The following is a 230,686-nucleotide window of genomic DNA, read 5'->3' as shown; positions in this document are numbered from 1 at the left end:
GGGCGATGACGCTGAGCGTCATGGAGAGCCGCAGTCCGGCGAGCAGGGAGGGCAGGGCGCCGGGCAGGACGACCTGGCGCACGAGGGCGAGGCGGCCCATGCCGAAGCTGCGCATGGCCTCGATGAGTTTGGGGTCGGTGGCGCGCACCCCGCTGGTCGTCGACACGTACATGGGGAAGGTGGTGGCGACGGCGATGAGGAGGATCTTCGCGGTCTCGTTGATGCCGAACCAGACCATGAACAGGGGCACCAGGGAGAGGAACGGGATGGTGCGCAGCGTCTGGATGGAGGAGTCGAGCAGTTCGTCCCCGAGGCGGCTGAATCCGGTGGTGACGCCGAGGGTCAGTCCGGCCGTGAGCCCGATGAGGAGGCCGAGTCCGGAGCGGGTGAGGGAGGTGGTGAGTGCGTCGGGCAGTTGCCCGTTGCCCCACAACTCGCCCACCGCGCGCAGTACTTCGGCGGGCGAGGCGAGCACGTCGGGGGTGAGCAGTCCGGTGGCGGACGCCGCCCACCACAGGGTGAGGAGGGCGATCGGGCCGAGTGCCCGGACGGTCGCGGAGTGGGCCCGGCCGCGGGCCCGGTACCGCCGGGGCTGCGGCCGGACGAGGCCGGGGGGCGGGGCGGTTTCGCTCATTTCAGCTTCTCGATGTCGAGGAGGTGGGCGGCGACGTCGACCTTTTCCGCGGTGACCTTCTGCTCGGCGTAGAAGTCGGCGACGGCCTCGAAGCGTTCGATGTCCTCGGGGCCGATGGGGCCGACCGTGCCGCCCTGGCGGGTGAAGCGGGTCTGGACCTCCTTCGCCCTGCCGGTGACGGCGGTCGGGCCGACGTCCGTGAAGACGTTGAGGTACGCGGCCGGGTCCCGCTTCTCCTCGGCGCCGGCCTCGTGGAGGTAGCGGTAGAGCGCCTTGACGATCTCGGGGTGCTGTTCGGCGAATTCGGTGCGCACCGCGTTGAGGCTGTAGTTGTCGGAGCCGATCGCGGCGCCGTCGGCGACGAAGTGGGCCTTGCCGCTGCCGATCTCGGCCACGGCGTACGTCGCCCACACCGCCCAGGCGTCGACCTGGCCGGCGTTGAAGACGGCGGCCGTCTGGTCGGGCCGCAGATGGACCCGCTCGACCCGGTCGGCGGGGATGCCGGCTTTCGCGAGTGCCTTCAGCAGCAGGTACTCGCCGGTGCCGCCCTGGTTGACGGCGACCCTCTTGCCGACCAGGTCCTTGATCGAGGTGATGCCGGAGTCGTTCTTGACGAGGATGCCCTCGCCCGCCGCGTCCGGGTCGGTCGCGGTGAAGAACTTGAAGCCGGGGCGCTGGGCGAGCGAGGTGATGCCGGAGGTGATGGAGCCGGTGGCGATGTCGAGCCGGCCGGCGTTCATCGCCTGGGCGGCCGGGGCGAAGGGGCCGGCGCTGCCGGTCCAGCGCACCTCGGCGCCGACCTTCGCGAGCGCCTCGTCGAGGCTGCCGTCCTTCTTGCCGAGGGCGAGCACCCCGGAGTTGCCGGGGTCGGGGATGCGGATCTCGACCGTTTTCCCGGCGCCGGAGCCGCTGTCGGCCTCGGAGGTGCCGCAGGCGGTGAGGGCGAGCAGTGCGGTGGCGGTGAGGAGCGCGGGGGCGATGGTCCTGCGTGGTGATCGGGGGATGTTCATGGGGCGGGGGTCCTCACAGCTCGGGGTCGGACGGGCGGGGTGCGGGCGGGGTGGCGGGCAGGGCGGCGGCGCGGCGCAGCGGTTCGGGGTCGGCCCAGGCGGTGACGTCGACGGGTTCGGGCAGGAAGCCGTGGGCGCGCAGCCCGGCCTCCTGTTCGGCGAGGAGGGCGAGGCGGGCCGGGGAGAGGTCGGGGTGGAGGGTGCGGTGGGTGCCCGGCCGGTAGGCGCCGGCGACCCCGTCGGCCCCCGCCCCGGTCTCGGCGCCGAGGATGCGGGCGACCTCACCGGGCTGTCCGGCGGCCCAGTCGGCGGCCCTGAGCAGGACGGCGAGGAAGCGGTCGACGAGGTCGGGGCGGTGGTCGAGGAGTTCCTGGTGGACGGTGATGGGGCGTGGGGTTCCGTTGTTGATCCGGAACCGGGGGTCGGCCAGTTCGTCGAGTTCGACGGCCACCTCCGCGCCCGCCCGCCGCGCGGCCTCGACGGCCAGTGCTCCCTTCACGTACACGGCGTCGACGTCGCCGCGGCGCAGCGCCGCCAGTTCGGCGGCCCACTGGCCCTCGTGCCCGGCGGCGGGGACGTCGACGAACTCGGCGTCGTCCGGCCCGAGTCCGGCGGCGGCGAGCGCGCCCTCGAAGCCGCGCAGCGCCATGGCCCGCCAGAAGTCGATCGCGATGTCGTGCGCCGGGACGGCGAGCCGGAGCCCGCGCAGGGCCTCGGTGCCCCGGATGCCGGAGCCGGGCGCGACGAGCACGGCCTGCCGTTCCTCGATCCAGGTGAGGCCGATCAGCCGGGTCCGTTCCCCGCGGGAACGGGCCCACAGGGCGGGGACGTTGCCGCCTTCGCGGAAGAGGCCCGGCAGGGCGTGGGTGAAGTGGGCGGCCCGGTCGGCGCCGGGTGCGGCGTCCTGGAGGGAGCGCACCGCGATGCCGTCGCGGGCGAACTCCTCGGCGAGCCAGTTCCGGTCGGCGGCGATGCCGGTGGCGGTGGGGACGGGGCAGCGGGTGAACCAGAGCGTCCTGGGCAGGACGGCATGCGTCATGGGGGTGTCTTCCCGGAAGTCGGCGAAGCGGATGAGTGGTGGCCCGTACGCCGGGATGTGGGCACTGGGTACGGCCGAGGGCCCCGGCCGCGCGGTGGCGCGACGGAGGGGAAGGGGAGAACGCGAAGGAAAAAAGGGGAACGCGAGGGGGTCAGCGACAGGTGGCGCTGGAGACCCGTGCCAGATCGATGTGGCGGCGCAGCGTCAGGGTGAGCAGGGACGGAGCGGCGTGGGCGGGGGTCGCGGTTCGGCGGCCGGCCATGGCACTGCTCCCTTCTGCTCGTCGGTGCTGACGTGCTGCACACTGCCACGCCCCGCGACCGCCGCACAACTCGCTTCCCATGATGTGGGATTCGGTGTGAACGCAGTGTTTCACCAGCCGGTTTCCCGGCGCTCCGGCTCCCGTAGTGTGGCAACTCGACACCCCCTGCCACCCCCTCATGAGCGGAGAGTGAACCGATATGACCGAGGCCGCGGCAGTGCGCGCGCCCGGTGGAGCGCAGGCGGTCCGGCGCGCCCTGGACGTCCTGCACTGTTTCCACGACAACGGCCCCGACCTCAGCGCCTCCGACCTCGCCCGTCGTCTCGGCCTCTCCACCTCCACCGCACACCGGCTGGCCCGTACCCTGCTCGGCGCGGGCTTCCTGGAGCAGGACCTCCGTACGTCCCGCTACCGGCTGGGCCCCGCCGTGACCGAGCTGGGCCGGCTCTCGTACCACCAGCGCGGTCTGCATCTGGCCGCCCCCGAGCTGAGCGATCTCGCCGAGCGCACCGGCGCCACGGTGGACCTGGCGCTGCGCAGCGGTCCCCACGCGGTGATCGTCGCGGGGGGTTCGGTCACCCCGAAGGTGGGGCTGCGCAGGCCACTGCACTCCACGGCGCTCGGCAAGGTCCTGCTGGCCTGGGCCCGGCCGGGCGAGGGCGGCCCCTTCTCGCTTCCTCCGCTGCCCGCCTTCACGGACCGCACGATCGTCGAACCCGCACTGCTGGAGGCGGAGTTGGCGAAGGTACGGGCCGATGCCCACGCCCTCAACGACGGCGAGTCGGCCCACGGGGTACGTACCCTGGCGGTTCCGGTGCTGGACGGTGCGGGGTACGCCCGCTTCGCCCTGGCGGTCCGGGCCACACCGGCCGTGATCACGGCCGGGCGCACCGGCTGGTTCCTGGCGCAGGCCCGTTCCTGCGCCCGCGCCCTGGAGGTGCTGCTGCTCTCCCCGGCGGAACGGCGCCCGCCCGCCCCCTGAGCCGGCGGCCCTGTCGGTACCGCGTGGCACGATATGAACCGGCCGGGGCGGGTGCCGGGCAGGACGGCGGCCGGGCCGCGGGGACAAGAGGGACGTACATGACAGAGGCCGTACCGACCGGGGCGGACGCGCCCACGGGGAGGGTCGCCCGGGAGCTGCTGGTGCGGGCCGAGCGGCTGCTGGAGACCGCGCGCGCCGTGCGCGCCGACCACACCCGCGCCGTGGAGGCCGTGCGGACCGCGCTGAATCCACTGGTCGACTCCCTGGTCGGCCAGGAGCTCGCCGTCATCCCCGTCTCCCGGCTCAGGGACGTCACCGAGGGCAGGCTGCGGATCGGCGCGATCGAGCAGGCCGGTCTCACCACCGTGGGTCTGGTGCACGGGGCGAGCCGCTACGAGCTGCGCCAGATCCCCGGGGTCGGTGCGCAGACCGCCGACCAGGCCCTGGCCGCCGCCGGGCAGATCGCCCACGCGGTGCGGGACACGGTCACGGTCCGGCTGGACGTGGACGCCCCGGACGAGGCCACGACCGCGCTGGTCACCGCGTTGTACCGGCTGGTCGAAGCCGGTCCCGCGGTCCGCCGCGCGGTGGACGCGGCGGGCCGGCTCGTCGGGCGCCTGGAACCCCTGCTGGCCGAGGCGGCACCGGCCGGGGCGCGGCTGCGCATGCTGTTCGCCCGGCGGCAGACCCGTTCCCAGGTCATGGCGGCCGTGAGCGGGGTGCAGGAGGTCGTCGCCGAGGCGGCCGGGCGCGAGCTCCCGGCGCTGTTCGGGCAGGTCTCGGTGGATCTGCTGCGGGAGGCGGAGTCGGACGTCGCGGCGTGGGTGGACTTCGAGCTGCGGTCCGCCGAGTACTACGGCCTGATCGCCGAGCTGTCGGGCACCGGGCCCGACCGGGACGCGGCCGAGGGGTTCCTCCCGTCCGCGATGGCGGACCGGGTGCGCGATCTGCGGCTGGACGACGCCCGGCTGCGGGTCTCCCTGCGCGGTTACCAGTCGTTCGGCGCCCGGTTCGCGCTCACGCAGAAGCGGGTGATCATCGGTGACGAGATGGGGCTGGGGAAGACCGTCCAGGCCATCGCCGCGCTCGCGCACCTCTCAGCGCGGGGCGAGACGCACTTCCTGGTGGTCTGCCCGGCGAGCGTGCTGATCAACTGGGCGCGTGAGGTCCGGGCCCGTTCCACCCTGCCCGCCCTGCCGGTGCACGGCCCCGAGCGGCAGGGCGCCTTCGACGAGTGGCGCCGCACAGGCGGGGTCGCGCTCACCACGTTCGACGCCCTGCACACCCTGCCGGACGCCCGGGACTGCGGCATACGGCCCGGGATGCTGGTGGTCGACGAGGCCCATTACGTCAAGAATCCCGAGACCCGGCGCTCCCGGGCGGTCTCCGGCTGGACGCAGCGCACCGACCGGGTGCTGTTCCTGACCGGTACGCCCATGGAGAACCGGGTCGAGGAGTTCCGCAGCCTCGTCCGCCACCTCCAGCCCGAACTGGCGCCCTCGATCCACACCACCCACGGGGCGGCCGGTTCGCTCGCGTTCCGCAGGGCGGTCGCCCCGGCCTATCTGCGGCGCAACCAGGAGGACGTGCTGGCCGAACTCCCGGCGGTGGTGCAGGTCGACGAGTGGGAGGAGTTCAGCCCGGACGACCTCGCCGCCTACCGGGAGGCCGTGGGCGCCGGGCAGTTCATGCGGATGCGCCGGGCGGCGTACGCCCGGCCCGCCACGTCGGCGAAGCTGAACCGGTTGCGCGAGCTGGTGGCCGAAGCCGCCGACAACGGGCTCAAGGTGGTGGTGTTCTCGTACTTCCGCGAGGTGCTCCTCACCGTCGGACAGGCCCTGGATTCCCGGGTGTTCGGCCCGTTGACGGGAAACGTTCCGGCCGCCCGGCGGCAGGGGCTGATCGACGACTTCGCCGCCGTGGACGGCCATGCCGTGCTGCTGAGCCAGATCCAGGCCGGCGGGGTCGGGCTGAACATGCAGGCGGCGTCGGTGGTCATCCTCTGCGAACCGCAGATCAAACCGACCATGGAGCACCAGGCGGTGGCCCGCGCCCACCGGATGGGGCAGATACGGACCGTCCGGGTGCACCGGCTCCTGGCGACCGACAGCGTCGACGAACGGATGCTGGAGATCCTGGCCCGCAAGGAACAGCTGTTCGACCTGTACGCCCGGCGCAGCGATGTCGCCGAGACGATGCCGGACGCCGTGGACGTGTCGGACGGGGCGCTGGCCCGGCGCATCGTCGAGGAGGAGCAACTGCGCCTGGCCACCGGGGCGGACGGGGCGCGGGCCGAGGGGGATGACGCGGTGGCGGAGGCGTCCGCCCCGGCCGGGGCGGAGGGGGGCGCGGCCCCGGCCGAAGCGACCCGGGAGAACTGACGGCCTCCCGCGTCAGTTCCCGTGCGCGTCCTTGTCGGGTGACGTCCTGTCGCCCGCGGCCGTGCGGTGGGCCGTCGCGCCGTGCGGCCCGTGGCCCGGCACGGGGACCCTCCCGCGGCCGGACCGCACCCCACCGGTTGCACGTACGCGCAACTGGAGGAGGTGGTGCGGTGGTACGACCTGACCGGGAGGGTTCTCAGCCGGCTGACGGCGTCCCGGACGGGGTGGCGCACGGGTCCTCGGTCGTTCCCGGGTCGGGCGACGGCTCCTCGGCGCCGCCGGACGGGTCGGCCGGGTCCGGGCTCGGGCTCGGCGAGTCGGTGGGGCAGGCCGGGGCGGAATCCGAGGGGCTGGGGTCGGGGCTCGTGCCGGGGTCGGGGGTGCCCGGTCCGCTGTCGGTCGGGTCGGGCGAGGGGCTGCCCGGTCCGGTGGGTTCCGGGGAACCGGTCGGGTCCGGGGAGCCGGTGGGCGATCCGGAGGGGTTCGGGCCGGTGGTCGGGGACGGAGACGGGCCGGGCGATCCGCCGGGCTGCGGGCCCACGATGATGCCGCCGCCCGTGCCGGGGCCCCCGACCGGGTGCTTCGGCTTGTTGGGGCCGCCCGCGCCGGGGCTCTTCGGGACGGTGCCCTTGCCGTCGGCCACCGTGTGGACGCCCTTGCGGTAGAACTCCAGCCAGGACAGCACGGTGCGCAGATAGGTGTCCGAGTGGTTGTAGCCGAGGATCGCCCGGTCCAGGTCGGCCTTCACCGACAGGTCGCGGGGGCCGGCGCACAGGTAGTGCCCGGCGGCGAGGGCGGCGTCGTAGATGTTGTTGGGGTCGCGGCGGCCGTCACCGTTGCCGTCCTTGCCCCAGCGCGCCCAGGTGGAGGGGATGAACTGCATCGGTCCGACCGCCCGGTCGTACGTCCGGTCGCCGTCGTACGCGCCGCCGTCGGTGTCCCGGATGCGGGCGAATCCGGAGCCGTCGAGCACCGGGCCGAGGATCGGGGTGGTCGTCGTGCCGTGGGCGTCGACCCGTCCCCCGCCCGCCTGGCCGGACTCGACCTTGCCGATCGCCGCGAGCAGTTGCCAGGGCAGGCGGCATCCGGGGTCGGTCCGGCCGAGGGCGCCCTCCGCCTTGCGGTAGGCGGCGAGGACGGTGGCCGGGATGCCCGCCTCGGTCCACGAGCGGACGGCGTCCGGGTTCCGCTTCTTCCCGGCCCTCGGCGGCTCGGGCGACTGCAGCGGGGGCAGTTCGGTGTGGTACGAGTCGTCGTTGGGGACCTGCGACCACGTGACCTCGTCGGCCTCCCGGCGCTCCTTCGCGGTCGGTTCGTGGCCGGCCGGTGACGGTGCCTGGGACGCGGTGAGCGCGGCCATCGCCGCGACGGCGGCCGCCGTGCCGCCGAGTCCGCGGCGCATCGTGCCGTTGAACCTCATGCGTGCTCCCCTCCGCCCCGGGTCACCGGGTGAACGTGTCGATGGCGGAGATCCGCCAGGTGCCGTCGCGCCGGACGGCGTCCACGGCGAACATGGCCGCCGCGTAGGTGGTCTCCTCCGCCTTGCCGGTACGGGTGTTGCTCTGGTCGGCGTAGATCAGCAGCCGGGCCCGGTCGCCGTTCAGGCGTTCCACCCCGCTGTCGGTGACGGTCGTGGTCAGCACCAGCTTCTGCTTCTGTCCCTGGGCGCGTACCTGGGCGAGCATGTCCCGGTGCTGCTGGACCGCCTTGCCGGTCAGATGGCGCCTCCCCGCCTGCTCGGACTTGGCGGGCGAGGCGTAGTCGTACGAGAAGACCGCGCCGACGGCCTCGGAGATCTGGCCCTTCACCTCGCTGGTGCGGGCGATGTCGGTGAGGGCGGTGTTCTGCCGGGCCGGGTCGTCGCGCAGGTCGTCGGCCGAGGCGAACGCCCAGGCCGCGTAGGCCCCGAGGAGCACGGTGAGGACGCCGAGAACGACGGGGAGCCGGATGCGGAGCCGGGGCATCCACTCGCGCTTCGTCCCCGCTCCCTTCGGCTTCTCCCCTTTCGGCTCCTCCCCCTCCGGTTCCGCTCCGTTCGGGGTCTCCCCCTTCTCCTCCGTCGTCCGCTCGTCGTCGGCGGTGGTGTCCGGCCCGTCAGGGGTTGGCGCGGACTCGTCCCGGGGCCGGGCCGGGTCCTCCGGTCCGCGCTGCGGAGCGATGGTGGTGGCGGCGCGTTCCGCGGCGACGGTGGCCAGTCGGCGCCGGCGGTTGACGAGGTGGCGGGTCGTCGACATGTGCGGGGGTCCTCTCGGTGGCGGGTGGGAGTCGGTGGCGTCGGAGCCGTCGGGCGGCCTCCGACCGGGCTCTCAGCCGGCCGTGTTGCCGACGGGCGCCTGGCCGAGGGCGCTGAGCTTCCACCCCTCGGCGGTGCGGGTGAGCTGTCCGAGCATCCGGCTCTCCTTCACCGCGGGCTTGCCCTCGGGCGCGGTCACGGTGACCCGCAGCGCCACCATGACTCCGGCCCTGCCCGCCCGGTCGTCGAGTTCGGTGACCGCCCCGGACAGGATCTGGGCGGTGCTGACCGTCTTCGCCTCCCGGATCTGCTTCACGAACGCGTCCCGCCCGTCGACGAGTTGCCGGTGCAGGTCGCCGGTGGTGGAGTCGGACCAGCTGTCGAGGCCCTGCTCCAGCTTGCGGTGGTCGAGCGTGTTCATGTTCTGCACGGCCTGTTCCCCCGCGGCCAGCGCCTCGTCGCGGGCCTGCGCGTACGCCGCCGACTCGTCGTGCGCGGCCTCGTACCGGGACACCCCGCCCCGGACCGCCGCGCCGGCGGCCGCGACCGTCAGCACGATCGCCGCCGCCACCAGCGGGTTCACCGTCGTCCGTATCCGTGCCATCGTTCCCTCTCCCTGCCGGCCCCTGCGTGCCGAGTCGCGCGCGTGCGGCTCTTTCATCTGGCGGTGATCTCCACGACGGTCCACCGGCCGTCCCGCAGCCGGGCCGTGACCGACAGCTGCGCCGCCGCCGTGGTGGCCCGCCTGCCCTCGCGCTCGTAGACCTGGTCGAGGAAGACGAGCAGGTGGGCGCTGTCGTCCGTCAGCCGGGTCACCCCGGCGCGCACGACGTGGGTGGTGAGCGTGAGCTTCTGGTCGGCGGCCTGCTTCTCGACCTGGCCGAACAGCGCCGCGTACTGCTGGAGCGCCTTGCCCGCCAGGAGTTTCTTCGCCGCTTCCTTGGTGACGGCGGTGGCCTGCGGGCTGTACGAGAAGACCTTGCCCAGCGCGTTGCTGACGTCGCCCGCGACCCGGGTGGTCGCCTCGCTGTCGGTCAGCGCGTGGTTCGACGTGGCGGGGGTGTCGCGCAGTTTCTCGCCCGCGACGAAGAACGCACCGCCCGTCACGAGCAGCGCGGCCGTCAAGACGGCCGCCACGGGGCGCGGCCACCTCCGCCCGGGTTCCGGCTGCCCGGATTCCGGCTGTCCGGGCGGCTCCTCCCGGGCGTCCGTGCCGGGTTCCGCGAGCTCCTCGGCGTCCGGTGTGTCCACGTCCGTGCGCACGACCGCCGTCCCTCCCCGTTCCTTCATGCGCCGCCCCCGGCCGCGATCGCCGTGAGCGCCTTGATCTTCCAGCCGTCCGGGGTCCGGGCGAGGGTGGCCTCGAAGCGTTTGCGTTCGGTGCCGCCCTTCCCGGTGCGCGGAGTGACCTCGACGTCGACGGTCGCGATCATCTCCGCCGTGCCGGTGCGTTCGTCGAGCGCGGTGAGCGCCGCGTCGGTGACCTTCCCGCGGGCGGTGGCACCCGCCTTGGCCAGTTCCTGGGCGTCCTTGCTCCGGGTGCGTGCCAGCTGGTCGTGGAGCGGTCCGGTCGAGGAGTCGAGCCAGGCCCCGAGGCCGGCGTCCACGCTCCCGGCGTCCTTGCCGTCGAGGCTGTTCAACCGGGCGAGGCGGCTCCTGCCCTCGGCCAGCGCGGCGTCCCGGCTCTTCGCGTACGCCAGGTCGTCGTCGCCTCGGGCCCGTGCGTACGACCAGCCGCCGAGGCCGCAGATCAGCGCGGCGACGAGCAGCGCCGCCCAGCCGCCCAGGGTCTTCGTGCGCGAGGTCATGCGCCGCTCCCCCGTCCGAGTCCGAGCAGTCCGGCCATGCCGTCGGTGGCCGGTGCGGGGTCCGGGGCGACGCCGAGGGCTCCCGGCAGCCGGTTCGTCGTGCCGTTCCCCAGGAGCATCGAGCCGGGCCGGGCGGGCTCGGGCACGGGTCCGCCCTTCGGCGCGTTCGCGCTGCCGCGCACGTTGATGCCGGTGCCGGGCGACGAGGTGCAGCGGGCCTTGGTGTTGACGGCCGGTCCGGGCGTGGTGTCCAGGCCGTTGCGGTAGGTGGTGCCGCCGTATCCGGCGGTGCAGGGCAGCGGTTCGAAGAAGGTGACCGACATGCCGAACCGGGCGCCGTCCCCGTCGATCGCGCTGGATCCGGCGGCGGCCACCGCGGGCAGTCGCACCAGGAGTTCCTCCATGCCGCGCTGGCGGGTGACGGCCACTTCGGAGGTGGTGAGGAGGTTGGCGACGACGACGCCGAAGGCCGGGTCGATGTCCCGCAGCAGTCCGCTCATCTGTACCGCGGCGCCGGGGGCGGCGGCGATCAGTTCGCGCAGGTCGGTGTCGGAGTCCTTGAGCTGTGCGGCGAGTTCCTTGGCGCCGGAGGCGAAGCCCTTGAGCGCCTCGCCCTGTTCGGCCTGGGTGCGCAGCACCGTGCGGGCGTCGGCCATCAGCCGGGTGTTGACCGGCAGGGCGTCGTCGGCCGCCCGGACGAAGTCGCTCCCGGTGTCCAGCAGGACCTGGAGGTCGTCGCCGCGGCCTTCGAACGCGGTGCCGAACTCGTCGACGACGGTGCGCAGGGATTCCAGGTCCACGGAGCCCGCCAGCTCATCGACGCCGGTGAGCACGTCGGTGACGGGGGCGGGGACGGTGGTGTCGGCCTGGTCGATGACGGAGCCGTTCGCCAGGTAGGGGCCCTCGGAGCGGGTGGGCCGCAGGTCGATGTACTGCTCTCCGACCGCGGAGAGGGCGGCGACGACGGCCTTGAGGCCGTCCGGGATCTTCGGGGCGTCCTTCTCGATGCGCAGTTCGGCCTCGACCCCCTCGTCGGTCAGCTCGATCGGTCCGACCCGGCCCACCGAGACGCCCCGGTAGGTGACGTTGGAGTGGGTGTACAGCCCCCCGGTGCGCGGGAGTTGGACCTTGACGGTGTAGTAGCTGCGCAGGCCGACGTAGTGCCCGAGGTCGGCGTACCGGATGCCGAGGAAGCCGAGGACGAGCACCGCGATGACGAGGAAGGAGATGTTCTTGAGCCGGATGGCGAGGGTGATCATCGGCTGCCCCCCTTCGGTTCCGCCGACCCCACCGCGGGAAGGGGCAGCGGCAGTGTCGTGCCGGCCCCGGTCTGCGGAGTGGCCGGGGGGACGAGCGAGGGGATGATCTGCGTGCCGGGCATGGCCGTCACATCCAGGTAGACGTTGAGGTAGTCGCCCTTGACCCCGCGCAGCACCTCGTCCGTGAACGGGTAGGTGAACAGCACCTGGAGGGAATCGGGCAGGTCCTGGCCGGAGTCGGCGAGTGCCTTGAGGGTCGGGGCGATGGCCTTGAGGTCGGCGATCATGTCGGCCTTGCTCTTGTTGATCGTGTCGACGGCGACGGTGGAGAGCGTGTCGAGCGAGCGCAGCATGGTGAGGAGCGAGCCGCGCTGCTTCTCCAGGACCTTCATGCCGGGGGTGAGTTCGGTGAGGACCGTGCCGACGTCCCGCTTGCGGGTGGCGAGGGTGGCGGAGAGCCGGTTCACCCCGTCGAGCGCGTCGGTGATGTCCTCCTTGTGCTCGTCCAGGTTGGTGACGAGGGTGTCGACCCGGCCGAGCATGGAGCGGACCTGGGGTTCGCGTCCGGAGAGTGCCTTGTTCAGTTCGGTGGTGATGGTCTTGAGCTGGTTGACGCCGCCGCCGTTGAGGAGCATCGACAGGGCGCCGAAGACCTCTTCGACCTCGGGGTTCCGGTTGGTCCGGCTCAGCGGGATGCGGTCCCCGTCGGCGAGCCTGCCCCGTGCGGTGCCGCGTGCGGGGGCGGCGAGCTGGATGTACTTCTCCCCGAGGAGACTGGACTGTTCCAGGTGGGCGTAGGCGTTGGCGGGCAGTTCGACCTTGCCGTTGACGCGCATGGTGACCTTGGCGTTCCAGCTGCCCGAGCCGAGGGAGACCTTGGTGACGCGGCCGACGGCGACGTCGTTGACCTTCACCGATGCCTGCGGGGCGAGGCTGAGGACGTCCGCGAATTCCGCGGTGACCTCGTAGGGGTGGTCGCCGAGGTCGGCGCCGCCGGGCAGCGGCACCTGGTCGAGTCCGGTGAAGGCGGGCAGGCCGGAGCCGGTGACGACCAGGGTCAGTCCGACGCCCACGGCCAGCAGTGCGGCGATGCCGGTGGTGCGGGCTCCGGGTCTGCGCAGGACTCGGCTCATCGGTTCGCCCCCTTCTTGTCCGTGGCGGTGCTCGCCGGGGTGCCGTAGACGGTGCCGACGGCCGGGAACGGCAGGGCGGGCAGCGCCTTGCGGCGGGCGGTGTCCACCGGAGTGAGGCCGGCGAGCGCGGCGGCCCCGGTGAGCGGTCCGCCCATGGAGAGTTCGTTGAGGTTGGTGCGGCCGTTGAGCGTGCGGTGCGCCGGGTCGTAGGCGTTGAGGACGTTGTCCGCGGCGAGCGGCAGCGTGTCGAGCGACTCGGCGAGCGAGGCGCGCTGGTCGACCAGGGTCTGGGTGATCGGCACCAGCGCTTCCACGTTCGCCTTCAGGGCGCCGCGGTTCTTCTGGATGAAGCCCTTGACCTGGCCCAGCGCGGTGCCCAGTTCCTTCAGGGCCGCGCCGAGGTTCTCCTTGTCGTCGGCGAGGAATCCGGTGACCGTGTTGAGCTGCTGTTCGGCGGCGCGCACATTGCCGTCGTTCTCCTTCAGCATGGTGGTGAAGGTCTGCAGGTAGGAGAGGGTGTCGAAGAGGTTCCCGCTGCTCTTGTCGAGGGTCTTGGTGGCCTTGCCGAACTGTTCGATGGAGTCCCCGATGGCCTTTCCGTTGCCGTCGAGGTTCTCGGCCCCGGTGTCGAGGAGTCCGGAGAGCGCCCCGTTCGCGTTGGCCCCTTCCGGGCCGAGGGCCTTGGAGAGCTTCGTGATGGAGTCGTACAGCTGGTCCACCTCGACGGGGGTGGCGTTCTTCGCGGCCGGCAGCACCGCGCCGTCCTCGATCAGCGGTCCCCCGTCGTAGGCGGGGGCGAGCTGGATGTAGCGGTCGGCGACGAGGCTGGGGGCGACGACCACGGCGTGCGCCCCCTTGGGGACCTTGACGCCCTTGTCGACCCGCAGGGTGACCTCGACCTCCTCCCCCCGGGGCGTGACCGATTCGACCCGGCCGGCCCGGACGCCGAGGATCCGCAGGTCCGATCCGGCGTACACTCCGGTGGCCCGGTCGAAGTGGGCGGTGATGGTCGTCGTTCCCTCGTCGTCCATGGCCATCACCCCGCCGGTGACCGCGACGGCCACCACGACGAGTCCGGCGCCCATGCCGACGATGCGCTTCATCTTCATGTCAGCGGCCGCCTCGCTGCTCGGGTGGCATGCATCCGGTCGCCGGGGGTGTGCCGGCGGGCAGGTATTCCTTCGGGACGAGTCCGCAGACGTAGTTGTCGAACCAGCGTCCGTTGCCGAGGGTGTTGCCGACGAGCCGGTTGTACGAACCGGCGAGCGAGAGCACCTTGTCGAGGCTCTTGCGGTTCTTCACCAGGACCGCGGTGACCCGGCCGAGCGAGTCCAGGGTCGGCTTCAGCTGCTTGTTGTTGTCCTTGACCAGGCCGGTGATCTGGGTGCCGAGGTTCCGGGTGCCGGTGAGCAGCAGGTGGATGGAGTCGCGGCGGGCCTGGATCTCGCCGAGGAGCAGGTTGCCGTCCTCCAGCAGGGTTTCGAAGCTGCTCTTCTTGTTGGCGAGGGTCTTGGTGAGCTGCTTGCTGCCCTTGAGGAGGGTGGCGAGCTGGGCGTCGCGTTCGGAGACCGTCTTCGAGAGGGCGGAGAGGCCCTCGGCGGCGCTCTTCACGTCCGGCGGGGAGTTCTTGAAGGTGGCGGAGATCGTCTCGAAGCTCTTGGCGAGCTGGTCGGTGTCGATCTCCTCGATGGTCTCGCCGAGTCCGTTGAACGCCTGGGTGACGTCGTACGGGGAGGTGGTGCGGCTCGCCGTGATGCGTTCGTCCGGGTCCTGCGGGGCGTCGCCCAGCGGGTCGACGGCGAGGTACTTCTCGCCCAGCAGCGTCTTGATGGCGATGCCGACGGTGGAGGCGTTGCCGATCCAGGCGTCCTCGACCCGGAAGCCGACCTTCACCTTGGCCCCGTCCAGCGACACTCCGGTGACCTCGCCGACCTTCACGCCGGCGACCCGCACCTCGTCGCCCTCCTCCAGTCCGGCGGACTCGGTGAAGTCGGCGCTGTAGGTGGTGCCGCCGCCGAGGAAGGGCAGCGAGTCGGCGCGGTAGGCGCCCAGCGCGAGGAGGGCGAGGAGGATCAGTCCCACCACGGCGACGGCGACGGGGTTGCGTTCCCGTACGGGTGTGATTCTCATGCCAGGCACCTCGGCTGTGTGATCGCGATGCCGGTGGGCGGGGCGCTGCCGTCCTCGGTCGTCACTCCGCCGACCTTGGCCTCGCAGAGGTAGAGGTTGAGCCACGAGCCGTACGAGGCGATCCGGCTGATCGCCGTCATCTTGGCCGGGGTCTTCTTCAGGAAGTTCTCGATCTGCGGGGTGCCCTCGACCAACTGGTCGGAGAGCCGGCCGAGTTCCTCGATGTCCTTCTTCAGCGGCTTGCGGCCGTCCTCGAAGAGGTCCGCGGTGACGGTGGTGAGCGCGCCCATGGCGGTGACCGCCTCGCCCAGCGGTTTGCGGTCGCCGGAGAATCCGGTGACGAGTTCCTGCAGGGTGACGACGAGGTCGTTGAAGCCGTCCTCGCGGTCGTTGACGGTCTTCAGGACCGTGTTGAGGTTCTTGATCACCTCTCCGATCACCTTGTCCTTGGCGGCGATCGTGCCGGTGAGCGAGCCGACGTGGGAGAGGATGCTGTCGACGGTGCCGCCCTCGCCCTGGAGCACCTGGACGATGGAGCCGGCCAGCTGGTTGACGTCCGGCGGGGAGAGTCCTTCGAACAGCGGCTGGAAGCCGTTGAAGAGCTGGGTGAGGTCGAGTGCCGGGGTGGTGCGGGAGACCGGGATGGTCGCTCCGGCGGCGAAGCTCTCGCCGACCGGCCCGGCGCCCCGGTCGAGGTCGACGTACCGCTGGCCGACCATGTTGAGGTACTTGATCGACGCGGTGACCGAGGCGGGGAGCCTGCGTCCCTTGCGGACGGCGAAGCCGACCTCGGCGAGCCTCTTGTCGGCCACCTCGATGGACTCGACCTGTCCGACCTTGACCCCGGCGATCCGGACGCTGTCGCCGACGATCAGTCCGGTGACGTCGGTGAACCGGGCCTTGTACTCGGTGGTCTCGCCGACTCCGGTGTTGGCGATGGACAGTGCCAGCACGGTGGTGGCGAGCACGGTCACCAGGATGAAGACGATCGATTTCGTCAGCGGACCGGCGAGGGAACGGCGCTTCACTTGAGCTTCACCTCCGCACCGCGGAAGGCCGGACCGATGAGCACGCTGCTCCAGTCGGGCAGGGTCTGCGGCTGGACTTTCAGTGAGGGGGCGACCAGCTCGTTCACGAGCCGGCTCTCCTGCGGGGAGTTGGGCATGCCGAGGGCGGGGCCCCGGTCGGGCCGTGCGGCCCGGTCCGTTCCGTCACCGTGCGCGGCGTTCTCCTGCGAGGCGGCCGGTGCCGTGCGGGCGTCCGCGGTCGGTACGGTCCTGCCGACGTACGGCACGGAGTAGCAGTGCGGTCCGCCGGTGGCGTCGTAGACGGGGGTGTCCTTGCCCGGCACGTACTTTCCCTTGGACTTCACGGGCTGGACCGAGACGTGGAGTCCGGGCTGGTCGGTGCCCTTGCCGAGCGCCTTGTCCATGGCGGGGACGAAACCGGCCATGGTCCGCAGGGTGCAGGGGAATTCGTCCGAGTACCGGGCGAGGAGTTCCAGGGTCGGCCGGCTGGTGGCGGCGAGCCGGATCAGGTTGTCCTTGTTCTCCCGGAGGAAGGAGGTGATGTCCTGCGCGGAGGCGGTGGTGGCCCCGTACAGGTCGGCGAGCTGCGCCTGCTGTTCGGCGACGGTGCCGCTGGTGGTGGTGAAGTCGGTGAGCGCGTCGAGGATGTCGGGGGCGGCGTCCCCGTACACCTTGCTCACCTTGACGAGTTCCTTGATGTCGGCGTTGAGCGTGGGGAGTTGGGGGTTGAACTTCGCCAGGTGGGCGTCGAGCCTGACGAGGGTGTCGCCGAGCTTCTCGCCGCGTCCTTCCAGGGCCCGGGAGACCGCGCCGAGGGTGGAGGCGAGTTTCTCCGGCTTCACGGCGGTCAGCAGCGGCAGGACGTTGTCGAGGACCTCCTCCAGCTCGATGGCGTTCTTCGAGCGGTCCTGCGGGATGACGGCCCCGGCCCGCAGCGTCCGCGCGGACGGTGTCGCGGGCGGCACGAGTGCCACGAACCGTTCGCCGAAGAGCGTGGTGGGCAGCATCTGGGCGGTGACGTCGGCCGGTATCCGGTCCATTTCGTCGGGGTCGATGGCGAGGGTGAGCCGGGCCCCGTCGCCGTCGGCCGCGATGCCGCGGACCTGTCCGACGACGACGCCGCGCAGCTTCACGTCGGCGTTCTGGTGCATCTCGTTGCCGGCACTGCCGGTGCGTACGGTCACGGTGGCGTCGTCGGTGAAGTCCTTCCGGTACACCGAGACCGAGACCCATACGAGTACGGCGGGCACGAGGAGGAAGGCGACTCCGGCGAGCCGGTGGCGGGCGGTCTGCGCGCGTCGGGAGTTCATCAGCCTGCCACCTTCACCGTCGTCGTGGCGCCCCAGATGGCGAGGGAGAGGAAGAAGTCGGTGACGCTGATGAGCACGATGGCGTTGCGCACCGAGCGGCCGACCGCCACCCCCACCCCGGCGGGCCCGCCCGTGGCGTGGAAGCCGTAGTAGCAGTGGGCGAGGATCACCATGACGCTGAAGATCAGCACCTTGAGCACGGACAGCAGCACGTCGTCCGGGGAGAGGAAGAGGTCGAAGTAGTGGTCGTACGTGCCCGCGGACTGTCCGTTGAACAGGATCGTGATGGAGCGGGAGGCGAGGTACGAGGAGAGCAGCCCGATCGCGTACAGCGGGATGATCGCGACGACCCCGGCGATGATCCGGGTGGAGACGAGGTACGGCATGGACCGCACCCCCATCGACTCCAGGGCGTCGACCTCCTCGTTGATCCGCATGGCGCCGAGCTGGGCGGTGAAGCCGGCGCCCACGGTCGCGGAGAGCGCGAGGCCGGCGACGAGCGGGGCGATCTCGCGGGTGTTGAAGTAGGCGGAGATGAAGCCGGTGAAGGCGGAGGTGCCGATCTGGTTGAGGGCCGCGTAGCCCTGGAGGCCGACGACGGTGCCGGTGAAGAGGGTCATCGCGACCATCACGCCGATGGTGCCGCCGATGACCCCGAGGCCGCCGCTGCCGAAGGCCACTTCGGCCAGCAGCCGCTGGACCTCGCGCAGGTAGCGGCGCAGGGTGCGCGGTATCCAGATCAACGCCCGGACGTAGAAGGTGAGTTGTTCACCGGATCGATCGAGCCAGCTGAGCATCGACATCGGTCAGCTCCCCTTCGCGGGGACGATCTGGAGGTAGATCGTCGTGAGGACCGTGTTCACGAAGAACAGCAGCATGAAGGTGATGACGACGGACTGGTTGACCGCGTCGCCGACGCCCTTGGGGCCGCCGCGCGGGTTGAGTCCGCGGTAGGCGGCGACGATGCCCGCGATGAAACCGAAGATGAGCGCCTTGACCTCGCTGATGTACAGGTCGGGGAGCTGGGCGAGGGCGGAGAAGCTGGCCAGGTAGGCGCCGGGGGTGCCGTGCTGGAGGATCACGTTGAAGAAGTAGCCGCCGAGCGTGCCGACGACCGAGACCAGGCCGTTCAGCAGGACGGCCACCAGCATGGTGGCCAGGACGCGCGGGACGACCAGGCGCTGGATGGGCGAGACGCCCATGACCTCCATCGCGTCGAGTTCCTCGCGGATCTTCCGGGAGCCCAGGTCGGCGCAGATGGCCGAGCCCGCCGCACCGGAGATCAGCAGCGCCACGATGATCGGGCTGGCCTGCTGGATCACGGCGAGGACGCTGGCGCCGCCGGTGAAGGACTGGGCGCCGAGCTGCTGGGTCAGCGAGCCGACCTGGAGGGCGATGACCGCGCCGAACGGGATGGAGACGAGTGCCGCGGGCAGGATGGTGACGCTGGCGACGAACCAGAACTGTTCGACGAACTCCCTGAACTGGAAGGGCCTTCGGAACATCTCCCGGCTCACGGTCGCGGCGAGGGAGAAGAGCTTCCCGGTCTCGCGCAGCGGGGCGAGGAGCTGGGTCGGCTGCTTCTGCCGCGAGGCCCCGGGCGTCTTCCGTCCGCCCGTGTCGTCCGCGCCGTCCGGGCCGGAGGGGGGCGGGTCGGGGGGCAGTACCGGCATGGGGGCCGTCACGGGTTCCCACCGCCCGTGGCCGGGGCGTAGCTCTTCATGATCGCGGTGCGGGCGGCCTCGGGCAGCTGGCCCATCATCGACAGGACCCGTTCCCGGCGGCGCAGGGCGGCCTGCCGCACGGGCAGGCCGGGTGACGGCTCCAGCTGCGGTACGACGGTGCGCGGCGCGTTGGCGGAGCTGATGCCGACCCCGTAGCCGTTGATCTCCTCGGCGGCGAGGGTGGCGGCGTCCTTCTCCTCGGCCATCCCGATGGGGCCCTCGCGGCGTCCGGCGAGGAACTGGGAGACCACGGGCATGTCGCTGGTGAGCAGTACCTCGCGCGGTCCGAAGGTGACCAGGTTGCGGCGGAACAGCATGCCCATGTTGTCCGGGACGGTGGCCGCGATGTCGAGGTTGTGGGTGACGATGAGCATCGTCGCGTCGATCTGCGCGTTGAGGTCGATGAGCAGCTGGGAGATGTACGCGGTGCGGACCGGGTCGAGTCCGGAGTCCGGCTCGTCGCAGAGGATGATCTGCGGGTCCAGGACGAGGGCGCGGGCCAGGCCGGCCCGCTTGCGCATGCCGCCGGATATCTCGCCCGGCAGTTTGTCCTCGGCGCCGAGGAGCCCGACGATGTCGATGCGCTCCATGACGATCCGGCGGATCTCCGATTCCTTCTTGCGGGTGTGCTCGCGCAGCGGGAAGGCGATGTTGTCAAAGAGCGACATCGATCCGAAGAGCGCACCGTCCTGGAACATGAGTCCGAAGAGCTTCCGGGTCTCCATGATCTCGCGTTCCGGGCTGTTCACCATGTCGACGCCGTTGATGAGGACGCGGCCCTCCTCCGGCTTCAGCAGACCGATGATGGATTTCAGGAAGACGGTCTTCCCGGTGCCGGAAGGGCCGAGCATCACACTCACCTCGCCGGCGGGCAGCGTGAGGGTGACGTCCTGCCAGATGTTCTGCTTGCCGAAGGACTTCGTCAGGCCCTCGACGACTACTTCGATTCCCATCGGCCCTCCTTCGAAGTTTCTGTGAACGAAGTCATCTGTCAGCGCTCCGGCTCCGGTAAATCCAATGGCGGCTCGTCACACATGCACCAGGGGGCGCACACGCTATGTCTGTCGAAACCGCCAGGACAAGCCGTTGAGCAGCGGAAATCGACGAATCTGAGGTGCAGTACGGGCCACTTGTCAACAAGTGACAAAGCCGTACGGCGACTTTGTCGAAACATGCGCAAACCTTCCGGCCGGAAGGCTGGATTCCGATGGCCGGAGGGGTCGGATCCATCGGGGTTCCCGAGGTACCGGACGAGCAGTCACGGATACGCTTCCTCGCTGCTCAACCGGGACGCTACGGCTCGGTAACCTGGCTTCGCAATACTGGTTCGTAAACTTTCTCCAGGGCGACCCGACTTCTCGCCCCTTTTTGTTTCCGAGTGAGCATTCGATTCCATCGGATTGTCGATGAGTGAGTAATCACGGCGCAGGGAACAGAAGGAGCGAAAAGCCCACCGCACACGTCCGCCCCGCCCGGCAACACCATTCGGGCGGGGCGGACGAAGGGACGGAACGGGTGGTGCCGGCTGAACACGGCCGGGCGCCCCGACGAGCAATCGGATCACCGGCGTCCAGGAAGTCCTCGGCTACTTCGCCGCTCCCGTGTGCCAGCTCTCCGCCAGTCGCCGGCCGGCCTCGGGGGCCGACGCTCCCGGCAGTGCCAGGCCCGCCGTGTAGGTGGCGGCGTTGTCGAGCGTCAGGCTGTTCTTGCCGGAGGCCGACGGAAGGCCCGTCTTCAGGTTGACCGCCCAGTTCAGCTCGCCGAGGGTCAGCGGGCCGCAGCCGCTCACGCCGGGCACCGCGAAGGCCGCGTCCCCCTGCGCGTTGCCGGTCAGCTCGATCCGGTTGAGGAAGCCCCCGGTGTTCGCCGTGCCGTCGGCGTCGAAGCGGCGGCTGCCGATGGCGGGCTGGGTGAGGTTGCGCGGGCTCAGCACGATCGGGTCGGAGGCGGTGCCGATGTAGCACTTCGAGCCCAGGAAGGGATTCTCCAGGTGGATGCGGACCGGGATGTCGACGATCGTCCTCCCGCTCTGCATGCCGGCCGTCAGGTCGAAGTTCGTGGGCGTGCCCACCGACTGCACCGTGGCGACGACCCGGTTGAGGCTGTTGTCCGTCAGGGCCTTGCAGATCTCCGAGACGACCGGGACGCCGCTCGGGCACATCAGGCCGAGGAGTCCGCCGGGGATCTCCGTCGGGGCCCCCACGATCGATCCGCCCGCGGCCGGCACGACCTTGGACGCGCCGGTCGCCGTGTTGCGGACGATGCCGAACTGCAGGTCGTTGGCGCCGGTCGTCGCCTCGGTATTGCCGAGCTTGATGGAGCCGCTCTCGGAATGCGAGGACACGCACATCGCGATCTCGTTCACACCGTCCGCGGCCAGCATGGCCGGGTCGTCGACCGGACAGCGGCTGAACGGCGCCCAGTTGCCGTTCATCCCCTGGGCGGAGGCGGCACTCGCGGGCGAGGTGCTCAGCGGGACTCCCACCGCGACGGCCAGCAACGCGCCGACAAGAGCGGGTCTGACTCGCTTCGGGGCAGCACTCATTGATCGTCCAGCCTTTCTGAGGAAAGAAGTAAAGGGGTGCGCGTTCAGCGTTCGGGCTTGGGCCTCGGGGGCTCCGGGCAGTGCGCCGGCGCGCCGTCCACGCAGAGCGGGCTCTGCATCATCTTGGTGTAGTTCCCCGGTCCGGAGACCGCGGCGGTGAACACGTTGTCCAGGTCCTCGGTCACTCCGCAGCCGGTGAACGGGGGGACGTCGGCGGACCCGAGGAGCGGGCCGCCGGACTTGACGGTGTACCCCTCGTCCGGCCCCGCACCGGTGGAGCCCTTGCCGACGAGGGCGAGCTCCATCGACCGGGCCGTGCGGCAGTTCGGCCCCACGTCGAGGGGTGTGCCGTTCACCGACACGTCGTACAGCCGCAGGCTCACCTGGGCCGTCGCCGTGGTGGATTCCTTCCGGCGGCCGGTCACCGGGTCCGGCGCCCCGTCGTTGAACGTGTCGATGTAGACGGGACCGGTGAGCGACATCTCGACGGTGGCCGTCGTCGGCATGAACCCGAAGGTCAGGAAGGTCGACCGGGCGGGTGGCATCTGGGGCTTGCCCCGGTGGTCCATCGTGCCTTCGCTGTGGACCCAGGTCAGCGAGCCGGTGGGGCAGCTGTAGACCGCGAGCATCGAATTGAGCTGGAGCAGCAGATGGGCCGGGTCCTGGAATTTCGTGGCGGCCTTCTGCTTGTTCACATTGGCGTAGCCGGCCATGTAGCCGTGCGCCGCTCTGGGCGGCGCGGTGACCGGGCCGTAGAGGATCTTGCAGCCGGGGAGGTCCGGCGCCGTGACCTCTTTGGTGTCCGCCGCGACCCCGGCGTCCGCGTTCCGGGCGTCCTCCTGCGGCGTGGTGCCCGCGTCCGGGCCGTCCGGCGCACCGGGCACGGTGCCGTCGGACGGCGCCGGCACCCGCACGGTCCCGAGCTCCGCCGACTGGTCCGCGTCGGCCGTGCAGGTCACCGGGACGACGGTGGGCTCGGGCGTCTCCCCGCCGGACGGCCGGACCACCAGGTCCAGTTGCAGCTTGCCCGCCGCGAAGACCATCGCGCCGCCGGACCGGGGTGTCACGGTGGGCACCGCCCCGCTCGCCCCGACATCCGTGGGCCGGTCCGCGGCGACGGCCGACTCCGGGATCTCCAGGGCCTGCCACATCACGTCCGTCGACACGCCGTTCTGCGTGACCGTCGTCCACAGGCTCGCCGCCCCGGACAGTACGGGGGACTCCCCCTCGGGCAGTTCGCCCAGCAGCTCCGGCGCGAGCGCCAGGCCGATCCGCACCTGTTCCGGCTGGACCGCGACGCCCACCGGGGAGCTCACCGGCAGTTCCACGGAGACGGTCACGTCCGCCCCGTGCTCGCCCGATGCCGTCGTGCAGGAGTACCCGAGCCGGGTCTCCACCACATGGCTCCCGCCGGCCACACCCGTACCCGGCATGAGCCCTGCCAACAGGGCCATCCCGCCGACGGCACCGACCTGGCCCCATCGCCGGGAGCGGATCGACTTCATTCTCATCTCGGCAACCTGCCGTTGTCTCGGAGCTGACTGGTCGTCCGCAAAGGGGAGCAGCTCGCGCCCCCTCGCGGCCGGTGACTCATGGGGAATTCAAGGACCCGCCGGGGCGGGGGTCGCTCACGGTCCAGGAGCCCACCGGTGTCGCCGACGCCGATGTCACGGGCCGACCGGGAGCGGCCACCACCCCGGGAGCTGCCGTCGCCTCGGGAGCTGCCGTCGGGAAACGCCGGAGGATGTTCATGCACGCCCTCACTGCAGATGGGTTCGACTGCGGCCGGATCCCCCGCGCCGGCTCCGTTCGGGAGCGGCGCGGGGGACCCCGGGCGCGGTCAGCGGCTCACGAGTAGGTGATGCTGATCGGGTTGGTGACCTTGTACGTCGCGTCGAACGTGGCCGAGTCACCCGCGTTGAGCAGACCCGCGCAGTTCGTGGCACTCAGGACCTTCAGGCCGGAGCCGTTGTTGATGTCGAGCTCGCCGGTCGCGTTGTTGTACGTCACGTTGTTCACGGACCCGCTGATCACGGCGGTGCAGACCCCGAGGATGGTGTCGCCCGTCAGGTTGACCTTGACCCCGGTCAGGGACCCGGAGGTCACGCCCCCGCTGTAGCTGGCGGCGTCGATGCTGATGACGGCACCAGGAGCGAGCGCGGCGGTGAAGCTGGAGCCGAGCGGTCCGGGGCAGGGGCTGGCCGCGGAACCCCAGGTGACCGAGGTGATCTTCGCGAGGCCCACGCCGGAGGAGTAGGTACCGCTCGGGGCGGTGCCGCTTGCGGGGGACACCGAGCAGTCCACCTGCTGGCCGGTGGTGGTGTCGACCAGGGTCGCCACCGTGCCGGCCTTGAGCGTGGCGGCGAAGCTGCCGTCCGCGTTGGGGTTGGTGACGGTCCAACCCGCGAGGGCGGTGGCCGAGGCGGACGTCGCGGCGAGGCCGAGCGCGGCGGCGGCGACGGTGGTGGCGAACAGGGCGCGGCTGAGGGTCTTTCTCACGGAACTTACCTCCGGGAAGTGGAGTTGGACGTACCCGATTACCTCGCACCAGAGCCTGGGAATGACCGGCTACGAGGGCGGCTCACATCGTGGACGCAGAAGTCGATGGACTCGACTGCGTGATCGAACTCCGTGCGGATCGAACGTTACGAGCCAGTAGCCCGGCGCGGCAATACCCGACGCAGAAATTCCCGCCCCCTCTCGGCAAATGCATTCCGCCTTAGCGAGAACTCAGCAGATCGCCACGGTTTTCTATACGAAAGTGAGTAGTTACGTGCGTGTCATATGCCTGTGAGGGGTCCGGACACTCACCCCTGACACAGTCGGCAAGCTCGGACCGGACCGCCGGGGCGTCTCCTACCCGTCGGTAAGATCGTCGGCGGGGCGGCCGAATGCCGACCCGGCCCCCGCGCCCGCCGCCCCGCTGAACTGCGCGGAGCACCAGGAAAAACCATGCCCCCGGATCCAGGACGCACCGGAGGCCCGCCCGCCGGTACGGCCGAGGCCCGCACCGCGCACGGCAACCGTCCAAGGCCGCGCCCAGGACGCCCCGGCCCCGGCACCCCGGAACGCCCCGGCCTCCCGGGCCAATCGGCTCCGGCCGCAAAGAGGCTGACGAGTTATTCATTCCGGCCGACCGGCTCCGAAACTCCCCCGCGAATCCCTCAATAATTTCCCGAAACCGAAGAACGCATCTCCACAAGACTGTTTTCCGCGCCTTCGGCACCCTGCGGACCGGAGCGCGGTACGGCGGTCACCGTACCGCGGGAGCGCCTCCACGGAAGAATGCGCACCACCCGCACGAAACCCCACCAATCCCCCTGCCGAGAATTGGTTACCCACGGTTACTTTCTTGTCCGCGACAGAGCAGAAGTCCGAAAAACATTGTCCGGAAGTGAGCACTCCCGCCTCACCTGCACCGAAGCACCCCCAACGGCTCCGGGCCGTGTTTCCCCCGCACTTCGGTCGTGCCCAAGTGGTGGGCACGACCGCTGACTTGGTCTATCTTCATCGCGAACTTGGTACGCACCTGTCGGTTCGTGGGAGCGCTTTCCCCACCGCCTGACCCCCCACCGGGCGCCGGAGAGCAAAGGGACAGTCATGCCAGAACTCGTACAGCCGTCGGACACGGGGGATCCGCTGGGGCCGCTCCCCCAGGAATTCGCCGCCATCATGCGGCCCGAACTGCCGAGCCTGATCAAGGAGATCGGGGTCGAGGTCACCCGGGCCTACCCGGAGTACGCCCGGCTGCTCAACGGCCCCAACGGGCAGGCCATCCGGGTCGGCGTCGAGCAGAGCCTCTCCTCCTTCGTGGACCTGGTCGCCGAGCCGTCCACCTCTACCTCACTGCGCGACGACATGTGCCGCCGGTTCGGACGCTTCGAGGCGTACGAGGGCCGCACCATGGAGACGCTCCAGGGCGCCTACCGCCTCGGGGCCCGGGTCGCGCTGCGCCGGGCCAAGAAGGTCGGCCGGAGCCACAACTTCTCGCCGAGCCTCATGCTCAGCTTCGCCGACGCCCTCTTCGCCTACATCGACGAGCTCGAATCCCTGTCCCGCGAGGGCTTCCTGGAGGTGCAGTCGCAGACCGGCGAGCAGACCGAGGCGATGCGCCGGCGCCTGCTGCACCTGATCCTCGCCGGCCGCCCCGCGCCCCGTACCGCGATCGCGGAACTGTGCGAGCAGACCGGCTGGACCCTGCCCGACGAGGTCACCCTGGTCGCCGTCCGCTCCCCCGCCGCCCTGGACCGGGCCGTGGCGGACCGCGACGTCCTGGCCGATCTCAGCGATCCCCAGCCGCACTTACTCGTCCCGGGCGCGTTCGACGACGCCCGAAGACGCATGCTGGACGAGGCGCTCCTCGGCACCCACGCCGCGATCGGCCTGACCGTGCCCACCGCCCTGGCCTCGGACTCGATCCGCTGGGCCCGGCGGGTGCTCGAACTCGTCGACACCAACGTCATCGACGACGCGCCCGTCATCCTCTGCGAGGACCACCTCATCACCCTGTGGCTGCTCTCCGACCCGGTCCTGGTCGACCAGCTCGCCCGGCGCGAACTCGCCCCCATCTCCCACATCAGCACCACCCGCCGGGAACGGCTGGTGGAGACCCTGCGGATCTGGCTGGACACCCGGGGCACCGCGGCCCACATGGGCGAGCTGCTGGACGTCCACCCCCAGACGGTCCGCTACCGGATGCGCAATCTCGAGTCGATCTTCGGCAAGCAGCTGACCGATCCCGAGAGCCGGTTCTCCACCGAGGCCGTCCTGCGTGCGCTCCGGCTGCGGGACCGGAGCGGCGAATCCCTGCTCTGAGTCGACTTCCAGCCGGAGCACGTCACTCACCAAGAGTCAACTTACTTGTGAGTAAAGAGAAATAGCCGGTCACTCTCAAACGGTTGCCACACGGAGACGTTCTCAACGAGAAACCCGGAACTGCGTGCCGTACACATGGAGGAGTCGGCCGCCCACCCTGCGGCCGCACCCCGTACCACCTCCTGGCCGGCCGTTCCGAGAGGGAACCACCCATGACCGCCTCGCACCTCCTCGTCCCCGTGCCGATCCCGGACCGGGTCGCCGCGCTGATCGGGTCCTGCATCCCGCCGCACATCCTGCAGGCGGAGTTCGACGCCGACTGCGCCGCGCGCGAGGTGCGCCGCTTCCGCGGTCCGCTGCTCTGCGTCGAGGACCGGGCCGACCGCGAGCAGGCGCTCTCCGACCTGGCCCGGGCCAACAAGATCCTCGCCGCCCACCACCCCCGGCTCCCGGTGCGCCCCGGCAGCCCGTGGTGACCGGGAGCCCTCGCCGCTCCCCGCCCGGCGCATGATCCGGTACGCCCCGCGGGGAGCGGCCGCGGGGGCGGGCGGGAGGATGTCGTCAGGTGCGGTGCTGCGACGCGGTCGACCCGTACGGGGCGGCCGTCGTGGCGCTCCGGGGCCGGGAACGGGCAGCACCGTCACGGTCATTGATCATCCGGTCACCGACACGCCCCGGGAGAACCACATGCCCTCCGGACCCCGACCGTCCGTCCTCTTCGTCACCGACCTCGCCTACGAGGCGCGCGGACGCCGCTACTGCGACGAGGACATCCATCTGACCTCACGGCTGCGGGAGGATTTCGACGTCGCCCTCTGCCACCCCCGGGACGCCGCCGCGCTGCTGGGCGGTTTCGACGTGACCGTCATACGCAACAGCGGCCCCGTGCTGCACTACCAGGAGGCGTACGACGCGTTCCGCGCGCGGGCCCGGGAGCTGGGCGCCCGGGTCTACAACCCGCTGCACGGGCGCGGGGACATGGCGGGCAAGCAGTACCTGGTCGATCTGAGCCGGGACGGCCGGCCGGTGATCCCCACGGTGGACCGGGCGGCCGATCTGGGGACGCTGCCGGGGGCGGCGCAGTACGTGGTCAAGCCGAAGCTGGGGGCGGACTCGGTCGGCCTGCGGTTCGTGCGGGAAGCGACGCTGGCGGGTGAGGAGGACGGCACGATGCTCGTCCAGCCCCGGATCGACTTCCGCTACGAGGTGTCCTTCTACTTCGTCGACCATGACTTCCAGTACGCCCTCTACGCCCCGCACCCGGAGCGGCGATGGGTCCTGGAGCCGTACGAGCCGAGCACGGCGGATCTGGAGTTCGCCCGCGGGTTCGTGGAGTGGAACACCCTCGAACACGGCATCCAGCGGATCGACGCCTGCCGGACCGCTCAGGGCGAGCTGCTGCTCGTCGAGTTGGAGGACCTCAATCCGTATCTCTCGCTGGACCGGGTGGCACGGCCCGTGCGGGACGCCTTCGTGGCACGCATGAAGGATTCCCTGCGGGACCTGCTGGGCTGACGACACGTCCGGCCGTCCCCCGCATGCGGGAGGCGGCAGCCGGTGCGAAGGTGCGGACGTGACCACCACCGCCGGCGAGACCGCCTCCGCCGCACGGAGTGCCGCCGCGCCGCCCCTGCTCGACCCGCGCCGCCCGTGCTCGACCCGCACCGCCGGAACCCGGTCCTCGCTGTCAGTCGACGAAGACCCCGGCCACGTACACCCAGGCCCCGTCGTGCCGGACGAACCGGCTCTTCTCGTGGAGCGAGTCCGGCCGGCCGTCATCCGTGTAGTGCGCGCGGAAGGTGACCGTTCCCGTGGTGTGGAACGGGCTGCCCTCCGTAGTCTCCAGCACCTCCAGGCGCACCCATCGCGTGCCGGGGTCGAATTCGACGGCGGGCGGCCGGGTGTCGGGGTGCCAGGTGCGCAGCAGGTACGCCGCGTCCCGGACGACGAAGGCGGTGTACCTGGAGCGCATCAGCGACTCGCAGGTCGGCGCGGCGGCGGTCCCGGCGTGCAGACGACCGCAGCAGTCCGCGTAGGTGGCGGGCAGGCCGCACGGGCACGGTGATTCCGCGGTGACCCCGGGGGTCCGTGCTCCGGCGGGGGCGGGCCGGCCCCGTCGTGTGGTGCGTCGTGACATGTGCCCATTGTGACCCGTGGTACGGCCGAGGCGGAACGCCGGTGGGTGCGCACCGGACGGGGCGGCCGGGCCGGGGAGGTGGGGCGGCGGTCGGAACCGGGGGATCCGGGACGGAGGGCGGCGGGCGGGGCCGGATGCGGCCGGGTGGTCAGGGTTTGCGGGCCACGCCCGCGTAACCCGGGATCGGCTCGTCGCCGGAGACCTCGATGACCTCGCCGAGTTCCGGCCGCCAGTCCGCGGAGAGCGAGACGCCCGGCTCGACGAGTTCGAGCCCGTCGAAGAACGCGGTGAACTCGGCGCGGGACCGCAGCCGCAGCGTCATCCCGCGCGCCTTGTACATGGCGGACGCGGTCGCGGCCCCCTCCGGGTCGTAGTCCCCCGTGGTCTGCGAGAGCACCAGGAAACTGCCCGGGGCGAGCCTTCCGACCAGGCGGTCGACGATGTCGGCCGCGCCGTCCTCGTCGTTCAGGAAGTGCAGCAGCGCCAGCATCGACAGCGCGACCGGCCGGTCGAAGTCGAGGACCCGGCCGGCCTGTTCGAGAATGACGTCCGGTTCGCGCGCGTCGGCCTGGATGTAGTCGGTGGCCCCCTCGGGGGTGGACCGCAGCAGGGCCGCCGCGTGCGCGAGGACGATCGGGTCGTTGTCGCAGTAGACGACGCGCGCGTCCGGCGCGATGCGCTGGGCTATCTGATGGAGGTTGGGCTCGGTGGGGATGCCGGCGCCGATGTCGAGGAACTGACGGATGCCGTTCTCGGCCAGCCATCTGGTGGCCCGGCGCATGAAGGCCCGGTTGACCCGGGCCATGTCCCGTCCCCGGGGCTGCAGGACCAGCAGCTCGCGGGCCATCTGTTCGTCGACCGGGTAGTTGTCCTTGCCGCCGAGGAACCAGTCGTACATCCGTGCGGGATGCGGGCGGCTGGTGTCGATCTCGACGGCTCGGGGGTCGTACCCGGTCATGGCGCGCTCCATGGGTCCATAGGTCGGCGGACAACGGCGGTGTGGGGAACGGGGACGGCGGCGGCGCTGCGGATTCGGGGTGGAGGGCCGGTTCGGGTGAGCGCTCCGGCCGGATTCGGGTGGCCGGTCCGGTCCCGGCGGGGCCGGGCCGGACGACGGACAGGGGCGGGCGACGGAATCAGGTGAGGAGGAAGTCCGCCTGGCCGGACTTGGCTCCCTGGATGAAGGCGGCGATCTCGCCGTGGGAGTAGATCAGGGCGGGGCCGTCGGGATCGGAGGACTGGCGCACGGCGACCCGGCCATCGGAGAGCTTCATCGCTTCGACGCAGTTGCCCCCGTTCCCACCGCTCCACGGCTTGTGCCAGCCCTCGGTGCCGAGATCGGCGGCCGGCATGCCGTTGTATATGGGATCCATCACAGCTCCTTGCGGAAGTCCCGGAGGATTTCCTTCGTGCGTTGTGCAGTGGCGGCCTGAGCCGCCATGCGGTCCATGACTTCGAGGTAGGAGGCCACCTCGGGGCGCGCGTCGAAGTAGACGGCTCCGGTCAGGTACTCGCTGTAAACCATGTCGGGGAGTTCGGGGACGCCGAACCGGAACAGGACGAACGGGCCGTAGGTGCCCGGGTGGTGTCCCGTGGAGAACTCCGCGATCTGCAGTGTCACATGGGGCAGTTCGGTCGCTTCGAGCAGCCGGTCGATCTGCCCGCGCATGGCCTCGACGCTGCCGACGGGACGGCGCAGCACCGTCTCGTCCATCACCACCCACAGCTTCGGGGCGTCCGGTCTGGTCAGCAGGGACTGGCGCTGCATCCGCAGCGCCACATGGCGTTCTATGTCCTCGGGTCTGGTCTGGCCGACGGCCCCGGTGCGCATCACCGAGCGCGCGTAGTCCTCGGTCTGGAGCAGACCGGGGACGAAGTGCGGCTCGTACATGCGCAGGAGGCTCGCGGCGCCCTCCAGACTGACGTACATGCTGAACCAGTCGGGCAGCACGTCGTGGAAGCGCTGCCACCAGCCGGGTTTGTTGGCCTCCTCGGCCAGCTCCACGAAGGCCTCGGCCTCGTCGTCCGCGACCCCGTACGCCTTCAGCAGCAGCTGCACGTAGGGGATCTTGAGAGCGACCTCGGCGGTCTCCATCCTGCGTATCGTCGCAGGCGCGACCCGCAGAACCTTGGCGGCCTGGTCGCGGTTCAGGCCGACGCGCTCCCGCAGATCCTGCAGGCGCTTGCCGAGAACGACCTGACCCACGGTCGGGGCGGACCGCGGTTCGCTCACTTCAGACCTCCCCATGCGCTGTTTGCGAGCAGTGTGCCATGCATGGGCGATCCAGAACACAGCCACTCTGAAATTTTCAGAGTGCCCCTTGCCAAGTGTTCGCGACAGGGGGAGAGTTGGTGAGTGAACCAGTTCACGAAGTCGCGCCGGCCCTCATTCGCGTGAGAGCGCGGAGCGTGACGCAGCCCCCACTGTGAGGAATCGGTTGTGGCACCTGGCAGTGCGCTCATCCCCCGGCTCATGGATCTCAGTCCCGGGACGGAGGCGCTCCGGTACTGCTTCGCACTGCCCGCGCACCCCGAGTCGGTGGCCGGCGCACGGCGGCTGACCCGGGCCCGGCTCGACCAGTGGCGGATGGACGCGGACACCCATGACGCGGCGATCCTGATCGTTTCCGAGCTGGTGACCAACGCGGTGGTGCACACCGTGAGCACGCGCGTCGTGTGCGAGCTGCACCGCCTCCACCGACGGCTGCGCATAGCCGTGCAGGACCAGGGGCACCAGCCCGGTGGACCGCAGTTGCGCCGCACCTCCGACGACGAGCACGGGCGCGGCCTGCTGCTCGTCGACGCGATGTGCAGCGCCTGGGGCTCCCGCGACACGGGCAACGGCTCGGGCCGCATCGTCTGGGCGGAGCTGTCGCACGGCCCGGAGCAGCCATGTTGAAGAACGCGATGTCGCACCTGCTCAAAACCCGGCGCTCCCGCGATCCCCGGCTCGCCGCGGACACGGTGCGCCTGCCGCTGCCGCCCGCGCTGTCGGCGAGCCTGGGCTGCGACGCGGTGGGGGTTCCGGCCAGGTACGGCTTCCGGCTGATGTCCCACCTGCCGCGCACCGGCTGTGTCTTCGCGGACGCCGAGCGCTGGTGGTGGATCGTGCCCGCGGGCTCGGATCTCGATCTGGACTGGCCGCGGCAGGTCGCCTACGCGAAAGGGGCCTATGTCCCCGCCGTGCGCCCCCGGTTGATCCACCAGCCCGACAACCGCACGCCGTACACCCCGCCCATTCCGCTCTTCCTGATGGTGTGCCAAGTGACCGGGGTGGCCCCGTCGTGGGCACCGTCCGGCGGTGAGCGCGCCATCTCCGCCCCCTGACCTCCTCACGCGCCGTGCAGGGCCGACGAACGCCCCTGCGGCCGTACGTCCCACTCGCCCGACCGCGTACTCCGCACACCTCGCCCACCACGTTCACTCACGGAACGTCACGGAATCGACCGCGACGGGCCGCGGACCGCCTCTTCTGCGACCGATCGCGGTCCCCTGCGGCGCCAGCACCCAAACGGGCGACGGAATGACACCTTCCGCCCGTGGCGCGGCGGCCACCGCTTTCCCCGCCCCGGCCGCGCCGGAAGGGCGCCTTGCCCGAGACCGGGCTTTCACACCTGCGACGACCTGCGGTTTTTCGCGTCGGACACCCCGGACACACCACGCTGTCAGTGGTCCGTTCTACTGTGGCACCACTGATCGAGAAGCTCGCGGCGGTGCGAGTCGAAAGTGGCGAAGGGGGCGGAGCTGTGCGTCGCTGGGAATACGTCGAGGGCAGTGCGTCGAAGTTCTGGGAAACCGAAGCCGTGGGCACCGCGGTGACGGTGCGCTACGGCCGGTGCGGCAGCGACGGGCGTACGCAGACGAAGGAGTACGCGTCGGCGGAGGCCGCCGCGGCCCAGGTCCTCAAGACGATCGAGGAGAAGGAGAAGAAGGGCTACCGCGAGGTCGGGGCTACCGCCTCCCGCCCCTCCGCCCCGGGCTCCTCCGATTCCGCTTCCGGCCCCGCCCCCGTTCCGGGTGAGGTTTCCGCGGCCGTCCCGGACGGCGCTCCCGCCCCCGGGGAGGGCACGGCGGTCCTCCCCGACGAGGACACCTTCGTGCTGCCCGCCAACTGGAGGCGGGTGCTCCACCCGCGGCGCGGCGGGGTGCGCCGGGAGCCGGCCAAGCCGGCCAAGGGCGCCTTCGACACGATCGAGGCCGCGATCTCGGAACAGATGGCCTGGATCCAGGAGTTCCTGGACGCACCGGCTTCGGATGCCGGGGTGGCCGACCAGCTGCGGGCACATCTCGGCGGCAGCCCCGCACCGGTCGGTGCGGCCGCACTGGCCTCGATCGTCCGGACGTCGGTGCCGAACTCCGTGTGGGCGGACTTCTGGGTCGCACGGTACGGCCTGCCGTTCGCCGCGCGGACGGCGGTCGAGGTGTTCTCGGTCCGGGGCACCTGGCAGCAGAGGGGCGGCAAGCGCAGCGCGCCCCGGCTGGACGCCTCCCAGGCACCGCAGTACTACTGGGCGCAGGAGCACCGGGCCCCGATCGACCGGGTCCGTGCCCTTCTCGCCGTGGCCGACGAGGACACCTACCGGGCGGCCGTGGAGGTGCTGGCCCGGTGCCGGACCGACGTGCTGCACCGGATCCTCGTCTCCTACCTCGTCCCGAGCGAGACGGAGTGGGTGGACGAGCTCTGCGCGGATCCCGAGGTGACCGGCAACGGAAACCACATCCTGCGGGCGTTGGTGTTCAGCTCACTGGGTTCCGCCGAGCAGATGGCCCGTTTCTCCCCCTCCTGGGGCTTCGTGGACAACGTCGCGCTCATCGCGACGGCCGCCGAGGGCGTCGGCCCGGCCATCGCCCCCCATCTCGTCGATGTTCTCGACGGGCCCGACCGCTACTACGCGGCGAGCGTGAAGCTCGCCGCCGAGTCCCTGGTCGAGCTGCCCACCGACGAGGCGTTCCGCGCCCTGTTGTCCCACGCGGACTCCAAGCAGGTCCGCCCCTCCCTCCTCACCGCCATGGGCCGTTACCCGGTGCGGGCGGTGCGGTTGCTGGCTGCCGAGGTCGCCGCCGGCGGTCCGAAGGGCGCCTCCGGCCTGGTGCCGCAGTTGCTCCGGGGGCACATCGGTGCCCACCGCGAGATGGTGGCCCTGGCGCTCGACGGCCTCGCCCCGGAGGTCGTGGAGATCGTCGAGCCGTTGCTCAACCCGGCGGACCTGATCCCCGACGCGCCGTCGGACTCCCTGCCCGCCGCGCTGACGTCGCCGCCCTGGTCCCGGCCCCGCGCCAAGCCCAAGGACAAGGTCGTGCCGGGGCTGAACGCCGAGGCCGAGCCCTCGATCCGGTGGCAGCCCGAGGAGCAGGCCGCGTGGGCGGCCACCTCCTCCTGGTACACCTCCAGGCCCGGCACCGGCTCCTGGGAAAGGGACACCGCCGCCCTGGAGCACGACCTGGCCGGGGGCAGTCTGCAACCCGCCTGGTTCTTCGTCCACGCCGACGAGGAGCAGGCCGCCCCGCTGCTCGCCACCTGGGACCCGACCGACCTGTGGGAGGGCAAGGACACGCTCAAGCCGATCGTCGCCCGGTTCGGTCTCGCCGCGCTGCCACTGCTGCTGCGCGCCGTGCCCCGGCAGCCCGGCTCGCTCGCCCCGCTGTTCCTCCCCTTCGTCGACGTGCGGGTCGCCCGGCACATGGCGAACTGGGCGGTCCGGCTCAAGGCCACCGCGGCCACCGCCCGCGCCTGGTTCGCCCGGCACGGCGTGGCGGCCGCCCCGCTCCTGGTGCCGGACGCCGTCGGCAAGGCGGGCACCGCACGGCGCGCCGCGGAGCAGGCGCTGCTGCACATCGCCTCGGCGCACGGCGACGACGTGGTGCGCGAAGCCGCCCTGGGGTACGGCGAGGAGGCCGCGGCGGCGGTGGAGGACCTGCTGTCGGTCGACCCGCTGGAGCGTGCGCTGCCCGCCAGGATGCCGGTGCTGCCCGGCTGGACGGAGCCCGCGCTCCTGCCGCAGATCAAGGTCCGCTCCGGCGGTGCGCTGCCGGTGGCGTCGGTGCGGCACGCCGTGATGATGCTGGCGCTGTCGAAGCCCGGCGAGGTGTACCCGGGCGTCGGGGCGCTGACCGGGGCGGCCGAGGCCGCCTCGCTCGCCGAGTTCGCCTGGGCCCTGTTCGAACAGTGGCGGGGGGCGAACCTGCCCGCGAAGGAGTCGTGGGCGCTGCAGGCGCTGGGGCTGCTGGGCGACGACGAGACGGTCCGCCGGCTCACCCCGGTGATCCGGGCCTGGCCCGGGGAGTCGGCGCACCACCGGGCCGTGGAGGGCCTCGACGTGCTGGCCGCCATCGGCAGCGACGTGGCCCTGCTGCATCTGCACGGCATCGCGCAGCGGGTGAAGTTCAAGGCGCTCAAGGAGCGGGCCGGGGAGAAGATCGCCGAGGTGGCCGCGGGACTGGGACTGGCCGGGGAACAGCTCTCCGACCGTCTCGTGCCCGATCTCGGGCTGGACGCGGACGGTTCGACGGTCATCGACTACGGGCCCCGGTCGTTCACGGTCGGTTTCGACGAGCAGCTGCGTCCGTACGTGCTGGACGGTGACGGCAAGCGCCGCAAGGACCTGCCGAAGCCGGGTGCCCGCGACGACGCGGAGCTCGCCCCGGCGGAGCGCAAGCGGTTCATGGCGCTCAAGAAGGACGTCCGGACGATCGCCTCGGACCAGGTGCGCCGGCTGGAGGCCGCGATGGTGGCCGAACGCTCCTGGACGGCCGGGGAGTTCCGGAAGCTGTTCGTCGAGCATCCGCTGCTGTGGCACCTGGTGCGCCGGCTGGTGTGGCTGAGCGAGGCGGAGGACGGGACGCGCACCGCGTTCCGGGTGGCGGAGGACCGCACGTTCGCCGACGCGGAGGACGACGTCTTCGTCCTGGCCGAGGACGCGACGGTGCGGCTCGCGCACCCCGTGCACCTGGGTGACGAACTGGCCGCCTGGTCCGAGGTGTTCGCCGACTACGAGATCCTCCAGCCCTTCCCGCAGCTCGGGCGGAGCGTGTTCGCCCTGCCCGGGGAGGAGGCCGACACGTACCGCCTGCCCCGGTTCGAGGGGCTCAAGGTGCCGGTCGGGAAGGTGCTCGGGCTGCAGCGCCGCGGCTGGGAGCGCGGGGAGCCGCAGGACGCCGGGGTGGAACGCTGGATCTCCAAGCGCCTGGGCGACGACTGCTACCTCGTGATCGCACTGGACCCGGGCATCGCGGTCGGTGTGGTCGACATGTTCCCCGACCAGACCCTGGAGACGGTCTGGCTCGACAGCCGGCCCGACGACCACTGGAGGCGGGGCGAATACCGGCTCCGGTTCACCGGCCTGGACGCGGTGACCGTGTCCGAGTTCCTCGGTGACCTGGCCGAACTCACGGAGGGCGTCGCATCATGACCGTACGGGACGAGAGGCGTGGGGGCGCGCCGGACGACGGCGCGGTCGCGGTGCAGCGGCCCCCGGCCGAGGTGCGGTACGCCGAGGAGCTGGCCGCGCTGCGCGCCGAGGACAACGATCCCCGGCCGCCCGGCTGGGAGTTGAGCCTGCGGGCGGCGCGCCGCTTCATCGTCGGCGACGCCGGCACGGGCATCAGCCGGAAGTTCGTCGGCAACCCCTCGCTGGTGGACCGGGCCCTGGTGACGCTGGCGACGAGCCGCGGGCTGATGCTGGTCGGGGAGCCGGGCACCGCCAAGTCGCTGCTGTCCGAGCTGATCGCGGCAGCGGTCAGCGGGGACTCGACGCTGACGGTGCAGGGCGGCGCGGCCACCACCGAGGACCAGATCAAGTACGGGTGGAACTACGCGCTGCTGGTCGCCGAGGGGCCCTCCACCCGGTCGCTCGTCCCGGCCCCGATGCTGCGCGGCATGGCGGAGGGCAGGCTGGTGCGGTTCGAGGAGATCACCCGCTGTCCGCTGGAGGTGCAGGACTCGCTGCTGTCGCTGCTCTCCGAGCGGGTGGTGGCCGTCCCCGAGCTGACCGGGCCCGAGGGCATGGTCTTCGCCCGGCAGGGCTTCAACGTCATCGCCACGGCCAACACCCGGGACCGGGGTGTCAACGAGATGAGCGCGGCGCTCAAGCGGCGGTTCAACTTCGAGACGGTGTTCCCGATCCCCGACCTGGACACCGAACTGGCCCTGGTCGAGGCCGAGGTGACGACCCTGCTGCGGCGTTCGGGGGTGGAGCCGCCGCCGGACCGGGACGTGCTGGAGGTGCTGGTCGGCACCTTCCGGGAGCTGCGTGCGGGCACCGGCGACAAGGGCGGGGCCGGTGCTTCGGACCGTCCCACGGCGGTGATGAGCACGGCGGAGGCCGTGTCCGTCGCCCACGCCGTGGGGGTGCGCGGCTGGTTCCTGCGCGGCGAGCCGGGCAGTGCCGCCGATGTGGTGGCCTGCCTGGCGGGCACGGCGGCGAAGGACAGCCCGGAGGACCTGGCCCGGCTGCGCCGTTATCTGGAGCAGCAGGTGTCGCGCCGCCAGGGCCCGCAGTGGAAGGCCCTGTACGACGCGCGCCATCTGCTGGCCGACTGATGTCCGCGGTGTTCCTGGGGGTGCGCCACCACTCCCCCGCCTGCGCACGGCTCGTCGAACGGACCGTCGAGGAGCTCCGGCCCGCCCTGGTGCTGATCGAGGGTCCGGCCGAGATGAACGGCCGGCTGGACGAGCTGCTGCTCGGCCACGAACTGCCGGTCGCGGTGTTCAGCCACTACCGCGACGAGCAGCGTGCCGCGACGTCCTGGGCCCCGCTGTGCGACTACTCGCCCGAGTGGGTCGCGCTGCGGGCGGGGCGGGCCGCCGGGGCCGAGGTCCGCTTCATCGACCTCCCGGCCTGGCATCCCGCGTTCGCCGAGCGCACCAACCGCTACGCCGACGCGGAGGTCCGCTACGCGGAGGCGACGGAGCGGCTGTGCCGGCATTTCGCGGTGGACTCCTCCGACGCCCTCTGGGACCGCCTGTTCGAGGTCGAACCGTACGACGGCCTCGCCGACCGGCTCGACGCGTACTTCGCGCTGGTCCGGGGCGACGCGGCGGCCGACGCGGGCGACCGCGCCCGCGAGACGTACATGGCGGCGTGGGTCCGGGCCGCGGTCGGGGCGGCCGGGGACCGGCCGGTGCTGGTGGTCACCGGCGGCTTCCACCAGCCCGCGCTCCGCGCGCTCACCGGGTCCGGCGGGGAGGGGGCCGCGGGGGACGACGGCTGGGAACGGGACGAGGACGGGTGGCCCCGGGTGCCCGCCCCGCCGGACGGGGCCATGGCCGGGAGCTTCCTCGTGCCGTACTCCTTCCGGCAGTTGGACGCGTTCGCGGGGTACCAGTCGGGCATGCCGTCGCCGGGCTACTACCAGCGGGTGTGGGACTCGGGTCCCCGGGCCGCCGCGGACGACCTGCTGCGGGTGGTCGTCGAGCGGCTGCGGGCGCGGAGGTTCCCGGTGTCCACCGCCGACCTGATCGCGGCACGGAGTCTGGCGCAGGGGCTCACGACGTTGCGCGGCCACCCGTCCCCGGCCCGGATCGACGTGCTGGACGGGCTCGCGGGGGCCCTGATCACGGACGACCTCGACCAGCCGCTGCCGTGGACGGAGCGCGGCGCCCTGACGACGGGCGCCCACCCCGTGGTCGTCGAGATGCTCGCGGCCTGCGGCGGTGACCGCACCGGCCGTCTCCATCCCGGTACTCCCGCACCGCCGTTGGTGCACGACGTGGCGGCGCGGCTCGCCGCGCTGGCGCTCGACGGCGACGCGGGCACCTCGTACCGGCTGGACCTCACGGACACCACCGGTCTGGAGCGCAGCCGGACGCTGCACCGGCTGCGGGTGCTGGGGATACCCGGCCACGGGCGGACCTCCGGTCCCGAGCACGGGGCCGATCCCGTCTTCACCGAGCGCTGGGAGGCGCGGGCCGCACCGGGCCGCGAGGCGGCACTGGTCGAGGCGGGGGCGTACGGCGCGAGCCTGGCGGAGGCGGCGGCCGTCGCGCTCGCCGAACGGACGCGGGACGCCACGACCGGGGCCGACGGCCTGGCGAAGACGCTGTTCGACGCCGTGCTGTGCGGAATGGACGATTTCTCGGAGCAGTTGCTCGGTGAACTGTCCTCCCGGGTCGGCGGATTGCAGGCGGTGGGGCCGCTCGGCGGGATACTCGCCACGGCGTTGGGGCTGTGGCGGCACGACCGGGTGTTCGGAATGGCGCACGGTCCGCTGCTCGCCGCCGTGATCGAGGGGGCGACGGCGCGGTTGCTGTGGCTCCTGGAGGGGGCGCGCGGCGCGGCGGGAGTGGACCGGCCCCGGCTGCGGGCCGTGGTCGCGGTGCGGGACACGGTGGTGCACGCACCGGATCTGCTGCCCGTCCCGCGTGCGACGGTGGCCGGGATCGCCCGGCGGATCAGCGACGATCCGCAGGCGCCGGTCGATCTGCGCGGTGCCGGCTTCGGGCTGTACCGGGCCCTGGCCGAGGGGCCGGACGCCGCCGGGGACCCGGCCGACGCGGTCCGTGCGGTGGCACGTTCCGGGGCGGACGCGCTCGGCGACTGGCTGGCCGGGCTGTTCGCGCTCGCCCGCGACGAGGTGACCGGTGTGGTGGGCGAGGACGGGACCGGGGGCGGGTCGTTGATCGACGTGCTGGACGGCCTGGTCCTCGCGCTGCCCGACGAGGAGTTCCTGGCCGGGCTGCCCGCGCTGCGGCAGGCCTTCGCGTTCTTCCCGCCCCGCGAACGGGAGCGGATCGCCGGCCGGCTGCTGGAGCGGCGCGGGGTGCGCGGTTCGTCGCGTTTCCTGCTGCGGACCACCACGGACCCCCTGCTGATCGCCGGGGCCCGGACGCTGGAGGAGTCCGTGTCCCGTCTGCTGGCCCGTTACGACCTGGGAGCCACCCCATGACCACGCACGGACATGCGCCCGACCCGGCGTCCGCGCCCGAGGAGGGGGGCGGCACCGTCCCCGACGCGGGCCTGGAACGCTGGCGGCTGGTGCTCGGCTCCCCCGCCGAACGGCACACCGGGCCGCTGGGTCCGGGCAACGCAGGCCGGGACGCGGCCCTCGACTGGCTCTACGGCCGCGACCCCGATCTCGCCGGCCGGGGCGTGCGACGTTCCGGTTCCCGGGAAGGCGGTGACGGGCCGTCCGCGGTGACCGCGGTCGACTGGCTCGACGACATCCACCGGCTCTTCCCGAAGGAGACCATCGAACGCCTGGAGCGGGATGCGGTCGAGCGGTACGGCATCCAGGAGATCGTCACCGATCCCGCGGTGCTGGAGCGGGTCGAGCCGAGCGCGACGCTGCTGCGGGCCGTGCTGCGCACCAAGCACCTGATGAACCCCCAGGTGCTGCAACTGGCCCGGCGCATCGTCGAGACGGTGGTGAAACAGCTCCTGGCCCGGCTGCGGCCCGAGGTCCGCCGGGCGTTCCACGGCACCCGTTCCCGCAGGCCCAGCCGGGTGGCCCTGGCCAGGGACTTCGACTTCCGGCAGACCGTGCGGGCCAACCTCGCCCACTACCAGCCGGCCGAGCGTCGTCTGCTCATCGAACGCGCCCATTTCCACTCCCGCACCCAGCGCCATGTGACGCAGTGGCAGTTGATCCTGCTGGTCGACCAGTCGGGCTCGATGGCCGGTTCGGTCATCCACTCCGCGGTGACCGCCGCCTGTCTGTGGGGCCTGCCCGGTCTCAAGACGCATCTGGTCGCCTTCGACACCCAGGTGGTGGACCTGACCGCCGATGTGACCGATCCGGTGGAGCTGCTGATGCGGGTCCAGCTGGGCGGCGGCACCGACATCGCGCGGGCCGTGGAGTACGGCGCGGGACTGGTGGAGAATCCGCGGCGCACCATCGTCGCGCTGGTCACCGACTTCTACGAGGGCGGCGACGCCCACCGGCTGGTGCGGGCGGTGCGGGGACTGGTGGAGCAGGGCACGACGGTACTGGGACTGGCCGCGCTCGACGAGGACGCCAACCCGGACTATGACCGCCGGACGGCCGGGCGGCTCGCCGAGGCCGGGGCACACATCGGGGCGATGACACCGGGCCGCCTCGCCGAGTTCGTCGCCGAGAGGCTGGGCCGATGACCGACACGTCCACCGATCGTGCCGACGCGCGGCCCGATCTGCTCGCCCTCACCCCGGACACGCTTGCGGCGCTGGCCAACCGCGGCCTGGTGAAACGCGCCACGAAGGAGCTGGACGCCGGGACGGTGCCCGAGCTCACGACCGATCCGGACGCCACCGTGCGGGCCCGTTTCGGCGACGGCACCACCACCTCCCTGCCGCCCGCCGCCGGTCTGGACAGCGGCGACTGCAGCTGTGCCGCGCCCGGTGTCTGCCGCCATCTCGTCGCCCTGGTGCTGGCCTACCAGCGCCGGGCCGAGTCGGCCGCGGACGGCGCGCCCGCCCCGGTCGCCGACTGGTCCCCCGGCGACACCGGCGACGACGCCCTCGTCGAGGCGGTCGGCACCCGCCCGGCCGCCGCGGCCCGGCGCACCTTCGAGCGCGGCTACGGAGCCGTCGTGCACCGCCCGACCCCCGGCCATCCCGAGCCCCGGGTCGAACTCCCCACCTGCACGGTGCGTTTCCCGGTGCCCGGCGAGGTCGGGTACGCGCTGACGGACGCGGCCGTCGAACTGCGCGGCGAGATGGTGGCGCTCGCGGTGTGGGCGTTCCGGGCCGCCGACGCGACGGGGACCGCGGAGCGTTCCGTGTCCGTCCAGGTCGGGGGCGGCGGCTCCGCCTCGGCGTCCGCTCCCCTGTCCGTGCTCGACACGGCCGTCGGGCTGGTGGACGAGCTGCTGGCGGAGGGTGTGGCCCATGTCGGGCCGGTCCACGGCGGCGCCCTGGTGCGTGCCGGTGCCGGGCTGACCGCCGAGTCGATGCACTGGCCCGCGGGGGCGCTCGCCGAGCTGACGGACCAGCTCACCGCGTACGCCGATCGCGGCGCCCACTACCGTCCGGAGGCGGTCGCCGCCCTGATCACCGAGGTGCACGCCCGGCGGCGGGCCGCCGCGCACCCCGGCGTGCTCGGCACCCGCGAGGCCGGGGAGACCCCGCTGCGCCGGGTCCGGCTCACCTCGCTCGGCTGCCGCGTCCACGGCACCGGCCGGTCCCTGACCGCCGAGGTGTACTTCGCCCATCCCGGCGCGGGCAACGTCCTCGTGCTGCGCAAGGACTGGACGGCGGCCGAGGGCAAGGAGCTCACCGCCCACGGGCTGTCCGCCCGGCGCCTCCTCGCCACTTCGCTCGGTTCGCTGGCCGCCGGGAGCCTGGTCAGCGAGAGTGTCCGGCGCACTCCGAGCCGTGCGCTGACCGTCGCGCGGGGCCGGCTCGGCGCGACGACCATCACCCCCGTCGGCACCGCCTGGACCGAGTTGCCCGAGCCGTTGCTCGTACGGGACCTGGCCGCGCTGACGGCGGGCTGGGAGGGCCGGCCGCCCCGGCTGATCCGGCCGCGGGTCGAGGCGGAGAGCGTTCATGTCGTCGCGCTGTCGGCGGTGGAGAGCGTCGGCTACGACCCGGCCGAGCAGCGGCTCGAGGCCGTGGTGCGCGATGCCTCGGGGTCCCGGGCGCTGGTGGCGTCGGAGTACCGGCCCCGGTGCCCCGGTGCGCTGGACGCCCTGGCCGATGCGCTGGAGAGCGGCGCCACGCATGTGAGCGGTTCGGTGCACCGTTCGGGCGGCGGGGTGCGGATCGATCCGCTCGGGGTGCTCACCCCGGCCGGGGTGGTCGTGCCCGACCTCGCCGCGGGTGACGGTTCCACGGCCCTGGCGGCGGTGGCGCAACGGTCCGCCGATCCGCTGGCGGCGGTGCTGGACGAGGCGATGTCCGCCATGGCGGCGGTGGCGCACAGCGGGCTGCGCCATCTGAACGCCCCCGCCCGGTCCCGTATCGAGGACTCCGTGACCGCGCTGTCCCGCACCGGTCTGGCCCGGGCCGCGACGCTGCTCCGCGCCTTCCTCGACGCGCTGGACGACGGGTCCGTGCCGGGCGAGGAGGGGCCGGCCGCCCGGTGCGGGGCATGGCTGGAGGCCCAGCTCCACCTCATGGTCTGCGGCGAGCTCCGCCTCGGACGGGTCTGAGGCCCGCCGCGTCCGGGCGCGGGCGCGGCGGGAGGGCCTGCGGGGCGGTCGTCAGGGACGGTTCAGACGGGCGAGCGCGGGGTGGGCCTCGACGTATCCGTCGACGAGGCGTTCGGCGACGGTCACCGAGTCGACCAGCGGGTGCAGGGCGAAGGCCTTCACGGCGGTCGCGCGCGAACCGCTCTCCGACGCTTCCAGGACCGCGCGTTCGACCGCCTTGACCGCGGTGACCAGGCCGACGGCATGGTACGGAAGCGGGTCGACGGCGAGGGGGCGGGCGCCGTTGGCGTCGACCAGGCACGGCACCTCGATGACGGCTTCGGCGTCGAGCACCGGGAGCGTGGTCCGGTTGGGGACGTTGAGGATGAGCGTGGTCCGTTCGTCGCGGGCGACCGCCCGCATGAGGGCGAGCGCCACCTGCTCGTAGCCGCCGGACTCCAGGTCGCTCCCGTCCCGTTCGCCGACCCCGGCGACCTCCCTGTTCTCCGACATGTACGTGGCCTCGCGTTCGGCGCGCGTGCGGTCCCAGGTGGCCAGGGCGGGGGCCGCCGGGTCCTTCATCCGGGCGTAGAAGCCCTCCTGCTGCTCGCGGAGGAAGGCGCCGCGGGTCTGCTCGGCCTCCTGGTAGGCGCGTACCGCTTCCCGGTTGAAGTAGTAGTAGTGCAGGTACTCGTTGGGGACGGCGCCCAGCGAGCGCAGCCAGTCGGCGCCGAACAGCCGGCCTTCCTCGAAGGAGCCGAGGAGGGCCGGGTCCGCGAGCAGTCGCGGGAGTTCGTCCCGGCCGTCGACGCGCAGTCCGCGGACCCAGCCCAGGTGGTTCAGGCCGACGTAGTCGATCCGGGCCCGGTCCGGGTCGGCGCCGAGCACCCGGGCGATGCGGCGGCCGAGACCCACCGGGGAGTCGCAGATGCCGATGACCCGGTCCCCGAGGTGGCGGGACATGGCCTCGGTGACCAGACCGGCCGGGTTGGTGAAGTTGATGACCCAGGCGTCGGGGGCGAGCCGTGCGATGCGCCGGGCCAGGTCGACGGCGACGGGCACGGTGCGCAGGCCGTAGGCGATGCCGCCCGCCCCCACCGTCTCCTGGCCGAGCACGCCCAGGTCGAGGGCGACGCGTTCGTCGGCCGCCCGGCCTTCGAGGCCGCCCACCCGGATCGCCGAGAAGACGAAGTCGGCGCCGCGCAGGGCCTCGTCGAGGTCGGTGGTGGCATCGACGGCGGGCGCGTCGGGGACGTTCTCGGCCTGTTCGGCGAGCACCCGGGCCACCGCGGTGAGCCGGTCGGCGTCGGTGTCGTAAAGGGTGACCGCCGATACGCGGCCCTCGGCGTGGTCGGCGAGCAGCGCCCCGTACACGAGGGGAACCCGGAATCCGCCGCCGCCCAGAATTGTCAGCTTCACGCTTCCGCATGGTACGGGGGGCCGGATCGGGCCGGGCACGAACGACTCCGGACGGCGGGGCCCGGCCCGGCGCGGGGAATCCGTACGAGCGGCCTCCGTACCGACGGGGTCCGGCCCGGTGACCGCGGACCGTGGGTCCGTCGCCACCGGGCCGGATGCCGGTGCCGTCCGCCCCTGGTCGGGACGGAGCGGGTCAGTCGCCGCTCCACCAGCGGGAAACGACCCGCCACAGCCTGACCGGTGCGGACCGGCCGCGCTGCTGCGGGATGTGGCCCACGGCGGGCTGCGCCGCGGGGGTGCTTCCCGTCTCGTCGACGACCGCCGTCATGGCCGCCGCGCCCGTCGTGGCCGGGGCCGGGGCGGGCGGCGGAAGGGGCGGGCGGCCGGGGGTGGGGGCGGTGTGCCGGACGGTCGACTGCACCTCCCAGTCCTGGCGCTGCGCGTTGGGCTTGCCCATGGACGGCGGTTCCCGGTCGTCCTGCGGCGCACGCGCGGCGAAGTCCGCCGGGAGTTCCACCAGATGCCGCCCCATGATGTTCCCCACCCACCTCAGCTCGCTCTCGTCGACGGCGAGTTCGAGGTCGGGCAGTCGCATCAGCAGGGCGTCGACACCGACGTCGGCGATGGCGCGGCCGATGTCCTGTCCCGGGCATTCGTGCGGGCCGCCGCTGAACGCCAGGTGGGCGCGGTTACCCGCCATGTCGGCGTTCAGGTCGGGCCGTACGACCGGGTCGGTGTTGGCCGGTGCGATGCCGACGATCAGGGCGTCGCCCGCCTTGATCTGCTTGCCGCCCAGTTCGGTGTCGCCGACCGCCCAGCGGCCGAAGATCGCGGTGAACGGCGGTTCGTCCCACAGCGTCTGCTCGACCGCCTCGGGCACCGTCATGTGACCGCCGCTGAGCCGGGCCCGGAAGCGCGGGTCGGTGAGGACCATCCGCAGGACGTTGGCGATCAGGTTGGCGGTCGCCTCGTAGGAGGCGATGAGGATCAGCCGCAGGTGTTCGCTGACCTCCTGGTCGTTCATCCTCGCGGGGTGCTCGATGAGCCAGGTGGCGAAGTCGTCCGCGGGTTCGCGGCGGCGGCGCTGGACGAGCCGGGTCAGCGCCTCCAGGACGTAGGCGTTGCTCGCGACGGCGGTCGCCGTGCCCCGGGTCATGTCGCGGGCGGCCTGGACCATCCGGTCGTTGTACTCCTCGGGCATGCCGATGATCGCGCACATCACCATCATCGGCAGCCGTTCGGCGAACTGGCCGACCAGGTCGACGCGGCCTTCCTGGCAGAAGTCGTTGACCAGCCGGTTGCTGTAGCGGTTGACGTGCCGGCGGACGCCGCGGGTGTCGATGCGGCCCATGCTGTCGGTGACCGCGCCGCGCTGGCGCTCGTGGGTGGCGCCGTCGGCGAAGACGCAGATCGGCTGCCAGGTGAAGATCGGGGCGAGTGGGTGGTCCGGGGCGACGCTGCCGTCCTGCAGGGCCCGCCACCGCCGGGAGTCGCGGGAGAACTGCGAGGGGGTGCGGGTCATGTGCAGGTTCTCGCTGTGGCCGAGGACCAGCCAGGCGGGCACGTCCCCGTGCAGCAGCACGGGGGCCACGGTGCCGTGTTCGGCGCGGAGTTTCTCGTAGAGCCCGTGGGGGTCCCGCTCGGCCTCCGGGCCGTAGAACCGGCGCAGTCCGCCGGGCCCGATGCCGAGGCCGTGGGCCGGGCACTCGGGGGGCGGAAACGACCCCTGGGCCGCTCCGGACTCGTAGGGAAATGGGGTTGTCACGATCGCTCCAGGGATCAGGATTCCAAGGACCAGACGGGTGGGGATGCGTGAGGGGGGTGGGGGGGCACGGTCAGGCGAGCGGGAGCGCCAGACTGTGCAGGTAGCGCATCAGGGTCATCAGCACGTCGCGGCTGGAGCCGCGCAGCCGGGCGTCGCAGTCGATCATCGGGACCTCCTCGGGGAGGTCCAGAGCGCTGCGCAGTGCCTCGACGGGGTGCTTCGGGGCGTCGGGGAAGGTGTTGATGGCGACGACGAACGGCACGCCGCGCTCCTCCAGCCGCCCGATGACGTCGAAGCTGACTTCGAGCCGGCGGGTGTCGATGAGGACCACCGCACCGAGGGCTCCCTCGAACAGCCCGTTCCACAGGAACCAGAAACGTTCCTGGCCCGGTGTTCCGAACAGATAGAGGACCAGCTCCTCGCTGATGGAGATCCGGCCGAAGTCCATGGCGACGGTGGTGGCGGTCTTGCTCTCCACCCCGTAGTTGTCGTCCACGCCGACCCCGGCCTGGGTCATGGTCTCTTCGGTGGTCAGCGGCCGGATCTCGCTGACCGATCCGACCATGGTCGTCTTGCCGACCCCGAACCCGCCGACGACCACGACCTTCACCGCGGCGGTCGCCGTGGTGGGAAGGACGTCCTCGCGTCGGGGGCCGGTGATCGTGTCAGAGTTTCTGAAGTCCATGCATCACCGCTTCGAGGAGGGACCTGTCCGGGAGTGTGGCGCGCACGATGGGTGCGCGCGATTCGATGAGTTCGGCGGCGAGGAGCTCGGTGAGGAGCGACGTGACGACGCTGAAGGGCAGTGCGAGGTACGCGGATAGCTCCGCGACGGATAACGGTGCCTGGCACAGGCGCAGGATCACCGCCTGCTCGGGCTGGACCGTCGGCGTCGGCTGGGCCTTCGCGACGATCATCGTGACCAGGTCGAGAGCCGCTCGCTCGCTGCCGTCGGGATCGCCGGTGATCACGTACAGCCGTTCCGGATCGCTCAGGGCGGGATCGGCTTTTCGGCGCTCTCGTCGGGGAGAACTCATCCGGACAGCCCGTCGTGGCGCGGCGGACTCGTCAGATGGGCGCCGATCCTGACGACCATGTCGCGCATCCGCGATCCGACGAGTCCGGCGTCGACCGTCTCGCCGGCCAGGACGGCGAGGTACGCGCCCGTCCCGGCGGCCATCAGGTAGAAGAAGCCGCCGGTGACCTCGATGACGACCAGGCGCATGAGCCCGTCGCTGTACGGGATTTCGGAGGCGACGGCCGCGGCCAGGCTCTGCAGTCCGGCACAGGCCGCCGCGAGGCGGTCGGCGACATCGGGGTCGCCGCCGTGCTGGGCGATGCGCAGACCGTCGGCGGAGAGCACCACGATCTGGTGGATGTCCGGTACGTCGTCGGCCAGCTGCTTGAGCATCCAGTCCATGTTTCCCCGCTGCTGGATCACTTCAGGTCTCCCTTGTCCCACGCGTCATCGGAGTCTTCGTCGGTCTTCGGGTCCTGCGGCACGCCGTTGACGGCGTTGGTGAATGCCTCCAGCCAGAGTCCGGGCGGCTGCTCCTTGCCGTTCTCACCGCCCGGTCCATGGCCGTTGGCATGGCCGTTGCGCCGGCCGGCGGTGGGGTCGACGGGCTGGGCGGGGAGGTTGTGCGAGCCGAGGGGCGCGCGGCCGCGGCTGCGGCGTTGCGGGAGTCCTCCGGCGGTCCACTCGGTCACCACGGGGACGTCGTCCTCCATGGCGGCCGGGGGGACGACCGGCCTGGTGATGGGGGCGACCGGTCCGGTGGCGGGGCGCTGGGCCACGGGGGTGCGGGGCTTGCGGCGGGGGGGCACGACGTGCTTCATGGCCTCCTGGTCGATGTCGCTGGTGGGCCTCGACGTGGCGCCGATGCCGTGGGCGATGCCGGGAGCGGGTCCGGTGGTGATCATGGCGCGGGGCACGATGAGCACGGCGCGGACGCCGCCGTACGCGGACTGCCGCAGGGAGACCTGGAGGTCGTACATCCGGGCGAGGCGTCCGACGACGGCCATGCCGAGTCGCGGGGACTCGCCGAGGTCGTTCATGTTGGAGCCGGCCTGGGCCCTGGCGAGCATGTTCTCGGCCCGCGAGCGGGCCTCCTCGCTGAGCGAGACGCCGCCGTCCTCGATCTCGATGGCGATGCCGGTCTGCACCTCGACGGCGGTGACGTGCACCCGGGTCTGCGGGGGCGAGTAGCGGGTGGCGTTGTCGAGGAGCTCGGCGCAGGCGTGGATGAGCGGTTCGACGGCCGTGCCGATGATGGCGACCTTGGCGATCGAGTGCAGATCGACGCGGGGGTACTCCAGGATGCGCGACATGGCGCCGCGCAGCACGCTGAACAGCGGTACGGGCTTGGGCCACTGGCGGCTGGGCCGGGCCCCGCCGAGTACCGCGATGGAGTCGGCGAGGCGGCCGATCAGCGCGGTGCCGTGGTCGATGCGGAGCAGGTCGTCGAAGACGTCGGGGTTGCGCCCGTGATGCTCCTCCATCTCACGCAGTTCGCTCGCCTGGCGGTGGACGATCGCCTGGACACGCCGGGCGACGTTGACGAAGGCGCGCTGCGCGGAGTCACGCATGGCTTCTTCGTTGTCGATGATGTTGAGCACCGTGTAGACGAGGGTGCGCTGGGCGTCGGGCAGGTCGCGGTACGACTCGTCCGCGTCCACGACGTCGCGGAGCACCTCCTCGGGCGAATTCCCCACGCGCAGGCGGTGGATGGCGGCCGGCAGGAGCACCTTGCTGATCCGCACGGTCTCGTCGTCGTGGATGGCGATGCGCCGTTCCAGGTCGGCGAAGCGGCGTTCGTACACCGCGCGCTGGATGCGCAGGTCACGGGCCCTGCGGGCGAGTTGGACGGTGAGCGCGGCGATCACGACGGTGGCGAGCACGCCGCACCAGACGACTGGTATCCGCGCGGGCTCGGGGACCAGCGCCGCCGCGGCGGCGGTCGCGCCGCCGATCAGGAGCACGGGCAGCAACACGGCGCGAACGACCGGGGTTTCCCGGTCGGTCGGCGGTGATTCAACACGGACCATCTAGAACCTCTGGCGGTTGATTCGGGAGGTACAGGCGCTTGCAGGACAGTCGGGAACAAGCGCTCGAATTCATATCAACTCGGCTTCACTGCGCGTGAGCTTAGTCAGATCGAATCAGGGCTTCGGCCCATTCACCCAACCCCCTGCGCGAGCGCTCCGGCGGTAATACACTCACGAGTTTTTGCACGCACCGCCGCCACGCGTGCGCGGGGAGTGACGATGGTCGACATCAGGCGTCCCGCGAGGCATTCCGTACCGCAGCGCAGGACAGAGTTCATGTCGTCATGGAGGTGAACCAGGGTAATCACGCACGGAGTTCACCTGCACAGGAGCAACAACTCTCACTCCCGCCCCTCGCGTCGCCCCTCACTTCGTCCCACACCAAGGGACAGTCGTACGCACGAGCGAGAGGGGTCGAAAGGGACGTGTTCATGGGTCGGGTGAGGGTGACCTTCCGGGGCGCCGGGGTGACGGCCGGTGCGGACGGCGTCGGCGCGGGCGGGCGTCGCGCACCCTCGCGCTCCGTGGAACACCCCCCGGAACGAGGCCGGTTGAACCCCGCCTCGGACCCCGCACCGGGCCGTCGTCCCGGATCATGTCCGGGTACGTCGCGTCACGAGACGCACCGGAACCGACGAGGAACGGACGCACCATGGGGCCGACGCGGAGCTACACCATCGAATCGCTCGACACCGGACTCCGGTTGATGCGGCTGTTCCTCACCCACGACACGCTGACCGTCTCCCGGGCGGCCGAGCTGCTCTCCGTGGGCAGGTCCACCGCGCACCGGGTGCTCAGCACACTGGAGGGGCGGGGCTTCGCGGTCCGGGACTTCTCCGGCCGCGGTTACGCACCGGGCCCCGAGCTGGTCCGGCTCGGGCTCCCGGCCGGCTTCGGCACGGCGATCCGCGAACGGCTCGGCCCCGTGCTGGAGGACGCGGTGCTGCGTACCGGCGAAACGGTGCAGAGCGCGGCGTTGATCGGCGACCGGATCGTCATCACCGACGGCCGCGAGTCCCCGCACCCGGTGCGGGTGATGTCGGGAATCGGCCGCACGTGCCCCGCCCACACCACGGCGGGCGGCAGGATGCTGCTCTCCCGGATGGCGCCGGAACAGGTCCGCGCCCTCTACCCGCAGGAGGAGCTGCCGCCGACCGCGTCGAACGCCCTCACGTCGCGTTCCGCGCTGCTCGCCGAGCTCGACGAGGTCCGCGGGCGGGGGTACGCGGTCAGCCGCGGGGAATCGGTCCGGGGCGTGTACGCCGTGGCCGTCCTCCTGACCGGGTCGAGCTGGCGCGACCGGCTCGCCCTGACCGCCTCGGCCCCCGCCGACCGGGGCGGCGACGCGGCGCTCGCCCGGCGCGCCGAGGAACTCCGCCGCTCCGCCGCGCTGCTGGACGGGCCCGACGCGGGGCACGGGGCGGCACCGCGGTGAGGACGCGCGGGCAGGTGGAACCGGGCGTACGCCGGAGAGAGGTGGGGCGGGGCCGGTGGGCCGGCCCTGCCCCGCGCGGGCCCGGGGTCAGCGGCGGCTGCCGCCGATCCGTCCCTCCAGCTGGACGAGCAGCTCGCCGAGCTGGGCACTGAGCCGGGCGTGGGTGTGCTCGTCGAGGCCCGACAGGACCGTGCGCTCGTACGCCAGTTGCCGCGGCAGCAGCATGTCCACCAGCTCGCGTCCCTCCTCGGTGAGGCGGACGTGGTTGACGCGGCGGTCGCGGTCGTCGCACCGGCGGTCGACCAGGCCGCGCTCCTGGAGGACCCGCAGGCGCTTGGTGACGGCGGCGCCGGAGGAGAACGTCTCCCTGGCCAGCTCGCCGGGGGTCAGTTCGCGGTCGGTGCGGCGTACCGCCCCGAGCAGGTCGAACTCGGCGCGGGTCAGTCCGGCGGCGCGCAGCGGGGCGTCCTCCGCCTGCTGGAGCAGGGCGGCACAGCGGTTGATGCGGCCGATGAGTTCCATCGGTCCGGTGTCCAGCTCCGGGTTGACGGCCTGCCACTGCCGTACCACCGAGGCGACGATGTCGTCGGTCACACCGCTCCGTTCTCCGGGGCGGGGGCGAGCAGCCCCTGCCGTATTGCTGTAGCGGCGAGCGTACGGTGTCCGGCCCGTTCGGCCGCGAGGACCTGCTCCCGGGGCAGGGTGCGCTGCCACCATTCGCCCGCGGCGGTGTCCTCGGCGTCGCGCAGTTCGACGAGCGCCCCGGCCAGCCCGCGGCGGGCGGCGTCCAGGGCGGCGGGGTCGGTCTGCGGCGCGGCCAGCGTGCTCACGGCCCGGGCGCGGGCGAGTTCGGTGGCGGCCAGGGCCTTCTCCAAGCGTCCGGCGGCCCGGCGGTTGGTCACCAGGACGGCGGCGAGCAGGCCCGTGCCGGCCCCGATGACGGTGTCCAGGACCCGGTCGCCGATGAGTTCGCCGGCCGGGTGGGTGCCGCCGAATTCCAGGACCAGCAGCGCCATCGGGGTGACGGCCACGGAGCCGAGCCAGTAGTTGCGGGTGATCAGGGCCTCGGCCGCGAAGCCGAAGAACAGGCAGCAGCCGATGAGGGCCAGGGGGCCGGTGCGGCTGACGGGGAGGACGGCGGCGAAGACGAGGACGCCGATGAGATTGCCCAGGGTGCGCTGCAGGGCCCGGTTCCAGGACAGCGTCACATTGGCCTGGTAGAGGGAGGCGGCGGTCACGATGGCCCAGTAGGGACGGCCGACTCCGGCCGCCTGGGAGACGTATCCGGCCAGGGCGCAGCCGACGAGCGTGCGGACGCCGATGGGCAGCAGCGGGGAGCCGGGGGCGAGGCCGCGCAGCAGCGTGCGGCGGGCCTCGCGTCGGCTCGTGCCGCGCCGGGCGGCCCGCTCGGAGGCGATGCCGAACGATTCGTCCGAGGTGCCCGGGACGGGGCCGCGGGCGCGGGTCCGTCGCGCCCAGGCCCGGAGCCGGTCGGGGTCCGGCGCGAGGACGGGCACGGCCGGGGAGGCGCCGGGGGAGGTGTCGAGGGGCACTCCGAGGGTCGCCGTCTCGGCGTGGACGACGAGGCGTTCGAGCGCCCGGCGCGTGGGGGTGGGGCGTCCGGCGGCGAGCAGGGACTGCCGGGCCGCGTGCACGGCGGCGGCCGCCGCGTGCCGGGTGCGGGGCCGGGGTCGGCCAGGTGGGCGGCGGCCGCGTCGAGGGCGCGGGCCGTCGCCCGGCGCTCGGGGCCCTCCCGGCGCAGGAGCGCGGGGCCGACCGCGACCAGCCAGGCGATCGCCCCGGCGGCCAGGGTCAGCGCGAGGTGGCCCGGCACCTGGCCGAGCCGTTGCGGGGCGAAGAGCGCGGCCGAGGTGACGAACGTGAAGATCACCGGTCCGGGCGGGCCGATGCGGGTGGCGTCGCAGAGCGTCTTCTGCCCGGCCGCGAGGACGGCCCCCACCGCGATCAGCACGGTGGCCGACCCGGTGAGGGAGGCCGCGACCAGCGATACCGCCATGCCGATGACCATGGAGACGACGACTCCGGCGACGGCGCGGGCCCGACGCGCGTAGGGCAGATTGTGGCCGTACAGGGCGCAGAGCGAACCGGCCATCGTGTACATCACGAGGTCGAGCCGGTCGAGGGCGAGCAGCACCAGGTCCGGTACGGCGGTGGCGACGACCACGCTCAGCGCCGGTTTGAACCACATGTCCGAGGGCCGGGCGAGACGCAGCGGGGCCGCCAGCGGGAGCCTGCGGACGGAGGGCTGCCGGGACCAGGTGGTTGTATCGCTCACTCAAATACTTTAGCAGGTGTTACACCCGTAAAGTATTTTCTCCGGGTCGCCGGCCGGCGGCCCCCGGGCCACACTGATCGCAGCACCCACGCACCCGCTCCCCACCCGGCCCCGCATCCGCCCGCGGCGCGCGCCGATGCAGGCCCTCTGGAGTCCAGCCGATGTACGAGAGCGACGCCGGACTGCTCGCCCCCGGGCGGGCCGGCTCCCCCGCCGAGACGGCCACCGGCGACAGCGCCTTCCTGCGGGCGATGCTCGACGCCGAGGCCGCGCTCACCCGCGCCCAGTCCGACTGCGGGCTGGCCCCGGCCGGCGCGGGACAGGCGGTGACCGCGGCGGCGGCCGACATGAGCCGGTTCGACGTGCGGGACCTCGCACTGCGCGCCCGTGCGGGCGGCGACCCGGTCGTCCCCCTGGCCCTGGACCTGGCGACCAGGGTGACGGAGAACTTCCGGCCGTACGTGCACCGGGGCGCGAGCGGTCAGGACATCCTCGACACGGCCGCCATGCTGGTCGCCGCGCGCACCCTGGCACCGGTGCTCGACGACCTGGCGCGGACCGCGGAAGCGATGGCCCGGATCGCCACCGCGCACCGCAACACCCCGATGGCCGGCCGCGCGCTCACCCAGCACGTCGCGCCGACCACCTTCGGACTGAAGGCGGCCGGGTGGCGCGCGCTGATCCTCGACGCCCGGGACCGGCTCTCGGCCGTACGGGAGTCGCTGCCCGTCCAGCTGGGCGGTGCGGCGGGGACGCTGGCGTCGTTCGGGGCCTACGCGCCCGACGCCGACACCGACGGGATCGATCCGGGGCTGCCGCTGCTCCAGATGTTCGCGAACGAACTCGGCCTGGCCGAACCCCTGCTGCCCTGGCACACCCTGCGCACCCCGATCGCCGACCTGGCGGGGGCGCTGGCCTTCACGGCGGGCGCGCTCGGCAAGACGGCGGCCGATGTGCTCACCCTGTCCCGTACCGAGATCGGCGAGATCGCCGAGGCGCAGGGCGACGGCCCGGCCGTCCTGGCGCACCGGGCCGATCCGGTGCGCGCCACGCTGATCGCGGCGGCGGCCCGCCGCGCCCCCGGCCTGGCGGCGACGCTGTACGGCTCGCTCACGGCCGAGGACGAGCGGCCGGCCGGGGCCTGGCACGCCGAGTGGGAGCCGCTGCGCGAACTGCTGCGGCTGGTCGGCGGCGCCGCGCGGGATGCCGCCGAACTGACCGGGGGACTGCGCGTCGTCCCCTACGCCATGCGGGAGAACCTCCAGCTCACCGATGGGCTGATCGTCTCGGAGCGGCTGACCGCCGCGTTCGCGGAACGGATCGGCCGCAGGCGCGCCGCCGCGGTGCTGGCGAGCGCCGCCGTGCGGGCCCGCGCGGAGACCACGGACCTGTCCGACGTCCTCGCCGACGTCCTCGACGAGGAGCCCGAACTGGCGGGGATCGACCTGGCAGAACTGACCGAGCCCGCCCGGTACATCGGCTGCGCGGGCGCGCTCACCGACCGTGCGCTGGACCGCGGCTGATCGCTCCCCCGAAACGCCCTCGCGCCCACCCGGGGCGGACCGGTTCGCCCCCGCGGGCGACGGCCCGGCCCCTCGCACCCCATTCGGCATACCGAATGGCCCCCATGTCGACCCGTAGGGCATCCACCCCTCATTGAAATTTCACACACCACGTACGATGACGGAATGAACGAACCTGGCGGGCAGCGGCCCCGGGGAAGGCGGGGCATCGGCGCCCCGGTCGCCCTCGGCTGGCTCTTCGTGCTGTTCGCCATGGTCACGTGCTGTGCGACCCCGGCTCCGTCCTCGCACGGTTCCGGCGCCCACAGCACCTCCGTCGCCGCCCGGGCCCTCACTCCGGCGCACGCCGCGCCCGCGCCGTCCGTGGTGGCCGACACCTCCGCGGACCGGGGCATGGGCAGTTCCTGCCACGGCACGGTCGAGCACGCGACGCCCGTCGTGCTGCCCGGCCAGAGCGCGCCCGCGGCCCTTCCCGGTGCCACCGTCGCCGCCCCCGCCGCCCCGCTCACCGGAGCCGCCACGATCCGCGGCCCCTCCAACGACGCCGTGCGCGCGGTCGACCATCTCCGTCTGCAGGTTCAACGGGTCTAGAGGCAGGCCCCCGTTTTCCGGAGAAGAACCGGAAAGCGGGCTCCCCCATGCCCCGATCCCACCCGTCTTGTCGAACCGAAGGACCCCCATGGCTTCCGCCAAGAACCAGAACGCCTCCGCCGCGCGCCGCGCCAAGCTGGAGGAGGCCCGCCGCAAGGAACGGGCCCGTGAGCGGCGCAGCCGCATCATCACCATCACCGCGTCCGTCGCCGTGGTGGCCGCGCTCGTCGCGGGCGGCGGATATCTGATGTCCGCGGCCGACGACCAGGAGAAGGCCGAGGCCGAGGCCAAGTCCTCGCCCGTGAAGGGCGAGCGGACCTGGGACAAGCTCTCCCAGAACCACGTCGACAAGCAGGTCTCCTACCCGATGAACCCGCCGGTCGGCGGCGACCACCACCCGGTCTGGATGAACTGCAACGCCGATGTCTACACCAAGGCGATACCGAAGGAGAACGCCGTGCACTCCCTGGAGCACGGTGCGGTCTGGGTGACGTACACGGACAAGGCGAAGCCCGCCGACGTCGAGAAGCTCAGCACGCGGGTCAAGACGACGCCCTACTCGCTGATGAGCCCGGTCGAGGACCAGGCCGCGCCGATCATGCTCAGCGCCTGGGGCAAGCAGGTGACGGTGACCAGCGCCACCGACGCGCGGGTCGAGCAGTTCTTCACCAAGTACGTGCAGGGCCCGCAGACACCGGAGCCGGGCGCTGCCTGCAGCGGCGGGATCGCCGGATGACGCCCGCCGTCCGCTCCTCGCGCCCGATGGTGCTGGCGGGCGGCACGGTGCTGCTGCTCGCACTGGGCCTGATCGCGCTGATGCTCGTACGGCCGTCCGCGTCCGCGTCCGCGGGCTCCGGCCCCGCCACGGCCGCTCCCCCGGACTCCTCGGTCGACGTGGGCTTCGCCCGCGACATGTCGGTCCACCACCAGCAGGCGGTCGAGATGTCGTTCATCGTCCGGGACCGCACCTCCGACGAGGCGGTGCGCCTGCTCGCGTACGACATCATCAACACCCAGGCCAATCAGCGCGGCATGATGCTCGGCTGGCTGGAGAGCTGGGGCCGGGCGAAGTCGTCCGGGGCCGAGCCGATGGCCTGGATGGGACACTCCTTCACCCCCCGGGGCGACGGTTCGCTGATGCCCGGCATGGCGACCGACAGCGAGCTGGACGCGCTGCGGGCGGCGAAGGGGAAGAAGGCGGAGGTGCTGTTCCTGAAGCTGATGACCGTGCACCACCGGGCGGGCGCGGAGATGGCTCAGGCCGCGGCCACCTCGGCGGACACCGAACTGATCAGGAACCTGGCGGCGGGCATGGTCCGGGGCCAGCAGTCGGAGATCGAGCTCATGGCGGACATGCTCGAGAAGCGCGGCACGAAGCCCTGACCCGGTACCGGTGCACGGGCCCGGAACCCATATCGGTGCACGGACCCATATCCGGTACCGGTGCACGGGCCCTGACCCGGTATCGGTGCACGGGCCCGGAACCGGCTTCCGTCGGCGGCCCGTCCGTGGGGGTTCCTCCCCTGCGGACGGGCCGCTCGCGCATGCGACACGGCCCGGGGGAGGCGCCCGGCCGCTGCGCCCGACCGGCGGCGGGGCTCGGGGGCGCGCCTGGGTGGAGACGGTGCGGCGGCTGTCCGGACGGCCGGTGATCGTGCCTGGCGACGGAGACCGCCGCACCGGCCGCGGCGGCGACGGTGCGGATCCGGTCACGATCGCCACCGGCTGGGGCACCGGCAAGGACGTCCGACTGCCCTCCGCGCCACGGGACTCGGCCGCCCGGGACCGGATCGGCTCGGTGCCGGAACGGGCCGCGGGCCCTCTGCCGGGCGGCCGCCGACCCGTCGTCTCCCAGGGTCCCCGCACGCCCCGCGCGTCCCGCCTCCGGGTGCCCGTGCGCCCTCGCGCGCGCCGCGTCGTACGCCCCGCGGGCAGTGCTGACCTGCTGTCACGCCGGTCCGGCCGGTACCCGTCGGTGCTCCCCCCGTAGCCCGTGGACCGGTTTGGGGAAGCGAAGCGGTCTTCACTAGGATCCGGCGATGATCATAAGAAAAAGGCTGACGGCCGGGGTGGGCATCCTGCTCGCGACCCTGACCGCCGGGCTCGGTTCGGCGATTCCCGCCGCTGCCGACGAAGCCCCCGCCAAAGCCTCCCCCAAGGTCGAGCTGGTGCTCGACGTCAGCGGTTCCATGAGGACCCGTGACATCGACGGCCAGTCCCGGATGGCCGCGGCGAAGCAGGCGTTCAACGAGGTCCTGGACGCGGTTCCCGAGCAGGTGCAGCTCGGCATCCGGACGCTCGGCGCCGACTACCCGGGCGACGACCGGAAGGTGGGCTGCAAGGACACCAGGCAGCTCTACCCGGTCGGGCCGCTCGACCGCACCGAGGCGAAGACGGCCGTCGCCACCCTCGCCCCCACCGGCTGGACCCCGATCGGTCCGGCCCTGCTGGGCGCCGCCGACGACCTGGAGGGCGGCGACTCCACCCGCCGGATCGTTCTGATCAGCGACGGCGAGGACACCTGCGGCCCGCTCGACCCGTGCGAGGTCGCCCGGGACATCGCGGCCCGCGGCATCCACCTCGTCATCGACACCCTGGGCCTGGTCCCGAACGCGAAGATCCGCGAGCAGCTGACCTGCATCGCCGAGGCCACCGGCGGCACCTACACCGCCGTCCAGCACACCGACGAACTCTCCGGCCGTGTCAAGCAGTTGGTGGACCGGGCCGCCGAGCCCGTCGTCACCCCGGTGGCGACCGAGGGCACCGACCGGTGTGCCACCGCGCCGCAGCTCAAGCCCGGTCTGTACACCGACCGCCAGGAGTTCGGCCGGCACCGCTGGTACCGGGTGGACGTGCTGCCCGGCCAGGAACTGCGCACCTCGGTCAGCGTGTTCGCCGACCGGGCCGTGAACAACGACTACGGCGTGCTGCTGCGGGCGCTGACCGTGCACGGCCGGGAGATCGTGCGGGGTTCGGAGTCGGGCACCGGCCGCACCGACGCGATCTCCTCCGGTCTGCGCTATCCGAAGGCCGGTTCGGCCGAAACGGACAGCGACGACAAGCCGGCCGCCGAGACCGTGTGCCTCCAGGTCGGCAACTCCTTCTCGGCACCGGCCTCGGTGAAGACCTCGCCGGGCATGCCGCTCGAGCTGACCGTGGACCTGGTGGACGCCCCGGACGAGGCGTCCGACGTGGCCGCCTTCGGCCTCGGCCGCGGCTGGTGGCTGCTGGGCGTGCTGGTCCTCACCGGACTGGCCGTGGGCCTGGTGTTCGGCTGGATCTCGCGCTGGCGCATCGCCGTCTGGAGGACCAACTGATGAAGCGGACGACACGTGCGTTCACGGCCGCGCTGCTGACCGGGCTCGCCCTGCTGACCCCGGCGGGCGCCGCGCTGGCCGACGACCCGTCGGCGAGCCCGAGCGCTTCCGACGAGGAGGCCGGCCCCACCGAGGCGGGCACCACCTTCCGTACGGCGACGGCGATCCAGCAGGGCCGGACCGCCACCGCCGAGGCGTCCACGGGTGACTACCTGTACTGGGTCTTCCCCGCCGACGCCGGCCAGCGGGCCACCGTCAAGGCGAAGATCACCCTGCCCGAGAGCGCCACCCGACACGGTGCCTCGACGTGGCAGGTCGACGTGTACGACGGACTGCGGCGCCGTCAGGCGTGCATGTACGGCCGCCAGACCGGAAAGGCGGCGGCCGACGCGTCGACGGTCGAACTGGCCTGCGTCCTGCGGACCGTCCGGGCCTGGGCCGAGCCGTGGTCCGACGACCCGCTGCCGGGCAGCTACTACGTACGTCTCACGGTCGTCGGGCTGCCCCCGTCCGACCTGGGCCTGCCGGTACGGACCGAGGTCGAGGTCACCTCGGTCGACAAGGGCGGCGCCGGTGACGTGGACGGCACCCTCGCCGAGCCCCTGGTGCCCGGCGTGTCCTCCGTCGCGCAGGCCTCCGACGACTCGGCCGCCGGGGACGACGGCGCGTCGGACGAGGCGTCGTCCGGCAGCGGGCCCGAGGACGGCTGGTCCTCCGGCTGGTGGACCGACCGCTGGCTGTGGACGGTGGGCGGCGGCGTCCTCGGGGCGCTCGCGGCGGTCTTCGGGTACTCCCTCACCCGTGGCGGCGGCCGCCCGTCCAGGGTGCCGCCGGGCGCCTGACCCGCGCCCCTCGCACGGCCTCCCGACCCGGTGGGCGGGCCCGGCCCCGCAGGGCCCGCCCACCGGGACCGGAACACCGTCCCGCGTTCCCCTTTCTCCCTCTTCCCGCGTGCCCGGCGCCCGGCGCCCGGCCGCCCACGGAGCGTCCGACCCGGCTACTCTCGTCAACTCACGTACCGCGCAGGGCCGATCACATGTGCCACCGGTGCGGGAGCGCTGAAGTCAGGTCGCTGCGCACCCCCCTCGGGTGCGCCACAAGGGAGCGGAGACCTTCATGTCCACGGAGACCGGCCCGGCCATCGACGCCGAGCCGCGGAGCCACACGATCGTGCCGGGCCCGAAGGGGCTGCCGTTCCTCGGGAGCATGCCGCAGTTCGCGAAGAACCCCCTCGCCTTCTTCGAGCGGCTGCGCGGCCACGGGGACATGGTCGGCTGGCGGTTCGGCCCCAACCCGTGCGTGTACATAGCCGATCCGGACTGCATCGGCGAGCTGTTCACCGAGACGGAACGCACCTTCGACCAGCCCGCACTGGGCATCGCCTTCCGTACCGTGATGGGCAACGGCGTGGTGGTCGCCCGCGGCACCGACTGGCGGCGGAAGCGCTCCCTGGTGCAGCCCTCCGTGCGCCCCAAGCAGGTGCGGTCGTACGCGGCGACGATGGCGGGCAGCACGGTGGAGCTGGCCGGTACCTGGTCGGACGGCCAACGCATCGACGTGAAGCGGGAGATGGCCGCCCTGACGCAGCGGATCGCCGTCCGTACGATCTTCGGCGTGGACACCCCGGCCGACACCGAGGCGATGGGCCGGGCGATGGACGTGGCGCAGCAGGAGATCGGCAAGGAGTTCGCCGGGATCGGCGCGCTGCTGCCGGACTGGGTGCCGACGCCGGGCCGGGCCCGGATCAAGAAGGCCGCGGCGGTCATCGACGCCGAGGTGGCCCGGGTCGTCGCCCGCCACCGCGACGGCGGGGACGAGCGCCCCGACCTGCTGAGCCGGCTGCTGACGGCGATCGACGAGACGGGCGCGCACCTCACGGACCGGGAGATCCGGGACGAGACGGTCACCCTGTACATCGGCGGGCACGAGACGACCAGCTCCACGCTGGTGTGGGCCTGGTACCTGCTGTCCCGCAACCCGCGGGCGCGCGCCGCGCTCACCGAGGAACTGGACCGGGTCCTCGGTGACCGCGAGCCGGGGTTCGACGACTACGCCCGGCTGACGTACACCCAGTCCGTGGTCAAGGAGACGCTGCGGCTCTATCCGACGATCTGGCTGATCACCGGCGTCGCCAAGGAGGGGGCGCGGATCGGCGGCGTCCCGATGCCGCAGGGCACCCGGGTGTGGAGCAGCCAGTGGGTGACGCACCGCGACGCGCGGTGGTTCCCCGAGCCCGAGGAGTTCCGCCCCGAGCGCTGGGACCCCGAGGAGGGCGACGACATCGCGGAGTACGCCTGGTTCCCCTTCGGCGGCGGCCCCCGGGTCTGCCTGGGCACCCGGTTCGCGATGGTCGAGGCGGTGCTGATCCTGGCCGTGCTGGCGCGCCGCTTCGAACTGGAGGTGGACCCGGGCACCATCGGCCCCGTACCGGGTCTGACCCTGCAGCCGGACCGGGAGGTGCTGGCGACGCTCCGGGCACGGTGACGGCCCGGGGCGGCTCGCGGGTCCTGCACCCGGGCCCGGTGACGGCCCGGGGCGGCTCGCGGGTCCTGCGCCCGGGCCCGCGGGCCGCCCCGGCACGAGGTGTCGTACGCCGTCCTCGCCGCCCCGCGCACCACCGGGACGCCGTCCGGGTACCGTCCACGCACCATCCGGGCTCCGTCCGGGTGTCGGCCGCGCACCGGACTTACCGCACCAATATGTCCGATCTTTCGCGGGGATCATGCCGTTCGGTCCACACTGTCCGTGTGGGCCGTGACGGCCCACACGGCCGTTCGGCCGTATCCGCAGGCTGTCGATCCAACGGGAGAAACACCATGCGCCTCCGCTCCACCCCCGCCTCCGCCCTCTCCGTCGCGGCGGCCCTGGTGCTGACCGGCACCGCAATGTCGGTGATGACCGGCACCGCGTCCGCCGGAACGGTGAGCCGTCTCGCAACATGCCAGGAGAAGGCCCTCACCGTGCACGCCTCACCCGGCGGACAGCAGAACGTCGCCCGTGTCGACGTCACCAACCACGGCAGCCGGGCCTGTGTGGTGGACCGGATCCCGACGATCACCTTCACGGGGCTGGACGGCTCCGCCCAGCCCGTGCCGCCCGCCGAGAGCGGCCCCTACACGCTCTCCGCGGGCGAGCGGGCCTACGCCGCCGTCCGCACCGCGGACCCGGCGAGCTCCGAGGGCCACGTCGTCGACGGTCTCTCCGTGGCGGCCGATCCCTCCCACCTGGGCGTCACCTTCAGCGGGGCCACCGTGGGCATGCCCGGGGGCGTCCACGTGTGGGAGCCGATCACCACCCTGTGGCAGGAATCGAGCGCCGCGGCGGACCTCGCCCTGGCGGACGCGGTGGGCTGACGGGCGGCCGCGGACGCGGCGGTACGGCCCGGGGCAGGACGCTCTGCCGCTACAGGCCGTAGGTCGTACCGCCGACGGTCCGCCGCGGGTCCGGGGCCTTCGTCGCGCACAGCGGGCCGCCCTCGAAACCCACGTTGACCAGTGCCGTGGCCCGGCCTGCGGAGTCCACCAGCTTCAGGGCGTGCCACCGCGACAGCCAGAACACGCGGCCGCGGTGCTCGGCGAGCAGTTCCGTCAGGGCCGCCGGGGCGTGCGTCCACACCCTCGGCAGTTCCCCGGCGTGGTCGAAGGCGGGGCGCAGCCCGATCCAGCCGTCGGCGGCGACGTCGCCCGAGGTGAGCAGGAGCTCCACGGCCTGGCCGGGCTCCTGGTGGCACTTCTTGGCGTGGATCCAGTGGACGTGGTGACCGGGGCCGTGGCCGGAGCAGCCGTCATCGGGGATGAGATGGGGGAGCATGGGTTTTCGCCTTCCCGAGATCATGGACCTCAGGTGCTCTGCCCCGACGGTCCGCTGTTCCCCGCACGCCGCGCACGGGGCAGGTCCTCACCCGGAGCACCCGCAGCGGAGCGGGGTGCCGTCCAGTCAGCCGGGGCTGCGCACTGGAACTCATGACCTACGAAGACTGTATCCCACGGCCGGTGATGCCCGACGGGTGGTCAGGGCCCGCACCGGCCGGGGGCGCCGGTCGCCCCGCGCCACCCGCCGGTCGTCGAACTGCCACCCGTCGGCGGTCGTCGAGCCACCACCCCGCCCGTCGTCAGCCGTGCAGCAGGACCGGGAAGGCCGCCAGATCGTTCTGCGTCATCACCGGCAGCTTGCTGATCTCCTCGTCCGGGACGGCCGCCCGCAGCGCGGGGAAACGCTCGAACAGTGCGGGCAGGGCGATGCCGGCCTCGACGCGGGAGAGCCCCGCGCCGGGGCAGATGTGCGGACCGTGGCCGAAGGACATGTGCCGGATCGGGGTCGGCCGGGTGATGTCGAACGCGTCGGCGTCCGCCCCGTGCTGCCCGGTGTCGCGGCCGATGGCCCGGTAGGAGATCACCACGCCCTCGCCCTTCGGGATCACGTCGTCGCCCACCTGGATGTCCTCGGTGGCGAACCGCATCAGCAGATGGGTGGTGGGGGTGTCCCAGCGCAGGGTCTCCTCGATCACCGTCTCCCACGGGATCTCGCCGTCGAGCACCTTGCGCAGCTGGTCGGGGTGGGTGAGCAGGGCCCGCACGGCGTTCAGGATCAGCCCGATGGTGGTCTCGTGACCGGCCGCCACCATCGCCTTGAGATTGCCCACCACCTCCTCCTCGGTGAGCGGTTCGCCGCCCTCCTCGGCCAGGATGAGCGCGCTGGTGAGGTCGTCGGTCGGCCGTGCGGTCTTCTCGCGCACGAGGTCGGTGTAGAAGACGTCCAGCTCGGCCAGCAGCGCCAGGCGCTCCTCCTGCGGCGTGAGCATGGAGAAGAACGCCTCGTACCGCCTCATCAGCATGGGGTGTTCGGCCTCGCCCACGCCCATCAGCATGCCGACGACCCGCATGGGCAGCGGCTGTGCGAACACGGTCTTGAGGTCGACCACCCCGTCCTCGCTCCGCTCGGCGTGCTCGGCGAGGGCGTCGAGCAGTTCCTCGGTGAACTTCTCTATCGCCGGGCGTATCTCCTCCAGCCGGCGCGGGGTGAGCGCCTGGGAGGTCTTGGTGCGCAGCCGTCGGTGTTCCGCGCCGTCCACCGTGAACATGGAGCGTCCGGCGTCGATCATGCCGATCAGCGGCCAGTCGTGCGTGACCTCCCCGCGCTGCCAGAGCCCCCAGACATCGATGTCCTTCACCAGCCTTGGGTCGACGAGCAGTTGGCGGGCCAGGGAGTGCCGGGTGACGGTCAGGGCCGGCACGCCGAGCAGTTCGATCCTGGCGAGCGGACCGGCGTCGCGCAGGCGTGCCGTCTCGCCGTCGAGGTCCTGGACCAGGGGGTCGACGACCAGGACCGGGCCGTTCGAAGCGTCTTCTCGGGCGGTGTACGGACAGTTCAAGAGAAGTCTCCTGTCGGTCGTACGGGGGAGAACCGGACGGGCAGCGCGGTCATCCCCCGCAGGAAGGCGGACTGCCGCCGGACCAGTTCCTCTGCGGGAACGGACAGTTCCAGGTCGGGCAGCCGGTCGAGCAGCACCTCGATCCCGGTACGGGCGATGATCTCGGCTATCTCCTGCGCGGGGAAGGGGCAGCGGTACTCGCCGTGGCTGAACGCCATGTGCGCACCGTTGCCGCTGCGGCCGTACGACCCTCCCGCGACGGAGAGGTGCTGCCGGATGTGCGGGTCGGTGTTGGCAGCGCCCAGTCCGAGGAGCAGCATGTCCCCGGCCCGGATGCTCCGCTCCCCCAGCCTGGTGTCGCGGGCCGCCCAGCGGCCGGCGAGGATCTGCGTGGGGCACTCCTCCCAGAGCACCTCGTTCATGGCTTCGGCGACGCTGTGTCGTCCGCCGGAGAGCGCCACGGCGAACTCGTCGTCGGTGAGCATCAGGCGCAGTGAGTTGCCGATCCAGTCGGCGGTGGTGAGGTGTCCGGCGGCCGTGATGGCCATCAGGTCGAGCACATACTCCTCGTCGGTGAACTCGCCGGGGTACTCGAGCATCCGGGAGGCCACGTCCTTGCCGGGCACGGCACGGCGGGCCGCGAGCAGGCGCCCCATGTGCTCCCCGAACCGCAGATGGGCCTCCTGCGCGCCCGGCCCACCGTCGGCCAGGTCCCTGAGCACCTCGGCGATCTGCGCCCCGTCCTCGTCGGGAAAGCCGACCAGCCGGGCGAGGACGAGTACCGGAAGCGGTACGGCGAAATCGGTGATCAGGTCCGCCGTGCCGCGTTCGCAGAAGCTGTCGACGAGACGGTCCGCCAGTTCCTCGCAGTCCTGGCGGAGTTCGAAGTGTTCGACCTCCTCCAGCGCGTGTCCCACCATCGCGGCGTGGCGCCGGTGCTCGGCCCCGGCGGTGAAGTAGATGGACGGCATCGGCCGGCCGACCATGGGTAACAGCGGCCAGTCGTCCGGGACGTTCCCCCACTGGTTCCACAGTGCGACGTCCCGGGGGAACAACTCGCCGTCGCTGGTGACCTGGTGGAGTTCGCGGTAGCCGACGACGAGCCAGGCCGGGAACCCGCCGGGCAGTTCCACGGGTACGACGGGCCCGTGCTCGTTCCGCATGGCGCGGTAGACGACGTGGGGTTCCGTGTGGAATTCGGGTCCGCTGAGCGGGACGGCGGACCCGCCGGGGCGCACCGGGCAGCCACCGCCGGTGGTCGCGCCGGTCTCGGCCTGGTGTTCGGGCACGGCGGATGCGGGCGGCGTCATCGTACGGGTTCTCCTGTGACGAGGGCTTCGCTCGTTGCGACGATCGGTTGATCAACGCGGCTTCACTATAGGGAAGTTTGGTAAGTCTTTAGGGGTCAATCGCGAGCATTGCCATCACATATTCGATCGACAACGACTGCTTTTGACCCTTCCCTCCGTGTTCCGCAGCGCCGTACGCGCTCGTTCCCGGTACGTCGCAGCTCCCGGTACGGCGCGCCGTTCCTGGTACGCCGCAGCCCTCGGTGCGCCTCCGCTCGCCGTACGCGCGTGCTCCCGTACGCGCGTACGGCGGCCGCCACGACGTGCCGGGCGACCGCCACCGTTCCCGGGCTGCTGCTACGGCTTGCGGGCGACCGCGCCGTAGATGGGCACGGGCCGGGTCTCCACCGGGAGTTCGCCGACGTTGAGTTCCGGGTGCCAGTCGACGACCTGGACGACCCCCGGTTCCACCACGTCCAGCCCGTCGAAGAAACGGCTGACGCCCCGGTGCGACCTCGGTACGAGCGTCACGCCGCCCGCCGCGTACGAGGCCACCCCCTTCTCCACGCTCTCGGGGTCGAAGTCACCGGTGAGCTGGGACAGGACCAGGCAACTCCCGGCGGGAAGCCGCTCCATGAGCCGTTCCACCAGCGCGTACGCCCCGGCGCCCGTCCCGTTCCCCTCGCTCCCGCCGTCCTCGACGAAGTGCAGCAGGGCGATCAGGGACAGCGCGACGGGCCGGTCGAAGTCGAGCACGTCGGCGGCGAGTTCCAGGATCCGGTCCGGCTCCCGCGCGTCGGCGTCGAGATATGCCGTCACCCCTTCGCCCGTGCCGCTCAGCAGGGCTTCGGCGTGGGCCAGGACGATCGGGTCGTTGTCCACGTACACGACCCGGGCGGCGGGCGCCGCGCCCTGGACGATCTGGTGCAGGTTGGGCTCGGTCGGAATGCCGGAGCCGATGTCCAGGAACTGCCGGATCCCCTCCTCCCCCGCGAGCCAGCGCATCGCACGGTGCATGAACCAGCGGTTGTGGCGTGCGATCCGTTTCGTGTCCGGCGACAGTGCGGCGATCTGCCTGCCGAGCTCCTCGTCGACGGGATAGTTGTCCTTCCCGCCGAGGAGCCAGTCGTACACCCGCGCGGAATGCGGCCTGGTGGTGTCGATGCGGTGCGCACCGGTCGGTCGCGCCCCGGACTCGTGCCCTGTCATGTGGTGTTCCCCCTGTCGCTGTGGTCGGTGCCGGTCCTGTCGCTGCTCCTGGTGCTGGTGGTGGTGCTGGTGGTGCTGGCGGCGGCCGGTTCCCCTGCCGGCCGTCTCGAAGAGCGGTCACCCGGACGACCGCGCGGCACCGCCGGGGCAGGTGGCCCCCGACGGTGCCGCGGGGATCATTCCTTGACGCCGATCCCGCCGAAGGCGTCGACGTCCGCGGGGACGGTCGCGCTGTCGGCGTCGGGCCGCCACTCGCTGAGCCGGACGAACCCGGGGTCGAGGATCCGCAGCCCGTCGAAGAGCCCGACGATCTCGTCGGGTTCGCGGACGTAGTACGGAACGGCGCCGCTCTCCATGTACGCCTTCTCGGCGGCGATCATGCCCTCGCTGGTCCGCGTCCCGTCGTACACCACGAGGTGGCTGCCGGACGGCAGTCCCGCCATCAGCCGGCCGACCACCTCGCGGGCCCGCCCGAAGTCGCCCGCGTGGCCGAGGATGCCGAGCAGCATCAGGGCGACGGGCCGGTCGAAGTCGAGCGTCTTCTCGGCCTCGGCGAGGATGGCGTCCGGCTCGTAGAAGTCCGCGTCGATGTAGTCGGTGACGCCTTCGGGCGAGCTGGTCAGCAGTGCCCGGGCGTGCGTCAGCACGAGCGGGTCGTTGTCCACGTACACGATGCGCGACTCGGGCGCGAGGCCCTGGGCCACCTGATGGGTGTTGTCCGCGGTGGGCAGCCCCGTACCGATGTCCAGGAACTGCCGGACGCCCCGCTCCTCCACCAGGTGGCGCACCGAACGCCGCAGGAACTGCCGCCCCGCCACCGCCACGTCGACGAGTCCCGGGAAGAACGCCTTGATCTGGTCGCCTATCTCGCGGTCGACCTCGTAGTTGTCCTTGCCGCCCACGAAGTAGTTCCAGAAGCGGGCCGAATGCGGCCTGGTGGTGTCGATCCGCTCCGACACCGCAGGGGCGGGAGGGGTGACGGACGACTGCTGCTCGCTCATGGGACCTCCGGGCGCGAAAGCGATCAAGCCATGCCCTCAACCTACCTGGGTGTCGCGGGAGTCATGCGCCGCCTGCTTCACCGGATGCACACCCGGCCACCGAGGACCGGCAGGGTTCTCCCGCTTTTCACCGAGCGGTCGAAGAGCGTCCTTCTCTGCTCCGCATCCGCACGACGAGGGCAGGCGTGTTTACATCGCAAACGAGCTGTGCATGTCCTTCCCGGGGTCGTCCGTGTACCTTGGATTCATGAAGAGCGATGGTGTGTCGCCCACCGCGGATTCCCTCGTCACCGCCGCCGAGATCGGGCGCCTGGCGGGAGTCACCCGCGCCGCCGTGTCGAACTGGCGCCGACGGTACGACGACTTCCCCGCGCCCGCGACGGACAGCACCAGCAGCCCGCTCTTCTCGCTCTCCGAGGTGCGCGCCTGGCTCGCCGCACAGCACAAGGGCCAGGAGGTCTCCGACGAGGTGCGCCTGTGGCAACAGCTGCGCGGGACGCACGGCGAGGACATGGTGCACGGCCTCACCGCCGTCGCGGAGATCCTCCTGCGGTCGGCCGGAGAACCGGGAAGCCGGGAGACAGGAAACCGGGGACCGGGAAGCCGGAAGTCGGGGGGCAGGGATTTCGGAGGCGGGGAGTCGGGGGGCGGGGAGGACTCCGTTCTCGGGCACCTGGTGAAGGAGCTGGCCGGGGAGCGTTCCCCGGCCGAGCTGTTGGCCGGGCTGACGGTGCGGTACGCCGAGTCCTCGGGCCGCGCCGGTTCCGACGGTGTCACCTCACCCCGGCTCGTCCGGGCCGTCCGGCACGTCGTCGGCGAGGAGCGCGGTGACGTCTTCGACCCCGCCTGCGGCATCGGTTCCCTGCTGCTGGCCTTCTCCCCGGGGGCCCGGTCCCTGACCGGCCAGGAGATCGACCCGGCCAACGCCCTCTTCGCGCGGCTCCGCGCGGAGGTGACCGGCGTCTCCGGCATCACCATCAGCACGGGCGACTCCCTCCGCGCGGACCGGCAGCGCGACCTCAAGGCGGATCTGGTGGTGTGCGAACCGCCGGTCGGGGTCGTCGACTGGGGCCGGGAGGACCTGCTCCTGGACCCGCGCTGGGAGTTCGGCGTGCCGTCGCGCGCGGAGAGCGAGCTCGCCTGGCTCCAGCACTGCTACCACCACACGGCCCCGGGCGGCAGGGTCGTCGTGGTGATGCCGCCCTCCGTCGCCTACCGCAGGGCCGGGCGGCGCATCCGGGCCGAGATCGTACGGCGCGGCCTGCTCACCGAGGTCGTGGCGCTGCCGCCGGGTATGGCCTCCGCGCACGCCCTCCCCGTTCATCTGTGGCTGCTCAGACGCCCCGACGGGCCGGACGGGGTCACCGATTCCGTACGCATGACGGACCTCACGGCCAACGCCCCCGACGGACCGCTGGAACCGGCGGAGGGCCGGACCGCGGACGTGGCCCGCATCGATCTGCTCGACGACGTCGTCGATCTGACGCCCGCGGCCCACCTGTCCGTCGGGCGCGCCGACCTCACCGCCGAGTACGAGGCGGCACGGGCGGCGATCGACGAGCAACTGGGAGCGCTGCTCAGCGCGTTGCCCCAACTCTCCGAGGGCGGGGCGGGCAGTCTCCGGGACAGGGCGGTGGTCAGCGTCTCGGAACTGGCGCGCGCCGGGCTGGTGGAGACGACGGAGGACTCGGCGGTGTCGACCAGCGAGCAGCTGGACACCGACTATCTGAACGGGTTCCTCCGCAGTGCCGCCAACAACCGCCGTTCGACCAGCGCCAGCGGCACGTTCCGGGTCGACCCCCGCGGCTCCCGGATCCCCCGGATGGCCATCGACGAGCAGCGACGGTACGGCGCCGCCTTCCGGGCCCTTTCGGAGTTCGAGGAGCGCATCGGGCGTCTGAGGGAACTCGGCGAACACGCGGCCTCGCTGGCACGGTCCGGTCTCACCAGCGGCGCCCTGCTGCCCCCGTCCTCCGATACCCCCGCCCCGCCCGCGGACCAGGAGAAGGACAAGGACCGGACCAAGCGGGACGGGAGCTCCTGACGGGAGAGTTTGGTGGGAGAAGCCAGGTGCGCATGCCGTGTTCGTCGGGGCGTAGGTTGTGCGGTGAAGAGTTCCCACCTCGGTTGAAGGACGAACGGTACCCATGACCGACCCCACGGCGGCGTCCGGCCCGGAGCGGCAGAAGATCGACACGTCGGTGCCGCACTCGGCCCGGATCTGGAACTACTGGCTGGGCGGCAAGGACAACTACCCGGTCGACGAACAGGCCGGGGACGCGTACAGCGCCGTCTTCCCCGGCATCACCACCGTGGCCCGCAGCAGCCGCGCCTTCCTGGGCCGCACGATCACCCACCTGGTCACCGAGGCCGGGATCCGCCAGTTCCTGGACATCGGGACCGGTCTGCCGACCGTGGACAACACCCACGAGGTCGCCCAACGGATCGCCCCGGAAGCCAAGATCGTCTACGCCGACCACGATCCGCTGGTCCTCGCGCACGCCCGCGCCCTGCTCACCTCGACCCCCGAGGGCACGACCTCCTACATCGACGCCGATCTCACCGACCCCGACCGCATCCTGTCGGTCGCCGCCAGGACGCTGGACCTGACTCGTCCCACCGCTCTGATCCTCAGCAACATCCTCGGTCACATCGCCGACCACGACCGGGCGCGCGCCATCGTGGCCCGCCTGATGGACGGGTTGCCGTCCGGCAGTTACCTCTCCGTCAACGACGGTTCACGAGGGGTCGACGCGGACTACGAGCGGGCCCAGGACGCCTACAACGAGACCGGCGCCATTCCTTACTTCCTGCGCCCCGTCGACCAGATCACGGCGTTCTTCGACGGCCTCGAACTCCTGGACCCCGGCGTCGTGTCGGTGCCCTTCTGGCGGCCGGACCCCGCCTCCCCCGCCCCGCAGCCCATCGGTGAACACGGCGGTCTCGCCCGCAAGCCGTGACGTTCCGGCCGGCGGACGGGGCATGCCGGTGAACGTCCCGTACCGCACACGGCCCCGCACACAGGTACCGGCGACCGGACGCCGACGGCGCCCGCCCCGCATTCGCTCGGGCACGCCGGGCAGCGGGCTCCTCCCCTCCGACGCCCCGAAGCCGGTCGACGGCCCCTCGGGGCCGTCGGCGATCCGGTCCATGCCGAAGTCGAGGCCCACCCGGGAGCAGTGACGCAGGGCCAGTTCAACGACGGCCGCCCGCTCCCTTTCCCGAAGCCCCTCCAGCACCGCACCAAAGACCCACGGCGCGGTGCGCCTCGCGCATGAAGCCGCAACCGCCGCTCTTCGGGAACCGCCCCGCGAAGCCGCGCCCCTTCCCATAAAAGGGGCAATCAACTCCCGCAGCGTACACGGAAAGCAGAGAGTGCAACTTTCGGTCGTCACGTTTACATCGTCAACGCATCCCGGGTATGGTGCTGTCACAAAGGGGACGGAACCGCGCTCCGCGGCTGCCGCCCCGAGGTTGCGTCGCGTGAAAGTTGGGTGGCAGTGGAACTCAAGGCCTCGATCGCAACGCTGTACCGCAATCTCCAGCGGGCCGCGCAGCAGGGCGTCGTACCGCGCTCGGCCTTCGAGGCGGAGACGGCCACGCTGGGCCTGGACGACACCGCACGCGCACGGCTCGCCTCGGCCCTGCTCGAACTGGGACTGCGCCTGGAGGCGCCCACCACCACTGCCACACCCCTTGACGACTCCGGAGAAGTGAAGAAGGTTGCAGGCCCGCGCACAGAAAAACCACAACCGGAAGGCTGGGTACAGCCGCGGGTGGGTACGGCGCTGAGGTTGCTCGACCGCTACGTCGCGGAGCGGGCCGTACCGGAGCGCGCCGTGGCCGGCGTGGCCCGGCTCGCGGGCCTCACGGCGTCGGAGACGGCGGACATGCGAGCGCGGGCGGCTGCACGGTTCACACTGCTCTCCGCGGAACCGGAGGCTGCCCCGGCGGCGACCTCCGACATGACGGAACTCGCCCCGGAGGCCTCGGCTCCCCCGGCCCCCGCAGTCGGCGTCGGCGTCGGCGTCGGCGTCGGCGTCGAAGAGTCCGCCCCGCTCACCGCGGGTCTCACGGCGGCCGTCGCCGCGGCGCGGGCCGTCATCGAGGAGGACCGCTACACCAAGCGGCCCGGGAAGCGGATCCTCACGGCCCTGGAGGAGGTCGGGCTCAGCGTGCTCCTGCGCGGCGGCCCCCGACGCATCTCCGTCGAGCCGACCGACGAGGAGTTGGGGAGCCTGCCGGCCACGGACATCCGCCGCCGCGCACGCGACTGCCTCGCCGTCCACAACCAGGGCCTCGTCTGGGTCCAGGCCCGGGCGCACCTGGGTCAGGGCCTCGACGAGGACGACCTCTTCCAGCACGGGATGATCGGCGTCCTGCGCGCGGCCCGGAAGTTCGATCCCGCGCATGGCAACAAGTTCTCCACCTACGCGACCTGGTGGGTGCGGCAGTCGATCACCCGGGCGCTGGCGGACGAGGGCAGCGCCATCCGCATCCCGGTCCACATGCACGAACTCGTGCGCAAGGTGGGCCGGGTGGAACGTGAGCTGTTGTCGGCCGGGAAGTCCCGCAGCGCGGCCGCCGTCGCGGTGGCCTGCGACCTCCCCGTCGGCAAGGTGGAGGAGATCCGCCGGATCAGCAAGGTCACGGACTCCACCGACCGGATCATCGGGGACGGCACGCATCTGGGCGAACTGCTGGAGGTTCGCACCGCGCTGCCGTCCGTCGAGGTCGCGGTCCTGGCCGTGCTGGCGGACGAGGGCGTACACGATCTCGTGGCCCTCCTGCCGGAGCGCTACGCCCGCATCGTGACCCTTCGCGTCGGCCTCGACGGCACGCCTCCCGCGACTCTCGACGCCATCGGAAGCGAGCTCGGCGTCACCCGTGAACGGGTACGGCAGTTGGAGTCCCAGGCCTTCTCCGTGCTGCGGATCGCCCTTCGTCACCCGGCCGGCAACCCGTACGGGGCGCTGTCGGAGATGCTGACCGGGGCCGGGGAGGACGGGACGACGAACAACCCCGTGGGCGCGATCAGCAGGGATCTCGGCAAGCCGGACTGGCGCGCCGGGATCGAGGCGCTCACCGCGTTCCGGGCTCGGGAGGGACGCGCCCTGCCCGAAAGGAACCACGTCGAGGACGGGTTCCCGCTGGGGAAATGGGTGGCCCAGCAGCGTGCCGAGGGCGGGGTGGGGGGCCGTGGCCTCCCGGTGCAGCGGCGGCTGCTCCTGGAGATCCTGGGCATGGTGTGGGCCGCGCCGAGGTCCGCGGAAGCCCAGGAGCGGATCCGGCGCGCCCACGCCGAGAGCCGGGCCCTTCGCACGGCGGGGCGGCACCGCCGCCCGGCCCGTACCGCCACTCCTCCTGCTCCGCATCCGGTTCCTGCCCCCGCGTCGGCCGCGCCCGCACCGGCCGTGCCCGAAACCGCCTCGATTGAAGCGGAGCAGGTGGCGGAGCCGGAGTCCCGGCCGGCACCCGCGGACGCGCTCAAGGAGTCCGCCCCCGTCCGTGCCCTCTCTCCGGCAACGGCCGACGCGGGCATGAGCCCGGACGCGGACACCGACCCGGACGTAGGCGCGGGCACCGACCTGCACGCAGGCCCGGACCCGAACACGACCGACACCGCCCCGGCCGCGAACACGACCGACACCAACACCGACCCCGACCCTGACGCGAACGCGAACGCGAACGACGCCGGCCCGGGCGCGGACCCGACCGACGCCCTCACGACGGCGGACACGTTGCCCGCTCCCGCAGCGACAGACCCGATCGACGCTCCTGTGCCGACGGGCTCGGTCGGCACTCCCGAAGCGGTCGCCGAAGCCCCCGCGGTGCTCGCGGACGTGCCGGGCACCGCTGTCGGCGTCGTCGACGATGCCGCGCTCCGCCGGACGTCGGCCGCTGCCGAGGAGGCGACCAGGCGGCTGAGGGAGCTGGAGGCCGAGGTGGCCGACCGGGTCGCTCGGGCCAGGGCGGCCGAACGCAACCACGCCCGTGCCGAGGCGCGGGCGGAGGTGGACGAGGCCACCCGGCGGATCCGCGCGCTGGAGGCGGGGCTGGCCGATCGGATCGCGCACGCCAGGGCGGAGGAGCGGAACAGCGCACGGGCCGAGGCCCGGGCCGAAGCGGAGCAGCAGATCGCCGCCGTCCGCGACGAGGCCGAACGGCTCGTCAGGGAAGCCGGGTACGCCGCCGAGGAGCGGGTGCGGCAGGTCAGGGCCTCGATGGAGCACGCGGCCGCCGAGCGGGAGGAGCAGGTGCTGCGTCGCGTCGAGGAGGAGGTCGCCCGCCGGACCCTCGGCATCGAGGAGGCCGCCCGCCAGGAGGTTCTCGCGCTGGAGGCCCGGCTGCGGCAGGCGGAGGCCGCCTTCGCCGAACGGGCCCACGCCGCGCAGGCGCTGGAGCAGGACACGGCCGAGCGGGTCCGGGCGGCCGAGCGCTGGGCGGAGCAGCGGGTCGCCGAGGCCGAACAGGCCGTGCGCTCGCACGCCGCCGAGGTGGAGCGGGCCGCACGTGCCCGTACGGCCGAGGTGGAACAGGCGGCGCGCTCGCGCATAGCCGAGTTGGAGGCACGGCTCGCATCGATGCACGAGACACCTGCGCCCCCGTACCCGTACCCGTATCCGGCCCCCTCCCCGACCCCGCCCCCCGCTCCCACTCCGGCCCCAACCCCAACCCCCGCCCCCGCTCCGGCTCCCGCTCCGGCCGACTCTCAGCAGCACGACACCCGTCGCTGGTGGAGGCGTGGGTGACGGCCCCGGAGCAGGCCGGCCCGTCCCCCGTCGCCACAACCATCTGGAGGAACCGAGCAGTGTCCCCCCGTGACGAACTCGTCGACTATCTCCGTCGTCAGCTGGTGGGGCCCGCCCGGGGCCCGGAGGAGGTGCTCGACGCGCCGCCCGACCGGCAGTACCTCATGGGCACCCTCTATCCGCAGGACGCCGATCTGCAGCGGCGGTTGACGGAGGCGGCCGAAGTGCTGGACGGCCCCGGCACGGAGAACGACGCCGAGGACACCGCACCCGCGACCGATCCGATCCCCGAGTCGAATTCCTGGCTCCCGTCGTCGCTCGGGTTCAGCTTCTACACCGACGCCCCGACCGTGGAGGTCAGTTGTGGCGCGGCCCGCTACGAGACGGAGCAGGGCGAGCGCGGGCGCCGGTGGCGGCGCGTCGCGCTTCCCGACGAGACCGTCACCCCGGCCCCGGACGCCGAGCGGATGACCGTTCTCGACGGCCGGGCGGAGATCCGGTTGCGACGCCGCCGGTTCGGTACCGGGCACCTGGTCACCGTGGCGCTGGTGAACACGGCGCGCACGGGGCCCGCCGCGGCCGGGCCCGGGCGGGGGCGGCCGACGCAGTGGGACCGGATGCTGTTCCAGGTCCGTCTGGAGGCCCGTCCGGTGGGCGGTGACGTCCTGCAGTACCCGAGTGTGCGTCTCGCCAGCCGTGACCCGGAGGAGCAGGAGCTCCGGCTCCAGTACCGCCATGTCCGTGCCCATGCGGTCGGCCACGGCTGTTCGGTCACCGAGGTGTACGAGGAGGGCCGGGTCACCGGTCTGCGGGCCGCGGTGATGCCGGAGGCGGAGGTGCCCGCCACCAGGGCCGCCGGCCCGCTCGGGCTTCCCGTCCTGCGCGTGCTCCACCTCGCCGACCCCGACGTGCCGGTCGACCGGGTGCGCGAGGAGTTGCTGGCCTTCGTGGACGGGTACCGCCAGTGGTACCTGGAGCAGCGGAACACGGAGGTCCCCGCCTGGGGCCGCGAGGCCGCCGACCGCATTCTGGACCGCGTCGGGGCGGTGGTCGAGCGCATCGCCTCGGGGGTGCGGACCCTGTGCGACCCCGACCGCCCCGAGCTGTTGGCCGCGTTCCGCACGGCCAACCGGGCCATGGCGCTGCAGATGCGGCATTCGGCGTCCGACCAGGCCGGTGGGCGCCGGGCGCGCCGGGAGGCGACCGCCCATGAGCCGGCCCCGTCGCCCGAGGCGATGTGGCGTCCGTTCCAGCTGGCCTTCTTCCTGCTCTCCCTGGACGGGGTCGCCGATCCGTCGCACCCGGACCGGGACACGGCCGATCTGATCTGGTTCCCGACCGGTGGTGGCAAGACGGAGGCGTACCTCCTGCTCGCGGCGTTCGTGATGGTCCTGCGCCGCGGCGATCCGCGCGGCGGGGGCACCGCCGTGCTGAGCCGCTACACGCTGAGCCTGCTGACCACCCAGCAGTTCCAGCGTGCCGCCACGACGGTCTGCGCCCTGGAGAAGCTCCGCCGCGAGGACCCTGCCACCCTCGGCGCCGAGCCGTTCTCCATCGGTCTGTGGGTGGGGGAGGCGACCTCGCCGAACACGTACAAGGCGGCGGTCGACGCCTTCGACGACGTGCGCGCCGCGGCCCGGCCCGAGGACGTGTTCATCCTGGACCGGTGCCCGTGGTGCGGGACCCGGATGGTGCCCGAGCGGAAGTCCCCGGACATCGGCGACTACGGGATACGGGCGAAGGCCGACTCGTTCGCGTTCCACTGTCCCCGTGACTCGTGCGCCTTCCACGACGAGCTGCCGGTGGCCGTCGTGGACGAGCACCTGTACGACCGGCCGCCGACGTTCGTCCTCGGTACGGTCGACAAGTTCGCGCGCCTGGCCTGGGAGCCGAGGTCGGGGCGGCTGTTCGGAGCCGGGTCCGACCGGCTGCCGCCCTCCCTGGTCATCCAGGACGAGCTGCACCTGCTGACCGGCCCGCTGGGTACGACCGTGGGCCTGTACGAGTCGGCGGTGCTGGGGCTGTGCACCCGGGACGGGGTCGGCCCGAAGGTGGTGGCCTCCACGGCGACGATCCGCCGCTCCGGCGAGCAGGTACGCGGACTGTACGGGCGTGACGTGCAGCTCTTCCCGCCGGCCGGGCTCGACGCGCGTCATTCCTACTTCGCCGAGCCGGACGTCTCGCGCCCGGGACGCCGCTATGTGGGCGTGATGGCGCAGGGGCACACCGCGGGTCGTGCCTCCGTCGCGACGGCCGCCGCCATGCTCCAGGGTGCGTGGGAGCTTCCCGAGGAGAGCCGCGACGCCTACTGGACACTCGTCGCGTACCACCACAGCCTCCGCGAGCTGGGCCGCACCGTCACGGCCGCGGCGGACGACATCCCCGCCCAGCTGGCCGGGCTGGACGGCGGGCGGGGTACGAGGGAGCTGATCGACCATCAGGTACAGGAGCTGACGAGCAATCTGCCCCGCGCCGAGCAGCCCGTGCTGCTCGACCGACTGGAGAAGCCGTGCACCGATCCCGATTCCGTGTCCTTCCTCCCCTGCACGAACATGCTGTCGGTCGGGGTCGACGTGAAGCGGCTCTCCCTGATGCTGATGCTGGGGCAGCCCAAGACCACCGCCGAGTACATCCAGGCGACCAGCCGGGTGGGCCGTCACTCGGTGCCGGGCCTGGTCGTGACGTTCTTCAACGCGACCCGCCCCCGGGACCGTTCGCACTACGAGACGTTCGACGTCTACCACCGGGCGCTGTACCGGAACGTCGAGCCGACCAGTGTCACCCCGTGGTCCGCGCCGTCGCGGCGCCGGGCGTTGCACGCCGCGCTCGTGATCCTCGTGCGTCATGGTCTCGGTCTGTCCGCCGAGAACCGGGCGGGCGACGTCCTCGACCATCTGCCGGCGGCGGCCGCGGTCGCCGAGGAGCTGGCCCTGCGGGCGGCGGCCGGTGACCCGGGGGCGGCGTCGGCCGTCCGCGAGGAGCTGGAGGACCTGTTGTCCGCGTGGCAGGAGCTGGCGCTGGACGCCCGCAAGGAGGGCAAGGAGCTGTACTACCGCGGTCAGGGCAAGGGGCAGATGAACCTGTTGAAGAACTTCGAGGAGTACGGGGGTCTCTGGGAGACCCCGCACTCGATGCGGAACGTCGACCGGGAGTGTCAGGTGACGGTGAAGGGGGCGGAGCTGTGAGCAGGCGTCTTCTGGTGCGGCAGGCCCAGACGGTGCTGCCGTTCGGGGTCGGGGCCGTCTTCGACGTCCAGGGCGAGTCGTTCGTGGCGACGGGCATCGGCGACTGGCCCCGAAAGCGGCAGGAGGTCGAGTCGCCGCGGCTGGCCTCCCGGCTCGGGGTGAGCGCGTTCTACGCCGCCCCGCCCGCGGCGGACGGCCGGTTCGACCGGCCGGACGCGGCGGGCGCCCCGTACATCAGGTTCCCGTCGTGGCTGTTCTGCGGTGCGTGCCGCCGTATGATCCGCTGGCGCATCGCCGACGAGAAGGCGGGCGTCCCGCCGCGCTGCCCGAGCTGCTCGCCCGTGCGCAAGCTCGCGCCGATGCGGTTCGTGCAGATCTGCGCGGGCGGCCATCTCGGTGATGTCGACTGGTGGTTCTGGACGCACTCCCGGCTGGATCCCGCCGCCCGGCAGTCCTGCGACACCCGTGACCGGCTGCGGTTCAACGTGTCCGAACGCGCCACGGGCCTGGAGGCCCTGTCCGTCGTGTGCACCGCGAAGGGCTGCGGGGCCGGCCGTGATCTGCTCGATGTCCTCGGCACCCATGGGATGCGGTGCTCCGGGCGGAATCCCTGGCAGCGGCGCGCCGAGGCGGCGGACTGCACCAGGCCCGTCCAGGTGGTGCAGCGCACCGCGGGCAATCTGTACTACCCGGTGGTCAGTTCCGCCCTCGACATCCCGGAGAGCGACGCCCCCGCCGCCGTCACCGACGAGGCCCTGGCCGAACGGGTGCGTTCCAGTGACATGTGGGTGCCGCTGTGCCGGGCTCACGGCGGGCCCGCCGAGGACGCCTTCCGCGGCCTGCTCAAGGACGAGACCGGTGCCGACGACGCGCTGCTGGACGTGTTGCTGGCCGAGGAGACGGGTGGTGCTCCCCCGCCGCCGGCCCCGGTGGCCGGTGCCGGGGGCGAGCCGGCCGCCCCGGAGCTGAGCCGGGAGGAATGGGCGGCCTTCATGTCGCCCGCGCCCCCGGCGACCCGTGACTTCGCCGTCCGTGAGGGCGAACTCGGTCTCGGTCAGGAGGACGCCGAGCCCTGGGTCTCGCTGCGGGAGCGCTTCGGCCGTGTCGTTCTCGCCGACCGGCTCCGCGAGGTACGGGCCCTCCAGGGGTTCCGCCGGGTCTCCCCCACGTCGGCCTTCGTACCCGCGGACACCGCCCGCCGCCTGCGTTGGCTCCCCGCCGTCGAGGTGTTCGGGGAAGGGCTCTTCCTCACGCTGGACAAGGACGCGCTCACGAAGTGGGAGGACGACGACCGGGTACGCCGACGGGTGGCCGGTCTGCGCACCGACCTCGGCCGCTCGTTCCAGCAGGACCGGCTGGGCACGGTGACGGGCGCCGAGCTCTCCCCGCGTTTCGTTCTGCTGCACACACTGGGGCACCTCCTCATCCGGCAGTTGTCGTTCGAGTCCGGCTACTCGACGGCGAGTCTGCGGGAGCGCGTGTACGCACGGCCCGAGCACGACCAGTACGGCGTCCTCGTGTACACGGCGGCGGGGAACGCGGAAGGCACCCTCGGCGGTCTCGTCCGGCAGGGCGAACCGCCCAGGCTCGCGGAGACCCTGCTGCGGATGACGGAGGCGGCGGCCTGGTGCTCGGCCGACCCGCTGTGCGCGGAACACAGCGGTCAGGGCTTCGACAACCTCAACCGTGCGGCCTGTCACGCCTGTGCACTGCTGCCGGAGACCAGTTGCGAGACGGGCAACACGCTGCTCGACCGCGCGCTGGTCGTGGGCGGGGACCAGGTGCCCGGCTACTTCGAGTCCGTGGTGGACCGGGCCCGTTCGGCCGCCGCCGCGGCCGTGGAAGGGCGGCCCCGGTGACCCTCACGTATCTCGATCTCGCTCCCGGCCAGCGGGAGTCGCTCGACGCGCTGCCGTTCGACGGCAACCATGTGGTCGACGGTCCGCCCGGCAGCGGCAAGAGCCTACTGGCCGCCCAGCGGAGTGTGATGCTCGCCCTGACCGGCGGACCGGTCGTACTGCTGACCCGGTCCAACCTGCTGCGGCAGTCCCTCGCCCCGCTGGTCGCCGCGCTCGGCCCGGAGCAGGACGGTGTGGTGGTCGCCACCGCACACTCCTGGCTGTCCCAGTGGTACCGCAGCGGCGCGGGCACCGACCCGACCCGGACGGACACGGGCTGGTTCGAGTGGGGCGAGTTCTTCCACCAGGCGGCCGTGGCCCGGACGCCGCCCGGTTTCTCCGTCGTGGTCGACGAGGGACAGGACCTCCCGCCGGACTTCTACCGCTTCTGCCGGGTGCTGGGGGCGCGGACGACCGTCTACGCCGACGAGTGCCAGCGCCTGACCGATACGCAGTCGACGCTGGCGGAGATCACCAAGGCGCTCGGGACCGGTGCCCCGCACCGGCTGGACGGCAACCACCGCAACACCCGGCAGATAGCCGGACTGGCCGCCTGTTTCCGTCTCGGACCGGACGCCCCCGGACTTCCGCGCCGCGAGGGCCCGCTGCCGCGTCTGCATCGGCTGTCCGGCCCCGGCACGCTCGTCGACCTGCTCGTCGGTACGGTCGAGCGGCATCCCGGGCGGAGCGTCGGGGTGATCCTGAACTCCGTCCGGGACCAGCAGGACCTCCTCACCCGGCTGTCGCGGCGGTCCCCGGGGCTCAAGCCGCAGATGTACACCTCGCAGGCGACCGGCGGCCGGTACCGGAACCTCGATCTCGGGCGTCCGGGCATCGTGATCGTGAACCGGGCGAGCGCCAAGGGCCTCGGCTTCGACCACGTGGTGGTCCCCGACACGCACGTGGACGCGGCCACCGACCCGACGTCCGCCGCCCTGCGCATGGCCTACTACGTCCTGGTCACGCGCGCCCGCACCGAACTGCACCTCGGGTACGAGGGAACGGACGAGCCGCCGATCCTGGCACCGATCCCCCGCCAGCTGCTCTCCCGCGGATGACGCACCGGCCCGGCCCCGGCTCGTCGTCGCGCCGCGGCCCATGCCACCGGACCCACCGCTCCACCCCGTGGTGGTGGGTCCGGCAACCGTGCTGATTGACTGTCACGGCCGGTCGGGTGGCCGACAGGGCTCCCCGGGACGGGCCGGGCGGACGAGGGACGAGGGGTGTACGGATGGAGCGCGGTCGGACCGGGTGGATTCGGGTGCCGGTGGGGGACGACGCGGTGCGGTGGACGACGCGGAAGAAGTGCCTGCGGGTCCTCGTCGTCGTGCACAACGTGACCTCCGCGACGCGGCTGCTCGACGTACTGCCCCTGTTCGACGACGACCTGCGCGTCCAGCTGCTGGCGACCTGCACGGGCTCCTCCGCGTTCGCGGCCGGAACGGCCGAGCTGCTGGCCGACGTCGGGGTGCCGGTGCTGCCGTGGGAGCAGGCGGCCGAAACGGATGCGGACCTGGTGATATCGGCCAGCTTCGGTGGTCGACTGGACGTGTTTCCCGGGAAGTTGATCATCCTTTCGCACGGCGTTGGATACACTAAAAGGCTGGCAACACCGGACACCGGACACCGGACACCGGACACCGGACACCGGGCCGAGGGCAGGGGCGGTGCGGTGCCCGCGCCCGTTTTCGGGCTCGCGCCGGAGTGGTTGCTGTCGCGGGGCAGGCCCGTCGCGGACGCGCTCGTCCTCTCCCACCCCGAACAGCACGACCGGCTGCGCCTCGCCTGCCCGGAGGCGGCGCCGACCGCCGTGCTCGCCGGGGACCCCTGTTTCGACCGCGTGCTCGCCGCACGGCCCCGCCGCGAACGCTTCCGCCGCGCGCTGGGGGTACGGTCCGGACAGCGGCTCGTCCTGCTCAACTCGACCTGGAACTCCGACTCCCTCTTCGGTGACGGCGTGGAAGGCGGGGGCGGCGGCGGCGACGTGGTCGCCGCGCTGCTGGACCGGATCGCGGACGAGTTCCCCGTGGACGAGTTCCGGTTCGCGGTCGTGCTGCACCCCAACATCTGGCACGGACACGGCCCCGGTCAGATCCGCGCCTGGCTCGATCGGGCGCGCCGCGCCGGGCTGACACTGGTCGATCCGCTGAAGGGATGGCGGCAGGCCCTGCTGGCCGCCGACGCCGTGATCGGCGACCACGGTTCCGTCACCTACTACGCGGCCGCCCTCGGCACACCCGTACTCCTGGCCTCCGCTCCGCTGGACGCACTCGACCCGGACGCGCCGATCTCCTCGTTCATGCGGGAGGCCCCGAAGCTCGACCCCGACGCGCCGCTCGCCCCGCAGCTCGCGGAACTCGTCGGCCGGCACCGGCCGTTGCCCGGCCCCGCCGAGTTCACCACCTCCGTGCCGGGTGAGTCCGCGGTACGGCTGCGGAGGCTCTTCTACTCGATGATGGGCGAGCCGGAGCCCGACCGGCCGGCTTCGCTGACACCGCTCCCGCTGCCCGACCACGAGACGGCGACGGTCACCGTCCCGCTGCGGGTCCGGTCGCGGGTCCTGGGGCCGGGAGAGGTGGCGATCAGCCGGTGGGCGGGCTCCCGGCCGCCGACCGGACCGGAGGAGGGCGGGGAACTGCACATCGCGGTGCACGAGGACACCCGTGACGTGGACCGGCTGGACCTAGCCGACGTCGTCTTCCGCGACGGGGCGCCCGACGACCCCCGCTTCGGGTCCCCGTCGGTCTGGACGGCCGAGGTGCTCCGCCGCCATCGGGACTGCTCCCTGGCGGCCTATGTCACCGGGCCGTCCACGTGCGTGGTGCGGATGCGCGGCGAGGAACCGCTGCGGTTGACCGCAGTGCCCGCCGCCGGTGCGGAGGACGTCAGCACCGCGGACCCCGCCACGGATCCCTCCGCGTACGCCTCCGCCCTGTACGCCTGGCTCTCCGTGGACGGTCACGACGCGGCCACTGCCCACGCGCGGCTGGCACGGGTGGTGACCGACGGGCTCGTGCTGCGTACGGGCGACCGGGTCCAGCACGTGCGGGTCGCTCCCCTGACGCCGTCGGATCCGGGGAGTTGAGGACCGGCCCCGGGCCTACGACGTCACGCAGCGGTCCCGCATGAGTCGCAGATGCGAGAGGTGGTACTCCGCCCGCTGGCCGTCGAGCGTCGTGATCGCCGCCTCGATCAGCGGGAGCGCCGCCTCGGTGTTCTCCTCGTCCAGCCAGGTCTCGGCGAGATCCGTGAGCGTCCGGGCCGTGTTGTACGTGTCGCCGCCCGACCCCTCGCCCGGCCGGAAGTACGACAGCGCGGTCTCCAGTCGCCGCCGGGCCTCCTCCCGCCGTCCCAGCCCGCGCAGCGCCCGGCCGCGATGGCGTTCCAGCAGGGCCTCGGCACGCGGCACGTCGTCCGCCCCCTCGTCCTGGGCGCCCATGGTGCCCAGGATGCCGCCGGCCTCCTCGAAGCAGTCGTACGCCTCCTGGTACCGCCACTGGCGCAGCCTCAGCAGTCCCAGGAACTCGACGGCCGAGGCGTGGCCCCGCTTGTGGCCCGCCGATTCCTCGGCGCGCGCCGCCGCCCGCGCCGCCGCCTCGGCCTCCTCCCAGCGTCCCGTCTCGGTGAGGGAGTGCGCGAGTTGCGCCTGGAGTGCCCCGGCGTCGGGGCCGTCGGAAAAGCGGGAGCCGGAAAGACGGGCGTCGGCCAGGCGTGCCCCGGTCCGGAGGGCCGGCAGCAGCATCTCGTGGTGGCCCGCCTTGAGCTGGAGCGGCCACAGCGCACGGCACAGGCGTACAGCGGTGTCCGGGGCGTCGGACTCCTCGGCGCACCGCACCGCCTCGACCAGGTTGCCCGCTTCCACGAGCAGCGCGCCAAGGGCGGCGCCCCGGTCCTCGTACCGCTGCCCGGTCCGGTCCCCGGGCGGCGCCGGGACGCGCCAGCTCTCCGGGAGCGCCTGGTGGGCGGCCGATGCCGCCAGGTCGGCGTACCCGGTCAGCGTGCGGCCGAGGGCGGCCGAGCACGCGGCGATGCCGTCCTCGCGGATCGCTGCCGCCTCGGCGTGGGCGCGGACCCCGGGACGGTAGTGGTAGCGGCCGGTTCCGCTTCCGTGGTGTTCCAGGAGCATCCGGTCCGCGAGGTCCTCCAGGCGTTCCGCCGTGGCCGCGGGGGCCTCGCCGGTGGTCCGTGCGGCGATCGCGGCGTCGAAGGCGGGCCAGCCGCGCAGCGCCATCAGCCGGTACAGCCGCGCGGTCTCCGGTGCCAGCAGCCGGTAGTTGTCCTCGGCGGCCCCGCGTACCGGGTCGCCGTCCGTCCCGGCACTGCGCGGCGGAAGCGTGGGGGCGGAGAGCTGGCGGGCGGCGGCCCGCAGGGCGTACGGCGAACCGCCGCAGCGGGCGAGCAGCGAGGGGAGCGTGGCGCGGGCGGCGGCGACGGTGGACTTGTCGGTGATGTCGGTGAGCAGGCGCACCGCGTCCTTGTCCGTGAGCGGGCCGACGGGCACGCGCACGGCGTCGATGGCGGGGAAGGGATTGCGGGCGACCATGATGGTGAACACGCCGGGGGCCGAGGTGAGGAACGGCCGCACCTGCGAGGCGGAGTAGGCGTGGTCGAGCACGACCAGGAGCCTGAGGTCCGCCACCCGATGGCGGAAGAACTCGCCGAGCTGCTCGGTGGCGGGCGGCATCTCCTCGTCCGGCACTCCCAGTTGACGGAGCAGCACTCGCAGCACGGTTCCGGAGTCGCGGACGCCGCTCGTCCCGCCGCCGCCCAGGTCGGCGTAGATCCGGCCGTCCGGGAAGAGCCGGGCGGACTGTGCGCCGTAGTGCACGGCGAGGGTGCTGGACCCCATGCCGTCCGGGCCGTGCACCAGCGCGACCCTGGGCCTCCCGTCCGCGCGCCGGGTCGCCTCCCGCTGGAGTTGCCTCATCGCCTCCTTGCGGTCGGTGAAGAACCTTATGGAGGCGGGAAGATGCGACCGCACCGACCTGGCCGGGCCCGGTCCGCCGCCCACCCTCGACGCGAACGAACGCCAGGAGGCCGCGAGTTGCGGGTCCGTACGGACCCGTTCGTGCACCATACGGGCCACGTCGTCCCGCTCGTCCTGCGCCGCGGGGGCCGGGACCTCCCGGCCGACGATCCTCCGTACGACGCCACCGGTCGACTCCCAGGCCCACTTGCCGGCCTCGTTGGCCATCCCCGAGCCGACCGCGCCGAGTACCGCCGAGATCGCCGCCACCGAAGTGGGATCCAGCATGTCGCGCACTCCTCGTTCCCGGCGTTCCGCGCGGTGCGCCCTCCCCGGCACCGTCGCTGCCGCCGTGCGGATCAACGTTAGCGTCCAGTGGGTCGATATCCCCCGGGCATCGCGATGATGATCGTCGGGAGTCCGAATCCGACCGCCTCCCCGACTGCCCGAATGCCGGCCTTTCGCGGCACTCCCGGTGGAATCGGCGCATACGGCCCTCCCGGTGTTGCCGGTCCATCGGCGAGGCCGGCCGACGTCCCCGCTCCGGCGGCCCCGGCCGGTGCGGGGAACGGCTCCGGTTGTGTTCGGCGGAGTGTCAGTCCCGTTGGATATCCTGACGGTTGTTCCAGGTCATCACGGCGTGCCCTGTCGGCCGTCCGCCGCGGGCCCACGGCCGTCGAGGGGAGAAGCCGTGCAGGGAGCAGCCGCATACCGGGGGTCGGCCAGGAAGGCCGAGCGGGCCTGGCAACAGGCAATGGCCCTGTTCCACCAGGGCGACATGGTCGCCGCGGCCGAGCAGTTCTCCCTCGCCACGACGCACGATCCGTTCGCCGCCGACGCCTGGCTGGGGTTGCACGCGACCGGGCAGCGCCAGAAGGAGGCGCTGGACGGCATGCTCCGCAGCTCCGGTTCGTTCGGCGCGCTGCGCGCCAAGTTCGGGATGCCGCTCCGTTCCCGGTTCCAGCTCGGCCACTACGTCACCTTCAGGCTGGAGAACGCCCGCGATCTCTGGGTGGCCGCCCAGGCGGCACTGCTGGACGCGGGCCGGCTCGACGAGGCGTGGGCCGGGCTCTCATCGGCGCAACTGGACTGCGACGAGACCCGTTTCGTCTGCACCCGGTACGCCTTTCTCAAGGAGGACTGGGCGCTGGTGCTGCGGTTCGCGCCGGGGATCCAGGACGCGTTCCTGTACGACGAGGCCCAGCTGTACGTCGGCGCCTCGCTGTTCGCCCAGGGGGTCTGCCACGAGTCCCTGAACGTGCTGGCGGAGCTGCCGAAGAAGCTGGAGGCCGGGAGCCGTTTCGACGCCGAGGTCAAGTACTTCATGGGACGTTCCCTGGAGTCGCTGGGCCGGGCGGACGAGGCGCTGAAGCGGTATCAGTACGCGTTCCGGTGCGCTCCGGGCCTCTTCGACGTGGACGTGCGCGCCCAGGCGCGTTCCAGTGCGCCGACGGCCGCATCGGTGGCCGAGGTGTCCTCCCCCACCGCCCCTTCCTCCGGCCCTGCTCCCTCGCCCTCACCCGCGCCCTCGACCTCTGCGGGGACGACCGCCCCGCCCGCCGCTTCGAGCACCGCAGCGAGTTCCGGGCAGGGCGACGGGGGCGAGGACGGGCTGTCGCAGGAGGAGCGGGACCGGCTGCTCGCCGAGGCGCAGCAGGCTCTCGACGACATGATCGGGCTGGAGCCGGTGAAGCGGCAGGTCCTCACGATGATCGCGCAGTTGCGCATGGCGGCGTTGCGGGAGGAGCAGGGGCTGCCGAGCGGTGCCCGACCCCGGCACTTCGTCTTCGCGGGCCCTCCCGGCACCGGGAAGACCACCGTCGCCCGCATCATCGGCAAGGTGTTCGCCGGGCTGGGGCTGTTGAAGTCCGGTCATGTCGTGGAGGCCCAGCGTGTCGATCTCGTCGGGCAGCACCTCGGGTCCACCGCCATCAAGACCAGCAAGGTCATCGACTCCGCCCTGAACGGTGTGCTGTTCATCGACGAGGCGTACGCCCTGTCCAACAGCGGGTACAGCGGTGGCGACGCGTTCGGCGACGAGGCGCTCCAGGTGCTCCTGAAGCGGGCCGAGGACGACCGGGACCGGCTCGTCGTCGTGCTCGCCGGGTACCGCGAGGAGATGACCGGGCTGCTCGCCGCCAACCCGGGCCTGGTGTCCAGGTTCAACACCCGGGTCGACTTCCCCTCGTACTCCGCGCCGGAGCTGCTCCTGATCGCCCGGTCCGTCCTGGCCGGTCAGGGCGACGAACCCGACGAGGCGGCCACGGCCGCGCTGGGCGCCATCTTCGCCTCCGCCGTGGACGGCGGCATGGGCGACACCCTGGGCAATGCCCGATTCGCGCGCGAGCTCTGCCAGAAGGCCGCCGCGCAACGGGACCTGCGGCTGTACGCCGAGCACGCGACGGGCACGACGCCCACCCGGGAGGAAATCGTCACCGTGCTCGCCCCGGACGTGGCGGCGGCCCATCAGGAGCTCATGGAGTCCCACGGGGGCCCTGCGGCATGAGAATGCCCGACCTGCGGCCTGGAGCACGGCCGGTCACGGGTCCGTCCGACCTCCGGGCCCCATTCGTACCGTTGCGGAAAGACTCCCGGCACCTGACGTCTACCCACGGGTAACTACCCCTGCTTTGATGGGCGGCACCACTTCCCCCTCCCGCACCAGGAGTACCTGTGCCGCATTCAGCGATCCGCCGTGTCTCCGGCGCGACTCTGGCCGCCGCACTCGCCGCGGCGGCACTGGCCGCCAACGCTCCGCAGGCATCGGCGGCGGACGCCCCGCCGCTGCGCGTCCTGACGTACAACACGTTCCTCTTCAGCAAGAACCTCTATCCGAACTGGGGTCAGGACCACCGCGCGGCCGAGATACCGAAGACATCGTTCTTCCAGGGCAATGACGTCGTCGTCCTCCAGGAGGCGTTCGACAACTCCTCATCCGACGCGCTGCTGAACAACGCCTCCGCCCAGTACCCCTACCGGACGCCGGTGGTGGGCCGGAGCAAGAGCGGCTGGGACGCGACCGGCGGGGCGTACTCGGCCCTCACTCCGGAGGACGGGGGTGTCACCGTGCTCAGCAAGTGGCCCATCGTCCGCAAGGAGCAGTACGTCTACAAGGACGCCTGCGGCAGCGACAGCTGGTCCAACAAGGGCTTCGCCTATGCCGAGTTGAACGTCGACGGGGCGCGGGTGCACGTGGTGGGCACCCACACGCAGTCGACCGATCCCGGCTGCGGCGCGGGCGAGGCCGCCGCCAAGCGCAGCCTGCAGTTCAAGGAGCTCGACGCCTTCCTCGACGCCAAGAACATTCCGGCGTCCGAACAGGTCGTCGTGGCCGGGGACTTCAATGTGGACTTCCACTCCTCCGAGTACTCCTCGATGCTCACCGACGCCGGACTGACCCGGGCCTCGGCGCGCACCGGACACCCGTACTCCTTCGACACGCGGGACAACTCGATCGCCGCCGACCGCTACCCCGACGATCCCCGGGAGGACCTCGACCACGTCCTGTACCGCGCCGGGCACGCGCAGCCGTCCGGGTGGACGAACGAGGTGGTGAAGGAGCGGAGCGCGCCCTGGACCGTCAGCAGTTGGGGCAAGAGCTACACGTACACCAACCTCTCCGACCACTACCCGGTGATCGCGTCGGCGCGGTAGCCCCGACAGCGGGGGCAGAGGAGCGGGGCGTCGTGCCGGCGGCGTACCGTCCCCGCTCCACGACCGGCACACCGCCCCCGGTGACCGGAAAGGCCTCTGACGAGCTCATCTACGATCGTTCCGTGTGCGCACATGTCATAGTCGCCGAAGACGACGAGAAACAGGCCGAGCTCGTCCGCCGCTATCTGGAGCACGAGGGCCACACGGTCGGGGTCGTCGGTGACGGCCTCGCGGCCCTCGCCGAGGTCCGGCACCGGGAACCCGATCTGCTGGTGCTCGATGTGATGATGCCGCGGGCCGACGGCCTGGACGTGGTACGGGTGCTGCGCGCCGAGCACCGGGAGGTGCCGGTGCTGATGCTGACGGCCCGCAGCACCGAGGACGATCTGCTGCTGGGTCTGGACCTCGGCGCGGACGACTACATGACGAAGCCGTACAGCCCGCGCGAACTGATGGCCCGGGTGCGAACCCTGCTGCGCCGCAGCCGACGGGGTTCGGCGGGGGCCGCCGAACCCGTCGCGGACCGGGTGCTGCGGGTCGGCACGCTGGCGGTCGACCCCGACCGGCACGAGGTGTCGGTCGGGGATCTGGCCGTGGAGTGCACGCCCGGTGAGTTCCGGATCCTCGCCGCCATGGCGGCCGAGCCCGAGCGGGTCTTCACCCGGCAGCGGCTCCTGGAGGAACTGCACGGCTTCGACCGGTACGTCAGCTTCCGCACCGTCGACGTGCACATCATGAACCTGCGCAAGAAGATCGAACCCGCTCCTCGTCGGCCGGCCCGGCTGCTCACCGTCTTCGGGGTCGGCTACAAGCTGACGGACCCGGCGAAGAAGGCTTCGCGTGCGTCGTCGTGACCGGGGGAGGCGCGACCCCGCCGTCCGTCGTGACCGGCAGCGGGCGCGACTGCCGCTGCGCAAGAGCCTGTTCGGCCGGTTGCTGACGGTGTCCGCGCTGGTGGCCGCCTGTTCGGTGGTCGCCACCGCCTGGATCGCCGTGCAGACCACCTCCGGTGCCATCAAGCAGGAGCAGGGCCAGAACCTCACCGCCGACGCCCGGATCTACAACACCCTGCTCGGGTACGCGGCGAGCCATCCCACATGGGAGGGTGTCGAGGACACCGTCCGCGAGCTGGCCCGCCAGTCGGGCCGCAGGATCGCGCTCACCACCGAGCAACGACGGCCCCTCGCCGACTCCGTCGACTCCGCCGACCGGCCGTCGCCGCCCGCACTGCCGCACCGGGCGTCGGCGATCGTGGACCCCCTATCCGTGGACACGGCCCTGTCCCGGGCCGTCGACCGGCCGGGTGCCGCGGCCGACCGGGTGGATCCGCGCGCGGTGGGCCCGTTCCTGCTGCCCCCGGCCGAACGCACGGCCCTGCGGCGGGCCGCCGACCGGAGCGTGGCGTGCCTGAACGGGCTCGGGGTCGCGGCGGACGTGGTCCGGAGCCCGAGCGGGCGCCCGAGCATCCAGATCGTGGGCAATGCCCCGGACCGGGCGCAGGACTCCCGGTGCGCGTCCGAGGAACTGAACGAGCCCACGGCCACCGAGCAAAAGGCCCTGGACGCGCTCAACCGGCTCGCCAACGCCTGCCTCGAACGTCAGGGCCGTACCGGCATCCACCTCAATCCGGACCTGTCCTGGGGCGGCGGGTACGCGGCCCCCAGGGCCGTCCTCGTCCCGTCGCCCGCGCCCAGCGTCCGGACCGGCGAGGACGACCGGGCCGCCGCCTCCTGCGTGGGTACGGCCCGCCGCGAGCAGCTCAGTTCCTACGTGGCCTCGCCCGCGCTGCTGTTCATCGGGGACGAGGGCGGCACGACCGTTCCCGGCTTCGACCTCTCCCCGGCGAACACGGCGAAGATCGCGGGCGCGGCGGCCCTCGTCCTGGCACTCACCGTCGGCGCCACGGTCCTCGCCGGCTCCCGGCTCGTACGGCCACTGCACGCGCTCACCGGTGCCGCGCAGCGGATGCGGGACGGCGAGGACTCCGTACCGGTGCTGGTCACCGACGACAACGAGATCGGCCGTCTCGCCGCCGCGTTCAACGACATGGCGGACCACCGCACGCGTCTGGAGGCCCAGCGCAAGGACATGGTCAGTGATGTCGCCCATGAGCTGCGCACGCCGCTGAGCAACATCCGGGGCTGGCTGGAGGCCGCGCAGGACGGGCTGGCGGAGCCCGATCCGGCGTTCATCTCCTCGCTCCACACCGAGGCCGTGCAGTTGCAGCACATCATCGACGACCTCCAGGACCTGGCCGCGGCCGATGCGGGCGCGCTGCGGCTGCACCCCGAACCGGTACGCGTCGAGGACGTCCTGGCGCAGGTGGTCGCGGCGCATCAGGCGCGGGCCGAGACGGCGGGGGTCGCGCTCTCGGCACTGTCCGTCCAAGCGGAACAAGCTCAGTCGGCGGCCGACACCCCCGCCCCCGTGCTGTGGGCCGACCCCGTACGGCTGCGTCAGGCCATCGGCAACCTGGTCTCCAACGCCGTGCGCCACACCCCGGCGGGCGGGCGCGTAACGGTACGCGCGTACGGCTCCGGGGCATCGGGGGACGGGACGCCACCGGCCGACATGGCGTCTGCGAACGGGACGCCAACGGCCAGGGCATCGGCGGACGGGACGGGGCACGGCGTCGTGGTCGTCGAGGTCGCCGACACGGGCAGCGGCATCTCGGCCGAGAACCTGCCGCACGTCTTCGACCGCTTCTGGCGCGCCGAGAAGTCGCGCAGCCGCCGTACCGGCGGCAGCGGGCTGGGGCTGGCGATCGTACGGAAGCTGACGGAGGCGCACGGGGGTTCGGTGGGCGCGGAGAGCGTCGAGGGCGAGGGCTCGGTGTTCACGCTCCGGCTGCCGACGGGCCCGACGGGTCCGACGAACAAGGCGTCGGACAGGGCGTCGGAGGGCATGGGCCGAGGCTGATGCGATGACCACAACGTTCTGACAGCTTCTTCATAACTTCACGCCAGCCTGTCGGCATGCCTCGCGCCCGGGGCGAACCGGACTCCGGGCGCCACCGAGGCCGACCTGGAATGGAGTTCTGCCCCCATGCCCAACCGTCTGTCCCTGCGCACCGCCGTTCTCGCCGCCGTCGCGGTGGGCGCGGTGCTCGTGCCGTCCGCCTCGGCCTTCGCCGACCCCACCCCCTCCCCGTCGACCCCGGTCGTCGAGCTGTCCGCCGCGGCCCGCGCCGGTGAGTCCTCCAGCGCTCCCGTCACGGAGGCGCAGCCGTCCGTGCTGCCCCGTGGGGGCGTGGCCGCCGGTGACAGCCCCTCGCCTGCCCCCGCGGTGGCCGAGGACGGTTCCAAGAGGAGGAACCTCGCTCCGCGCGGAGGCGTCGACGCGGGCGAGCGCATCGCCGGAACCCCGGGCGACAACACCACCGCGATCGCCGGTTCGGCCACCGCCGCGCTCCTGCTCGCCGGAGCGGGCACCGTCGTACTGCGCCGCCGCTCGGCCGCACAGCGCAACGGCTGACCCACCGCCCCCGCGGCCCGGGAGGCCGACCGGTCGCCGAGGCGGCCCGGGAGGCCCACCGCCGTCGTCCGTGTTCCGTGGCGCCGTCCGTTGCCGGGCGGCGCCACTGCCGATCCCCGCCCAGACCTGGAGCCCCCATGTCCCGTACGCCGCTCCCGCTCCGACGCGCCGCGCTTCCCGCGCTCGTCTGCCTCGCCCTCGTCCTCACCGGCTGTTCCTCGGACACCGCGGACGGCAGCGGCGCGAGCACCCGATCCGACGCCCCGGAACGGACCGGACCGAAGCCGGAGAAGACCGAGCCGAAAAAGGTCGAGGAAGCCGGAAAGTCCGGAGGTTCCCGTTCCGCGGCTGCCGCCCCCGTCCGCATCAGCATCCCCTCGCTCGGGATCGACAGCGAGCTGATGCGCCTCGGCCTCAACCGGGACGGCACCGTCGAGGTCCCGCCCGCCGAGAAGGGCATGACCGCCGGCTGGTACACGGGTGGCGCCGTTCCCGGCGAGCCCGGTGCCGCGGTCGTCATCGGGCACAACGACACCCGGTTCGGGAAGGCCGTCTTCCACGACCTGAAGAAGATCGACAAGGGCGCCGAGATCGCGATCCACAACGACCGGGGCGCCGAACTCCGCTTCAGGGTCACCGGCACCGAGACCGTCAGCAAGAAGGCGTTCCCGACCGAGAAGGTCTACGGCCCCACCAACACCCGCACCCTGCGCCTCATCACCTGCGACGGCGCCTTCGACGACCGGGGACACCCGGTGGACAACCTGATCGTGTACGCGAACCGGAGCTGAGGAAAGCCGCACTGTCCTGATCCAGGGCCGCGCGGTCCCGCCGACTGCTAATTTCACAACGATCAGGTGCAGTTCCCGGCGGAGGAATCCGCCGGGTTCGGAAGGCGGGCTACGGACATGCAGATCTCTCAGATCCTGGACAAGGTCGACGCGGGCGACATCGCCCTGCCGGAGTTCCAGCGCGGCTATGTATGGACCCGCGACCAAGTACGCGGTTTCTTCCAGTCGTTGTACCGCGGCTACCCGATCGGCGGCTTCCTCACCTGGAGCACCAAGGCCGAGACGGCCGACACACGCGGCGGCGCGACCGGCAAGGACGGCACCATTCAGCTCCTGCTGGACGGCCAGCAGCGGGTGACCACCCTGTACGGCGTGACCCGCGGCCGGCCGCCCCGATTCTTCGAGGGCAATCCCTCGACGCTGACCGGGCTGCACTTCAATCTCGAAACGGAGTCCTTCGAGTTCTACGCGCCGGGGAAGATGAAGGGCAATCCCCACTGGATCGACGTATCGGCACTGTTCCAGGACGGTCTGGGCAGCCAACTGCTTGCCGTCGCACAACTCGCGGGGCAGGACGCGGCGTTGCAGGGGAAGTTCATCGAGCGGCTCAACCGGATCACACAGATCAATGACCGCGCCGTCCACGTCGACGAGGTCACCGGTGCGGACAAGACCATCGATGTCGTCGTGGACATCTTCAACCGCGTGAACTCGGGTGGGACCAAGCTCTCCAAGGGCGACCTGGCGCTGGCCGCCATCTGCGCGACCTGGCCGGCCGCGCGGCCCACCATGAACGAGGCGTTGGACAACTGGTCGGAGGCCGGGTTCGACTTCAAGCTCGACTGGCTGCTGCGCAACGTCAATGCCGTACTCACCGGCGAGGCACAGTTCTCGAAGCTCGCGGATGTCGATGTGGCACTGTTCCGCACCGGTCTGAAAGAGACCGTCGACTCCGTCTCGTACCTTCTGAACGCACTCGGCGGGCGTCTCGGGCTCGATCACGGACGGGTTCTGAACGGCAGGGCCGCGTTTCCGGTCATGAGCCGTCTGCTCCACCACCACGGTGGCCGGTTCCCGGATGCCATGACCCGCGACCGCCTCTTCCACTGGTACGTCCACAGTTTCCTGTGGGGCCGCCACACCGGAGCCACCGAGACCGCCCTCAACCAGGATCTGCAAGCGCTCGACGACGGTGGCGTCGACCAGCTGATCGACGTGCTGCGCCGCAGCCGGGGCGGTCAGCTCACGGTCCGGCCCGACGACTTCGTCGGCTCCAGCATGGGTTCCCGCTTCTACCCTCTTCTCTACCTGCTGACGCGGGTGCACGGGGCCCAGGACTTCGTCAGCGGCGTGCCCCTGCGGGACGGCATGCTGGGCCGTCTCAGCGCCCTCCAGGTGCACCACATCTTCCCCAAAGCGCGCCTGTACGAGCACGGGTACAGCCGCGCCGAAGTGAACGCCGTGGCCAACTTCTGCTTCCTGACCCAGGACACGAACCTGCGGATCGGGGCGAAGAACCCGGCGGAGTACCTGGAGGAGGTCGAGACCCTCATGCCGGGCGCGCTGGCGACGCAGTGGATCCCCATGGACCGGGAACTGTGGCGGATCGAGAACTACCCGGACTTCCAGGCTGCCCGCCGCGCGCTACTGGCCGATGCCGCCAACGACTTCCTCCAGGCGCTCCACGACGGCCCTTCGTCGGTGGAGCTCCAGACCTCGGTCGCTCTCCCCGCCCCGCGGACGTCCGTACCGGTGACCGACTCGGACGACGAGGAGATCCCGGGCCTGTCCGCTCTGCTGTCGGAGCTCGCTGAGGCGGACCTGGCGGCGCCGGAACTGGACAGCGAGGTGAGCGACCCCCGTACGGGAGCCGCCATCACCGTCGCCGCCGCCTACTGGCCCCAGGGCCTCCAAGGAGAGGTCGGCGTGCCCGTGGTCCTCGCCCCGGACACCACGCCCCGGGAGCAGGCCGCGCTGGAAGCCGGCGACTACCGCGTGTTCCACAGCACGGATGCCCTCCGCCGCTTCATCGACAACGCGCGCGCGGAACAGGCGGCGGTCTGAACGGACAGCGGGTGCGTCCGCACGAGCACCCGTTCCGCGCCACGCCGCGGGTGCGGTCCGGCGTCTACTGGCCGCGGATCCGGCGCCCGGCTTCGGTACCGGGGTAGAGGATCGCGTCGGCGACCCGGCCGCCGGAGTCCTTCACGCCGCCGCTGAAGTTGAGGCGGCCGGTCGCACCGGACTTCGCTGCCACACCGTCCCAGTAACGGGCCTCGCGCTCCCACCGGATGTCGGAGAGCAGCCGGTTCAGTTCGTCGGTTCCCAGGGCGTTCACCGGGTCGGCCCACGGCGTGGTGTGGTGCACGGCGATTCCCAGGCCCGCCAGCACGGCCGGTGCGGTGAGGGCGCTGCGTGAGACGAAGTGCTCGCTGCGGTCGGCGATCAGGCGGGCCAGCAGCGGCACGACGTTCTGCTCGACCTGCTCGGCGCCCGCCCCCGCGGGCAGTTCGTCCTCGTGGACCGTCTCCGCCGAGCGGGACAGCCCGCCGCGTCCGTAGATCGCCGTGATCACGAGTGCCCGGAGCGCGGACAGGGTGATGACCTCGGTGTCGGTCTTTCCCACCTGCCGCTTGCTGGCGTTGACGAGCTTGGTGAACGGCACGAGCCTGCCGTCGACGTCGACCTTGACGGCTTCGGCGACGCGGTGTGCGAGGCGGGTGGCGAAGTCCCGCTGGTCCATGGACATGGCCAGGTTCTTCGCCACGGCGACGCCCTGCACGTTGCGGTCGTAGAAGATCTGCCGCGCATCGGCCACGGTCAGGTCCACGTACAGCTCGAACGGCACGCGCACCTGGGCGAGTTCGGCGTACGTGAGCCCGTACCGCTCGGGATCGTCGTACAGCTCGTGCCATGCGGTCGTCTGCGTCTCGCCGTCGATGGCGACCACGGACGTGCCCGGCGTGATGGTCAGGGTCCGCAGCCCGGTGCCGGGCAGCAGTTCGTCGCTGAGCGCGGCGAGCGGTCCGGCGTGCCAGAAGGTGATCGGCGGGGTGGACCAGCCGGCGCCCAGCTCACCCTTCACCCCGTCGGCGATGTACTCGGCGTACGAGCCGACGTTCTTCCCCTTCTGCGTGGACTTCAGCGCCCGCTGCACGAGCGCTCGCAGTTCGGCGTGGCGGCGCACGGCGCCGGACGCGGCCTTGAGCGTCTTCGTGTCCTCCTCGCGGCGGGGCGAGGGCACGAGCTGGACGAGCGTGGGTACGGACATGGTCCCGATCACGGCGTCCGCACGGAACGGCATGACGGTGAGCTGGGTTCCCTCGACGACGGCGGTCGGCATGGTGAGGCGCATGGCAGTTCCCCCAAGGAAGCGGTGAGGCGGCGGGCGGGCAGGCCGCAGGGATCGCTTGTCGTTCGGACGGCGACCGCCATCCGGAAGCAACACCAGATAAGCATTATCGTGAAAGCACTGTCAAACAGCTTGCGAGATTTGACGGCCGGTGTAGTTTGTTAACAGCTCCCTACCGAGAGACACAGGACTCGCGCCATGCCCCAGCCATCCGCACAGGTGACAGCCGCCGAGATCTCACGCATCGCGGGGGTCACACGCGCCACTGTCAGCAATTGGCGCCGACGTCACGACGACTTCCCCGCCCCTTCGGGAGGCACCGAGAGCAGCCCGCTGTACGACCTGCCGGCCGTGCGCGCCTGGCTGGACGCCCGGGGGCACACGGCAGCGGTCGGCCCGGTGGAGGAATTGCGCACCTTGCTGCTTCTGCACCCGCAGGGCAGTGGCAAAACAGCGCGCTTCCTCTCCTCCGTCCTCGCTGCCGCCCGTAGCGCGTCGGACGAGCTGACGGCCCTGACCGAGTTGCCGGACGTCGATCTCGCCGCCCGTGCGAACGGCACGGCCTCGACGCTCGCCAGGGTCGTACCCGGTGCGGAGACCGCCCGTTTCTCGGCCGGCGACGCCCCGGCGCTGCGGGCTCTGATCCGGTGCGTGCGTGACGAGGGCGGCGAAGCGACGCTGGACGTGCTGGCGGAACGGGAGCTGGAGGCAGGTGCCACCAGCGGCACCTACCGGACCCCCGCCCCGCTCGCGGATCTCGTTGCCCGACTGGTACCGGGTCCGCCGTCCCGCGTTCTCGACCCGGCCTGCGGCAGCGGAACGCTGCTCGCGGCGGTCGCCCGGCGGGGCGCGACGGAGCTGTACGGGCAGGACAGCGTGCCGGTCCAGGCCCGGCGCAGCGCGGTGGCCCTCATGCTGGCCGCCTCGGACGCGACGGTGACCGTCCGTACCGGCGACAGCCTCCGCGCCGACGCCTTCGGCGGGCTCGCCGTCGACGCCGTCCTGTGCAACCCGCCCTACGGCGACCGGGACTGGGGCCACGACAAGTTGGCCTATGACCCGCGCTGGGCGTACGGCGTACCGGCGCGCGCCGAGTCCGAGCTGGCCTGGGTCCAGCACGCACTCGCCCATCTCGTACCGGGCGGCCATGCCGTCCTGATCCTTCCGCCCGCCACCGCTTCCCGCGCCTCGGGCCGCCGCGTACGGATGGAACTGGTACGCAGCGGAGCCCTGCGCGCGGTCGTCGCCCTGCCTGCCGGAGCAGCGGCCCCGCTGCATGTGGGGCTGCAGATCTGGGTCCTGCAACGGCCGGAACCGAGCGGCCCGGAACGAAGATCCGTTCTCTTCGTCGATACGGTCGACACGTCCGAGGAGACCGGCATGGTGCGGGCCGCGGGCACGGCGGAGGCCGGTTCTCGCGGGGGCACCCGGGGCGGCGGCCGGGCTTCCCTGGACTGGCCCGCCCTGACGGACCGGGTGCTCACCGCGTGGGCAGCCTTCGCGGCCGCCCCGGACGAGTTCACCGACGAACCCGGTATCGCACGCGCGGTCCCGGTGGTCGAACTCATCGGCGACCTCGTCGACCTCTCTCCCGCCCGGCATGTACGTGTCTCCCGCACCGACATCGAACCGGCGGAGCTCGCCCGGGAAACGGACGACAGCCGCCTCCGCCTCGTCGCCGCCGCGGACTCGCTGAGCAGGGCGGCAGGTCATGTCGGCTGGCAGGCGGCCGGGCCGACGGCACGCGAGTGGCGTACGGCGACGGCGTCCGACCTGGCCCGGGGCGGCGCGCTCGCGCTGCTTCGTACGGCCCCCGATGCGAAGGAGCCCAAGGAGCCGCAGGGCACACCTTCCGTACCACCCGCCACCGCCGCCCTGACCGGCGAGGACATCGCGCGCGGCACCGGCCCGACCGGCGACCCGACCGGACTGCGCCCGGACTCCACCCCGGTGATCGCTGCGGGCGATGTGCTCGTCCGGTCGATCGCGGGCGGCAGCGGGCCGATGGTCCGGGTGGCGGCCGAGTCGGACGAGGGAGCACTCCTCGGCCGCCAGGTCCACCTCTTCCGGCCCGACCCCGCCCGGCTCGACCCTTGGTTCCTCGCGGGCTTCCTGGGCGCGGAGGAGAACCTCGCCGGCGCGTCGACCGGCAGCACGGTCCTGCACATCAGCCCGGGCCGGCTGCGCGTCCCCCTCCTGCCGCTGGAGGAACAGCGCCGATACGGGGAAGCGTTCCGCCACCTCCACGAGCTGCGGGCCCAGGCACGGCACGCGACGGAACTGGCCGAGCAGACGGCACGGCTACTGGCGGGCGGGCTGACGGGCGGCGGGCTGGTCCCGTCGCCGACCGACGCCGGGTCTCCCGTCCCGTCCGATTCGGCCTGAACGACACCACGGCCTTCACGCGTCCATCACACTTGTCCGAACCCGCTCCGCTTGGGGTGGGCGGGTCCGAAAGGAAACCGGGGAATCCCTTGAACAGCAGCAAGCACACGGAGCTGGCGAACCACGCCTGGTCCGTCGCCGACCTCCTGCGCGGCGATTACAAGCAGTCGGACTACGGAAAGGTCATTCTTCCGTTCACGGTGCTGCGCCGCCTGGAGTGCGTCCTGGAGCCGACGCGCGAGAAGGTCTCGGAGACAGCAGCCCGTTTCAAGGGCCAGGAGATCGACACGGATCACTTCCTGCGCCGGGCGTCGGGCCACTCGTTCTACAACAAGAGCGACCTGACCCTGAAGAAGATCGTCGGCGACCCGCAGAACGCGGCGGTGAACCTTCAGCGGTATGTCGGTTCCTTCTCGGAGAACGCCCGCGAGGTCCTGGAGAAGTACGAGTTCAGTCAGCAGGTCAGGAAGCTCGACGGCGCGAACCTGCTCTACAAGGTCATCGGCAAGTTCACCGACCTGGACCTGCGCCCCGCGGTCGTGCCCAACCACAACATGGGCTACATCTTCGAGGAGCTGATCCGCCGCTTCTCCGAGCAGTCCAACGAGACCGCGGGGGAGCACTTCACCCCGCGCGAAGTCATCAAGCTGATGGTCAACCTGCTGATCGCCCCGGACGGCGACGCGCTCAGCCTGCCGGGAGTCGTACGCACGGTCATGGACCCGGCCTGCGGCACGGGCGGCATGCTCAGCGCGGCCGAGGAACACATCAAGGCCCTGAACCCGGACGCCACGGTGGAGGTGTACGGCCAGGAGCTCAACCCGGAATCCTGGGCGATCTGCCGGTCCGACCTGATGATCAAGGGGCAGGACCCGGAGAACATCGCCTCCGGCAACTCCTTCTCCGACGACGGCCACGCACGGGAGAAGTTCGACTACCTCCTGGCGAACCCGCCGTTCGGTGTGGAGTGGAAGAAGGTCAAGGAGGACGTCGAGTACGAGCACAAGAACCTCGGCGACTCCGGCCGCTTCGGCGCGGGCCTCCCCCGCATCAACGACGGCTCGCTCCTCTTCCTCCAGCACATGATCTCGAAGATGAAGCCGGTGGACGCGAACGGCGGGGGCGGCTCGCGCATCGCGATCGTCTTCAACGGCTCGCCGCTGTTCACGGGCGCGGCCGGCTCGGGCGAGTCGGAGATCCGCCGCTGGATCCTGGAGAACGACTGGCTGGAGGCGATCGTCGCCCTGCCGGACCAGCTCTTCTACAACACCGGCATCTCGACCTACTTCTGGATCCTGACCAACCGCAAGGACGCCCAGCACAAGGGCAAAGTCATGCTGCTGGACGCGCGCGACCAGTGGGTGAAGATGCGAAAGTCGCTCGGCGACAAGCGCAAGGAACTCGGCGACGGAACGGGCAGCAAGCCCAACCACATCGCCGACATCACCCGCCTGTACGGGGACGCGATGACGGCTGCGGCAGACGCGGAACACCCGCTGCACGGCAAGGTGAAGGTCTTCGACAACTCGGCGTTCGGCTACCAGCGCATCACGGTGGAACGCCCGCTGAAGCTGCGGTTCGAGCTGACGGACGAGACGCTGGCGGCGCTGCTCGCGTCGAAGCCGGTGCAGAAGTGGGCGGAGGATCAATTCCTGCCGCGTGAGCCGGAGTTGGCAGCGAAGGCGAAGGCCCGGCGGAAGCTGACGGAGGAGGAAGAGGCGCAGTTCCGGAAGCTGGCGGAGGCCGAGACGCAGGTACTCGGGGACGCCTTGAGCCCGCTGCTGGGCTCGAAGTGGGCAACCAAGTCCGAGGCTCAAGTGGCGGTGCGGAACGCGATGGCGGAGGCCGGCGTGCAGGGCCCGACTGGGGCACCGTTCACGAAGGCGTTGCGGGATGCGGTGGGGGTGCGGGACCCGGAGGGGGAGGTCCAGACCGTCAAGGGCGGCCAGTCGGAGCCGGACGGCGAACTGCGGGACTACGAGAACGTGCCGCTGGGCGAGGACGTCGAAGAGTACTTGAAGCGGGAGGTGCACCCGCACGTGCCGGATGCGTGGATCGACCACACGAAGACGAAGGTGGGCTACGAGATCCCGTTCACGCGGCACTTTTATGTGTACGAGCCGCCACGGCCGTTGGCGGAGATCGATGCGGAGCTGAAGGCGCTTGAGGCGGAAATTCAGGCGCTGCTGGGGGAGATGACTGAATGAGCGGCGGACTGTTTACCACCATGCCGTCAGCGTGGGGCACCACGCGTCTGGACCATGTGGCCACGGTGCATGCCCGCATCGGCTGGAAGGCTCTTACTGCTGCCGAATACCAGCTGGCCGGCTACCCTTTTCTTGCCACACCCAACATCAAGACCCCGAAGATCGATTTCGAGAATGTCAATTACATCTCGAAGTTCAGATTCGACGAATCTCCCGAACTCAAGCTGCAAAACGGGGACGTCCTTCTGGCGAAGGACGGGAGCACGTTGGGAATCGTGAACGTCGTGACTGACCTCCAGCAGGAGGCCACAGTCAACGGGTCAATCGCCGTTCTTCGCGCGTTCGGCATAGATCCTCGTTTTCTCCGCTTCGTAATCGCGAGCAGCGTGATCCAGGGGCATATCGGTTCCGTGAAGGACGGAATGGGCGTCCCGCACCTTTTCCAAAGGGACATCAAGCGCTTCCAACTCCCCTTGCCGCCGATTGAGGAGCAGCGCCGCATCGCCGACTTCCTCGACGCCGAGACCGCCCGCATCGACCGCCTTATCTCGAAACGCAGGGCACAGTCACAGGCCCTGTCCGAGCAGGGCACCAGTCACCTGTCAAACACCTACCAAGGACTTTCAGGACAATATGGCGTCATTCGACTGCGACACATGCTGATGCGCATCGAGCAGGGTTGGTCTCCACAGTGCGAGGATCGAACCGTTGAAGGTGATGAATGGGGCATCGTCAAGGCGGGTTGCGTAAACTCAGGAAACTTCGATCCCCGCCAACACAAGGCCCTGCCAACGGGAATCCAGCCACGCCGCGAATACACCTTGCGCTCTGGCGACTTGCTCATGTCTCGCGCCAGCGGATCGTCCGACCTGATCGGGAGCGTAGGAATTGTTCAAAATCTGGATAATAATCTCCTCCTCTGCGACAAGGTATATCGCATAAAACTAGACCGAACTCTCGGAAATCCTGAGTTCGTGGCTCACATGCTCCGAAGCCATCGGGTGCGAGAGCACATCAAGAATGGAATTTCGGGCGCGGAAGGCATGGCGAACAACCTTCCGACTGCCGTTGTCAAAGACTGCGTAGTCCCTAAGGTCCCTGTGGAGAAACAGATGTCCGTAGTTGCTTCTCTCGACCGGAGTGCAGCAAAAACCAAACAAGCCCGCAGGCTCCTCAGCCGCTCCGTGGACGGCCTCGCCGAACGCCGCCAAGCCCTCATCACCGCCGCCGTAACCGGCCAGTTCGATGTCTCCACCGCCAGCGGTCGTAACGTAACGGACGGAGTCCACCCGTGAGCCCCATCCACAGCGAGTCCGCCTTCGGGGACGCCATCGTCGTCGCGATGACCGAGCGCGGTTGGCGTGAGGCGCAGCCCGAGGACTACCAGGCCGATCTCGGGCTGGACACCAACGAGCTGTTCACTTTCCTCGGCGAGACGCAGATCGACGAGTGGAACGAACTGCTCGCCGTCTACGGCAAAGACGTCAACGCCGCCCAGCGCGGCTTCGCCCGGCGCCTCGACAAGGCGATCAGCGAGGAAGGGCTGCTCAACGTCCTCCGCAACGGCGTCAAGGACCAGGGTGTCCGCCTCCGCGTGGCCTACTTCAAGCCGAATCTGGTCGCCGACGACTCCGTCCTCGACGGCTACCGCGCCAACCGCCTCACCGTCGTGCGTGAACTCGCCTACGCGACCAAGCAGGCCGACTGGAACAACCGGCTCGACCTGACCCTGTTCCTCAACGGAATCCCGGTCGCCACCGCCGAGTTGAAGAACCCGCTCACCCGGCAGGGCGTCGAAGACGCCAAGGAGCAGTACCGCACCGACCGCGACCCGACTGAGCTGATCTTCACCCGCCGCGTCGTCGCGAACTTCGCCGTGGACCCGGATCTCGTCTTCGTGGCGACGCAGCTCCGGGGCAAGAACACCCGCTTCCTTCCCTTCAACACCGGTTCCAACGGCGCCGGTCAGCCCGGCGGTGCGGGCAACCCCGCCCCGACCGCGTACGGCACGTACGCCACCTCCTACCTGTGGGAACAGGTCTGGGCGCGGGACAACTGGCTCGACCTGCTCCAGCGCTACGTGCACCAGCAAAAAACCAAGACGCCCGGTGGTGGCACCACCAAGTCGACGATCTTCCCGCGCTTCCACCAGTGGGACGTGGTCAAGAAGCTCACTGCCCACGCCGCAACCCACGGCGTCGGCCAGAACTATCTCGTCATGGCCTCCGCCGGCTCCGGCAAGTCCAACACCATCGGCTGGCTCGCCCACCGCCTCAGCGATCTGCACGCGGACACCGACCCGCGCGTACTCGACCCGGAAGCCGTGGAGAAGGGCCGCCTCAAGCCGGGCGCGCCCGTCTTCGACAAGGTCATCGTCATCACCGACCACCGCAACCTGGACGCCCAACTCCGGGAAACCGTCGGCAGCTTCTCGCAGACCGAGGGCCTGGTCGTGAAGGTCAACGAGAGGGACGGGGCGAAGAGCGAGCAACTGGCCCAGGCCCTGTCGCGCGACGCGGGAAAGATCATCACAGTCACCCTGCACTCGTTCCCGGCGCTCATCGACTACATTCAGCGCAACCCGACCGAGATCAAGGGCACCAACTTCGCGATCGTCGTGGACGAGGCGCACTCCTCGCAGTCCGGTGGTGCGGCCACGGACGTGCGGGCCGTGCTCCGTGACCTCGGCCTGGACTCCGACTCGGAGGATCAGGGCACGACCACCGTCACTGTCGACGAGAAGCTGAGGAAGAAGGCCACCGAGCGCTCGCAGGCCGCCAACCTCTCCTACTTCGCCTTCACCGCCACCCCGAAGGCCAAGACGCTCGAACTCTTCGGCACGGAACACACCGTGGACGGCAAGGCCGTCTACCGCCCCTTCCACACCTACTCCATGCGCCAGGCCATCGAGGAGGGCTTCATCCTCGACCCGCTGCGGAACTACGTCACGTACAACACGTACTGGAAGCTGGTGAACCAGAATCCGGACGAACGCGAGGTGGACCCGTCCAAGGCCAACAGCCTGCTCGCCCGGTACGCGCTGACCCACGAACACACCGTCTCGCAGCACGCCACGGTGATCGTCGAGCACTTCCTCGCACACTCCCGCGGCCGACTCGGCGGGCGAGCCAAGTCCATGGTGGTGACGGCCTCACGGGAGTCCGCCGTGCAGATGGCGCGGGCGATCAAGAGCTACATCAAGGACCAGGAGTACGACACCAAGTACCCGGATCTGGGCGTCCTGGTCGCGTTCTCCGGCTCGCTCACCATCGACGACAAGGAGACGACCGAGCCGAAGGAGAACGGGGGGATCGCCGAGAGCGCGCTGCCGAAGGCGTTCGCGTACACCCGTGCCGACGACAAGGCGGTTGCGGCCGGTGGGCGCGGGCAGCAGGAGTACAAGATCCTGGTGGTCGCGGAGAAGTACCAGACCGGCTTCGACCAGCCGCTCCTGACGACCATGTACGTTAACAAGACGCTGACCGGCATCGCCGCCGTACAGACACTCTCCCGTCTCAACCGCACCGCAGATCGCAAGTCCCAGGCCGACCTCGCGGTCCTGGACTTCACCAACGACGCCCAGGACATACAGGACGCCTTCCGCCCGTACTTCGAGGAGGCGACGACCCTCCCCTCCGACCCGAACCTGCTCTACACCGCGCAGAGTCGTGTCATGTCGGCGCCGATCATCTCCGAGACGGAAATGGACGAGTTCGCCGCCGCGTACTTCGCCGCAAAGGAGAAGGCGGCCGGTTCGCAGGCCAAGTGGGAGAAGCTGCACGCCGAGTTGTACCGGTTGCTGTCCCCCGCCGTCGCCCGGTTCACGCCGCTCCTTGAGAGCGATGAGGACGACGACGTGGAGACCGCCGAGGACTTCCGCGCCAACCTGAACGACTACGTGCGCAAATACGGGTTCCTCGCGCAGATCGTGCCCTACCAGGACGCGGAGCTGGAACGGCTGCACCTCTACGGGCGCTACCTCCTCAACCGACTTCCGCGCCGTGCCGACGGTGGCGTCGACATAGGCGAGATCGACCTCAGCCATCTGCGGGTGGAGAAGACCGGCGAGCACGACAAGTCGCTCACCTCCGAAGGCCCGGCAGAGCTCAAGGGGTTCGGAGAGGGTGCGGGTGGCGCCGCGGAAGCCGAGAAGTCGTTGTTGTCGGAGCTGATCGAGAAGTTCAACGCCAAGTTCGGCACCGACTTCACCGAGCAGGACGTCATCCAGCCCTTCAACGAGGCCAAGGCCGACAAGAAGGTCCGGCTGGCAGCGGTCGCCAACGACGAGGACAACTTCGGCAAGGTCTTCGACAAGGTCTTCGCCGACAAGATGGCCGACCACATCGACACCATCGCCGGCATGGGACGGCAGTACTTCGGCCCCGACAAGGGATTCAAGTCCAGCCTCGACCGCAGCGCACGCCGCGCGGCCTGGCGGATGATCCGCCGCGAGGAGGGCGTGGACGAGTAGCCCCGCCACACATGGGAGGGTCCCGCCGTTACGCCCCGGAGGCGAACGGCGAGACCCTCCTCGCGTTGTGTACCTCAGCCGACGACGAAGCCGACGAATCCGGCCCACGTGCCCGGACCGACGGTCAGCATGGGGCCGCTGAGCTGCTTCGAGTCACGAATGTGCACATGCGTGGCGGCGGCAGCAACCTCCACGCAGTCGCCACCCTCTGCCCCGCTGTAGCTGCTCTTGCGCCAGGCAACCTCCACGCACTCGCCGCCATCGCCAGTGCTGTAACTGCTCTTGAACCAAGCCAGCTCCCGCATAGCAGGAGTATCGGGGGTGTTCATAGATCTCCCAGCAACTTCTCGATGAATCCCAGAGTCTCTCGCGGAGTGAGAGCCTGACTCCGGATGATCCCATAGCGCGCTGCGGCCAGTCGTGTCTCGTCCCGATCAGTCAGCAGGCTGCTGCGCCCCTGGACCTCCATGTACACGAACTGTTCCCCGCCTTTGCAGGTGATCACGGTGTACGGGCCGTCCACACCCGCGTTGTCCTCTCGGTCGAGCGGCATCACTTGGATCTCTACGTTGCGGTTCCGGCCGAGCAAAAGGAGTTGTTCAAGCTGCCCTCGTAGAACGTCCCTGCCTCCGAGCGGCCTTCGCAGAACTGACTCCTCCATCACAAAGCTCAGGAGAGGAGCAGGCCAGCGGTTGAAGATCTCTTGCCGCGCCAGGCGTGCGGCCACTCGCAGTTCGATGGTTTCCTCGTCCAGCAGCGGGCGACGCATGGCAAGCACCGCACGCATGTACTCCTCCGTCTGCAACAGGCCCTTGACCATATGCGTGTCGTACGCACACAGCTCCACGGCCTTCTTCTCCAGCTGCGCCGCGTCCCGGAAGAACGGCGGGTACTGTGCCCGCGCCACCTCCTCTTTCAACGCGATCAACAAGCCCCCAGCGTCCAGCACCGCGTCCGCCTTGTCGATGAGCTCAGGCTGCGGAATCCGCCGTCCCTGCTCGAACGATGCGATGGACTGCGCCGCGTAACCCACCTGTTTACCGAACTCCGTCCGGTCCAGCCCCGCCCGCAGGCGTAACAGCTTCAACTGCTGCCCGAACGCGATCAACACCCCGGACCCCAGTTCGTCCGGCCGCTTCCCGGGCTCCGAACCTGAACCCGCGCCCGCTTCCACGTCGCCCCGCGTCACCGTCATCGCCACCGCCTGTCCCACGTACGTACAAGCCGGACGCACGCCACGTACAGCCAGCCCGCGACGGCGCGTCACCTCTGGTCACGCTACGCCACCGAACGGCACCGTGGAGCCATGACCAGCAATTCGCCACTCCCCGTGCGCCCCCTTCGCACCAACCAACCCCGGTTCCCTCGGCACCACTTCTCGATGCGCTTCAGCTCCACGCCGCGCGGTGCCCGTCTCGCCCGGCGCCTGGCCGGTGAGCGGCTCGACGCGTGGGGCGTCCCGTACGGCAGCGACACGCACGACACGGTGACGCTGGTCGTCGCCGAGCTGAGCGCCAACGCCGTACGTCACGGCCGGGTGCCCGGCCGTGACTTCCGGCTCCGCCTCTCCACCGAGGGCACGGCCATTCGCGTCGAGGTCACCGACACCCGAGGCGAACGCCTCCCCACCCCCGCCGAACCGGCATCGGGCGACCAGGAAGACGGCCGCGGCCTGCTCCTGGTGGCCGCGCTCGCGGACCACTGGGGCTGGTACCCCTGTGCGGACGGCCCCGGCAAGACGGTCTGGGCCGTGTTGGGAGCGGGAATGCCATAGGTCCGGCCGGCAGCTGATCGCCTTACAGTCCCTGACATTCCCTGCCCCTGCCGCACCCGCTTCGGGTGGTCCGCCTCGGTCTTCGTCGCGTCATGCACGGGGCGTACGCCCATGAAGGGTGATGACGTCCGTGGCGTCCCAGATTTCGGTATTGCGATGGGTGACCGCGATGATCGTGCCGGGCAGTTGCCGCAGCATGTGCACGATGCGTTGTTCCGTCGCCGTGTCGAGCGCCGATGTTGCTTCGTCGAGGATGAGGATCGGTGCGTTCTTCAGGAGTGCGCGGGCAAGGGCGACGCGTTGGCGTTCCCCACCCGAGAGTGCGTTTCCGCGATGTCCGACATGCTGGTGGATGCCGTGCGGAGACCGGGCGACGACGGTGTCCAGGTGTGCCTTCCGGGCGGCTTCGACGACGTCGTCGTCGGTGGCCGCAGGGTTGCCGAGGCGGATGTTCTCCGCGAGGGTGCCGTCGAACACGATCGGCTCTTGAGGCACGTAGGCGAGGTGCGCGGCGAGGTCCTCGTGGCACAGGTCCGTCAGGGCGGCTCCGCCCAGTGTCACGCGCCCCTCCTCGGGGTCGTCGAAGCGCATGAGCATGTTGAGCAGGGTGCTCTTGCCGCTGCCGGTCGGACCGGTGATGAGCACCCGTGCCCCTTCGGGGACGAGGGCAGAGACGTCGCGGAGCACGGGCAGATACGAGATGTTCGCGAGTTCCAGTTCGTGGCCGTTCCGCGGGGCGCTCCGCGATGGTTCCGCGAGAGCGGGTGGGGCGGCCACGGTGCGGTACTGCTGGACCGTGGTGCGCAGGTCGTTCACCGTGAGGCCGGTGAGCGCGAGTGCGTCCAGCGGTGCCGCGGCCCGTCCGGTCAGGATGACGAGTGCGAGCGCCGATGCGGGGTCGTCGATCCCCGTGACCGCGAGGAGCACGACGATACCGGCGAGCGGAAGGACGCCGGCCAGGCCGGAGACGAGGGTCGCTGGTGCGGAGGCGTTGTTCGTGCGCGCGAGTGCGGCTTCCTGAGCCTGCCAGCTCGCCGTGAGGCGTGCGACGGCTTGATCGGGGCCCGCGGCCGTCCGCAGCAGTTCGAGATGATCGATGAACTCCAGCGACGCCGCGGCGGCGGCCTGTTCGGCGTCGCCCCGGCCGGCGTCCGCGCGGGCCAGGGCCCGCTGGGCGGCGCTCTGCGCGACGAAGGCGACCGCCAGGAGCGCACCCACGAACAGCATCGCGGACGGCCCGCCGACGATCCCGATGCCGGCGAGCAGCAGCAAGGGGATCAGTGGCGAGAGGATGAACGTCTGCAGCTGATGGGCGGGCACGCTCATCAGCGTCGGGATCGCGCGTCCGGCGACGGTCCCGATCAGTGCGCGGTTGGCCTCCGTGAACCAGGAGAGTTTGGCTCGCGCGAACGCGGTGCCGAGCGCGTCGTAGAGGTCGCCCGCGAGCCGAGCCCCGGTGAGGTATCCGCCGCGTGAGACCAGCACGGTGATCGCGACGGCCGCCCCCGCTGCGCCGAGCACCGGTCCGGGCGGCTGTCCGTTCGCGATCGCCCATGCGAGTGCCGTGTACGCGGCCGCTTCTGCGACGGCGACGAGCACCCATCCGAAGGAGATCAGGAGCAGTCGGCGCTTTGCCGTGACAGGAAGCGCCTGGGGAGCGGGCGTGGTCATCGTATGGCTCCGGTCGTCGTGAGGTGCCCGTCGGCGAGCGTGAGCTGTTCATCCGCGGTCGCGGCGAGTTGGAGGTCGTGCGTGACGATGATCAGCGTCTTGCCCTCGTCGGCGAGAAGACGCAGTTCCGCCATGAGCCGGGTGGCCGTTTGCTCGTCGAGTGCGCTGGTCGGTTCGTCCAGGAGGATCACGGGCGCGTCGGTGAGGAAGGCCCGCGCCAGTCCGACGCGCTGTCTCTCGCCGCCGGAGAGGTTCGTCGTCTCCATCTCGGGCGGGATGCCGAGCTGGGCCCGCCGGAGTCCCTCGGCCAGGTTCCGGTCGTCGGAGTCCGGGGCGGAGAGGCGGAGGGTGTCGCGGACCGTCCCGGGCAGCACGTCCCCGCCTTGCGGGACGAGGAGGACCGGTCCGGATGACGAGCGGACATGTGACCGTGCGGCCGGAGCGGGCGGGAGGACGATGTCCCCCGCCGTGGCTGATTCGAGTCCGGCGATGACGCGAAGAAGCGTTGTCTTGCCGCTTCCGCTGGGTCCGGTGACAGCCGTGATCGTCGACGGATCGAACGCATGGGTCACGTCGTGGACGAGGATGCGTTCCGCGCTCCCGACCGTGAGGCCGGCCAGGGTTGTTCCCGTGGAGCTCACCCCTTCGCCGGGTCGACGTGAGGAGGGCGTGACGAGGGGTTCCTGGAACACCTCGGCGATGCGGTCCGCGGCGGCGCGGCCCGCGCGGACATAGTCGAGCCCGTGGCCGAGGCGCAGCGCCGGGGTGACGACGGCCAGGCCGAACAGCAGCATCGCGGCGAGCGTTCCGGCATCGTGCTGGTAGCCGACGGCGTAGGCGATCGCATAGGTCGCGGCAGCCTGGAGCAATGCTCCCGCGACGGCGGCGAGCGTCGCGACGCGTCCCACCCAGCGGACCATTCCCGTGGTGAAGCGGCGGGTTGCCGCCGCGTAGGCGGCTGCGGCCCCGCCCTGGGCTCCGTAGGTGCGGCAGACGCGGATTCCGCGGGCGTAGTCGTCGACCGCCGTGGCGATGTCGCTCATCACCCGGGCGCTCTCGGCTCCGTGGCGTGCGGAGGTCCGTGGGACGACGATCAGGTAGTAGCAGGCGGCGAGCAGCCCCGGGACGAGCGCGAGCAGCGCGGCCGGCCCCGCGACGGCGAGGAGGACGAGCACGCTCGCCACGGGCACGACCGCGAGCGTCGCGCTCTCGGCCGGCAGGTGAGCGACCGCGTGATGCAGGGCCGCGATGTCGTCGGAGACAAGGCGGCGTAGCGCGTCACCGCCGCGCCTGGCCAGAGCGCTCATCGGCATCCGGGCCAGGTGTCCCGCCACTTCGCGTCGCAGACGTTCCGCGAAACGCGCTTCGCCGCGGTGCGCCGTCCACGAGGACACGGCCGAGAGGAGGCCGCTGGTGAGCCATGCCGCACAGGCCCACACCGCATACGCGGGCGTCGGGTCGGTGAGGAGACGCGTCGTGGACCAGAGCGCGCCGAGACCGCAGAGCCCGGCCACCGCTGCGGCGAACGAGGCGACGCCGAGCAACGGGAGGCTGGGGTGCAGCGCACGCGCAAGGGGCGAACGGCCGACCGACGGCGAGTGGGATGCGTGTTCAGGCGTCATCGGCGTTCTCCTGCCGGGTGGTGCGGTCGCGTCCGATCGGAACGACCTGGGGTGTGCCGGCGACGGGATCGGCGACGACGAGGCACCGCAGCCCGAAGACGTCCTCGACCAGGTCCGCGGTGACGATCTGGGAGGGCGGGCCCTCGGCGACGACGGCGCCGTCCTTCATGGCGATCATGTGCGTCGCGTAGCGCGCCGCCTGGTTGAGATCGTGGAGCACCGCGACGAGGGTTCGGCCGGCCAGGTGCAGGTCGGTGAACAGTTCGAGCAGCTCGATCTGGTGGGTCAGGTCGAGGAAGGTTGTCGGCTCGTCGAGGAGGAGGATGTCCGTCTGCTGGGCGAGCGCCATCGCCACCCAGACCCGCTGGCGTTGCCCGCCGGAGAGCTCGTCGACCGGACGCGCGGACAGATCCGCGACGCCGGTCGCGGCCATCGCTTCCGCGACGATCTGCTCGTCCGCGCCGGTCCATTGGCGGATGAGCCTCTGGTACGGGTGGCGTCCGCGGGCGACGAGGTCGGCGACGCGGATGCCGTCGGGGGCGAGCGAGGACTGCGGGAGGAGCCCGAGTCGTCGCGCGACCTCTTTGGCCTTGTAGGCGTGGATGTCCTGGCCGTCGAGAACGATCTGCCCGTTCGCGGGCCGTAGGAGCCGGGAGAGTCCGCGCAGCAGCGTGGACTTCCCGCACGCGTTCGGGCCGACGACGACAGTGAATGATCCATCGGGGATCGCCACGGACAGCCGGGTGTTGACGGGACGTCTGTCGTAGCCGATCGTCGCGTTCTCGGCGCGGAGCCGAGAACGGTTCGATGTGTTCACGCGTGCTCCGGTGTCGGGATGGGTCATGTGTTTCGTCTCGTTTCGCGGATCAGCAGCCAAATCAGGTAGAGCCCGCCCAGGCAGACGGTGATCAGACCGACAGGCACGGACCGGTACGCTTGCGCGATCGCCAGTGACGACGCGTGAGCGAGGGCGAGGAGCGCGGCCCCCATGAAGGCGGCGGAGGCGACCGGCACCCCCGGGGTGCGGGTCAGGCGGCGTGCGAGCTGCGGCGCGGAGAGGGCGACGAATCCGATCGGTCCGGCCGCGGCGGTGACCAATGCGGTCGTGGCGACGCCCGTGATCAAGAGCACCGGGCGGGCGCGGGCGGCGCTGACCCCTTGCGCGAGCGCTGCGTCGTCGCCCAGCTCCAACTGCCTTAGCGCCGGGGCGAAGAGGGTGGCGCATCCGAGGATGAGCGCCCCGCCGATCAGGGAGGGGACGAGCGCGGCCCATCCCACGCGGCTCAGTGAGCCCGCTCCCCAGAAGCCGACACTCATGGCGTCGTCGATGTCGGCACGGGTGATGAGGTAGGAGTTGATCGATCCCAGCATGGCCGAGACGGCGATGCCGACGATGATCAGCCGGAACCCCTGGATACCCCGCCGATACGCGAGCAGGTAGACCGCGCCCGCGGTGAGAAGACCTCCCGCGATCGCTGCCGCGGCCACCGACCAGTGGTGGTGTGAGCCGAGGAGCAGGATCGTGATGACGACTCCCGTATAGGAGCCGGCATCGAAACCGATCACGTCAGGTGACCCGAGGGGGTTGCGGGTCAGGGACTGGAAGATCGCCCCGCCGATGCCCAGCAGCGCGCCGAACAGCACGGCGCCGATCGCCATCGGCAGACGCCATTCGATCACGACCAGTCGGTGGAAGTCGTCGCCCTGCCCGGCGATGGCCCGTACGACCTGGAGGGGGGTGAGCGGATAGTCGCCGAAGCCGAGGGACAGCACCGCGACGCCGATGGCGGCTGCCGCGAGGACCGCGTTGACCGCAAGGGTTCGGATGCTGAAGCGCGTCGCGACGAGGCCGCCGATGCGGAGGTTGACATGCCGGTAGCCGAAATCGATCGGTTCGGACCGAGTTGCGGAGCGGTTCACAGTCCGGCCGCCTTCCTGCGGCGCACGAGTGCGATGAGTACGGGGGCGCCGATCAGGGCCGTCAGCACGCCTGCTTCGATCTCCCCGGGGCGGGCGACGAGACGCCCGATGACATCGGCGGCGAGGACGAGGATCGGCGAGGCCAAGGCGGTGTAGGCGATGATCCAGCGCTGATCCGGTCCGGTGAACCAGCGCACGACGTGCGGGACCATCAGCCCGATGAACGCGATTCCTCCGGTGAGCGACGTGGCCCCACCGGCGAGCAGCGTGACCGCGGCGATCCCGGCGACGCGCGTGCGGATGACGCTCGCGCCGAGCGATGCGGCCTGATCGTCGCCCAGGGCGACGGCGTTCAACGCGCCGCCCAGGCAGAACGCGATCACCAGCCCGACGACGATGAACGGGAGCACGGAGAGCACGTCGGGAACCGAGGTACGGGCGATCGATCCGAGGCCCCAGTTCTTGAAGGCCCGGAAGGTCTCTTCGTCCATGAGCATCAGGAACGTCGAGAACGCTGTGAGCACCGCGGCCAGGGCCACACCGGCGAGCACGAGGGTGACCGGTGAGGCGGAACCCCGCCCGGAGGAGCCGATGGCGTACACGACCGCTGTCGCGACGACCGCGCCGAGGAAGGAGAACCACACGTACCCGGTGATGCCCGACACCCCGAACAGGCCCACGCCGATCGTGATGGCGAACCCCGCCCCCGCGTTCACGCCCAGGATTCCCGGGTCGGCGAGCGGGTTCCGGGTGATCGCCTGGATCAGTGCTCCCGCGACTCCGAAAGCGAGGCCCGAGACGATGCCGACGAAGGTGCGAGGCATGCGCAGCGTCCATACGATCGAGGCCGCCTCGGACCCGTCGGGACGGAACACGTTCTGCCATACGTCCCGGAGCGGGACCGGATTCGCTCCGAAGCTCACGCTCAGTGCCAGCACGCAGGCGAGCACGAACGTCAGCGCCACCAGTCCGAGCAGCCGCCGGGCTTGCGGGAGTTGTTCCGTGCGTCTCTCCTCCAGCGGGCGAGGTCGCGACGCGTCCGTGGTCATGGTTCTCCTCGATCAGGCGTGTGCGGGGCGCGGCAATGCTCACGCCCCGCACATGTGGGGTGTCAGAGGGCGTCGGCGATGAGCGGAACGAGATGTTCGGCTGCCCACTTGTTCCCGATCGGCCCGCCGCTGCTGATCGCCCACAGCAGGTCCCCGCCGTCATCGGTCTTCGGTGACAGCTGCACGAAGTGCCCGGAGGACACGGCGCCGAGGTTCTTGAACAGGCCGCGACCGGTCAGCTCCCGCATCTCCGCCTCGCTCGCGGCCGCGCTCCGCCCGAGCAGCAGCACGTCGGCGTCGGTCTTCGAGAGCAGTTCGTCGCTCACCGAGGCATCCTGCGCGAACTGCCGTGCGTTCGGGTTCTTCGCGAAGCCGAGCTCACCCAGGAATGTCTCCGGTGCGGAATCGGGCCGCGACAGGTACTGGAGCCCGTTGGCCGTACCGTAGTAGATCGCCCATGTCGCCGTGAGCCCTTCGAACTCCGGGTGCTTCTTGCGCACCGTCGCGAAGTACCTCTTGTTGTCGTCGACGACGCCCTTCGCGGCGTCGGCGAGGTCGAGCGCTTCTCCGAGCACACGGATCGAGTCCTGCCACGGGAGGAGCAGCTGCGAGGAGGGGTCCGGGCTGGTCACGACCGGGGCGATGGTAGCCAGCCGGTCGTAGTAGTCGGCGAGCTTCACTCCGCCGAGGCCGTTCGTCCACCCGACGGCGACAATGAGGTCCGGGTGGCTCGCGGCGATCGCTTCCACCGGCACCTCTTCACCCATCACGAACTCATATGTCTCGATGTCGCCCGCGCCGTGCTCGTCGAGGTACCCGCCCTCGCTGACGAGACTGGAGCTGAGCACGGGCTTCACACCGAGCGAAAGAAGCAGTTCCGTGTCGATCGCGTTCGGCACGACCGCCGCGATCCGTTCAGGACGCTTCTTCAGCACGGTCTTGCCGAAGGGCGATTCCAAGGTCAGCGGGTAGGAGGTGTGCCCCTCGGCGGCCGGCAGCAGGCTCGCCCCGTCGCCGGCCGTCGACGTCTTCTGGGGTGGTGCCGTGGACGAGCATCCGGTCAGTGCGAGAGCGGCGGCCAGTGCTGCGCCGATCAGGCCTGTGATGCCGCGGCGTCGTGTGATGTTCATGAGTGCCGTTCTTGTGTTTCTCGGGGGTAGGGGCGAACAGGGCTGCCCGGACGACCGGCGAGGAGGCGCCGGAGCGTGCGGCGGGGCCGGTGGCCGTCCGCCGGTGCCGGATGTCAGGGCTGGTGGGAGTGGACGCCGTCCGCGGGCTCGCGTTTCCAGTAGCCCGTGAAGTCGATGGCGGACTTGGGCATGTGACGATCGCGGACGAGGTGCCGACGGATCTCCTGAACCGCCGACTGCTCACCGGCCAGCCACGCGAACCATTCCTCTTTCGCCCAGTCCATCGTGCGAATGGCCTCCAGCAGCCCACCGGGGTGCGAGGGAGCGGACGGGTTCCGGGGGAGCCAGGTGACGTCGACCCCGGCAGGACCGCACAGTTCCTGCGCGTGCGATGTGTGCTCGACGTCGATGAACACGCGCCCGCGAGTATCGGCGGGAAGCTCTTCCAGCAGACGCGCGATCGCGGGAATCGCCGTGTCGTCGCCCGCGATCAGCAGCCGGTCCGCACCGATCGGGATCTCTTGCGTCTTGGCAGGACCGGCGATATGCATCCGATCCCCCGGAGCCACTGCACGAGCCCAGTTCGATGCGACCCCGTCACTGTGGAGAACGATGTCGACATCCAGTTCACGTCCGCGCGGGTCGTAGCGGCGCACCGTGTAGGCCCGAGCGATGGGCCGACGCCCCTCCGCGAACGTCACACGTCCGTCCTCGACGAGGGGGAGGACGGGCTCGCTCTCACCCGGATACGGGAACAGCAGCCGGATGTCGTCATCGAAACCCGGCGACGTGAACGGCGGCCACTTCGTCCCATCCGCAGAGGTGAACGTCCCCAGCTGGTCACCGGTCAGGGTCACACGCCGCATTCCTGCCGTGACGTCGACGATCCGGGCGACGACCAGTTCGCGCAGGGCCACGGGGAACATGGTCAGCGGGCGCGCGGGGACAGACACGGAAGAACTCCTCGAAGAGCGGGACACGGCCGGGGGAACGGGGCGTCAGGTCGCCACAGCGGCCACACAAGTAAGGCTAGCCTTACTATTCGCGCGATTGTTATCCTGATGCGCATGATTCATGGACTGGCAGAACGTGAATGACGTGGTCGCGCACCATCAGCTCCCGATCGAGCCGACCTTGGAGATCCCGGCTGCACGGGCGACCTCACCCGGAAACGCGCGCGAGCCGTCCCTGCTCTGGATGCACACGGGCGCCGCCCGCGTACAGACGGCAACGGAACAGCACCGCCTCACGGCCGGCCAGGGCATCTGGATGCCCGCCGGCGTCCCCTACGAGGTCGACGTCGAGGCCGGTTCCCTCGCCGTTCCGATCTTCCCGGCCGCGGGTTCCCGGTCGACCGTGATCGACCGCCCTCTCCGCGTCGACTTCCCGGGCAGCTGGTCGGACTGGCTCATCCATCAGTTCGCCCGAAGCCTCGGCTACCTGCGCGGTGCCGCGGACGACAGCGGCCTGCTCGACCTCGTTGCCAACGCACACCCCGCAGACCCGGCGCACGACGACCGCGGTCCGCTGCCTGCCCCACCGCTGCCCACATCGCCCGAGGCCCTCACCATCGCGCGGACGCTGCTCCAGGATCCGAGCCATGGCGCGGGAATCGGTGAACTGGCGCAGTCGGCCGGCATCAGCGTCCGCACGCTGCAGCAGCAGTTCCGGAACGAGACGGGGCTGCCCTTCGCCCGGTGGCGCACCGCCGCGCGGGTCGCCGCAGCGGCGAGCTACCTCAACCTCGGCCACGACATCGGCTGGGCCGGGAGACAGGTCGGGTTCTCGACCCCTGCGGGATTCACGAAGGCATTCCACGCGCACGCCGGAGTCACACCCAGCGAGTACAAGGGACAGCACCGCGACGAACCGACCGGGGCCCGGCCGTCCCCGAGCCCTCTCGAAGCACAGATCGACGCCCACATGCACAGAGCAGCGGGCGGAGAGGCGATCGCGAAGCCGCCGTCGATACCGGCGTCGCGGACCTGGAACCGGATCAACGACTTCCATGTGCTCGTCTGGGCCTGCCGCGGGACTGCGCAGCTCGTCATCGGAGGCCGGAAGCACCGGCTACGGCGAGGCGATGCCGCCTGGCTCCCGGCGGGAGTGCCCAACAGCATCACGCTCCCGCGCGGTGCGCTCCTGCTGCCGCTCGGCTCCCGTCCGGGGTCTTCGGCAGCCCTGCCGGCAGACGTCCTCATCCAGAGCCTTCCCCCGCAGGCCGAGGCCCGCCTCTTGCACACGGTCGTCGCCAACTACAGCTTCATCCGCCCCGAGGGGCACGACCCCAACGACGTCACACGACGTTTTCTCGAACTCTTCTCCGCGCCGCGTCTCCTCACAGCCGCCGGCGGATCAGGCGTCTCCGCCGTCAGCCGGATCGTCGAGGAGATCCGACGCGAACCCGCGAGCCGACGCACGCTGGTCCAGTGGGGCGCGGAACTCTGCGTGGACGCCAGGACGCTCGGTCACGACTTCATCGACGCCACCGGTCAGACCTATGTGCAGTGGCGAGCCCAGCTCCGTATGACCCTCGCCCGCCAATACCTCGAAGAACGCATGACGGTCAGCCAAGCCGCACGGAAACTGGGCTACACGGACGCCTCCGCCCTCACACGTGTGTTCACACGCGCCCACGGGATGTCACCACGCGAGTACCAACGGAACGGCTGGCAGCACACCGACGAAGAACTCATCCTCCGTTAGGGCTTGCCGGGAAACAAGTCCTTAGAGGCGGATGGAGGTCGGTGGCACTCGGACTTTCCACGTAGCGATGCCGGACCAGATGCTGAATGGAGCGGAGCAGGCGGCCGAAGCTCTGCTCGGCGGCGGGACCGGGGCGCGACTCGGCCGCGTCGGTGCCATCGCTTCCCGCGGTTCGGCCGGATGGCACCGGCGGCCTGAATACACCCCTCCGCCCCCGAATCCAGCCCGTGCACGCACCGCCGCTGGACTGAAGATCGCCCCACCAGGGACACTTGCCCTCCACCATGCCGAAAGCCGGTCCAGCAGCACACACCGGTCAGCACACGCACACACGGGGGCAATGTGCCGCAACAGCAGCCGATCGCGGGCCGGTACGAGCTTCTGGAGCCGCTCGACAACGGCGGCATGGGGGATGTGTGGCGCGGCTACGACGCCGTGCTCGACCGGCCCGTCGCCGTGAAGCTGATCCGGCAGCAGGCCGTCAACGGCTCGCCGCAGCTCGCGGAAGAGTTCGCCAAGCGCTTCCGCCGTGAGGCCCGCATCACCGCGCGGATCCAGCACCCCGGTGTGCCCCAGGTGTACGACGCGGTGCTCGACGAGACGTATGAGCGGCTGTTCCTGGTCATGGAGCTGGTGGACGGGGTGTCGCTGTCCGCGTACATCCATCCGGATCGGCTGCTTCCGGTCAGTTGGGCGGTGGCGGTGGCGGCGCAGGTCGCCACCGTGCTGTCGTACGCGCACGAGGTGCCGGTCATCCACCGCGACCTCAAGCCCGGCAACATCCTGGTCGCCCGTGACGGGACGGTGAAGGTCCTCGACTTCGGGATCGCGGCGATCCTGCGGACCGATGTCACCAAGCTGACCGCGACCGGTACCCCCATCGGCACCTACCAGTACATGGCTCCCGAGCAGGTGCGCGGTGGGCGGACCACTCCGCAGGCCGATCTGTACGCGCTGGGCTGTGTGCTGCACGAACTGCTCAGCGGGCGGCTGCTGTTCACGGCGGACAGCGAGTACATGGTGATGCACCAGCACGTGAACGCCGCTCCCACCCCGCTGCGCGGACTACGTCCCGAAGTACCGCAGGAGTTGGAGGAGCTGGTCCTGCATCTGCTGCTCAAGGCGCCCGAGGCCCGGCCCGCCGATGTGCAGGAGGTGTACGAGCGGCTGCGGCCGTTCCTGCCGCCGCCCGGCCGGATGCCCGCGGCCGGCGAAGCCGGACCGGCGGGGGTGCCCGACCCGACCGGGCTCTTCCGCAACCCGTACGCGCCCCGCGCCCGCGCGGGTGCGGGCAGGTCCGCGCGGGTGGCCGCCGATCCGGCTGCCGGACAGGCCGCGCCCGTTCCCGTACCCGTACCCGCGCAGTTGCGTGCGGAGATCGACGAGGCGTACGCACACTCCGACGCCCTCCTGGACGAGGAACGGTTCGCGCAGGCCGCCGAGGTGCTGGGAGAGATCATCGAGCCGGCCGCCCGCGCACTCGGCGCGGAGAGCCGGAAGGTCCTGGAGCTGCGGACCCGTCGGGCCGCGATCCAGCTGCTCGGCGGGGACTACCGGGCCGCGCTGCCCGAGTTCGACGCGTTGGCGGACGCGTACGCGCGCACCGACGGCCCCACCGGCGAGCCGGCCCGCGCCTGCCGCGCCCAGGCCGCGCGGTGCCGTGCCGAACTGGGCCGGGTCACCGACGCGCTCGCCGCGCTGCGCGGCCTCCTCGACGTCGTACGGACCGTTGACGGCGATCTCAGCGAGGAAGCCGTCGAACTGCGCCGCGACATCGGGATGCTGCTCCTCGCCCAAGGGCAGGCGGTCGAGGCCCATCGGATTCTTCGACCGCTGCACGACGACCTGTGCCTGGTCTTCGGGCCTGGTGACGAGATGACCGCAGAGGTAGGCGAGGCGCTGGCGCTGATCGGTCTCGATCTCGACGGTCCGGCCGGCTGACCCCGTCTCCCCCGTCTCCCCTCGTTCCGTCCGCTTTCCCGGAGAGTTCGCCCCATGCCCCACCTCGCGTTCGACATCGGTTTCTGTGCCCAGCTCGGCAAGCTTCGGGGCAGTGTCAAGCAGGGGGTGTTCGACGCGTGGGAGAAGTTCGAACGCCTCACCCTGGACCAGTTGTTCAAGGATCCCGGGCTGAAGCTGGAGAGCCTGAAGCGGGCCCGTGATCCTCATATCCGGACCATCCGGATCGACCAGGGGACGCGGGGTGTCGTCCTCGCCCCCGACAGCGGCGACACCTACGTACTGCTGCGCGTGATGCCGCACGACAAGGCGATCGACTGGGCCGTCAAGCAGAAGGCCAGCATCAACACCGTGACCCGGGCCGTCGAGATCCGCGACATCGCGATGCTCGACGAGCTCACACCCGTGTACGAGAGCATCGCGCCCGCTCCCGACCGGCGGCTGTTCGCGAAGGTGTCCGACGGGGACCTGACGGCGCTCGGCATCGACGAAACCACCCTGCGCCAGGCCCGCGCCCTCACCGACCTCGAACAGTTGGAGGTCTTCGCGCCGTACTTCCCGCAGGACCAGCGCGAAGTCCTCGAATACCTCGCGGCAGGTTTCACCGTGGAGGAGGTGTGGCGGGACGTGGTGTCCGTCGGTCTCTCCGCCGCACCCGCCGACACCACGCCCGTGGACACCGGCGACTTCGCGACCGCCATCCACCGCACCAGGACCCGGATCGCACTTGTCACCGCGTCCGAGGAGCTGCGCGACATCCTCGACAAGCCCTTCGCGGCCTGGCGGGTCTTTCTGCACCCCTCCCAGCACAAGGTCGCCTACCGGGCCTCGTACTCCGGGCCGGCACAGGTCACCGGCGGCCCCGGGACGGGCAAGACAGTTGTCGCTCTGCATCGGGTGCGCCATCTGCTGGGGTATCTGCGTGATGGCGACCGCATTCTGCTGACCACGTACACCAACGCTCTGGTGGGTGCGCTGCGCAACGGGCTCGCCGCCCTGGTGGAGGACGAAGCGTTGCGGGACCGGGTGGACATCATGACGGTCGACGCGTTCGCGGGCCGCGTCGTGTCCACCTCGCGGCGGCCGCTCCGCGGCGGTGAGGAGGAGACGCGGTGGGCGCAGGCCGCGAAGGCCACCGGGTTCACCGGCACGGCGCAGTTCCTCGGACAGGAGTACAAGCACGTCGTCCTCGCACAGAACCTGCGGACCCTGGACGCGTACGAGAAATGCGAGCGGCGCGGACGCGGCAGCGGACTGCCCACGTCGGCCCGCGCGCTGGTGTGGCGCACGATCGAGGAGTTCACCGATCGGCTCGCCTCCGACGGGCTCCGCACCTATCTCGGCACGTGCGCGGAGGCAGCGGACCTGCTGGAGGCCGGTGGCGCGCGATACCGGCATGTGGTCGTCGACGAGGCGCAGGACCTGCACCCCGCGCAGTGGCGGCTGTTGCGTGCGGCGGCTCCGGCCCGTCCCGACGATCTCTTCATCGCGGGCGATCCCCATCAGCGTATCTACGACTCGAAGGTGTCGCTGAAGGCCGTCGGGATCAAGGTGGCCGGCCGATCGGCGAAGATGCGCAAGAACTACCGCTCCACGCACGAGATCCTCTCCTGGTCCACCGCCCTGCTCGTCGGCCGGCCCTTCGAGCAGTTGGCGGACGACTCGGCGAACGAGACCCTGCTGGGCTATCGCTCGGCTCTGCACGGCAAGGGGCCCGAGGCGTGCGGGGCGGATTCCGAGGAAGCCGAACTGGACGTACTCGTCGCACGCGTCCGGGGTTGGATCGACAGTGGGATCTCCCCGGGCGAGATCGGGGTGAGCGCCCGCTTCAACAAGAACTGCGACAAGGCGGTGCAGTTCCTCAGGGCCGCGGGGATTCCGGCTGCGCGCCTGCGGGGCGATGCGCCCTCCGACGCGGACGTCGTGCAGGTCGGCACGATGCACTCCTTCAAGGGGCTGGAGTTCCGGTGCGTCGCGGTCATCGGCGTGAATGACGGTGCGCTGCCGTACTCGCGTGCGGTGACCCCGGCCGATGTCGACCGGCTCCAGCACGAGTCGGATCTGTTGGCGGAACGCTGCCTGCTGTTCGTCGCGTGCACGCGGGCCCGGGACGGACTGCATGTGTCGTGGTCGGGCACACCGAGCAAGTTCCTGGTGGAGGCCGGGGTGGGCCGGACAGCATAGGCGGGCCGGGCAGGGCGGCCGGGCCGTATCAGCGCCGGGGCCGCCGGGGCCTCACGTCAGAAGAAGACCCCGCACCGCAGCAGCACCTTCGCGTACGGCCTCGCCTCCCCCCGTCCGCACCAGCCGGGGCCCAGTCCGGCCAGGGCCCCGGCGAGGTGACGGTTGAGGATTCCGGCCCGCTTCACGGGGCCGGGACTTCCGCCGCGGTCGGGAAGGACGCCTGCGCGCCCTGCCGGGTGACGGCCGCCGCGCCCACCCGCACGGCGAACGCGGCGGCCTCGGCGAGTTCCTCGCCCAGGCCCAGCCGCCAGGCCAGGGCCGCGGTGAACGCGTCGCCCGCCCCGGTCGTGTCCACGGCCTCGACCGCGATGCCCGGCAGGGGCACGACATCGCCCGTGCGGCCGTCCGCGACGAGTGCTCCCGCCGCGCCCAGCGTGATCACGACCGACTTCGGGCCGAGCCCGAGCAGCGCCCGCGCCCACTCCCCCGGTGTGCTGCCCGCGGCCCCGCCCAGGATGTAGCGCGCCTCGTGCTCGTTGACCACCAGCGGGTCGCAGGCGGCCAGCACCCGGTCGGGCAGGGGCGCGGGCGGGGACGGGTTCAGCACCAGCCGGGTTCCGGGCGGCATCGTGGCCACCACCTCGGCGACCGTCTCCAGCGGGATCTCCAGCTGTACGGAGACGACCCGGGCGGCGGCGAGCAGGGAACCGGCCGCCCGGATGTCCTCCGGTGCGAGGCGGGCGTTGGCCCCCGGCGACACCACGATGCTGTTGTCGCCCGAGGGGTCCACGGTGATCAGCGCGACGCCGGTGGGGGCCCCGCCGACGAGCACGCCGTCGGTGTCGACGCCCGACGCCCGCTGGGACTCCAGCAGCAGACGGCCGTGCGCGTCGTCGCCGACCCGGGCCAGCAGGGCCGTCCGGGCCCCGAGGCGGGCGGCGGCGACCGCCTGGTTCCCGCCCTTGCCGCCCGGGTGGACGGCCAGATCGGAGCCGAGGACCGTCTCGCCGGGGGCGGGGCGGCGTTCGACGCCGACGACCAGGTCGGCGTTGGCGGAGCCCACGACCAGCAGGTCGTACCGGTCGTGCTCGCTGTCGTACATGGTTCCTGCTTTCCGTGGTCGGGCACTGCTCGGTGCGCGTTTCCGCCGCCCGGTCGTACTCAGGAGAAGTCGTACTCAGGAGAAGTCGGCGACGTTCTTCCCGGTGACAACCTTGACCGGCACCTTCACCATGTCGTCGATCTTCTCGCCCTCTGCCGCCTTCACCGCGTTCTGCACGGCGATCCGGCCCAGTTCCTTCGGCTGCTGGGCCACCGACGCGTACAGCGTTCCGGCGGCGACCGCCTTCAGGCCGTCCGGGGTTCCGTCGAATCCGACGACGGACACCGACTTCCCGGCCCTGGCGCCGAGTGCCTTGACCGCGCCGAGCGCCATCTCGTCGTTCTCGGCGAAGACCCCGGTGATGCCGGGGTGGGACTGGAACAGGTTGGTCATGACGTCCAGGCCCTTCGTACGGTCGAAGTCCGCCGGCTGCTCGGCCACGACCTCGATGCCCGGGTACGCCTTCAGGCCCTCGGCGAATCCCGCGCCGCGCTCACGGCCGGCCGAGGTTCCGGCCGTTCCCTGCAGGATGACGATGCTGCCCCGGCCGCCGAGCTTCTCGGCCAGTGCCTCGGCGGCGAGCCTGCCGCCCGCGACGTTGTCGGACACCACGAGCGTCGCGGTCCGGGCGCCGTTGACGCCCCGGTCGGCGGCGACCACCAGGATGTCCGCCTTGTCGGCGCCCCGGACGGCGGGGCCCGCGGCGTCCGAGTCCACCGGGTTGACGATGATCGACTTCATGCCCGAGCTCGTGAAGTTCTGGAGCTGGTCGGCCTGTTGCGAGGCGTCGTTCTGCGCGTCGGTGACGGTGAGGTCGGCCCCGGCCTTCTCGACCTCGGCCTGCGCGCCCGCCTTCATCTGTACGAAGAAGGGGTTGTTGAGCGTGGTGAAGTTCCCCTCGCTAGCTAGCCGATGGAAACGATTACACGGCCGGAATCAAGACCCCATCCACTCCCCGAGGCCGGATCGTGACGAGCGCGATGCGGGGCGAGGCAGGGCCGGCCGGGCGGGGCAAGCCGGGGCCGAACGCCTCAGAGCCCCGCCGATCCCCCTCGCCCCGAGGGCGCCATCCGGCCAATTCTTGACGCGCACCTGACATTCATGGGCGTTTCTGGGACCGTCCATGGCACACGCCCGTCCGCACCCACGCCGCGCACGCGGACGAGGCACCGCTCGTCCCCCCACAAGGGCGCGGCACGAAGGAGTGACATGAGGCTCACACCGAAAATCTCATGCGTCGCCGCCCTGGCCGTCGCGGTCGTCGCAGGCGCGTCCACCGCGGCGAGCGCACTGGGCCCCGCGGCCTCGCAGCAGGTCGACGGCAGCATCACCGCCGCGGGCAGCACCTGCACCTGGACCAACGCCACCGCCACCGCGAACCCGCCCACCACCCTGACCATCGACCGCGCCACCATCAACAGCAGCGTGAGCTGCAGTGGCGGTGCGAGCGCCACCCTCAACAACAGCCCGACACTCACCTTCGACGACGCGGCGGGCCTCGCGACGTCGAACCTCATCGACATCACGGTGAAGCAGTCCATCGTCACCTGCAGCTACCGTGCCACGAACGTCGGTTGGACCCGCGACGGCTCCACCCGCAGCTACCAGAACAAGGCGTTCACCGCCTCGAAGAGCTCGGGCAGCTTCCTCTGCCCGGGGTCGATCTCCGCCCCGGCCGGCTCCGCCTCCCTGAACTTCCACTGATCCCCGCGCCTCCACGACGCCGGCCGGGCGTCGCCCCCGGTGAGTTTCCGCCGAAGGCGGCGCCCGGCCCGCAAGGCCGGTCCCGCCGGCTCGGACACGAACCGAGCAACTCGGGACCGGCTCAATCGACTTGAGCACGATCCCGCCGGTTCGGGCACGGTCCCGCCGGAAGGCCCGAACGCTCAGACGGAAGAACCGGTCCGGGCCCGTCGCAGCGCCAGGGCGGCCAGGGCGGCGGGGGCTTCCTCGGGGCCCCGGATGCCCGGGAAGGCGTTGATGTCGACGACGACGGGCTCGCCCTCGCGATCCAGCAGGTCGACGCCGTAGACGTCCAGACCGAACACCTCGCCCGCGCGGAGAGCCGTGTCGGCCCAGGCCCGGGGCAGTTCGCCGACCAGCGGCGCGGACCGGGCGCCGTCCGGCGGGGCCCCCACCGGCGCGGGACGCACCGCCGTGAAGACCCTCCCCGCGATCACCCACACCTTGTGGTCCCAACCGCTGTTCGCGACGTACTCCTGCAGCACGACCGGCTCATCGGGCCACCGGGCGGCGAGTTCCCGCAGTTCGGCCGGACCGTCCGCACGGGCCACCAGGTCGGCGCGCCGGCTGTGCCGGCTCTTGACCATCAGCGGACAGCCGCTCGCGGGCCACTCCGTTCCGGAAAGGACTTCGGACAGCGCGTCCAGGGTCCTGGTGCGGGGCATCGGCAGACCGGCCCCCTCGGCCACCGCGGCGAGCCGGCTCCGGTCCTGGCACAGCTCCGTCGCGGCGGCGGAGTTCACCACCCGGGCGCCGCGCTCCTCCAGGCAACGGGCCAGGGCCAGCGCGCCGGGGGTGTGCGCCTTGAGGAGGTAGGTGTCGGCGAGGTCGTCCGGGGCGACCCGGTCCTGTGCGGGTCCGTCCCCGGAGTCCGGGTCCAGGAACGTCACCCGGTGCCCTTCCCGGACCAGTACGGAGGCGGTGGCGGCGAGCATCGGGTGGTCCGGCTTGTCGGTCAGCAGGCACACCCTCATATCTGGACGACTCCCGGTACGGCCACCGGCATGCCCGCTCCGGGGCCCGGAGCGATCTGCGGGCGGGGCCGGCCGAGGGGGATCTGCAGCCGAGCGGGAACCGGCGGAGCCGGGGCGGGCACGCCCGCGCCTGCGGAGCCGCCGGTCCTGGCCAGCTCGAGAACGGCTCCGGCCACCCGGGTCACCGCGTCGGGCACCCGCCGGAAGCTCGGGAAGTCGTTGATGTCGACGATCACGGGGCCGTCGGGTCCGAGCACCACATCGATGCCGTACAGGTCGAGCCCGAAGACCTTCCCCACCTCCTCCGCCACCGCTGCCACCTCGGCGGACAACGGCACCGGGCCCTCGTCGGCCGGTCCCTCCGGGTGGATCGGGGAGCGTCGCAGGGTCGCGTGGAATTCGCCCGCGAGGCAGTAGACCTTCAGGTCCGTACCGGAGTTGGGCACATGGGGCTGCGCGATCAGCTGGCCCTCGCCCGCCCGCTCCGCCCCGGCCAGTCCCCGGGGGTCCGCCACCAGCCGCACCCCGCGCCCCGAACTGCCGTCGACGGGTTTGACCACCAGGGGGAACAGCTCGTCGGGAACGTCCGCGAACATGGTGGCCCGCGGCGCCGAGTAGGTCACCGGAACCGGCAGCCCGTGCTGCCGCGCAACGACCGAGGTGAGGACCTTGTCGCGCACCGCACGGATCGCCCGCGCGTCGTTCACCGTGGTCAGCCCCACGGCCGCCGCGGCCTCCAGCAGGGCGAGCCCCGGACCGCCGGACACTGTCTTGAGCACCCAGGCGTCGTGGGTGCCCGCCCGCACCTCCTCCGAGACCCGCAACAGCGAACCGCCCGGCCGCATCACGTCCACCTGGTGACCCCACGACGACAATCGCCGGGCCACATCGAGCGGCATGCCGTCATTCCGGTACAGCTCTTCGACGAGGAAGCAGAGCTTCATCCCAACACCCCTCGGCGCCCTCACAGGTGAGGAGGGCGCAACGACGCTCCGCGGTGCTCTGCCGAACACCGCCAAAAGGGCAACGCTACGTCACGCTCACGCCAAAGCTGCGACGGCCAGGTGTTGCTGACACCACGTCGGACCCGAACCTCGCCTCACAGACCACCACCACGCCGTGGGCAGAAAACGCCTGAGAGGTGTCAATTCTGCGCACAAGAGGAGAACCGTGATGGCGTCTTCACCCCGACCCGGTCGGCCATCTCCCCCGGCGCCGCTTCGGTCGGCTCGCCGCCATGCCGGGGGCGCCATGCTGTGGGGCGGCATGCTGTGGGGTGGCATGCTCCCGCCCGCCACACTCCCGGAGCTGCGCGGCCGGATCGCCGACGCCGAGACCACGGAGAGCTGGAACGAACCGCGCCGCAGGCAGCGGGAACGCAGGTGTGCTGCGGAAAGCAGGCTCGAAGCATCACCCGCCCACGGCCTGCCCGCCGAAAACAGAACGGCCGGCCGATCCGACATATTGTCGGATCGACCGGCCGTATCAGGTCGGTTGACCTCTGGTGTCCGAGGGGGGACTTGAACCCCCACGCCCGATAAAGGGCACTAGCACCTCAAGCTAGCGCGTCTGCCATTCCGCCACCCGGACCAGGTGGTCGGCCCCGGTTTCCCGTGGCGACATGGAAAACAATACCAGGGGTTCAGGGTGGCTCTCACCCGCGTTTCCGGTGGTCAGTGCGGTGCGATGGATGCGGACGGCGTATTTCCCCGGCATTCTCCGACATCGAGCACCGTACGCGACCGACTCATCACGGACGGTGCGGGATGCGGGGTGTGAGGGAGCGCTGCCCGGATACAGGTCCGGGCACGGGTACGGGGGCGGGTACGGGGTCGGCTGTGACGCCCCGTGCACGGCGCTGCCCGCGTGCGGTCGCGGCGCCCAAGGGCGGCGACGGTCGCGAGCGCGGCCAGGGGGTGGCGGTGGGTCCGTCCCGCGCCTCGTGCCGGGAGACGGCGGTCATGGCGTAGGTGTGCGCGCTCAGCCCGGCAGCCGCCCCGAGCGCGTCGCGTACGGAATCACGTGCAGGGGCAGGGGTCGGCGCGAAACGGCCGCAGGACACCCGCGCCACCCGTACTACCCCTGCCGTATCACTCTTCGCCGTACCACTCCCCGTGCCGTACGGGGCCGGGGAACGGGACGTCAGTCGCCGCCCCCGAACGCCGCGTCGAACGAGGCGGCGGGCGGCTCGAAGTCGTACCGCTTCAGTGTGGCCAGCGCCTCCGGCGCTCCCACCAGCCGGTCCATCCCGGCGTCCTCCCACTCCACGGAGACCGGCCCCTCGTAGCCGATGGACCGCAGCATCCGGAAGACGTCCTCCCACGGCACGTCGCCGTGCCCGGCGGAGACGAAGTCCCAGCCGCGCCGCGGGTCGCCCCACGGCAGGTGCGAGCCGAGCCGCCCGTTGCGGCCGTCCAGCCGTCTGCGCGCCTCCTTGCAGTCCACGTGGTAGATCCGGTCCCGGAAGTCGTACAGGAAACCGACCGGGTCCAAGTCCTGCCAGACGAAGTGGCTCGGGTCGAAGTTCAGCCCGAACGCCGGCCGGTGGCCGACGGCCTCCAGCGCGCGGTGGGTGGTCCAGTAGTCGTACGCGATCTCGCCGGGATGCACCTCGTGGGCGAACCGCACGCCCTCCGCGTCGAAGACGTCCAGGATCGGGTTCCAGCGCTCGGCGAAGTCCTCGTAGCCCCGCTCGACCATGTGCGGCGGGACCGGCGGGAACATCGCGACCAGGTGCCAGATCGACGAGCCGGTGAAACCGATCACGGTGCGCACCCCGAAGGCGGCGGCCGCCCGTGCGGTGTCCTTGAGCTCCTCGGCCGCCCGGCGGCGCACCCCCTCGGGCTCGCCGTCCCCCCAGATCCGGGCGGGCAGGATCCCCCGGTGCCGCTCGTCGATGGGGTCGTCGCAGACGGCCTGGCCGACGAGGTGGTTGGAGATCGCCCAGCACTTCAGCCCGTACTTGTCGAGCAGTTGCCGCCGGCCGTCCAGGTAACCGGGGTCGGCGAGCGCCTTGTCGACCTCGAAGTGGTCACCCCAGCAGGCGAGTTCGAGTCCGTCGTAGCCGAAGTCCCGGGCGAGCCGGCAGACCTCCTCCAGTGGCAGGTCCGCCCACTGGCCGGTGAAGAGGGTGAAGGAACGGGGCATGAGCGGGCCTCCTAGAGAGCCACGGGGGTGTGTACGGAGTTCTTCGCGGCGCTCTCCTCCACCGCCGCGAGCACCCGCTGCACCTGGAGTCCGTCGGCGAACGACGGTGCGGGGGCGGTGCCTTCGGCGATCGCCCGCACCAGGTCGCGGGCCTGGTGGACGAAGGTGTGCTCGTAGCCGAGGGCGTGTCCGGGCGGCCACCACGCCTCCAGGTAGGGGTGTTGGGGTTCGGTGACGAGGATCCGCCGGAACCCTGCCGTGGTGGCGGGTTCGGTGTGGTCGTGGAAGGCCAGTTCGTTGAGCCGTTCCAGGTCGAAGGCGAGCGAGCCGCGCTCCCCGTTGATCTCCAGCCGCAGCGCGTTCTTCCGTCCGGCCGCCATCCGGGTCGTCTCGAACGAGGCCAGTGCCCCGGAGGCGAGCCGGCCGGTGAACAGGGCCGCGTCGTCGACGGTCACCGCTCCGCGCGCGGCCGGGCCGACGGTGCCGGGAAGTCCGCCCGGCGGGGCCGCGGGCAGCGGCCGTTCGCGTACGAACGTCTCGCTGACCGCCGTCACCCCGACCAGCGGCTCCCCCGCCAGGTACTGGGCCAGGTCCACGAGGTGCGCGCCCAGGTCGCCGAGGGCCCCCGAGCCGGCGCGTTCCCGTTCGAGCCGCCAGGTGAGCGGTGCCTCCGGGTCGACGAGCCAGTCCTGGAGGTAGGCGGCGCGGACGTGCCGCAGGGCGCCGAGCCGCCCCTCGGCGATCAGCCGCCGGGCGTGGGCGATGGCGGGCACCCTGCGGTAGTTGAAGCCCACCATCGCGACCTGGCCGCGTTCCGCCCCGCGCCGGGCCGCCTCGGTCATCGCCTCGGCCTCGGCGACGGTGTTGGCGAGCGGCTTCTCGCACAGCACGTGCTTGCCGGCCTCCAGCGCGGCGACGGCGATCTCGGCGTGGCTGTCGCCGGGGGTGCAGATGTCGACGAGCTGCACGTCGTCCCGGGCGATCAGGGCCCGCCAGTCGGTCTCCGCCGCCGCCCAGCCGTGCCGGGCGGCCGCCGCGTCGACCGCGGTCCGGTCGCGTCCGCAGACCGCGGCGAGCACCGGCCTCATCGGCAGCTCGAAGACGTGTCCCGCGGTGCGCCACCCCTGCGAGTGGGCGGCGCCCATGAACGCGTATCCGACCATGCCGACGCCGAGCACCGGCGGGCTCGTCGTCGGAACGGCCGGGGCCGGCGGCGCTGCGCCCTCCTGATCCGTCTCTTCCCTGCGGGCCATCGGGGCTTCGCGGGCCATCCGGGCTTCCTCCTCGTCGGTCGTTCGGTGGGGGCGGCGGGAGGGGACGGCCCTCCCCCGGGCCGGATCAGCTGAAGCCCGTCGGCAGGTACTGGTCGACGTTGTCCTTGGTGACCACGGCCGAGTAGAGGGTGAGGCTCGTCGGAATCTCCTGCTCGGCCAGTCCGCCGACACCCTTGTTCTGGGCGAGGGCGCGGGCCAGGTCGATGGCGGACGCCGCCATCGTCGGCGGGTAGAGGACGGTGGCCTTCAGGACGCCGTCGTCGGCCTTGATGGCGTCCATCGCGGACTTGGCACCGGCGCCGCCGACCATCAGGAACTCGTCCCGGCCCGCCTGCTGGATGGCGCGCAGCGCGCCCACGCCCTGGTCGTCGTCGTGGTTCCACAGCGCGTCGATCCGCTTCTGCGCCTGGAGGAGCTGGGCCGTCTTCGCCTGGCCCGACTCGACGGTGAACTCGGCCGCCTGACGGGCCACCAGGTCGATGTTGGGGTAGTTCTTCAGCGCGTCGGCGAAGCCCTGGCTGCGCTGCTTGGTGAGTTCCAGGTTGTCGATGCCGGCCAGCTCGACGACCTTGGCGTCCTTCTTGTCCTTGAGCTGTTCGCCGATGTACGTGCCGGCGTTGAGGCCCATGCCGTAGTTGTCGCCGCCGACCCAGCAGCGGTACGCCTGCGGGGAGGCGAAGATCCGGTCCAGGTTGATGACGGGGATGCCCGCCCGCATGGCCTCCAGCCCGACCTGGGTGAGCGCCCTGCCGTCGGCCGGGAGGATGACCAGGACGTCGACCTTCTTGTTGATGAGGGTCTTGACCTGGCCGATCTGGACGGCGGTGTCGTTGGAGCCCTCGGTGGTCTCCAGGGTCACCTCGGAGTACTCGGCCGCCCGCGACTTGGCGTTCTCGTTGATGGCGTTGAGCCAGCCGTGGTCGGCCTGCGGGCCGGCGAAGCCGATGGTGACGGGTCTTCCGGGCTTGCCGTCGGCGGCGGGCACGTTGCTCCTCGCGGCGCCTTCGCTCTTGGGCTCGTTGCTGGTGCAGGCGGTGAGGAGGGCGCCCGCAGAGACGGCGGCGGTACCGAGGAGCAGGCGTCTGCGGCTGGTTTCCGGCATGGCTGTCGAACCCTTCGTCCGGTGCGTGGCTGTCACAGGGGGAACGGGGTGGGGCGGAGGTACGAGTGGGGCGGAGGTACGGGTGGGGCGGGGGCACGGGTGGGGCGGGGCGGATGGGACGGATGGGGCGGGATGTACGGGTGGAGCGGGGCGTCGGGTGGGGCGGGGCGTCGGGTCAGGTCTCGCCGTGCGGCGCCGTGCGGCGCTGGACCAGGACGGCGGCGACGATGATCGCGCCCTTGGCGATCTGCTGGACGTCGCTCTGGAGGTTGTTGAGCGCGAAGATGTTGGTGATGGTGGTGAAGATCAGGACGCCGAGCACGGAGCCGACGATGGTGCCGCGCCCGCCGCTGAGCAGGGTGCCGCCGATGATCGCGGCGGCGATGGCGTCGAGCTCGTACAGGTTGCCGTTGGTGTTCTGTCCCGAGCCGGCCAGGACGATCAGCATGAAGGCGGCGATGCCGCAGCACAGTCCGGAGAGCAGATAGAGCAGGAGCCGCTGCCTGCGCACGTCGATGCCGGCCAGCCTGGCCGCCTCCGCGTTGCCGCCGACCGCGACCGTGCGGCGGCCGAAGGAGGTGCGGTTCAGGACCAGCCAGCCGATCACGGTGACCGCGGCGAACATCAGGACCAGCGGCGGGACGCCGAGGACGTACGAGTCGGGCAGGCCCAGGTCGAGGACCGACTGGACGGTGACCATCTGGGTCCTGCCGTCGGTGATCTGGAGGGCGAGTCCGCGGGCCGAGGCGAGCATGGCCAGCGTCGCGATGAACGGCACCATCCGCCCGTACGCGACGAGCAGACCGTTCACCAGCCCCGCGCAGAGCCCGACGACCAGGGCGGTGAAGGCGATCCCGGCGAAACCGTACTCCTGGGTGGCGACCGTGGTCGCCCAGACGGAGGCCAGCGCGACCATCGCGCCGACCGACAGGTCGATGCCGCCGCCGGTGATGACGAACGTCATCCCGACGGTGACGACGCCGATGACGGACGCCTGGGTCAGGACCAGCTGGAGGTTCCCGGTGTCCAGGAAGGCGTCGGGCTCGGTGATGCCGCCGACGGCGATCAGGGCGGCGAGGACGCCGAGGAGCGAGAGGTTGCGGACGTCGACACGCGGCCGGAAGGCACGTGCGGGTCCGTTCCCCTTCCCGGCGGCGGGGGCCGGGGGCGGGGCGCTCCCCCGGTCCGGCCCGCCCTGCTGCGCCGGGGAAACGGGTTGCGTCATGACGTGGGGCTCCCTTCCATCACCAGGTCGAGTACGCGGTGCTCGTCGAGCTCCCGGGCGTCCGCCGTGTGCACGACGCGGCCCTCGCGGAGCACCAGCACCCGGTCGGCGAGGCCCAGTACCTCGGGCACCTCGCTGGAGACGAGCAGAACGGCGAGGCCCTCGTCGGCCAGTCGGCGGATCACGGCGTACAGCTCGGCGCGGGCCCCCACGTCGACGCCGCGCGTCGGTTCGTCCAGCAGCAGCACCCGGCAGCCGCGCAGCAGCCAGCGGGCCAGGACCGCCTTCTGCTGGTTGCCGCCGGAGAGCGTGCGGACGGGGGTGTCCGGGTCGTCGGGGCGCAGGGAGAGTTCGCGGGTGGCGGCGCGGGCCGCCCGGCGCTCGGCCCGCCGGTCGAGCCAACCGGCCCTGGAGAAGCGGGACATCGAGGAGACGGAGACGTTACGGGTGACGGATTCGAGCATCAGCAGGGCCTGCGTCTTGCGTTCCTCGGGGGCGAGGCCGATCCCGGCGGCGACGGCCGCCCGGACACTGCCGGGTCTCAGCCGCTCGCCGGCCACGACGACCCGGCCTGCGCTCGGCCTGCGGGCGCCGTAGACGGTCTCCAGGATCTCCGAACGCCCCGAGCCGACGAGTCCGGCCAGGCCGACGATCTCCCCCGGTCTCAACTCCAGGTCCACCGGGTCGAATTCGCCTTTCCGCGTCAGTCCCTCGATCCGCAGCACGGGCTCCGCCGCCTCGGCGCGATCCGCCGGGCGCGGCGGGAAGACGTACTCGACGGTGCGGCCGGTCATCATGGCGACGATGTCGTGCGTCGGTGTGGACCTGGCGGGCAGTCCCCCGGCGACGGCACGGCCGTCCTTGAGCACGGTCACCCGGTCGCCGATGCGGCGGATCTCCTCCAGCCGGTGGGAGATGTACACGACGGCGACGCCGTCGGCGGTGAGGGCGGCGACCACGCGGAAGAGGTTGTCCACCTCGTCGGGGTCGAGCGCGGCGGACGGTTCGTCCATCACGATGAGCCGCGCGTCGTGGGAGAGCGCCCGCGCCATGGAAACGATCTGCTGCTGGGCCGCGGACAGTTCGCCGACCGGGCGGGCCGGGTCGATCTCCGGGTGGCCGAGCCGTTCCAGCAGTACGGCGGCGGCCGTGCGGGCCACGCGGGCGCGCACCACGAAGCGGGCGGTGACGGGTTCCCGCCCGAGGAAGACGTTCTCGGCGACCGACAGGCCCTCCACCAGGTCGAGTTCCTGGTAGATGGTGGCGATGCCCAGGCGCATCGCGGCGACGGGCGACTTGAGCGTCACCGGTGCGCCGTGCCAGGTGATCTCGCCGCCGTCGGGTTGGTGGGCCCCGGCGAGCACCTTGATGAGGGTGGACTTCCCGGCGCCGTTCTGCCCGAGGAGACAGTGCACCTCACCGGCCCGGACCTCCAGGTCGACGCCGTCCAGGGCGCGCACTCCGGGGAACGACTTGGTGATGCCGGACATGGTGAGCAGGGGTGGTTCCGGTGCCATGACGAATCCCCTCGGCAAGTGAGGTCTCCCCTGCTCGCGCGCGGCCGGGAGCAGGGGAGGGCCGGTGAGCGGGCAGGGCTGTACCAGGTTCGGTGTAGCGGTGTGGCGGTGTGGCGAGATGTTCCGTTGCTTCGGATGTTTCGGTTGCTTTGGATCGTGGCTGCGATCCGATCGGTGCCGTTCCGGTCCGGTGGTGCTGACGGGCCCCTGGGTCAGGCCGGCGAGAAGAGGTGGTCGCTGATGAGCCGGGCGGCGCCGATCACTCCGGCGGCCGGTCCCAACTCCCCCAGCACGATGGGGAGGTTTTTGGTGGCCAGCGGCAGGGACTGCCGGTAGACCTGGGTCCGGACGCTGGCGAGCAGGGTGTGGCCGAGCCCGGTCACACCGCCGCCGATCACCACCAGGCCGGGGTTGAAGAAGCTGACGAGTCCCGCGATGACCTGGCCGACCCGGTTGCCGCCCTCCCGGATCAGGTCGAGCGAGGTGGCGTCCCCGGCAGCCGCTGCCGCCGCGACGTCGACGGCGGTGAGGCCGCCGGTCGCCGCCAGCCGGGCGGCCAGTTCCGCCGACCGTCCGGTGCGTGCCGCGTCCTCGGCGTCGCGGGCGAGCGTGGCGCCGCCGAAGTGGGCTTCCAGGCATCCCCGATTGCCGCAGGCACAGGCGCGTCCCTCGGGTTCGACCTGGATGTGGCCGATGTCCCCGGCGCTGCCCGTGGTGCCCCGGTGGACCTCTCCGCCGACGACGATGCCGCAGCCGATGCCGGTACCGATCTTGACGCAGAGGAAGTCGCCCACGGAACGGGCGACACCCGCGTGCTGCTCCCCCATCGCCATCAGGTTCACGTCGTTGTCCACCATGACCGGGCAGCCCAGTTCCTGGCTGAGCGCCTCGCGGACCGGGAAGCCGTCCCAGCCGGGCATGATCGGCGGTGCCACCGGTACGCCCTCGGGGAAGCGGACCGGTCCGGGTACGCCGATGCCCGCGCCGTCGAAGCCCTCGGCGAGCCCCGACGCCCGGAGCTCGGCCGCCATGGACAGCGCCTGCTCGAAGACGGCGACGGGCCCCTCGCGTACGTCCATGGGGTGGTTGAGGTGGCCCAGTACCTCCAACTCGGCGTTGGTGACCGCCACATCGACCGATGTGGCACCGATGTCGACGCCGAGGAAGCGCAGTTGCGGGGCGAGCCGGATGTTGTGCGAGCGACGTCCGCCGCGCGAGGCGGCGAGTCCGTCGGCCACGACCAGTCCGGTCTCCAGCAGCCGGTCGACCTCGACGGCGAGCTTGGAGCGGGAGAGGTCGACCTGGTCCCCCAGCTGCGCCCGGGAGTTGGGCCCGCCGTCACGCAACAGCCGGAGCAGTCGCGCCTGATGCGCGTTCGCGGGTCGTGCCGTCATGCGTCTCACGCGCCCCTCCCGCCGCATCGGCCTGTCCGTCGGGCTTTCGAGGGGAACGTAGCAGTGGTTGCCGGGTCCGGGAAGAAGTCGTGCAGGAATCCACGGCATCTTTCTCCACACCGAGGACAAAGAAGTGGGAGGGCGGGACGCGGAAGCGCCCGCCGGTGGCCTCGGTGGGAGGACCGGCGGGCGCCCGGGCCGCGGCGGAAGCGGATCAGCCGCGGCGGATCGGCCTCAGGAGCGGATCAGCAGTTGCGGATCGACCAGACGGGGCTCCAGCTGAAGGCGTGCGGCGAGTTGTCGGAGGGCACGGACTTCAGTGTGTTGCCGTTCTGGTCGTAGAACTTGCTCACGACGCCACCGGTCTGGTTGTTGCGGTAGGCGCCGTCACCCTCCCAGTTGGACAGCGCGTACTTGGCGCACTTGTCCAGCTTGTAGATCTTCCAGGAGTTCTTCGTGGGGTCCCACGTGGAGGTGCACAGGGATCCGCTGGGGCACGAGATGAGCCCCTCCTTGGCGTGGATGTAGGGCGCGGACGGGGAGACCGTCGGCGCCACCGCCGTCGGCGAGAACCGGGCCCCCTCCGGGGCCTTCGGCAGAACCATCATGACGGCGCCGCTGTCCGCGGACGCCCCGGTGTCCGCGGTACCGACGGCCTGGGCCTGGGTGGTGGCGAGGGCCGCCACCACCGAAGCGAGCACCGCGGCCGTACCGAGAGAGATCCTCGTGGTGCGCATGGTCTTCCACTCCTCTGTTTCCGCAGTCGGCATGGGTGTGCCCCGGCCCGCCCCCTGTTCCGGCCGGCCGCGAGCGTCCGCCGGACGCGGAACTCACGGAACGACTGCCGTCGACGCTCCCCCTGGGAATCGCCGCCGGGCCGGTGCACGCGGTGATGATGGCCGCGCCGCTCCGCGCACCACCAACCCTTGCGTCCTGCTGCAACAGTTGGACAACCCGCCGGGAACCGGCCCGCCCGAGGGACGGCTCGTCACCTCAGGATTCCGGCCTGCCGGGCCGCCCTCAGCCAGGACGGGAACTCCGACAGCACCCGGTCGTACAGCTCCTGGTCGGAGACCTGCTCGATGTCGTCGACGGCGAAGAAGCCGACGTTGTCCACCCGGCGGCCCGGCATGGTGTCGAAGCGTTCCAGTACGCCGTACTGCGAGCTGCCGAGGCCGACGAACTGCCAGAACACCGGCTCGTCCGCAGCGGCCCGCAGCTCCTGCTCGATCTCCCTGTTGCGGTGGACCCCGCCGTCCGAGAAGAACAGGACCAGGGTCGGGTCGGGCACCGGATGCGCACGCACATGGGCCCGCACCTCGGCGATGACCTTCTGCTCCTCGTTCTGGATGCCGACGGTGCGCATGTCGATCTGGCCGGGGAGCAGTCCCTTCGGCGGCTTCCTACGGATGAAGCCGCCGCTCTGTCCCACGCGTACGTGCAGTCCGAGCCACTCCGGCAGGTCGCCGACGGCCAGGTCGGGCAGTCGGGCCGGGTTCGTGGCGAACGTCCACGCCTGCATCTCGCCGTCGTCGTCGAGCTGCGCGGCGACGGCCACCATCCGCTCGACGACTCCGGCCACCGTGCCCCGGCGGTAGAGCCCGCCCATCGAGCCCGAGGCGTCCAGGACGATGACGACCCGGGCACGCAGGTCCGCGACGCCGTGCTTGCTCAGGCTGACCAGGACCTGCTGCTTGCGCAGCGACAGCCGCTTGCGCATGTCCACGGGGAGGCGCTCCTCACCCTTGGTGAGCCGGGGCATCGGCCCGGACGAGGGCACGGGCCCGGGAGCGGACGAAGGCATCGGCCCGGACGAGGGCACGGGCCCGGGAGCGGACGAAGGCATCGGCGCGGACGAGGGCACGGGCCCGGGAGCGGACGAAGGCATCGGCGCGGACGAGGGCACGGGCCCGGGAGCGGACGAAGGCATCGGCGCGGACGAGGGCACGGGCCCGGGAGCGGACGAAGGCATCGGCGCGGACGAGGGCACGGGCCCGGGAGCGGACGAAGGCATCGGCGCGGACGAGGGCACGGGCCCGGGAGCGGACGAAGGCATCGGCGCGGACGAGGGCACGGGCCCGGGAGCGGACGAAGGCATCGGCGCGGACGAGGGCACGGGCCCGGGAGCAGACGAAGGCATCGGCGCGGACGAGGGCACGGGCCCGGGAGCAGACGAAGGCATCGGCGCGGACGAGGGCACGGGCCCGGGAGCAGACGAAGGCATCGGCGCGGACGAGGGCACGGGCCCGGGAGCAGACGGAAGCACAGGCCCGGGAGCGGGCGCGGGCTGTTCGTCATCGACGGTGATGCCGAAGTCGGTCGCCAGGCCCGCCAGTCCGCTCGCGTAACCCTGCCCGACCGCCCGGAACTTCCAGCCGCCGTCGCGCCGGTAGAGCTCGCCGCCGATCAGCGCCGTCTCCGGTCCCGCGGACATCTCGAACCGGGCCAGCTCGGTGCCGGACGCCGCGTCGAGCAACCGCAGGTGCAGCCCCGGGACCTGACCGAACGTGCCGCCGTCGGCGGAGGCGCAGAGCGCGACGCGTTCGATGTCGGGCCCCAATGCCCCCGGGCGGACCTCCAGCGTGTCGGCACCGGGCTGTTTGCCGAGGTGCGTCACGGCGCCCGAGGCATGCCGCGGCTGGTTGTAGAAGACGAAGTCGTCGTCGGACCGCACCCGTCCGCCGCGGGTCAGCAGCAGCGCGGAAGCGTCCACGTCCGGCACGCCGGACCCTGTCGACCAGCCGAGCACCGCCCTGACGGCGGCGGCCTCGACCGGCATGTTGGCACCCTTGCTCAGTATCGTCACACCGGCCAGTGTGCCCGCCGTCCGGCACCTGGGCGCGGACGGCCCCGGCAGGGTCCGCCGGGGCTCCGGAGCGCCGGACTCAGGGGCAGCGGATCACCTGGCCCGCGTACGAGAGGTTGCCGCCGAAGCCGAAGAGCAGGACGGGCGCGCCGCTGTGGACCTCGCCGCGCTCCACCAGCTTGGACAGGGCCATCGGGATCGAGGCCGCGGACGTGTTGCCGGAGTCCACCACGTCCCGGGCGATGACCGCGTTGACCGCGCCGATCTTCCTGGCGAGCGGTTCGATGATCCGCAGGTTGGCCTGGTGCAGCACCACGGCGCCCAGCTCCTCCGGAGCGACGCCGGCCTTCTCGCACACCTTGCGGGCGATGGGCGGCAGCTGGGTGGTGGCCCAGCGGTAGACGGACTGTCCCTCCTGCGCGAAACGGGGCGGCGTGCCCTCGATCCGTACCGCGTTGCCCATCCCGGGCACCGATCCCCACAGGACGGGGCCGATCCCGGGCCGCTCCGTGCCGTCCGGTTCCGCGACGACGACCGCCGCGCCGGCCCCGTCGCCGAGCAGGACGCAGGTGCTGCGGTCGGTCCAGTCGGCGATGTCCCCCATCTTGTCGGCCCCGATGACCAGGACGCGTTCGGCCGCACCGGCCCGGACCGCGTGGTCGGCGGTGGCGAGGGCGTGGGTGAAGCCGGAGCAGACCACGTTGATGTCCATCACCGCGGGCGATTCCATCCCGAGCCGGGCGGCGACCCGTGCCGACATGCTCGGGGAGCGGTCGATCGCGGTGGAGGTGGCGACGAGCACCAGGTCGACCTCGTCGGGCCGGAGCCCGGCCCCGGCGAGCGCCTTGGCAGCCGCGTGCGCGGCCAGCTCGTCCACCGGCTCGTCGGGGCCACCGATGTGCCGGGTCCTGATGCCGACGCGGCTGGTGATCCACTCGTCGCTGGTGTCGACCATGGCCGCCAGGTCGTCGTTGGTGAGCACCTTGGCGGGCTGGTAGTGGCCGAGCGCCACGACACGTGAGCCGGTCATGTACGGGGTCCCCTCGCTTGCATGTGGCAGGAACCATCCAGTCTTGGTCGCTACTGTTCGGTACGGGGTCATGTGTTCCCACAGGAATCACGCCCGGCCGTTGGAGGCTTGACAACAGGCCCGTACGCCTCTTGCGACACACGGGCCGCTGCCGCGTCCCCGGTGCAGGACAATGGGACCGCCGGGGTCACCGCTCCGCACGACACTCCGGTGACCTGCGGCGACCTCCGTATCGAGGGCCGGCCCGGCTTCCGCGGCGTTCCGGCCTCCACCACGCAAGGAGTCGGGTCAACCGCTATGGGACGGGTCACCGAGCGCCGCCGCACCATCCGCATCCGGGACGGGGCGGTCTCCGTCCGTCCCGACACGCTCGTCGCCGAGGAGCCGCTGGAGATCCGGCTGAACGGCAGGCCGCTCGCCATCACGATGCGCACGCCGGGGGACGACTTCGCGCTCGCCGCGGGCTTCCTGGTGAGCGAGGGCGTCGTCGGGGACGGTTCCGAGGTGCGGTCGATCGTCTACTGCGCCGGGGCGACGGCGGACGGCGGCAACACGTACAACGTGGTGGACGTGAAGCTCGCCCCCGGCGTTCCGGTCCCCGACATCACCCTCGAACGCAATGTGTACACCACCTCGTCCTGCGGTCTGTGCGGCAAGGCGAGCCTGGACGCGGTGCGCACCTCGACCCGGCACCCGATCGCCGACGCTCCCCCGGTCCGGGTCGAGCCCGCCCTGCTGTCCGCCCTCCCCGACCGGTTGCGCGCCGCGCAGCGGGTCTTCGACCGGACCGGCGGGCTGCACGCGGCGGCGCTGTTCTCCGAGACGGGCGAGCTGCTCGACGTCCGGGAGGACGTCGGCCGGCACAACGCGGTGGACAAGCTGGTCGGCCGGGCGCTGACCGATCACCGGCTGCCGCTGTCCCGGGCGATCCTGCTGGTGTCGGGGCGGGCCTCGTTCGAGCTGGCCCAGAAGGCGGTGATGGCCGGAATCCCGGTGCTCGCCGCGGTCTCGGCGCCGTCGTCGCTCGCCGTCGACCTGGCGGACGAGACCGGGCTGACCCTGGTGGGCTTCCTGCGGGGCCCCTCCATGAACGTGTACGCGGGTGAGCACCGCATCGCCCTGCCGGCGGAGGTCATCGGGGGCTGAGGACGCCCGCCCGCCGTACGGTCGGCCGGACCACGCACGCCGCTGAGCCGTGCGGCCCGGCGGCCCGTACGGTCAGCCGACCCGCACGGTCAGCCGACCCGCACGGTCAGCCGGGCCACGCGGACCGCCGGGCCACGCGGTCAGCCCGCGATGGCGGGCTCCCGCGTCGTCGCCGCGCCCGTCGCGTGCGCCTCCTGCGGGTCGCGCGAGCGGCGCTTGGCGATCACCGCGCACACCATCAGCTGCATCTGGTGGAAGAGCATGAGCGGCAGCACGGCGAGGGACGCCTGCGCCCCGAACAGGACGCTGGCCATCGGCAGCCCGGCGGCCAGGCTCTTGTTCGCACCGGCGAACTGGATGGCGACGCGGTCCTCCCGGCCGAAGCCGAGCCGCTTCGCCCCGTACCAGCTGATCGTCAGCATCAGCGCGAGCAGCAGCGCCTCCACGCCGAGCAGCGCGCCGAGCCTGGCCGGGGTGATCTGGTGCCAGACGCCGGTGACCATGCCCGCGCTGAAGGCCGTGTAGACGACGAGCAGGATCGAGCCCCGGTCGACCCGGCCGAGGATCTTCTTGCGGCGGGTGAGGAAACCGCCGATCCAACGGCGCAGCAGCTGCCCGGCGGCGAACGGCAGCAGCAGCTGGACCGCGATCCTCAGCAGCGCGTCCGCCGAGAACCCGCCGCCCTCCTCGCCGAGCAGGGCGGCCGCGAACAGCGGGGTGAGGAAGATCCCCGCGATCGAGGAGAAGGAGCCCGCGCAGATCGCGGCGGACACGTTGCCGCGGGCGATCGAGGTGAAGGCGATGGACGACTGGATGGTCGACGGGACGAGGCAGAGGAAGAGCAGACCGCTGTGCAGTTGCGGCGTCAGGACGTACGGGACCAGTCCCCCGGCCGCCAGTCCGAGCAGCGGGAACGCGACGAAGGTGCAGATCAGCACGGTGAGGTGGAGCCGCCAGTGCCGGAGCCCCTCCAGGGCCTCGGCGGTGGAGAGCCGGGCCCCGTAGAGGAAGAAGAGCAGGGCGACGGCTCCGGTCGAGGCGCCCTTCGCGACCTCCGCCGCGGTTCCCGAGGCGGGCAGTATCGCCGCGAACGCCACCGTGCCGATCAGGGCCAGGATGTACGGGTCGATCGGCAGCCAGGACGGCAGTTTCGGGGTGCGGCGGCTCATGTGCTCCACGTGTCCTCTTGGTTCAGGTCGTACCCGCCCCATGCTGCTCCCGTTCCGTGCGATCGGGAATCCCGTACACCGCTCTGACTGTCATCACGTTCGGCGATAGTCTGGGGGCATGTACGACCCGGCGCAGCTGCGCACCTTCCTCGCCGTCGCCCAGACCCTGAGTTTCACCCAGGCGGCCCGGCGGCTGGGGGTGCGGCAGTCCACGGTGAGCCAGCACGTCCGGCGGCTGGAGGAGGCGGCGGGGCGGCAGTTGTTCGCCCGGGACACGCACCGGGTGGACCTCACCGTGGACGGTGAGGCGATGCTCGGTTTCGCCCGGACGATACTCGACGCCCACGAGCGGGCCGCGGCCTTCTTCACCGGCACCCGGCTGCGCGGGCGGCTGCGGTTCGGGGCCTCCGAGGACTTCGTGCTGACCCGGCTCCCGGAGATCCTGGAATCGTTCCGCCACGACCACCCGGAGGTCGAGCTGGAGCTGACGGTGGAGCTCTCCGGGACGCTGCACCAGCGCCTCGCGGCCGGCCGGCTCGATCTCGTCCTGGCCAAGCGGCGCACCGGGGACACGCACGGCGAGCTGGTCCGGCGGGACACGCTGGCCTGGATCGGCGCGCCACGGCTGCGGATCGATCCGGACCGGCCGGTGCCGCTGGTGCTGTTCCCGCCGCCGGGCATCACCCGGGCCCGCGCCCTGGAGGTCCTGGAGGAGCACGGCCGGCCCTGGCGGATCGCCTGCACGAGCACCAGCCTGAGCGGGCTGGTCGCGGCGGCCCGCGCGGGGCTGGGCGTGATGGCCCACAGCCGGGGGCTGATCCCGCCGGGGCTGGTGCCGGTGCCGGCCAGGGCGGGGCTGCCGGAGCTGGGCGGGGTGGATTTCGTCCTGTCGCACGGCCACCGGCGCGAGGGGGCGCGCGAGGCCGCCGACGCCCTGGCGGCGGCGATCCTCGCGGGCGGCGACCGACTGGTCCGGGAGGCCGGGGCGGCCACCGGGCAGGACGGCGCCTGACCACCGGCCCGTACGGGCCCGGGTCCCCCACGGGTCCGAACGCTGTACGAGTCCGAGTCCCGTACGGCTCCGAGCCCTGTACGGGTCCGGGTGCTCGCCCCGGTCCGGACGGGCAATCAGAGGCAAATCGCCCCGTACCGTTCGGTAGTGGGAGTGGCAGCGGCGTACGGATTCGGTGGAGATTCCGGTGCCCGCCGGTCGCTCCGTGTCCCCGGCCGCGCCCGAGCCTTGCCCATCTGGCCGGATTTCGGTGGCCGAGCTGTGCATATGCCATGGTCTCGGCCGATACGGAGCCCTCCCGTTGCGCTGCTCGGTGGGGTAGCGTCGCGGCGCTGTGCTGAGCCCCATGAGGAGCAGGTCATTGCGCGAGTTCACTGTCCCGCCCATGACGGCCGCGCCCCTCGTGGGCGGGCTGGCCGACGTGGTGTTCGACCGGGCCGAGGAGGACCCGCACCGGGTCGCCCTCGACCGCAAGGAAGCGAGCGGAAACTGGCGGAATGTCACCGCCGCCGCGTTCCGCGACGAGGTGCTGGCGCTGGCCAAGGGGCTGATCGCCCAGGGCGTCAGGTTCGGTGACCGGGTGGCCCTGATGTCGCGCACGCGCTACGAGTGGACGCTCTTCGACTTCGCCCTGTGGTCGGTCGGCGCGCAGTCCGTGCCGGTCTATCCGACGTCCTCGGCCGAGCAGGTCCGGTGGATGCTGCACGACGCCGACGTGTCCGCCGTCGTGGTCGAGCACGAGGACCACGCGATGACCGTCGCGTCGGTGATCGACCGGCTGCCCCGGCTCGAACGGCTGTGGCAGCTGGACGCCGGCGCGGTGACCGAGCTGGTCGCCGCGGGCACCCGGATCGAGGACGAGGTGGTGCACCGTCACCGGCGCGCGGTGACGCCCGAGTCGGTGGCCACCGTCATCTACACGTCGGGGACCACGGGCCGCCCCAAGGGCTGTGTGATCACGCACGCCAACTTCATGTTCGAGACGGACACCATGGTCTCCCGCTGGCAGGAGGTGTTCCGCTCCGCGCCCGGCGACGAGGCGTCCACCCTGCTCTTCCTGCCGCTGGCCCATGTCTTCGGCCGGATGGTCGAGGTCGCGGCGCTCCGCGGCCGGGTGCGGCTGGGCCATCAGCCGGAGATGTCGGCCGGGGCGCTGCTGCCGGACCTGGTGTCGTTCCGGCCGACGTTCGTGCTGGCGGTGCCGTACGTGTTCGAGAAGGTCTTCGGCGTCGCCCGGCGCAGGGCCGAGGCGGAGGGGCGGGCGGGGCCGTTCGAGAAGGCGGTGGACGTCGCCGTGAAGTACGCCGAGGCGGTGGAGGAGCGGGCCTTCGGGACCGGTCCCGGGCCGTCCGCCGGGCTGCGGGTGCAGCACCAGTTCTTCGACAAGGTCGTGTACCGGAGGGTGCGCGAGGCGATGGGCGGCCGGATCCGGCACGCCATGTCCGGCGGTTCCGGCATGGACCGGCGGCTCGGGCTGTTCTTCGAGGGCGCGGGCGTCCGGATCTTCGAGGGGTACGGGCTGACCGAGACGTCCGCCGCGGCCACCGCCAACCCGCCGGAGCGCCCCCGGTACGGCACGGTCGGGCAGCCGATTCCCGGCACGACCGTGCACATCGCCGAGGACGGCGAGGTGTGGGTGCACGGGGACCACGTGTTCTCCGGTTACCTCGGTGATCCCGACGCCACCGGAGCGGTGCTGCGCGACGGCTGGCTGGCCACCGGCGACCTGGGCTCGCTCGACGGGGACGGCTATCTGACGATCACCGGGCGGAAGAAGGAGATCCTGGTGACCTCGGGCGGCAAGAGCGTGTCGCCGACCGGTCTGGAGGAGCGGGTGCGGGCGCATCCGCTGGTCGCGCAGTGCCTCGTGGTGGGCAACGACCGGCCCTACATCGCGGCGCTGGTCACGGTCGACCAGGAGGCGGTGGACCACTGGCTGGCACTGCAGGGGCGATCGCCGCTGGAACCGCGGGAGCTGGTGCGCGACCCGGGCCTGGAGACGGAGGTCCGGCGGGCGGTGGTGGCCGCCAACACGGCGGTCTCGCAGGCCGAGTCGATCCGGACGTTCCGGATCCTGGCGCACCCGTTCAGCGAGGAGCACGGTCTGCTCACCCCGTCGCTGAAGCTGAAGCGCAGGGCGATCGAGACGGCGTACGCGACGGAGGTCGACGCGCTGTACCGCTGAGGCACCGGGGTGCCCCGGCGGTACGGCGCGTACGACGTGCCGCGCGGTGCCGGGTTATGTGATCGAGACCCGGAACAGCTTGTCCGAGCCGTCCGGTTCGTTCCCCTTGTTGTCGCAGTTGGTGGTGGACAGCCACAGCTGGTCCCGGCCGGGCACCTGGGTGACGGTGCGCAGCCGGCCGTAGGTGCCGACGTAGTAGGAGCTCGGCGTGCCGAGGTTCTCGGTGTCACCGGTGATCGGCACCCGCCACAGCCGTTCGCCCTTCAGGGCGGCCATGTAGATGACGTTGCGGACGATGGCGATCCCGCTGGGCGACGCCTCGGAGATGTTCCAGGTCTTCTTCGGGTTGGTCATGCCGGACGTGGTGCAGCTGCCCTCGCAGATGGGCCAGCCGTAGTTCTTCCCCGGCTTGATGAGGTTGAGTTCGTCCTTCTTGCTGTCGCCGAACTCCGCTTCCCACAGGCGGCCGTTGCGGTCGAAGGCGAGCCCCTGCGGGTTGCGGTGGCCGTAGCTGTAGACGTGGTTGCCGAACGGGTTGCCGGGGGCGGGCTCGCCGTCCGTGGTCATCCGCAGGATCTTGCCGTTCAGCGAGTCCTTGTCCTGGGCGAGGTCGGGGGTCTGGGCCTCGCCGGTCGACGCGTACAGGTAGCCGTCGGGGCCGAAGACGAGCCGTCCGCCGTTGTGGTAGCGGCTCTTCTTGATGCCCCGGAGCAGGACCTCGTACCCGCTGAGCGAGCTGCCGTCGTAGGCCATCCGGGCGATCCGGTTGCCCTCCGACGCGGTGTGCATGAAGTACACGCGGTGGTTGGTGGACCACTTCGGGTCGACGGCGACGCCGAGCAGGCCGCCCTCGCCGTTGGTCGTGACGGCCTCGGGCACCGACCCGACCCGGGTGCGGGCGCCGTCGGCCGTGGCCCTGAAGACCTCGAAGCTGTCCCGCTCGGTGACCAGGGCGGTCTTCCCGTCGGGCATCCAGTAGGTGCCCCAGGGGATGGACCAGCCGGTGGAGACGGTGGTGATGCCGGACGGGACGCCGCCGTCGGTGGCGCAGGCCGGGGTGGTGAAGGTGACCGCGTTGCCCGGCGGGGAGACGTTGCCCGCCGCGTCCTTGGCGACGACCTCCAGGGTGTACGGGCTGGCGCAGGCGAGCCCGGTGAGGGTGGTCGTGGTGGCCGGCGGGGTGCCGGTCACGGTCTTGTAGACGGTGCTGCCGCTGCGTACCTCGTAGGCGGTGACGCCCTTGTCGTCCGTGGCCGCGCCCCACTTCAGGACGACGCCGTTCGCGGTGAGGTCCGAGGCCGACAGGGTGCCGGGGGCCGAGGGGGCGGTGGTGTCGTCGCTGCGCAGGGTGGTGCAGTCCACGATCGGGCTGACCGGGGACACGTTGCCGGCCGCGTCCCGGGCGAACACCGTGAGGTTGTACGTGGTGTCGGGGGTGAGCCCGGTCAGGTTCTTCGCCGTGGCGGTGCCGGGCGCCTCGCCGAACTTGTTGCCGTGTTCGTAGATGTCGTACGCGGCGACGCCCACGTCGTCCGTGGCGGCGGTCCAGTTCAGCGTGAGGCTGTTCTCGGTGATTGCGGTGCAGGTGGGCCGGCCGGGGGCGGTGGGCGCCTCGGTGTCCGAGGGGGTGACCGTGACGTCGAGGTAGTCGAGGTTGGGCAGTCCGCCGGCCGTCGTGGACGTCAGCCGGACCTTGTTGGTGCCCGCCTTCAGCGGGGTGGTGAGGGTGGAGGTGGCCCAGGTGTCCCAGTCGGCGGTGGTGGCGAAGGGGCGGGCCGCCGAGACGACCGTGCCGCCGACGGCGACGTCCGCGGGCCGGGCGGCCGTCGTGCCGTTGGAGTAGCGGATGGCGATCTTCCCGGTTCCCGCGGTGGCCGCGGTGACGGTGAACTCCACGTAACTGCCCACGACGTTGTCGCCGTTGACGAAGCCCGTCCCCGAGTAGCCGGAGTGGTTGGACTCGGCCGCGCCCTCGACGATCGTCGCGGACTCCGCCTCGTACCGGTCGGCGGCCGCGGCCGCCGACCGCGGGGCCGCCTGCACCAGGGCGGCGCAGAGCAGCACAGCCGTGAGGGCCGCCGTTTTGCCCCGTGCCGCGGTGAGCGTTCTGGTACGCATCTTCGACACCTCCGTCAGGGGACCCAGTAGTTGCCGGACGCGACGATCATGGTCTGCAGCTGAACGCTCGATCCGTAGTAGAGGTCGGGGTCGATGGGGGTGGTGGCGAGCTTGTTCCACAGCGCGTCGAGCCAGGCCTGGGAGCCGGGGTCGGTCAGCGCGGTCACGACGAACGGGGCGGTGAACGCCATGTCGTTGCCGTCGTCGAACACCGAGCCGTCCAGGTGGTAGCCGCTGCCGATCCGGTCCGGGTCGCCGCCGGTCTCGTCCTTGATCCAGGAGTTGAGCTTGCGGGCCGCGGCGAGCGAGGCGGTGTCCCCGCTGGTGACGGCGTCGGTGCCGATGCGCCACGGGTCGCGGCAGGCGTTCCAGGAGTAGTCGCCGTCGTGGGGCGATTCGAGCACCTTGTCCGGTGCGGGCGCGGGCGTGCTGTCGGTGTCGACGACGAAGTCCGCCAGCAGTCCCGTGTCGGGGGCGTACTCGGACTGCTGGGAGGCGATCAGCTTCTGATGGGCCGTGCGCACGGTGCGCCAGGTGCGGTCGCCGGTGGCGGCCTCGAAGGCGCGGAAGTGGTCGATCATCCAGTCCGAGGAACGAGTCATCCAGTAGTGGGACTCGCCGGAGTCCGACCAGTCGCCGAACAGCATCAGGTGCGTGGTCGGGTTGACCTCGCTCTCCTTGATGGCGTCGATGTGCTTGATCGCGAGGTCCTTGTAGTCGTACGTGCCGGTGGAGCCCCACTGCTTGTCGGCGAGGAGCAGACCGTAGGCGACGTCGAGGTCCCCGTCGGTCGCGGAGTCGGAGCCGTTGACGCTCCGGCAGGAGGAGTCCTGCTCGGCGGCGAGGAGGTCGGGGTTGTTCACCGAGGGGTGGGCCAGCATGTACTCGACCATGCCGTCGAAGACGGTTCTCGCCTGCGGGTCGGCGCCCGCCATGGTGGCGGTGACGACCATGCCGTAGCCCTGGGCCTCGGCGACGTAGGGGTGGTCGGCGTCCGGCGAGATGACCTGGTACCAGCCGTTGCCGCAGTTCTGCCGGACGAACGCGGCCTTCCAGGCGTCGTACGCCTCGATCACGGCCCGGTCGAGCGCGGACTGCGTGCCGGACGGCTTGAGCGTCCCCGCCGTGTAGGGGAACAGGTGGCTGCCGAAGGGCACGGCGGGTCCGTCGGTGGCGGGGGCCCCGATGTCGAGGCGGTCGAGGTTGGGGCCGCCGTTCGCCGTGGTCGCGGTGGCCCGGACGGTGTTGGTCCCGGCGGGGAGGCGGACGGCGACGGTCTTCGTGGCCCAGGTGTCCCAGGAGCCGGTGGAGCCGAACGGTACGCCGGACGCGACGACGGTGCCGTTGACGCTGATGTCCATCGGACGGTCGGTGGTGGTCCCGTTGGCGTAACGGAGGGCGAGCGAGCCGCCGCCGGTGGCGGTGTCGACCGTGAACTCCACGGCCGATCCGGTCGCGTTGGTGTAGTCGACGAAGCCGGTGCCGGAGTAGCCGGTGTGGTTCGTCGCCACGGCCGCCCGGGTCAGCCGGGCGTCCTCGGCCTCGTACCGGGTGGCCGCCGCGATGGTGGGCGGCGGGATGGTGGATTGCGGGGTGGTCACCGCCTCGGCGGACGGCACGGCGAGCAGGGGCAGGAGCAGACAGCCGATGCCGGTGAGGACTGCCGCCGAGCGGCGTGGGGGTGCGGCAGGGTGCACGGGTGTTCCCTTCCGGTTCTCGGTGTTAGGAAAGGTTCCTAACCGATACTGCATGGGATTCCCTGCGGGGCGATCTGTCAATGCCCCTCGTGGGCCCAAATCCCGGAAGAATCAAGGTGGTTGGGCGATAATCGGTGCCGGGCCGGGCGATCCGGTCGAGGAACATCGGGCGCCCGGGAATGTGTGGCGCGCCCCGCTCGTTCACCTTGGACGTATGACCCGACGACGTAAGGATCGACCGCTCGTGAGCCAGGTCCCCTCCATCACCCTGAACAATGGCGTCGAGATGCCGCAGCTCGGTTACGGCGTGTGGCAGGTGCCGGACGACGAGGCCGAGAAGGCGGTCGCGACGGCCATCGAGTCCGGGTACCGGAGCATCGACACCGCCGCGATCTACGAGAACGAGCGGGGCACGGGCAAGGCCGTGGCCGCCTCCGGCGTCCCCCGCGAGGAGCTCTTCGTCACCACCAAGCTGTGGAACGGCGACCAGGGCCACGACGCGACCCTGCGCGCCTTCGACGCCTCGCTCGACCGGCTGGGGCTCGACTACGTCGACCTGTACCTGATCCACTGGCCGGTGCCCGCCAAGGACGCGTACGTCGACACGTACCGGGCCTTCGAGAAGATCCACTCCGAGGGCCGGGCGAAGGCCATCGGCGTCTCGAACTTCCTGCCCGAGCACCTGGAGCGCCTGCTCGGCGAGACCTCCGTGGTCCCGGTGCTCAACCAGATCGAGCTCCACCCGCAGCTCCAGCAGGCCGAGTCGCGCGCCTTCCACGCCGAGCACGGCATCCGGACCGAGGCGTGGTCGCCGCTGGGCCAGGGCAAGGGCCTCCTGGAGGTCCCGACGATCGTCGCGATCGCCCGGAAGCACGAGCGCACCCCCGCCCAGGTGGTGCTCCGCTGGCACCTCCAGATCGGCAACGTGGTGATCCCGAAGTCCGTGACGCCGTCCCGGATCGCGGAGAACATCGACGTGTTCGACTTCGAGCTGGACGCGGACGACCTGGCCGCGCTCGCCGCGCTCGACGAGGGCAAGCGCCTCGGCCCGGACCCCGCCGAGTTCAGCGTCGGGGCCTGACGCCCCTGCCGCTCACCGCCGAGACGCACGGCAGGGCCACGGCGGCGGGGCACATCGCACGACACGGCACAGCAGCGCCGGGGCACGCCCTTTCGGGCGCGCCCCGGCGGAACACGGAACGGACCGCCGTCCGGCCTTCGGGCCGGGCGGCGGTCCGCCACGCGGGAAGGACCGGAACAGCATGAACGGGGACGGCGTGCCCGTGGTGGCAGCGGGCCGCTACCGGCTGCGCAACGTGGGGAGCGGGCTGCTGCTGGGCGTGCACGGCGCCGCCAAGGGCGGCGGCGCCCCGGTCCGGCAGGCCGAGGAGAACGGCTCGCCGGACCAGCTCTGGCAGCTCTCGCCGGTGCACGAGGGCGCGGCGCTGTACCACCTGGTCAACGTCCACAGCGGGAAGCGCCTGGACGTGGCCAACGCCTCCACCGAGAACGGCGCCGTGATCCAGCAGTGGCGGGCCAACAACTACGGCGCCCAGGAGTGGCTGATCGAGCGGCACCTGGAGACGCCCGGAGTGGTGACGCTGGTCAGTTTCGTCAGCGGACTCGTCCTCGAAGTGGCCGACGGCAGCGCCGCGGACGGCGCCCGGGTCCAGCAGTGGGAGGACACCGACTCCCCCGGCCAGTGGTGGCGGCTGGAGGCAGCGCGGGACACCCCCGGGACATAGCCGGACACGGGCCCGGCCCGGGAAGGTGCTCGGGTGCCCGCGGACCGGAGTCCGGGGGCCGCGGACCGGAGTCCGGGCAGCCCTTCGGGATCGTGCCCGCCGGGCCGTCACCCGACTGGACCAGGACGGCCCGTCGATCCCCCCGGCGGCCGGGACATGGGCGGCGTCTGCCACGCCGTCACCACGTTCCGCCGACCGGGCGCCGGGCCCGCCGAGGGCCGCGGACCAGGGACGAGTCCGAGGTCCGGGCCCCGGAACCGGGAAGGAACCGGAGCCCGGCGGCCGTGCGCCGCACGGCCGTTCCGGTCGGCTGGCAGCACCCCGCCGTCCGGTTTTAGTATGGCCTGACAGGTTTTCGGACGTGTCAGTCGTCCTTCGGGTGCGGGTATCCGACCGGGTCCCCCGCCCGGATACCCTGACTGGAACCCCGGCCCGATTCCGGCGGGCCGGGGTTCTGCGTCATCCGGGCGACCCGATTACCAGCTCTTGCCGCCACCGTGGTCGTCGTAGTGGCGCTCGAGCACCCGGAAGCTGCCCACGACGCCGTTCTTGACCCACACGCCGCCCTTGACGTGGCCCGGGTGCACCCCGTTGCTGTCGCTGTGCGGTCCGACGGTGGCGATGGGGGCGCCGTTGTCGCAGGTGGCCCCGCGGAAGACCTCGACGGTCCGGCGGCTGTCGTTGCGGATGTTGAGGGTCTTGGAGCCGAGGCCGCTGACCACGGTCACACAGCCACCCGGGTCGTCGCTGTACGTCCGCTCGTTGATGTGAATGCGACCCTCGTGGTGGTCACGACCCTCGTGGTGGTCACGACCCTCGTCGTGGCCACCCCGCTCGTTGTCCTTGCCCTCGTTGCCCTTGCCGACGTCGCCGCCATCGAGAGCCGAGCTGGGAACGGCCTGCTGAACGGGGCGGGCCGCCTCGACCGGCGCGGTGCCGGCAGCCGAGGCGTAGGTGATGCCGGTGGCAGCCAGGGCGGCAGCGGCCGCGACGGCGGCCGTGACGATGGTGGAACGGGTGATCATTTTGCTTCTCCTGTCTCAGAGAGATCGACCGGGCAGTCGATCTGTGAATGAACGTACTGAATGATCCTCATACGTGTCATATCGGACACGGCGGAGATCGACGCCCACCCTCTGATCGAGGTACGAAAATACGCCATATGCTATTTTCATATCATTAGACGGCATATCAACTCACCAAAAAAGGACGGGAGTTGATATGCCATTAGTCTGCTCAGGGGACTTTCTGATGCCCGCTCACCCCGGCGGAAGCGTGTCTTCCCTTGACACCGTCCGACCTGCGGAAACCCGCCTTCCGGCCCCGCCGGTCCCCTCGGCCCCGCCAGCCCCTCAGCCCGTCGGGCCCGGGCCCGTCGGCCCGTCAGGCCCGTCGGCCCAGGTGCACGGTGCGCGCCGAGAGCAGGAAGAGGTCGGGGCGGCGACGCAGCCCGGCCGGGTCGGCGGGGTCGAGCAGTCGGTCGAGCGCGGCGGCGTCCTCGGCCGTGAGGTACTCCGCGAAGGCCTCGCGCCACCGGCCGAACTCGATGACGGCGTCCTCGCGGACCGGCTCGGGGACCGGCGCCGGGATGTCCAGCAGGAAACTGCGGGTTCCCTGCGGTTCCAGTCCCACCGCGGCGAACAGGGCGCTCCAGTCCTCGGATTCCCGCTTGGCGTCGGGCAGTGCCGCCCGCATGTCCTCGAACCGGTCCGTGTTGATCGCTTCGAGCCTGGCCTCCAGGCCCGCCCGCCCGAAGCCGATGTCGCGCGGGAGCCGGCGGGGCTGCAGCCCGCCCTCGACCAGGGCGATGGTCCCGCCGGGGCGCAGCAGTCCGGCGAACCCGGCGAGCGCGGCACGCTGGTCGCCCAGGTGGTGCAGGGTGTTGCCCATCCAGATCAGGTCCGCCTCGCCCAGTCCGCCGAGGTCGTCGGGGAGGTCGGCCTGCCGTACCCGGACCCGGTCGCCGAGGCCGAGCCGTTCGGCCCGCTCCCCGGTGCGCTCCAGGAGCGCCGGGGTGCCGTCGACGGCGACGACCTCCGCCCCGGGGAACGTCTCGGCGAGCAGGCAGGTGACCACTCCGGGGCCGCTGCCGATGTCGAGCACCCGGCGCACCTGCGGGGCCGTGGGGAGCCCGGCGATCCAGCGGGCCGCCTCCTCGTACTGCGGCCGGCTGATCTCGGCGTTCTGCTCCAGCATCGGCCCCATGGCGTCCCAGTCGATGCCGTCGGGAGTCCCGTGACCGGCATGGGCGGAGTGCCCGGCGTGACCGGCATGGGCGGAGGGGTCCTGGTCGTGGCGGGGGTCGTGGGCGGCGCTCTCGTGGTGGCCGTTTCCGGTGTGCTGACTCATACCACCAGCCTCACCGCCGCCCGGCCCCCTGGCCAGATTTGTTGCCGGTTCGGCAAGCCGCCTGCCACCCGGCTCCCCCGCGCCCGGCCCACCGGGAGACGGAAGGACACCGTGTCACCGTGTCGCCGCGGCCGGTGACTCCGGGACACATCCCACCGAATCGTCACCGGGATATTGCCGGTGGGCCCCCGGGCCCATAACTTGCGTTTATGGAGCTGGAGTTGCGCCATCTGCGAACCGTACGTGCCATTGCCGACACCGGGAGCCTGACCAAGGCGGCCGCGACCCTCGGGCTCGCCCAGCCCGCGCTGAGCGCACAGCTGCGCCGGATCGAGAAAGCGCTCGGCGGCCCGCTCTTCGACCGGGACCACACCGGCGCCCGGCCCACGCTCCTGGGCGAGCTGGTACTCGAACGGGCCCGGGTGGTGCTGCCCGCGGTGAGCGAGCTCCAGCAGGAGGCGGTGCGGTTCGCCAATGCCTGGGGCACGATGGAGCGCTTCCGGCTGGGCGGTACGCACGGGCCGCTGCTGGGCGGTCTCGTGGACCGCTTGGTCACGGCGCACCCGACCGCACCGGTCTCGACGTACACCTCCTGGTCGGTGGACGAGCTCGCCTCCCAGCTGGTGGACGGGCGGCTCGACTTCGCCCTGATCGGCACCTGCGGGGAGAGCCCGCCGCCGGCGAACGACCGGCTGACGTGGCAGGTGATCGGCATCGATCCGGTCTTCGTGATGCTGCCGGACTCCCATCCGCTCGCCGGTGAGCAGGAGCTCGACCTCTCCGCGCTGGCCGACGAGTGCTGGGCGGACGTGCCGGGCGACGGCTGCTTCGCCGACTGCTTCGTCGGGGCCTGCGCCCGGGCCGGTTTCAGTCCGGTCTCGGTGTACGAGACGGACACGACGTCCGTCGTCCATCTGGTCCAGGTGGGCCGGGCGGTCGGGCTGTGCCGGGCAACCTTCCCGCCGACGCCGGGGGTGGTGACCAGGCCGATCGCCGGTTCCCCGCTGAGCTGGCGCCACCTGCTGGGCTGGCACCCCCGGTCGGCGGCGGCCGGGACGGCCGCCGGAGCGGTGAGCGGGCACACCCGGGCGGCGTACGCGGAGGCGGTGGAGCGGAGCGAGAGCTACACCCGCTGGCTCACCGCGCATCCGCGGTTCGGGGCGGCGCTGTGACCCGCCGCCCCGAACCGCCCCGCGGCTACCGCGCGCCGTGCCCGGCGGCCACCGCCGCCACCCGTGCGGCCAGGCCCAGGTCCTTCTCCGTGACCACGCCGCCCGCGTCGTGCGTGTTCACGGAGAGGGTGACGGTGTTGTATCCGAGGGTCAGGTCGGAGTGGTGGTTCAGCTCGTCCTGGATCGCGGCGACGTGCATGGTCAGCCCGGCGGCCGCGAAGTGGGTGGGCAGCCGGTAGGTGCGGGTGATCCGGTCCCCCTCCAGCGACCAGCCGGGCAGATCGCCCAGACGGTCCTCGATCTCCTCCTGCGACAGCGGTGCGGCGGGCATGCGGTGACTCCCTCGTCAACGGTCGGTGCCGGTCGGCGGTGCCGGTGACGTTACGGTCTGGGCATGACTACTGTCGCGCCCGACACGGGGGTAGGACCGCTGCTGCGCAGCTGGCGGGAACAGCGCAGGATCAGCCAGCTGGAACTGGCGCTGCGCGCGGACTCCTCCGCCCGGCACATCTCCTTCATCGAAACGGGCCGCTCCCGCCCCAGCGAGGAGATGGTCCTGCGTCTCGCCGAGCATCTGGAGATCCCCGTCAGGGAGCGCAACGCCCTGCTGGTGGTGGCCGGTTACGCCCCGCGCTACGCCCACACGCCGCTCGACGACCCGGCCATGGGCGCGCTGCGCGAGGGGGTGGAGCGGCTGCTGGAGGGCTACGAACCGTATCCGGCGCTCGTCCTGGACGGCAGGTACGACGTGGTGGCGGCCAACCGGGGCGTCGCGATGCTGCTGGACGGCGTGGCCGAGCACCTGCTGGTGCCGCCGTTGAACGTCATGCGGATCACCCTGCACCCGGAGGGCCTGGCCCCGCGCATCCGGAACCTGCGGGCGTGGCGGGCCGATCTGCTGGCGCAGATGAGGCGTCAGATCGCCCTGGCCCGGTCGGTGGAGCTGCGCGAACTGTACGAGGAGGTCGCCGCCTATCCCGTACCGGAGGGTGACGGGACTCCCGAGGGCCCCGAGGACGCCCCGGGCGACGGGACCGGCGCGTCCCTGTCCTTCGCGCTGCCCATGCTGATCGAGCACGACGGGCACGTGCTCTCGTTCGTCTCCTCCATCGCGACGTTCAACACGCCGATGGACGTGACGGTGGCCGAGCTGGCGATCGAGACGTTCCTCCCCGCCGACCGGGAGACCGCCGACCGGCTGCGCTCGCTCACCGCCTGACGGCCAAGCCCGCCGCGCGGACGGACGAAGGCGCGGGCGGGCTGAGGCGGGAGTGACGCGAAGGGTGGGTGCGGCCGTCGGCCGCGCTCCGCCGCGTCATGCGCCCGTGCCGCCCCGTCCGGACGCCCGCCGGGCCCGGGCCGGCCGGGTCACGGCAACGGGATCTCGAAGTGCACGGTGCCGACGCCGGGCCCGTGCTCCCCCGTCGTACGGGCGTCGAAGATCTCTTTGGCCATGCTGCGCCAGAACGCCTCGGCGCCCTCGACGTCGACATTGGTGTGCAGGTAGATGCTGTCGTACCCGGGCGTCCCGGCGACGAAGGCGCACGCCTGCTCCACGAGGGTGCGGGCCAGGCCGTGCCGCCGGTGCTCCGGGCTCACGTAGACCCGCACGAGCTGTGCGGTGGTGCCCGGGGGGTAGCGCTCGGCGAGCCGGCGCGGGTGCGGCGGATGGGCCGGTCCCGTCGAGCGGATTCCGGTGGTGGCCACCACCCGGTCACTGTGCACGGCGACCAGAAGCAGGTGGCGCGGGTCGTCCAGGTAGGTGCTCTCGATCTCGACGACGTCGCGGTGCCACGCGGGCACGTAACCGTAGCCGAAGTCCCGGTAGAAGGTGTCGAGCATGACCTGGCGGGCGCCCTCCACATCGGCCGGGCCGGCGGGACGCACGGTGTAGGGCGGCTTCGGGGGGTGATTCATCACGTTCTCCTGAGGATGCGCGAGGGGCGCGGGGCCCTCGCGTCCGACGAGGGCGCACGACAAGCGGGCGTACGTAAGTACGTAAGGGCGTACGACGCGGGCGTGCCCGAGGGCGTACGACGGCGGGCGCGCGTCTCGCGGTCGGAGAAGCCGCACCCCCGTCAGATGACAATGAAAACGATTGCCGATAAGGTCCCTCTCGGTCAAGCGAGCACGCCCTGGCCGGCGCTGCCGCCGTGACCGGATCACACCTCAACCGCGCCGTGAGAAGGGGAATTCGTGGCTCATCTGCTGATGGTCGAGAGCTGGGTCGGGTCCATGAGCAGACTGCTGCCGAGAGCCGTCCGCGAGGCGGGGGACGAGTTCACCCTGCTGACCCGCGACCTGCACCACTACCTGCGTTCCGCCCCGGAGGGCGCCGCGCACCCCCTCCTCTCGGCCCGCCATGTGCTCACCGCGGAGACCAACGACACCGACGCGCTGCTGCCCTTCGTCGAGCGGGCCCATGCGGCGCTGCGCTTCGACGGGGTGATCACCTCCTGCGACTACTACCTCCCGACGGCCGCGCGGATCGCGGAGCGGCTGGGGCTGCCCGGTCCCATGCCCGAGGCGGTCGAGAACGCGTGCCGCAAGGACGCGACCCGCCGGGTCCTGGCCGAGGCGGGCCTCCCGGGGCCGCGGTTCGCCGTGTGCGAGGACTGGGCCGGGGCCGTCGCCGCGGCGCACGACATCGGCTACCCGCTGGTGCTCAAGCCGGTGGACCTGTGCGCGGGGATGTTCGTGCGCCGCGCCGACGACGAGGCCGAACTGGCCCGTGCCCACCGCGCGCTCGCCGCCTTCCCCGTCAACGCCCGCGGACAGCGCCGCGACCCCGTGGTGCTGCTCGAAGAGCTCCTCGAAGGGCCGGAGGTGAGCGTGGAGACCGTGTCGTACGACGGAACCGTGACGGTCGTCGGCGTCACGGACAAGAGCGTCGGCGGGGCCCCCGCCTTCATCGAGACCGGGCACATGTTCCCCGCCGCCCTGGACCCGGCGGACGCCGCGGCCGCCGGGGAGACCGCGCGCCGGGCGCTCCGGGCGCTGGGCCTGGACGGAGTCGTCGCCCACACCGAGATCAAACTGACGGCCGACGGCCCCCGGCTGATCGAGGTCAACCCCCGGCCCGCTGGCAACCGCATCACCGAACTCGTCCGTCATGTGACCGGCATCGACCTCGCCGGTGCCTGCGTGGACGTCGCCCTCGGCCGCGAGCCGGACCTGCGCCGCCGCGCCACCGGGCTGACCAGTGCCGCGATCGGTTTCCTGGTGCCGGACGAGGACGGGGTGCTGGAGGCCGTCGACGGCGCCGACACCGTCCGCGTCGCGGACGACGTGCTGGAACTGCGGCTCAGCGACCCCGGCAGGGCCGTCCGGGCCGCGGGCAGCAACAACGAGTACCTCGGCCACGTCATGGCCGGCGACGCGCGGGGCCCGGCCGCCCGGGCCCGCGTCGAAGCCCTCCTCGCCGAGCTGCGCCCCCGGGTGGTGGCCGGATGACCGCCCGCACCGGCGCGCCCGTCACGGCTCGTTCGTACGAGGACCTCGTCGGGCGCGTACTGGCCGGCGGTCTCGGCCCCGACCCGCGCACCCGGCGGGTCGCGGTGGCCTTCACCACCCGGCAGGCGGTGCGCCACGAAGGACGCGGCTCCGGCTACCGGAACGAAGTGCTGAGCCTACGCCTCGCCGAAGCCGTGGGGTCCTGCGCGGTCGAGCCGGGCAAGCTGCCCGACGGTGCCGTCGAGGAGTGTGTCGGGGCCGACGTCGCACGCCTCCTGGAGCACGAGCTGCCGCCCGTCCGGATCGCCGCCCTCGACGCGTACCTCATGCACGTACTGCCGCACGGTCCCGGCAGCGGGGCCCGGTCCTGCCCGCTGCCCGCCGGCACCTCGCTGGAGAAGTCCCGGGCCAGGGCCCGGTCCGTGGTGGAGCTGGTCGACGTCGCGCCCGGGGCGACCGTGCTCGTCGTGGGCGTGGTCAACTCGCTGCTGGAGGCCCTGCGGGCCCGCGGCCTCGCGTACGTCCCCTGCGACCTCAAGGGCGGCACGACCGAATGGGGCGAGCCGGTGCACACCGACGCCCTGGCCGAGCTGGAGCGCTGCGACGCCGTCCTCGCCTCCGGCATGACCCTGGGCAACGGCAGCTTCGAACCGCTGCGCCGGGGGGCGCGGCGCAGCGGCATCCCCCTGGTGATGTTCGCGCAGACCGGCAGCGCGGTCCTGCCCCGCCTGATCGGCTCGGGCGTCACCGCGGTGTGCGCGGAGCCGTACCCCTTCTTCTGGCTGGACGGCGGCCCGGGGACCATCCACCGCTACGGAGGCGCCCGGTGACCACCGCCGTCCTCGACCCCGCGCGCGCCGCGGGCAACCGGGAACTCCTCGGGCTGCTCGGCCGCACCCCGCTCGCCCGCGTCACCGTCGACCTGCCGTGCCCCCAGCCGGGCTTCTGGGCCAAACTCGAAGGGCTCGGCGTCGGCGGCATGAAGGCACGCGCCGCCGTCGCCATGCTGCTGGGCGCCCAAGAGCGCGGCGAACTGCGGCCGGGCGCACCCGTGGTGGAGTCCACCTCGGGAACGCTCGGCATCGGACTGGCCTTCGCCGGACAGGCCCTCGGCCACCCCGTCGTGCTGGTCGGCGACATCGAGCTGGAGCCCTCGATGCGGCAGCTGCTGGGCGCGTACGGCGTCCGGCTGGAACTCGTCGACCGTCCGGCGGCCGAGGGCGGCTGGCAGGCCGCCCGGCTCGCCCGGCTGCGCGAGCTGCTGGGGCTGCTCCCGGACGCGTACTGGCCCGACCAGTACAACAACCCGGACAACACGGCGGGTTACGCCTCCCTGGCAGTCGAACTGGTCAACCAGCTCGACCACCTCGACGTGCTGGTGTGCAGCGTCGGAACCGGCGGCCACAGCGCCGGGATCATCGGACCGCTGCGGCGCCACTGGCCCGGCCTGCGGCTCATCGGCGTGGACGCCACCGGCTCCACCATCTTCGGCCAGCCCGCCAGACCCCGTCTCATGCGCGGCCTCGGCAGCAGCATCCACCCGCGCAACGTCGCCCACGACGCCTTCGACGAGGTCCACTGGGTCGGCCCCGCCGAGGCCGTCGACGCCTGCCGCCGACTGGCCCGCGGCGCCTTCGTCAGCGGCGGCTGGAGCACCGGCGCCGTCGCCCGCGTCGCCGCCTGGGCGGCCCGCGTCCACCCCGGCGCGGTCGTCGCCACCGTCTTCCCCGACGGCCCGCACCGCTACCTCGGCAGCGTCTTCGACGACGGCTTCACCGCCGCACACGGCATCGACCCCGCCACCGCCGCCGTCCGCCCCGTCGAGATCCCGCACCCCGGGGCCGTGGAGGCCACCGGCTGGGTCCGCTGCCGCACCGTCACCGATCCACTCGCCCCTGGCCCGAAGGCGCGGCCGTGAGAGCCGGCCTGCGCACCGTGCGCCTCGACCTCGCCGAACCGCTGCGCATCTCCCGCTCCACCATGGCGGCCCGCGAGGCCGTCTGGCTGACCGTCGAGCACGAAGGGCGGCACGGCCACGGCGAGGCCGTCACCAGCGTGTACTACGGGCTCGACGCCGCCGCCCTCGAACGGCTGCTGCACGCCCGGTCCCGGTGGCTGGCCCGCTTCCCCGATCCCGAGAGCGCGCTGGAGGCCCTCCGTACCGGGGAACGGACCGCCGCCCCGCCGGCCGTGACCTCGGCCGTGGAGTCCGCGCTGCTCGACCTGGTCGGCAAGCGCGCGGGCGTCCCGGTCCACCGGCTCCTGGGCTCCCGGGGAGCCCCACCGGGGGCCGCGACCGCCCGCACCATCGGCATCGTCGCGCCGGAGCGGGCCCGGGCGCAGGCGGCCCGGCTGGTGCGGGACGGGTTCTCCGTCCTCAAGCTCAAGGCCGGCGCACCGGACCCGGGCGAGGACCTGGCCCGGGTCCGGGCCGTCCGCGCCGCCGCCCCCGGCACCCGGCTGCTGCTCGACCCCAACGGGGCGTGGACCGTCCGGGAGGCCGAGCGGCTGCTGCCGCTCTTCGCGGAGCTGGGTGTGGAGGCCGTCGAACAGCCCCTGGCCCCCGGCGATCCGGAGGCACTGGCGAGGCTCGCGGAGCGCTCTCCGCTCCCCGTCGTCGCCGACGAGGACGCGGTCGGCATCGAGGACGTCCGCCGGCTCGCCGGACGGGTCCAGGGCGTCAACGTCAAGCTGGCCAAGTGCGGCGGTGTCGGCGCCGCGCTCCACATCGCCGAGCTGGTGGCGGGCAGCGGAACCGGGCTGATGCTCGGCTGCCTGACCGCCAGCACCCTCGGCATCGCCCCCGCCGTCCACCTCGCCGACCGCGCCCGCTGGGTCGACCTCGACGGCCATCTGCTGCTCGCCGCCGACCCGTGGACGGGCATCGGCGGCACCGACGGCACCGTCCGGGCGGGCGGAGACCCGGGGCTGGGCGTGCGCGAGCGCGGCACCGTCCGGGCGGCCGGGGACCCGGGCCCGGGCGTGCACGAGCGCGGCACCGGGGAGAACCGGGCGTGAGGACCCCCCTGGCACGGGATACGCGGCTTCCCCGCCCCCGCCCTGGCTCCGGCTCCGGTCGGCATGTTCGTCCTGAAGAACCAGCTTCAGCCGCCGTGGGTGTGCCGCCCGGCCCTCGGACTCGGCTCCACCGCCGTCGCCCTGCTGCACCGCCACCGGATCCTGCCCGCCCGCCCCGCGACAGCGTGAGGAGCACACCCCCATGTCCACCACCGCCGCGAACCTGCTCACCGACAACCCGGCGCTGTACGAGGCGCGCTTCCCCGACCCCGGACGGCTCGCCGGCCGCTGGGCCGAGGACTGCCTGCGCCGGTACGAGTCACCCGGCCCCCGGGTCCTGGACATCGGCTGCGGCACCGGCCGCGACGCCGCCCACCTGCACCGCGCCGGTCGCACGGTCACCGGCGCCGATCTGTCCGCCGCGATGCTGGCGTACGCCGGCGACCGGCACCCCGGCCCCGTGTACGTCCGGGCCGACCTGCACGGTTTCGATCTCGGGGCGGGGGCCTTCGACGCCGTCGTGTGCCTGGACAGCGCCCTGTTGTACTGCCACACCAACGACCAGCTCGACGGGTTCCTGAGGTCCTGCCGCCGCGCGCTGGCGCCCGGGGGTCTGCTCGTCGCGGAGATGCGCAACGGCGCATTCTTCCTGGGCCGCACGGAACTGCTCGACGCCCCGTCCGTCACCGGTTTCACCTGGCAGGGCACCGGCTACCGCTCCACCACCACCCTGTCCATGGACCGGACCGCCCAGTTGCTGCGCCGCGTCCGGGTGTGGACCGCCGACGACGGTTCCCCGCCGGTCGAGCAGCGTTCCGCGTGGCGCCTGCTCCTCCCCCAGGAACTGCGCCACCTGCTCGCGTTCCACGGCTTCGAGGTGCTCGCCCTGCACGACGGGCCGGGCCCGCGCACCGAACCGCCGTGGCAGGAGGGCGACCTGCCCGCCGCGACCGCCGACGGCGACCGGCTGCACCTGATCGCCCGCCTCGCCGGCCCGCCCCGTCCCTGAACCCCACGCCCGCTCCGGACCAGGTCGGACCGACCTGGTCCGGAGCGGGCGGAGGACCCTACACCCGTGCTCCGTTGTCCAGCGGGTCCCGGCGGGCCCGGCCCGTGCCGGACTTGCGGCCGGGCGAACGTTTCCGGGCGGGCGGCGGGGCCTTGCTGCTCCGCTCCAGGACGAGCGCGGCCGGTACGGCGGTCAGCACCGAGGAGTACGTGCCGACGCAGATGCCGATCAGCAGGGCGAGCGCGAAGTCCGCGAGGGAGTCGCCGCCGAGCACGGCGAGCGCGGTGAGGATGAAGAGCGCGCCCATTCCGGTGTTGACCGTTCGGGGGACGGTCTGGAGGACGGCCCGGTCGGCGATCGTGGCGACGGGCACCCGCCGGGCCTTCGCCCACAGTTCCCGGACCCGGTCGAAGACCACCACCGAGTCGTTGACGGAGTACCCGATGACGGTGAGGAGCGCGGCCAGGAAGATGCCGTCGACGGTGCGGCCGAGCCAGGCGAAGGCGCCGACCAGGATGATGACGTCGTGGACGAGCGCCACCACCGAGCCCACCGCGAACGTCCAGCGGAACCGGGCCGCCAGGTACGCCAGTTGCACCAGGACGGCGATGCCGAGCGCGATCAGGGCGTTGCGCCGCAGTTCGTCGCCGAGGCTGGGTCCGATGAGTTCGTCGCGGACCTTGGTGGTCTCGCCGCCCTCCGCCGCGAGTGCGGACCGCAGGGCGTGTTCCTGGTCGTTGTCGATCTTCCCGGTCCGTACGGAGAGGTCGCCCGCGCCCGCCGTGGTGACCTCGGCGTCGCCGAAGCCCGCGTCGGCCAGTACGGTGCGGGCCCGCTCCACGTCGACGGGTTTGCTGGTCGAGTACTCGACGAGTCGGCCACCGGTGAATTCGACGCCCAGGTTGACGCCGCGCACGACGATGCCGAGGACGGCGACGACGACCAGTGCGGTGGAGATCAGCAGCCAGCGGCGCGGGTACCGCATCGGCCGGGGGTCGCGGCGGCTCAGCCAGGTGCGCACCCGGCCGGGGGTGGCGATGCCGTTGACGCCCCGGTAGTTGCTGACGAAGCGGGACCGCGCGGCGATCTCGGTGAGCGCGCGGGCGATGACGAGCGCGGAGAACATCGAGGCGAGCACCCCGATGGCGAGCGTGACCCCGAAGCCCTTCACCGGTCCCGAGCCGAGGAAGAACAGCAGCCCGGCCGCGATCAGTGTCGTCACGTTGGAGTCCGCGACGGCGCTCCAGGCGTTGCGGAACCCGGCGGTCAGCGAGGAGCGCAGGGTCCGGCCGGGATGTTGCGCGTGTTCCTCCCTGGCCCGTTCGAAGACCAGCACGTTGGCGTCGACGGCCATCCCGATGGCCAGGACGAATCCGGCGAGGCCGGGCAGGGTGAGGGTGACCCCGAGGCCGACCAGGGTCGCGTAGGAGATCAGCCCGTAGGCGGCGAGCGCGACGGCCGCGAGCGCGCCGAAGAGCCGGTAGACGATGGTGATGAAGAGCGCGGTGGCCGCCGCTCCGATGAGGGCGGCGCGGGCACTGGCGTCGATGGCGGCGGCGCCGAGCGTCGGTCCCACGGTCCGCTGCTCGACGATCTCGACGGGCAGCGGCAGGGCGCCGCCCTTGATGAGCAGGGCCAGTTCCCTGGCCTCGTCCGCGCTGAAGGAACCGGTGATCTGGGTGGATCCGGACGGCAGGCCGACCCCGCAGCCGACCGACGGCGAGACCTGCGGGGAGGAGATGATCCGGTCGTCGAGGACGATGGCGACCCGGCGGCGGTCGTCCTGGGCCGGGTGGCAGGCGGCTTCGCCCGTCAGCTTGGTCCAGTCCCGGCCCGCCTTCTTGTGGAAGTCGAGGGACACGGTCCACCCGGCGCCCTGCTGGCCGTCGAACGCGGCGGTGGCGTCCTTGACGCCCGCGCCGGAGAGCCTGGACGGGCCGAGGGCGAGGGGGCGGCCCTGCTCGTCGGGAAGCGTCAGCCCTCCGTCGGACTTCTTCCCCTCCTGCGTGCTCTTCTCGCCGGGCTTCTTTCCGTCCTGCGCGTCCTTCTCACCGGGCTTCTTCTCGCCCTGCGCGTCCTTCTCACCGGGCTTCGGTTCGTCCGGGGTACCCGGTCCCTGGATGGCGTGGAAGCTGAGCTGCGCGGTTTTCCCGATGACCTCGGCGGCCTTGCGCGGGTCCTGGACGTCGGGGAGTTCGACGATGATCCGGTCCTCGCCGGAGCGGGTCAGGGTGGGTTCGGTGACGCCGAGCGAGTCGATGCGCCGACGCAGTACTTCGAGGGTGTGTTCAGTGCTCTCCCGGTCCGCCTTCGCGGTGTCCGAGTCCTTGGCCTGGAGCACCATTCTGGTGCCGCCCTGAAGGTCGAGGCCGAGTCTGGGTGACATGGTCAGCGTGATGAACACGGAGACGAGCAGGACGGCCGCAGCCAGAACCGCTCGCACCGTGGTGGCGCGAGTCATGGGTTTCCTCCGAGGGGACGCCGGGCGTCCTCACCTCGGCGAGGACGGTACGGCGGTTGCGTGGAACGGGACCGGTGACAGGACCGGTGGCCGGGGCGCGGCCGTCCTCGGAGGTCCGCGCACGCCCGGAAGCGCGGCACGGAAGCGGTCGATGGTGGGGGAAGCGGCCTCGGGGGCCCGCGGGCGGGCCCGGTCGGGCGCGCGGAGGCCGAGGGTGCCGGGCAGCGTGAAGGGGGAGCCCGGCGCCGGGAGATGGTGCGGGGGACGGGCCTGGTCGGCACCGGCCCGGGGCCGGGGCTCCGGGCCGGTCGTCGGCGCGGGCCGGTGGTGGTCGGTCGCCGTGGCGGTGCGGCCCCGGCGGGTGTCGGGGGCGGTGCCCGCGCGGGTGCGGCGGGTGTCGCCGACGATGCCCGTGCGGGTGGTCCGGTCGGTGTGCGGGGTGGGGCGGTGACCGCCCGGCGAGTGCGCCTCGGAGGGCGGCACCCCGGCGAACGGCCGGGCGGGGAACGCGGAGGCGGGGGCCCCGCCGACCACGGCGAGGACGGCGAGGAGCAGGGCGACCAGCGCCTGCCGGGCGGCCCGCGCGGTGCCGTCGGCCGGGACGCCCGGCCGGGTACGGCGCGTGTCGGTCGGGGGCCTGCGCGTATCGCCCGGGGTACGGCGCGTGTCGTGCGGGGTGCGGCGCCCGGCCGTGTCGGCGGGGCCGGCCGGGTGGGTCGGGTACGGGGACGGCGTCCCGGCGTGCGGCCGCGCGGCGTCCTGCGGTTGGGCGGTGGCATGGGCCGTACGCGGCCCCGGGTGCGCGTTTCCCGGGGGCGGCCCCGGGAGGGGGGTCACCTCGGTCGGCCGGGCAGGGCGGGTACCGCGCCCGCGTGGCGGAGCACGGAGCTGAGGACCATTCCCGCGCCCCGTACGACCGTGGTCGCCGGGTCGTCGGCGGGGCGCACCGGCACCCCGAGCCGGGCCGCTATCGCGTCGGTGACGTCCCGTCGGGCCGCGCCGCCGCCGGTGAGCAACGGGCCCCTGCGCAGGGCGCCCAGGACGGCGCCGTGCCGGTCCTGCTTCCACATCTCCGTGACCATGTCCAGGACGGTGCGGACGACGGGGGCGGCGGGCTGGGACGGGGCGAGGTCGCTCAGCCCCGATTCGGCCTGGCGGGCGTCACGGACCCGGCCGTCGACGAGCAGGGTCGTCTCGGTGAGTTCGGCGCCGATGTCGACGACGAGCAGCGGACCGCCGTCCCCCGGGCCGGCGTACGCGGCGGCGGCCCGCGCGCTGTCCAGCGCGATGACGTCCACCGGTCCGAGCGCGGCGACCAGTTCCTTCGCCGCGGCGCGGTGCCCGGCCCCGGCGAGGACCGGATGGCTGAGGACGATCACGGCACCCGTGCGGTCCTCGCCCAGGGCCATGTCGGCGATGCGGCCGAGCATCCGGCCGCAGGACTCGAAGTCGACGATGCGGCCACGCCGGACCGGGTGGCCGTGCCCGGCCCCGGCGCCGGTCCCGAAGTCGCTGCGGGCGTCGGTGATGACGCCGTGTCCGGGCATCCAGGCCCGGGTGCGGGAACTGCCGAGATCGATGGCGAGGCCACGGGTGACGCCCCGGTACCCGTGGCCGGCGGGCCGGTCGGGCCGGCGTCCGTGGTGCAGAGAACGCATCGTCCCTCCTCCGGCCTGTCGCCACAGCCGTTCACCCACCCATGGACCCGCTGATAGCGAGGCATGGCCGAGCCCTCACTATGCAATAGGGAGGCAAAGAAAGCCACTCCCGGGCAAAATCAAAGGGCTCGGTCAGCACGGCCCCGGTGCGCCGCACCACTCCTCCGCCGTAGGCCGTGCCACGCCTCCGCCGTGCGCCGCACCGCGGCTCCCCTGGGGCGTACACCGCGGCTCCCGTGGGGCGCACCGGGTCCGCGCCGTGCGTCACACCTCCGAGGGCAGGAATCCGGCGAGCAGTTCGGCGAACTCGTCCGGTGCGGCGATCCGGATGCCGAGGTCCTCGGCCTTGGTGCGCTTGGCCCCGGCCTTCTCCCCGGCGACCAGGAGCGTGGTGCGCTTGGAGACGCTGGACGAGGACTTGCCGCCCGCCCGCTCGATCAGCTCGTTCATCTCGTTGCGGGAGAGCTTCTCCAGCGCGCCGGTCATGGCCCCGGTGACCACCACGGTCATGCCGTCCAGCGGGAGGCCGCCCGCCCCGTCCGCGGCGGCGTCCGCCGTCTGCTCGCTCTCCTCGCCCGGGGCGGGCGGGGGCGTCGCACCGGGTTCCGTCATGTTGACCCCGGCGGCCACCAGCTTCTCGATCAGCGGGGCCAGCTCCACCAGCTCGGCGACGACGCCGGCGGCCTTCTCCTTGCCGATCCCGTCGACCCGCTGGAGCTCCTCCTCGTCCGCGGCCCTGATCCGGTCCATGTCCGCGAAGTACCGGGCGATCCGCCGGGACATGGAGCGGCCGGTGCCGCGTACGCCCAGGGCGCAGAAGACCCGGGAGAGCGGCTGGGTCCGGGCCGTCTCGATGGCGGCCAGGAGGTTGTCGGTGCTGGTCTCGCCCATCCGGTCCAGGCCGAGCAGCTGTTCGCGGTCGAGGGTGAAGAGGTCGGCGAAGTCGGCCACCAGACCGGCCTCGACGAGCTGGACGACCCGGGTCGCGCCGAGGCCCTCGATGTCCAGCTGGTCGCGGCCCGCCGCGTACGAGACGGAGGCGACCAGGCGGCAGCTGCGGCCCCGCACACAGCGCCAGCGCTGCTCGCTGGTGTCGATCTCGGAGCCGCACTGCGGGCACGCCTCGGGGAACTCGATGGGCTTCTCGTCGCCGGTCCGCAGATGGGCGACCGGCGCCTCGATCCGGGGGATGATGTCGCCCGCCTTGTAGACCATCACCCGGTCGCCCAGGCGCAGGTCGCGGCGGGTGATGTCGGCGGGGTTGTGCAGCGTGGCGTAGCTGACGGTCGAGCCGTCGATCTCGACCGGCTCCAGCACGGCGCGCGGGGCGATGATGCCGGTCCGGCCCACGTTCCACTCGACGCCGAGGAGCCGGGTGACCTTCTCGACGGCGGGCAGCTTGTACGCGATGGCCCAGCGCGGGGCCCTGGTCCCGGAACCGGCCTCGCGCTGGTCGGCGGCGAGGTCGGCCTTGATCACGATGCCGTCGATGCCGAACGGCAACGAGGCGCGCAGGGCGGCGACCTCCTCGACCCGGCTCTGCACCTCCTCGACGGTGGTCACCGTGCGCGGCGCCACGTCCGTGTCCGCGGCGGTGTGCACGCCGAGCCCGGCGACGTACGCCAGGACCTCGCTGTGCGGGAGTTCGGCGAGGGTGTCGGTCAGTTCCCCGGAGTCGGGCAGCGGCAGGGCCCCGTAGGCGAAGAACGTCATCTCCACCGTGTACGCGCGGTCCTTGGCGCGCAGGGTGCCCGCCGCGCCGTTCCTCGGGTTGGCGAAGGGGGTGCCGCCGTGCTCCGTGCGCACGGTGTTGGCCTGCTCGAACTGCTCGTTCGTCATGAGGATCTCGCCGCGCAGCTCGATCGTCACCGGCTCGGCGAGCTCTCCGGGGAGGCCGACCACGGTGCCGATCGCATGCGAGACGTCCTCGCCCGCGGTGCCGTCGCCCCGGGTGATCAGCTGTTCCAGGCGGCCCGCCCGGTAGCGCGCCGCGACGGCCAGTCCGTCGAGCTTCGGCTCCACGCTCCAGGCGGCGACGGGGCGGCCTATCCGGCGCTCCAGCGACGCCGTCCACGTGACGAACTGTTCGGCCGAGAAGACGTTGTCCAGGGACAGCATCGGCACCGTGTGCGGCACGTCCCCGGTCGCGGCGCCGCCCGCCACCTTGCCGGTCGGCGAGTCCGCCAGCACCTCCTGCGGGTGCTCCTGCTCGTACGCGGCGATCCCCCGCACCAGCCGGTCGTAGGCGTCGTCGTCGAGTGTGCTCTCGCCCGTGGCGTAGTACGCGGCGGCGGCCTGCGAGGCCTCTTCGACCGCGGCGGCGTAGGCGGCGGCATCGGCGAGCACAACAGCTGAGTTCGTCATGGCCCCCATCCTGCCGTCCACCACTGACAACGCCGTCCCGCGGCCCGGCGGCCGGGTCGGCGAGCGGTCTTCGCGGCCGTCAGCCGGCCGCCTCGACCGTGCCGTCGGCCTCGTCCGCCGGGCCGGATCGCACGATCGGGACCTGGGGCCCGGAGCACTCCCGCAGCCAGCGCCGCAGCACCTCGTGCACCTGCTCGGCCCCCACCAGTTCCGTGCCCGGGGCGACCGGGGCCGACAGGTCCGCGGGCCACAGCAGGAAGGGCCGGGACTGCCGGCCGCCCAGTCCGCCGTGCGAGCCGATCTGTTCCTCGAAGGCGTGCACCCGCCCGGTGGCCTCGTCGTACATCGAGTTGACCATGATGTCGGCGACGTGCGGGAAGGTGTCGGTGCGGCGCACCGCGTCCGCCGCACCGGGGCCGAAAGGGGCCAGCGGCCCCTTCCCGTCCTCCAGTTCCGCCACCGGGACCTCTTCCCCGCCCCGGCCCAGCACCACCGATCCGTGCCGCTCGCTGCGCACCAGCAGGAAACCGATGCCCGGGTGGTTGGCGAGGGTCCCCAGGAGGGCGGGCCGTTCCCGGTCGAGCCGCTCGCGCGAGGCACGCCCCTCGATGTCGGGGAAGGAGACGAGCCCGAGGTTGCCGGAGGCGAGGACGACCGGGTCGGACGGTTTCGTGCGGTGCTCCGCGTCGCCCTCCTCGACGGGCCGCCGGTGCAGGGCGATCCGTACCGCGTCGCGGGCCTCCGAGCCGCTGCGGGTGCGCTGCGCCCGGCGGGAGACGGGCAGCCCGCAGCCCGCCCGCACCAGGTCCTTGAGCGTCAGGCCGTACGCCCCGGCGAAGGTCTCCCCGGGGCTCTGCCCGTGGTCGGAGAGGAGCACGATCCGGTAGGTGCGCGGGGTGTGCTCGGCGACCTTGGCGATCAGGGCGAGCGAACGGTCCAGGCGGGCGAGGACCTTGTCCGCGTCGCGGCTGTCGGGCCCGGAGTGGTGCGCCACCTCGTCGTAGGCGACCAGGTCGGCGTAGACGGCGGTGCGTCCGGCGAACATGTCGCCGATGACCGCGGCCACCACCACGTCGCGTTCGACGACGGTCGCGAAGGCCCGGATGAAGGGGTAGAGCCCGCCGCGCTTGATCCGGGGGGTGTCCTTCCGGATCCGGGCGGCGAGCGACTGCCCGATCTCGCGGAAGACCTCGGCGACGAAGGACAGCGCGGTGCGGACGGCGTTGGCCGGATCGGAGAAGTAGGCGAAGTACCCGGCCCTGGAGCGGCGGCCCTTGCCGCGCCGGGCCGCCATGGACAGGACCAGGGCCAGCTGTTCGGCGCCTCCGCTGAAGAGGTTGCCGCGGCTGGCCCCGTCCACCGTGAGCAGTCCGCCGTCGCGGGTGCGCGCGATGGCCCTGCGCTGGAGTTCGAGGGCGCTCGCGGGTCTGCTGGAGACCATCACGTCGCCGGTCTCCTTCTCGTACCAGCGGAAGGCGGGGACGTCGTGGTTGCTGCCGTGCAGGATGCCGAGCTGGCTGGCCCCGGTCTGGCTGGACCAGTCGGTGCGCCAGGGGGTGAGCCGGTGTCCCGCCCCGTCCGCCAGCCAGCCCGCGACGATCGGCATCAGGCCCTGTTCGGCAGCGCGGGCGAGCACGTCGTGGCCGACGCCGTCGAGCTGGACGAAGACGGTGCCCGGGGGGCCGCTGCGGCCGGCGTCCGTGCCGCTGCGCCGTCGGCGGCGGTCGGCGAGCCGGGAGAGCCGGCGCCGGTAGGCGTTGTCGTCGCGGACGGCGAGCGCGGTGGAGGTCGCCGAGGCGACGGCGGACATCACGGCCGCGACGACCACCGCCGTCTCCGGCGCCACGGCGCCGCGCCCGTCCGGGACGAGCCGGAGGGCGACCAGCAGCAGCGAGCCGTTCAGGAAGAAGACGAGCAGCCCGAGGACGAGCGCGGGCACGATGAGCAGCGCCCGGACCAGGACCGGCCAGACCAGGGCGGAGAGCAGACCGAACGCTCCGGCGCCCCAGGCCGCGGTGAACGCGATCTTGGTGGTGCTGTCGTCGGCCGACTGGAGCTGGAAGTCCGGCAGGATCCCGGCGAGCACCAGCATCGTGAGCGTCGAGACCGCCCACACCAACACCACTCGCAACAGGGCGCTGCCGGCCGTTCGCCATCGCCCGTCACCCACGCCGTTCCACCTCACGTCCGGCCCCGTCGTTCCGGGCCTCGGTCCCCCAGCCTTTCACAGCGGGACCGCGGGCGGCCGGTCAGCAGCCGTCGTACCCGGCGGTCGGCATGGAGAGCCTGCGGTGCACGCCCGCCTTCGTGCGGGGGGTGTACAGCGGCTCGGCGAGGTCCGCGACCTCCAGGCGCACGCCGCGCCGCTCGCACTCGGCGGCGAACTCGGGCACGGAGGTGAGGGCGCGGGCCAGCACCCGGTCGTTGGCGGCGACGAACACCTCCACGTCGCCGTTCTCGACGTCGGTCCACAGGGCGTGGTGATCGGGGCGCAGCCCGTAGAGGCGCAGCTGCCGGGTGACGACGTATCCCTTGTCGGCGGCCCAGCGGGCGCACATGTCCTGCTGGCTGCGGGTGTCCACGAGGAACGGGTCCTCGTCGAGCTGCTCGAGCGGTGTGAGGCTGGCGATGGCCGCCACCCGTACGTCCTTCACGTCCCCCATGACCGATCCCCCGTAGGCCGTGTCCGGCAATGCCGCCCTCCGCCCGCACACCGGGCGCATTCGCCGGGCCCTGCCTGGGCGTACCGGCGACCTTACCCTCCGTGCCCGCGTACCAGAAGGCGCACACCGCGCACGAGGAGGTGAGCGGGGGCGGAATCCCGGAACACATGTGCGCCCCTCTCCTGCCGGACCGGCCCGGTGGGGTGCGAGGAGCCCTTAGGCTCGATGCGGGGCCGGAACGGGAAGCCCGGGAACGAGGAGGCGGCGCGTGCCGGTGGAAGTCACCTGGTGGGGTCATGCCACCTGCACGATCGAGGACTCCGGGGTCCGGGTGCTGACCGATCCCCTCTTCGTACGGCGCTTCGCGCATCTGCGGCGCCGGCGCGGCGAGCTGCCCGGCCCCGAGGCCGCGGTCGCCGATGCCGTGCTCGTCTCGCACCTGCACTCCGACCACCTGCACCTGCCGTCCCTGGCCCGGCTCGCCCCCGGCACCCGGCTGGTGGTGCCGGTGGGCGCGTCGCGTTCCGTGCCGGGGCTGCGGGGGCTGTGCTCGGAGCGCGGGCTGCTGGTCACCGAGGTGGCGGCGGGCGAGGAGGTGCGCGTCGGCGCGGTGCGGGTGCGGGCGGTCCCGGCCCTGCACGACGGCAGGCGGCTGCCCGTGGGGCCGCACCGCTCCCCCGCGCTGGGCTATGTGGTCGAGGGCGGGGCCCGGACGTATTTCGCGGGTGACACGGGGCTCTTCGACGACATGGCGGAGGCGGTCGGGCCGGTGGACGTCGCCCTGCTGCCGGTGGGCGGCTGGGGCCCGTACCTGGGCCCCGGCCATCTGGACGCGGGGCGGGCGGCGCAGGCGCTGACCCGGCTGGCGCCGCGCTCGGCCGTGCCGGTGCACTACGGCACGTACTGGCCGATCGGCATGGACGGGGTCCGGCCGCACGAGTTCCACGCGCCGGGCGACGAGTTCGCCCGCAAGGCGGCGCTGCTGGCGCCGGAGGTGGCGGTGCACCGGCTGTCCCACGGCGAGCGGGTGCGACCGGAGGCCGCCGGGTGATCCAGGAGGTGGTGGGGCAGCTGCCCCCGGAGTCGACGCAGCAGGCGGTCGGCTATCCGTCCCTGTTCCTGCTGGTGGCGGTGGGCTCGCTGGTGCCGGTGGTGCCGACGGGCGCGTTGGTGAGTTCGGCCGCGGTGGTGGCGCTGCACCAGTCGTCGCCGTTCTCGTCGCTGATCGTCTTCGCGGTGGCGTCGGCCGCGGCGTTCCTCGGCGATGTCTGCCTGTACTGGCTCGGGCAGCGCGGGGTGCGGTCGCGGAACGGTTCGAAGTGGCTCCGGGCGCTCAGCGCCCGGGCCGCCCCGGAGCGGCTGGCGCAGGCGCGGCAGAAGCTGGACGAGCACGACGGGGTGGTGCTGGTGCTGTCCCGGCTGGTGCCGGCGGGGCGGATTCCGGTGATGCTGGCCTGTCTGCTGGGGCGGATGCCGCTGCGCCGGTTCGCGCGCGGCGACGTGCCGGCGTGCCTGGCGTGGGCGGCGACGTACCAGCTGATCGGGGTCCTGGGCGGTTGGCTGTTCCCCGAGCCGTGGCAGGGGGTGGCCGCGGCGGTGGGTCTGACGCTGCTGGTCGGCGGGGCGCCCGCGGTGTGGCGCAGGATGCGGGTGCGGTTCAGCCACTGATGGGGCGGGGCGCCGGTTCCAGCAGCCGGGAGCCGCCGACCGGCAGGTCCCAGAGCCGGTCCCGGGGGTGGCCGGCCCGTTGCCAGGCGGTGCGCAGCCGGGTCAGCGGTTCGAGCACGGGTTCCGCGGAGAGCAGGAAGGTGGCCCAGTGCATCGGTGCCATCGCGCGGGCGCCGAGGTCCTCGTACGCCTGGACGGCCTCCTCCGGATCGGTGTGCACGTCGCCGAGCCACCAGCGCGGTTCGTACGCCCCGATCGGCAGCAGGGTCAGATCGATGCCGGGGTAGCGGCTGCCGATCTCGCCGAACCAGTGCCCGTAGCCGGTGTCCCCGGCGAAGTGGATCCGTCGCCCGCCGGGCCCGGGGGCGTCGATGATCCAGCCGCCCCACAGGGAGCGGCAGGTGTCGGTGAGGGTGCGCTTGGACCAGTGGTGGGCGGGGACGAAGGAGAACCGGACGCCGTCCAGCTCGGCCGATTCCCACCAGTCGAGTTCGGTGACGCGGGTGAAGTGGCGGCGGCGGCACCAGCGGCCGAGCCCGGCGGGGACGAACAGCGGGGTGTCCCCGGGAAGCCTGCGCAGGGTGGGGGCGTCGAGGTGGTCGTAGTGGTTGTGGCTGATGACGACGGCGTCCACGGGCGGCAGGTCGTTCCAGCGGATGCCGACCGGGGTGATCCTGGCCGGGGTGCCGAGGATGCGCCGGGACCAGACGGGGTCGGTGAGCACGGTGAGGCCGCCGGTGCGGACGACCCAGCTGGCGTGCCCGGCCCAGGTGACGGACGTGGCCCCCGGTGGGACGTCCGGCAGGGGCTCGGGGGCGTACGGGAGCCGCTGGATGCCGCGCAGTCCCTCCGCGTTGGGCCGCAGGGCCCGCTCCCGCGCCAGTCGGGACATGCCCATGACACCAGGGAGGGGGGCGGTGAGCCGGTCGGCGAAGCTTCTGGGCCAGTCCCGGACCTCGCCGAGCGGACGCGGTGCGGCGATCTCGCCGCGCACCGGCTGCGGACGCCCGGTGCCGGGGAGGGGGTGCCCGGTCTGTTCCGCCATCGAGGGACTCCCGTCTTCGCAGTGCGTTCATCGCAGTTCGTCGAGGGCCGCTGCGAAAATGCTCAGGGCTCGGGCCACGTGCGGCAATTCCAGGGGCGCCACAGCGGTGAGGGACTCCGTCTGCTGCTCCGGCGTCGCGCCCAGCAGCGTCCCGGTCCCCAGCCGTACGCGCAGCGCCCCCAGCTCGTCGCCGAACCGGTGCCCGCCCGGCGTCGGCGTGCCGAGGCGTTCCGTCAGGTACTCCTCCAGCTCCAGCGAGTCGGTGACGCCGCGGTCGGCCAGCCGGGACCTGAGCGGCCCGAGGTCCGCGTAGAGGTGGCGGCCCGCCTGCGGGGGCCTGGCCAGCGCGCCCGCCGAGAGGACCGCCCGGTGGGCCGCCGCGGCGATCCGCGCCTGGAGGGCGGCGGCCCGGCGGATCCGGTCCGTGACGGCTTCCGGTTCGTGCAGCGCGTGGGCGGCGGCCGCGGCGACCGGCCCCGCGACGAGCGCGCCGAGCGCGGTGAGGACGTCGAGCGTACGGGCGTGGCGCACCGCGGCCCGTCCGGTGTCCGGGAACCGCGCGACCGCGACCGGCCAGCCGGACGGGGTCAGCGCGCCGGCCAGGTCGCAGACGACCGTGACGTCGTCGGGGCACATCTCGGCCGGGCTGAGCAGGACCGTCTCGCGCGGCCGGTGCAGGGTGTCGCGCCAGGTCTCGTCGCTGACGACGTGCAGCCCCTCGGCGACCGCCGCCTCGCACGCCTCGCGGACCAGTTCCGGCGGGGCGACGGTGGCGGTCGGGTCGTCGACGACGGAGATCAGCAGCAGCCGGGGCCTGCCGCCCTCGGCGCGCACCCTGCGCACGGTCTCCAACAGCGCGTACGGGTCGGGCACCCCGCCGCATTCCGCCGGGGTCGGCACGTGGTAGGCGGGCCTGCCCAGCAGCCGGGCCTGCGGGATCCAGGAGGCCGGGCAGGGGCGCGGCATGAGCACGTCGCCGCCGTACGCCGCGATCAGGGCGAGCAGCAGCGCCGGGGCACCCGGGGCCGCGGCGACGTGTTCCGGGCCGCCGCGCAGTCCGCGCCGCCGCCAGTACCCGACGGCGGCCTCGCGCAGGGCGTCGCCGCCGCCGGCCGGTTCGGGCCCGGCGCGGCCCGCCGCGGCGGCGAGCACCTCGGCCAGCTCGGGCAGGACCGGGAGTCCGGGGTCGTGGGCGGGCGGTCCGTAGCGGACGGGCCCCCGGTCCTCCCGTACGCCCCGGTGCCCGCGCCCCGCCCGTCCGGTCTGCTGCCGCGCCATCCGGGACTCCTTCGTCGCCGCCCGTCACCCTGTCGCGCCGTCCGGCACCGGGGGCTCCGGTCCGCCCCGGGTCCTTCGGGCCCCGCCCCCAGGGCCTTTATACGAGGGTTCGGCCCACGGCGCCCGTCGGCGGGGCGGGGTTCCGGCGGGAACCGGACACGGGGCATTCCAGCGGGAACCGGACATGGGACGGCCGGGCGCGAGAAGCGGGGACGCAGGGGCGGGAACGGGGAAGACAGGGCGCGGGGCGGCGGGGTCAGCCGGCGAAGGCCGTGCCGGGCATCCCCCGGCCCGCGTCCGGCAGCACCAGCAGCGAACCGGACAGCGGGTGCGGGGCGACGAGGCCCGTGCGGGCGGTGGAGATGTAGAGGTCACGCAGCTCCGCGCCGCCGAAGGCGCAGGCCGTGGGGCGTCGCACCGGCAGTTCGACGATCCGGTCCAGGGCGCCGTCGGGCGTGTAACGGCGCACCGCGGCGCCGTCCCACAGGGCGACCCAGACGGCCCCCTCGGCGTCGACCGTCAGCCCGTCGGGGAACCCGGCGCCTTCCTCGATCGTGGCGAAGGGGCGCCGGTTCACGGCGTGCTCGCCGTCGAAGTCGAAGACGTCCACGCGGCGGGTGGGCGTGTCGACGAAGTACATCGACCGTCCGTCGGGGCTCCAGCCGACGCCGTTGCCGCAGGACACGGGGGTCGGCACCGGTGTCACCGCGCCGTCGGCCGCGATGCGGGCGAGACCGCCGCCGCCCTCGGCCCCGTCGTACCGCATGGTGCCCGCCCACAGCGATCCGTCCGGGGCGACCGCCGCGTCGTTGCCGCGCCGGCCGGGCACCGGGTCGTGGACCAGCCAGCGGAAGGCCCCGTCGGGGTCGTACAGGCCGATGCCGTCGCGCAGGTTGACGACGAGTCCGCCGCCGGCCCGCGGCTTGGCCGCCCCGACGTGCTGCTCGGCCGCCATCACCGTACGACGGCCGGTCACCGGGTCGTAGGTGTGCACGCGCGCGGCGAGGATGTCGACCCAGACGACGCGACCGGTCGCCCGGTCCCAGGTCGGGCCCTCGCCCAGTTCGGCCCGCTCGGGTACGGCCACATCCAGGTGTGCGGTGCTCACTTCTGCCTCTCGTGACGTCCGGGCCGGCCGGGGAGCGCGGTCCTGCCGCCTCCCGCCTCCGGCGCTCCGGTCGGCGACCGGAATCACGAGCACAGGGTAACGACCCGGCGACGGGTCAGGACCGCCGGCCGAGCAGGGCGAGCAGTGCGGTCTGCGGGTCGGCGTCGGCCGGGGTCGCGACGGGCGGGGCGAACAGGCCGCTGCCCGAGAGGTCCTTCGCGTACGGTCCGACCTCGCGGCGGGCGAATTCGACCAGCAGGGCGGGCAGCCGCTCGTCGGCGCCGATCGCCCGGGACAGGTCCCAGGCGTGCACCACCGCGTCGGTCACCATCTGCGCGCAGTAGGCGTCGGCGGGGGTGTCCCCGTACGACAGGTTCACCGTCCGTTCCAGGGCGCCCGGCGCTGCGAACGCCTCGCGCGCCCCGGCCGCCGCCCGGTCCCACGCGGCCACGGGGTCGTCGCCCAGCACGTCGCCGTCGAAGGCGTCACCGACCTCGGCGACGGTGCGCCCCTCGGTGACCAGGGACGGCACCCAGAGCTGTTCGGCGGTGAGGTGGGCCACCAGGTCGCGCACGGTCCACTCGGTGCACGGCGTGGGGGCGGACCACTGGTCGTCGCGCACCGCGTGCACCCGGTCGGTGAAGAGCCGGAGCGCCTCGCCGTGGCGTTCGAGGATCTCGTCGGCGGAGACAGAAGTCATGGGTCCACTCTCCCCGGCCCGGGACCGGGGCGCGAGCGCACCCCCCGGGCCCGCGCGGATCGTGCCGGTCCGTGCCCCACTCCCGTCGCCCGCCGCTCGCCGCCCCACAGAGAACGTCTCAGATTTCAAGATACCCATCTCATGATTCGACATACCGGCGTACGGTGACCGCACCGATCAGCGCTTCGCGGTCCGGTTTGCGGCCGCGTTCCGAGAAGGGATCCACGGCCATGCCGAACGAGACCGCCGTCTACACCCATGGGCACCACGAGTCGGTGCTGCGCTCGCACAGCTGGCGCACCGCCGCCAACTCCGCCGCGTACCTGATCGGTGAACTCCGCCCGGGAATGGCCGTGCTGGACGTCGGCTGCGGCCCGGGCACCATCACCGCGGATCTGGCCGAACTGGTCTCCCCCGGCCGGGTGACCGGCGTCGACACCGCCGGCGAGATCCTGACCCGGGCGGCCGGCACGGCGTCCGAACGCGGCCTGGAGAACGTCGGGTTCGCCGTGGCCGACGTGCACGACCTGGACTTCCCCGACGACTCCTTCGACGTCGTCCACGCCCACCAGGTGCTCCAGCACGTGGGCGATCCGGTGCGGGCCCTGCGCGAGATGCGACGGGTCTGCCGCCCCGGCGGCATCGTGGCGGTCCGCGACAGCGACTACGCGGCGATGGCCTGGTATCCCGAGATCGCCGCCCTGGACACCTGGCAGGAGCTGTACCAGCGGGTCGCCCGCGGCAACGGCGGCGAGCCGGACGCGGGCCGCCGGCTGCTCTCCTGGGCCCGCCGGGCGGGCTTCACCGACATCACCGCGACCGCCGCCACCTGGTGCTTCGCCACCCCGGAGAGCCGGGAGTGGTGGAGCGGCCTGTGGGCGGACCGCACGGTCGGCTCGGTCTATGCGGAACTCGCCGTCGAGGGCGGCCACGCGACCGCCGACGAGCTGTCCGCGATCGCCGCGGCCTGGCGCGAGTGGGGCACCCGGGACGACGCCTGGTTCATGGTCCCGCACGGCGAGGTGCTCTGCCGGGCCTGAGCCCGGCCCCTTCCGGGGGTAGGGGGCGGCCTCCCCGTACCCCCGGAAGGGCGCGTTCCTGAATCGATCACGTGCCGACGCACCGCCAACTACCCTGGTACGCATGGACATTATGGGAACCACGCTGCGCATCTGCGTCGACGACCTGGAGGCCGCGGTGGCCTTCTACGAGGACCTCACCGGCAGTTCGGCGCTGCGCTTCGAGCGCGGCGGGGTCTCGGTCGCCGCGATCAGTTGCTTCCTCCTGATGAGCGGTCCGGAGTCGGAGCTGGAGATCCTGCGCAAGGTGACGGCGACGATCGCGGTCAAGGACGTCGACGCCGCCCACGCCACCCTCTCCCGCGTCGGGGCCCGCGTTCTCGCCGGGCCGGTGCCGACGCCGGTGGGCCGCAATCTGATCGCCGTGCACCCGGACGGTTCGGTCTTCGAGTACGCCGACCGCACCCTGGCGTCCGGCCCGGTCGGCTGAGATCCCGGGCCGGACCGGACGGGGCGTCAACGCGCCGGACGCATCCGGTAGTCGTACCTGTCCGGCAGCGGGTCGTCCGTGATCCGGGCCCACACCTCGCCGAGGATCTCCGCGCCCTCCCGCAGGTCCGCGACCTCGAAGCCCTCGTCGAAGACGGACCGGGCGCCCGCCCGGTCCCCCTCGGCGAGCAGCAACCGGGCCTCCAGCAGGCGGAAGCGGCCGCGCCGCCGGATCTCCGGGTCCAGCGCGGCCCACACGCCCCTGGCCCCTTCGGGGCGTCCGGCCGCCAGCAGCGCCTCCATCGCCTCGCGGCCCAGCGCCACCGCGGCGACCGTCCACCCCCCGTCGTCGTACCGGCGCGCGCACAGGTCGTCGAACGCCTCGGCGCAGAGGTCCGCGGCCCGGTCCCGCTGGCCGCCCTCCCCGGCCGCGACGGCCAGGCACCGCAGCAGCGGCCAGCGGGACGGGGCGGACGCCAGCCCGCGCTCCCAGCTGCGCACGGCCTGGGCGCGGTCGCCCGCGTGCCACTGGGCGACGCCGAGGTGGTACTCGGTCAGGGGGTCGGCGGGCGCCGTCTCCAGCATGTCGCGCCAGTGCGGGGAGACCAGGGAGGGGCCCGGCGGCTGGGCCCCGAGCGGTTCGGGGAAGGCGCCCTGGTCCAGCAACTCCAGCCAGGGGCGCTGCGGTTCGCCGAGGGTGGTGTCGGCGAACGGGGTGCCGGGCAGTTCGTACCCGCCGCGCCGGACCTCCAGGGCGCCCCAGCCGGAACCGGTGGCGAGCGACTCGCCGGGTTCGGTGTCGGCGAACGGGCGCCAGGCGGCGTACGCGGCCTCGACGTCGGCGCGCGGCAGTGCCCGGTCCAGCCGCCGTTCCGTCTCCGCGCGGGCCGCCGCCCAGTCATCGCCGTGCACGGCCCGGGGGTCCGCGGACAGCGGCCCGTACGCCTCCAGCCAGCTGAACTCCTCGCCCGGTTCGAGGGGGACGTGTTCCAGTTGGGTGCGGGCGAGGCCGGCCTGGATCTCGGCGTAGCCGGTGGTGCCGGGCCCGGTGAGCCATTCCTGCCAGCGCCGGCCGCCCGTGTTGCCGCCCCAGAGGAACAGTTTCCGGCCGCGCAGCAGATCGGTCGACGTCTGGACGAGTCCGTGGCCGTCCCCGTCGAGGGAGGCGATCCAGCGGCGGGCCCCGTCGGGCACCTCGTAGAAGTAGTCGGCGGGGAAGTCGCCGCGCGTCGGGTACGTACGGTCGACGGAGCCGGACACCGGGACCGGGACCCGGGTCAGGGCGTGCGCGTACCCGAAGTGCCACGCCTCGTCGGCGGGGGCCAGGACGCGGGTGCGTTCGTCCTCGGGCACGGCGGTGTTGGACCACCAGTAGACGGGTGCGGTGTGCTCGTGCGGATTGCGTATCCGTACGCCGACGTGGAGGAAGTCGGAGTCGTCGGGCAGCCACAGGTCCACCTGGAACGGCAGGTCCCGCAGCCGCTCCCACTCCCAGAGGCGGACCATCTCGCCGCCGTCGGGGGCGGGCACCCGGGCGGCGTGCAGCGGGGCGCAGGACAGGGTGCTGTGGCCCGTGGCGCCGATGTTCCACTCGATGCCGCCGGAGAACCAGGCGCCGTTGAGCGCGAAGTCGGCCGGTTGCAGCACGGGGTTGGTGTAGAGGAGTTCGCGGCCGGTCGGCTTGTGGTGGAGGGAGTGGACGCGACCGCCGAGGCCGGGCAGGACGGTGGCCCGCAGCCGGTCGTTCTCGATGACGATCGCGTCCAGGCCGGTGGGGACGCGCTCGCGCCCGTAGCCGTCCAGGACGCGCACCGGCAGCACGGTGGCCGGCTGCGCGCAGCCGATCTGGCGTGCCATGTCGCGCGGCAGCGCGGCCCGGGTGCGGGCGTCGACGGCATGCGTCCCGCCGAGCGGCCGCAGGGCGGGCAACGGATTCTCCGGGCCCAGTGGTGCGGCGGGCAGAGTCAGTACGGCACGTCGTACGGTCGTGGCCAAGGCAACCTCGCTCCCTCGCGCGGGCCGCCGCGGGTCCGGGCGCCCCGATGACCATGGAACACGCTGGACAACGCCCCGGCCAGGGGTCCCACCGTCAGACTTCCGCAAAGGGGACGGGCGGCACGCCGCCCCGGCCCGCCCCGCGCGGCGACGAGCGGCGATAATCCGGGCGCGCCCGGCCCGTGCCCGCCGTACCCTTGGGCCCCTCACGGCCCACGGGCGGTGGCCGATGCGGCACGTACGGGAAAAGAACACGGAGCGGAGCACGATGAGCGCGCAGCACACCTACCGAGTGATCGTCCGGGGCACCTGGGACGGCCTGACGGACGAGGCGCGTGCCCGGCTGCTGGCCGAGGTGGACGGGCACGGCCTGAGCGCCATGCAGTTCACCGAGGAGGGCTCGCTCGCGTACGACCGGGTGCTCAAGCACTTCAGCTTCCGGTACGTGGTCGTGTCCGCCGCCGCGGACGGCGAGGAGATGGCGGGGGCCATCGCCGAGGACCGCGCGGAGACCTTCCTCCGGGAGCACGGTTACGGTCACGGCGAACTGCGCTCCACGGTGACGGACATGGACACCATGAAGATCAACTACAAGGGGCGGCGCGGCTCCGGGGCCCGCACGGTCACCGAAGCCTCGTCCGCGACGGACCAGGACTGACGCCCGGCCCCGCTCTTGACGAGACGGCGGGTGACAAGGCTGCGGGTGACGAGGCGGTCGGGTCAGAGGTGACCGGCGATGGCCGGCATCAAGTCCTGGAACGTACGGCCGTTGACCGATTCCCCGATGGCGGACATGCTCCATCCGTCGCCCACGCGGTGGACCTTGGCCATGACCTGAGCGGTGTAGGGCCCTCCGCCGGAGAGGGTGTAACGGGCGAGTTCCTGGCCGCTCTTCTCGTCGACGAGGCGGCAGAAGGCGTTCTCCACCTCCGCGAAAGTCTGGCCGGTGAAGCAGTTGACGGTGAAGACGATCTGGTCCACATGGGCGGGAAGACGTGGCAGATTCACGAGGATCGACTCGTCGTCACCGCCCTGCCCCACACCCCCGACGAGGTTGTCGCCGGTGTGACGGACCGAACCGTCGTCGCTGACCAGATGCTGGAAGAAGACCACGTCCACGGGCTCCCGGCCGGCGAAGAGCACCGCGGACGCGTCGAGGTCGATCTCCTTGGCGGCGAACCTGGCGAGGAAACCCTTGCGGGGCGCGGCCTTCCAACCCAGGCCCATGCGCACGACGTCCAGCTTCCCGCCGTCGCCCTTGTCCAGGCTGATCCGCTGCCCCTTGGTCAGTGTGACTCCCACCGTGCTCCTCCTTCGGACAGAGCCGAGGCGTGTCGGCTCGATGACGCATCGACAGTTCCCGCAAAATCTACAGCACTGTAGAAATTCCGGGCGGGGCATGTCCGGAATCCGGGAGGAAAGCGGCGAGATCGAGCCAAAGGCGGCACCTTCCCACCACGCGACAAGCACAGCGGGCGGGCGGCGCCCCCCTTGATGCCCGACCGGTGTCGACGGAACGACAGGGAGACGGGTCGGCGGGTCGGCGGGTCGGCGGGTCGGCGGGTCGGCGGGGAGAAAAATCTACAACGGTGTAGATAATGAGGGGAGTGGAAGGGAGCACGAAGAGGCCGAACGGGCCGTGGTCGGCTCTCGCGAGGGCCGGGAAACCGTTCCCTCCCGTCGGGCGGAACACATCCGTTCGTACAGCCATGGTGGAGGCCGGGGAAACGCAGAGGGACGGGCAGGTGGCGGGTCAGTACGATGAACCGGCCCCAGCGGCAGGCGGGGCAGGGAGGCGGGAGACCGACGGCATGACGGACCACAACAGCGAGCACACGACGCGCCGACGCGGCCAGGGGGTACTGGAGACGCAGGTGCTCGCCGCGCTGCGCCAGGCACCTGAGCCGGTCACCGCGGCCTGGGTCCAGGAACGCCTCGGTGCGGGTCTTGCCTACACCACGGTGATGACCATCCTCACCCGGCTGCAGGCCAAGGGCGCGGTGGTGCGCGAGCGCGCCGGCCGCTCCTTCAAGTGGACAGCGGTCGCCGACGAGGCCGGTCTCGCCGCCCTGCGGATGCGAAAGGTCCTGGACTCCGGGACGGACCGCGAAGCCGTGCTGGCGAGTTTCGTGACCACGCTCTCGCCCGGCGACGAGCGGCTGCTGCGAGACCTGCTGGCGAAACCGTCGGCGGAGGAGGAAGAGTAGCCACATGGGGGTTTTCGTCTTCCTGCCTCTGGTACTGCCCTTGACGGCATGGCCGATCGCCCGCCTCGCCGAGCAGCATCTGCACCCCAGAACCGCGACCTGGTTGCTGACGGGTGCCGCGGCCGTGCTCGCGGTGTGCAGCACGCTGTGCCTGGCCCTGCTGATGGTGGTCGGCACCGCGCAGTTGCCCGGCAACCCGCTCCCGGACGGCTGGTCGGACCCGGAGGTGCGCAAAGCCGTTCCCTACGACGAGGTGGCCGGCCGCGCCGCCATTCCGGCCCTGCTCGCCGTGCTCGCCGCGTGCGCACAGGCCGTGTGGCGGCACCGTCGGGTACGGCGGCGGGCCGAGCACGCCCTGTCGGGACTGCCCGGCACATCCGTGGCGGTGCTCCCCGACCACGTCCCGTACGCCTACGCCCTGCCCGGCAGGCGGAACAGGATCGTCGTCACCACCGGGATGCTGGCCGGGCTGAACGGACCCGAGCGGCGGGCCCTGTTCGCCCATGAGCGGGCCCATCTGGCCCGCCGCCATCACCGCTTCCTGCTCGTCGTGCAGCTCGCGGCGCGCGCGAACCCGTTCCTGCGCCCGCTGCGCACCGCCGTCGCCTACTCCGCGGAGCGATGGGCGGACGAGGAGGCGGCGCTCGCGGTCGGCAGCCGCCGGACCGTGGCCGTGGCGGTCGGCAAGTCCGCCCTGTTCTCCCAGGGCGCGCCCGTGGCGACGCTCGCCCACTTCGCCGCCGCGGGGCCGGTGCCGCGGCGGGTCGCGGCCCTGCTCGGACCGGCTCCCACCACGCGGATCTGGCCGCCGGTGTTCACCACCGTCGGACTGGCCGCCTGGGGGGCCGCGGCGGGCGCGGCCGTGTCGGCGCTGTCATCGGCGAACGCGGCGGTCACACTCGTCCTCATCCTGCAGGCGGCCACCCCCATCTGACCGAGCAGGGCAAGAGGGAGGCTCCTGTTCATGTTTTTCGCGGCCCTCTCGCAGGGCCGCGAAAAACATGAACGGGGCGTGCGGGCGCCACGCCCCTCCCCCACACGGTCAGCCCTCGCCCTCCGCAAGACGGAAGCGACCACCCACGACGCGTCGGTGGAAAACCACTGCCCCACACCGCGCGAGCCGAGCAGGCGCCTGAACACCCTGGGGTGTTCACTCCTTCACATCGTTTGCGCGGTTCAGCACTTCAGGCCGCACACCCTCAGATAATCTACATACATGTAGAGGCAGGGGGCGGGAGGGCCGTCCCGGAATGAGCCGGGGTCGAGCAGAGCGCGCAGATTCGGACAACGCGCGCCACAGTCGGCCGGAGAGGGGTACGAGCAGGTGACGGCGGACGACAAAGGTGCTCTCGGGGATGTACCCGACAAGACCCTGGAACGGACGGCCGCAACCTTCGGGCTCCTGGCCTCCCCGGCACGTCTGCGCATCCTCCAGGCCCTGGCACAGGGGGAAACCAACGTGACGAACCTCTTGGAGCAGGTCGGCGGGGCGCCCTCCACCATCAGTCAGCACCTTGCCGCCCTCAAGAGAGCCGAACTCGTCGGCGCCCGCAGGGACGGACGGCGCCAGGTGTACTTCATCGAAGCCCCTGCCGTCCTCACCGTGATGCGGCTCGTGGGCGAACAGCTCTCCGCCCGGCCCGCCCCGACGATCGCTTCCCCTCGGAACACCCCCTGACCGCAGAGTGCCCGCACCACGAAGCGACAGCTCCCACAGCCTCAGGGGCTCGCCGGATCGAAGCCGTAGCACCGCCCCTCGGCCCCACAGCCGTTTCACCGGTGGACATGGCGGGCGGCCGCACGCGCAGGGCTGTGCGGGGGTTCCGCCTCGCACGGATCCGCCACATGTCCGCCGACCGGCCCTCGACCGCATCGGTGCCCCCCGCGGAGACGGAGGGCACCGAGGACAGTCGGCCGGACTACTTCGGGGCGACGTCGAGCGCGGCGAGCGCCTGGGCCCAGCGGGCGTACTTCAGTTCGGCGAGGTCGGAGACCGTCTTGACTCCGAAGGCTTCCTGAAGGAGTTCGCCGTCCCGGTCGGACACCCCCTTGAGCGCGGCGACCGGAGCCGCGAGGATCTCGGGCAGACTCTTGTCCGCCCACGCCTTGTCCAGCACCTTGTCCAGGTCGATCGAAGCCATGACACCCTCCCAGAAGCAATGGACGAGCACGGGGAACCAGAGCGCGCACGCACCCCGCCCCGCACTCTCTACACAACTGTAGAAGAATAGCGGCGGCCGCCTCAACCGCGGCACACCGCAAGGGTGTTAGATGACGCCCCCACCCCCGTCGCCGCCCTGATGGCCCCGCCCCCTTCGCGTCGAGCCGGAGGACGAGAGCGCCTCGGTCCGTACCGGCGCCGAACCCGCCCGCGCGGTCGGGGAGGTGCGAGTTCGTCGGCGGGGCGCGTGCGTCGTAAGGTGCGGCGGGAACGAATGACCTCGGTGTGCGGTGAGGGGCGATCTGCCGGGCGGCGCCGGGGTGTTGGGGAGGGGAACATGATCGATCCGCTGGTGCCGGACGGGTCCGTGGGGGCCGGGGCCGCCACGTGGCCGGTGGCATGCCGCCGTCGGCCCCGGCCGGAGGCATCCGGCCGCACGGGGGACTCATGAGCACGGGCGAACCGTCGTCCCCCGGCCGGGCGGAAGCCGCCGGTGCGGCGCTCTCGCCGCGGCAGCAGCGGCTCGCCGATCTCGGGCGCACGCTCATGCGCCGGATGGCGGGCCCGGACGCGCCGCTCGCCGTCACCGCGCTGCCCGAGGACGACGCGGTGCTGGTCGCGCACACCGTGCGGGGCGGCGGGCGGGTGTACGTCGCCGCGGATGAAACCGTGCTGTTCGCCGGCTCGGCCGCCCCGCCGCACGAGGCGATCGAGGTCTTCCGTTCCGGGCGCCGCACGCCCTTGGAACACTTCCGGCCGGCCGGCGCCCGCACCGCACATGGGCCCGCCGAACCGGCGACGGCACCCGAAGCCGCTTCCCGGCCCCGTCCCCGGCCTCCGTACACCCTGCGGGACCGGTTGGTGGAGACGCTGGCGACGGAACTGGCCGCGGCCCAGTCGGCGGACTGGGACCGCATCCGGTTCACGGCGTTCGTGGTGGACGGTCACACCCGGACACGGTGCTCGGGCGAGCACGGCGGAATGCCCGTGAGGGTGCGGGAGGCCGGGACGCCGGCGTTCGCGGAGGCCCTCGCCGAACTGCGCGCCGTCATGCACGACCCCGGCCCGGGGACGTGGTTCGGCATGACGCTCGACTTCACCGCCGAGGACCTCGCCGAGGCCACCTTCGACCACGACGGCGAGCCGCTCTTCCTGCCTCCCCTCGGCCCGGAGGCGTACGCGCGGGACCTGGCGCGGTTCCCCCGCGAGGCCGGCAGCCGGCCGGCGTGGCTGCGCGAACGGCTCTCCTGGGCCGGGCTGACGCCGCGCCAGTTGCGGCTGGCCGAGATCGGGCGGGCCTTCCTGGAGGGACCGCCGATGATCGGAGGCTCCCGGCCCCTGTTCCCCGTCACCGTCCTGCCCGAGGAGGGCGCCGTCGTGGTCGCCTCGTCGCAAACCGGCAACCGGGCGTACGTGGCGGCCGATGAAACGGTCCGGCTCGTTCAGGAACCACCCACCGCCCCGGTCACCCCGTGACCGCTTTCCGGCCCGTGTCCGATGCCGTACGCCGTCCGTACCGTCCGCGCGGCAGCGTGGGACAGGGCCTCACCGGCCGGGACGGGTCCGGCGCCGGCGGCTGATCACCACCGGGCGGATCGGCCATGGGAGTGCCGCGCCGGGCCGGGTCCGCAGCGCTCCCTCACGTCATTCGTGCGGGACGACCGCGACGGGGCAGCGGGCGTGGTGGATGGCGGCCTGGGCCACGGAGCCCAGGTGCGGGGCCAGGGGGCGGCGGCGCCGACGGCGGCCGACGACCAGCAGCTCGGCGGCCTCGGCTGCCTGCACGACGGCCTTGGCGGGGCTGATGAGCGCGAGGTCGTCGACGGCCTCCACCTGCGGGAACCTGTCGCGCCAGGGGCGGAGGGTCCGGTCGAGGAGCTCCTGCGCCTCCTGGGCGACCTCTTCCGCCACCTCGTGGTCCACGCCCCAGGGCACATATGCGTCCACCGGCAGGCTCCGGCCGTGCACGGCCCGCAGGGGCACCCCGCGTGCGGCAGCGGTCCGGAAGCCGAATTCGAGCAGGTCGTCGCAGGGGCCGTGCAGTTTGAGCGCCACCGCGACGCCGCCCGCCCCGGCCCGGTCCGGCCGCGGTCCGTCCCCGTCGCCCTCCGCCCGCACCAGGACCACCGGACGCTCGGCGTGCGCCACGACGGGCATGCTGATGTCGCCGAGGAAGTAGCTCTCGACGGGCAGCAGCCCCCGCGAACCCAGCACGACCATCTCGGACTCCGCGGCCGCCCGCATCAGTGCCTGCTCGGCGTCCTCGGCCACCAGGTCGTCGACCACGGACAGACCCGGGTGGCGTGCCCGGAGCTCCGCCCCCGTCTTGTGCACGATCCGCCTCGCCCAGTAGTTCTGGTCCGCCTCGGCGGGCACCCCGGGAGGTTCGGCCGCCAGCAGGGGCCACGCGTGCAGGAGGCGCAGCGTGAACCCGCGCCGCGCCGCCTCGCCGGCGGCCCAGCGGGCGGCGGCGAGGCTCTCGGGTGACCCGTCGAGGCCGACGGTGACGACTGGCTCCATGACGACTGCCTCCGTCTCGCGAGAAGCCGGAACGACGAAGCCGGCACAACGATGCCGGAACGACGAAGCCGCAACGACCCCGTGCGCATGTACCGCCCGGCGCACCGTTCCCGCCTCCCGCGCCGCTTCCGGCACGCGTGATGGCCTTCCGGCGCCCGTCTCGGCCCTCCGGCGCCCGTGGCCCGGCCCGAAAGGTACGGAGGACGGCGCGCCGGGGCCGGGCCCGTCTCCTTCGACAAGTACACCGGATCCCGCGACGGCGCATGCGGAGCCGGGCGCCGCCCCGTGACCCCGGGGCGTCGACCCTCGGGCCTCCGGGGCCGCTACCGCCGACCCCTCCCCTGGGGGAAGCGCCCCAGGTGCACCGCCTCGTGGACGACCCGGGCCAGCTGCCTGGCGTCCTCGGTGAAGGTGTCGAACCATATGTCGCGCCCGTCGTTCAGCTTGATGGCGCAGCTGAAGCCCATGCCTCGGGTCTCGGCCAGCAGCTGGTCGTTCCCGCCGTTGCGGGCGCCCACCTCGGCGATGTCCTCCCAGGGGATCAGCGTGACGGTGCCCGCGACCCGGTGGGCCAGCCCCCGCTCGTGGATGTCGAAGCACTGCTCCCGGGTATGGAACGCCTGGGTCAGCCGCCAGATCCCCAGCCCCCATCCCACCAGTCCCACTCCGAGCAGCAGCCCCGCGAGTTGCGGCGCGCCCTCGGTGGTGCCGATCGAGGCGATCGTCACCGGAATCCCGAAAGCCAGACCCGCCGTGCCGACGACGATCACGACGGCCGCGTGCCACAGCCGCCTGCTGCCATCGGTGCGGTGTTCGCGGACGAATCCGCCCAACTGTTTGGACACCTCGGTGCGCCGCATCAGACCCTTCCCCCATTCGACATCGTGAGCGTCCCGAGGCCGTGCCCCGATCGGGGCGGCCGGTCCTCGCGCCGGTCCCGTCGACGGGGCCGCGACCGCCCCCGCCACCTTCCTCGCGACCCCACAGGATTTTCATCAACTTACTTGGACAACAAGGTAGTTGAGCTTCAGTCTGCGCGCATCCGGCGCGATCTCCCCCTTCGCCGTGCGCCGGTTTCGCGCCATGGCGCCACCCCTGCCGTCCGGCCGCCACCCGACCGGACGCAGCCCGGAGACACACCCCGCCCACCGGTGCACACCCTGCGCCACCAGCCGTCTCTCTGTGTAATCCCCCGTGGTGGCGGAGGCGCACTCCGCCGGAATCCCGGCGGTACCGGGGCAGCTCCGTGCCGATCCCGTATCCCGCCCCACCCTCGCACGGCACCCGCCGCACCGTCGGCCCCGAGAAACAACCAGGAGAGTTCCATGACCGCACGCCGCACGATGTCCGCGCGACTGGCCCGGGTGGCCGTCGTGGCCACGACCATGGTCGGATCGCTGCTGCCACTGGGCGCCGGCGTGGCCCACGCCGCCCCCGGGTCCGGGATCGCGCTGCCTCCGGGCGTGGTCGCGCTCAACGACGGCGAGCCCTGCCCGCCCGCCCCCCTGTGTCTGTACCGCGACTACAACAACCGTGGTCCCGCCTACGGCATCGGGGCCGGTTACGACGTGGATCTGCGGGACCTGCCCATGCAGGGCGGCGTCCACGGCCCCACCGCGGCCAACGAGGTGTCCTCGTGGGTGAACAACACCCACGACCTCGCGACGCTCGCCGACCTCGAGGGCCACCGGCTCCGTCCGCTGTTCCCCGGCCAGTCGCTCCAGGAACCGGCTGCGGAGAACGACACCGTCGACTTCGTCCACTGGGTGCGGTGACCGGCCGTCCCGGCCCGTCCCGTACGCCCGGGGCGCCGCCGGGAGGCCGTTGACCTCCGTACCGCCTTCGCACCACCCCCTCGTCGTCGGGCCCGGCACCGGGCCCGGCGACGAGTCGCGTCACGCCCGGTCCGGCACCGGGAGGCGGCGGGGCGGACCGTCCTCCCCGCCCGGCCGCGAGGGTCCGTGCCCACCTGCACGGCTGCCCCTGTACGTGCGGACCGTGCGGGATAGAGTGTGCGGAACGCGCCGAGATTCGCGCTGGTGTGCCGGGAAGTCTGGTCGGCGGTCGGGGGACACGTGTCCCCGGATTCCGATCGATGTCCCGGAGGACTCCCGTGCAGGACGGCTCCCGCGAGCGTTCCGCCCTTTCCGGTACCGGTTCGCGGTACGGGGCGTACCGGTGAACGGCTCCGAGGCGGCCGGTGAGTGCTTCGACGGCTACCCGGAACTGCTCGCCGCGGCGGCGTCCGCCGACCGTCGTCTGACCCGTACCGAGCTCGACGCCCTGCGCGCGTTCGGCGAGCGGGCCGCGGGCAGCGGCGCGACCCTGCGCCAGGTCGTCGCGAAGCACCTCGAAGCGGCCCGTTCGGCCTGGCCGGGCACGTCCGCCTCGAACGACAGCGCCCTCGACGTCATGGCCCAGGCCATCGACGCGCTGGCCGAGGGGTACGACCGGGCCCAGCACTTCGCGGTCCGTCAGCAGGAGGCCGCCCGCCGCGAGTTCATCGACGACCTGCTCTACGGGCGCAGCGACCTGGGCCGCCTGGCCGAGCGTTCGGAACGTTTCGGCCTGCGGCTGTCCCGGGCCCACGCCGTCGCCGTGGCGCAGGGCCCCGACCCGTACGCCGAGGGCGACGACGTGCCCCGGCGGGTGGAACGCGCGGTGACCGGCCGGTTCGGCGAGCGGCAGATCCTCCTCACCACGAAGGAGGGACGGCTGATCTGCATAGCCCCCGGCGACCGACGCGACGTGCTCACCCATTTCGCCAAGCAGGTCCACGCCGCGACCGATGGCGGCCGGACCGCGATCGGCCGGACCCACCACGGGGCGGACGGCGTCGTCCACTCCTACGAGGAGGCCCTCAACACCCTCGACCTCGCCGCCCGCCTCGACCTGGACGCCCCCGTCCTCAACGCCGCCGATCTGCTGGTCTATCCCGTGCTGACCCGGGACCGCCAGGCGATGACGGATCTCGTCCGCACCACCCTCGGCCCCCTCCTGCGGGCGCGCGGCGGTCCCCGGACGGCCCTCGACACCCTCACCGTCTACTTCGACTCCGGCTGCAACGCGACCGAGGCGGCCCGTCAGCTCTCCCTCAGCGTCCGCGCCCTCACCTACCGCCTCGAACGCATCCACCAGCTCACCGGCACCAACCCCGCCGACCCGCACCACCGGTACGCCCTCCAGACGGCCGTCATCGGGGCGCGTCTGCTCAACTGGCCCGAACAGAGCCTCTGACCGGGCGCCTCCGTCCGCTCATCCGCCACCCCGCTCCTCCCTCCCCCGGTATCCCGCCGCGGTCAGGTCACGGGCCGGGCGGGGGCTCCGTCTGCGCTCCGGCGGACCGGCCGGACATCCAGTGGCCGACCAGGTCGCGGTAGAGCGGGCTCGCGGCGAGCAGTTCGTCGTGCGTGCCGACGGCCGTCCGCCGCCCGTCCAGCACCAGGATCCGCCCGCCGCGCAGCGCCGAGCTGATGCGGTGCGCGACCACCACGAGGGTCGTGCCGCGGGCGACGAACGCCTCCTCCGCCCGGGCCTCGGCCGCCGGGTCGAGGTGGCAGCCGGCCTCGTCCAGCAGGACGACGGAGGCGGCCGACGCATGGGCGCGGGCCAGGGCGAGGAGCTGTTTCTCGCCGGCGGACAGCTCCGGCCCGTCCAGGCCCACGGACGCGTCCAGCCCGCCCAGCCGCCCGACCAGGTCGAGGGCGCCGACCGCCGCCAGCGAGGCCGTCAGTTCGGCGTCGGTGGCCTCCGGCCGCAGGTAGCGCAGGTTGTCCCGGACGGTACCGGTGAACACGTACGCCTCCTGGGGAATCAGCGTCACCTCGCGGCGGAGCCATGCCCGGTCGGTCTCCTCGACCGGTACTCCCCCCAGGGTCAGCCGGCCGCTGTCCACGACCGCCAGCCCCGCCATCAGCGTGGTCAGGGTCGACTTGCCGACCCCGCTCGGGCCGACCACCACGAGGTGGGAGCCGGTGGGGACGTCCAGGGAGAGGTCGTCGATCACCGGGGCGGCGCACGGCCCGTACGCGTAGCCGACCCCCTCCAGCGAGAGGTCCGCGGAGAGCGGGGTGCGGCCCGGCGCGGGCGCGGGGGCGGGGGGTGTCATGGCGCCGCCCAGCCGGCGCAGCACGGTGTCCAGCTGCACCCCCCAGGAGCCGAGGACGGCGACGAGGGCCCGCAACGCGGGAGTCACCCCGCTCATCAGGTAGCTGGTGGCCCCGAGGAGTTCACCCACCGACAGGGTGCCCCCGCGCAGCAGGGCGGGGGCGGCGAGGAGCAGGGCGAGCAGCGGCAGCTGGCTGCCCGCCGCCACCAGCAGGGTGTTGCCGGACATCGTGCGCGCGGTGGCACGGCAGGCGTCCTCGTGGCCGGTGATCCGGGCGGTGATGTCGGACGCCACCCGGTCGCGGGCGCCGCACGCGACGACGTCCCGGATGCCGCCGAACGCCTCGCCCGCGGTCGTGGTCAGGCGTTCCTCCGCCCGCAGCTGGGCGCGTTGTCGTCCGGCGAGTCTCCGCAGCCTCGGTACGCACAGCACCAGGGTGAGGAGAACCGGTGGCAGGGTCGCCGCCGCCACCGGCGCGGACAGCGCGGCGAGGCCGATGAGGGCCATCACCAGGGAGACGCCCAGCTGCCGGGCCGAGCGCAGCAGGGCGGAGACCAGCGAGCGCACGCTCTCGACCTGGACCGTCAGCTGTGCCACCCCCGCCCCGGCGTCGCCCCGGGCCCCGCCGACGGCCCGGCGCACCGCGCCGGAGACCACCTCGGTCACCAGCTCGTCCCTCAGGGGCTCGACGAGCCGGCCCAGTCGCGGGGTGAGTTCGCGGGTCATGACGGCGCGCAGCACCATCGCGGCCCCCAGCAGCCCGAGCCAGAACATGCCCGTGGCCGGGCGCCCCGCGAGGAAGCCCCGGTCCAGGGCGGCGGCGACCAGGAGGCCGGAGAAGAGCGCCGGGAGCGACTCCATGACGGACCATCCCGCCACCGCCGCAGTCGCGGCGCGGTGGCGCCGGACGAAGCCGCCGAGCATCCGCAGGCCCACCGGCGCGGGGCCGGCGGCGGGTCCGGTGGCGGGGCCGTGCGCCGCCGGGGCGGGGGGTGCGGGCGGGGGTGCCAGGGCGGGGGCCGACGATGACGGCTCGCTCATGCCTTCTCCTGCGGGTGGAGGGTCGCCGCTTCCTGCGGGTGGAGGGCCGCCGCCTGTGCGTGGGGGGTCGCCGCCTCCTGCGGGTGAGGGGTCGCCGCCTTCTGTGCGTGAGGGGTCGCGGCGGCGAACAGCTCCCGGTACTCGGGCAGTCGCCACAGTTCGTGGTGCGGTCGCACGGCGCGGATCCGCCCCTCGTCCAGCCAGGCCACCAGGTCGGACCGGGCCGCGGTGGAGACCCGGTGCGCGATCACGACGCGGGTGCGGCCGGACCAGGCGGCCGTGAGGGCGTCGTCGACCCGTGCCTCGGTGGCGGTGTCCAGGCTGGACGTGGCGTCGTCGAGGACGATCACGGCCGGGTCGTGCACCAGGGCCCGTGCCAGGCCCAGCCGTTGGACCTCGCCGCCCGAGAGCGGGGCGTCGGACAGGGGGGTGTCGTAGCCGTGCGGCAGCCGCCGTACGAAGTCGTCCGCGTGGGCCGCCGCGGCGGCGGCCTCCACCGTGTCGTCGGAGGCGTCGGGGCGGGCGAAGGCGATCATGCCGCGGATCGTTCCGCCGAGCATGGCGGGGCGTTCGAAGGCGTATCCGACCAGGGAACGGAGGGTGTGCGGGGCGAGTTCGCGCAGCGGGTGGCCGTCAATGCACACCGTGCCCTCGTCCGGGTCACGCAGCCGGCCGAGCAGCGCGGCCAGGGTGCTCTTGCCCGAGCCGGACCGGCCCACCACCGCCAGCGACGTGCCGGCCGGGACGTCGAGGTCCACGGCGTCGAGGACGACCCGGTCGCCGGAGCGGACCCCGACCCCCGAGAACGTCACCGCGCCGGTCGCGGGCCCGGTCTCCGTCCGGGTGCCGGGGGCGGCCACCGGCTGGTCGGTGACCTCGGCGACCCGGCGCGCCCCGGCGAGCGAGACGCCGAGGGAGAAGAGCGCGTCGAGCTGGTCGAGCAGGGACATCGCGACCGCGGTGTAGCCCACCACGGCGGCGAGTTGCCCCGCGCTGATGTCCCCGTTCACCAGGGCGAGGCCGCCGATGCCGAGGACCAGTACCTCCACGGCGGGGACCAGCAGGCCGACCTGCCAGCCGGTGTCGCGCTGCAGGCGCCAGATGCGGTGCCCCGTCCCGGAGAGTTCCGGCAGCGGACGGAGGATCCGGGAGATCTCGGCGTCCGCCGTGCCGCTCGCGCCGATGGTCCGGGCACCGCCCAGCGCTTCGAGCAGCAGCGCGGAGATCCTGCCCTGCGTCTCCTGGTAGGAGAGGAACAGGTGCGAGCTGCGGTTCATGAACGCGCGGGCGATCAGCACCAGCGGGGGCACGCCCAGCAGGAAGGCGAGGCCCAACCGCCAGTCCAGCAGCCACAGCGCGACCACGCCGCCCAGCGACGTCAGCACCGAGGCCGCGGCGGTGACCACGGTGTATCCGGCCTGGCCCGCCTGGGAGCAGCCCGCCGAGAGGCGGCCGGCGAGGTCGCCCGCCGGGAACCGCGCCGCCCCGGGGATCCCGGCGTCCAGGGCGCGCACGGCCAGGTCCCGGCGCAGCGTGGCCACCGCCGCGGCGCCGTACGTCCCGCCGGCCAGGGTCTGCAGGGCCCCGGCGGCCACCACGACCGCCAGGACCAGGGCGAACACGTACACGGGGGTGGCGGAGGGCCGTTCGCCGATGACCGAGTCGAGTGCGGTGGCCAGGGTCCAGGGCAGGGCGAGCGTGCCGGCGGAGCCGATGACGGCCGCCGCGCCCGCGAGGGCGAACCATCCCCGGGACCGGGCGGTGGCTGCCCGCAGGAGCCGCTGCGGGGACGTCATGGTTCCTCCTCCGGGTGGTGCGCCGGCCGGTGGGGCCGCGGGTGTACCGGGGGTGCCGGGCGCGCCGCCGACGCGGACACGCCCGGCACCGGTGCACTACTGCTGCTCGATGCTGGTGATCGTGCAGGTCCAGGTGCAGGTGCGGGTGCAGCCGGCCAGGGCGACGGCCTCCTCGCCCTCGAGGGTCTGCAGCTCGTCCACGTCGATGGTCATCATGGTGCTTTCCTTTCGTCGATGAGAGGTCGTTGCCGTACGGGTGCGGCAGCCGGGCGCGGTCACCGACCGGTGCCGCCGGTGCGTCACTGCTGCTGCTCGATGCTGGTGATGCGACAGGTCCAGGTGCAGGTGATGCCGCAGGCGGCCAGGGCAACCGCCTCCTCGCTCTCCAGCGTCTGGAGCTCGTCCACGTCGATGGTCATGGTGTTTCACCTCCTGTCACGGGTGGTTGCGGTACACCGCCGGGGCCGGCGGTGTCACACGGTCGCGTGGGCGGCCGTGAGATCGGGGGCGGGCCGCGCGGTGGCCGCGGGTCCGGGGGTCAGGAACGTCACCAGCCGGTCGGTGAGTGCGGCTCCGGCACGCTCCTGGAGGAGGTCGTGGCCGACGCCCGCGCCTTCGAGGCAGGCGAAGTGGGTGTGCTCCACGCGCCCCGCCTCGATGAGCCGTTTCCGCAGCCGCCGGGTCTCCTCCACCGGTACGAGGGGGTCGTCGGTGCCGTGGACGACGAGCAGCGGCACCCTGATGCGGTGGGCGAGCAACTCGACGTCGCGGGGCCCGAGTTCGTCGTCCGGCGGTGTGCCCAGGCCGTGCCGCTCGATCAGGGCGCGCACGGCCGGTGTCGCCCGTTCGTACAGTCCCCGGGCGGACAGGAAGGGCGCGGCCGCCGCGCACCGGGACCAGGCGTGGGGGTCGGCGCACACGGCCAGCAGGGCGAGGAAGCCGCCGTAGCTGACGCCCAGGAGGGCGGGGGGCTGCGCGCCGGGCGGCCGGTGCTCCGTCAGCGTCCTCACCAGTGCGCGGATGTCCGCGAGGTCGGGGACCCCCCAGGCGCCGTGCACGGCCGAGGTGTGCGCCCGGCCGTAGCCCGTGCTGCCGCGCTGGTTGGGTGCCACCACGGCGGTCCCGGCCTCGGAAAGCCGGTGCAGCACCGGGTGGAAGCCCAGGGTCCAGGCGTCCTCCGGTCCGCCGTGCAGGGCGACGGTCACGGTGTCCGCGGTGCGCCAGTCGCCGAGGCAGACGGCCTCGAACCCGCCGTCGGGCGTGTCGAACCATTCGGTGCGGGCGGCGGGGGCGGGCGGGGGCAGTGTTCCCTGCCGTGCGGGGTCGTCCGGGACGGTCACGAGGTCTGCGGGGCGGGCGGGGTTGGCGTACACGACGTGCAGGCCGTGCTCGTTCCATCCGGCGGCCGGGTGGACGGCTCCGGCGGGCAGCCGGGTGGGGGACGGCCGGTCGTCGGCGACGTCGTAGCGGAACAGGCGTGCCGCGGCCCCCTTGGTGACCCGCAGGGCCACGCGTTCGCCCGCCGGGTCGGCGGCGAGCGGGAACACCGAGCCGTCGAGCGAGTTGAGCCGTTCGGGGAAGTTCAGGGCGGTGCGGCCGTCGACGGTGGTGCGGCCGATCCGCAGCCGCCCGTCCCCGGGGTCGCTCGCGGTCAGCAGCAGCCCCGAGCGCGGGGCCGACAGCAGGACCCGGTGGATGTGCCCGCCCTCGGGCAGCAGGAACCCTCCCCAGGTCGCCTCCCGGAGGTTCAGGACGACCGGGCGGCATCCGCCTGCCCGGCCGAGGTCGGTGACGTACCGGATGCCCTCCTCGTCCAGCGGCAGGAGGCCGGTGATGCGGCCGGGCAGCATCACCGGATGGGCCAGGCGCAGGGGTTCGTTCCTGACCTGCCACACCCGGGTGCGGCCTCCCGCGTCGGTCTCCACGGCGAGGGCGAGGGTGTCCGGCGGGCCGCCCGGGACCAGCCGCAGTCCCCGGGCGGCGATCGTCGTGGCCGGGCCGGCCCCGCCGTCGGGGCCGGTCAGGGCGAGCCGGTGGCGTCCGCTGCCCACCGCGCTGCGCAGCAGCAGCAGTTCGCCGTCGTCGGTCGGCAGGACCTGGGTCGCCGTGGACTCGGTGGAGGTGCCCTCCCGGTACCGCGGCGACGTGCCGCCCAGGTCCCAGCGGGCCGGGACGAACCCGCCCTCCGCGGTGCTCACCAGGCAGGCCGCGTGGCGTGCCCGGGCCGAGAACCGGAAGCTGATCCGGTCGGGCGGGCGCGTCATGCCGCACCGGCCGCGAGCGGGAGGTCCGGTCCGGCGGGGGCGGTCGGTGCCGGGGGGTCCGGCATCCAGAGCCGGGGGCCGCCGTCGCGCAGGCGCAGGAGCATGCCGAGGGTTCCGGCGAGTCCCGTCTGGTAGCCGGCGACGACCGCCTCCAGCGATTCGTCGGGGACGACCAGGAGTCCGTCCCTGAGCACGGTCCGGGTGCGGATGCACTGCGCCAGTTCCCGGGCCAGGTCCCGGTAGTGGGGCTCGCCGAGGGCCGCGGCCATGTCCAGGAGGAACTCCGCGTTGCCGGCCAGCCCGTGGCAGGCGGCGGGCGAGGAGAACCACATCGCGCGTCGCACCCCCGCCGCGGCGAGCACGGCGGTGTCCCGGTGGCGGGCGTCGCCGGTGGTCCGCCACAGCCGGATCAGGAAGGTGCCGATGCCGGAGGAGCCGCTGCACCAGTGGGTCTGTCCGGTCACGCCGTCGGCGATGCGGTCCCCGGCCGCCCACCGGGCCTGCCCGTCGGCGACCCGGGCGAGCGTCACGAGGGTGTCGCCGGCCGTGCGGGCCGCCCGGAGGAAGTCCTCCCGGCCGGTGGCGGTCCCGGCGGCCAGCAGGAAGGCGCCGATGCCCGCGATGCCGTGGGCGAACCCGTAGTGGCGGGCCCCGGCGAGGTTCGAATCGAAGGTGGCGGGGACCGGCCAGATCACTCCGGCGGGGTGGTCCTCGGCGGCGGCGAGGAGCGTCTTCGCGCAGGCGGCCGCCCGGTCGAGGAACTCCGGGTCGCCGGTGGTCCGCCAGAAGTGCAGCTGGGCCATGCCCGCCCCGGCCGTCCCGTGGCAGATGTCCGGGTTGGGCCAGTCGACGGGGACGGTACGGGCCAGCGCGGCCGCCTCCGCCTCCGCCGTCTCGTCGCCGAGCAGGCGGGCCGCGTCCAGCAGGGCCCAGGCGGTGCCGGAGCGGCCGAAGTGCAGCCCCGGCAGGGTCGTCCCGTCGGCGGCCCGTCCGGCGGACGGATCGGCCAGCCGCTCGCGGATCCACTGCGTCAACTCCGCCGTTCCGTCGCGCAGTTGAGCGTCGCCGCCGGTCGCGGCGGCCCGGGTGAGGACCGCCAGGACCCCGGCCGCGCCGTACTGCACGTTCAGCGGGTCGGTGGTGGCCCCGAAGCCGTTGATCGGCCAGAGGTGCCCTCCGGTGCCGCTGCCCCGGGTGCGGAGCAGGTACGCGAGGCCGTCGGAGATCAGCCGGTCGCGTTCCTCGTCGGCGATGCGCAGGCCGGGGTCGGCGGCGGGGCCGGGGTCGGGGGCGGCGGGGCCGGGGTCAGGGGCGGCGAGTGCCTCCCGGACCCGGGTGAGGTCCCACCGTTCGGCGGGGTCGGCGGCACAGAGCGCGAGCAGCAGGGGGAGCAGCGGGCGGGCCCAGGGGTGGTCGGCCACCGCGAGGGTGATCAGCGCGTCCGTGCGGTCGCCGGCCGGGCGCTCGTCGGGGACGAGGAGCATGTCCACACCCGCCACCAGGTGCAGCAGCACGGCTCCGAGGCCGTAGAGGTCCCCTTCGTACTCGGGGGCGGTGGGTTCGTAGTCGACCAGGGAGCTGATCTCGGGGCCGGCGTAGCCCGGCGTGTACCCGCGGCGGACCGGGACGCCCTGCCGGGCCAGGTACTCGACGTCGATCAGGCGCACCTCGCCGTCGGGGGTGACCATGAGGTTGTTCGGGGAGAGGTCCCGCAGCACGTGGCCGGTGCCGTGGACCCCTTCGACGATGTCCACCACCTGCCGTGCCAGGTCCAGGAATTCCGCCATGTCCCGCACCGGCCGCTCCGGCATCCGCTCGCGCAGGGTCTGTCCCGGGACGCGTTCCTGGACGAGGAAGAGGTTCCCGCCCTGGGAGAAGAGGTCGATCCTGGCCGGGGTGAAGCCCAGCGGCGCCATCAGGTCCAGCAGCTCGGCCTCGTGGCGCAGGGTGTCCTGGAGGTCGGTGCCGTCCATGCGCACCCCCACGTGCGGGCGGGCCTCCTTGACGACCACCTCCCGGCCGGTGTCGCGGTCGGTGGCGAGGTAGACGCCGCCCTTGTAGGCGTGCCGGATCGCCCTGCTGACGACGTAGCGGTCGTTGAGCAGCACCACCGGCTTCTTCCGGGGGGACTTCGCCGGCGCCGGGGCCCCGGCGGAAACCGGCGGCCCGGCCGGGGACTTGGCCGGGGACTGGGCGGGGGCCGGTGGTTTCGCGGGGTCCGGATCGTCGGGGAACGGCGGCGGGGCCCAGTCCGGCGTGGTCGGCCACGCCTGGCGCCGGTCCTTCTCCAGCCCCCCGTCGGGCCGGCGGAGCCTGACGTCCGCGTCGCCGTCGTTGGTCATGGTGCGCACGCCGCGGAACACCCCGTAGCGGTAGTGGACGAGGCTGTCGGGGCGGTAGCGCCGGTCGGAGAGGATACCGGGGCCCCGGAGCCCGAAGGTCGCCCCGTGCAGCCGCCGCGCGAGCCGGCGGAAGTGGTCCGGGTCGTCGGGGTACACGGTGATGAACTTGCCGCCGCCGCCCCGGTCCGCCCGGCCGCCCGTCAGCTCGGCGACGCGTTCCACGCTGCCCGCGAACTTGAACGAGGCCCGCTCCTCGATCAGCACCTCGGACGCCGCCGCCAGCACCAGGGCCGCGGACAGCGGGGTGGCCGACAGATGCAGCTTCCAGCCCTGCTCGGGGCCGCGGTGGCCCCGGGGGCGGACCGAGCACCAGAAGTCGCCCCGGTCGACGGCCCATCCGGTCGCGCCGCGCCGGTGCAGTACGCCCTCGACGATTCCGGGCAGCAGGGTGGTACTCACCACGAAGTACCCATCGGCGCCGGGTGCCTGGCCATCAGCGGTCACGGGTTTTCCTTCCGGGTGCGGCATCGAGGTGCGCGGGAGCGGTCGGACTGCCACGGGAGGAGGCGGGAGGGCGGCCGGGAGCCGGCCGGGGCTGCCCGCGCGGTGCCGGGGCGTGATGGTCCGGTCCGGCGGCCGACTGGCCGGGAAGCGCTGTTCCTGAGAGGTCGTCCACATCACCTGATGAGGAGTCAACTACGGGAGTATCAGAACTGTTCGGGCAAAATGATCAGCTTTCTGCATTTCTCGGAGAGCGCTCGCGCGGCCGCGCATATGGTGGCCGTGAGGCGCCCCCTGACCGCCATGGGTGACGTTAACGGTGCACCGAGGGATCGGTGTACCACCCGTTCTGGGGGGTTGCGGACAGCGAACGGGAAGGCATGTACATGGATGAAACCGGGCTCCACCGTGCACAGACCTCCATGGTTCTGGCCACGTCCCTCTACCGGGGCAGTCATCTCGTCGCCGGGATCGCCGGCGTCGTCCAGCATCAGTGGAATCGCCCGGTCCAGTGGCTGATCCTGGCCGCGGCCCTGTCCTCCAGCGCCGTGGTCCACACAACTGCCAGGCGGAAGGGGCGACTTGTTCCCCGTTCGGTCTGGATCGACGTGATCGTGGTCGGCTGCCTGCTCCCGTTCTGCGCCTACTTATGGGGCGGGGAGCACACTCCCGCCTCGATCGCCTGGGTCATGCTGCTGGGCGGATCGTCGGCGGCCATGGCGGCCGCGGCCTTCCCCATCCGGCTGGTCGTCGTCGCCACCGCGCTCCTGGTGGCGACGCACCTGGCCGGGTACCTGCTGGTCGGCGCCGACGCGGCCGTGACCGGAGGGCATCTGAACGCCCTGGTCTTCTCGGCCGTCGTCTCCGGGGTGCTCTGGTGGTACTTCCGCAGGCAGGGCGCCCTTCTCGACGCCGCCAACGAGCGGGCGCTGGCCGCGGAGGCGCACCGCGCCAGGTACGCGGAGCGGATCTCCCACCACCAGGCGCTGCACGACACGGTCCTCGCCACCCTGACCGCCATCTCCGGCGGCGGCATCGACGCCAACACCCCCGAGATGCGGCGAAGATGCGCCCGCGAGGCGGCCTATCTGCGACGGCTGGTCGAGCAGACGGACGACCAGGGGACCGACTCGGAGCTCCTCGCCGCGCTGGAGGAGTCGGTGCGGGCCGCGGAGGCGCTGGGGCTGCAGGTGACCGCCCGGTACCACGAACCGCCCAGGGTGCCCGGCGACGTGGCCCTGCCCTTCGCCCGGGCCGTGACCGAGGCGTTGAACAACGTCCGCTGCCACGCGGGCACCGGCCACGCCTATCTGACGGTCACCGGGGACTCCGGCCGGCTGGTGGTCACCGTGGTCGACCGGGGGCGGGGATTCGAGCCCGGGAGCGGCGGCGGGGGCCTCGGCCTCACCCGTTCCGTGCACGAGCGGATGCGCGGCATAGGGGGCCACGCGACCGTGGACAGCGCTCCCGGCGAGGGTGTGAGCGTGGAGCTGAGATGGCCGAGGTGATCACCGTCGCCGTGGTCGACGACGACCGGATGCTGCTCGACGGAATCCGGTCCTGGCTGGCCGGGGTACCGGGGCTGCGGCTCGTGGGCTGCGCCTGCACGGTGGACGAGCTGCTCGACGGGCGGCGGGAGCGGGCCGACGTCGTCCTGCTGGACCTCGTCCTGCGCGACGGGCGTCCGTCGGCCGAGAACATCCGCCGGCTGCGGGAGGCCGGCAGCCGGGTGCTGATGATCAGTGTGGTGCCGGACCGCGACCGGATCGTGGCCGCCATCGCGGACGGCGCCGACGGCTACCTCACCAAGGACCACGACCTGTCCGTCCTCGTCGAGGCGATCGAGGAGGTCGCCGCCGGGGGCACTGCGCACTCCCCGGAACTGGCCTTCGCCTGGGCCTGCGACCAGGGCATCCGCCCGAAGCTCTCGCCGAAGGAACGCGAGGTGCTCGTGTGCTACGCCTCCGGGCTCACCCTCAAGGCCACCGCCCGCCGGGCCGGGATCACCGCCAACACCGCGAAGTACTACCTGGACCGGGTCAAGGCCAAGTACCAGGACGCCGGACGGCCGACCTACACCAAGATCGACCTGGCCCTGCGGGTCCGGGAGGACGGCTGGATGCACCCCGGCGTCCCCCCGACCTGAGCCCTCTCCCCCGGCCCGCGCCGCCGGCCGTCCGGCCGGTGGACATCTGGTCGCCGGCCGTCCGGCCTGCGGAGATCCGGCCCGTGGCCGTCCGGCCGCCCCGTCGGACGGCTACGGGCGCCGCGCCCCCGTCGGCGGGTTCCCGGGGCTCTCCGGGGCGAGCATCTCGGCCGTGATCGCCCATCGTTCGTGGTCGCGCCAGGCCCCGTCGATGAAGAGGAAGTCGGGCGAGAATCCCTCCAGACGGAAACCGGCCCGGCGGACGAGGGCGATCGAGGCCTCGTTGCCGGGCTGGATGTTGGCTTCGAGCCGGTGCAGGCCGAGCGGTCCGAAGGCGTGCCGCAGGACCAGGTCCAGCCCTTCGCCCATCAGGCCGCGCCCCGCCGCGTGGGCGAAGGCGCCGTAGCCGAGCGCGCCGCAGCGGAACGCGCCGGTGACGATGTTGTTGATGTTGATGAACCCCGCGATCCCGCCGACGGCTCCGCCCGCGGCACCCCCTGTGCCTCCGGCGTCCCCTGCGTCCCCGACTCCCCCTGCGCCTCCGGCGTTCTCGCGTTCGCAGACGAGGAAGCCCGCCCGGGCGGGGTCGTCGATCAGCCGGTCCGCGTAGGCGGCGTACGCGCGGGTGTCGACGGGCGGGAAGAGCCAGGGGTGGTGCAGGTCCCGGCTCTCCCTCGCCCGGACGGTGAACTCTTCGGCATCCGCCCGGGTGAGGGGGCGGATCAGCACGCGGCGCCCCGGGGCCGGGCGGTCGGTCTCGGACATCCGGCCAGCCTAAGGGCTGCCTCGTGGACCCTGGGGGTCCGGCGCCCCGCGGGCCGTCTCACCCCACCCGGTCGCCGACCACCGGCAGTTCCAGTACGCCGGTGTCCCCGGGGGCGTTGACCACCGTGACCGGCTTGATCCCGCGGTTGCCCACGTAGGCGGTGTCGCTCGCCGCGATCACGAACTCGAGCCGGTGGCCCGCCTCGTACCGGTGGACGATGCCCGGCAGTCGCACGGTGAACGGCCGGGTGACGTCCGGGACCCGGACCGGGGCCACGAGCCGGTTGACCAGCGTCCTGCCGCCGTCCGGGGCGACGTCGTAGATCTTGGCGAACAGGACGAGCTTGTCGGCGGCGTCCCCGCTGTTCTGCACCCGTTCCGTCCTCGGCGAGACGACCTTCAGGGTGGCCCTCGGCGCGCCGACGACATCGACGGCGGAGGGCAGCGGGGCGCTGGTCCAGCCGAGGTAGGTGCCCTTGGTGTCGTACGGCCGGGAGTCGGGCAGGCCGAGCAGTCCGGCGAGGGAGCTCTCCGAATGGCTGGTCGGGACGAGCCAGTTGGTGTACTGGCGGCTGCCCCGGGCCACCTCGGACCGCTCGTCGACGAGTTTGCCGTCGCCGGACAGGTACAGCTTCCGCGAGAGGGCCGGTACGGAGGACGCCGTGCCGTAGCCGCTTTGCCAGTCGCGGTAGTAGGCGAAGTCGGGTCCGGTGTCGGCGTTCCGGTCGTGCCGGAGGTAGCGGTCGAACCAGGCCAGGACGCGCTGTCCGACGTAGCTGGTCTCCAAGTTGCCCTGTTTCAGGTCGAGTTCACCGGGCGCCTGGCCGCCGCTGTGTCCCCAGGCCTGCCAGATCATCTTGGTGGTGGTGCCCCGCGCCTTGAGGGCCTCGTACGTGGCGGTGGCCTCGTTCAGGTTGAACAGGCTGTCGGCCTGGCCCTGGACGAGGAGCGTGGGCGCCTCGACCCGGCTCAGGTAGTCGACGGGCGAGACGCTGCGCGCGTAGGCGAGCATCCTCGCCGTCCGGTCCGCGGGATAGCGGCCGGAGTTGAGCAGCTGGATGGTGTCGCACGCCCGGGACGCGAAGTGGAGGCAGGTGAGGTTGTTGAACCGGGACGGGTCGAGGCTCGCGTTCAGTACCGTCTGCCCCTCCCCCATCAGGTAGAAGCCGTTGGTCCACTGCCACTTGAAGACCCCGGCGGTGTCGGACGAGACGCCCTTGCGCGTACCGGCGTTGTTCGGGGCGAGCGCGTAGGCCAGGTCGTTCCAGGTGACCAGCGGCACGAGGGCGTCGACGCGGCGGTCGACGGACGCGGCGGCCATCTGGACGGCGCCGCCGTAGGAGCCGCCGATCATGCCGACCCTGGGGTCGCCGGCGCCGTCCCGGGTGACGAAGTCCGCCCGGGTGCCGTCGTCGGCGGCGCGGGTGCCGGCGAGGAAGTCGATCAGGGCGGTGGCCGCCCGGCCGTCGACGGCCGGGTCGTCGAGGGTGATCAGACAGCCCGACTTGCCGAATCCGAGCCCGGAGTAGACCAGGCCGACGTAGCCGCGGGAGGCGACCGCCCTGCCGATGGCGTCGGTCGTGCCGTCCGTCTTGCTGCCGCCGAACCCGTTGGTGGCGAGCACGGCGGGGGCCGGGCGCCGCGCGTCGGTCCCGGTGGGGCGGTACAGGTCGGCGTCGACGGTGCACGACTTCCCGTCCACCCGCGTCGTGAACGTCAGCGGGGTGACGGTGTACGGGGCGGTTCCGTCGGCGCTCGCCCGTCCCGCCCCGGCGAGGAGGAGGGGTGCGACGAGCGCGGCCGAGGCCAGGTACACGGCCGGCTTCCGGGACGGTGCCCGGTGACCGGACCGGGTGCGGGGAACAGCACGTGACACGAGGACCTCCACAGCGAGGGCGCCTTACCAGCCGGTAAGTGCTGGGCGGCGCTCATGCTGTGACATGCGTCATAGTGCTGTCAACGCTCCGGACGGCGTTTCCTGAATGCCGCTCAACTTCTTCGCCGTTCGGTCCGGTTCGGTTCCGTTTCCTCGCCGTTCGGGGCCGTTTTCCCACCCTTCGGTACGGTTCAGGCCAGGGCCGGTACCTGCGTGGTGAGCGTGGCGGGGCCGCCGTCGGCCGGGGCGTCCAGCACGGCGAGCACGCCGAGCGGGATCGTGAGAGCCGTCGGTCCGTGCCCGAAGCCCAGTTCCTCGACGACGGGGACGCCCAGCGGGCCGAGCCGGTCCAGGAGGACGGCCCGCACCTCCTCGTACGGGCCGCATCCCGCCCAGGAGCCGCAGGCCACCCCGGCCACCCCGGCCAGGGCCCCGGAGCGCAGCAGCTGGGTGAGGATGCGGTCGATGCAGTACGGGTCCTCGGTGGTGTCCTCGATCACCAGCAGGCCGCCCCGGGCGGAGGTCCGGGCGTGCGGCGTCCCGATGTCGGCGGCGAGCAGGCTCACACAGCCGCCGTACGTGACGCCCCGGGCGCGACCGGGCACCAGCGCCCCGGCGCCGGGCAGACCGAGGGTCCGCACCGTCTCGGGCTCGAACAGGGTGGCCCGCAGGGACTCCTGGGTGTCCGGGTCCTTGAGGAAGGTCTCGGTGGCCGCCATCGGGCCGTGCAGCGTCACGATCCCCAGGTGCCGGGCGAACGCCTCGTGGAGCACGGTGATGTCGCTGTACCCGACGAACACCTTCGGGCCGGCGGCGCGCATCGCCGCCCAGTCGACCAGGTCGACCATCCGGTGCGCGCCGTATCCGCCGCGGGCGCAGATCACCGCGTCCACGGACGGATCGCACCACGCCTCCTGGAGCCCCCGGGCGCGTGCCGCGTCCGCACCGCCCAGGTAGTCCAGCTCCGGGTGGACGTCGCGCACGTGGGGGGCCTCGACGGGTTCGAGGCCCCAGCCGCGCAGGACGTCGAGCCCGGCCTCCAGCCGTTCGGCGGGCACCGGCCCGCTCGGGGCCACGACGGCGACCCGCGCTCCGGGGCGCAGCCGGGCCGGGCGGGTCAGGGGAGCGAGGGTCACTTCTTCAGCTCCACCGTCGGTACGTCGGGGTGTTCGATCCCGAAGGTCTGGGCGTACAGGGAGAGTTCGGCCTCCAGGGCCCGGATCATGGTGTCGGCGCGCCGGAACCCGTGCCCCTCCCCCTCGAAGGTGAGGTAGGCGTGCGGGATGCCGCGTCCCTCGAGGGCGGCGAGGAAGCGTTCGCACTGGACGGGCGGGCAGATCGGGTCGTCGAGTCCCTGGAGCAGCACGAAGGGGGTGGCCAGCCGTTCGGTGCGGCTGATCGGCGACCGTTCGCGGTAGCGGTCGGGGACGTCGGCGAGCGGGCCCACCAGGGACTCCAGGTACTGCGACTCGAAGTCGTGGGTCTCGTCGGTGCCCCAGCCGGTCAGGTCGAGGATGGGGTAGATGATCGTCCCGCAGGCGTAGACGTCGGTGCCGGTCAGCGAGGCGGCGGTGGTCCAGCCGCCGGCGCTGCCGCCCCGGATGGCGAGCCGGTTCCGGTCGGCCGTGCCCTCGGCTGCCAGGGCCTCGGCGACGGCCGCGCAGTCCTCGACGTCGACGACGCCCCACTGTTCGCGCAGCCGGTTGCGGTAGGCCCTGCCGTAGCCGGTGGAGCCGCCGTAGTTCACCTCGGCGACGCCGATGCCGCGCGAGGTGAAGTAGGCGATCTCCAGGTCGAGCACGAGCGCGGCGTGTCCGGTGGGACCTCCGTGCGCCCAGATCACGTAGGGCGGCAGTTCGCCCTCGGGGCCGGTCCGTTCGGGGTTGCGCGGCGGGTAGAGGTGGGCGTGGATCTCGCGTCCGTCGGGCCCGGTGAAGGTGCGTTCCTCGGGGCGCGGGCAGTACGCGGGGTCGACGACGTCCTCGTGCGGGGCGCCGATGACCCGGGTGCGGCCGGTCATGGTGTCCAGTTCCACGACCTCGTACGCGCTGTGCGGGCTCGCCGCGATGCCGACGACCCGGCTGCCGTGCACGGCGAGGGTCTCGGCCCATTCGGTCCAGGGGCCGACGACGTCGACGAGTTCGCCGCTCTGCGGGTCGAGGATGCCGAGCGTGGTGGCGCCCCTGCCGTGGACGGTGGCGATCAGGCCGTTCTCCAGGGGCCGGAACCAGCTGAGGCCGATCTTCCAGAGCGGGCCGGAGAACTCCTCCTCGCGGGGGCAGAGCGCGACCGCGCCCCGGTCCGGGTCGGCGCGGTAGAGGTTCCACCAGCCGCTGCGGTCGCTGGCGAACAGGAGCCGGCCGTCGGTGTCCCACTCGATCTGCGGAACCGATTCCTCGGGGCCGCCGCAGAAGCGGCGCGGGTCGGCGAAGGTGCCGTCGTCGGTGACGTCCGCGAGCATCACCTCGGTGCCGTCCCACGGCATCCGCGGGTGGTCCCAGACGATCCAGGCCGCCCGCCGCCCGTCGGGCGAGAGCTTCGGGCCGGTGACGAACCGGTGACCGTCGTCGGTGAGTTCGCGCACCGCCGACCGGTCGTCGGCCGCCGATCCGTCCAGCGGGACGGCGGCGATCACCCGGCGCAGATCGGTGGGGCCCTCGCCGGTGAACTCCTCCAGGACGCACCAGACCTCGCCCCGGTCGAGGTGGATCTGCGGGTCCACCCAGCGCAGCCCGCCGCCGACGGCCGAGACCGGCGTGAGCGGCCGGGGCGCGTCGGGGCCGTCGGGAGCGTGGACGTACAGCCGCTGGTCGGCGAAGTCGACGAAGACGACCAGCGGACCGCCCTCGGCGCGTTCGGCCCCGGCCCAGGGCCGGCCGCCGTACTCGATGACCCGGCTCCGTACGTTCCAGGGCGCGGGCAGCACGCAGTCGGTGCTCCCGTCGGCCCGGCGGCGGATCAGGGCGCGGCGGCCCGCCTCCGCGGGGCGCGGCTCCGTCCACCACACCTCCTCGCCGATGGTGCCGGCGTACTCCGGGCGTCCGTCGCGCGAGGCGGCGAGCGCGGCGTCGATCGGCGACGGCCAGGTTCCGTGGGCCCCGGTGGGCAGCATGGTCGTTTCCCCCTGTTGCGGTCAGGCCGTGCGCAGATAGTGGTCGAGAACGCGGACGCCGAAGTGCAGGGCCTCCACGGGGACGCGTTCGTCGACGCCGTGGAACAGCGCCTGGTAGTCGAAGCCGACGGGCAGTTTCAGCGGCGAGAAGCCGTAGCCGGTGATGCCCAGCCGGGAGAACTGCTTGGCGTCCGTGCCGCCGGACATGCAGTACGGCACGACGTGGCCGGCCGGGTCGAAGCGTTCGATCGCGGCGCGCAGTTTCGCGAAGGTCGGCGAGTCGACCGGGGCCTGCAGCGGCACTTCGCGGTGGTGGAACTCCCAGTCGACGTGGGGGCCGGTCAGCCGGTCCAGGGTGGTGCGGAACTCGTCCTCGCCGCCGGGGAGCATCCGGCCGTCGACGAAGGCGGTGGCGTGGCCCGGGATCACGTTGACCTTGTACCCGGCCTCCAGCATGGTCGGGTTGGAGCTGTTGCGGACGGTCGGCCGGACCAGGTCGGCGGCGGGGCCGAGCTTGTCGAGGAGTTCGTCGACGTCGAAGCCGGGGGCGTCCAGGTCGGGGCGGATGCCGTGCAGGGCGGCGATCTCGGTGAGCGCGGCCCGGACGGTGGGGGTGAGCCGGACCGGCCAGGTGTGCTCGCCGATCCGGGCGACGGCCGCGGCGAGCCTGCTGACGGCGTTGTCCTTGTTGACCTTGGAGCCGTGTCCCGCCCTGCCGTGCGCGGTGAGCTTCAGCCAGGCGGTGCCGCGCTCGCCCGCGGCGATCGGGTAGAGCGACAGGTCCGGTCCGGCGTGGAAGGTGAAGGCGCCGGATTCGCTGATGCCCTCGGTGCACCCCTCGAAGAGCGCGGCGTGCCGGTCGGCGAGGAAGCCGGAGCCGTCGTCGGCGCTGGCCTCCTCGTCGGCGGTGTACGCGACGACGATGTCGCGGCGGGGCCGGACGCCGGTGCGCGCCCAGGCGCGGACGACGGCCAGGACCATCGCGTCCATGTTCTTCATGTCGATGGCGCCGCGCCCCCAGACCACCCCGTCGCGGACCTCGCCGGAGAAGGGGTGCACGGTCCAGTCGGCCGCCTCGGCCGGGACCACGTCGAGGTGGCCGTGCACGAGCAGGGCGTCGGCGGACGGGTCGGTGCCGGGGATCCGGGCCACCACGTTGGTGCGGCCGGGGGTGCGTTCCAGCAGGACGGGTTCCAGGCCGGCGTCGGCCAGCCGCTCCGCGACGTACTCGGCGGCCGGGCGTTCCCGGCATGCGCCGTCGCCGCGGTTGGTGGTGTCGATCCGGATCAGTTCGGAGGTGAACGTCACCGATTCGTCGAGCGCCCGCTGGTCGACGCTGTCCGGGAGGGCGGTCGTCTCAGCCATACTGTTCCTCCACGGCGGACGAGACGATCGTCGTCACCGCCTTGAACGTGCGGATTGCTTCGTACATCGTCGCGCTGGTGTAGGCGACGCGCCGTTCGCCGCTGGGGACCACGCCCGGGACGACGGTGGCCGCGCCCGCCAGGTGCTCGGCGTCGAACTCCAGCTCGATGGTGTGGGGGCCGCCCTTCGCCGGGGTGTGGCGCACGGCGAGCGCGGTGGCCTCCTTGGCCGCCGCACGGATGTCGGCGGCGGTACGGGCCGGGGTGCGGCAGACCGCGGCGTACCGCGAGACGTAGTCCTTCACGGCGACCTTGTGCGCCCGCGGGGCGTAGCCCTCCGCGTCCACGCAGGTCAGGTTGTCGCCGGTGACGAGGACCACGGGGACGCCGTACTCGGCCACGACGTGCGCGTTGAGCAGCCCCTCACTGGCCCGGCTGCCGTCGAGCCAGACGCCGGTGATGGAGTTCGCCAAATAGGTGTGGGCGAGGACCCCCTCGGCGCCGGCCCCGGTGTGGTAGCCGATGAAGGCGATGCCGTCGATGTCGCCGTGCTGGACGCCTTCGACCATGGACAGGGACTTGTGCCGGCCGGTGAGCATCTCGACCCGGTCGTCGAGCCGCTCCAGCAGCAGGTTGCGCATGGACCAGTGGGCCTCGTTGACGAGCACCTCGTCGGCGCCGCCGTCGTAGAAGCCGAGGGCCGCCGCGTTCACGTCGGAGGTGAACATGGCGCGACATCTCTCCCACTGGGGGCTGCCCGGCAGCACATCGGCGGGCCAGGTCACACCGGTGGCGCCTTCCATGTCCGCACTGATCAGGATCTTCATGCCGGGCCACGGTACGCGCCGGAGAACCGCCAGGCCAGAGCGCCGGACACGTTCAGAGGTCCAGTCCTCCGAAGGGAGCGAGACGCACACCCCGAACAGGTGCATCACGGACAACCGACCTCGCCCGGGGCGCGGTTCGCCCGGTCCGCCTTGACAGATTTTCCCGCCCCAGACCATGATTCCATTAATTGACTAATGGAATTGAGGTGAAGCGCATGGCAGACGCATTCACTCCGGCCCCCACGTCCGGCGCGTGGGCGCTGGAGGTCCGCAGCCTGGGTAAGCGCTACCGGCGCGGCTGGGCGCTGCGGGACTGCTCGTTCCGGCTGCCGGCCGGACGGATCTGCGGTCTCGTCGGCCCCAACGGGGCGGGCAAGAGCACCCTGTTGAAGCTCGCGACCCGGCAGATCCAGCCGTCGGAGGGACAGATCCGGGTCTGCGGCGTGTCCGTGGACGATCCCGCGGTGCTGCCGCGGTTCGCCTTCCTCGGACAGGACAAGCCGTTGTTCAAGCGGTTCACCGTGGCGGAGACGCTGCGCATGGGCAGCGAACTGAACCCCGGCTGGGACGCGGCCGCGGCGGAGCGGATCGTACGGTCCGGCCAGGTGCCGATGGACGCCCGCGTCGGCTCCCTCTCCGGCGGCCAGCGCACCCGCGTCGCCTTCGCGCTCGCCTTCGGCAAGCGGCCCGACCTGCTGCTGCTCGACGAGCCGATGTCGGACCTCGACCCGCTGGCCCGCCACGACATGAGCACCCTGCTGATGTCGGAGGCCGTCGAGCGCGGCACCACCGTGCTGATGTCCTCCCACATGCTGTCCGAGCTGGAGGACATGTGCGACTACCTGCTCGTCCTCGCCGGCGGCCGGATCCGGATGGCGGGTGACGCGGACGCCCTCGTCCCGGCCCACGCGCTGGTGACGGGGCTCGCGACGGACGGGGACCCGGCCGCCCTGCTGGCCCCGCACACGGTGATCGAGTCCCGGGTCCAGGGCAGGCAGTTCCACGCGCTGGTGCGGCCGAACGGGCCGCTGCCGGGCGACTGGGTGGTCGCCGAACCCAGCCTGGAGGAAGTACTGCTGGCACACCTCCGCTCGCCGGACGTGCCCGCGCTGTTCACCCCCGGCGCCCGCGTCGAGGACGAAGGGATCCACGCCGCATGAGCACCACCACGACCGACACCCCCCGCACCGGACGGGCCCCCCGGCCCCGTCTGCTGCACGGACTGAACTGGCTCGTCGCACGGCAGCACCGGGCCACGCTGCTCAGCCTGCTCGGCGCGACGGTCCTCGGCTCGATCTGGCTCGTCTACGAACGCAGCCGGATGAAGGAGATCCTGGAGGCCGCGGGCTCGGGGAAGGAGCTGCCGGCCTTCGACTCCAACGACGTGGGCCTGATCATCAGCGCGCTGGGGGCACTGCCGCTGCTGCTCGCCGTCTTCGTCGGCGCCCCGCTGATCGCGGGGGACCAGGAGCACGGCACCGCGCAGCTGGTCACCACCCAGTCCGTGACGCGCCTGCGCTGGGTGACCGCGAAGATCGCCTGGGCCTACGGCGCGGCGCTCGCGACCGGCGTGGTGCTGTCCGCGGTCTTCACCTGGTGGTGGAAGCCCGACCGCTCGATGTTCATGTACGACTGGTCGAGCGGGTCGATCTTCGACAACACCGGTCCGGTGCTCCCCGCGCTCTGCCTCTTCCTGACCGCCGTCGGCATCACCATCGGTGCGCTGGTGCGCCGGCTCCTCCCGGCCATGGCGACCACGCTGGTCCTCTCCTGGTTCATCGGGGTGTTCTGGGACGAGAGGGTGATCGCCAACCTCGCCCCGACGCGTACGCTCGTCTACCCGCTGAACGCGGAGATGCCCGCACAGCTGGACGAGGCACGGGAGGTGGACCGCTGGATCGGCTCCGCCGACGGGCAGCTCTACGGGTGGGGCCTGTGCGCCGAACCCACCGAGAAGGCGAGCGACGCCTGCATCGAGAAGCACGGCATCGTCAACAATGTCTACGAGTACCTCGGGTACGACCAGATGCCGGCCATGCAGTGGACCGGGGCGGGCATCCTGCTCGCGGGAACCGTCGTACTCACCGCGTTCGTCCTGTGGCGGGTGTCCCGTCGCCCGCTCTAGGGCGTGTTCCGGCAGTCGAACAGGAGGTGAGGAAGGCGATGGTCGTGTTCCGCATCGACAGACGCAGCGGGGTGGCGACGTACCTCCAGATCGTGCGTCAGGTCGAACAGGCGCTGCGCATGGGCGCGTTGGAGGAGGGTGACCGGTTGCCGACGGCCGCGCAGGTCGCGGCGGAGACCAAGGTCAATCCCAACACGACCCTCAAGGCGTACCGCGAACTGGAGCGCGCGGGGCTGGCCGAGGTCCGGCAGGGGGCGGGCACCTTCATCACCCGCACCCTCGTGCCGGCCCAGGACGGCCCCACCGCCCCCCTGCGCGCCTCGCTCGTCGAGTGGCTGACCGAGGCCCGGGCCCAGGGCCTCAGCGGCCAGGAGGTCGACGCCCTCTTCCGGTCGGCCTGCGCGACCGTGTATCCGGCGGAGACGGACCTCTGACGGGACGGGGACGGCGTCCGGCGGCGCCGCGTTAGGGTTCGGCCCCATGACCGACCCCGTCCTGGAACTGCTGCGCAGCCGCCCCGACCTGGCCGAACTGGCCGCATTCCCCTTCAACTTCGACCTGGAGCGGGCCCGCCACGTCGAGGAGGTGCATCTGGCGTCCGGTGCCTCGCTGGAGCCGATCGCCGGTGACGACACCGGTGGCACGTACTTCCTGAGCGGGGGAACGGCCGTGCTCCACGCGTCCTCCGAGGGGTACGCCTCGCTGCTCGCCGACAGTGTCGGCGACGCGCTCCAGTTCCTCGTCCGGCTGCCCTGGTGGTGCGAGGACCTCTCCGCCGGAATGGACGAGGAGGCTCTGCTCGCCGCGGTGCGCCGGGCGGACGAGGAGGCCCGGGAGGAGTTCGCCCCCGAACTCGACGAGCAGCGTGCGGCGCTGATCGGCGGTCTGGGGCTGCCGGACCGGCCACTGTCCGAGCTCTTCGCGCTGTCGGAGTCGGTCACCCGGCGCACCGAGCCGGAACATCTCCTGCTCAACTCCCACGAGCTCTGCGCCTACCGGCTGGAGAAGCCCTACCGGCAGTGCCTGCGCGACGTCGTCCTCGCCCCGGGGCGGGAGGCGCTGGAGCGGATGCGCCACGGCGATCCCGGCGTCCTGGCGGAGACGGCCGCCGACCCGGTGCTGCGGGCGGGGGTGCTGCGGGCGGCGCACCACGACCACCGCGACGGGGACCTGCCGCTGCTGCGGGCCCTGCTGGAGCAGGAGGACTCCGCCCGGACCGGGGGGCACGAGGAGCGGTGGCGGGCCGCGGCGCTGGTGGCGGCGCACGGGCGGGACGAGGACGTTCCGCTGCTGCGGTCGGCCACGGACGGGCAGGTCACCGACGGCGCCGGGGCCGTCGAGTGGGCCCGCGCCGCGGAGTCGGGCCGGGGCGGCCCCGGCGCGGCCCCGGAGGACGAGTTCACCTGGATCGAACTCGCCCACCGCCAGGGCCGCGTCGAGCACGCCCGGGTCGCGCTCATCCGCCTCCTGGACGACACCGGCCCGGACCCGGACCGGCTCCGGAAACTGAGCCGGGCGCTGGAGCGGATCGGCGACCACGCGCAGGCGGCCCGCGCCCAGGTCAACCTCCTCTCCCTCCAGGACACGGGGTGGGACCGGGCCTCGGAGGCGTACGTCCTGGCCCGTCTGGAGCGCCTCGGGGGCGACCTCGCGGCGGCGGGCCGGGCACTGGGGCGGGCGAGGGCGGCAGTCGGCTTCGACGGCGCCGCGCCCGACGGGACCGTCGAGGGGTGGCACCGCCGGGGGCTCGGCCGGCTGATCACGGAGCAGCACCTGGAGCTGACGCTCGCGGCCGTCGAGGCGGGCGACACGGAACTCGCGCGTACGACGGCGGCGCACTCCCGGCTCCTGCTGGACACCATCGCCAAGGGGTCGGCGAAGCAGCTCGGCGAGCTGTCCACCCGGGCGAAACGGGCGGTGGCGGCCCTGCGGCCGCACGACGGCTGACGGCACCGCGCCGCCCACGCGGGGGCCTACGGCGCGGCTCCTGCGGGGCGGCTGACGCCGCGGGGCCGGCCGGTGGTCGCACCGGCCGGCCCCGCGGTCGTTGTGTGCCCTCAGTCCTCGTGCCCGAGCTGGAGGTCCCGTTCGGTGCGTCCGCCGCCCGCCACCTGGAGGACGGTGGCCACCGGCGGGTATCCGGCGGCGATCACGGTGTACTCGCCGGTGGACAGGTCCACGAACCGGAACGCCCCGTCGGGTCCGGTGGTGAGGGTGTCGACCACGTTGCCCGCCGCGTCCAGGAGCGTGACCCGGGCGTCCTCGACGGGCCGGCCGCCGCTCGCCCGCACGGTGCCGCGGAGCACCGCGCCGCCGGCGAGCTCGATGTCCTGCCGGGTCTCCCGGGCCGCCTGCACGCTCACCGGCAGCGCGGCGGGCCGGAAGGCGGGGGCGCTGGCGGCGAGGGTGTACTCGCCGGCCACCAGCTCCGTGATGACGTAGCCGCCCTCGCGTCCGCTGCGGGTGGAGGCGACCACCTCGCCGCGCACGTCGGTGAGGGTGACGGCGGCGTCGCGCACCGGGATACCGTCGGCGGTGAGGACGGCCCCGGCGAGGCGCCCCGCCCCGCCGAGCACCACGTCGAGTTCCACGGGCCGTTCGCCCGCGGTGACGCTGACGGCCTGCGGCTGGTGTCCGCCGGCCGCGGCGATGAGGACGTACGAACCGGCGCCCGGCACGCTCAGCGCGTACCGCCCGTCGTCGCCGCTCGCGCCCCGGCCGACCTGCCGGCCCTGGACGTCGATGAGGGTGAGGGCGGCGCGCGGGACCTTCGTGCCGTCGGGGTGCTGGACGCTGCCGCACACCGGCACGCCCGACAGGTACACGGGCGGCGCGGCGGTGGCCCGGGCGGCCGGGACGGTCACGGTCACGGACCCGATGGCGGCCCGGGGGTCGGTCTCGGCGGTGGTCTCGACGGCGCTTTCGGGGCTGTGGTGGGACACCAGCGGTTTCTCCTTGAGGAAGAAGGCGAGGAAGAGGCCGAGTGCGAGCACCGGCACGAGGTAGAGGAAGATCCGTGGCATCGCGTCGGCGTACGCCTGGATGTAGCCGTCCCGCAACGCGGGTTCCATCGAGTGGACCAGCTGCGGGGTGATCGACGCGGGGTCGGGCAGGTCGGCGCCGGCCGGCAGCCGCACGGCGAGCGCGTCCGCGAGCCGGCCCGCGAAGAGCGTCCCGAAGACGGCGGCGCCGACGCTTCCGCCGATCTGCCGGAAGTAGTTGTTGGCGCTGGTCGCGGTGCCGAGGTCGGCGGGTGCGACGGAGTTCTGCACGGCGAGCACGAGTACCGGCATGACCAGCCCGATCCCGAGGCCGAGCACGGCCTGCGCGATGCTGTACTCGAGGCGCGGGGTGTCGGTCTCCAGCCGGGACAGCAGCCACATCCCGACCGTCGAGACCGCGCCGCCGACGATCGGGTGGGCGCGGTAGCGGCCGGTGCGCGAGATCATCTGGCCGGAGACCACGGACGCGACGACCATCCCGCCCATCATCGGGAGCATCAGCAGTCCGGACTCGGTGGCCGTGGCCCCGTCGACCATCTGCAGGAAGGTCGGCAGATAGCTGGCGGCACCGAACAGCGCGACCCCGACGACCGCGCCGACCAGCGCGGTGACGTTGAAGATCGAGTCGCGGAACAGCCGCAGCGGGATGACCGGTTCGACGGCCCGGTGCTCGACGACCAGGAAGAGCAGGGTCGTTCCGAGGGCCCCGGCGCCGAGCCCCAGGATGACGCCCGATCCCCACGCGTACTCCGTGCCGCCCCAACTGGTCAGCAGCACCAGGCAGGTGGAGGCGGCGGCGAGCAGCAGCGAGCCGAGGACGTCGAGGCGGGGCCGGACGGCGGGCCGGGGAAGCCTCAGCACGACGGTGATGACGGCGAGGGTGACCAGCCCGAACGGGACGTTGATGTAGAAGCACCAGCGCCAGGAGGCGTGGTCGGTGAAGAAGCCGCCGAGCAGCGGGCCCGCCACGGAGGCGAGACCGAACGCCGCGCCGATGAGGCCCATGAACCGGCCGCGTTCCCGGGGCGGGACGACGTCCGCGATGATCGCCTGGACGCCGATCATCAGACCGCCGCCGCCGATGCCCTGGACGGCGCGGAAGGCGATCAGCTCGTCCATGGTGCGCGACCAGCCGGCCAGCGCGGAGCCGATGACGAAGACGACGATCGCGAACTGGAAGACACCCTTGCGGCCGAAGAGGTCGCCGAGCTTGCCGTAGAGGGGCAGTCCGATGGTGGAGGCGAGCAGGTACGCGGTGACGGCCCAGGACATCTTCTCCAGGCCGTGCAGTTCACCGACGATCTTCGGCAGCGCCGTGGCGACGATCATCTGGTCGAGCGCCGCGAGCAGCAGCGTGAGCATCAGCCCGAGGAAGACGAGCCGGATGCGGCGGGGACTGAGCTCCGGTGCGGCGGGCGGGGCGGGGGCGCTCCCCTTCCCGGTCCCGTCCCCCTCCGTCGCCGTGCGCGGCGGTGGAGGAGCGGAGGGTGGTGCGGTCGCCGGGCCGGAGGTCCCCGTACCGCCCGGTTCCTCCCCCCGCAGAGTGATCCCACCCACCACGTGCCGCTCCCCTCGTCGCGTCTGCGCCGCCCTTTTCTCGCATCGTGCGAGAAGCGAGGGCAAACGCGACGGGGGGCGGCGACGGCGCACTCGGGGGGTTTAACCCCCGGTGGGAGCCGCTACGGCGTACGACCGGCGGGGTGGGAAAACCACTCGATACGGTGAGGCCGGTCAACGCCGTACCGGGCTACTTCTTCTCCACCTCGGCGGCGAGATTCTGGAGCAGTTCGTCGTAGATCCGCGCGAGTCCCTTGGGGGCGAAGGTCCTCTCGAAGAATCCGCCGATGCCGCCGGCGCCGTTCCACACGGTCGAGACGACCGTCTTCGACTTCCCCTCGCCGGCCGGGGTGACGGTCCAGGTGGTGACCATCGAGGAGTTGCGGTCCTTCTCGACGAGCCGGCCGTCCGTGGGCTCGGTGACCTCCAGCAGGCAGTCGCGCACCCGCTTGCTGGTGGCCTGGAGCTTCCAGTGGACGAGGGTGCCCTCGCCGTCGCCGCCCTCGCGCACCTCGTACTCGCTGAACTGTCCGGGCAGCACCTTGCCCCGGACCTGCTCGTAGTCGGCCAGGGCGTCGAACACCGTCTCCGCGTCCGCCGCGATGACTCGTTCCGTGGTGGCCTCGACCTGCGCCATGCCTGTTCCTCCAACACTCGGTTGTCCGGGGGTGTGACGAGCCAACCATCTCCGGCACGCGGCTCAAAATCCGGCCCGGGGCGAAGGGGCTGCCGGCCCGGTGGGGTGCCGCTGCCCGGCTCCGTGGGGCCCGAGCGGGCAAACGGGTCAACTCTCGGCCCGAACGGTCCTTCCGGGCACGAATGCGGGGAGCATGCGGCGGGGGCTGCGCCCCGCGCAGTCGCGTTTTCCCCGTGATGGGAGGCCATATGACGAAACGTCCAGGAATTCTGCTCGCCGTCGGTGCGACCGTCGCCGGTCTGGTGACCGCGGTCCCGGCCGCGGCGACCGCCGGCACCGCCGCGCGGCCCGGCGCCGCCGGGCTCACGTGGACCGACTGCGGCACCGAGTCGTATCCGCGGCTGCAGTGCTCATCGGTCAGCACGCCGCTCGACCATGACGACCCGTCGGGCCGGCGGATCACCCTCGCCCTGTCCCGGATCCCGCACACCGCGAAGACCTTCCAGGGTCCGCTGCTCGTCAATCCGGGCGGCCCCGGGGGCAGCGGCCTGGCGATGGCCGGTTTCGTGGCGTCCTCGCTGCCGGAGCCGCTCGCCGCGCAGTACGACGTGATCGGCTTCGACCCGCGCGGCGTCGGCAGGAGCAGGCCGGCACTGGACTGCGTGCCGAAGTACTTCGATCCGGTGCGGCCGGTCTCGACGCCGGACGCGCCCGGGATCGAGCGGGCCAACCGGAACCGGGCCCGTGCCTTCGCCGAGGCGTGCGGGCGCAAGTACCCCGATCTGCTGCCGTACATGGACACCGTCAGCACGGCCAAGGACCTCGACGTGATCCGGCGGGCCCTCGGCTCCCGGCAGCTCAACTACTTCGGCTACTCGTACGGCACCTACCTCGGCGCGGTGTACGGCAAGCTGTACCCGGAGCGGGTGCGGCGCATGGCGCTCGACTCGATCGTCGACCCGGACGGTGTCTGGTACGACGACAACATCGGCCAGAACCACGCCTTCGACGCCCGCCACAAGGCGTTCGCCGCCTGGGTCGCCGAGCACGACGCCACGTACCGGCTGGGCACGGACCCGGCGGCGGTCGAGCGCGCCTGGTACGCCATGCGCGACGCCGTCCGGGCGCGGCCCGCCGGCGGGAAGGTCGGCGCGAGCGAGCTGGAGGACACCTTCCTGCCGGGCGGCTACTACAACGGGTACTGGCCCCGGCTGGCCGACGTGTTCGCCCGGTACGTGCACGACCACGACCAGGACGCGCTCATGAAGGCGTACGAGCGGTTCGGCGCGCTCGACGCGGAGGGCGACAACGGGTACTCGGTCTACTCGGCCGTGCAGTGCCGCGACGCCCGGTGGCCCCGGCCGTGGAACACCTGGCGCAACGACAGCCGACGGGTGCACGCCAAGGCCCCCTTCTTCACCTGGAACAACACCTGGTACAACGCCCCCTGCGCCGACTGGCCGGTGGAGCCGCTCGACCCGGTGCGGGTCTCCAACCGCGCCCTGCCGCCGGTGCTGCTCCTCCAGGCGACCGAGGACGCGGCGACGCCGTACGAGGGCGGGGTCACCCTGCACCGCAGGCTGCACGGTTCCGGCCTGGTCGTCGAGCAGGGCGGCGGGAACCACGGCATCACGCTGAGCGGCAACGACTGCCTCGACGAGTACCTCGTGGCCTATCTCGCCGAGGGCACCGTGCCGCGCGGCAGGGGCAGCCGGGCCGACGCGGACGCGGTCTGCGCCGCGTCCCCCGAGCCGCGCCCGCTGACCGGCGAGGCGGCGGTGAAGTCGGCGCGGCGGACGGGTTCCGGCAGCAGGGGCGCCACCCTGCACGGACTGCTCGGCCCCCGGGCCTGACCGGTCCGCGCCCCGGGCCCGGGTACGGGCCGTCCCGGCGGCTGCGCCAGGATGGCCCGTATGACGACACCGGCCACGCCCGCCCGGGAGCCCGCGACCCGCGTGCGGGACATGACCGTCGACGACTGCGAGGCGGTCTCGCACCTCCGGGTGCGCGGCTGGCGGGCCGCGTACGCGGGGCTGGTGCCGCAGTCGTACCTGGACGGCATGAACCTCGCCGTCGCCGAGGACGTGGAGCGCCGCCGCGCGGCCTTCGCCCGGGGTCTCACGACCGTGCACGTGGTGGCCGAACGGCCGGGCCCGGGGGTGATCGGCTGGGCCTGTTACGGCCCGTACCGCGAGAACGGCAGGCCGCTCGCACGGGGTGAGCTGTACGCGCTCTACGTGACGCCCGGGCTGATCGGTACCGGGGCGGGGCGGGCGCTGATGGCGGAGGTGCTCGCCCGCGCCGCCGCCGACGGCTTCCCCGACCTGGTCCTGTGGGTGCTGCGGGAGAACGCTCCGGCCCGCCGCTTCTACGAGCGCGCGGGCTTCCGGCCCGACGGCGCCGAGGAGTCCTTCGAGGCGGACGGCGTGCTCGTGCCCGAGGTGCGCTACGTACGCGCTCTCGGCAGGCCCGTCGCGCCCTGAGGCCGGCCGGTTCCCTCAGGACGCGTCCAGCAGGGCGAGCGCGTCCCTGGCGGCGGCGCCCAGCCTCGGGTGCGTGAGCGCCGCCCCCAGGAGCGGGCGGGCCCGCTCGTCCCCCAGCCGTCCGAGCCCCTCCACGCAGGCGAGCGCGACCCGCCAGTGCGGCTCGCCGGGGTGCAGCAGCCGTTCCAGGGTGCTCATCAGGGCGGGCACCGACTCCGGGGCCCGCAGGGCGGTGAGCAGCCGCACCGGGTGCAGGGCGTACGCGGTGCGCAGGGTGTTGGTCGCGAGGGCGGCGGCAGCCCGGGGGGTGCGGGGGTCGCCGAGGAGCACCAGGGCGTGGGCGGCGGACACGCAGCGTTCGGGATCGCGGTGGTTGAGCAGCAGGACCAGCGCCTCGAAGGCCCGCCGGTCGCCGCCGCAGCCGAGCCGGAACGCGGCGATCTCGCGGGCCCAGAGCGGGCGTTCGCGCTCCACCAGGACGCGGGCCAGTTCTTCCTCGTCGTCGGTGGCGAGGAGGGCGCGGCAGGCCGCCGACTCCCCCGCCGCGCCCGCCTCGTCCGCAAGCCGGTCCGCCAGTGACCGGAACTCCTCGTCCATGACTCTCAGCGTATCGGCGGGGACCGTGCGTATCGAGATCCGGGACGGATATGACGTGGCCCACAGCAGGAGGGGGCTGGCGCGCTCGTTACCCGGGAGTTAATCTCATGTGAGCGGGACACACTCCCCGCCTGCTCCGGTGGCCTGGTGACGCAGCCACCCGGAGTGCTTGTCGGTTCGGCAGCTTTGCGAGACGTGACTCCGGGACAGAGTCCGTCGCCCCTTCCGGGTCCGGGTACGCCCACGGCGCCCCGGCCCGAGCACCACGACACGCAGTCTCCGCACGTGCCGCGCCCGTTCTCCTCCGCCGCGCGTGCCGTGCCCTCCTCTCAGTCGTCACTCATTCTCTGGAGTCCCGTGATGGACACCCCGCTCAGCACCATTGCCGTCGTCGGTCTCGGCACCATGGGCACCGGCATCGCCGAGGTCCTGGCCCGCGCCGGCCACGAGGTCATCGGCATCGACATCAGCGACGAGGCCGCCGTCCGCGCCGTCGCCGCCCTGGAGTCCTCGACCGCCCGCGCCGTGGGGCGCGGCCGGATCACCGAGGAGGAACGGGGCGACGTGCTCGCCCGGTTCCGCACCTTCGACGACCTGCGGGCCGCCGCGGAGGCGGAGCTGGTCATCGAGGTCGTGCCCGAGTCGTACGAGATCAAGCAGCAGGTCTTCCGGGAGCTCGACGGGATCGTCTCCCCCACCACGATCCTGGCGACCGGCACCAACGCCCTGTCGGTGACCCGGCTGGCCGCCGAGTCGCTGCGCCCCGAGCGCGTGCTCGGCCTGCACTTCTTCAACCCGGCGCCCGCGATGAAGCTGGTCGAGGTGGTCTCCTCGGTGCTGACGGCGCCGCCGGCCGTCGAGGCGGTCACCGCGCTCGCCCGCAGCCTGGGCAAGGAGCCGGTGGCGGTCGGCGACCGGCCGGGCTTCGTCGCCGACGGGCTGCTGTTCGGCTACCTCAACCAGGCCGCCGCGATGTACGAGGCCAACTACGCCTCCCGCGAGGACATCGACGCGGCGATGCGGCTCGGCTGCGGCCTGCCGATGGGCCCGCTCGCCCTGCTCGACCTGATCGGGATCGACACCGCCCGCACCGTCCTGGAGGCGATGTACGCCGAGTCGCGCGACCGCTTGCACGCCCCGGCGCCGGTGCTCAGGCAGCTGAGCGACGCGGGGCTGACCGGCCGCAAGGCGGGGCGCGGCTTCTACACGTACGAGTCGCCCGGCGGCCAGAGCGTGGTGCCGGACGCGCTGACCCCGCGGGAGGGCACCGCCGCGGCGGCCGGGCGCGCGGTGCGTTCGGTGGGGGTCGCCGGCTCCGGGACGATGGCCTCGGGGATCGCCGAGGTGTTCGCGAAGGCCGGTTACGACGTGGTCCTGGCCGCGCGCGGCCAGGAGAAGGCGGACGCGGCGAAGGCCCGGATCGCCAAGTCGCTGGAGCGTTCCGTCGCCAAGGGGCGGCTGACGGAGGGGGCGCGGGACGAGGCGCTCGGCCGGATCACCGCGGCCGGGTCGCTGGACGCCTTCGCCGACGTCGACCTCGCGGTGGAGGCCGTCGCCGAGGACCTGGCGGTCAAGCAGCAGCTGTTCGGGACCATGGACAAGGTGTGCCGGCCGGGGGCGGTCCTGGCCACCACCACCTCGTCGCTGCCGGTGGTGGCCATCGCCCGGGCCACCTCGCGGCCGCAGGACGTGATCGGGATGCACTTCTTCAACCCGGCGCCCGCGATGAAGCTGGTCGAGGTGGTCCGTACGGTGCTCACCGCCGACGACGTCCACGCCACCGTCCGCGAGGTCTGCGGCAAGATCCGCAAGCACCCGGTGGACTGCGGCGACCGGGCCGGTTTCATCGTCAACGCGCTGCTGTTCCCGTACCTCAACAACGCGATCAAGATGGTCGAGGAGCACTACGCGAGCCTCGACGACATCGACGCCGCGATGAAGCTGGGCGGCGGCTACCCGATGGGCCCGTTCGAACTGCTGGACGTGGTCGGCCTCGATGTCTCGCTGGCCATCGAGAAGGTGCTGCACAAAGAGTTCCGCGACCCGGGCCTGGCCCCGGCACCGCTGCTCGAACACCTGGTGGCCGCCGGCTGCCTCGGCCGCAAGACGGGGCGCGGCTTCCGCGAACATGCCCGGCGCTGAGCGGGGATCCGGGTGGGGAGGGCTGCTCGATCCCTCGGGCGGTCCTCCCCCGCGGGCGCACTCCCCCGGCCCGATGCAGTACGTTCACACCATGTCCCAGCCCGCCAGGTCCCCCCGTGCCTCCGCCGCGCCCGACGCCCAGGAAAGTGCCGCAGGCACCCGCGCCGCCGCCCAACGGCTCAAAATGCGGCGTGAATTGGCCGCTGCGGCCATGGAACTCTTCGCCACGAAGGGCTACGAGGCGACGACGGTCGACGAGATCGCGGGCGCCGCGGGGGTCGCCCGGCGCACCTTCTTCCGGCACTTCCGCTCCAAGGAAGAGGCGATCTTCCCGGACCACGACGACACCCTCGTCAGGGCCGAGGCCGTCCTCAACGCCGCACCGCCGCACGAGCACCCCCTCGACACCGTCTGCCGCGGCATCAAGGAAGTCATGAAGATGTACGCGGCGAAGCCCGCGGTCTCCGTGGCCCGCTACAAGCTGACCCGCGAGGTCCCCACCCTGCGCGAGGCCGAGATCGCCTCGGTGGCCCGCTACGAGCGGCTCTTCACGCGTTATCTGCTGGGCCATTTCGACGAGCGCGACCACCAGGTCGGCAACGACGACCCGTTGCTGGCGGAGGTCGCGGCGTCCGCCGTGGTCACCGCCCACAACCACGTGCTGCGCCGCTGGCTGCGGGCGGGCGGCGAGGGCGACGTGGAGGCCCAGCTCGACCACGCCTTCGCGATCGTCCGCGACACCTTCGGCACCGGCATCGGCGCGGGCCGGATCGCCGGCACCGAACCGGCGAAGCAGCCGGCCGCCTCGGTGACGTCCCACGACGAGGTGCTGGTCGCGGTGGCCCGCACCGACGCACCGCTGGACGAAGTGATGCGCACCATCCAGCAGGCGCTCCGGGAGCGCTGAGGTCCTGCGGACGGGGCGCGCCCGGTTCCGAGGCACGCCCCGTCCGTCGTCACCGCGCCGAAACCCCGTTGCCGCGCCCCCCTGCCGGTGCTGGGGTGGGCGGATGACTCATGAGCGCGGGACACTGCTGGCCCTGTTCGACCGGGAGATGCGCGAGCACGCCCGCCCCGACGGCCCCGGCGTGGAGGTGGAGCGCACCGGCGACGTCGTGCGACAGATCGGCGGCGCCGAGGACTGGAACGGGATCGTCTGGTCGTCCCCGGGCCTGGACCCCGCCCGGACGGACGAGGTGATCGCGGCCCAGGTGGCACGCTACGCGGCGCTCGGCCGGGACGAGTTCGAGTGGAAGCTGTACGCGCACGACCGGCCGGCCGATCTGGGCCGGCGCCTCCTGGCGGCCGGCTTCGAGGCGGAGGAGCCGGAGACCCTGCTGGTCGCCCCGGTGGCGGAGCTGTCGACGGCGGTGGAGCCGCCCGAGGGCGTCCGGTTGCGCACCGTGCGTGACGCGGACGACGCGGAGCTGCTGGTCCGCACCCATGAGCGGGCCTTCGGGCAGGAGCTGCCGCACCTGCGCCACCAGGTGCTGAGCCGGCTCGAACGGGATCCGGAGCACTTCGTCGGGGTGCTCGCCATGGCGGGCGGCGAAGCGGTGAGCTCGGCCCGGATGGAGCTGTATCCGGGGACGGGCTTCGCGGGGCTCTGGGGCGGTGGCACGGTCGGGGAATGGCGCGGGCGGGGCGTCTACCGGGCCCTGGTGGCCCTCCGGGCCCGGATCGCGGCGGAGCGGGGGTACGAGCACCTCCAGGTCGACGCCTCCGGGATGAGTGCCCCGATTCTCCGGCGGCTCGGATTCGTGGCCCTGAGCACCACGACGCCCTACGTGTACCGGTCGCGCTGATCGATCATTCGAGGTCCTTTACGGGGCATACCTCGGCGAAACACCCCGCACGACGCTCATCGGTGCCCAGCGGGTGACAAGTGAGAGAAATTGTTGGCACGCAGTGCCTTGCCAGGTGTCACGGAGTGCCATACGTTGAAGGTGTCCGGGCGGCCGGCGTGCTGGGATCTCACGCACGTCGGCTGTCCCCGCAAGCGATGTGCCTGCGCGCCCGGACGCCTGCGTCACAGGCGAACCCTTCCGCTCCACAGAGCACGCCGAAGCTTTGACAGCCGAACCGACGGCACCACCTCCACACCACACTGCTCGCCCTTGCTCGCAGGGACTGCTCACGCGTTCCCGAGCGCCCCCATCCGCCGGAGGCACACCGTGAAGGAAATCCTGGACGCGATCCAGTCGCAGACGGAATCGGGAAGCGGCTCCGCCGCGGTCACCACCGCGGACTTCGCGGCCCTGCCCGTCCCCGAGTCGTACCGCGCGGTGACCGTGCACAAGGACGAGACCGAGATGTTCCACGGACTCGCCACCCGCGACAAGGACCCCCGCAAGTCCTTGCACATCGACGAGGTCCCGGTGCCGGAGCTCGGGCCCGGCGAGGCCCTGGTCGCCGTCATGGCGAGCTCGGTGAACTACAACACCGTGTGGACCTCGATCTTCGAGCCGATGCCGACCTTCGGCTTCCTGGAGCGGTACGGGAAGCTCAGCGACCTGGCCCGGCGCCACGACCTGCCGTACCACGTCATCGGCTCCGACCTGGCGGGCGTCGTCCTGCGCACCGGGTCCGGCGTCAACGCCTGGAGCCCCGGGGACGAGGTCGTCGCGCACTGCCTGTCGGTGGAGCTGGAGTCCTCCGACGGCCACAACGACACGATGCTGGACCCCGAGCAGCGCATCTGGGGCTTCGAGACCAACTTCGGCGGCCTGGCCGAGCTCGCGCTGGTGAAGTCGAACCAGCTGATGCCCAAGCCGCGGCACCTGAGCTGGGAGGAGGCGGCGGCCCCGGGCCTGGTGAACTCGACCGCCTACCGCCAGCTCGTCTCGCGCAACGGGGCCGGCATGAAGCAGGGCGACAACGTGCTGATCTGGGGCGCCAGCGGCGGACTCGGCTCGTACGCGACCCAGTTCGCCCTGGCCGGCGGCGCCAACCCGGTCTGCGTGGTCTCCTCGCCGCAGAAGGCGGAGATCTGCCGGCGGATGGGCGCCGGGGCGATCATCGACCGCAGCGCCGAGGACTACAAGTTCTGGAAGGACGAGCACACCCAGGACCCGCGCGAGTGGAAGCGCTTCGGCAAGCGCATCCGCGAGCTGACCGGCGGCGAGGACGTGGACATCGTCTTCGAGCACCCCGGCCGCGAGACCTTCGGCGCCTCCGTCTACGTCACCCGCAAGGGCGGCACCATCGTCACCTGCGCCTCCACCTCCGGCTACCACCACGAGTACGACAACCGCTACCTGTGGATGTCGCTGAAGAGGATCGTCGGCTCGCACTTCGCCAACTACCGCGAGGCCTGGGAGGCCAACCGCCTGGTCGCCAAGGGAAAGATCCACCCCACCCTCTCCAAGGTCTACTCCCTGGAGGAGACCGGCCAGGCCGCCTACGACGTCCACCGCAACCTCCACCAGGGCAAGGTCGGCGTGCTGGCCCTGGCCCCCCGCGAGGGACTCGGCGTCCGGGACCGGGAGATGCGCGAGAAGCACCTCGACGCCATCAACCTGTTCCGTGACGCGGTGGCGGAGCGGACCGACGAGCACGGCAGGAACGCCTGACATGAGCGGCCGTCAGAAGGACCGCCCGTGGCTCATGCGGACGTACGCCGGTCACTCGACCGCCGAGGCGTCCAACGAGCTCTACCGGCGCAACCTCGCCAAGGGCCAGACCGGCCTGTCGGTCGCCTTCGACCTGCCGACCCAGACCGGCTACGACCCCGACCACGTCCTCGCCCGCGGCGAGGTCGGCCGGGTCGGCGTGCCGGTGTCGCACCTCGGTGACATGCGCCGGCTGTTCCAGGACATCCCGCTGGAGCAGATGAACACCTCGATGACGATCAACGCCACCGCGATGTGGCTGCTGGCGCTCTACCAGGTGGTCGCGGAGGAGCAGGGCGCCGACATCGCCCGGCTCCAGGGGACGACGCAGAACGACATCGTCAAGGAGTACCTCTCGCGCGGGACGCACGTCTTCCCGCCGGGCCCCTCCCTGCGGCTGACCACCGACATGATCACGTACACGGTCCGGCACATCCCGAAGTGGAACCCGATCAACATCTGCAGCTACCACCTGCAGGAGGCGGGCGCCACCCCGGTCCAGGAGATCGCGTACGCCATGTCGACGGCCATCGCGGTCCTGGACGCCGTGCGCGACTCCGGCCAGGTGCCCGAGGAGAAGTTCGGCGACGTGGTCGCACGGATCTCCTTCTTCGTGAACGCGGGCGTCCGGTTCATCGAGGAGATGTGCAAGATGCGGGCCTTCGGCCGCATCTGGGACCGGATCACCAGCGACCGGTACGGCATCGCCGACCCCAAGCAGCGCCGTTTCCGCTACGGCGTCCAGGTCAACTCGCTCGGTCTGACCGAGGCGCAGCCGGAGAACAACGTCCAGCGCATCGTCCTGGAGATGCTGGCCGTCACGCTCTCCAAGGACGCCCGCGCCCGCGCCGTCCAGCTGCCCGCCTGGAACGAGGCGCTGGGGCTCCCCCGGCCCTGGGACCAGCAGTGGTCGCTGCGCATCCAGCAGGTGCTCGCGCACGAGAGCGACCTGCTGGAGTACGAGGACATCTTCGCCGGGTCGCACGTCATCGAGGCCAAGGTCGACGAGCTGGTCGCCGAGGCGCTCGCCGAGATCGACCGGATCCAGGAGATGGGCGGCGCCATGGCAGCCGTCGAGTCCGGCTATCTGAAGTCCGAGCTGGTCTCCTCGCACGCCGCCCGCCGGGCCCGGATCGAGGGCGGCGAGGAGAAGATCGTCGGCGTCAACATCCACGACACGACCGAGCCGAATCCGCTCACCGCCGACCTCGACGGGGCGATCATGACGGTCGACCCCGCCAACGAGGCCGGGGTCGTGGCGGCCCTGCACCAGTGGCGCGACAACCGGGACGAGGCCCGCGCCGGTGACGCCCTGGCCGCCCTGAAGAAGGCCGCGGCGGGCACCGGGAACCTGATGGAGGCGACCCTGGAGTGCGCCCGCGCGGGCGTCACCACCGGCGAGTGGTCCTGGGCGCTGCGCGACGTCTTCGGCGAGTTCCGGGCCCCGACGGGCGTCTCGTCCGCCCCGGTGGCGGTGACCGCCGAGGCCGGCACGCCGCTCGCCCTGGTCCGCGAGAAGGTCGCCAGGACCGCGGCCGACCTGGGTGCCGGACGGCTGCGGCTGCTGGTCGGCAAGCCGGGCCTGGACGGGCACTCCAACGGCGCCGAGCAGATCGCCGTACGGGCCCGCGACGCCGGCTTCGAAGTCGTCTACCAGGGGATCCGGCTGACTCCCGAACAGATCGTCTCGGCCGCGCTCGCCGAGGACGTGCACTGCGTCGGCCTGTCGATCCTGTCCGGCTCGCACGCCGAACTCGTGCCGGACGTGCTCACCCGGCTGCGCGAGGCGGGCGCCGCCGACATCCCGGTGATCGCGGGCGGGATCATTCCGCCCGCCGATGCCGCGGCCCTCGTCGGGGCCGGTGTCGCCGCCGTGTTCACCCCGAAGGATTTCGGTATCACGGAGATCATCGGCCGTATCGTCGACGAGATCCGGAAAGCGAACAAGCTCGACCCTCTGGAGGTCCCCGCATGACTGCCGTCACCCCCCCGCCCGTCTCCCCCCACTCCCAGGCGACGTCCCTGCGGGACGGCACCTCCCGGCTGCGTCCGCGCCGCTCGTGCCTGGCCGTGCCCGGCTCGAACCCGCGGTTCCTGGAGAAGGCCCAGGGGCTCCCCGCCGACCAGGTCTTCCTCGACCTGGAGGACGCCTGCGCGCCGCTCGCCAAGGAGGGCGCGCGGCACACCATCGTCGATGCGCTGAACAACGGGGACTGGACGGGCAAGACCCGGGTCGTGCGGGTCAACGACTGGACCACCCACTGGACCTACCGCGACGTCATCACGGTCGTCGAGGGCGCGGGCCAGAACCTCGACTGCATCATGCTGCCCAAGGTCCAGGACGCCCAGCAGGTCGTCGCCCTCGACCTGCTGCTGACCCAGATCGAGAAGACGATGGGCCTCGAGGTCGGCCGGATCGGCATCGAGGCGCAGATCGAGAACGCCAAGGGCCTGGTGAACATCGACGACATCGCCGCCGCCTCGCCCCGCCTGGAGACGCTGATCTTCGGCCCGGCCGACTTCATGGCGTCGATCAACATGAAGACCCTGGTCGTCGGCCAGCAGCCGCCCGGCTACCCGGCGGACGCCTACCACTACATCCTGATGCGCATCCTGATGGCGGCCCGTACGCACGACCTCCAGGCGATCGACGGCCCCTTCCTCCAGATCCGCGACGTGGACGCGTACCGCGAGGTCGCGGGCCGGGCGGCGGCGCTGGGCTTCGACGGCAAGTGGGTGCTGCACCCCGGTCAGGTCGAGGCGGCCAACGAGGTGTTCTCGCCCTCGCAGGAGGACTACGACCACGCCGAGCTGATCCTCGACGCGTACGAGTGGTGCACTTCGGAGAAGGGCGGCAAGAAGGGCTCGGCGATGCTCGGCGACGAGATGATCGACGAGGCCAGCCGCAAGATGGCCCTCGTCATCGCAGGCAAGGGCCGTGCCGCCGGCATGCAGCGCACCTCCAAGTTCGAAGCCCCGGAGGCCTGATCATGCAGTTCGGACGCACGTACGAGGAGTTCGAGGTCGGTGCGATCTACAAGCACTGGCCCGGGAAGACGGTCACGGAGTACGACGACCACCTCTTCTGTCTGCTGACCATGAATCATCACCCGTTGCACATGGACAGCAACTACGCGGAACGGACGACCGACTTCGGAAAGAACGTCGTCGTCGGCAACTACATCTACTCGCTGCTGCTCGGCATGTCCGTCCCGGACGTCTCCGGAAAGGCCATCGCCAATCTGGAGATCGAGTCGCTGAAGCACGTCGCGCCGACCTTCCACGGCGACACGATCTACGGCGAGACGACCGTTCTCGACAAGACGCCGTCGAGGTCGAAGAGCGACCGCGGAATCGTCCACGTGGAAACCAGGGGCTACAAGCAGGACGGCACGCTCGTCTGCGTGTTCCGCCGCAAGGTGATGGTCCCCACCGAGACGTACATCAAGGAGCGCGGCGGGGAGCAGCCCGGCCGTCCCGAGTTGAACCAGCCTTCGCAGAAGAACGTGGAGAAGTAGCCATGACGCGACTCGCCCAGACCGCCGGCCTCGACGACGTCCAGCGGGAAATCCTCTCCACGGTCCGGGATTTCGTCGACAAGGAGATCATTCCGGTCGCGACCCAGCTGGAGCACCGTGACGAGTACCCCACCGAGATCGTGGAGGGACTCAAGGAACTCGGCCTGTTCGGGCTGATGATCCCCGAGGAGTACGGCGGCCTGGGTGAGTCGCTTCTCACATACGCGCTGTGCGTGGAGGAGATCGCCCGCGGCTGGATGAGCGTCTCGGGAATCATCAACACGCACTTCATCGTGGCGTACATGCTCAAGCAGCACGGCACCCAGGAGCAGAAGGACACCTTCCTGCCGCGGATGGCGCTGGGCGAGGTCCGGGGCGCGTTCTCGATGTCCGAGCCGGCGCTGGGCTCGGACGTCTCGGCGATCACCTCCAAGGGGGTCCGGGACGGCAAGGAGTACGTCCTGAACGGCCAGAAGATGTGGCTGACGAACGGTGGCACGTCCTCGCTCGTCGCCGTCCTGTGCCGGAGTGACGAAGGACACCCCGAGGGCACGGCCCCGCACAAGTCGATGACGACGTTCCTGGTGGAGAAGGAACCCGGATTCGGCGAGGTCCGCCCCGGCCTCACCATTCCCGGCAAGATCGACAAAATGGGATACAAGGGCGTCGATACGACCGAACTCATCATGGACGGGCTGCGCATTCCGGCCAATCGGGTACTGGGCGGCACCACCGGTCGAGGGTTTTACCAAATGATGGACGGCGTAGAGGTCGGCCGGGTGAATGTGGCGGCACGTGGCTGCGGCGTCGCGCAGCGTGCGTTCGAACTCGGCGTTTCCTACGCGCAACAGCGCCAGACCTTCGGAAAGCCGATTGCCCAGCACCAGGCGATCCAGTTCAAGCTGGCCGAAATGGCCACCAAGGTCGAGGCCGCCCATGCAATGATGGTGAACGCAGCCCGCAAAAAGGACTCCGGGGAACGAAACGACCTGGAGGCAGGGATGGCGAAGTACCTCGCCTCCGAATACTGCAAGGAAGTCGTCGAGGACGCCTTCCGTATCCACGGCGGCTACGGCTTCTCAAAGGAGTACGAGATCGAGCGCCTCTACCGGGAGGCCCCGATGCTGCTCATCGGCGAAGGTACCGCCGAGATCCAGAAAATGATCATCGGGCGCCGACTCCTCGAGGAGTACCGGTTCCAGGGGTGATTGTCCCTTTCGAGGTAATTTAGCCGCGAAGAAGATCACATCCTGTCATCCTCGGTCAGTGCCTTCCAGTCGTCCGACTCGGCTGCTGGCTTGCCCAGTTGCGGCTCGCAACCGATAACATCGCCGGAAAAGCCGCCGTCCCCCGTTGCCAGCGCGGCATCATCCGCTACGAAGGTCATCCATGCCCGACAGCCAAACCTCTGCACCACGCGGCGGGGTCCGCCTTGCACGCGGAGCTTCGCCGTGGCTCCTCCCGACCGTCGCCACCGCGGCACTCAGCCTCGCCCGGGCCCGCAAGTCCGGGCGCTGGGCCGCGGTGGCCGTGCCCACCACCGCGCTCGCGGCGGGCATGCTGTGGTTCTTCCGCGACCCCGAGCGCGAGATCACCCGGGGCCGGGTGATCTCACCGGCCGACGGAGTGGTGCAGAGCATCATGCCGTGGAAGGACGGACGCACCCGCGTCGCGATCTTCATGAGCCCGCTGAACGTCCACGTCAACCGGGCGCCGCTGGCCGGCAGGGTGACCTCGGTCGAGCACGTCCCCGGCGGGTTCGTTCCGGCGTTCAACAAGGAGAGCGAGAACAACGAGCGCGTTGTCTGGCACTTCGACACCGAGCTCGGCGACATCGAGATGGTGCAGATCGCCGGCGCGGTCGCCCGGCGCATCGTCCCGTACATCCCGCAGGGCACGAAGGTGGAGCAGGGCGAGCGCATCGGCCTGATCCGCTTCGGCTCGCGGGTCGACATCTACCTTCCGGAGGGTGTCGATGTCGCGGTCGAGGTCGGCCAGGCCACCACCGCGGGGGTGACTCGAATTGACCGTGATTGATCCCGACACACAGGCCGGCTGGGTGCCGGAGGCGGAGTCCGAGGAGGACGCCGGCGAGGACATGCCGCTCTCTCTGCGGCTGTCGATAGCGGACACCCTCACGCTCGGCAACGCCACCTGCGGGTTCATGGCGGTGTACTTCACCACCACCGGAATCCTCATTCCGCACCTCACGGGCAGCGACGAGAGCGGCATGGCGCGGCACTCCGCGGCCACCGCCGTCATCCTGATGCTCCTCGCGGCGGTCTTCGACCTCTTCGACGGGCTCGTGGCCCGCAAGCTGCGCTCCTCGCCGATGGGGGCCGAGCTGGACAACCTCTCGGACCTGATCAGCTTCGGGCTCGCCCCGGCGTACTTCGTCCTCGTCTACGGCATGGTCGCGGACGACGCGCACCAGCGGGTGTCCGCGCTGGCGGCGGTCGTGGTGTTGCTGGCGGTGGTGCTCAGACTCGCCAGATTCTCCTGCGTGACCATGAAGGACGGCATGTTCCAGGGCATGCCGAGCCCCTTCGGAGCGCTCACGGTCGTCTCGATCGTGCTCCTGGAGCTGCCCTTCGTGCCGACGCTCCTCGCGATCGTCGGGGTGGCGTGGCTGATGGTCAGCCGGGTCGAGTACCCGAAGCCGCGGGGCATCCTCGCGGTGGCGATGCTCAGCTGGATCGTGGCCGCGATGGGGCTGCTCGCCGCCTGGGCGTTCGATGCCCCCGGCGGTCAGCTGCTCCTCCAGACCGGCTGCGCGCTCCAGGTGGTCCTGGGAGCGGTCATCCCGCTCTTCGCGACGGCCCGGCGGGTGAACACCTTCCGCGGCAACCGGCGCGAGGCGCGGGCGGCGCAGCTCCCGTAGAGCGGCACACGACGGAACGAACGGCACGAGAGGGCCCGGGTGCTCCCCCAGCACCCGGGCCCTTTCGCATGCCGCGGAGGCGGGGCCGACCGGTGCGGCGTGCCGGATTCGTCTGCCTCCGCGGCGATTCGCCGGGACCGGCCGGGGGCACCGGCACAGTATGTTGGGCCCATGGGAACGGGGGCTTCTTCCACGGCTGTCCGCGCCGGCTCGTCCTCGGGACGGGCCGGCGCCGTCGTGTGTCCTCCCGCCGGGACCGGCCCGTCCTCCTCCCGGGCACCCGACCGTCCGGAGCGGTGAACAGCCGGGCGAACGGCGGTGCCGGCCGTGTGCGCCGTCCCCGGATCAGGCCATGACGATGAAGGATTCGGAACCCGATGACAGACAACGCCGAGATGATCGCTTTCGTCCGGGCGCGGCTCGCCGAGGAAGAACGGATCGCGCAGGGGGCGGGCGGCGACAGCTGGCGCTGCCCGGCCGACGTGCCCGGCGAGGTGCACGACCGGTCCGGGGGCATCGCGTTCAGCGTGCGGAATCTCGGTTTCGACCAGCACATCGCCTTCCAGGACCCGGCGCGCACGCTGCGCCGCATCGAGACCAGCCGGGTGCTCCTCAACGAGTACGCCGAGGTGGCCGACCTGGACACCGACCGCCCCGAGCACGATTTCCGGTCCGGCCGGGCGGTGGGGCTGGGGTTCGCCGTGCGTCAGCTGGCAGCGGAGCACGCCGGCCATCCCGAGTACCGGGCCAGGTGGCTCCCCCGGTTCATCCAGTAGCACCGGTCCCGGCCGGAGGAGCGCCCCGGCCGGTGCCGTTCCCGTACCGGCCACCGGCGGGTGTCCGCCCCCGCCGTTGCCCTGCTCCGTGCCCCGGCCACGAACCCTCCTGCGGGTGACGGCGGGGAGCTAAGGTTTCAAAAAGGGACGGATCGGACTGCCCGGGGATGCCATGCACCGACACCGCAGCGCACCGGACGACCCCCAGGACCTCCTGCTCACCCTCGGGAACCTGGTCGACCGGGCCCTGGAGAACATCGAGCTCCACCGGATCAGGGCGGAACTGGGCATGGCGCTGCAACGGCATCTGCTCCCGGCCGGGCTGCCCGAGTTCCCGGGGCTGCGGATCGGCGTCCGTTACACGCCCTCGCAGGACGGGCTGGCCATCGGCGGCGACTTCTACGACGCGTTCCCGATGCGGGACGGAACGACGGGAATCGTCATCGGCGACGTGCAGGGGCACGGCGTGGAGGCCGCCGCCTTCATGGGCGAGGCCCGGGCCGGTCTCAGGGCGCTCGCCGGTATGACGACCGACCCGGGCGAGGTGCTGGCGCTCGCCAACGAGCTGCTGATCTCGCTGGACTGCGAACTGTTCACGACC

At 72.2% G+C, this 230,686-nt stretch carries 187 protein-coding genes, 1 tRNA gene, 2 pseudogenes and 1 riboswitch (2 of these 191 only partly in view); of the genes and pseudogenes, 88 read left to right on the top strand and 102 right to left on the bottom strand.

Annotated elements, in window-relative coordinates; translation table 11 throughout:
• The 4 genes from OCT49_RS30640 to OCT49_RS39895 form a co-directional block, all read right to left on the bottom strand.
• Positions 1-634, bottom strand: the 5' portion of a protein-coding gene (locus tag OCT49_RS30640) for an ABC transporter permease (protein WP_283855050.1). The gene continues 197 nt to the left of window position 1, outside the view; only the first 634 of its 831 coding nucleotides appear in the window; the start codon lies at positions 632-634; its stop codon lies beyond the left edge, outside the window.
• Entirely contained in the window at positions 631-1,644 is a 1,014-nt protein-coding gene (locus OCT49_RS30635; RefSeq protein ID WP_283855049.1) for an NrtA/SsuA/CpmA family ABC transporter substrate-binding protein, read from the bottom strand. Before OCT49_RS30635 ends, OCT49_RS30640 begins: the two co-directional genes overlap by 4 nt.
• A 13-nt stretch (positions 1,645-1,657) precedes the next feature.
• A complete protein-coding gene (locus OCT49_RS30630) occupies positions 1,658-2,683 on the bottom strand; it encodes an ABC transporter substrate-binding protein (protein WP_283855048.1) in 1,026 nt (341 codons plus the stop codon).
• Positions 2,684-2,834: 151 nt separating this feature from the next.
• Positions 2,835-2,945: a putative leader peptide gene (locus tag OCT49_RS39895; protein WP_349632810.1), complete on the bottom strand. Its 111-nt coding sequence runs from the start codon at positions 2,943-2,945 to the stop codon at positions 2,835-2,837.
• 199 nt (positions 2,946-3,144) lie between these two features.
• On the opposite strand from OCT49_RS39895, the gene OCT49_RS30625 reads away from it, so the two are divergent.
• Together OCT49_RS30625 and OCT49_RS30620 are read left to right on the top strand one after the other, a co-directional pair.
• A complete protein-coding gene (locus tag OCT49_RS30625) occupies positions 3,145-3,927 on the top strand; it encodes an IclR family transcriptional regulator (RefSeq protein WP_283855047.1) in 783 nt (260 codons plus the stop codon).
• Between the two features lie 98 nt (positions 3,928-4,025).
• Positions 4,026-6,308, top strand: coding sequence for a DEAD/DEAH box helicase (locus tag OCT49_RS30620; protein ID WP_283855046.1), 2,283 nt, complete (start codon positions 4,026-4,028; stop codon positions 6,306-6,308).
• Between the two features lie 196 nt (positions 6,309-6,504).
• On the opposite strand, the gene OCT49_RS30615 is transcribed toward OCT49_RS30620, so the two are convergent.
• The 17 genes from OCT49_RS30615 to OCT49_RS30535 all read right to left on the bottom strand — a co-directional run bounded on the left by OCT49_RS30615 (position 6,505) and on the right by OCT49_RS30535 (position 23,977).
• Positions 6,505-7,728: a lytic transglycosylase domain-containing protein gene (locus OCT49_RS30615; protein WP_283855045.1), complete on the bottom strand. Its 1,224-nt coding sequence runs from the start codon at positions 7,726-7,728 to the stop codon at positions 6,505-6,507.
• A 22-nt stretch (positions 7,729-7,750) separates the two neighbouring features.
• Positions 7,751-8,542, bottom strand: coding sequence for a hypothetical protein (locus OCT49_RS30610; RefSeq protein ID WP_283855044.1), 792 nt, complete (start codon positions 8,540-8,542; stop codon positions 7,751-7,753).
• 72 nt (positions 8,543-8,614) lie between these two features.
• Complete coding sequence (locus OCT49_RS30605) at positions 8,615-9,145, bottom strand: Rv1363c family protein (protein WP_283855043.1); 531 nt, start codon at positions 9,143-9,145, stop codon at positions 8,615-8,617.
• 53 nt (positions 9,146-9,198) lie between these two features.
• Positions 9,199-9,831, bottom strand: a complete 633-nt coding sequence (locus OCT49_RS30600; RefSeq protein WP_283855042.1) for a hypothetical protein — start codon at positions 9,829-9,831, stop codon at positions 9,199-9,201.
• Complete coding sequence (locus OCT49_RS30595; protein WP_283855041.1) at positions 9,828-10,349, bottom strand: hypothetical protein; 522 nt, start codon at positions 10,347-10,349, stop codon at positions 9,828-9,830. Before OCT49_RS30595 ends, OCT49_RS30600 begins: the two co-directional genes overlap by 4 nt.
• On the bottom strand, positions 10,346-11,608 hold the full coding sequence (locus OCT49_RS30590) for an MCE family protein (RefSeq protein WP_283855040.1): 1,263 nt from the start codon (positions 11,606-11,608) through the stop codon (positions 10,346-10,348). Before OCT49_RS30590 ends, OCT49_RS30595 begins: the two co-directional genes overlap by 4 nt.
• Entirely contained in the window at positions 11,605-12,741 is a 1,137-nt protein-coding gene (locus OCT49_RS30585; RefSeq protein ID WP_283855039.1) for an MCE family protein, read from the bottom strand. Before OCT49_RS30585 ends, OCT49_RS30590 begins: the two co-directional genes overlap by 4 nt.
• Positions 12,738-13,850, bottom strand: a complete 1,113-nt coding sequence (locus OCT49_RS30580; RefSeq protein ID WP_283855038.1) for an MCE family protein — start codon at positions 13,848-13,850, stop codon at positions 12,738-12,740. Before OCT49_RS30580 ends, OCT49_RS30585 begins: the two co-directional genes overlap by 4 nt.
• Position 13,851: 1 nt before the next feature.
• Positions 13,852-14,871 (bottom strand): MCE family protein, encoded by a 1,020-nt coding sequence (locus tag OCT49_RS30575; protein WP_283855037.1) that lies wholly within the window; start codon positions 14,869-14,871, stop codon positions 13,852-13,854.
• A complete protein-coding gene (locus OCT49_RS30570; RefSeq protein ID WP_283855036.1) occupies positions 14,868-15,899 on the bottom strand; it encodes an MCE family protein in 1,032 nt (343 codons plus the stop codon). Before OCT49_RS30570 ends, OCT49_RS30575 begins: the two co-directional genes overlap by 4 nt.
• Positions 15,896-17,209 (bottom strand): MCE family protein, encoded by a 1,314-nt coding sequence (locus tag OCT49_RS30565; RefSeq protein WP_283855035.1) that lies wholly within the window; start codon positions 17,207-17,209, stop codon positions 15,896-15,898. Before OCT49_RS30565 ends, OCT49_RS30570 begins: the two co-directional genes overlap by 4 nt.
• Positions 17,209-18,012, bottom strand: a complete 804-nt coding sequence (locus OCT49_RS30560; protein ID WP_283855034.1) for an MlaE family ABC transporter permease — start codon at positions 18,010-18,012, stop codon at positions 17,209-17,211. The genes OCT49_RS30565 and OCT49_RS30560 overlap by 1 nt, the downstream gene beginning before the upstream one ends.
• 3 nt (positions 18,013-18,015) lie before the next feature.
• The gene (locus tag OCT49_RS30555; protein ID WP_283855033.1) at positions 18,016-18,894 is read right to left on the bottom strand and encodes an MlaE family ABC transporter permease; all 879 of its coding nucleotides are present in this window, start codon (positions 18,892-18,894) and stop codon (positions 18,016-18,018) included.
• Positions 18,891-19,886, bottom strand: coding sequence for an ABC transporter ATP-binding protein (locus OCT49_RS30550; protein ID WP_283855032.1), 996 nt, complete (start codon positions 19,884-19,886; stop codon positions 18,891-18,893). The genes OCT49_RS30555 and OCT49_RS30550 overlap by 4 nt, the downstream gene beginning before the upstream one ends.
• 632 nt (positions 19,887-20,518) lie before the next feature.
• Positions 20,519-21,478: a hypothetical protein gene (locus tag OCT49_RS30545; RefSeq protein ID WP_283855031.1), complete on the bottom strand. Its 960-nt coding sequence runs from the start codon at positions 21,476-21,478 to the stop codon at positions 20,519-20,521.
• Positions 21,479-21,522: 44 nt separating this feature from the next.
• Positions 21,523-22,989, bottom strand: a complete 1,467-nt coding sequence (locus OCT49_RS30540; RefSeq protein ID WP_283855030.1) for a DUF6801 domain-containing protein — start codon at positions 22,987-22,989, stop codon at positions 21,523-21,525.
• 337 nt (positions 22,990-23,326) lie between these two features.
• Positions 23,327-23,977: a hypothetical protein gene (locus OCT49_RS30535; RefSeq protein ID WP_283855029.1), complete on the bottom strand. Its 651-nt coding sequence runs from the start codon at positions 23,975-23,977 to the stop codon at positions 23,327-23,329.
• A 1,101-nt stretch (positions 23,978-25,078) separates the two neighbouring features.
• Here OCT49_RS30535 and OCT49_RS30530 point away from each other — a divergent pair.
• The 3 genes from OCT49_RS30530 (at position 25,079) to OCT49_RS30520 (ending at position 27,808) form a co-directional block, all read left to right on the top strand.
• Complete coding sequence (locus OCT49_RS30530) at positions 25,079-26,293, top strand: PucR family transcriptional regulator (RefSeq protein ID WP_283855028.1); 1,215 nt, start codon at positions 25,079-25,081, stop codon at positions 26,291-26,293.
• Between the two features lie 212 nt (positions 26,294-26,505).
• On the top strand, positions 26,506-26,769 hold the full coding sequence (locus OCT49_RS30525; protein ID WP_283855027.1) for a hypothetical protein: 264 nt from the start codon (positions 26,506-26,508) through the stop codon (positions 26,767-26,769).
• A 211-nt stretch (positions 26,770-26,980) separates the two neighbouring features.
• Positions 26,981-27,808 (top strand): hypothetical protein, encoded by an 828-nt coding sequence (locus OCT49_RS30520; RefSeq protein ID WP_283855026.1) that lies wholly within the window; start codon positions 26,981-26,983, stop codon positions 27,806-27,808.
• Positions 27,809-27,980: 172 nt separating this feature from the next.
• Here OCT49_RS30520 and OCT49_RS30515 read toward each other — a convergent pair whose 3' ends face one another.
• The 4 genes from OCT49_RS30515 to OCT49_RS30500 form a co-directional block, all read right to left on the bottom strand.
• The gene (locus OCT49_RS30515; RefSeq protein WP_283855025.1) at positions 27,981-28,430 is read right to left on the bottom strand and encodes a YchJ family protein; all 450 of its coding nucleotides are present in this window, start codon (positions 28,428-28,430) and stop codon (positions 27,981-27,983) included.
• 148 nt (positions 28,431-28,578) lie between these two features.
• Positions 28,579-29,388 carry an SAM-dependent methyltransferase gene (locus tag OCT49_RS30510; protein WP_283855024.1) on the bottom strand — a complete coding sequence of 270 codons (810 nt, stop codon included), beginning with the start codon at positions 29,386-29,388 and terminating at the stop codon, positions 28,579-28,581.
• A 178-nt stretch (positions 29,389-29,566) separates the two neighbouring features.
• Positions 29,567-29,803 (bottom strand): DUF397 domain-containing protein, encoded by a 237-nt coding sequence (locus OCT49_RS30505; RefSeq protein WP_148832508.1) that lies wholly within the window; start codon positions 29,801-29,803, stop codon positions 29,567-29,569.
• Positions 29,803-30,663: a Sco1979 family transcriptional regulator gene (locus tag OCT49_RS30500; protein WP_283855023.1), complete on the bottom strand. Its 861-nt coding sequence runs from the start codon at positions 30,661-30,663 to the stop codon at positions 29,803-29,805. Before OCT49_RS30500 ends, OCT49_RS30505 begins: the two co-directional genes overlap by 1 nt.
• 207 nt (positions 30,664-30,870) lie before the next feature.
• Here OCT49_RS30500 and OCT49_RS30495 point away from each other — a divergent pair, with 207 nt between their 5' ends.
• From OCT49_RS30495 to OCT49_RS30465, 7 genes are all read left to right on the top strand, one after another.
• Positions 30,871-31,329, top strand: a complete 459-nt coding sequence (locus OCT49_RS30495; protein ID WP_283855022.1) for an ATP-binding protein — start codon at positions 30,871-30,873, stop codon at positions 31,327-31,329.
• On the top strand, positions 31,323-31,757 hold the full coding sequence (locus OCT49_RS30490; protein ID WP_283855021.1) for a hypothetical protein: 435 nt from the start codon (positions 31,323-31,325) through the stop codon (positions 31,755-31,757). Before OCT49_RS30495 ends, OCT49_RS30490 begins: the two co-directional genes overlap by 7 nt.
• 419 nt (positions 31,758-32,176) lie before the next feature.
• Complete coding sequence (locus OCT49_RS30485; protein WP_283855020.1) at positions 32,177-35,839, top strand: DUF4132 domain-containing protein; 3,663 nt, start codon at positions 32,177-32,179, stop codon at positions 35,837-35,839.
• On the top strand, positions 35,836-36,969 hold the full coding sequence (locus tag OCT49_RS30480; protein ID WP_283855019.1) for an ATP-binding protein: 1,134 nt from the start codon (positions 35,836-35,838) through the stop codon (positions 36,967-36,969). Before OCT49_RS30485 ends, OCT49_RS30480 begins: the two co-directional genes overlap by 4 nt.
• Complete coding sequence (locus OCT49_RS30475) at positions 36,969-39,314, top strand: DUF5682 family protein (RefSeq protein ID WP_283855018.1); 2,346 nt, start codon at positions 36,969-36,971, stop codon at positions 39,312-39,314. The genes OCT49_RS30480 and OCT49_RS30475 overlap by 1 nt, the downstream gene beginning before the upstream one ends.
• Positions 39,311-40,498 (top strand): VWA domain-containing protein, encoded by a 1,188-nt coding sequence (locus tag OCT49_RS30470; protein WP_283855017.1) that lies wholly within the window; start codon positions 39,311-39,313, stop codon positions 40,496-40,498. The genes OCT49_RS30475 and OCT49_RS30470 overlap by 4 nt, the downstream gene beginning before the upstream one ends.
• The gene (locus OCT49_RS30465) at positions 40,495-42,498 is read left to right on the top strand and encodes a YehQ family protein (RefSeq protein ID WP_283855016.1); all 2,004 of its coding nucleotides are present in this window, start codon (positions 40,495-40,497) and stop codon (positions 42,496-42,498) included. Before OCT49_RS30470 ends, OCT49_RS30465 begins: the two co-directional genes overlap by 4 nt.
• A 51-nt stretch (positions 42,499-42,549) precedes the next feature.
• Here the strand turns inward: OCT49_RS30465 and OCT49_RS30460 are convergent, their stop codons facing one another.
• The 6 genes from OCT49_RS30460 to OCT49_RS30435 form a co-directional block, all read right to left on the bottom strand.
• Positions 42,550-43,896 (bottom strand): 6-phospho-beta-glucosidase, encoded by a 1,347-nt coding sequence (locus OCT49_RS30460; RefSeq protein WP_283855015.1) that lies wholly within the window; start codon positions 43,894-43,896, stop codon positions 42,550-42,552.
• Positions 43,897-44,089: 193 nt separating this feature from the next.
• Complete coding sequence (locus OCT49_RS30455; RefSeq protein ID WP_283855014.1) at positions 44,090-45,661, bottom strand: cytochrome P450; 1,572 nt, start codon at positions 45,659-45,661, stop codon at positions 44,090-44,092.
• 70 nt (positions 45,662-45,731) lie between these two features.
• Positions 45,732-46,346: a GTP-binding protein gene (locus OCT49_RS30450; protein ID WP_283855013.1), complete on the bottom strand. Its 615-nt coding sequence runs from the start codon at positions 46,344-46,346 to the stop codon at positions 45,732-45,734.
• Positions 46,327-46,698, bottom strand: coding sequence for a DUF742 domain-containing protein (locus OCT49_RS30445; protein ID WP_283855012.1), 372 nt, complete (start codon positions 46,696-46,698; stop codon positions 46,327-46,329). Before OCT49_RS30445 ends, OCT49_RS30450 begins: the two co-directional genes overlap by 20 nt.
• Positions 46,695-47,102: a roadblock/LC7 domain-containing protein gene (locus OCT49_RS30440; RefSeq protein WP_148832530.1), complete on the bottom strand. Its 408-nt coding sequence runs from the start codon at positions 47,100-47,102 to the stop codon at positions 46,695-46,697. The genes OCT49_RS30445 and OCT49_RS30440 overlap by 4 nt, the downstream gene beginning before the upstream one ends.
• Positions 47,099-48,709, bottom strand: coding sequence for a sensor histidine kinase (locus OCT49_RS30435; protein ID WP_283855011.1), 1,611 nt, complete (start codon positions 48,707-48,709; stop codon positions 47,099-47,101). Before OCT49_RS30435 ends, OCT49_RS30440 begins: the two co-directional genes overlap by 4 nt.
• Before the next feature lie 652 nt (positions 48,710-49,361).
• Here OCT49_RS30435 and OCT49_RS30430 point away from each other — a divergent pair.
• A complete protein-coding gene (locus OCT49_RS30430; protein WP_283855010.1) occupies positions 49,362-50,144 on the top strand; it encodes an IclR family transcriptional regulator in 783 nt (260 codons plus the stop codon).
• Positions 50,145-50,231: 87 nt separating this feature from the next.
• Here OCT49_RS30430 and OCT49_RS30425 read toward each other — a convergent pair whose 3' ends face one another.
• Together OCT49_RS30425 and OCT49_RS30420 are read right to left on the bottom strand one after the other, a co-directional pair.
• On the bottom strand, positions 50,232-50,738 hold the full coding sequence (locus OCT49_RS30425) for a MarR family winged helix-turn-helix transcriptional regulator (RefSeq protein WP_283855009.1): 507 nt from the start codon (positions 50,736-50,738) through the stop codon (positions 50,232-50,234).
• Positions 50,735-52,353, bottom strand: a pseudogene (locus OCT49_RS30420) (FUSC family protein). Before OCT49_RS30420 ends, OCT49_RS30425 begins: the two are co-directional and overlap by 4 nt.
• 248 nt (positions 52,354-52,601) lie before the next feature.
• Here OCT49_RS30420 and pcaB point away from each other — a divergent pair.
• From pcaB to OCT49_RS30380, 8 genes are all read left to right on the top strand, one after another.
• On the top strand, positions 52,602-53,963 hold the full coding sequence (pcaB, locus tag OCT49_RS30415) for a 3-carboxy-cis,cis-muconate cycloisomerase (protein ID WP_283855008.1): 1,362 nt from the start codon (positions 52,602-52,604) through the stop codon (positions 53,961-53,963).
• Positions 53,964-54,128: 165 nt separating this feature from the next.
• The gene (locus OCT49_RS30410) at positions 54,129-54,554 is read left to right on the top strand and encodes a hypothetical protein (protein ID WP_283855007.1); all 426 of its coding nucleotides are present in this window, start codon (positions 54,129-54,131) and stop codon (positions 54,552-54,554) included.
• 88 nt (positions 54,555-54,642) lie between these two features.
• Positions 54,643-55,290 carry a thioredoxin-like domain-containing protein gene (locus OCT49_RS30405; RefSeq protein WP_283855006.1) on the top strand — a complete coding sequence of 216 codons (648 nt, stop codon included), beginning with the start codon at positions 54,643-54,645 and terminating at the stop codon, positions 55,288-55,290.
• On the top strand, positions 55,287-55,937 hold the full coding sequence (locus OCT49_RS30400; RefSeq protein ID WP_283855005.1) for a DUF305 domain-containing protein: 651 nt from the start codon (positions 55,287-55,289) through the stop codon (positions 55,935-55,937). Before OCT49_RS30405 ends, OCT49_RS30400 begins: the two co-directional genes overlap by 4 nt.
• Positions 55,938-56,593: 656 nt before the next feature.
• Positions 56,594-57,871, top strand: coding sequence for a VWA domain-containing protein (locus tag OCT49_RS30395; protein ID WP_283855004.1), 1,278 nt, complete (start codon positions 56,594-56,596; stop codon positions 57,869-57,871).
• Entirely contained in the window at positions 57,871-58,713 is an 843-nt protein-coding gene (locus OCT49_RS30390; RefSeq protein ID WP_283855003.1) for a hypothetical protein, read from the top strand. Before OCT49_RS30395 ends, OCT49_RS30390 begins: the two co-directional genes overlap by 1 nt.
• A 274-nt stretch (positions 58,714-58,987) precedes the next feature.
• A complete protein-coding gene (locus OCT49_RS30385) occupies positions 58,988-60,355 on the top strand; it encodes a cytochrome P450 (RefSeq protein WP_283855002.1) in 1,368 nt (455 codons plus the stop codon).
• 332 nt (positions 60,356-60,687) lie between these two features.
• A complete protein-coding gene (locus OCT49_RS30380; protein ID WP_283855001.1) occupies positions 60,688-61,224 on the top strand; it encodes a DUF4232 domain-containing protein in 537 nt (178 codons plus the stop codon).
• 49 nt (positions 61,225-61,273) lie between these two features.
• On the opposite strand, the gene OCT49_RS30375 is transcribed toward OCT49_RS30380, so the two are convergent.
• From OCT49_RS30375 to OCT49_RS30355, 5 genes are all read right to left on the bottom strand, one after another.
• Positions 61,274-61,681 (bottom strand): hypothetical protein, encoded by a 408-nt coding sequence (locus tag OCT49_RS30375; protein WP_283855000.1) that lies wholly within the window; start codon positions 61,679-61,681, stop codon positions 61,274-61,276.
• A gap of 48 nt (positions 61,682-61,729) precedes the next feature.
• Positions 61,730-61,839, bottom strand: a riboswitch (SAM riboswitch).
• A 143-nt stretch (positions 61,840-61,982) separates the two neighbouring features.
• A complete protein-coding gene (locus OCT49_RS30370) occupies positions 61,983-63,242 on the bottom strand; it encodes a cytochrome P450 family protein (RefSeq protein ID WP_283854999.1) in 1,260 nt (419 codons plus the stop codon).
• Entirely contained in the window at positions 63,239-64,552 is a 1,314-nt protein-coding gene (locus OCT49_RS30365) for a cytochrome P450 (RefSeq protein ID WP_283854998.1), read from the bottom strand. The genes OCT49_RS30370 and OCT49_RS30365 overlap by 4 nt, the downstream gene beginning before the upstream one ends.
• Before the next feature lie 336 nt (positions 64,553-64,888).
• Positions 64,889-65,740 (bottom strand): SAM-dependent methyltransferase, encoded by an 852-nt coding sequence (locus OCT49_RS30360; RefSeq protein ID WP_283854997.1) that lies wholly within the window; start codon positions 65,738-65,740, stop codon positions 64,889-64,891.
• Positions 65,741-65,916: 176 nt separating this feature from the next.
• Positions 65,917-66,741, bottom strand: coding sequence for an SAM-dependent methyltransferase (locus OCT49_RS30355; RefSeq protein ID WP_283854996.1), 825 nt, complete (start codon positions 66,739-66,741; stop codon positions 65,917-65,919).
• 247 nt (positions 66,742-66,988) lie between these two features.
• Between OCT49_RS30355 and OCT49_RS30350 the strand changes: the two genes are divergently transcribed.
• From OCT49_RS30350 to OCT49_RS30320, 7 genes are all read left to right on the top strand, one after another.
• On the top strand, positions 66,989-68,785 hold the full coding sequence (locus OCT49_RS30350) for an N-6 DNA methylase (RefSeq protein ID WP_283854995.1): 1,797 nt from the start codon (positions 66,989-66,991) through the stop codon (positions 68,783-68,785).
• 103 nt (positions 68,786-68,888) lie between these two features.
• Entirely contained in the window at positions 68,889-69,701 is an 813-nt protein-coding gene (locus tag OCT49_RS30345) for an SAM-dependent methyltransferase (RefSeq protein WP_283854994.1), read from the top strand.
• A gap of 534 nt (positions 69,702-70,235) precedes the next feature.
• The gene (locus tag OCT49_RS30340; RefSeq protein ID WP_283854993.1) at positions 70,236-73,493 is read left to right on the top strand and encodes a sigma-70 family RNA polymerase sigma factor; all 3,258 of its coding nucleotides are present in this window, start codon (positions 70,236-70,238) and stop codon (positions 73,491-73,493) included.
• A gap of 59 nt (positions 73,494-73,552) precedes the next feature.
• Entirely contained in the window at positions 73,553-76,678 is a 3,126-nt protein-coding gene (locus OCT49_RS30335) for a helicase-related protein (protein ID WP_283854992.1), read from the top strand.
• Positions 76,675-78,537: an MrfA Zn-binding domain-containing protein gene (gene drmB / locus OCT49_RS30330; RefSeq protein ID WP_283854991.1), complete on the top strand. Its 1,863-nt coding sequence runs from the start codon at positions 76,675-76,677 to the stop codon at positions 78,535-78,537. The genes OCT49_RS30335 and drmB overlap by 4 nt, the downstream gene beginning before the upstream one ends.
• Positions 78,534-79,634, top strand: a complete 1,101-nt coding sequence (locus OCT49_RS30325; protein ID WP_283854990.1) for a DEAD/DEAH box helicase — start codon at positions 78,534-78,536, stop codon at positions 79,632-79,634. Before drmB ends, OCT49_RS30325 begins: the two co-directional genes overlap by 4 nt.
• A 173-nt stretch (positions 79,635-79,807) precedes the next feature.
• Positions 79,808-81,661: a hypothetical protein gene (locus tag OCT49_RS30320; RefSeq protein ID WP_283854989.1), complete on the top strand. Its 1,854-nt coding sequence runs from the start codon at positions 79,808-79,810 to the stop codon at positions 81,659-81,661.
• Between the two features lie 15 nt (positions 81,662-81,676).
• Here OCT49_RS30320 and OCT49_RS30315 read toward each other — a convergent pair whose 3' ends face one another.
• Positions 81,677-83,830, bottom strand: a complete 2,154-nt coding sequence (locus OCT49_RS30315) for an ATP-binding protein (protein ID WP_283854988.1) — start codon at positions 83,828-83,830, stop codon at positions 81,677-81,679.
• A gap of 403 nt (positions 83,831-84,233) precedes the next feature.
• Between OCT49_RS30315 and OCT49_RS30310 the strand changes: the two genes are divergently transcribed.
• From OCT49_RS30310 to OCT49_RS30280, 7 genes are all read left to right on the top strand, one after another.
• Positions 84,234-86,048, top strand: a complete 1,815-nt coding sequence (locus tag OCT49_RS30310; RefSeq protein WP_283854987.1) for an AAA family ATPase — start codon at positions 84,234-84,236, stop codon at positions 86,046-86,048.
• A 167-nt stretch (positions 86,049-86,215) separates the two neighbouring features.
• A complete protein-coding gene (sph, locus tag OCT49_RS30305) occupies positions 86,216-87,196 on the top strand; it encodes a sphingomyelin phosphodiesterase (protein ID WP_283854986.1) in 981 nt (326 codons plus the stop codon).
• Positions 87,197-87,318: 122 nt separating this feature from the next.
• The gene (locus OCT49_RS30300) at positions 87,319-88,050 is read left to right on the top strand and encodes a response regulator transcription factor (protein WP_283854985.1); all 732 of its coding nucleotides are present in this window, start codon (positions 87,319-87,321) and stop codon (positions 88,048-88,050) included.
• Positions 88,037-90,115, top strand: coding sequence for a sensor histidine kinase (locus tag OCT49_RS30295; RefSeq protein ID WP_283854984.1), 2,079 nt, complete (start codon positions 88,037-88,039; stop codon positions 90,113-90,115). The genes OCT49_RS30300 and OCT49_RS30295 overlap by 14 nt, the downstream gene beginning before the upstream one ends.
• 126 nt (positions 90,116-90,241) lie before the next feature.
• Complete coding sequence (locus OCT49_RS30290; protein ID WP_283854983.1) at positions 90,242-90,670, top strand: hypothetical protein; 429 nt, start codon at positions 90,242-90,244, stop codon at positions 90,668-90,670.
• 137 nt (positions 90,671-90,807) lie between these two features.
• Positions 90,808-91,461: a class F sortase gene (locus OCT49_RS30285; RefSeq protein ID WP_283854982.1), complete on the top strand. Its 654-nt coding sequence runs from the start codon at positions 90,808-90,810 to the stop codon at positions 91,459-91,461.
• A 117-nt stretch (positions 91,462-91,578) separates the two neighbouring features.
• Positions 91,579-93,525 (top strand): GmrSD restriction endonuclease domain-containing protein, encoded by a 1,947-nt coding sequence (locus OCT49_RS30280; RefSeq protein WP_283854981.1) that lies wholly within the window; start codon positions 91,579-91,581, stop codon positions 93,523-93,525.
• Between the two features lie 64 nt (positions 93,526-93,589).
• Here OCT49_RS30280 and OCT49_RS30275 read toward each other — a convergent pair whose 3' ends face one another.
• A complete protein-coding gene (locus OCT49_RS30275) occupies positions 93,590-94,816 on the bottom strand; it encodes a DNA sulfur modification protein DndB (protein ID WP_283854980.1) in 1,227 nt (408 codons plus the stop codon).
• Between the two features lie 195 nt (positions 94,817-95,011).
• Between OCT49_RS30275 and OCT49_RS30270 the strand changes: the two genes are divergently transcribed.
• From OCT49_RS30270 to OCT49_RS30255, 4 genes are all read left to right on the top strand, one after another.
• Positions 95,012-97,198 carry an N-6 DNA methylase gene (locus OCT49_RS30270; protein ID WP_283854979.1) on the top strand — a complete coding sequence of 729 codons (2,187 nt, stop codon included), beginning with the start codon at positions 95,012-95,014 and terminating at the stop codon, positions 97,196-97,198.
• Between the two features lie 89 nt (positions 97,199-97,287).
• Positions 97,288-99,405 (top strand): type I restriction-modification system subunit M, encoded by a 2,118-nt coding sequence (locus OCT49_RS30265; protein WP_283854978.1) that lies wholly within the window; start codon positions 97,288-97,290, stop codon positions 99,403-99,405.
• Entirely contained in the window at positions 99,402-100,700 is a 1,299-nt protein-coding gene (locus OCT49_RS30260; RefSeq protein ID WP_283854977.1) for a restriction endonuclease subunit S, read from the top strand. The genes OCT49_RS30265 and OCT49_RS30260 overlap by 4 nt, the downstream gene beginning before the upstream one ends.
• Positions 100,697-103,876: a type I restriction endonuclease subunit R gene (locus OCT49_RS30255; protein WP_283854976.1), complete on the top strand. Its 3,180-nt coding sequence runs from the start codon at positions 100,697-100,699 to the stop codon at positions 103,874-103,876. The genes OCT49_RS30260 and OCT49_RS30255 overlap by 4 nt, the downstream gene beginning before the upstream one ends.
• A gap of 74 nt (positions 103,877-103,950) precedes the next feature.
• Here OCT49_RS30255 and OCT49_RS30250 read toward each other — a convergent pair whose 3' ends face one another.
• Both OCT49_RS30250 and OCT49_RS30245 read right to left on the bottom strand, forming a co-directional pair.
• On the bottom strand, positions 103,951-104,181 hold the full coding sequence (locus OCT49_RS30250) for a DUF397 domain-containing protein (RefSeq protein WP_283854975.1): 231 nt from the start codon (positions 104,179-104,181) through the stop codon (positions 103,951-103,953).
• 20 nt (positions 104,182-104,201) lie between these two features.
• Positions 104,202-105,071: a helix-turn-helix domain-containing protein gene (locus tag OCT49_RS30245; protein ID WP_283855993.1), complete on the bottom strand. Its 870-nt coding sequence runs from the start codon at positions 105,069-105,071 to the stop codon at positions 104,202-104,204.
• Between the two features lie 111 nt (positions 105,072-105,182).
• Here OCT49_RS30245 and OCT49_RS30240 point away from each other — a divergent pair, with 111 nt between their 5' ends.
• Positions 105,183-105,650, top strand: a complete 468-nt coding sequence (locus OCT49_RS30240) for an ATP-binding protein (RefSeq protein WP_283854974.1) — start codon at positions 105,183-105,185, stop codon at positions 105,648-105,650.
• Positions 105,651-105,740: 90 nt separating this feature from the next.
• On the opposite strand, the gene OCT49_RS30235 is transcribed toward OCT49_RS30240, so the two are convergent.
• From OCT49_RS30235 to OCT49_RS30205, 7 genes are all read right to left on the bottom strand, one after another.
• Positions 105,741-107,321 carry an ATP-binding cassette domain-containing protein gene (locus OCT49_RS30235; protein ID WP_283854973.1) on the bottom strand — a complete coding sequence of 527 codons (1,581 nt, stop codon included), beginning with the start codon at positions 107,319-107,321 and terminating at the stop codon, positions 105,741-105,743.
• Entirely contained in the window at positions 107,318-108,943 is a 1,626-nt protein-coding gene (locus tag OCT49_RS30230) for an ATP-binding cassette domain-containing protein (RefSeq protein ID WP_283854972.1), read from the bottom strand. The genes OCT49_RS30235 and OCT49_RS30230 overlap by 4 nt, the downstream gene beginning before the upstream one ends.
• The gene (locus OCT49_RS30225; protein WP_502963432.1) at positions 108,933-109,787 is read right to left on the bottom strand and encodes an ABC transporter ATP-binding protein; all 855 of its coding nucleotides are present in this window, start codon (positions 109,785-109,787) and stop codon (positions 108,933-108,935) included. Before OCT49_RS30225 ends, OCT49_RS30230 begins: the two co-directional genes overlap by 11 nt.
• Positions 109,784-110,863, bottom strand: coding sequence for a FecCD family ABC transporter permease (locus OCT49_RS30220; protein ID WP_283854970.1), 1,080 nt, complete (start codon positions 110,861-110,863; stop codon positions 109,784-109,786). The genes OCT49_RS30225 and OCT49_RS30220 overlap by 4 nt, the downstream gene beginning before the upstream one ends.
• The gene (locus OCT49_RS30215) at positions 110,860-111,912 is read right to left on the bottom strand and encodes a FecCD family ABC transporter permease (RefSeq protein ID WP_283854969.1); all 1,053 of its coding nucleotides are present in this window, start codon (positions 111,910-111,912) and stop codon (positions 110,860-110,862) included. Before OCT49_RS30215 ends, OCT49_RS30220 begins: the two co-directional genes overlap by 4 nt.
• A 62-nt stretch (positions 111,913-111,974) precedes the next feature.
• Positions 111,975-113,042 (bottom strand): ABC transporter substrate-binding protein, encoded by a 1,068-nt coding sequence (locus tag OCT49_RS30210; RefSeq protein ID WP_283854968.1) that lies wholly within the window; start codon positions 113,040-113,042, stop codon positions 111,975-111,977.
• A gap of 113 nt (positions 113,043-113,155) precedes the next feature.
• On the bottom strand, positions 113,156-113,968 hold the full coding sequence (locus OCT49_RS30205) for a siderophore-interacting protein (RefSeq protein WP_283855992.1): 813 nt from the start codon (positions 113,966-113,968) through the stop codon (positions 113,156-113,158).
• Between the two features lie 148 nt (positions 113,969-114,116).
• On the opposite strand from OCT49_RS30205, the gene OCT49_RS30200 reads away from it, so the two are divergent.
• The 3 genes from OCT49_RS30200 (at position 114,117) to OCT49_RS30190 (ending at position 119,891) form a co-directional block, all read left to right on the top strand.
• Complete coding sequence (locus OCT49_RS30200; RefSeq protein ID WP_283854967.1) at positions 114,117-115,748, top strand: helix-turn-helix domain-containing protein; 1,632 nt, start codon at positions 114,117-114,119, stop codon at positions 115,746-115,748.
• 342 nt (positions 115,749-116,090) lie between these two features.
• Positions 116,091-117,689: a serine/threonine-protein kinase gene (locus OCT49_RS30195; protein WP_283854966.1), complete on the top strand. Its 1,599-nt coding sequence runs from the start codon at positions 116,091-116,093 to the stop codon at positions 117,687-117,689.
• A 54-nt stretch (positions 117,690-117,743) separates the two neighbouring features.
• Positions 117,744-119,891, top strand: a complete 2,148-nt coding sequence (locus OCT49_RS30190) for a UvrD-helicase domain-containing protein (protein ID WP_283854965.1) — start codon at positions 117,744-117,746, stop codon at positions 119,889-119,891.
• A 56-nt stretch (positions 119,892-119,947) separates the two neighbouring features.
• Here the strand turns inward: OCT49_RS30190 and OCT49_RS30185 are convergent, their stop codons facing one another.
• From OCT49_RS30185 to OCT49_RS30175, 3 genes and pseudogenes are all read right to left on the bottom strand, one after another.
• Positions 119,948-120,076, bottom strand: a complete 129-nt coding sequence (locus OCT49_RS30185; protein WP_283854964.1) for a hypothetical protein — start codon at positions 120,074-120,076, stop codon at positions 119,948-119,950.
• Entirely contained in the window at positions 120,073-120,993 is a 921-nt protein-coding gene (locus tag OCT49_RS30180; RefSeq protein ID WP_283854963.1) for a ribokinase, read from the bottom strand. The genes OCT49_RS30185 and OCT49_RS30180 overlap by 4 nt, the downstream gene beginning before the upstream one ends.
• 75 nt (positions 120,994-121,068) lie before the next feature.
• Positions 121,069-121,887, bottom strand: a pseudogene (locus OCT49_RS30175) (substrate-binding domain-containing protein); the annotation flags it as partial.
• Positions 121,888-122,202: 315 nt separating this feature from the next.
• Between OCT49_RS30175 and OCT49_RS30170 the strand changes: the two are divergent.
• A complete protein-coding gene (locus tag OCT49_RS30170) occupies positions 122,203-122,697 on the top strand; it encodes a hypothetical protein (RefSeq protein ID WP_283854962.1) in 495 nt (164 codons plus the stop codon).
• A gap of 182 nt (positions 122,698-122,879) precedes the next feature.
• On the opposite strand, the gene OCT49_RS30165 is transcribed toward OCT49_RS30170, so the two are convergent.
• From OCT49_RS30165 to OCT49_RS30110, 12 genes are all read right to left on the bottom strand, one after another.
• Entirely contained in the window at positions 122,880-123,710 is an 831-nt protein-coding gene (locus OCT49_RS30165) for an ATP-grasp domain-containing protein (protein ID WP_283854961.1), read from the bottom strand.
• Positions 123,707-124,654 (bottom strand): ATP-grasp domain-containing protein, encoded by a 948-nt coding sequence (locus OCT49_RS30160; RefSeq protein WP_283854960.1) that lies wholly within the window; start codon positions 124,652-124,654, stop codon positions 123,707-123,709. The genes OCT49_RS30165 and OCT49_RS30160 overlap by 4 nt, the downstream gene beginning before the upstream one ends.
• Before the next feature lie 558 nt (positions 124,655-125,212).
• Positions 125,213-125,300, bottom strand: a tRNA-Leu gene (locus OCT49_RS30155).
• A gap of 552 nt (positions 125,301-125,852) precedes the next feature.
• The gene (locus OCT49_RS30150; RefSeq protein ID WP_283854959.1) at positions 125,853-126,857 is read right to left on the bottom strand and encodes a sugar phosphate isomerase/epimerase family protein; all 1,005 of its coding nucleotides are present in this window, start codon (positions 126,855-126,857) and stop codon (positions 125,853-125,855) included.
• An 11-nt stretch (positions 126,858-126,868) separates the two neighbouring features.
• Positions 126,869-128,110, bottom strand: a complete 1,242-nt coding sequence (locus OCT49_RS30145) for a Gfo/Idh/MocA family protein (RefSeq protein WP_283855991.1) — start codon at positions 128,108-128,110, stop codon at positions 126,869-126,871.
• An 85-nt stretch (positions 128,111-128,195) separates the two neighbouring features.
• Positions 128,196-129,233: a substrate-binding domain-containing protein gene (locus tag OCT49_RS30140; RefSeq protein ID WP_283854958.1), complete on the bottom strand. Its 1,038-nt coding sequence runs from the start codon at positions 129,231-129,233 to the stop codon at positions 128,196-128,198.
• 175 nt (positions 129,234-129,408) lie between these two features.
• Positions 129,409-130,458 carry an ABC transporter permease gene (locus OCT49_RS30135; protein ID WP_283854957.1) on the bottom strand — a complete coding sequence of 350 codons (1,050 nt, stop codon included), beginning with the start codon at positions 130,456-130,458 and terminating at the stop codon, positions 129,409-129,411.
• Positions 130,455-131,975 carry a sugar ABC transporter ATP-binding protein gene (locus tag OCT49_RS30130; protein WP_283854956.1) on the bottom strand — a complete coding sequence of 507 codons (1,521 nt, stop codon included), beginning with the start codon at positions 131,973-131,975 and terminating at the stop codon, positions 130,455-130,457. The genes OCT49_RS30135 and OCT49_RS30130 overlap by 4 nt, the downstream gene beginning before the upstream one ends.
• A 212-nt stretch (positions 131,976-132,187) precedes the next feature.
• A complete protein-coding gene (locus tag OCT49_RS30125; protein WP_283854955.1) occupies positions 132,188-133,369 on the bottom strand; it encodes an ROK family transcriptional regulator in 1,182 nt (393 codons plus the stop codon).
• A gap of 245 nt (positions 133,370-133,614) precedes the next feature.
• A complete protein-coding gene (locus tag OCT49_RS30120) occupies positions 133,615-134,106 on the bottom strand; it encodes a hypothetical protein (RefSeq protein ID WP_283854954.1) in 492 nt (163 codons plus the stop codon).
• Positions 134,107-134,357: 251 nt separating this feature from the next.
• Positions 134,358-136,148 carry a VWA domain-containing protein gene (locus OCT49_RS30115; protein ID WP_283855990.1) on the bottom strand — a complete coding sequence of 597 codons (1,791 nt, stop codon included), beginning with the start codon at positions 136,146-136,148 and terminating at the stop codon, positions 134,358-134,360.
• 106 nt (positions 136,149-136,254) lie between these two features.
• Positions 136,255-137,205 carry a beta-ketoacyl-ACP synthase III gene (locus tag OCT49_RS30110; protein ID WP_283854953.1) on the bottom strand — a complete coding sequence of 317 codons (951 nt, stop codon included), beginning with the start codon at positions 137,203-137,205 and terminating at the stop codon, positions 136,255-136,257.
• 297 nt (positions 137,206-137,502) lie between these two features.
• On the opposite strand from OCT49_RS30110, the gene fdhD reads away from it, so the two are divergent.
• The gene (fdhD, locus tag OCT49_RS30105) at positions 137,503-138,351 is read left to right on the top strand and encodes a formate dehydrogenase accessory sulfurtransferase FdhD (protein WP_283854952.1); all 849 of its coding nucleotides are present in this window, start codon (positions 137,503-137,505) and stop codon (positions 138,349-138,351) included.
• Between the two features lie 140 nt (positions 138,352-138,491).
• Here the strand turns inward: fdhD and OCT49_RS30100 are convergent, their stop codons facing one another.
• Positions 138,492-139,520 carry a bile acid:sodium symporter family protein gene (locus OCT49_RS30100; RefSeq protein WP_283854951.1) on the bottom strand — a complete coding sequence of 343 codons (1,029 nt, stop codon included), beginning with the start codon at positions 139,518-139,520 and terminating at the stop codon, positions 138,492-138,494.
• 118 nt (positions 139,521-139,638) lie between these two features.
• On the opposite strand from OCT49_RS30100, the gene OCT49_RS30095 reads away from it, so the two are divergent.
• Together OCT49_RS30095 and OCT49_RS30090 are read left to right on the top strand one after the other, a co-directional pair.
• Positions 139,639-140,532, top strand: coding sequence for a LysR substrate-binding domain-containing protein (locus OCT49_RS30095; RefSeq protein WP_283854950.1), 894 nt, complete (start codon positions 139,639-139,641; stop codon positions 140,530-140,532).
• 385 nt (positions 140,533-140,917) lie between these two features.
• Positions 140,918-142,717: an AMP-dependent synthetase/ligase gene (locus tag OCT49_RS30090; protein ID WP_283854949.1), complete on the top strand. Its 1,800-nt coding sequence runs from the start codon at positions 140,918-140,920 to the stop codon at positions 142,715-142,717.
• Between the two features lie 54 nt (positions 142,718-142,771).
• On the opposite strand, the gene OCT49_RS30085 is transcribed toward OCT49_RS30090, so the two are convergent.
• Both OCT49_RS30085 and OCT49_RS30080 read right to left on the bottom strand, forming a co-directional pair.
• The gene (locus tag OCT49_RS30085; RefSeq protein WP_283854948.1) at positions 142,772-144,835 is read right to left on the bottom strand and encodes a PQQ-dependent sugar dehydrogenase; all 2,064 of its coding nucleotides are present in this window, start codon (positions 144,833-144,835) and stop codon (positions 142,772-142,774) included.
• Between the two features lie 14 nt (positions 144,836-144,849).
• Positions 144,850-146,532: a glycosyl hydrolase family 8 gene (locus OCT49_RS30080; protein WP_502963431.1), complete on the bottom strand. Its 1,683-nt coding sequence runs from the start codon at positions 146,530-146,532 to the stop codon at positions 144,850-144,852.
• A 244-nt stretch (positions 146,533-146,776) separates the two neighbouring features.
• Between OCT49_RS30080 and OCT49_RS30075 the strand changes: the two genes are divergently transcribed.
• Together OCT49_RS30075 and OCT49_RS30070 are read left to right on the top strand one after the other, a co-directional pair.
• Complete coding sequence (locus tag OCT49_RS30075; RefSeq protein ID WP_283854947.1) at positions 146,777-147,613, top strand: aldo/keto reductase; 837 nt, start codon at positions 146,777-146,779, stop codon at positions 147,611-147,613.
• Between the two features lie 181 nt (positions 147,614-147,794).
• Complete coding sequence (locus OCT49_RS30070) at positions 147,795-148,277, top strand: RICIN domain-containing protein (protein ID WP_283854946.1); 483 nt, start codon at positions 147,795-147,797, stop codon at positions 148,275-148,277.
• Between the two features lie 476 nt (positions 148,278-148,753).
• On the opposite strand, the gene OCT49_RS30065 is transcribed toward OCT49_RS30070, so the two are convergent.
• Entirely contained in the window at positions 148,754-149,302 is a 549-nt protein-coding gene (locus tag OCT49_RS30065; protein ID WP_283854945.1) for a hypothetical protein, read from the bottom strand.
• A gap of 358 nt (positions 149,303-149,660) precedes the next feature.
• Positions 149,661-150,626, bottom strand: a complete 966-nt coding sequence (locus OCT49_RS30060) for a class I SAM-dependent methyltransferase (protein ID WP_283854944.1) — start codon at positions 150,624-150,626, stop codon at positions 149,661-149,663.
• 209 nt (positions 150,627-150,835) lie between these two features.
• On the opposite strand from OCT49_RS30060, the gene OCT49_RS30055 reads away from it, so the two are divergent.
• Positions 150,836-151,798, top strand: a complete 963-nt coding sequence (locus OCT49_RS30055; protein ID WP_283854943.1) for a LysR family transcriptional regulator — start codon at positions 150,836-150,838, stop codon at positions 151,796-151,798.
• 25 nt (positions 151,799-151,823) lie between these two features.
• Here OCT49_RS30055 and OCT49_RS30050 read toward each other — a convergent pair whose 3' ends face one another.
• On the bottom strand, positions 151,824-152,129 hold the full coding sequence (locus OCT49_RS30050) for a 4a-hydroxytetrahydrobiopterin dehydratase (protein ID WP_283854942.1): 306 nt from the start codon (positions 152,127-152,129) through the stop codon (positions 151,824-151,826).
• A gap of 63 nt (positions 152,130-152,192) precedes the next feature.
• On the opposite strand from OCT49_RS30050, the gene OCT49_RS30045 reads away from it, so the two are divergent.
• Entirely contained in the window at positions 152,193-153,017 is an 825-nt protein-coding gene (locus OCT49_RS30045) for a helix-turn-helix domain-containing protein (RefSeq protein WP_283854941.1), read from the top strand.
• Between the two features lie 149 nt (positions 153,018-153,166).
• Here OCT49_RS30045 and OCT49_RS30040 read toward each other — a convergent pair whose 3' ends face one another.
• Positions 153,167-153,715 carry a GNAT family N-acetyltransferase gene (locus OCT49_RS30040; protein WP_283854940.1) on the bottom strand — a complete coding sequence of 183 codons (549 nt, stop codon included), beginning with the start codon at positions 153,713-153,715 and terminating at the stop codon, positions 153,167-153,169.
• A 279-nt stretch (positions 153,716-153,994) separates the two neighbouring features.
• Here OCT49_RS30040 and OCT49_RS30035 point away from each other — a divergent pair, with 279 nt between their 5' ends.
• The 6 genes from OCT49_RS30035 (at position 153,995) to OCT49_RS30010 (ending at position 159,278) form a co-directional block, all read left to right on the top strand.
• On the top strand, positions 153,995-155,251 hold the full coding sequence (locus tag OCT49_RS30035; protein ID WP_283854939.1) for an ATP-grasp domain-containing protein: 1,257 nt from the start codon (positions 153,995-153,997) through the stop codon (positions 155,249-155,251).
• Positions 155,248-156,081 carry a Rossmann-like domain-containing protein gene (locus OCT49_RS30030; RefSeq protein WP_283854938.1) on the top strand — a complete coding sequence of 278 codons (834 nt, stop codon included), beginning with the start codon at positions 155,248-155,250 and terminating at the stop codon, positions 156,079-156,081. Before OCT49_RS30035 ends, OCT49_RS30030 begins: the two co-directional genes overlap by 4 nt.
• Positions 156,078-157,169: a PLP-dependent cysteine synthase family protein gene (locus tag OCT49_RS30025; RefSeq protein ID WP_283854937.1), complete on the top strand. Its 1,092-nt coding sequence runs from the start codon at positions 156,078-156,080 to the stop codon at positions 157,167-157,169. The genes OCT49_RS30030 and OCT49_RS30025 overlap by 4 nt, the downstream gene beginning before the upstream one ends.
• The gene (locus OCT49_RS30020) at positions 157,166-158,269 is read left to right on the top strand and encodes a dipeptide epimerase (RefSeq protein ID WP_283854936.1); all 1,104 of its coding nucleotides are present in this window, start codon (positions 157,166-157,168) and stop codon (positions 158,267-158,269) included. The genes OCT49_RS30025 and OCT49_RS30020 overlap by 4 nt, the downstream gene beginning before the upstream one ends.
• 63 nt (positions 158,270-158,332) lie before the next feature.
• A complete protein-coding gene (locus tag OCT49_RS30015; RefSeq protein WP_283854935.1) occupies positions 158,333-158,458 on the top strand; it encodes a hypothetical protein in 126 nt (41 codons plus the stop codon).
• Positions 158,459-158,471: 13 nt separating this feature from the next.
• Entirely contained in the window at positions 158,472-159,278 is an 807-nt protein-coding gene (locus OCT49_RS30010) for a class I SAM-dependent methyltransferase (protein WP_283854934.1), read from the top strand.
• Positions 159,279-159,336: 58 nt separating this feature from the next.
• Here OCT49_RS30010 and secD read toward each other — a convergent pair whose 3' ends face one another.
• The 6 genes from secD to OCT49_RS29980 form a co-directional block, all read right to left on the bottom strand.
• Entirely contained in the window at positions 159,337-161,739 is a 2,403-nt protein-coding gene (gene secD / locus OCT49_RS30005) for a protein translocase subunit SecD (protein ID WP_283854933.1), read from the bottom strand.
• Between the two features lie 30 nt (positions 161,740-161,769).
• Positions 161,770-162,576: a hypothetical protein gene (locus tag OCT49_RS30000; protein ID WP_283854932.1), complete on the bottom strand. Its 807-nt coding sequence runs from the start codon at positions 162,574-162,576 to the stop codon at positions 161,770-161,772.
• Entirely contained in the window at positions 162,573-163,397 is an 825-nt protein-coding gene (locus OCT49_RS29995) for a rod shape-determining protein (RefSeq protein WP_283854931.1), read from the bottom strand. Before OCT49_RS29995 ends, OCT49_RS30000 begins: the two co-directional genes overlap by 4 nt.
• A gap of 264 nt (positions 163,398-163,661) precedes the next feature.
• The gene (gene ligA, locus OCT49_RS29990; protein ID WP_283854930.1) at positions 163,662-165,770 is read right to left on the bottom strand and encodes an NAD-dependent DNA ligase LigA; all 2,109 of its coding nucleotides are present in this window, start codon (positions 165,768-165,770) and stop codon (positions 163,662-163,664) included.
• A gap of 70 nt (positions 165,771-165,840) precedes the next feature.
• Complete coding sequence (locus OCT49_RS29985; protein ID WP_283854929.1) at positions 165,841-167,931, bottom strand: phage holin family protein; 2,091 nt, start codon at positions 167,929-167,931, stop codon at positions 165,841-165,843.
• 79 nt (positions 167,932-168,010) lie between these two features.
• Positions 168,011-168,424 (bottom strand): recombinase family protein, encoded by a 414-nt coding sequence (locus OCT49_RS29980; protein WP_283854928.1) that lies wholly within the window; start codon positions 168,422-168,424, stop codon positions 168,011-168,013.
• A 268-nt stretch (positions 168,425-168,692) separates the two neighbouring features.
• Between OCT49_RS29980 and OCT49_RS29975 the strand changes: the two genes are divergently transcribed.
• Together OCT49_RS29975 and OCT49_RS29970 are read left to right on the top strand one after the other, a co-directional pair.
• Positions 168,693-169,475 (top strand): MBL fold metallo-hydrolase, encoded by a 783-nt coding sequence (locus tag OCT49_RS29975; protein WP_283854927.1) that lies wholly within the window; start codon positions 168,693-168,695, stop codon positions 169,473-169,475.
• A complete protein-coding gene (locus OCT49_RS29970; protein ID WP_283854926.1) occupies positions 169,472-170,092 on the top strand; it encodes a DedA family protein in 621 nt (206 codons plus the stop codon). The genes OCT49_RS29975 and OCT49_RS29970 overlap by 4 nt, the downstream gene beginning before the upstream one ends.
• Here OCT49_RS29970 and OCT49_RS29965 read toward each other — a convergent pair.
• From OCT49_RS29965 to OCT49_RS29950, 4 genes are all read right to left on the bottom strand, one after another.
• Positions 170,082-171,137, bottom strand: a complete 1,056-nt coding sequence (locus tag OCT49_RS29965; RefSeq protein WP_283854925.1) for an MBL fold metallo-hydrolase — start codon at positions 171,135-171,137, stop codon at positions 170,082-170,084. The genes OCT49_RS29970 and OCT49_RS29965 overlap by 11 nt on opposite strands.
• A gap of 27 nt (positions 171,138-171,164) precedes the next feature.
• A complete protein-coding gene (locus OCT49_RS29960) occupies positions 171,165-172,415 on the bottom strand; it encodes an aminotransferase class I/II-fold pyridoxal phosphate-dependent enzyme (protein ID WP_283854924.1) in 1,251 nt (416 codons plus the stop codon).
• Positions 172,416-172,671: 256 nt separating this feature from the next.
• Positions 172,672-173,523 carry an SMP-30/gluconolactonase/LRE family protein gene (locus OCT49_RS29955; RefSeq protein ID WP_283854923.1) on the bottom strand — a complete coding sequence of 284 codons (852 nt, stop codon included), beginning with the start codon at positions 173,521-173,523 and terminating at the stop codon, positions 172,672-172,674.
• A gap of 115 nt (positions 173,524-173,638) precedes the next feature.
• Positions 173,639-174,223 (bottom strand): TIGR03086 family metal-binding protein, encoded by a 585-nt coding sequence (locus OCT49_RS29950; RefSeq protein ID WP_283854922.1) that lies wholly within the window; start codon positions 174,221-174,223, stop codon positions 173,639-173,641.
• Between the two features lie 230 nt (positions 174,224-174,453).
• On the opposite strand from OCT49_RS29950, the gene OCT49_RS29945 reads away from it, so the two are divergent.
• Together OCT49_RS29945 and OCT49_RS29940 are read left to right on the top strand one after the other, a co-directional pair.
• Positions 174,454-175,263 carry a class I SAM-dependent methyltransferase gene (locus OCT49_RS29945; RefSeq protein ID WP_283854921.1) on the top strand — a complete coding sequence of 270 codons (810 nt, stop codon included), beginning with the start codon at positions 174,454-174,456 and terminating at the stop codon, positions 175,261-175,263.
• A 103-nt stretch (positions 175,264-175,366) separates the two neighbouring features.
• Complete coding sequence (locus OCT49_RS29940; protein WP_283854920.1) at positions 175,367-175,732, top strand: VOC family protein; 366 nt, start codon at positions 175,367-175,369, stop codon at positions 175,730-175,732.
• Between the two features lie 26 nt (positions 175,733-175,758).
• On the opposite strand, the gene OCT49_RS29935 is transcribed toward OCT49_RS29940, so the two are convergent.
• Positions 175,759-177,726, bottom strand: a complete 1,968-nt coding sequence (locus OCT49_RS29935) for a DUF5107 domain-containing protein (RefSeq protein WP_283854919.1) — start codon at positions 177,724-177,726, stop codon at positions 175,759-175,761.
• A gap of 268 nt (positions 177,727-177,994) precedes the next feature.
• Here OCT49_RS29935 and OCT49_RS29930 point away from each other — a divergent pair, with 268 nt between their 5' ends.
• The gene (locus OCT49_RS29930) at positions 177,995-178,384 is read left to right on the top strand and encodes a DUF6204 family protein (protein WP_283854918.1); all 390 of its coding nucleotides are present in this window, start codon (positions 177,995-177,997) and stop codon (positions 178,382-178,384) included.
• A 62-nt stretch (positions 178,385-178,446) separates the two neighbouring features.
• Here OCT49_RS29930 and OCT49_RS29925 read toward each other — a convergent pair whose 3' ends face one another.
• Positions 178,447-179,028, bottom strand: a complete 582-nt coding sequence (locus OCT49_RS29925; protein WP_283854917.1) for a TerD family protein — start codon at positions 179,026-179,028, stop codon at positions 178,447-178,449.
• A gap of 509 nt (positions 179,029-179,537) precedes the next feature.
• Between OCT49_RS29925 and OCT49_RS29920 the strand changes: the two genes are divergently transcribed.
• From OCT49_RS29920 to OCT49_RS29910, 3 genes are all read left to right on the top strand, one after another.
• Positions 179,538-179,933, top strand: a complete 396-nt coding sequence (locus OCT49_RS29920) for a BlaI/MecI/CopY family transcriptional regulator (protein ID WP_283854916.1) — start codon at positions 179,538-179,540, stop codon at positions 179,931-179,933.
• 4 nt (positions 179,934-179,937) lie between these two features.
• Positions 179,938-180,867, top strand: a complete 930-nt coding sequence (locus OCT49_RS29915; protein WP_283854915.1) for a M56 family metallopeptidase — start codon at positions 179,938-179,940, stop codon at positions 180,865-180,867.
• Between the two features lie 390 nt (positions 180,868-181,257).
• Positions 181,258-181,611 (top strand): ArsR/SmtB family transcription factor, encoded by a 354-nt coding sequence (locus OCT49_RS29910; protein WP_283854914.1) that lies wholly within the window; start codon positions 181,258-181,260, stop codon positions 181,609-181,611.
• A 241-nt stretch (positions 181,612-181,852) separates the two neighbouring features.
• On the opposite strand, the gene OCT49_RS29905 is transcribed toward OCT49_RS29910, so the two are convergent.
• Complete coding sequence (locus OCT49_RS29905) at positions 181,853-182,074, bottom strand: hypothetical protein (RefSeq protein ID WP_148840270.1); 222 nt, start codon at positions 182,072-182,074, stop codon at positions 181,853-181,855.
• A gap of 467 nt (positions 182,075-182,541) precedes the next feature.
• On the opposite strand from OCT49_RS29905, the gene OCT49_RS29900 reads away from it, so the two are divergent.
• Entirely contained in the window at positions 182,542-183,570 is a 1,029-nt protein-coding gene (locus tag OCT49_RS29900) for a hypothetical protein (RefSeq protein WP_283854913.1), read from the top strand.
• 168 nt (positions 183,571-183,738) lie between these two features.
• Here the strand turns inward: OCT49_RS29900 and OCT49_RS29895 are convergent, their stop codons facing one another.
• Together OCT49_RS29895 and OCT49_RS29890 are read right to left on the bottom strand one after the other, a co-directional pair.
• The gene (locus OCT49_RS29895; RefSeq protein ID WP_283854912.1) at positions 183,739-184,614 is read right to left on the bottom strand and encodes a universal stress protein; all 876 of its coding nucleotides are present in this window, start codon (positions 184,612-184,614) and stop codon (positions 183,739-183,741) included.
• Between the two features lie 323 nt (positions 184,615-184,937).
• Positions 184,938-185,474, bottom strand: coding sequence for a hypothetical protein (locus tag OCT49_RS29890; RefSeq protein WP_283854911.1), 537 nt, complete (start codon positions 185,472-185,474; stop codon positions 184,938-184,940).
• Positions 185,475-185,939: 465 nt separating this feature from the next.
• On the opposite strand from OCT49_RS29890, the gene OCT49_RS29885 reads away from it, so the two are divergent.
• Together OCT49_RS29885 and OCT49_RS29880 are read left to right on the top strand one after the other, a co-directional pair.
• Positions 185,940-186,389, top strand: coding sequence for a peptidase inhibitor family I36 protein (locus OCT49_RS29885; protein WP_283854910.1), 450 nt, complete (start codon positions 185,940-185,942; stop codon positions 186,387-186,389).
• 403 nt (positions 186,390-186,792) lie between these two features.
• Positions 186,793-187,851 (top strand): PucR family transcriptional regulator, encoded by a 1,059-nt coding sequence (locus OCT49_RS29880; protein ID WP_283854909.1) that lies wholly within the window; start codon positions 186,793-186,795, stop codon positions 187,849-187,851.
• A 67-nt stretch (positions 187,852-187,918) separates the two neighbouring features.
• Here OCT49_RS29880 and OCT49_RS29875 read toward each other — a convergent pair whose 3' ends face one another.
• The 6 genes from OCT49_RS29875 to lanL form a co-directional block, all read right to left on the bottom strand.
• Complete coding sequence (locus OCT49_RS29875) at positions 187,919-189,763, bottom strand: ATP-binding cassette domain-containing protein (protein ID WP_283854908.1); 1,845 nt, start codon at positions 189,761-189,763, stop codon at positions 187,919-187,921.
• Positions 189,760-191,559, bottom strand: a complete 1,800-nt coding sequence (locus OCT49_RS29870) for an ABC transporter ATP-binding protein (protein WP_283854907.1) — start codon at positions 191,557-191,559, stop codon at positions 189,760-189,762. Before OCT49_RS29870 ends, OCT49_RS29875 begins: the two co-directional genes overlap by 4 nt.
• A gap of 96 nt (positions 191,560-191,655) precedes the next feature.
• A complete protein-coding gene (locus tag OCT49_RS29865; protein WP_222872279.1) occupies positions 191,656-191,775 on the bottom strand; it encodes an ALQxL family class IV lanthipeptide in 120 nt (39 codons plus the stop codon).
• A gap of 83 nt (positions 191,776-191,858) precedes the next feature.
• A complete protein-coding gene (locus tag OCT49_RS29860; protein ID WP_283854906.1) occupies positions 191,859-191,978 on the bottom strand; it encodes an ALQxL family class IV lanthipeptide in 120 nt (39 codons plus the stop codon).
• 54 nt (positions 191,979-192,032) lie between these two features.
• Positions 192,033-193,823, bottom strand: a complete 1,791-nt coding sequence (locus OCT49_RS29855) for a S9 family peptidase (RefSeq protein ID WP_283854905.1) — start codon at positions 193,821-193,823, stop codon at positions 192,033-192,035.
• The gene (gene lanL / locus OCT49_RS29850) at positions 193,820-196,669 is read right to left on the bottom strand and encodes a class IV lanthionine synthetase LanL (protein WP_283854904.1); all 2,850 of its coding nucleotides are present in this window, start codon (positions 196,667-196,669) and stop codon (positions 193,820-193,822) included. Before lanL ends, OCT49_RS29855 begins: the two co-directional genes overlap by 4 nt.
• A gap of 383 nt (positions 196,670-197,052) precedes the next feature.
• Here lanL and OCT49_RS29845 point away from each other — a divergent pair, with 383 nt between their 5' ends.
• Positions 197,053-198,174 carry a sensor histidine kinase gene (locus OCT49_RS29845; RefSeq protein ID WP_283854903.1) on the top strand — a complete coding sequence of 374 codons (1,122 nt, stop codon included), beginning with the start codon at positions 197,053-197,055 and terminating at the stop codon, positions 198,172-198,174.
• Complete coding sequence (locus OCT49_RS29840; RefSeq protein WP_283854902.1) at positions 198,162-198,812, top strand: response regulator; 651 nt, start codon at positions 198,162-198,164, stop codon at positions 198,810-198,812. The genes OCT49_RS29845 and OCT49_RS29840 overlap by 13 nt, the downstream gene beginning before the upstream one ends.
• Before the next feature lie 111 nt (positions 198,813-198,923).
• Here the strand turns inward: OCT49_RS29840 and OCT49_RS29835 are convergent, their stop codons facing one another.
• The 6 genes from OCT49_RS29835 to OCT49_RS29810 all read right to left on the bottom strand — a co-directional run bounded on the left by OCT49_RS29835 (position 198,924) and on the right by OCT49_RS29810 (position 206,756).
• Positions 198,924-199,577 carry a GNAT family N-acetyltransferase gene (locus OCT49_RS29835; RefSeq protein ID WP_283854901.1) on the bottom strand — a complete coding sequence of 218 codons (654 nt, stop codon included), beginning with the start codon at positions 199,575-199,577 and terminating at the stop codon, positions 198,924-198,926.
• Between the two features lie 58 nt (positions 199,578-199,635).
• On the bottom strand, positions 199,636-201,465 hold the full coding sequence (locus OCT49_RS29830) for a CocE/NonD family hydrolase (RefSeq protein ID WP_502963430.1): 1,830 nt from the start codon (positions 201,463-201,465) through the stop codon (positions 199,636-199,638).
• A gap of 179 nt (positions 201,466-201,644) precedes the next feature.
• Positions 201,645-202,589, bottom strand: a complete 945-nt coding sequence (locus OCT49_RS29825) for a S66 peptidase family protein (protein WP_283854899.1) — start codon at positions 202,587-202,589, stop codon at positions 201,645-201,647.
• Positions 202,586-204,565 (bottom strand): dipeptidyl-peptidase 5, encoded by a 1,980-nt coding sequence (locus OCT49_RS29820; protein WP_283854898.1) that lies wholly within the window; start codon positions 204,563-204,565, stop codon positions 202,586-202,588. The genes OCT49_RS29825 and OCT49_RS29820 overlap by 4 nt, the downstream gene beginning before the upstream one ends.
• A 21-nt stretch (positions 204,566-204,586) precedes the next feature.
• Positions 204,587-205,930 (bottom strand): M20/M25/M40 family metallo-hydrolase, encoded by a 1,344-nt coding sequence (locus OCT49_RS29815; RefSeq protein WP_283854897.1) that lies wholly within the window; start codon positions 205,928-205,930, stop codon positions 204,587-204,589.
• The gene (locus OCT49_RS29810; protein WP_283854896.1) at positions 205,923-206,756 is read right to left on the bottom strand and encodes a M55 family metallopeptidase; all 834 of its coding nucleotides are present in this window, start codon (positions 206,754-206,756) and stop codon (positions 205,923-205,925) included. Before OCT49_RS29810 ends, OCT49_RS29815 begins: the two co-directional genes overlap by 8 nt.
• A gap of 215 nt (positions 206,757-206,971) precedes the next feature.
• Here OCT49_RS29810 and OCT49_RS29805 point away from each other — a divergent pair, with 215 nt between their 5' ends.
• From OCT49_RS29805 to OCT49_RS29790, 4 genes are read left to right on the top strand one after another with little or no spacing between them, the layout of a single operon-like run.
• Positions 206,972-207,916 carry an ABC transporter ATP-binding protein gene (locus tag OCT49_RS29805; protein WP_283854895.1) on the top strand — a complete coding sequence of 315 codons (945 nt, stop codon included), beginning with the start codon at positions 206,972-206,974 and terminating at the stop codon, positions 207,914-207,916.
• Positions 207,913-208,881 (top strand): ABC-2 membrane transporter-related protein, encoded by a 969-nt coding sequence (locus OCT49_RS29800; RefSeq protein WP_283854894.1) that lies wholly within the window; start codon positions 207,913-207,915, stop codon positions 208,879-208,881. The genes OCT49_RS29805 and OCT49_RS29800 overlap by 4 nt, the downstream gene beginning before the upstream one ends.
• Before the next feature lie 38 nt (positions 208,882-208,919).
• Positions 208,920-209,315, top strand: a complete 396-nt coding sequence (locus OCT49_RS29795; protein ID WP_283854893.1) for a GntR family transcriptional regulator — start codon at positions 208,920-208,922, stop codon at positions 209,313-209,315.
• Between the two features lie 46 nt (positions 209,316-209,361).
• Positions 209,362-210,828 (top strand): hypothetical protein, encoded by a 1,467-nt coding sequence (locus tag OCT49_RS29790; protein WP_283854892.1) that lies wholly within the window; start codon positions 209,362-209,364, stop codon positions 210,826-210,828.
• A 110-nt stretch (positions 210,829-210,938) separates the two neighbouring features.
• Here OCT49_RS29790 and OCT49_RS29785 read toward each other — a convergent pair whose 3' ends face one another.
• On the bottom strand, positions 210,939-213,443 hold the full coding sequence (locus tag OCT49_RS29785; protein ID WP_283854891.1) for an MFS transporter: 2,505 nt from the start codon (positions 213,441-213,443) through the stop codon (positions 210,939-210,941).
• Positions 213,444-213,630: 187 nt separating this feature from the next.
• Positions 213,631-214,077 carry an SRPBCC family protein gene (locus tag OCT49_RS29780; RefSeq protein WP_283854890.1) on the bottom strand — a complete coding sequence of 149 codons (447 nt, stop codon included), beginning with the start codon at positions 214,075-214,077 and terminating at the stop codon, positions 213,631-213,633.
• A 248-nt stretch (positions 214,078-214,325) separates the two neighbouring features.
• Between OCT49_RS29780 and OCT49_RS29775 the strand changes: the two genes are divergently transcribed.
• Entirely contained in the window at positions 214,326-215,930 is a 1,605-nt protein-coding gene (locus OCT49_RS29775) for an alpha/beta hydrolase (protein WP_283854889.1), read from the top strand.
• Positions 215,931-215,990: 60 nt separating this feature from the next.
• Positions 215,991-216,560, top strand: a complete 570-nt coding sequence (locus OCT49_RS29770) for a GNAT family N-acetyltransferase (protein WP_283854888.1) — start codon at positions 215,991-215,993, stop codon at positions 216,558-216,560.
• A gap of 15 nt (positions 216,561-216,575) precedes the next feature.
• Here the strand turns inward: OCT49_RS29770 and OCT49_RS29765 are convergent, their stop codons facing one another.
• Positions 216,576-217,157, bottom strand: a complete 582-nt coding sequence (locus OCT49_RS29765) for a HEAT repeat domain-containing protein (RefSeq protein WP_283854887.1) — start codon at positions 217,155-217,157, stop codon at positions 216,576-216,578.
• 360 nt (positions 217,158-217,517) lie between these two features.
• On the opposite strand from OCT49_RS29765, the gene OCT49_RS29760 reads away from it, so the two are divergent.
• From OCT49_RS29760 to OCT49_RS29725, 8 genes are all read left to right on the top strand, one after another.
• Positions 217,518-219,299 carry a 3-hydroxyacyl-CoA dehydrogenase family protein gene (locus tag OCT49_RS29760; protein ID WP_283854886.1) on the top strand — a complete coding sequence of 594 codons (1,782 nt, stop codon included), beginning with the start codon at positions 217,518-217,520 and terminating at the stop codon, positions 219,297-219,299.
• A 91-nt stretch (positions 219,300-219,390) separates the two neighbouring features.
• Positions 219,391-220,206, top strand: coding sequence for a TetR family transcriptional regulator (locus OCT49_RS29755; RefSeq protein ID WP_283854885.1), 816 nt, complete (start codon positions 219,391-219,393; stop codon positions 220,204-220,206).
• Between the two features lie 103 nt (positions 220,207-220,309).
• Complete coding sequence (locus OCT49_RS29750) at positions 220,310-221,104, top strand: GNAT family N-acetyltransferase (RefSeq protein ID WP_283854884.1); 795 nt, start codon at positions 220,310-220,312, stop codon at positions 221,102-221,104.
• Between the two features lie 369 nt (positions 221,105-221,473).
• On the top strand, positions 221,474-222,871 hold the full coding sequence (ccrA, locus tag OCT49_RS29745; protein WP_283854883.1) for a crotonyl-CoA carboxylase/reductase: 1,398 nt from the start codon (positions 221,474-221,476) through the stop codon (positions 222,869-222,871).
• A 1-nt stretch (position 222,872) separates the two neighbouring features.
• Positions 222,873-224,885 (top strand): ethylmalonyl-CoA mutase, encoded by a 2,013-nt coding sequence (locus OCT49_RS29740; RefSeq protein ID WP_283854882.1) that lies wholly within the window; start codon positions 222,873-222,875, stop codon positions 224,883-224,885.
• A complete protein-coding gene (locus tag OCT49_RS29735) occupies positions 224,882-225,898 on the top strand; it encodes an HpcH/HpaI aldolase/citrate lyase family protein (protein WP_283854881.1) in 1,017 nt (338 codons plus the stop codon). The genes OCT49_RS29740 and OCT49_RS29735 overlap by 4 nt, the downstream gene beginning before the upstream one ends.
• A 2-nt stretch (positions 225,899-225,900) precedes the next feature.
• Positions 225,901-226,428 carry a MaoC family dehydratase gene (locus tag OCT49_RS29730; RefSeq protein ID WP_283854880.1) on the top strand — a complete coding sequence of 176 codons (528 nt, stop codon included), beginning with the start codon at positions 225,901-225,903 and terminating at the stop codon, positions 226,426-226,428.
• Positions 226,429-226,430: 2 nt separating this feature from the next.
• Positions 226,431-227,636: an acyl-CoA dehydrogenase family protein gene (locus OCT49_RS29725; protein ID WP_283854879.1), complete on the top strand. Its 1,206-nt coding sequence runs from the start codon at positions 226,431-226,433 to the stop codon at positions 227,634-227,636.
• A 35-nt stretch (positions 227,637-227,671) separates the two neighbouring features.
• Here the strand turns inward: OCT49_RS29725 and OCT49_RS29720 are convergent, their stop codons facing one another.
• Positions 227,672-227,815, bottom strand: a complete 144-nt coding sequence (locus OCT49_RS29720) for a hypothetical protein (protein WP_283854878.1) — start codon at positions 227,813-227,815, stop codon at positions 227,672-227,674.
• Between the two features lie 2 nt (positions 227,816-227,817).
• Between OCT49_RS29720 and OCT49_RS29715 the strand changes: the two genes are divergently transcribed.
• The 4 genes from OCT49_RS29715 to OCT49_RS29700 form a co-directional block, all read left to right on the top strand.
• The gene (locus tag OCT49_RS29715; protein WP_283854877.1) at positions 227,818-228,465 is read left to right on the top strand and encodes a phosphatidylserine decarboxylase; all 648 of its coding nucleotides are present in this window, start codon (positions 227,818-227,820) and stop codon (positions 228,463-228,465) included.
• Complete coding sequence (gene pssA / locus OCT49_RS29710) at positions 228,452-229,309, top strand: CDP-diacylglycerol--serine O-phosphatidyltransferase (protein WP_262375968.1); 858 nt, start codon at positions 228,452-228,454, stop codon at positions 229,307-229,309. The genes OCT49_RS29715 and pssA overlap by 14 nt, the downstream gene beginning before the upstream one ends.
• Positions 229,310-229,686: 377 nt before the next feature.
• Complete coding sequence (locus OCT49_RS29705; protein WP_283854876.1) at positions 229,687-230,085, top strand: DUF6221 family protein; 399 nt, start codon at positions 229,687-229,689, stop codon at positions 230,083-230,085.
• Positions 230,086-230,257: 172 nt separating this feature from the next.
• Positions 230,258-230,686: the 5' portion of a PP2C family protein-serine/threonine phosphatase gene (locus OCT49_RS29700; protein WP_283854875.1), read on the top strand. Its footprint extends 402 nt past the window's final position; only the first 429 of its 831 coding nucleotides appear in the window; it begins with the start codon at positions 230,258-230,260; its stop codon lies beyond the right edge, outside the window.

The organism is Streptomyces sp. ML-6, assembly GCF_030116705.1.
Classification (GTDB): Bacteria; Actinomycetota; Actinomycetes; order Streptomycetales; family Streptomycetaceae; genus Streptomyces.
The sequence above is the reverse complement of the archived record's forward strand: the minus strand, read 5'-3'. Positions and strand labels throughout refer to the sequence as shown.

Coding starts and splice junctions, on each gene's coding strand:
- OCT49_RS30475 (WP_283855018.1), top strand. CDS start 36,969: ATGTCCGCGGTGTTCCTGGGGGTGCGCCACCACTCCCCCGCCTGCGCA.
- OCT49_RS30250 (WP_283854975.1), bottom strand. CDS start 104,181: ATGCGGGAGCTGGCTTGGTTCAAGAGCAGTTACAGCACTGGCGATGGC.
- OCT49_RS30145 (WP_283855991.1), bottom strand. CDS start 128,110: ATGGCCCGCAGGGAAGAGACGGATCAGGAGGGCGCAGCGCCGCCGGCC.
- OCT49_RS30090 (WP_283854949.1), top strand. CDS start 140,918: ATGACGGCCGCGCCCCTCGTGGGCGGGCTGGCCGACGTGGTGTTCGAC.
- OCT49_RS29815 (WP_283854897.1), bottom strand. CDS start 205,930: ATGGCTGAGACGACCGCCCTCCCGGACAGCGTCGACCAGCGGGCGCTC.
- OCT49_RS30260 (WP_283854977.1), top strand. CDS start 99,402: ATGAGCGGCGGACTGTTTACCACCATGCCGTCAGCGTGGGGCACCACG.
- OCT49_RS30210 (WP_283854968.1), bottom strand. CDS start 113,042: ATGAACATCACACGACGCCGCGGCATCACAGGCCTGATCGGCGCAGCA.
- OCT49_RS29720 (WP_283854878.1), bottom strand. CDS start 227,815: ATGACCTTCGTAGCGGATGATGCCGCGCTGGCAACGGGGGACGGCGGC.
- OCT49_RS29945 (WP_283854921.1), top strand. CDS start 174,454: ATGCCGAACGAGACCGCCGTCTACACCCATGGGCACCACGAGTCGGTG.
- OCT49_RS30010 (WP_283854934.1), top strand. CDS start 158,472: ATGTCCACCACCGCCGCGAACCTGCTCACCGACAACCCGGCGCTGTAC.
- OCT49_RS29860 (WP_283854906.1), bottom strand. CDS start 191,978: ATGACCATCGACGTGGACGAGCTCCAGACGCTGGAGAGCGAGGAGGCG.
- OCT49_RS30150 (WP_283854959.1), bottom strand. CDS start 126,857: ATGCCCCGTTCCTTCACCCTCTTCACCGGCCAGTGGGCGGACCTGCCA.
- OCT49_RS30625 (WP_283855047.1), top strand. CDS start 3,145: ATGACCGAGGCCGCGGCAGTGCGCGCGCCCGGTGGAGCGCAGGCGGTC.
- OCT49_RS29890 (WP_283854911.1), bottom strand. CDS start 185,474: ATGCGGCGCACCGAGGTGTCCAAACAGTTGGGCGGATTCGTCCGCGAA.
- OCT49_RS30400 (WP_283855005.1), top strand. CDS start 55,287: ATGACGCCCGCCGTCCGCTCCTCGCGCCCGATGGTGCTGGCGGGCGGC.
- OCT49_RS29820 (WP_283854898.1), bottom strand. CDS start 204,565: ATGCTGCCCACCGGGGCCCACGGAACCTGGCCGTCGCCGATCGACGCC.
- OCT49_RS29795 (WP_283854893.1), top strand. CDS start 208,920: ATGGTCGTGTTCCGCATCGACAGACGCAGCGGGGTGGCGACGTACCTC.
- OCT49_RS29920 (WP_283854916.1), top strand. CDS start 179,538: ATGACGGACCACAACAGCGAGCACACGACGCGCCGACGCGGCCAGGGG.
- OCT49_RS30480 (WP_283855019.1), top strand. CDS start 35,836: ATGACCGTACGGGACGAGAGGCGTGGGGGCGCGCCGGACGACGGCGCG.
- OCT49_RS30285 (WP_283854982.1), top strand. CDS start 90,808: ATGTCCCGTACGCCGCTCCCGCTCCGACGCGCCGCGCTTCCCGCGCTC.
- OCT49_RS30410 (WP_283855007.1), top strand. CDS start 54,129: ATGAACGAACCTGGCGGGCAGCGGCCCCGGGGAAGGCGGGGCATCGGC.
- secD (WP_283854933.1), bottom strand. CDS start 161,739: ATGACTCGCGCCACCACGGTGCGAGCGGTTCTGGCTGCGGCCGTCCTG.
- OCT49_RS29775 (WP_283854889.1), top strand. CDS start 214,326: ATGACGAAACGTCCAGGAATTCTGCTCGCCGTCGGTGCGACCGTCGCC.
- OCT49_RS30215 (WP_283854969.1), bottom strand. CDS start 111,912: ATGACCACGGACGCGTCGCGACCTCGCCCGCTGGAGGAGAGACGCACG.
- OCT49_RS29760 (WP_283854886.1), top strand. CDS start 217,518: ATGGACACCCCGCTCAGCACCATTGCCGTCGTCGGTCTCGGCACCATG.
- OCT49_RS29845 (WP_283854903.1), top strand. CDS start 197,053: ATGGATGAAACCGGGCTCCACCGTGCACAGACCTCCATGGTTCTGGCC.
- OCT49_RS29960 (WP_283854924.1), bottom strand. CDS start 172,415: ATGGCGCGGCAGCAGACCGGACGGGCGGGGCGCGGGCACCGGGGCGTA.
- OCT49_RS30100 (WP_283854951.1), bottom strand. CDS start 139,520: ATGAGCCGCCGCACCCCGAAACTGCCGTCCTGGCTGCCGATCGACCCG.
- OCT49_RS30520 (WP_283855026.1), top strand. CDS start 26,981: ATGCCCTCCGGACCCCGACCGTCCGTCCTCTTCGTCACCGACCTCGCC.
- OCT49_RS29765 (WP_283854887.1), bottom strand. CDS start 217,157: ATGGACGAGGAGTTCCGGTCACTGGCGGACCGGCTTGCGGACGAGGCG.
- OCT49_RS30395 (WP_283855004.1), top strand. CDS start 56,594: ATGATCATAAGAAAAAGGCTGACGGCCGGGGTGGGCATCCTGCTCGCG.
- OCT49_RS29980 (WP_283854928.1), bottom strand. CDS start 168,424: ATGGGGGACGTGAAGGACGTACGGGTGGCGGCCATCGCCAGCCTCACA.
- OCT49_RS29835 (WP_283854901.1), bottom strand. CDS start 199,577: ATGTCCGAGACCGACCGCCCGGCCCCGGGGCGCCGCGTGCTGATCCGC.
- OCT49_RS29790 (WP_283854892.1), top strand. CDS start 209,362: ATGACCGACCCCGTCCTGGAACTGCTGCGCAGCCGCCCCGACCTGGCC.
- OCT49_RS30120 (WP_283854954.1), bottom strand. CDS start 134,106: ATGCGCACCACGAGGATCTCTCTCGGTACGGCCGCGGTGCTCGCTTCG.
- OCT49_RS30135 (WP_283854957.1), bottom strand. CDS start 130,458: ATGACGCAACCCGTTTCCCCGGCGCAGCAGGGCGGGCCGGACCGGGGG.
- OCT49_RS30605 (WP_283855043.1), bottom strand. CDS start 9,145: ATGGCACGGATACGGACGACGGTGAACCCGCTGGTGGCGGCGGCGATC.
- OCT49_RS30235 (WP_283854973.1), bottom strand. CDS start 107,321: ATGACCACGCCCGCTCCCCAGGCGCTTCCTGTCACGGCAAAGCGCCGA.
- OCT49_RS30505 (WP_148832508.1), bottom strand. CDS start 29,803: ATGGATCCCATATACAACGGCATGCCGGCCGCCGATCTCGGCACCGAG.
- OCT49_RS29855 (WP_283854905.1), bottom strand. CDS start 193,823: ATGACGCGCCCGCCCGACCGGATCAGCTTCCGGTTCTCGGCCCGGGCA.
- OCT49_RS29735 (WP_283854881.1), top strand. CDS start 224,882: ATGACTGCCGTCACCCCCCCGCCCGTCTCCCCCCACTCCCAGGCGACG.
- ligA (WP_283854930.1), bottom strand. CDS start 165,770: ATGGGGGCCATGACGAACTCAGCTGTTGTGCTCGCCGATGCCGCCGCC.
- OCT49_RS30620 (WP_283855046.1), top strand. CDS start 4,026: ATGACAGAGGCCGTACCGACCGGGGCGGACGCGCCCACGGGGAGGGTC.
- OCT49_RS29895 (WP_283854912.1), bottom strand. CDS start 184,614: ATGGAGCCAGTCGTCACCGTCGGCCTCGACGGGTCACCCGAGAGCCTC.
- OCT49_RS30160 (WP_283854960.1), bottom strand. CDS start 124,654: ATGAAGCTCTGCTTCCTCGTCGAAGAGCTGTACCGGAATGACGGCATG.
- OCT49_RS30095 (WP_283854950.1), top strand. CDS start 139,639: ATGTACGACCCGGCGCAGCTGCGCACCTTCCTCGCCGTCGCCCAGACC.
- OCT49_RS29780 (WP_283854890.1), bottom strand. CDS start 214,077: ATGGCGCAGGTCGAGGCCACCACGGAACGAGTCATCGCGGCGGACGCG.
- OCT49_RS30130 (WP_283854956.1), bottom strand. CDS start 131,975: ATGGCACCGGAACCACCCCTGCTCACCATGTCCGGCATCACCAAGTCG.
- OCT49_RS29915 (WP_283854915.1), top strand. CDS start 179,938: ATGGGGGTTTTCGTCTTCCTGCCTCTGGTACTGCCCTTGACGGCATGG.
- OCT49_RS29885 (WP_283854910.1), top strand. CDS start 185,940: ATGACCGCACGCCGCACGATGTCCGCGCGACTGGCCCGGGTGGCCGTC.
- OCT49_RS29800 (WP_283854894.1), top strand. CDS start 207,913: ATGAGCACCACCACGACCGACACCCCCCGCACCGGACGGGCCCCCCGG.
- OCT49_RS30065 (WP_283854945.1), bottom strand. CDS start 149,302: ATGATCACCCGTTCCACCATCGTCACGGCCGCCGTCGCGGCCGCTGCC.
- OCT49_RS30060 (WP_283854944.1), bottom strand. CDS start 150,626: ATGAGTCAGCACACCGGAAACGGCCACCACGAGAGCGCCGCCCACGAC.
- OCT49_RS30190 (WP_283854965.1), top strand. CDS start 117,744: ATGCCCCACCTCGCGTTCGACATCGGTTTCTGTGCCCAGCTCGGCAAG.
- OCT49_RS30575 (WP_283855037.1), bottom strand. CDS start 14,871: ATGAGAATCACACCCGTACGGGAACGCAACCCCGTCGCCGTCGCCGTG.
- OCT49_RS29875 (WP_283854908.1), bottom strand. CDS start 189,763: ATGAGCGAGCCGTCATCGTCGGCCCCCGCCCTGGCACCCCCGCCCGCA.
- OCT49_RS30040 (WP_283854940.1), bottom strand. CDS start 153,715: ATGAATCACCCCCCGAAGCCGCCCTACACCGTGCGTCCCGCCGGCCCG.
- OCT49_RS29865 (WP_222872279.1), bottom strand. CDS start 191,775: ATGATGACCATCGACGTGGACGAGCTGCAGACCCTCGAGGGCGAGGAG.
- OCT49_RS29740 (WP_283854882.1), top strand. CDS start 222,873: ATGAGCGGCCGTCAGAAGGACCGCCCGTGGCTCATGCGGACGTACGCC.
- OCT49_RS30490 (WP_283855021.1), top strand. CDS start 31,323: ATGTTGAAGAACGCGATGTCGCACCTGCTCAAAACCCGGCGCTCCCGC.
- OCT49_RS29965 (WP_283854925.1), bottom strand. CDS start 171,137: ATGGCGGAACAGACCGGGCACCCCCTCCCCGGCACCGGGCGTCCGCAG.
- OCT49_RS29770 (WP_283854888.1), top strand. CDS start 215,991: ATGACGACACCGGCCACGCCCGCCCGGGAGCCCGCGACCCGCGTGCGG.
- OCT49_RS30635 (WP_283855049.1), bottom strand. CDS start 1,644: ATGAACATCCCCCGATCACCACGCAGGACCATCGCCCCCGCGCTCCTC.
- OCT49_RS29705 (WP_283854876.1), top strand. CDS start 229,687: ATGACAGACAACGCCGAGATGATCGCTTTCGTCCGGGCGCGGCTCGCC.
- OCT49_RS30115 (WP_283855990.1), bottom strand. CDS start 136,148: ATGCCGGTCGAGGCCGCCGCCGTCAGGGCGGTGCTCGGCTGGTCGACA.
- OCT49_RS30015 (WP_283854935.1), top strand. CDS start 158,333: ATGTTCGTCCTGAAGAACCAGCTTCAGCCGCCGTGGGTGTGCCGCCCG.
- OCT49_RS30630 (WP_283855048.1), bottom strand. CDS start 2,683: ATGACGCATGCCGTCCTGCCCAGGACGCTCTGGTTCACCCGCTGCCCC.
- OCT49_RS30530 (WP_283855028.1), top strand. CDS start 25,079: ATGCCAGAACTCGTACAGCCGTCGGACACGGGGGATCCGCTGGGGCCG.
- OCT49_RS30545 (WP_283855031.1), bottom strand. CDS start 21,478: ATGAGTGCTGCCCCGAAGCGAGTCAGACCCGCTCTTGTCGGCGCGTTG.
- OCT49_RS29840 (WP_283854902.1), top strand. CDS start 198,162: ATGGCCGAGGTGATCACCGTCGCCGTGGTCGACGACGACCGGATGCTG.
- OCT49_RS29995 (WP_283854931.1), bottom strand. CDS start 163,397: ATGCGTTCTCTGCACCACGGACGCCGGCCCGACCGGCCCGCCGGCCAC.
- OCT49_RS29805 (WP_283854895.1), top strand. CDS start 206,972: ATGGCAGACGCATTCACTCCGGCCCCCACGTCCGGCGCGTGGGCGCTG.
- OCT49_RS29950 (WP_283854922.1), bottom strand. CDS start 174,223: ATGACTTCTGTCTCCGCCGACGAGATCCTCGAACGCCACGGCGAGGCG.
- OCT49_RS30435 (WP_283855011.1), bottom strand. CDS start 48,709: ATGGTCCGTGTTGAATCACCGCCGACCGACCGGGAAACCCCGGTCGTT.
- OCT49_RS30615 (WP_283855045.1), bottom strand. CDS start 7,728: ATGAGGTTCAACGGCACGATGCGCCGCGGACTCGGCGGCACGGCGGCC.
- OCT49_RS30180 (WP_283854963.1), bottom strand. CDS start 120,993: ATGTACGACAGCGAGCACGACCGGTACGACCTGCTGGTCGTGGGCTCC.
- OCT49_RS30055 (WP_283854943.1), top strand. CDS start 150,836: ATGGAGCTGGAGTTGCGCCATCTGCGAACCGTACGTGCCATTGCCGAC.
- OCT49_RS30560 (WP_283855034.1), bottom strand. CDS start 18,012: ATGTCGATGCTCAGCTGGCTCGATCGATCCGGTGAACAACTCACCTTC.
- OCT49_RS30225 (WP_502963432.1), bottom strand. CDS start 109,787: ATGACCCATCCCGACACCGGAGCACGCGTGAACACATCGAACCGTTCT.
- OCT49_RS30275 (WP_283854980.1), bottom strand. CDS start 94,816: ATGCGCCTCACCATGCCGACCGCCGTCGTCGAGGGAACCCAGCTCACC.
- OCT49_RS30550 (WP_283855032.1), bottom strand. CDS start 19,886: ATGGGAATCGAAGTAGTCGTCGAGGGCCTGACGAAGTCCTTCGGCAAG.
- OCT49_RS30045 (WP_283854941.1), top strand. CDS start 152,193: ATGACTACTGTCGCGCCCGACACGGGGGTAGGACCGCTGCTGCGCAGC.
- OCT49_RS29755 (WP_283854885.1), top strand. CDS start 219,391: ATGTCCCAGCCCGCCAGGTCCCCCCGTGCCTCCGCCGCGCCCGACGCC.
- OCT49_RS30085 (WP_283854948.1), bottom strand. CDS start 144,835: ATGCGTACCAGAACGCTCACCGCGGCACGGGGCAAAACGGCGGCCCTC.
- OCT49_RS30385 (WP_283855002.1), top strand. CDS start 58,988: ATGTCCACGGAGACCGGCCCGGCCATCGACGCCGAGCCGCGGAGCCAC.
- OCT49_RS30280 (WP_283854981.1), top strand. CDS start 91,579: ATGCAGATCTCTCAGATCCTGGACAAGGTCGACGCGGGCGACATCGCC.
- OCT49_RS30070 (WP_283854946.1), top strand. CDS start 147,795: ATGAACGGGGACGGCGTGCCCGTGGTGGCAGCGGGCCGCTACCGGCTG.
- OCT49_RS30240 (WP_283854974.1), top strand. CDS start 105,183: ATGACCAGCAATTCGCCACTCCCCGTGCGCCCCCTTCGCACCAACCAA.
- OCT49_RS30140 (WP_283854958.1), bottom strand. CDS start 129,233: ATGCCGGAAACCAGCCGCAGACGCCTGCTCCTCGGTACCGCCGCCGTC.
- OCT49_RS29725 (WP_283854879.1), top strand. CDS start 226,431: ATGACGCGACTCGCCCAGACCGCCGGCCTCGACGACGTCCAGCGGGAA.
- OCT49_RS30270 (WP_283854979.1), top strand. CDS start 95,012: ATGCCCCAGCCATCCGCACAGGTGACAGCCGCCGAGATCTCACGCATC.
- OCT49_RS29750 (WP_283854884.1), top strand. CDS start 220,310: ATGACTCATGAGCGCGGGACACTGCTGGCCCTGTTCGACCGGGAGATG.
- OCT49_RS30600 (WP_283855042.1), bottom strand. CDS start 9,831: ATGAAGGAACGGGGAGGGACGGCGGTCGTGCGCACGGACGTGGACACA.
- OCT49_RS30465 (WP_283855016.1), top strand. CDS start 40,495: ATGACCGACACGTCCACCGATCGTGCCGACGCGCGGCCCGATCTGCTC.
- OCT49_RS30205 (WP_283855992.1), bottom strand. CDS start 113,968: ATGTTCCCCGTGGCCCTGCGCGAACTGGTCGTCGCCCGGATCGTCGAC.
- OCT49_RS30355 (WP_283854996.1), bottom strand. CDS start 66,741: ATGAGCGAGCAGCAGTCGTCCGTCACCCCTCCCGCCCCTGCGGTGTCG.
- OCT49_RS29940 (WP_283854920.1), top strand. CDS start 175,367: ATGGACATTATGGGAACCACGCTGCGCATCTGCGTCGACGACCTGGAG.
- OCT49_RS30170 (WP_283854962.1), top strand. CDS start 122,203: ATGAGGCTCACACCGAAAATCTCATGCGTCGCCGCCCTGGCCGTCGCG.
- OCT49_RS30585 (WP_283855039.1), bottom strand. CDS start 12,741: ATGAGCCGAGTCCTGCGCAGACCCGGAGCCCGCACCACCGGCATCGCC.
- OCT49_RS30350 (WP_283854995.1), top strand. CDS start 66,989: ATGAAGAGCGATGGTGTGTCGCCCACCGCGGATTCCCTCGTCACCGCC.
- OCT49_RS29730 (WP_283854880.1), top strand. CDS start 225,901: ATGCAGTTCGGACGCACGTACGAGGAGTTCGAGGTCGGTGCGATCTAC.
- OCT49_RS30565 (WP_283855035.1), bottom strand. CDS start 17,209: ATGAACTCCCGACGCGCGCAGACCGCCCGCCACCGGCTCGCCGGAGTC.
- OCT49_RS30315 (WP_283854988.1), bottom strand. CDS start 83,830: ATGCTGGATCCCACTTCGGTGGCGGCGATCTCGGCGGTACTCGGCGCG.
- OCT49_RS30405 (WP_283855006.1), top strand. CDS start 54,643: ATGGCTTCCGCCAAGAACCAGAACGCCTCCGCCGCGCGCCGCGCCAAG.
- OCT49_RS29930 (WP_283854918.1), top strand. CDS start 177,995: ATGAGCGCGCAGCACACCTACCGAGTGATCGTCCGGGGCACCTGGGAC.
- OCT49_RS30510 (WP_283855024.1), bottom strand. CDS start 29,388: ATGACCGGGTACGACCCCCGAGCCGTCGAGATCGACACCAGCCGCCCG.
- OCT49_RS29870 (WP_283854907.1), bottom strand. CDS start 191,559: ATGACGTCCCCGCAGCGGCTCCTGCGGGCAGCCACCGCCCGGTCCCGG.
- OCT49_RS30125 (WP_283854955.1), bottom strand. CDS start 133,369: ATGACGGCACGACCCGCGAACGCGCATCAGGCGCGACTGCTCCGGCTG.
- OCT49_RS30345 (WP_283854994.1), top strand. CDS start 68,889: ATGACCGACCCCACGGCGGCGTCCGGCCCGGAGCGGCAGAAGATCGAC.
- OCT49_RS30430 (WP_283855010.1), top strand. CDS start 49,362: ATGGGGCCGACGCGGAGCTACACCATCGAATCGCTCGACACCGGACTC.
- OCT49_RS30580 (WP_283855038.1), bottom strand. CDS start 13,850: ATGAAGATGAAGCGCATCGTCGGCATGGGCGCCGGACTCGTCGTGGTG.
- OCT49_RS30360 (WP_283854997.1), bottom strand. CDS start 65,740: ATGACAGGGCACGAGTCCGGGGCGCGACCGACCGGTGCGCACCGCATC.
- OCT49_RS30445 (WP_283855012.1), bottom strand. CDS start 46,698: ATGAGTTCTCCCCGACGAGAGCGCCGAAAAGCCGATCCCGCCCTGAGC.
- OCT49_RS30365 (WP_283854998.1), bottom strand. CDS start 64,552: ATGACGCCGCCCGCATCCGCCGTGCCCGAACACCAGGCCGAGACCGGC.
- OCT49_RS30515 (WP_283855025.1), bottom strand. CDS start 28,430: ATGTCACGACGCACCACACGACGGGGCCGGCCCGCCCCCGCCGGAGCA.
- OCT49_RS30390 (WP_283855003.1), top strand. CDS start 57,871: ATGAAGCGGACGACACGTGCGTTCACGGCCGCGCTGCTGACCGGGCTC.
- OCT49_RS29810 (WP_283854896.1), bottom strand. CDS start 206,756: ATGAAGATCCTGATCAGTGCGGACATGGAAGGCGCCACCGGTGTGACC.
- fdhD (WP_283854952.1), top strand. CDS start 137,503: ATGGGACGGGTCACCGAGCGCCGCCGCACCATCCGCATCCGGGACGGG.
- OCT49_RS30290 (WP_283854983.1), top strand. CDS start 90,242: ATGCCCAACCGTCTGTCCCTGCGCACCGCCGTTCTCGCCGCCGTCGCG.
- OCT49_RS30245 (WP_283855993.1), bottom strand. CDS start 105,071: ATGACGGTGACGCGGGGCGACGTGGAAGCGGGCGCGGGTTCAGGTTCG.
- OCT49_RS30525 (WP_283855027.1), top strand. CDS start 26,506: ATGACCGCCTCGCACCTCCTCGTCCCCGTGCCGATCCCGGACCGGGTC.
- OCT49_RS30470 (WP_283855017.1), top strand. CDS start 39,311: ATGACCACGCACGGACATGCGCCCGACCCGGCGTCCGCGCCCGAGGAG.
- OCT49_RS29715 (WP_283854877.1), top strand. CDS start 227,818: ATGCCCGACAGCCAAACCTCTGCACCACGCGGCGGGGTCCGCCTTGCA.
- OCT49_RS30230 (WP_283854972.1), bottom strand. CDS start 108,943: ATGACGCCTGAACACGCATCCCACTCGCCGTCGGTCGGCCGTTCGCCC.
- OCT49_RS30590 (WP_283855040.1), bottom strand. CDS start 11,608: ATGATCACCCTCGCCATCCGGCTCAAGAACATCTCCTTCCTCGTCATC.
- OCT49_RS30375 (WP_283855000.1), bottom strand. CDS start 61,681: ATGCTCCCCCATCTCATCCCCGATGACGGCTGCTCCGGCCACGGCCCC.
- OCT49_RS30110 (WP_283854953.1), bottom strand. CDS start 137,205: ATGACCGGCTCACGTGTCGTGGCGCTCGGCCACTACCAGCCCGCCAAG.
- OCT49_RS30050 (WP_283854942.1), bottom strand. CDS start 152,129: ATGCCCGCCGCACCGCTGTCGCAGGAGGAGATCGAGGACCGTCTGGGC.
- OCT49_RS30380 (WP_283855001.1), top strand. CDS start 60,688: ATGCGCCTCCGCTCCACCCCCGCCTCCGCCCTCTCCGTCGCGGCGGCC.
- OCT49_RS30030 (WP_283854938.1), top strand. CDS start 155,248: ATGACCGCCCGCACCGGCGCGCCCGTCACGGCTCGTTCGTACGAGGAC.
- OCT49_RS29900 (WP_283854913.1), top strand. CDS start 182,542: ATGAGCACGGGCGAACCGTCGTCCCCCGGCCGGGCGGAAGCCGCCGGT.
- OCT49_RS30595 (WP_283855041.1), bottom strand. CDS start 10,349: ATGACCTCGCGCACGAAGACCCTGGGCGGCTGGGCGGCGCTGCTCGTC.
- OCT49_RS30320 (WP_283854989.1), top strand. CDS start 79,808: ATGGAGCGCGGTCGGACCGGGTGGATTCGGGTGCCGGTGGGGGACGAC.
- OCT49_RS30200 (WP_283854967.1), top strand. CDS start 114,117: ATGGACTGGCAGAACGTGAATGACGTGGTCGCGCACCATCAGCTCCCG.
- OCT49_RS30450 (WP_283855013.1), bottom strand. CDS start 46,346: ATGGACTTCAGAAACTCTGACACGATCACCGGCCCCCGACGCGAGGAC.
- OCT49_RS30540 (WP_283855030.1), bottom strand. CDS start 22,989: ATGAGAATGAAGTCGATCCGCTCCCGGCGATGGGGCCAGGTCGGTGCC.
- OCT49_RS29905 (WP_148840270.1), bottom strand. CDS start 182,074: ATGGCTTCGATCGACCTGGACAAGGTGCTGGACAAGGCGTGGGCGGAC.
- OCT49_RS39895 (WP_349632810.1), bottom strand. CDS start 2,945: ATGGCCGGCCGCCGAACCGCGACCCCCGCCCACGCCGCTCCGTCCCTG.
- OCT49_RS30165 (WP_283854961.1), bottom strand. CDS start 123,710: ATGAGGGTGTGCCTGCTGACCGACAAGCCGGACCACCCGATGCTCGCC.
- OCT49_RS30610 (WP_283855044.1), bottom strand. CDS start 8,542: ATGTCGACGACCCGCCACCTCGTCAACCGCCGGCGCCGACTGGCCACC.
- pcaB (WP_283855008.1), top strand. CDS start 52,602: ATGTACGAGAGCGACGCCGGACTGCTCGCCCCCGGGCGGGCCGGCTCC.